The organism is Ureibacillus chungkukjangi (assembly GCF_044795995.1).
Lineage (GTDB): Bacteria > Bacillota > Bacilli > Bacillales_A > Planococcaceae > Ureibacillus > Ureibacillus chungkukjangi.
The window spans coordinates 2,955,897-3,186,582 of the sequence record NZ_CP085009.1 but is presented as its reverse complement, the minus strand read 5'-3'; the positions used below and the strand labels follow the sequence as shown (position 1 = coordinate 3,186,582).

The window sequence follows — 230,686 nt, the reverse complement described above, 5'->3', positions numbered from 1 at the left end:
TTGTTACAACCTATGGGAACTATTGGGGTTACGCATACACGTTCTCAATAACAGGCTGTATCTATTTAGTAGCTTCAACTTATTTCTATTTAGTATTTAGTAGGAAGTATAAGGTGAAGGAAGAATCATAACGGGTATAGAAAAAAGCGAGTTCACTAAGTCGAACTCGCTTTTTTGTATTTAGGAAAGTATAGTTTTTATCATCAATCATAGACATGGAAAAGCATAAGCTCGTGAATCATTTTTTCGACGGTAGCCAGGTCGTTGTCTAAAGGCTTTTCTCCAATCCAAACGATTTTCCCATCTTTTTTATATTCAGCTTTATATAATTGCTGTTTATAGTAAAACGAAATTGCCCACCCCGGCAGTAAATTATTTTCGAACAAAGGCTTAAAGTTAAAATGCTGAATCATACATATCCCCTTCCTGAAACTTTCAACATAAGTTAATCGTACTAAAAGTTAGGAGGAATGGCTAACATTTCTTTATAGGACCTGACTCTGATATAATAGGTACGAGTTTGAAAGAAATGAGAGGATTTAAATGGAAAATGCAGTGATTACCATAATCTTTATGGCAATTGTCGGTGCAATTATTGGTGGCTTTACAAACTTTTTAGCCATTAAAATGCTATTCCGACCTTACAATGCAATCTATCTTAAAAAGTGGCGTTTGCCATTCACTCCTGGCCTCATTCCAAAAAGACGTCAGGAATTATCAAAGCAAATTGGTATAACAGTAAGGAATTATTTACTCACTCCTGAGGTGTTTCGTAAAAAGCTTTTTAATGAGGATATTAAATCCACAGTTTTGGAATTTGCCGGAAAGAAAATTGAAGGTACGCTCTTTACAGATGAAAAGACAATTTATGATTGGCTCAAACAGGGCGGATTTGAGCAATTACCTGACACAATTGAGCAAAGAGTAGATGTGATTATTGAAAAGCAATTCCATTCAATGAGAAATACTTTATCAACAAAATCAATCGATGCTTTACTGCCAAGTAATGTTCATGAGGTAATTGATAGAAAAATCCCTGAGGTTGTGACTTATATTTTAGAAAAAGGGGAAGAGTATTTCCTTTCTCCAAAAGGCGAAGCAACTATTAAAAACATGATGGATGATTTCTTGGGCTCTAAAGGCTCCTTCGGTGGAATGATTCAAATGTTTTTAGGTGACTCAGCATCAATAGTTACGAAAATTCAACGAGAGCTAATCAATTTCCTAAAAGCACCTGGAACAAAGCATTTATTAGTTAATATCATCTCCCAGGAATGGGATAAGTTAAAGCAGCAGCCAATTATGAATTACTTGGAGGAAGTAGATTTTGATTCAATCCTAAGTAATATCAAGGGTTACGCGAAAAAAGAGCTGAACATTCGTGAGCATTTAAATCAGCCGATTCGCCACTATTGGCCACAAGGTAATGACTATGTAAAGCATGATTTACTACCAAAATTAGTAGAGAAAGGCTTTAAAGAAGCTAAAAACAAGCTTGAAGATGTAGTAAATCGTTTAAATTTAGATGAGGTAGTTCGTGAACAAGTGGATTCCTTCCCATTGGAGAAATTGGAGGAGCTAGTACTAAGCATCGCTTCAAAGGAATTAAAAATGATTACCATTTTAGGAGCAGTTTTAGGTGGATTAATAGGTATTGTACAGGGTTTAATTGTCTTCCTATTAAATTAATAGCTCTGTTATAGATGAATGTTGATTTTTTGTGGGATGTGGGTATGTTGGTGTGTGAAATAAAAGGAAAAATTCCGGTTAAATTGGAGAATACCTTGATTTTCTTGAAAATAAAGGAAGTTTTTTCGGTTATTGTAGCTAAATCCCTAGATTTTGACTCATTTGAAGCAGTTAACAGGAAATTTTCCCTTTATATTGCTTCTAAAGTGCTCTAAATACACAATAACCGAAATTTCTTCGCTTATCAGACATCTCCTACCTAAACAAAAATCAAGAATGCATCATATACAAGAGCGAAAATAAAAATGAGAGTGGGTAAAATTTTGATCAACATTTACAATGACATTAACAAATTAGAAGCAACTATGCGTCAAACAGACGAATTCAAAGTTTTAAAGGATTCTGTTGAAGCAGTTCGTGCAGACGAAGAGGCAAGAGTGCTATTTGCTAACTTCCGTGACGTACAAATGAAGCTGCAACAAAAACAAATGAACGGTGAACAGTTACTTGAAGACGAGCTGCTACACGCACAAAAAACAGCTCAGCTAGCCCAATCAAGCCCAACGATCCTAGCAATGCTAGAAGCAGAAATGGCACTAAGCAAAGTAATCGAAGAAGTAAACCGCATCCTAGTCCAACCAATCCAATCTCTATACGACGGACTATAACAACCTTAAAATCCCAAGAGCTAAAATTTAGCTTTTGGGATTTTTTTGAACATTTTAGTAGTGGAGTTCAGGAATGGGAAAATGAGAAACAATTCTATTACCATAATATCCAGAAAGATATCTAATTTAGAATACGCAGCCTACCACGTAAGCTGCGTAATATATCCAGAAAACTTAGAAGTAGTTTCAATGTGAGCTAGACCTTCACAAAAGCAGCTGCCAAAATCGCAACATCGTGTTGCATTGGCAGCATGACCAACGTCGTGTTGGCCCCAAAGACAAGTCGTAGAGACAACAAGTTGGCTCTGCGGCTTGTGTGGGGTGCGAGAACGTCGCGTCCTTGCGACATCGCTCCCATGACCAACATCGTGTTGGCCTCTTGGATAGCGCACCAACCAACACTATATTAAAATTTTTATTAGTAATGTTTTAATTTGTGACAATAAAAATCAAAATTATTATCCTTCCTCTACATCATTTGTTATATTAAAGAGACGTGTTATAATTAACGTTTGAAATTCAGTGCAATTACTCGCTCTAGAGTAATTTCTCCTTTGTTGTTAACAGGATTGTGAAATTAATAGGGAAGAGAGACACAAGTGATGAAAAAAATTGAAATAAATGAAGTGTTTAAAGAGGATTGGAATCGCGTTTTAAATCATATTGCGAATTTGTTTTATGAAGACTCTAAGATTGTTGTGTCAGCAGAGGATGCTGAGCTATCTTTCCGTTTCCAGCACTCTATTGACGAAGATTATACAATCCATACTGCCTGTAACTTAACAGTAGATGGTCAAAAATATACAAGCAATTATTCTATTCATTATGAAACAGAAGGCACGGAAAAGGAACAAGGAATTCGCATGAAGCGTGCTCTTTCTCACGTCATGCTAGATGTACTTGAACAGTTTACAGGTATGATACAGCAATGGGGCATTTTAACTGGTGTGCGTCCAACAAAGCTTTACCATAATTACCGTAAACAAGGTAAGAGTGATGAAGAAATTTATGCAATCTTAAAGAAAGACTTCCGAATTTCCGATTCCAAAATTGCGCTAATGAGTGAAATTGTGAAACGTCAGCTGATTACAATTCCAGACCTAGACGAATTAGGAAAAGAGATTTCTGTATATATTGGTGTCCCATTCTGTCCGACTAAATGCGCTTATTGTACTTTCCCGGCTTATGCAATTCAAAGTAATCGTAAAGCAGGACGTGTGGAATCGTTTATCGATGGATTGCATATCGAAATTCGAGCAATGGGGAAATGGTTAAAAGACAACAATATGAATATTACTTCTGTCTATTGGGGTGGAGGTACTCCGACATCAATTGAAGCCGATGAAATGGATGCCTTATATAAAACAATGTTCGAAGCATTCCCAAATCCAGAGAAGATTCGTGAAATCACTGTTGAAGCTGGTAGACCTGACACAATTACGCCAGAGAAGATTGAAGTATTGAAAAAATGGGGAATCGACAGAATCTCAGTGAATCCACAAAGCTATACTGATGAAACCTTAAAAGCAATCGGTCGTCACCACACAGTTCAGGAAACAATCGAAAAGTTCTGGTTATCGAGAGAGTCGGGAATGAATAATATCAATATGGACTTAATCATTGGACTTCCGAACGAAGGGATTGAAGAATTCCAGCATTCTTTAGACGAAAGTGCTAAAATGCAGCCAGAATCACTAACTGTTCATACATTGTCATTTAAACGTGCATCTGAAATGACGCATAATAAAGATAAATATAAAGTCGCTGATCGCGATACAGTAACGAAAATGATGGATATGGCTAGTAGCTGGACGAAAGAAAATGGCTATGTTCCTTATTACTTATATCGCCAGAAAAACATTTTAGGTAACTTAGAGAACGTTGGGTATTGTAAACCAAGTGAAGAAAGTATCTATAATATTGTTATTATGGAGGAGGTTCAAACGATTTTAGGAATTGGTTGTGGTGCTTCCACTAAATTTGTAAATCCTACATCAGGGAAAATCACGCAGTTCCACAATCCAAAGGACCCAGCTGCATATATTATGACTTTTGAAGAAGCAATAGAGAAAAAAGTAGAAATGTTAAATGAATTATATAACACACAAGTAAAACAATAGATTTAAGGCAGAGGAACAAAAAAACCTCTGCCTTTTTATATTGCATAAAAAAGGGACCGGACATGAATTTTTTCCGGTCCTTTTGCAGCTTTATTAAGCAGATACTTGAATAAAGCTTACCTGTCTTAGGTTCACTGAAATCCTTCTTGTAGCTCTTTCATATGAATCAGTGGATTCAGTTAAGGTTAAGATGTTACCACTAATTGATAACAGTGTTCCTGTAAATAGAGTTTCGCCAACAGCAACTCTGATAGGTTGATTTATTAGAGTACGTAACTGAAGAGATAGTAAACTTGCGAACAATTTAAACACCTCCTATTTTAATTTGCAAAACTTAGAATACTTACTAGTGGGATATAAAATAGATCAGAACTTGATCTTAAAACAATATAAGTTGGTTTGACTTCAACTAATACTCCAGTGACACTAGAGTATTCTGTTAAGATCTCAACATCTGAGCCTTCTAACGCTTTAAGAGCTAAACCAATTTGCAACATTGTTAATCTCCTTTCTTAGTCAATCTGTAAGAAGTATATGTTTAATAGAGTTGAAATGTTTGGGTTAATGGCTTATTTTATCTATCTTTTCTCTAAAATTTTATAGAATTGAGTATTTCGCACAGATAATTTGATAGAAATTTCATAGTTTAACAAAGGAGGTGATATAGGTGAAAAAAAGAAAAGAAGGGTTAATTAGCGTTGTAGTACCAATTTATAATGCATCTCTATATATTGAAGAGTGCTTAAACGGCCTATTATCTCAAACCTATAAAAATATGGAAGTAATTTTAGTAAACGATGCATCTACTGATAATACAAAATGGAATGTCAACACTAAACTGGACAATCTTTATAAGGACCTGTTCTTGAATTCCACTGGCGATAAATAACCTAGTGTTCCGTGAATTCGAATGTTATTGAACCAATGAACATAATCATTAAGTTCAAGAGCGAGCTGTTCAAGAGAAGCGAAGTGTGCTCCGTTTGCGAATTCGGTTTTAAATACTTTGAACATCGCTTCGGCCACGGCGTTATCATAGGGACAACCCTTCATACTTAATGATCTTTGAATCCCAAATGTTTCTAGTGCCTCTGAAATTAGTTTGTTATCAAACTCTTTTCCACGGTCTGTATGGAACATCTTGATGTTATGTAAATTCCCTTTAATGCTGGCTAATGCTTGATACACAAGGGCTGCTGTCTTATTAGGACCGGCACTGTGACCAATAATTTCACGGTTGAAAAGGTCGACAAATAAGCATACATAGTGCCATTTTTTCTCAACACGGACGTATGTTAAATCACTTACAACTACAGCTAATTGCTCTTCTTGTTTAAACTGACGATGTAACTCATTTTTGATGGGTGCTTCATTACAGGTTTGTTTATACGGCTTGTATTGTGCCACGGTATACTTTGATACCAGTCCTAATTGTTTCATGATTCGACCGATTCGACGTCTAGAAACTACCATCTTCTGCTTCTTTAATTCTACTTTTAGTTTACGAGTACCATAGTTACTACGGCTTTCTTTAAAGAGTCGTTCAATCTCGTTGGAAAGTTCTACTTCCTCTGTGTTATGTGCTTCTTTTTCACTCAAATTGGCATGATAATAGTATGTGCTTTTGGCGATGTTGAGGACGTTACACATTGCTGATATTGAATATTTGTGAGCGTTATTTCGAATCACATCTATTTTCGTCCCATGATCAGCGCTGCTTGCTTTAAAATGTCATTCTCCATCATTAAACGTTGATTTTCTTTACGTAATTTTATTAACTCATTTTCTTCATCAGTACGGTTCTCTTTCGCAGTGAAGGCCCCAGTTTCTTGATGGTTTTTAATCCAGCGATCTAATGCAGATGGCGTGATTTCATATTCTCTACAGATATCTGCACGAGACTTTCCATTTTCATAAAGCTTGACTAATTGAAGTTTAAATTCTGGTGTAAAAGTTCGACGTTGACGTGACATAGTAGCACGCTCCCTTAGGTTAGTATGTTAAGTCTACTAGCCCTTATAGTATCTGTCCAACTTAGTGTAGCCGATTCAAAAAGCGTAGTGGAAAAGTGGATAAAAACATCAAATCCTTCTTTCCCCATTATTATATGTAACCTTCCAGTAAATACAGGGTTTGCTGGTGCCCTTACTATCGGATATTTTATGAGCTCTGGTGAATATATTGCAGTTAACGATGCAGATGATATTTCACATCCTTCTCGCTTTGAGAAACAAATAGACTTTATGTTGAAGAATACGGATTATGATTTAATAGGTACGAATTATCAATTGATTAGTGAAAATAAAGAGGATAATGGCAAAGAAGCTAACTGGCTGCATTATGGCTATGATTCTATCCGAAAAGTTTATGCTGCTGGTAAGCACTGTATCTGTCATGGAACAATTCTTTTTAGGGGAAAGATTTTTGATATAGTTGGGGGACCAACTCGGAGAATCACTGGGGCAGAGGATTATGAATTTATCGTAAAATTCTTAAATGCCAATCTTAAGATAGATAACTTAAAAGAAGCATTGTATTTCTATCGCACCCATGATAAACAACGGTCTAAACAATTCTATGGAAGTGAAAAACGTGGATAATGAAAGGGTCTTACTTGTCGTTGATGCTTTATATGTAGGGGGTACAGAAACTCACATATTGTCATTAGCAAAGGAGCTAATAAAAAAAAATGTCTATGTTTCAATTGCGGCAAGAAAAGAAGGAAGCTTGATTAGTTCCTTTGAAGCTTTGAACTGCCCGATTCATCATATTGATTTTCCACGCACCCTAACTCTCGAAAAGAGCGATGAAGCAAAATTACTGAGGAAAATAGAAGATATAATTGAATCTGAAAAAATTTCTGTAGCTCACTTTCATCAAACTCCTTCAGGCTACTTAACGGGGAAGGCTGCGAAGAATAAGAGGATTGCAACAGTTTTTACAGTACATGGAACCTATTATCCCGAACAGGAAATTCGCATGCTACTGAAATATTCGGATACTATTATTTGTGTTAGCCCACCTTTATGCGAGTATATAAAGTCATTTGGAGCAAAAAATATTAAGCTGGTACCGAATGGTATTGATATAGAGGCATATTCGGTGAATCGATCAACGGAAGAGCTAAAAAAAGTTTTGAAAATACCTAAAGAATCTGTAGTTGTTTTATATGCAAGCAGGATAGCGTGGGCTAAAGCGAATGTTTGTTCAATGCTGCTAAGAGCCTGCAAGGATTTGAAATTAAATCCTATTCCCAATCTTCATCTCGTTGTTGTCGGTGATGGCAATAAGTTAAATGATATAAGAGTATTGGCACATTATATTGAAAAACTGTGCAAGGTGTCATTCATTCATATCGTAGGGGAACAGAGGGATATGCATGCTTATTATTCAATGGCAGATTGTGTGGTTGGAACAGGACGTGTAGCTTTAGAGGCAATGGCTTCAGCAAAAACGGTTATAACAGCTGGTAATCATGGTTACTTTGGCGCTGTCACAAAGGACAATTTTGATGAGGCGTGGGAGTATTATTTTGGAGACCATGATTCGAAATCTCCTTGCAGTAGACATGTATTGAGAGATAATCTAAAGCGAGTTTTACAGGATAAAGAATATTTAAAGAAAAACGGTCTCGAAACTCATGAAATAGTAGAAGAAAAATTTAATATTAAAAAAGTAGCTATTGATATAGTGAAAATTTACTCCGAAACGGTGAAAGGAGGGAATGGAAGTTGAAAAATCTCCTGTATATTGGCTGGATTGGCTTCAATAATTTAGGTGATGAATTATTGTGGAACATTTTTAAAGAGAAATGCGGAGAGTTTTTAGATGTAAAGGAGTTTGAAATTACCCCCTCTGTACCGGGAGTCGATCTTAAAAGTCTTGAAAAATATGATATGGTCATATTAGGAGGCGGCTCTCTCTTACTACCGGGGTATCTTCAAATTCTTCAAAAAGCATTGCATCAGGGAAAACCAGTAGCGATATGGGGTTCAGGAATCGACTGGATTGAAAAGAAAAATCTTGATTTATTAGAAAATAATCAGTTAAAATCTATGGAGCAAAACTTCAAGCAAAAGGATGTAGAGGTACTAGAAGAAGTAATCGAAAAAGCATCGTTTGTAGGAGTTCGAGGTCCATTAACAAAAAAAGCTATTGAAATTATGCTAGGTACTGAAAAAGCGAAAAAAGTAAAAATTATTGGTGATCCAGGATTATTATTGAAAAAACCGAACCTGACAAATAAAAAAGAAAAAATAATTGGCATCAACTGGGGAACTACATTCAATCGTTTATATGGTGGAAATGAAGCAAAAGTAGAGGATCAGTTAGTGATGGCAGCTAAAGAACTGATCAAATCAGGATATAAAATTATGATATATACCGTGTGGGGCAATGATATTCCACATTGTGAAAGATTATACAAAAAAATAAATGATTCCCAAAATGTAATTCTTGATAAGAATCTTTATAAAGAGAAAAAGCTTATGGAGAAATTATCACAGTGCATGGGAACTATTAACTTTAAACTACATGCAAATTACTTATCCTTTACAGCAAAAGTCCCAGCAGTAGCATTGGGTTATCGATTTAAAATTTTTGATAATGCGGCATCACTTGGATTACAGCATTTAGTCGTGTCGACCGATTCCCAACAGTTAACTAAAGAAATATTGGAACGGGTAGCAATAATAGAGAAAGATGAAGCAAAGATTATCGCACAATATAATGCTGCTAAAAAGCAATACAGCCCACTTTTAGAGTCACTGTTCACGAATGGTTACCTATAAAAATTAAGGAGGCTTCCGATATTTTTGGGGGCCTTTTTATAATGGCTTAAAGGTGTATTTTATAGTAATTAACTCATTTTGTTATTTCAAAAAAAAAGTTGAAATGATATAGTGTTTAAAAAGACTGAATTTTCATTTTTGCAAGATTTTTAGATTACATTTATTGTAAATGATTCGTAAATCATGTATAAATAGATTATGATTATTAAGAGAAAAGTAATGGGGATTGGTTAGGGAGTGATGAGTTGCAAGAACTAGAAGAATTGAAAATTACCATGGAAGCTCTAGTTAGAGAAGACCGCTTTAACGAATTTTTAAACTTATTTGAACCAACAGCAAGTCTTGCATTACAAGAAAAAAATTATAATTTATTAATAGATTTATATATAAAAAGAAGTAAAATATATTTTATTCTTGGGGATATCCAAAGCTGTATTGGTGATTTGAAAAAAGTTACAGAGTGGATTGATGAGCATGGAGCAGATGGACAAAAAACAATTTATTTAAATATGTATGCTACGATTTGCGGAGAACTTGGTAATCAAAAGAAGAATTTCGAATATCTAAATAAGGCGAAGGCTCTTGCAACGAAATTAAATGATATTCTCACTCTGTGTAAAATCTACAATAATCTGGGCGTTTACCACTTAGTTGAAGGAGATCCAGCAAGTGCGGTTAAACATCTTCAAAAGGGTCTTGATTTATCAAAAAAACTGGATGAGTCAAATGAAGATGAGCTAATGGTACTGCTGAAGCTAAATTTAGCCAAGGCTTATACAAACTTGGGAGAATTTAAAAAAACAGAAGAGCTTTTTGATTTTCTGTTTGACTATATAGATGGCAAGCAATGGATGAAAACGTCTATTTACGTATTGCAATATAAGGGACTGTGGTTTAAGGCACAACAACGTTTTGAAGAAGCAAATGAAATCTTAGTAAAAGCCAAGGATTTTGCTTCGAAAAATAATGATCTAATTTTATTAGAAGAGATCAATAATATCTTGTTAGAGGTAGTCACGGAGTTAAACGACAAGGATCTTCTAATTGCCGTACAAAGGGATTATATTGATATCCTTTTGAAGATAAAAGGAATTAATTTAAATCAGAATTTACTGCAAATCGAAATGACTCAAAATGAAAAACAATTTGAATCGATTTCAACTAAGGATCCCCTGACATCCTGCTACAATCGCCGTTACTTTGAGAAAACTATTAAAAAGTGGTTAAAAGAAGCGAAAATGACTGCACAATTAATCGGCTTTTTTATCCTTGATGTCGATTATTTCAAGCAAATAAATGATCAATTTGGCCATCTTGTAGGGGATGATGTATTAAAATCTGTTGCCAATTTGGCAGCTGAGTATTTATCGGCATATGATAGTATTTTTGCACGCTATGGTGGAGATGAATTTGTTGCAATGGTTAAAGTTTCATCGAAGGATGAGCTGATAGAAATTGTTGATAATCTTTATAATCACATATCAGACACAATTATTGAACTCGATGAAGAAAAGATATCGATTAGTATAAGTTTAGGTGTTAGTACTAATGTGAATGGGATGCTAACGGATTATAAGGAAATCTTTAAATTAGCAGATGATGCTCTTTACGAGTCAAAACGTAATGGACGTAATCAATATACAGTGAATACTTAAAAGGAATAGCGAATAATGCTATTCCTTTTATTTTGCGAAAAAAAGGGTATCTAAAGATTAAATGCATTTACACTATGTATAATGTAAATTGTGAAGGAAAGGAAAAGACATTATGCGAAAAATTTTAGTTATAGTTAGCTGTATATTATTTCTAGTTGGTTGCTCGAGCAATACGGATAGTACGTCGAGTAATCCAGCAACCAAAAATCAAAATGAACAGATTGAAGATGAGGCTGCCGATTCAACGATGGTAGTCAATGATTTATTGAGAGTGCATTTTATAGATGTCGGTCAGGGCGATTCCATTTTGATTGAGTCTCCAAACAAGCACTATATGCTTATCGATGCAGGAACAAAAGGGGCAGGTCAGGAGGTTGTTAACTATTTGAGCAGTCTTGGTATTGAAAAATTAGACTATGTTGTTGCAACCCACCCCGATGCAGATCATATTGGCGGCTTAATTGAAGTGATAAATACACTTAAAATTGATAACTTTATTGATTCGGGCAAAGTACATACATCGGCAACTTATGAAGAAGTGTTATCGCTTATTGAAACTAACAATATTCCATTTCAGGTGGCAAGTATAAATGAGGATGTATTACTTGATGATAAACTCCAAATTTCAGTTTTAAGTGCAGATCATGATGCAAAAGATAACAATGACGCATCAATTGTTTTAAAGCTAGTCTATGACGAGATTTCGTTTTTATTAACAGGTGATGCGGGAATTGAGTTAGAAGAAGAAATGATGGCTAAGTTTGATATGCGTGCAACGATTTTAAAGGCAGGCCATCATGGTTCAAATACAAGCAGTTCTTTACAGTTTATAGAAGCAGTCCATCCAGAAACGACAATATTGAGCTATGGACAAGATAATTCTTATGGACATCCTCATTATGAGGTTATTCAAAATCTCCAGCAGGTTGGAAGTAAAATTTACGGTACAGCTGAAGCGGGAACTATTGTAGTTGAAACAGATGGAGAAGAGTATGACGTTCTAGCTGATGAATGGACAGGAATCGGGGCAACAAGCTCAATAGCGCCATCGAGTAACGGTGAAGGCGAGAGCGACCCAAACACTAATAGTAATAAGGATAAGAAGAACATTCAAACAACTGGAGATATAGTGATTGATAACTTAGATTTAGAAGGCGAAGTTGTAGCGATTAAAAATAATGGTACAGAAGATGTAAACCTAGCTGATTGGCAGCTCTATTCAGTAGAAGGCAATCAAATGTTTACTTTCCCAAAGCTTACATTATCCTCGGGACAAATAATTTTTGTTACTAGTGGTCCTGATGCAAAGGATGGGGATGGTTATATAAAATGGACAGGTCGTCAAGTGTGGTTAAATAGTGGTGATACTGCCCAACTACTAAATCCGAAAGGGGAAATTGTTAGTGAACAATAACGCTTATACATTAGATCGTTTCGAAGGGGATTATGCGATATTCCTAAAACGACCTGACGAAACGGATCAATTATTAATCCATCGTGCAAAGATTGATGTTCCAGTAAATGAAGGGGATATAGTGCAAATCCTCGATGATGGAGAAAATTATCAAATTACAGTTTTGCAAGAGCAAACGGAGGCGCAAAAAGAAAAAGTTCAAAATTTATTGGACCGATTGAAAAATCAGAAAAACTAGCATTATGATGAATAAACCCGTACTCGTAGTAGGAAGAGTACGGGTTTTTATCATTTAATTTCTTATAAACAGATCAAATACATCACTATAATCTTCTTTTGTGTAGTTTCGGCTACTTTCCTGTAACCATTGATTTGTAAATTCAGCGATGGATTTAAAGGATTCAGAAGGAGAAGCTTGGCCATGTCCTGAAGAAGCAAGGCTCCTCGTGGCATATTCTAAGCTATCGAACATATAGTTTCGATGCTTTTCATTTTCACGCATGATTCGCTCCATTGTGACTAAGCATTTATACAGGTCTTTTGCTTTCTCAGAAAATTTTTTATGAATCTCAATGTTAAAAGCAGTTTCACCAATCGTGAATTTTATTTCATTATCTAAATCCATTGTTCCGATTGTTTCGAAGGATACTTGACGTAATGTATTAAATTTATAGTCATAGCGTTTTAATGTACGTTTTTTACTAACAGCTGAATCACCGTACACATGAATTAATGCTAAATTAGTAAAGCAATATTCATCTGTCTTGGTTTTAACAAGAAAGTAAATATGCTCTCCCATTTCGTAAAGAAGATAATCATCCGATTCCGTTTTATCATAATCAAAGGGTTCAAACATTTTCCCAATATCCGATAGTCCTAGAGCGTCAGATGCAAACTTTTTAATCATCATCTCTCTCCCTCTTCTGGTAGCTAATTGGTGTTTAAATGAACATATGCTGTTGCCAGAGCTTGTATAACTTCAATTAGGTGACCAGATATTATTTGGTAAAAGGACAAATAAGCTGGAATCTATTATCCTAATAATTCTGAAATTATGATAAAATTATTAGTGAAAACATAGTTGTTACGCCGAATAGATAGCAAATTGAATGATATGGGAGATAGGGACATGCCAATAAAAACAATTATTTTTGATTTAGACGATACCTTATTATGGGATAAGCATAGTGTGAAAACTGCTTTTGAAAAAACCTGTGAGTATGCACAGCAAATATGCTATATTGATGCAGCTGAGCTTGAAGAAGCTGTAAAAATCGAAGCCCGAAAGTTGTATGAAGCCTACGAAACTTACGATTATACTGTTCTAATTGGCATTAATCCCTTTGAGGGACTATGGGGAACATTTGACGATCCAACAGAATCCTTTCAAAAAATGAAAGAGATTATTCCGGCATATCGCAAAGAAGCCTGGACAAAAGGCTTAATGACTCTTGGCATTGACGATGCGACACTTGGTGCTGAATTAGGGGAGCGTTTTGTTGAGGAACGTAAAAAATCCCCATTTGTATATGAGGATACATATGCAGTGTTAGATGAGTTAAAGGATAAATATCAGCTGGTATTACTAACAAATGGAGCACCAAGTTTACAAAACCTAAAGCTTGAAATCACTCCAGAGATTCGCCCTTATTTTGATCTAGTTATCATTTCAGGTGAATTTGGAAAAGGTAAGCCAAAAGTAGAGCTATTTGAATTTATGATGGATAAAGCAGGGATTACAGCAAGTGAAGGAATTATGGTTGGCGACAACTTAAACACAGACATTAAAGGCTCTGCAGGCGTAGGCATGAAAAACGTATGGATCAATCGTGAAGGCAAAGTAAACGATACAGAAGTAGAACCAACCTATGAAGTAGCATCTCTGACAGAGTTTCTGGAGCTGCTCAAAACGATAGATTAACTAGAAACAGGTGAGGGAAATGATAGAGTTTCCTTCATCTGTTTTTTGTTTGTGGGTGGGGATGCGTTTCATAAGGGGGGAATGCGGCAAGTAAAAGTAAGCCCGTGATGCACTTCATAACCAAAATGAACCTCATTCCCAAAGCTAACCACAGTCCAAACCGTATCAGACACCGCATCGCACAGCAAAATTACACCTCACTCCTCCTGTTGAACTCGATCTAACTACATCCACAATACACAAGCTTCATTTAAAACACATAAAAATGCCTCACCACAAAATCGTCGTGAGGCATTCCACCTTATTAAAGTGTGATTGCTTTTACTTCATCAATATTTTCAAGCTGTTCTACGTAGTTTAAGTCTTCAGATGTTACTTCGTTATCGATAGTTAGCATCATAATTGCTGTTCCGCCTATTTGATCGCGGCCAACCTGCATAGTTGCGATGTTAATATCTTTTTCTGCAAGCTTTGTAGCTACGCGGCCGATAGCTCCTGGTTTATCAGTATTTTTAATGTAAAGTAGGTGACCCTGTGGAATCACGTCTACTACATAGTTTTCTACTTTCACGATACGTGCACCTAAACCATTAAGCAGTGTACCAGCTACAGTGTGAACTTCGTTTTCAGTCTTCACTTCAACTGTTATTAAGTTTGTGAACCCTTTAGCAGTTGTTGTTTTATGTTCATTAATTTTAATGCCGATACGTTCAGATAAGTAGCGTGCATTCACATCGTTTACATGCTCTCCGTGATTTTTCTTCAATAAGCCTTTCAAGTTATTTGAAGTTAAGGGACGCACATCATAGTTTGCCACTTCGCCCGCATATGAAATGTTGATTTCTTTAATCGGCTCAGTTGTAACTTGAGATAGGAATGTTCCTAATTTCTCTGCTAGTTCAAAGAATGGCTCTACCTGTGCCAATAATTCTTTTGGTATGGATGGCATGTTCACTGGGTTTGTAACCGTGCCTGTTTTAAAGAATTTGATAATATCGTTAGAAACGTCAACAGCTACTGATTCTTGTGCCTCGATTGTTGATGCACCTAAGTGGGGTGTAGCAATTACTTGAGGTAAAGTTAGTAATTTATGATTTGTTGCTGGCTCTTCAACGAAAACGTCAAGTGCAGCGCCTGCTACTTTACCCTCAACGATAGCATTATATAAATCCTCCTCATCAATAATACCACCACGTGCACAGTTTATAATGCGTACGTCGTTTTTCATGATTGCGAATTTATCTTTATTTATCAAGTTGCGTGTCTCTGGTAATAATGGCGTATGTACCGTGATAAAGTCAGCAGCTTGAACCACCTCATCAACAGTCCCTTTTGTAATGCCAAGCTCTTTTGCACGTTCTTCAGTTAGGAATGGGTCATATGCAATAACATTCATTCGTTGACCTTTTGCGCGGAAAGCTACTTCTGTTCCGATACGGCCAAAACCAACAACACCTAAAGTTTTGTTTTTGAGCTCTACACCTACATAAGATTTACGATCCCAAACCCCATTTTTTAAGGCGTTATAAGCCTGAGGGATGTGACGAGCAAGTGATGTCATCATTGCAATCGTATGCTCTGCAGCAGAGTTTGTATTACCATCCGGTGCATTGACAACAATTACCCCATGTTCAGTAGCAGCGGCTAGGTCAATATTGTCAACGCCAACACCAGCACGCCCAATTAACTTTAAGTTTTTTGCAGCAGCAATAATTTCACGCGTCACTTTAGTTTGGCTACGTACTAAAAGCACATGAACATCTTCAATTCTAGCGATTAATTGTTCCGGTGTAAGGCCTGTTTCGATTACAACGTTTAGGTTTAATTCTGTTTCTTGGCGAAGAGGGAAAATCCCATCCTCACTTAGTGGATCAGCGATAAAGACATTAATAAAGTTAGTTGCAGTTACAGTTTTTGTTACCATAAATAATCTCTCCCCTTAAATGAATTTACTAATTATTTTGACAATTAAGTTGACACCTGATGTTAGAAGTGAATTAAAAAATGAAAAAAATAAAAGCCTCCCACACCCTACATATTTTTATGTAAGGGGCGAAAGGCAAAATTAACAAACTTACGCGGTACCACCCTTATTCGCTGCCAAAAATAATTTTGGTCAGCCTCTAAGCAAATGCGTAACGTGCATGACACGGACAAGCATACTTTAAGTTTTCAGCTTATCTATTCAGGAGTGGAACTACAATCGTAGAAATCACTGATTTTCACCAACCATCAGCTCTCTAAGGATTTCAATCGAACGAGCATGTCTCCATCGTTATATTTTTCGTTGATTTAATTGTTAACATCATAATCCCTATTGTTCAGTTCTGTCAACAGAATATCTAAAATAATTTGAAAAACATTATGAAAAGGCTTACTTTTCACATTAAAACACGAACTATATTTACATTTCATTTAAATAATGTTCGCTAATTGGATAACGTATTTTCGGAAGGAATTTCCTCGTAATAAATAAAATAAGCTTAAAAGTCAGAATATTATTGCATTTATTGCTAACAGGGATGTTAGAAAACGATAAAAGTAATTTACACAATTAACGCGATAAAGCGAATATTGTCAGTCAAATGAAAAAATAAAAAATAAAGTTTAAAGGGAAACAAAAAATGCATCAAGAAATCTATATATAGGCTAATAGTCAAAAGGGGTGGAAATGTGAAATATGATGTTGTGATTGTTGGTGCAGGTCTTGCAGGTCTAACAGCTGCCTGTGAATTAATCGACTCAGGGAAAAAAGTATTACTAGTTGACCAAGAACCTGCAAATTCAATTGGTGGGCAAGCATTTTGGTCGTTCGGTGGCTTATTTTTAGTGGACTCTCCAGAGCAAAGAAGGCTTGGCATTAAGGATTCTAAGGAATTAGCATGGCAAGATTGGATGGGGACTGCTGGGTTTGATAGATTAGAAGACGAGGATGAATGGGGATATCAGTGGGCAAAAGCCTATGTGGAGTTTGCAGCAGGAGAAAAATATGAATGGTTACAGTCTCTGGGCGTAAAATTTTTTCCGGTTGTCGGTTGGGCAGAAAGAGGAGGCTCATTAGCTGGCGGACATGGAAATTCAGTACCTCGTTTTCATATTGTTTGGGGAACCGGTCCGGGAATTGTTGAGCCTTTTGCCAAAAAGGTCGAGCAAGCTTCACTAGAAGGCAAAATAGATTATAAACCTCGCCATAAGGTAGATGAGCTTCTTTCTTCAAATGGAGTAGTTGTAGGAATAAAAGGGAAGGTCCTTGAAGAAAGTTCAATTGAGCGAGGGCAGGAAAGCTCGAGAATAGAGGTAGGGGAGTTTGAATATTATGGCGATGCAGTTATTGTGGCTAGTGGAGGAATTGGAGCAAACCTAGAGCTTGTGCGAGAAAATTGGCCAAGCAGACTTGGGGAGCCACCGCAAAATATGGTGACAGGGGTTCCTGCTCATGTGGATGGACGAATGCTGAAAATCTCAGAGAATGCTGGCGCAAGAATTGTGAACAGAGACAGAATGTGGCATTACACTGAGGGGCTGAAAAACTGGAATCCAATCTGGCATAATCATGGAATAAGAATATTACCAGGACCATCTTCTTTATGGTTTGACGCATTAGGAAATCGTTTTGGTGCTCCAAATTTCCCCGGCTTTGATACTCTAAGTACCTTAGAGGCTATTTCAAAAACTGGGTACGATTATTCTTGGTTTATATTAACTGAAAAAATGATTGAAAAAGAATTTGCTTTATCGGGATCTGAACAAAATCCAGACATTACAAACAAAAGCATTCAACAAATACTAAAGCGAGTTTTACCAGGTCCACCAGCTCCAGTAAAGGCCTTCATGGATAATGGCGAGGACTTTATCATTGCAGATAGCTTGAAGGATTTAGTAGAAGGCATGAACAAGCTGGCTGGCAACGAATTGCTCGATTTTATAAAAATAAAAGATCAAATTCTAGCTAGGGATCGTGAGCTGGATAATAAGTTTACAAAGGATATGCAGGTAATGGCAATTCAAAGTGCCAGACAATATTTGGGCGATAAATTAATAAGAGTAGCTAAACCACATAAGCTTCTAGATTCAAAAAATGGGCGGCTGATTGCAGTTAGGCTAAACATTTTGTCGAGAAAAACTTTAGGTGGCCTGCAAACAAATTTAAATGGACAAGTACTTGGTGAAAGCGGGGAGCCGATTCCAGGACTGTACGCAGCTGGTGAAGTGAGTGGCTTTGGTGGAGGTGGCGTTCATGGCTATCGATCGTTGGAGGGGACATTTGTTGGAGGATGTCTGTTTACTGGAAGAAAAGTTGGTGAATATTTAAGTAAATAAAGGGAAAATGTAGAGAAAAGTTGAATATATATACTGAATGGATATTCATTTTAAACTTGGGGGTAATAGAATGGCTTATGAAACAATCAAGATAGAGATTGCTGATCGACGTGCAACCTTATCCTTTAACAGACCGAACGTTGCAAATTCTATGAATCTATTAATGATGCAGGAGCTTGCTGATTGCTTAGAATTCTTAAAGGATAATCCAGAGGTTCAAATTTTAGTCATTAAAGGGGAAGGGAATATTTTCTCAGCTGGTGGTGACATTAAAATGATGGTAACCTCAGGTGAGCCTAAGGACTTCGAAAACATTATGAGCTACATAACGCGTATGGTATTAGCTCTTTACCAATTACCGATGATTACGATTGCAGAAATTCGTGGTGCAGCGGCAGGTCTTGGCTTTAGTTTGGCACTTGGGTGTGACGTTATCGTGGCAGAGGAGAATAGTAAGCTTGCAATGAATTTTATAGGAATTGGATTAATTCCAGACGGTGCTGGTCATTTCTTTATGAAAGAGCGAGTGGGCACACCAAAAGCAAAACATTTAATTTGGGCTGGCGATGTCATGAATCCAAAAGAAGCGCATGACTTAGGGCTGATCGATTACCATGTTGAAGAAGGGGAAGCGGGTAGCTTTGTAGACCAGCTTGTTGGGAAGTTTTTATCCTCTCCAATCTTAGCAATGCTTGAAACGAAAGAGATTTTGCATTCAGAAAAATTGCCTGAACTTACTAGCATTTTGAAAAAGGAAGCAAGCGGGCAAGTGAAAATGCGTAAAACAGAGGATCATTTAGAGGGCATTAAAGCATTTATAGAAAAAAGAGCACAACAATTTAAAGGTAAATAAAACAAAGGCGTCTCGAGATATTCATCGAGACGTCTTTTATGCTGCTAAAAGTTAAATATGGAATAAAACAAGCTTACCAGAAGAGTTCACTAGGCGATGAGTTTTTTCTTCTACGCCTTTTTCTTCTATTTGCTTTTGACCTTCCACTTTGGCAATCTCTTCACTTTCAAATGTCCAAACTTCATCAAATAAAATTTCCCCTGTTTTTTCAAACGCTGTAAATCGAAAATTTTCCATATCATCCCTACCCCTTTTTATAGAAGATATAGTACATTATACAAGATATATTGAGATAATTCATCGTAAATAAAGAAAATTCAATTAATCGAAGGAGTTATTTTCTATTAGGTAAAAGAAGTAGTTCTTTAGAATTTCAATCGTATCAGTCGAGATTGCATGTTACAATAGTGGTATCGAAAAATGAACTAGTATATAAAAAGGAGTGTTTTCTATATGAAAGGAATCACACAACTCCAAGCGGGTGAACAAGTAAACCAATTTTTATTGATCAAGCAAGCTACTAAAGGTGTTACAACCGTAGGAAAACCTTTCATGACACTCATCCTACAAGATAAGAGTGGGGATATTGAGGCGAAGCTATGGGATACAAATGAAGACCATGAAAACATGTATCGTCCTGAGGTAATTGTACAGGTCGGCGGAGAAATTCACGATTATCGAGGGAAAAATCAACTACGAATTAAGCAAATCAGAGTTGTAAAGCCAGAAGAGGGAATCCAGATAAATGACCTTCTACCGTCAGCTACAACGCCAAAGGAAGAATTGTATGAAGAACTAACACAATATTTCTTTGAAATTAAAAATCCAAGTATTTCTCGAATTACAAGATACATTCTGAAAAAGTATCAACCAGAAATTACTGTTTTTCCAGCAGCTTCAAAAAACCATCATGACTATGCGTCAGGTTTAATAGACCATGTTGTTTCAATGCTGCGTCTTGGAAAATCTATTTGTGATCTATATCCATCCTTAAACCGAGATTTAATTTATGCTGGTGTGATTTTACATGATATCGGAAAAGTAAAGGAACTTACAGGACCGATTGCAACTTCCTATACGGTTGAAGGGAATTTACTTGGCCATATTTCAATTATGGTAGACGAAATTGGACAAGCAGCAAAAGAATTAAATATCGATGGAGAAGAAGTCGTTATTCTTAAGCATATTGTTCTTTCCCACCATGGAAAAGAAGAGTGGGGAAGTCCGAAGAAGCCTATGATCCAAGAGGCAGAAATTCTCCATTACATCGATAATATCGATGCGAAGATGAATATGCTTACAAGAGCCTTAGCTAAAACCAAACCAGGCGAGTTCACAGAAAGACTATTCCCACTAGATAACCGCTCGTTCTACAAACCAACATTTGAATAAGTAAAAAAAACAGGGCACTTCAAAAATATTGGAGGCCCTGTTTTAATTTTAGAATAAATTAGACGAGGTTCTCAGCCTTATCTAACGCTAATCTTCACAGCAGGTATCCCGAAAGCTTTTCGGCTCCTCACTGAGCCAACTTCTTCAAATCACTAACAATATCCTGAGTAGGCACGTTGCTGTAACCATCATAGGATTTAACGACTGTTCCGTTCGAATCTACAAGAAAATACTTTATATCATGGATTACGTCATCACTGCCTGTTAACTTTTTGGCAACGGTATTAAAGGACTGGAGAGCGAATTGAGATATTTCTGTTTGCTCATAGCCTGTTAAAAGCTCCCATTTCGACTCATTTTCCACAGGATAGTAGGATAAATAGTTATCTAATACCTCAGGTGTGTCATAAGCAGGATCAACTGAAAAGCCGACAATTTTATAATTTTGAATGCCTTCATTTTCAATAGCAGCATGAACATCCATCATATTGGAGGTCATGGGTGGGCAGACTGTATCACAGCGAGTATAGATAAACATGGCAAGCCATGGAATCCCTTTTAAGCTTGCTAAGGACACTTGCTCGTTTTTTTGATTGGTGTAGTCAAAATCCATTACCTTAAAATCATGTTCAGCTTCAAATTTAGCAGTGGAGCATCCTGAGAGTAAAAATAGTAAAACTAAAGCTGTCCCAGTAATTAAAATTTGTTTCATAATAAGCTCACTTTCATATTTTTAAATATTAGTTTGTACAAAAAAGAGAAATATTTGTCCTTTAAATCGTATTCAATCCAGGATATTTAGAAAGTATGGTGGAAAGGAAGAGATTTCTATATACTTAAGACTTGATCTAAGAAGATTGGAGGAGAATTGAATTGAGTTTACCGAATTGCCCAAAATGTAATTCAGAATATACATACCAAGATGGAGAATTATTTGTGTGTCCTGAGTGTGCCCATGAGTGGACAGCAGGAGAAGAACAAGCTGAGGATGATGTGCTTGTTGCAAAGGATGCAAATGGCAATATTTTAGCTGATGGGGATACAGTAACAGTTATTAAAGATTTAAAGGTAAAGGGAAGTTCGTCTACCTTGAAAATTGGCACGAAGGTGAAAAATATCCGACTTGTAGAAGGAGACCATAATATCGATTGCAAAATTGATGGGTTTGGTGCCATGAAGCTAAAGTCTGAGTTCGTTAAAAAAATCTAGCTAGTAGCGTTAGCCTGTGACTAGATTTAGTTTCTGTGTTTTATGCTATCTATAAATTTAAAATCAAAAAGACGCGTAAACTTTTGAGGGTTTACGCGTTTTGTATTATTATTTTTCAGCTGGTTCTTCAGTCTCTTTATTTGCTTCAGCATCAGCATCAGCATCTGTCGTTAAATAAGTATCTAAAGCAGCTTTTAAATCTTCGTCTTTAATATCAACTTTTGCATCTTTTAATAAATCAGTAATCTTAGCTGTTAAGTCACCTTTTGTTGCAGCAATTGATTCTTTAATTTCTTCTTTTTTCTCTTCTAAAGTACCGTAGTTCTCAACTTCACGCTTGTCCGTTACTTCGATAATGTGGTAACCAAATTCAGATTGAACTGGTTCACTCACTTGGTTTAACTCAAGAGCGTAAGCAGCATCATTGAATTCAGGAACCATTGTACCTACTGTAAACCATCCAAGGTCTCCACCGTTTGAAGCAGAGCTATCTGAAGAGTATTCTTTTGCTAAAGCAGCGAAATCGCCACCAGCTTTTAATTTTTCAACAACTGTATATGCAGTTTCTTCGTCAGCAACTAGGATGTGACGTGCATTTAGTTCGTATTTAGCTTGGTTATAATAGTTTTCGATTTCTTCGTCTGTTACTTCAACATCTTTTGTAGCTTTTTCTTGTAAAAGTTGGAAGCGTACATTTTCTTTAAATGTTTCTTCAGTTAAACCATTTTGAGCTAAGATGGCTTCAAAAGATTCTCCGTATTGTTCTTTTACAGAGTTGAATTGTTCTGTAATTTCTTCATCAGACACTTTGTAGTTGTTTTCTAAAACCTGTTCAACTACAACTTGCTCAAGTAATGCTTTACCTGCAAGTGTTTTGATTTCTTCATAGAATTGATCTTTCGTAATATCACCATAAGTTGTGGATACTACTACATCATCGCCAGAGTTACTACAAGCTGCTAAAGCAAAAACAGAAGTAGCTAGTGTTAGTGCTAAAAATGGTTTTTTCATGTGTGTTTACTCTCCTAACTTCGATTGAAATCAATAGTAACTATATCATAAACGTTTCAAAAACAAAATGGGTTGCATGTTCGTTTGCCTAAGCACAGTTTGCACGCAAGCATAGTATATTTTTGAAAGGGGGTGTCGTAATGGGAAATAGCTACGGTGGCGGATATGGAAGTGGTTTCGCGCTTTTAGTTGTATTGTTCATCCTATTAATTATTGTAGGTGCAGCTTTCATCTACTAATTACAAAACAATATAACCAAACAAAATGGGGAGCTAGAGGCAATAAATGCCTTTAGCTCTTTTTGTGGATAAAAAAGTAAAAAACTTTCTTTGCACATTATAATTTTTCTAAAACCATTATTGTTCTTTTCCAATACCTTATTAAGTTCCCGTACCCAAAAGGGAACATATAGCTAGCCTCTTTTTTATAACGCTACATAAACCTCTACGTAGAATGACACTAATAAAATTGTGATTAATATATTTATAGTCCGGAATATTTTTTCGTGTTTTTCCTCGGGTATTTCTTTTTGTGTGACAAGTGCATATGTCATTCGATTTATTTGGAATAAATAAAATACTGAGAATAGCACTACAATCATAAGTAGCAAATCTATTCCTCCCCTCTTTCACTTCCTTTAAGGATAACAAAAAATGCCAATGTAACACAAGTAAATGTAATGTAAAACCTAAACTTGCAGTTAAATAAGTGAAGGAACTAAAATTTCGCAGCCTTTAGGTGTTTCTTCTATAACAGAATCCTTAGGTGCACCGATTAAATCCTTAATATATAAAAAGTCGATAAAGCAAATACTGCAATGATAACCCAATAGTATGGAAGTAAAATGCGCGTATTCCTCATAGGAAACTGCAGCAAATATAAGCAGCCCGTTTATAATGATGAATGGTGTTAATAGGGTAATGATATATCGGTTCTTAGGAATAATCGATTTAATGCGCATTCTAATAATAGGAATAAATTTATAATCGATTTTAAATCGTAATTTTACTGATTTTCGATATTCGAATAAAGAAAAATAATGCATAAGCTTGTGTATTGGATAAAGAAATACAAAGCAAAGCATAAATAGCCAGAAGTAATCATCTCGATAAAATGTAGGATGTACTCGGCCGAATAGTATAAATGATAAAGAAAAAACAATTACAAATAACGAAATAGCCATAATTGTTAGCCATGTAGAGCCATATTCTCTTTTTATGTTAACTGTTTTCCAACAATGCAAGTAGGACGACCCCTTTTTTCGATTTTAGTAAAAAATTAATGTTTATAAAATAGAATATTTTTATTTTGAACGAATCATTGTATTTTTACTACATTTTGTGAGTGAAGATATTGTAAATGAAAAAAAAGGGAATTGCTACTCCATTTAGGAAAAAAATGAAAAGAAAAAGAGTGTATCGCTACACTCATAGTAATCCTTGACATTCAATTTTGTATTCATACAAGCAAGCGTAAATTGTGTGAATTTTATCTTTTCAAAATAAGTTGTTGATCTTCGTCTTCAACAAGTGAGTCTTTAAAGTTTTTAAATGAGCGTTCAAATATTTCGATAAAATCTTCGCCATAGATATTACGAATTACAGCCATGACATCTAAGAACTCTGGGAATCTACCATATAATTCTTTTAATGCTAGAGATCCTTCAAGGATTGAATGATGTGTATCGTAATAATGTTCGTACATTTCCAAGATTAAGTCTGAGCCTTTTCCTGTAAGCTCAACATACGTATTACGTTTGTCGTCATCACGTTTAGAAAACTCTAATAAGCCTCGTTCTTCAAGCTTCTTTGAGAAGTTGAAAGCAGTGGAAACGTGCATAACTCCAAATCTAGCAACATCTGAAATTGATGCTCCTTTTAAGTGGAATGCTATCCATAAAATATGGTGCTCATTAATATTTAAATCGTAAGGCTTAATCCATTGCTGCCAATCTTTTTCTACTGCCTTCCATAATGCTTTTGACAATTGTGCAATTCGTTGGCTATAAAGCATTGCTTCTTTCATCGTGTATGAATCTTCTGACAAAGCAAACACCTTCTTTCATTTACATTATGAAAATATTATAGCAGTAAAAGAAAAAAGTTTAAAGTTAGAAAAATTAAATAATTGAATTATGGCGAAAAAATGTTATAAATTAGTAAATTAAAACGGAAAAATACTCACATAATAACCAGTATTTAGGGATAAAGGATTACTCTGTTTTATCATCTTTCTTCTGTTTATTATTTAAATCTGATAAATTATTCTCGATTTCTATAATAGATTTCTGTAAACCATCTATTTCTTCTTTAAGCTTGGCTGTATCTGGCTCGATATCCTGGTTGAATTTGGAAATAGACTCTTTAAGTTGATTCATTATTTCTGGGATATTATTTTTCACTTCGTTTTTTAATGTAAGAATCGAGTCTTTCACACTGCTTGAATGGTGTTTAATTTCCTCAAGATTTGTTTTCGCAATTTTAGTATTTTGTACGATGCTCGATCTTATTTGTTTACCAGATTGGGGTGTTGTGAAAATGATTGTTGTAAGTCCTCCAATTACTCCAGCAGATAGTCCGATTAAAAATGGTTTTGCGCGCATTTAAATCACTCCTTAAAAGTATGTATACCTTTTATATAAATTTTCCTATTCTTACCCATATTAAACCATGAATTCGACTTTTTAAAAAGATTGTAAGGAGAGAAGTATTGTGGGGAAATAAAAAAGTGCAGACAAAGTTATATGAACCTTGTCTGCACTGATAATTAAGCATGGGAAATAGATGTATTGAAATTTGCTCGTTTTAATAGGTTTGTAATGATTGGATAGATGATAACAAAGGCGATTGTATTTAACACAGCTCCAGGTAGTACAACTGCTATAAATAGTGCACTAAATGCAGCACCTCCAGGTAAGCCTACCAATAATAATGCCATAGACAGGAATACACTTCCTGAAATAACGGTACATATAGCAACTAAAACAGCCCCTGTTGCCACCTTTTGAATTAAGTGTCCAAGTACCATAACAATTGCTAAGAAAACAAACCCTGTAATCAATTTATCAATGATATTTGGGAAGAATCCACCAGGGAATGTTGAAAATAGCCCTGAAAGTACTCCCGTTGTGACTGCTAATAAAAATGTTTCTTTAAAGGTAGGGAATAACAAGATTCCTATAAACATCATTGTTAGCATAAAATCGGGCTTCATGCCTTCTCCATAGCCTGGAATAACCAGATACAGTACTGCACCTACACCAACTAAAAGTGCCATTAAAACTAGGTTTTTCGTTTTCATTTCTAAACTCTCCTCTACAATTCTTTTCTCTTAGATTCCTAACGTGCACTCATTGCCGTTAGCGAAACTTACATTGATTTTAAAGGTAATATAAATATTTTGCAACCTCATGTAATAGAATACTATATAAGCTTCATTCTATTAATTAGTTATCTAAATTCTCTTTAATTTGTGCTGCAACAGTTTGAAGTACGTCAGAAGTAAATTCATCTTGCTTTGTTTCCCACTTTAACTTTAGGCCGTCTGTCTCGTCGTATCGTGGGATAAAGTGTAAGTGATAGTGAAATACTGTTTGCCCTGCAAATGACCCATTATTATTAATCGTATTTAGCCCTTGTGGCTGGAAGGCTGCTTTTATGGCATTTGCGATTTTAGGTGCAGCAGCGTAAAGGTTTTTTGCAACGTCCTCTGGCATCTCAAATAAGTCTTGGACATGCTGCTTTGGAATTAGTAAGGTGTGACCCTTTGTAAGAGGAAAAACATCCATGAATGCATAAACATTTTTATCCTCATACACCTTAGTACTTGGAATTGATCCATCAATAATTTTACAGAAAATGCAATCGCTCATTAGTATCATCCTTTCGAGAACTCGTTAAAAACATTTTATACACATTTTAACATATCAGAACTGATTCTATTCGCATTTTTTGGTAAACTGGAAAAAGAATAGGAGTGACAAAAAACTATGACAGTGTTACAACTAACAGACGTTACAGGTGGCTATACAAGAAAGCCAGTAATTAAAGAATTATCTTTTACAATCGGTGAAGGGGAACTGGTCGGTTTAATCGGTTTAAACGGTGCGGGGAAAAGTACGACGATTAAGCATATAATCGGTACGCTGATGCCTCAAAAAGGGGAAATTCGTTTAAATGGTGTCACTTTAAATGAAGATCTTGATAAATATCGGTCTTCGTTTTCTTATATTCCGGAGACACCTGTTTTATATGATGAGCTTACATTAAAAGAGCATTTAGAATTAACAGCAATGGCCTATGGTATTGATGAACATACATTAGCTTCACGCTCACAAAGCCTACTTAAGGAATTCCGAATGGAAAAACGCTTAAATTGGTTTCCTTCTCATTTCTCAAAGGGAATGCGTCAAAAGGTTATGATTATGTGTGCATTTTTAGTAAATCCACAGCTTTATATCATTGATGAGCCCTTTGTGGGACTAGATCCACTAGGAATTCAATCGTTGCTAGACCAGATGGATGAGAAGAAAAGGGATGGTGCTTCAATCCTCATGTCTACTCATATTTTATCGACAGCAGAAAAGCATTGTGATCGCATTATTTTATTACATGAGGGACAAGTACGAGCTCAAGGGACGATGAATGATCTAAGACGCGCCTTCCAAATGCCTAATGCTACTTTAGACGACCTATATATCGCCATGACAAAGGAGCAAGACAATGAATAGTTTGCAGGAGGTATGGTCTAAACGATTTAATCACTATATGCTAGAGGTACAAAAATATATGCGCTTTGTTTTTACAGGACATATCGCCTTAGTGCTTGTCTTTGTAATAGGTGCAGTTGGCTATCAATATAGCGAGTGGTTAAAGGTAGTAGCTAATACATTTCCAGCAGAGTGGCTTGTAGCAATTATCGTGGGCTTTTTATTAGCTCTTAGTCGTCCAGTTACTTTGCTTAGAGATCCCGACCAGGTGTATTTACTACCATTAGAGTCCAAAATGCCTGCCTACTTTAGAAGTGCACTTAGATGGACGTTTTGGTCTCAGATTGGACTAGTCGCTATTATTTATATAGTAGGAATTCCATTATTGAAGGCTGTAACCGAGCTAACTCCACAACAAATTTGGTTAAGCCTGGCAATTATCATTATTTTGAAATATTTAAATGTGCATATTGAATTCAATTATCGTTATGCAAATCGCGGAGCTAGTTTAATAATCGACAGGATAACAAGAGGGCTGCTTTCCATTTTAACGGTACAATCAGCTCTTACAGAAGGCTATTCCTATGTAGTTATTTTCATCATTTTATTATTTGTGTATAATCGTACATTAGCGAAAAGAGTAAAGGTTCAACCGATACCTTATGAGCATTTTGTAAAGGTAGAGCAAAATCGAATGATGGCCTTTTATCGATTTGCTAACTATTTTACGGATGTACCACATCTACATGGTTCAATCCGCAGAAGAGGCTGGTTGAATTTTATCTATTCGATTGTGCCATACAGTCAAAAAAGCGCACAAAGCTACTTAGTGTATCGTACATTCATTCGAACGGATGATCATTTCTATTTATGGGTTCGTTTAACGGTCATCTCTGGTTTGATTGCACTATTTGTTAATATGCCGGTGGTAACATGGGTTGTAGCTGCTGCATTGGCATTTGCTACTACAATTCAGTTAAAGTATGCGCTTTTGTCATCAGGGGATTTCCGTATGGATCGACTTTACCCTGTGGAACCAGCCCAAAGAAAAAATGCTGTAAGAAAAGTATTGCGTCTGTTTGTGGTCATCCAAGCAATAATTGTTATGCTGTGTGACATTGGACAACCAATGTTTTTTGTAACAGGCATTATCATTATTGTCATAGGTGAATTCACCTTCCAGATGACAAAGGATCCCTCAATTGAATACTAATAAAAAGGAGAACTAAAGCTGATGGATGAGCTTTTAGTTCTCCTTTTCTTTTATATAGTAGAAACTAGCAGAAATTGAACTTCTTCCTCACTATTATTCCACCAATAATGATTGCGAGTAGAATCCAACATGATGGAATCGTTTACATTAAGCTCTGAGATTTTTCCTTCAATTGAAAATGTAAGTGTCCCTTTTAAGATATAGATGAATTCATGGCCATAATGGGAAAATTCATTTCCAACATTTTCTTTAGGCTTAAGAGTAACAAGAATCGGGTGAAAGGAAGCCTGGGTTACCTTGTTCGAAAGATCTTCATAATAGAACGGAAAAATTTTTTCTCCAGGGCTTTCATTATTAGTCTCAGAAAAAAATATACTTGGATTAACCTGTAGGGCATCACTAATTTTCCTTAGGGATTCAAGTGTGACATTACATTTATCTCGTTCCACCTGAGATAAAAAACTGATGGAAACACCTGTCTTCTCAGAGAGAGTTTTTAGTGTCAGCTTCTTTGTTTTTCTTGTTCTTCGCAGGATTTCACCGATTGTCATGTGCAACACGTCCTCATACTAAGCTACCAAAATTATACTCTAGAAAAAGAAGATGCTCAAAGAAATAAACGTATTGACTGAAAATTCTAAAGTGTGTAATAATTTATTTATAAAATTTAAGTGTCACTTAAATTAGCATCTGGGCGTTTATTTTTTTACTTATAAATTTAAGTGGGGCTTTAATAATGAGAAGGAGGAAAATTTATGAGTAAAAAACAAATGAGGAAAGTTTGGCTTGCTAGTTTAGTAGGTAGTTCAATCGAATGGTTTGATTATTTTCTCTATGGAACAGTAGCTGCATTAGTATTCAATCAGGTTTTCTTTGTTACGGAAGATCCAACTGTAGGCTTATTGTTAGCTTATGCCTCTTTAGCTTTAGCCTTCTTCATTCGCCCTTTAGGTGGAATCATCTTTAGTCATATTGGAGACCGTATAGGACGGAAGAAAACCTTAGTTATGACATTAACAATCATGGGTGTTGCCACTGTTCTGATGGGCTTACTTCCAACCTACCAGGCAATAGGTGTAGCGGCTCCTATTTTGTTAATCTCGTTACGTTTAATTCAAGGAATCGGTATCGGTGGTGAATGGGGTGGGGCGCTCTTATTGGCAGTGGAATATGCTCCAAAAGAAAAGCGTGGCTTATTTGGAGCTTTCCCACAAATGGGTGTAACAATCGGGATGTTTTTGGGATCTGGTGCACTAACGTTCATTACTTCAGTTGTTTCTCAAGAAGCTTTCATTTCGTGGGGATGGCGAATTCCTTTTATTGCAAGTAGTTTGCTGGTTATTTTTGGCTTATGGATTCGTAAAGGACTTGATGAGACACCGTCATTTAAAAAGGTTCAAGAGGCTGGAGAAATACCTAAATTACCGATTGTCGACATTTTCAAATACCACTGGAAGGAAGTTTTAATTGCCATCGGTGGAAAGGTTGTAGAAACTGCGCCGTTCTATATTTTTGCTACATTTATCGTGTCATATGGAACAAATAATCTAGGCTTTTCAAGTACTCAAGTTCTTGTAGCTGTAATGATTGGTACCATTGTTACGACAATCTTGATGCCAGTAATGGGAAGTCTATCAGATAGGGTAGGACGTAAAAAGGTTTATATATATGGAACGGTTGCGATGATGGCTTATGCCTTCCCATATTTCTGGTTACTGGAGCAACGTACATTTACCACACTTTTAATTGCTACGATTATTGGGTTAGGGATAGTTTGGGCTCCTATAACAGCTGTACTAGGGACGATGTTCTCCGAAATTTTCGATGCGAAGGTACGTTACACAGGGGTTTCCCTTGGCTATCAAATTGGTGCAGCTGTTGCGGGTGGGACAGCGCCACTGGTTGCAACGGCATTGTTAGTTCAGTTTGATAATTCTTATATTCCTGTAGCAATTTATATTATGTTAACAGCGGTGATTTCCTTAATTGCGGTTTCGGCTGTAAAAGAGAAGAGCAACAAAGAGCTCGATGAATTCACTACAGGAAAACTAGATAGCCAGGAAGATAGTGTAGCTAGCAAAGAACAAGTAGTACACCAGTAGAAGACTATAATTTAAGCATCGGAGTGTTACAAATGATTATATTAAATGAAAAAGAGATTAGTAGTTTTTATACAATAGATGATGCAATTCAAGATATAAAGAAAACACTAACTGCGAAAGAGCAAGGTAAAGTACAGGCACCTCATCGGACGGTACTAGAATTCTCAGATATCAATAGTACTTCTATTTATATGCCGAGTGCAGATTTAGACAATAAAGTAGCGGCGGTAAAGGTTGTAACTATTTTTCCGAGTAACCCTGAAAAAGGATTGCCAACAACGCAAGGGATTATCCTTTTGACGAGTACCGAAAATGGTGAACACCTTTCGATGATGAATGCCTCTTACTTAACTCGTCTTCGAACAGGAGCAATGACAGCTATTGCAACGGATTATCTTTCTAAGGAATCAGCTGAAATTCTAACTGTCATTGGCACAGGAGCTATGGCCTTTGAGCAAGTTTTAGGAGTGCTAGCAGTTCGTAATATTAAAGAGGTTGTATTATATAATCGAACGAAAGAGCGTGCTGCTGCCTTCAGTCAAAGGTTAAAGGAAAACGGTGTGGATGCTACTATTTATATTGCAGAGGACGTAAATAGTGCAGTTAGCCGAGCAGATATTATTTGCTGTGCGACTAAATCAACTGAACCAGTTTTTGACGGTACTTTTATAAAGCCTGGGACACATGTAAATGGGGTTGGCTCTTATTTGCCGCATATGCATGAAATTGATAGTACGACGATTGTAACAGCCTCTAAAATCGTAGTGGATGATTTACACGGCGCGACAGAGGAAGCAGGGGAGTTAATGGATGCGAGTGAAAAAGGGATTTGGTCCTTCCACCAAGTTTATGGGGAGCTACAAGATTTAGTAAGCGGTAAGGTTTCGGGTAGGGAGAATGAGGAGGAGATCACCTTCTATAAATCAGTTGGTGCTTCTTACTATGACCTTGCTGTAGCAAAAGGGGTTTATCAGCAATCCTTGAATCTAGGAAAAGGCTTGTCTTTAGAAGTATAATAGAAGAAAAGCTGACTCAAAAGGTTGTGTTTAACAAACCTTCTATGTCAGCTCTTTTTTATTTGGCGGATAGGAAACTATAGGTTTTATCAGTGTTCCGTCATAGATGCGACACACCTCGACCAATGCAGATCGAGGTGTGTTTTTCTAATCCTTGGCTAATTTTCCTGAGTAGGTCGTTACATAGCTTGCGGCATTGAAGATATTTTGTTGCTGTACGCCTGGTGTTGTATGGTCAGGCTTACTATGTGCCTCTTTGAAGCTTCTTGAATTTTTCCAGGCTTCAAACGAGCTTGGTCCAGTCCATTGTGTAAGTACAACATACGTGTCAGAGCCAATTGGACGTAATAATCGATAGGCTATGAAACCAGGTTCCTTTTCAATTGTCCCCGAGCGACTTAAAAAACGTTTTTCAAAAACAGGTCGCCCTTCATCTGCAACAGGAATATTATTAAAAACGAAATAGCCTGATTGTTCGATGGCATTAACACTGTCGATTACCTCATATTTGCGTGGTGTTGCAAATAGTGTTTTACCCTCTGTTTCATGAAGAAGGACAGAATTCCCAGAGCCATGAAGCACAATCATTTGCTCTTTAGGTACATATTTTTTTAGTAGCTTTTCCATATAATCAGCAGTTCCGGATGTTAAGTAAATAAACATAGAATCATTCTCCTCTTACTTAAAATAACTTTTAGCCAACAAAAAAAGTGTCAGTATAAATCGATTGCCCTTAAGTGACCAAACTAAACCTAATCTAAAATCTACTATGTCTTTTATTAAAGAAGAACAAAATAAGATTTCTTTGTCAAAACTTATGATAGAAAAACCATAATGGATTGCACAAATTTATGACATTTGGTCGATAAAACTATACAATATCTTGCTAAAAGTATATATTTGAAAACGGATATCAATGACACATTTACAATCTTTGTTCAGTCAAATAGCTATTTAAATCAAAATTTCTATCTTGTTGAATAAAGTATCGCTTTCGTATCAAATTGGCATACATTTATGAAATTTCACCTTTTAGATTTTGCCACAATTTGTACTTAAGCGTAATCGATTAAATTTTTGAGGGGAAGGTATTAATAATGAAAGCATTTAATGATACATTACTGCGCGCGGCTAAGGGTGAACGTACGGAATACACTCCTGTATGGTATATGCGTCAGGCTGGACGTTCTCAGCCAGAATACCGTGCTATTAAAGAAAAGTATTCACTAGAGGAAATTACGCATCAGCCTGAGCTATGTGCTTATGTAACAAGACTACCGGTAGAAAACTATGATGTGGACGCAGCCATTCTTTATAAAGATATTGTAACGCCATTACCAGGAATCGGTGTCGACGTGAAAATTAAAGCTGGCGTAGGTCCTATAATTTCAAATCCTATTCGTACAGTTGCGGATGTTGAAAAGCTTGGAGAATTTAATGCCAAAGAGCATACACCTTTTGTATTAGAAACAATTAAATTGCTAACACAAGAACAGCTAAATGTTCCTTTAATAGGCTTTGCAGGTGCTCCATTTACTCTAGCTAGTTACATGATCGAAGGAGGTCCTTCTCGTAACTATAACAAGACTAAATCATTTATGGTATCAGAACCTAAGGCTTGGTTTGCTTTAATGGACAAGCTTGGCGATATGATCATTGCAGATATCACTGCGCAAATTGAAGCTGGTGCTAAAGCGATTCAAATTTTCGACTCTTGGGTAGGTGCTTTAAATGTAGAGGATTACCGAGTGTTCATTAAACCGGTAATGACACGTATTTTTGGTGAGCTACGCAAAGAAAATGTACCGTTAATTCAGTTTGGTGTAGGGGCAAGTCACCTAATCAACGAATGGAATGACCTTCCACTGGATGTTGTTGGCTTAGATTGGCGTATGCCAATTCGTAAAGCACGTGAGTTAGGAATTAAGAAGCCTGTACAGGGTAACCTTGATCCATCATTGCTACTTGCAGATTGGTCTGTTATTGAGCAACGAACTAAGGATATTATCGATCAAGGACTTGAAGTACCTGGCCACATCTTCAATCTAGGTCATGGCGTATTCCCGGAAGTAAATCCGGATGTGTTAAAACGTCTTACAGCATTCATTCATGAATATAGTCGTGAACGCGTAAATCACTTAGGCTAAATATGGTACGATTAAACTATATTATTATAGTTTTAAATAAAGAAATCAGGGTTACTAATTATTTCGAGTAACAAATCATAATATTATGAGGTGAAAAAATTGAAACCAGTACGTGGATTATTAGTTATGGCATATGGAACTCCATATAAAGAAGAGGATATTGAAAGATATTACACACATATTCGTCACGGGCGTAAGCCTTCAGAAGAGCATTTAGAGGACTTAAAGGCTCGTTATAAAGCAATCGGTGGAATCTCACCACTTGCTGAAATGACAAAAAAACAAGCTCAAGCGCTAGAAGCTCGTTTAAACGAAGTGCAAGATGAAGTGGAATATAAATTATATATCGGTTTGAAGCATATCGATCCTTTCGTTGAAGATGCAGTTGAAGCAATGGTAAACGACGGTATCGAAGAAGCGGTTTCAATCGTTCTAGCACCACACTTCTCAACTTTCTCTATCAAATCTTACAATGGTCGTGCACAAGAGGCGATTGAAAAGCTAGGAAGCAATATGACGTTAACTTCAGTTGAGTCTTGGTATTACGAGCCAAAATTCATCGAGTATTGGAAAGAGGCAGTAAATGCTGCATTTGCTGATATGTCTAATGAAGAACGTGAGAAAGCTTGCCTTATCGTTTCAAACCACTCTTTACCAGAGAAAATTAAAGAAGCTGGCGATCCATACGAAGAGCAGCTAATCGAAACAGCACGCTTAATTCAAGAGGCAACAGGTGTTGAAAATGTAGAGGTTGGCTGGCAATCGGCTGGTCAAACGCCAGAGCCATGGTTAGGACCTGATGTTCAAGATTTAACTCGTGAACTATATGAGCAAAAAGGTTTCCGTTCATTTGTATATGTACCAGTAGGGTTTGTTACTGAGCATTTAGAAGTTTTATATGATAATGACTATGAATGTAAAGTGGTATGTGATGAGCTTGGAGCGAACTATCGTCGTCCGCCTATGCCAAATACTCATCCACTATTCATAGATGCAATGGTAGATGCTATTTACAATAAATTAGCGAAGTAAAATGAATGTAGGAAGTGTGATGAGGGTGACTCAGGAGAGACGAAAAGTTGCTGTAATAGGTGGTGGAGTCACTGGATTAACAGCAGCATACTATTTACAAAGAATAGCACAGCAGAACAATCTGCCAGTGGATGTTGTTTTAATCGAAGCATCCTTACGTTTAGGAGGTAAAATCCAAACTTTACGCAAAGATGGATTTATCGTGGAAAGAGGTCCAGAATCCTTTTTAGACTATAAAAATAGTGTCCGCGATCTAGCTCAGGATCTTGGTATCGAACAACAGCTGGTTCCGAATAACGATGGGCGCACCTTTGTAGCGGTAGGTAGTAATTTGCACCCTATTCCAAATCTATTAGCATTTGGTGGGGCTCTTGATGTCTCTTCATTCATAACTTCTGGTTTATTTTCTTTAAGTGGTAAGCTTCGTGCTGCAGGAGATTTACTGTTACCGAAAACAAAAGAAGATGAAGATGAGCCAATTGGTGACTTCTTCAGACGTCGTTTTGGTAAAGAGGTTGTAGAAAACTTAGTTGAACCGTTACTTGCAGGGACGTTTGCGGGAGATATTGACCATTTGAGCATTAAGTCAATGTTTCCTCAGTTTTATCAACTTGAGAAACAACATCGGAGTTTAATCCTTGGTTTAAAGAAATCAGGGGAAGCATTAAGAAATGATCATATTGAAACCTATCAAACGTTCCAAAATGGTTTAGAAACACTTATTGAAACCCTGGCATCACATTTATCCCCAAATTCAATATTAAAGGGTGTAAAGGTAGAATCCATTGATCGACTGAATGATGGGTCTGTTCAAATTTATACGAACAATATTGCACCTATTAAATGTGATGCAGTTATTATGACAACGCCGTTTAATGCAGCCAAAGAGGTACTCGATCATTCCGGCTTATTAGATGAGTTGCCGAAAATGCAATATGCAACAATTGCAACGGTTACGCTGGCGTTTAAACAGGGAGAAGCCAAAAAGTATAAGGACGCCATGAACTTTTTTGTTTCAAGAAATAGTGACTTTGCTATAACAACGTGTACATGGTGTAATCATAAATGGAATGATGTTGCACCAGCTGGCTACGATTTGCTACGTGTATACATCGGTCGTGTTGGAGATGAAGCCATTGTGGAGCTTTCAGATAGCGATATTGAAAAAACAGTATTACAGGATCTCGAAAAAGCAATTGGCTTAGAAACAGCTCCTGTATTTACAGTTGTTTCACGCTGGAAGGAATCAATGCCACAATACACTGTTGGCCATGACGAACGTATGGAAGTAATGAAGCAGCAGTTACATACTGATTTCCCTAATGTTAAGTTAGTAGGTAGCTCTTATGATGGAATAAGCGTTCCAGACTGTGTTACCCAAGGAAAGAGTATTGCTGACGAGTTATTAAAGGAAATGTTTGAATTACAATATGCTTGATGAGAAGGAGCTCCTTATGAATAATAGGGTAGCTCCTTTTTGTATTGCGAGAGGGAGCCTAGGTAGTTGAAAATAGTTAGGCAGAATTAGTTCACAATTTTATCGATATTATTTTTACATGAGTACGGTATACTAAGATGGTTCAAACATTCCCATTTTGACTAAGATAATGAGGGGAAAACCAAAGATTAGCATTACATAAGCGATGGAGGAAATATATATGAAAAAATGGTTACTAAGTATTGTAGCAGTGCCAGTATTATTAATGGGTTGTGCTTCCAATGACCATGAAGTAGATACAAATGAAGAACCAGTAGATGTAGCTGCATTGGAGGTCATCGTGCATATTCTAACACCAGAGGAGGTAGCTGTTCACGAACCAGTAGAACTAGCAGCTCATGTTTCTCAAAATAAAGAGGATGTAAATGACGCAGAAGCTGTAGAATTCGAGGTTTGGGAATCAGGCTACCGAGAAGAAGCACAAAAAATAGAGGGCAAGCTAGATGCAGATGGTGTCTATAAAGCCGAAACAACCTTCGATCATGATGGCGTGTACTACATGTATGCCCACACAACAGCACGCGGGCTCCACATCATGCCAAAACAACAAATCATCGTTGGCAACCCAGACATGAGCCAAGTCAAAGAGGACAATAGCGATGAGTCAATGGACATGAACATGGAAGGTCACGGAGATTCTTCAGAAGGTGAAGAACATTCCGAGCACGGAGAGCATGACGAGCAAGATGACAGTGAGCACGAGCATTAATAAAAAGTAGGGTAGTGCCTATGTAAGCAGGTGAGGAAAACGAGTCGTTTTCTTCACCTGTTTTTAAATTCGGTTGTTTTAAAAATTACGCAGAGCGAAGAAACGTCAGAAGATGAGTTTCATAAGGAGGATGAAACGCGTTACGGGAGGTAATCGAGCTCGGAGTGAGTTTCATAGAATGGATGAAACTCATTACGAGAAGTAATCGTCCCAAAAGTGAGTTTCATAAGGGGATAAAACCCGTTTCAATCAAGTAGTAGTCGCATTTCACATACAGACAACGAAAAACCCCTCAAAACTTGAGCGAGCTTTGAGGGGTTAGCTTGTAAGCGGTTTACTTATAGGTTCAACTATTCTTAGTTGAGGTTCCAAAAATCAATAATAAAACGACTGACGACGACTATAGAGCGTTACATTTTTCGCAATTGCTGCTGTAGCATTCGCTTTGTTCTTCAATCTTATCTCCACATTGTACACATACTTTGTCAGGTAAATTCTTGAAAAACTCAACAACGTTTTCTAACATGCGTTCGCCCCTCCTTTTGGATATCTGTTATATTACTGATTTAATTATTTTCATTGTATTATAACAGTTTGTGTTCGTCAACCCTTTTTCCAATAAAAAATAAATATTTCAGAAAACGGTATCAATGCCTATAAAGCTAGAGAAAAGCGTTTTCACACAAAGCGAAAATCCCATATAATCACTTCCTTGCATAAAGCGTGATTTTCTACTATTTTCGTGTAAAATAGAGCCTATAGAGGAGTGAAGAAAGTGTATTTTATTGATAACAAGGGGATTACTGACCCACGCATAAATTTAGCAATTGAAGAATTCATACTTAGAAATATGGATATTGAAAAGGACGATTTTTTACTGTTCTATATCAATCAGCCATCGATTATCATCGGAAAAAATCAAAACACAATCGAAGAAATTAATACAGATTATGTTGAAGACAATGGGATCATTGTTGTAAGACGCCTATCAGGTGGGGGAGCTGTATACCACGATCTGAATAATTTGAATTTCAGCTTTTTAACAAAGGATGACGGAAACAGCTTCCACAATTATAAGAAGTTCACGCAGCCTGTTGTAGATGCATTGGAGAAATTAGGTGTTAATGCAGAGCTTTCAGGGCGTAATGATATTTTAGCAGAAGGTAAAAAAGTTTCTGGGAATGCACAATACTCTACTCGTGGACGCATGTTCAGTCATGGTACACTAATGTTCAAATCAGATGTAGATGCAGTTGTTTCTTCTTTAAAAGTGAAAAAGGACAAGATAGAATCGAAGGGCATTAAATCTGTTCGTTCACGTGTAGGGAATATTTCGGACTACCTGAAGGAACCGATGTCGATTGAAGAATTCCGGATGGAAATTTTAAAATCGATTTTTGGTGGGGAAGACAAGATTCAATACTACGAGTTAACGGATGAGGACTGGAAAAAAATACACGAGATTTCAGAGGACCGTTATCAAAAATGGGAATGGAACTTTGGGAAGTCCCCACGCTTCAACATTCAAAAAACAAATCGATTCCCTTCTGGTGGCATCGATATTCGCCTAGAGGTTAATAAAGGGATTATTGAGGAAATTAAAATCTTTGGTGATTTCTTTGGTGTTGGGGATGTTAGTGATATTGAGAAACTATTAATTGGTGTGAAATATGATCGTACAAGTATTGGACAAGCAATCGAAGTGATTGATACAACACATTATTTTGGTGCTGTTACGAAAGAAGATTTCCTGAAATTAATTTATTAAAAACTACTCAGTTTTAAGCTCTTATAAACTTTAAAATCAACTCGGATATTTAGCTCGAGTTGATTTTTTTTATTTCTCGGGTCTGTTGTTTAAGGTGTACCTCTTTTTTGATACACTGTTATAGTAGTGTGAAATGTTGCAGTATCAAATATTAACAGATGCCAATCTGAAAAAAATATAACAGCATTCCAAAAGAAGAATGGGGGAATGAAAATGGAAACTACTCGGATTTTTATTGTTGAGGACGATCAAAAAATCGCCTCTCTTTTAGCAGATACATTAAGAAAATATCAATATGAGGTTGAAATAGTTAAAAACTTTGAGGGGATTGTGGAGGAGATTATTGCCTTTGCACCTCATCTCATACTGTTAGATATAAATTTACCTTCTTATGATGGGTACTATTGGTGCAGACAGTTAAGACAGCATACGAAATGCCCGATCATCTTTATATCAGCTCGCTCAGGCGAAATGGATCAAATTTTTGCCTTAGAAAATGGTGGGGATGATTTTATAACAAAGCCGTTCAACTATGAAATTGTCTTAGCCAAAATTCGTAGTCACCTTAGAAGAACATACGGAGAATACTCCTCAAGACAAGAGGAAAGAACGATTGCCCTGGGGCAGCTAACACTCTATCTTGAACGTATGGAATTGCATAAAAAAGATATTGAGATTCCGCTGCAAAAGAAGGAATGTATCATTTTAGATTTACTTATGGGACAAGCTCCAAAAGTCGTTTCTCGTGAGAAATTATTAGAAGAGCTATGGGACGACCAAGCATTTGTAGATGAAAATACATTGAATGTGAACATGACAAGAGTACGGAAGAAGCTGGCGGATTACGGGGTTCATTCTGTTATTGAAACCGTTCGCGGAGCAGGCTATCGCTTTGTGCTCAACTCGGAGGAACAGTGATGGGCTTAAAGTTATTTATAAAGGAGCATATCGCTTTCGTAATTTTTGAAGTGATTGTTGTGCTATTTATTATGTCGCTATATTGGCTAGATGGCTTCCGAAATATAAATACAGCAATTTACACAATGATTATAAGCTTAATTCTCATTGTTTCGTTTTTAGGATTTCGCTATATTAGACGACAAAGCTATCTTAAAAAAATCACTCAGCTGCCAAATACAATGGAGGATGCCTTACAAAAAAATGCAAAGTCCTCTGAGCATATTCAAACTGAAAGCTATTTCCACGAGCTGTACCGAGTTTATCAGCATGAGGTACAGGTACTTTACGCCTCGCAGAACCGACAAGAGAAATTTCTAAATCAATGGATCCACCAAATGAAAACGCCTGTTTCAGTTTTGGAATTATTATTGCAGGAGGAGGCGCCTCTTGATAAGAAAAGTGTACAGGAAGAGGTGGATCGCATCAAAAGAGGTCTTGATATGGTTTTGATGAATGCGCGACTTGAAAAGTTTGAGGATGATATGCAGATTGAGCAGGTGTATCTAAAGCAAATTGTAAATGCAACTATCAACGAAAATAAGCGTTTATTTATTACAAATCGTGTTTTCCCTGAGATGTATATTGACGAGGATTTAGTCGTTGCCAGCGATTCAAAATGGTTAACCTTTATACTAGGACAATTTATAACGAATGCTGTTAAGTACACATTTGAGCAGAATAAACGGATTTTTGTGACAGCAACGAAAATCGATTCAGAGGTAAAGTTAACGATTCGAGACGAAGGAATTGGAATACCTAAATCGGATTTAACGCGAGTAACAAAGGCGTTCTTCACTGGAGAAAATGGGCGTAAAACCGGCGAATCTACAGGAATGGGCTTATACCTGGCTAGCGAAATTTGTGAAAAGCTAGGGCATAAATTTGAAATTGAATCAGAGGTAGGCCTAGGAACGACTATTATTCTTACATTTCATTGATCATAAGCCTCCTTATAAGAGCAGACTAAAAGTTGAAGAGGGATGAAGCGATGTCTATTTTAAAAGTTCAAGATGTGACAAAGGTATATGAAGGAAAAGTGACAAATCGCGCCTTAAATCAGCTTTCCTTTGAGGTTGATAAGGGTGAATTTTTGGCTATAATGGGCCCTTCTGGAAGTGGGAAATCAACCCTATTAAATCTTATATCGACGATTGACCGTCCTACGTCAGGCGAGATTATTTTCAATGATATTAAGCCTCAAAATTTAAATCGTACAGAGCTTGCTTATTTTAGAAGACGAGAGCTTGGCTTTGTATTTCAGGATTTTAATTTATTGCCAATGCTGACAGTGGAAGAAAATATAGTTCTCCCTTTAACGTTAGACCAAAAGCCGGTAAAGGTGATGGAGGAGCGATTATCGGTGTTAGCTGAAAGACTTGATTTAACAACAATTTTACATAAAAGACCAAACGAAATTTCAGGTGGGCAGGCACAAAGAGTAGCAATTGCAAGAGCACTTATTCATGAACCGGCAATTATTCTAGCTGATGAACCAACCGGAAATTTAGATTCAAACAACTCCCGAGAAGTGCTCGAGCTGTTAAGCAAAATAAATAAAGAAAAGCAGGCAACCATCATTATGGTAACCCATGATCCAATCGCTGCAAGCTTTTGTGATCGAGTGCTGTTTATAAAAGATGGCGAGTTTTTCAATGAGATTCATCGAGACGACAGACGCCAAACGTTTTTCCAACGAATACTAAATGTGCTTAGTTTATTAGGAGGAGGACAAGTAGGTGACCTTTCATCAATTCGCTTACCGTAACGTCATTCGAAATATCCGGATTTACGCGGCATTTTTTATGGCAAGCTTCTTTTCAGTATTAGTATTTTTTATATACTCCATGTTAATGTTTCACCCTGAAATCGAAAATGGATTTTTAGGAAATGTGCCGATTATATGGATGGTAGTAGCCGAAATCACCTTAGTAGTCTTTTCGTGGTTCTTTATTTTTTATTCGATGAAGGCGTTTCTAGAGGCAAGAGCAAAGGAATTTGCCATTTTAATTCATCTAGGGATGGAAAGAAAACAGCTTACGAGAATGGTCTTTTTAGAAACGATTATTATTGGTTTTATATCGATTGTACTGGGCATTATTTTCGGGTACGCTTTCTCGAAATTCTTCTTTATGATTGTCCGTGAAATTTTGATGCTGGAGGATTTACCTCTATATCTTTCATGGGAGCCGTTTTTATTAACGACAGCAGTCTATTTTAGTGCCTTTATTCTTATTTCGTTATTTAGCGTCCATTTATCGCCTGAGAAAAAGGTTATTGATTTGCTAAATGGCTACAAAAATATTCAAATAGATGTGGATTTTACGAAAAGAAAAGCGATTCTTGGCATTGTCTTTATTCTTAGTGGTTATGGACTGGCATTGTTAACTACGAGATCTAATATGATTATCTTTTCCGTGTTTATCCCCCTGTTAATAGCTGTTGGCACGTATTTGTTCTTTACCGATACGACTCAGTATGTTGTCGATAAAATAAAAAATAAAAGATTCTTATATTGGAAAAAATCTAGAATGCTTCCAATGGCAGAGCAAACCTTTATCTTAAAAAATAATGGGAAAATGTTTTTTGTTATGACCATTGTCACAACACTTGCATTCTTATCTATTGGATTACTTGCTACGTTATCTTCCTATACCTCTCAATATGATAAGTTAAATCCTTTAGGGTTAATTTACAAAGGGCATATTGATAATCCAATGGAGCGTGAGCATATTTCTGCGCTTATTACGGAGCTGGAGGAGAAGGGGTTATCCTATCATTTAACTCGATTTACGGTATTGAAACAGACTTCCTCCTTTACTAACTTTGAAGTAGAGGTGTTTAAAGAGTCCGATATTAATAATTTACTGTTTTCTTATGGCTATCCGATGGTTCGTTTGTCTAGAGGGGAATCAATGTTTATTCCCTATTCAAAGGATTCTATTAAAGAGCTAGCAAAGAAAAAGGTAGAGACTGTTTTGCTTGAAAATAACGTAAGGATTACGATTGATCAAGTATATCCAGAGCTTATTTTCCCTTCTTCTATTGTTAGCTTGAATTCAATAATTGTTAGCGATGTTGACTTTAGAAGATTAGTAAGACCGTATAGAAATTCTCCACAGTATGAGCCTGGCTATCATTTGTTTACTTTTGATATCCCACAGTGGATAGAAGCAGAGGATGTGGGCGTCCCGATTCAACAAGAGGTAGCTGAAGAGTATGTAAAAGAAAAGTACACATTGCCTTATTATTTTGAAAATGCCGGATTAAATTATTCTTATATATTATCAACCTATTCCTTATTTACACTGGTTGGGCTTTTAGTAGCAGCTGTCTTTTTACTTGCTGCAGGTAGCTTTATTTACTTTAGATTGCACACGAACTTAGAGGCTGAGAAGAAGAAATTTGATGTATTAAAACGGATGGGGATTTCCAATTCAGAGTTGAAATCCTTAGTAACCAAGCTTTTATTTCCTCAATTCTTTTTGCCGTGGGGAGTTGCGCTCTGCCACAGTCTATTTGCGTTTTTCGCCTTACAAAATATCATGAAAAACTTCGTAAATGTGTCCATTGTAAAAGAGGTTGTATTTGCCTTTGTCTTCTTAGTTATTATTGAAATTATTTATTTTAATTTGATAAGATGGCGTTATATCGCTTATGTAAGAGAATAACAGAAAAAATGTTATAAATAGAATAATATTTAATTTTCGACAAGAAATGCAACGTGAAATACAAATCCCTATTGTTTTATTAGAATATTTAATTTATAATATCTGGTAAATGAATATAAATTCATTTCTACCTCGTTTTCAATTAAATTTGCAAGCGAGGTTAAATGCAAAGGGGGATGGGTGTTTTGAATTTAGTTGAACGTGTTCGACAAACCGCATTAGAACAACCCGAAAAACATGCATATCATTTTTTAGGGAGAGACACTACATACGGTGAATTTGAGCAAACAGTTAGTCGATTTGCAGCAGGTCTTCAACAGCTAGGGGTAGAAAAAGGGGATCATGTGGCGTTTTTACTTGGAAATACACCACATTTTTTAATTTCGTTATATGCAACTATGCGAATCGGTGCAACTGCAATTCCTGTAAATCCGATGTACACGCAAGATGAAATTGCTTATATCATTAAAAATGGTGATGTAAAAGCAGTAATTGCACTTGATATGCTATTGCCTTTAGTGGAGGTAGGGGTAAAGGTTTTGCCACAGGTAGAGAGCTATATCATTTGTGAAACAGGCCAGGATATAGGCGAAAAAATGAATGCGCTATCAAATGACGCAAAAGAGAAAACAAAATTGTTCTCTCAAATTCTAGCTTCTACTCAAAATACAGTTGAACCTGCATCAGTGGAAGAGGATGATGTAGCTATTATTCTATATACATCAGGAACAACTGGTTATCCAAAGGGTGCTATGTTAACACATCGCAACCTTTACTCAAATGCTAGAGATGTCGGTGAATATTTAAGCATGACTACTGAAGATCGTGTTATCGCGACATTACCGGTATTCCATGTATTTGCTTTAACGGTTGTTGTAAATGCACCACTACTTCAAGGGGCTACAGTTCTATTAGCACCTCGATTTAGTCCAGGTGAAATTTATGATCTTGCTGGAAGCCAAAAAGCTACTGTTTTTGCAGGAGTTCCGACAATGTATAATTTCCTTCATCGCTTTGAAGGGGATACAGAAAAATTCTCTACTTTACGTTTAGCCGTATCTGGTGGGGCACCGTTACCGGTTCAGGTACTTCATGATTTTGAAGAGAAGTTCAAGGTGAAGGTGTCAGAAGGCTATGGTCTTTCAGAGGCTTCACCAGTAACATGCTTTAACCCTCTTGATCGTGAACGTAAGGCTGGATCTATCGGTATGTCAATTTCAAATGTAGAAAACAAAGTAGTCGACGAATATGGAATTGAAGTTCCGGTAGGTGAAGTGGGCGAGTTAATCGTTCGTGGACCAAATGTTATGAAGGGCTATTATAAAATGCCTGAAGAAACAGCAAATGCGATTAGAGGCGAATGGTTGTACACAGGAGACTTGGCGAAAAAGGATGAGGATGGCTACTTCTATATTGTAGATCGTAAAAAAGATATGATCATCGTTGGAGGATTTAATGTCTATCCACGTGAAGTAGAGGAAGTATTATTTACACATCCAAATGTAGTCGAAGCTGCAGTAATTGGTACACCGGACGTAAACCTAGGAGAAGCAGTGCAGGCTTATGTCGTGTTAAAAGACAACAGCACTTCAATCGAAGAGCTGCAAGAATTCTGTGCAAAGCGTCTAGTAAAATACAAAGTTCCGACAGTAATTGAGCTATTAGATGAATTACCTAAAAATTCAACGGGCAAAATACTACGTCGTTCACTAAAAGAAATCGAAAAAGCAAAATAAAACCCAAAATGATGCCTCGAATAGGAGGCATCATTTTTTTTGAGTGTGAATTGTTGTGTGTGTACCAGGTACACACACAATTCGAGAACTATTTAGAATTTTCTTAATTGTTTGCGTACCTGGTACGCAAACAATTCTAAACATTTTAAAAATTATTTGACATAGAGGGGAGGAGTGATAAACTTTATATTACGGAAATCGAAATAATGGTTTGAAAGGGTGGAAATGATGGTTGCAAAAAGATTACTAGATAAAGAGGATTTATTTAAAATTCAATCTGTTACAAATCCGCAGTTAGCGCCTAATAACAAAGAGGCTGTTTTTATTAAAACGCATATTGATGAAAAGGAGAATCAATATTTCTCTAGTATTTTTCATTTAAATGTAGATACAAAGGAAGTAACGCAGTGGACTTTTGGAAATGAACGTGTTTCCTCTCCTAAGTGGTCTCCAAATGGTGAGCAGGTTGCCTTCATTTCAAATCGAGACGAAAAAAGCCAAGTGTATATTATTAATAAAAACGGTGGAGAAGCTAAAAAAATCACTAATCTTGAATCAGGTGTAAGTTCCTTTTTATGGTCTCCATGTGGGGAGAAAATTTGGATTACAAGCAGCTTGAAGGAAGATACAACATTTACAGACACAGCTAAAAAAGAAAAAGAAAAAGAAAAAGAAGATAAAGAAAAACCGAAAGCCTATGTAGTTGATAAAATGCGCTACAAAATGGATGGATTAAAAGGGCATGGGTTAACGAAGCAACAGGTGTATTCTCAAATTACCATCCTTACATTGAAGGATGAGTCAATCGAACAATTCACTGAAGGCAAGCATTCGCACTCATTATACGATATTTCACCAGACGGAAAAAAGGTGATTATTGGGGTAAATCGCGAAGAACAGAAGGACTATGATTTTAGACAGCCACTTTATTTAGTTGATGTGGAAACGAAAAACGAGACAGTTCTGGTAGATCATGAGGGCTACTATGGTGGAGCTAAATTTTCGAATGACGGAAAATTTATAGCCTATGCAGGAAGTAATGCAGAGTTTAAAAATGCTACACATTCAAATATATATATCTATGAAATTGAAAACGGTATAACTCAAAATCTAACAGAAGGTATCGATTCCCCAGTGGGTGACTATGCGGTTGCAGATACGCAACAAGGCGTTAATGCACCAAGTATTGTTTGGACAGAAACAAATGATTTATATTTCCAGCTCTCGAATTTAGGAGATGTTCAACTCTATTATGCTAGTTTAGAGGGTGCCATTTATCCAGCATCGCAAGAGGGAGAGCATGTCTATGATTATACAGTTTCTACAGATGGCCAATTTGCAATTATAGCTGTATCGAATCCAACCTTCCCTGGGGAGTTATTCTACTATGAAATTGCGAAAGGTGAAAGAACACAAATAACTCATTTCAATGATGCGTGGCTAAATGAGGTGAACTTATCAAAACCAGAACCGATTGTCTATACAAGTACAAATGATCTACAGGTTCATGGATGGTTAATGAAGCCAACAAATTATGAGGAAAATAAAAAGTATCCATTGGTCGTTGAAATTCATGGTGGTCCACATACAATGTACGCAAATTCATTCTTCCATGAGCTACAATTGTTAGCTGCTCAAGGATATGGGGTTTTATATGTAAATCCACGTGGAAGCCACGGCTACAGCCAAGAATTTGTGAATGGCGTGCGCGGTGATTATGGTGGTGGAGATTACGAAGATATTATGGCAGGCCTTGACTACGTTATCGGTGAAGAAGCATGGATTGATGTAGAACGATTAGGTGTAACAGGTGGAAGCTATGGTGGCTTCATGACAAACTGGATCGTCGGCCAAACAAATCGTTTTAAAGCAGCGGTTACACAGCGCAGTATTTCAAACTGGATCAGCTTCTTTGGGGTATCCGATATCGGCTACTACTTCACTCCATGGCAAATTGGTACAGATATGCTTGACCCAGAAAAGCTATGGGAGCATTCACCGTTGAAGTATGCTAAAAATATCGAAACACCTTTATTAATCCTGCATAGTGAGCTAGATTTCCGTTGCCCAATTGAACAAGCAGAGCAGTTATATATCACGTTGAAATCTATGGGGAAAGAAACTAGCTTTGTACGCTTTCCAGACAATAATCATAATTTATCTCGTACAGGAACGCCGAACTTACGTATTGAACGTTTAGATCAAATGGTAACTTGGTTCGAAAAATATTTAGTATAATCATCAGTGCAAAAAATAGCATACTCTTGTAAAATAAAGAGAGTAAGTAATTTGATTAATCAAACTATTTGATGTTTGATTTTATAATCATAGATTCTGGAAATGAGGTTTGAAAAAAATGCCTAAAATGAATGTTGAAAGCTTTAACTTAGACCATACAAAAGTAGCTGCACCGTATGTACGACTTGCTGGAACAAAAGAAGGTCAAAATGGTGATGTTGTTCGAAAGTATGATGTGCGTTTCAAACAACCGAATATCGCGTTTATGAAAATGGATGCACTTCACTCAATTGAGCACTTAATGGCAGAAAATATTCGCAATCATACAGACTACGTTGTGGATATGAGTCCGATGGGATGCCAAACCGGCTTTTATTTAACAATGATCAATCATGATAATTATGATGAAGTATTAACTATTTTAGAAAATACTTTACAGGATGTTGTTAACGCAACAGAGGTGCCAGCATGTAACGAAGTACAATGCGGCTGGGCAGCAAACCATAGCCTGGAAGGTGCAAAAGAATTAGCAGCAGAAATGCTGGAAAAACGAAACGTATGGTCAACGATTTATAAAGAAGACTAAATTTAAAATTCCGGGGGACAGTCCTTTTTTAGGGCTGTCTTTTATTTTTTGATCATAGCTAAAATTGAAAAACAATGTCCCTTCATCTTACTAAAGTTCTCTTTTTCAAGGTTGTTTGTTATAATCATGCAGGAGAAAATTAGAAGCTGAGAATTTGATGTGAGTGAGGAAATATATGAGTAAAATAAACAAGAATAATGTATCCAATTCTACAAAAGATATAATACAGGAATACATTTATGTACTTCTTGGTGCTGCTGTAATAGCATTTGGATTTAATGCATTTCTATTCCCCAATCAAGTAGCCTCCGGAGGCGTTAGTGGGATAAGTACCATTTTAAATGGTCTTTTTGGATGGAATGCAGGAATTGTTCAATATGCTTTTAATATTCCGCTATTTATCTCAGGTGTATTCATCTTAGGTAAAAATTTTGGAATAAAATCATTTGTCGGTACCTTAGCCCTACCATTCTTTGTTATTCTCTTTGCCCAAATGGGTGCTTTAACAGATAATGCATTATTGGCTGCCCTTTTTGGTGGAATCATGGTGGGTCTTGGTATCGGTTTAGTATTTAAAGGGAATGCTTCTACTGGCGGTACAGATTTATTAGCTCAAATTATTACAAAATATACTGGGCTAACGTTAGGTACAAGTGTTCTTTTGATTGATGGTATTATTGCTATTAGTGCAGCATTAGTATTCGATTTTGAAAAAGGGTTATATGCCTTAATTGGTCTCTTTGTTACGACGAAGACAATTGACATCGTTCAGTTAGGTTTTAGCCAATCAAAAATGGTGTATATAATCTCTAATAGTCAAGATCAAATTCGAGATGCAATTTATTTGGAAATTGATCGAGGTGTGACGAAGGTTCCTGCTTTTGGGGGATATACTGGCGAAGAACGTGTAATGCTAATGGTGGTTGTTTATCAATCAGAATTCACAAAGCTGAAACAAATCATTAAAACCGTTGACCCTGCTGCATTTGTCATCGTTTCAGATGCTTATGAGGTACTGGGTGAAGGTTTCAAACGAGTGTAACTTTGGTATACTTACCAATGTAAACCGTATTTTATTTTATATTTTTTGGAGGGGTTCAAAAATGAAAAAAGCATGGTTAGCACTAGTATTCGGTTCAGCATTATTCCTAGCTGCATGTGGTGGCGGCGACGACGAAGCAACTGACACTAACACAGGTACGGAAGATACAGTAACTGAAGAAACAGGAGATACTGCAACAGGTGGCGCAGATGCGGCAGCTGGTGAAGAACTGGTTCAGTCTTCTTGTACGTCTTGTCATGGAGGAAACTTACAAGGGATGGGTAATACACCTGCACTTTCAGATGTAGGTAGCCGTCTTTCAGAAGAAGAAATTCATGATGTTATCGTAAACGGTCGCGGCGGAATGCCTAAGGGCTTACTACAAGGTGAAGATGCTGAAGCAGCTGCAGCTTGGTTAGCTCAACAACAATAAAATTAAAATTATCTAAGACAAAGCCATTTCAATTCGGCTTTGTCTTTTTTGTCTTTCAGCAAACAAATAAAAGATGGTACATAAAATGCAGAATTTCACATATAAAGTATTAGAGATATTTTTATATAGTCTTGAAGGACTATTAAAGATTACTCGTCAAAAAATACTATTATTTAAAAAATATAAATATTTAGAATCTATTAGTTTACTATTTAAAAATCATATGATTATAATATATGTAAATTTACTTTAAGGAGGTATTTTGTGCGCAAAGTAGAAAAAACGATACATGAAATAGTGAGTGATATAAAAAGTGGAGCTACTATTCTAGTGGGCGGCTTTGGGCTTTGTGGTATTCCAGAGATAGCAATTGATGCTATTCGTCAAAAAGGCACAAAGAATTTGACAGTTGTTAGTAATAACTGCGGTATCGATGACCGTGGCTTAGGATTATTACTGGCGAACAAGCAAATTAAAAAAATGATTGCTTCCTACGTAGGAGAAAATAAAATTTTTGAGCAACAATATTTAAATGGAGAGCTTGAGGTTGAGCTGACACCACAAGGGACGCTGGCAGAACGAATTCGAGCAGGCGGGGCAGGAATCCCTGCGTTTTATACAGCAACAGGGGTAGGAACACCGATTGCTGAAGGAAAGCCAGTGAAAGAATTTGACGGTAAGGAATATATCGAAGAACGTGCGATTGTAGGTGATTATGCTTTTGTAAAGGCTTGGAAGGCAGACAAACTCGGGAACCTCGTTTACCGAAAAACGGCTCGTAATTTCAATCCGATTATGGCTACAGCAGGAAAAATTACGATTGCTGAAGTAGAAGAAATTGTAGAGGTGGGAGAATTGGATCCTGATGAGATTCATACACCAGCAATATTCGTCCAACATGTAATTTTAGGTGAGAACTACGAAAAGACAATCGAAAAACGAACTATAAGAGCAGAGGAGGCGATAGGATGACGACCGTAAAGATGCGAATCGTCAAGCGCGCTGTACAAGAAATTGAAAATGGCATGAATGTTAACCTTGGGATTGGTATGCCCACTCTAGTTGCAAATGATATTCCAAGTGATTATAAGGTACTGCTGCAATCGGAAAATGGACTATTAGGTATTGGCCCCTATCCTTATGAAACCCAGGTAGACCCAGACTTAATCAATGCAGGAAAAGAGACAGTTACAGCTGTACCAGGTGCATCATTCTTTGACAGCGCAGAAAGCTTTGCAATGATTCGAGGAGGCCATATCGATGTAGCAATTCTAGGAGGAATGGAAGTATCTCAGGAAGGGGATTTGGCGAACTGGATGATTCCTGGCAAGGTTGTTAAAGGAATGGGTGGAGCGATGGATCTTGTACAAGGAGCAAAGAGAGTTATCGTTATTATGGAACACGTTTCGAAATACGGAGAATCCAAGATTAAAAAAGAGTGTACATTGCCGTTAACAGGGAAAAGCGTCGTCCACCGTCTTATTACAGATTTAGCTGTATTTGATTTTACGGACACAGGAATGGTGCTTATTGAAACAGCATCAGGTGTCTCAGTAGAGGAAATCAGAGAAAAAACAGAAGCTGATTTTGTTATCAGTGAAAATCTGAAAGAGTATGTATAAAGCGGAGAAAAAAGGGGATTTCGACGTTATTTATAGTAGTTTGCTAGAAAAGAAGATAAATAGATTTAATATTCTAAATAATGGTAATCGACAAAAAATGGAAAATATAATGACCTTTGCTACAAAAAAACCTGAAATACAGGGGGTGATTGATAGGGGGGAAAGCGATGGCAGTACAATCGTTGAAGGAAAGAATCATTGAAACGGCACTGGATCTTTTTCGGCATAAGGGCTATCACGGGGTGTCGGTAGACGAAATTGTCGAAACAGCAGGAACATCCAAGGGTGGATTTTATCATAAGTTCAAATCCAAGGATGCACTGTTATATGAAATACATGATGTATTCATTTCTCATGTGTTAAAAGAAACCAAAAAAGCATATGACCAAAATGAAACTCCAATCGATAAAGTGTGTTCAATGTTGTATGCGTTTACAAATGTATTTGACGTGTATCAACGTCATATTACCGTATTCTATGACGAAAGCGCCTATTTACCACCAGAATATAAAAATGTCATCAAAGAAAAGCGGACAGAATACCGCCAAATGATAGAACAAGTAATCGAGGATGGAAAGAAAAGCGGTCATTTTAGACCCGAGATTTCTACCACAATTACGACAATGGCTATCATAGGGCTAGTGAACTGGACATATAAATGGTATCGACAGAATGGCAGTCTAACGATGGAGCAAATTACACTTCATTTTAACGATTTGATTTTAAGAGGTATTGTGACAGATCAAGGCAGTCAAGAAGCGAAACATAAAAAATACCTAATCTAAATATTAGTGGATATCCAGTCAGTGAGGTCTGGTTTTTTTAACATAATGTACAAACCGACTAGTCGGTACCGATTGGACAGTCGGCAAACTAAAGGGGGAATAAGGGATGAATTTTGAACTAACAAAAGAACAGCAAATGATTCGTGATATGGTCAAGGAGTTTGCTCGAGAAGAAATTGCTCCTTATGCACGAGAGCTGGATGAGAAGCATGAATTTAGGAAAGAAAGCTTCGATAAAATGGCGGAACTTGGTCTTTTCGGTATTCCGTTTCCTGAGGAATATGGCGGTTCAGGAGGAGATACAATTTCCTATGCATTAGCGGTAGAAGAAATTGGACGTGCATGCGGAGGTACGGGCTTGAGCTATGCCGCTGCTGTCAGCTTGGGAGCAACGCCTTTCTATAACTTTGGAACAGAAGAGCAGAAACAGGAATTTCTTGTTCCGATGGCGCAGGGGAAAACACTTGGTTCATTCGGACTGACAGAGCCCAATGCCGGTTCAGATGCAGGAGGAACAAGAACGAAAGCTTACCTCGAGGGTGATGAATGGGTTATTAATGGCGAGAAATGCTGGATTACAAATGCTAGCTATGCCCGCCAGGTAGTTGTGACAGCTGTTACAGGTAAGAATGATCGAGGTAAAAACATCATCACGGCCATCATTGTCCCAACTGACACACCGGGTGTGACAATTCGTTCGGAGTATCAAAAAATGGGTGTTCGTGCCTCCAACACTTGTGAAATCATTTTGGAAAACGTTCGTGTACCACGCGAAAACGTACTTGGAGATGAAAAGAAAGGATTTGGTCAGTTCTTAAATACGTTGGACGGCGGGCGTATTTCTATTGCTGCACTATCTGTAGGGATTGCACAGTCTGCTTACGAGAAAGCTCTGCAATATTCTAAGGAACGCGTACAATTTGGGAACTCTATCTCTAAATTACAGGCAATCCAGTTCAAATTGGCGGACATGGCAATGGAAATCGAATTAGCTCGAAATATGGTAATGAAGGCAGCATGGTTGAAGGATCAAGGCAAGCCGTTTAAAAAAGAAGCAGCATTCGCAAAGCTTTTTGCTTCTGAGATGGGTTTCCGTACTTGTAACCAGGCTATCCAAATCCATGGTGGGTATGGCTATATGGCAGAATACGATGTTGAACGACATTTACGGGATATCAAACTGATGGAAATTGGGGAAGGAACATCCGAAATCCAGCGTGTTGTCATTTCACGTATATTGGGCTGTTAGTTCTTTGGTAAATAAGAAAGTATAAAACTTTCATATCACATAAGTGCAACTAAGTCTGCCCACAAAAATGCTTGGCAATCAGTCAATCTTTCTAAACAAATAAATGATATAGGGAGGAATGCGTATGGCAGAGTTGGTTTATCAAACGCTTGGCGAGCTACTAGAAGAAAAGTCTGCACAATATCCAGATAGAGAGGCATTAGTTTATGCAGACCGGAATTTCCGTATGTCATATGCCCAGTTGAATAAACAAAGTGATTTAGTTGCGAAAGCGTTGATGGCAATCGGACTTGAAAAAGGGCATCATTTCTCGGTATGGACGACGAACGTACCTGAATGGCCGGTACTGCAGTTTGGGTCTGGCAAGATGGGAGCACCACTTGTAACGGTGAATACTAATTACCGTACAAGTGAACTAGAATTTTTACTCAAGCAATCTGATACAAGAGCCATTATATTAATAGACCAATATCGTGACCATTCATTTATTGATACATTATATGAAATTTGTCCAGAATTGAACGACTCTAAGCCAGGTCAGTTGCAAAGTGCCCGCCTGCCACTTTTGAAAAACGTTGTTGTTATTAGCGACAAGAAATATCCTGGGACGTTCAGCTACGAGGAATTTTTAGCAAAAGGTATTGAAGTGTCAGATGAACAGCTAGAGCAGCGCAAAAATTCCATAAGATTTGATGATGTCATTAATATTCAATATACATCAGGGACCACTGGTTTCCCGAAAGGTGTTATGCTCACGTCTTCCAATCTGATCAATAATGCGATTAATATTGCAGAATGTATGAAGCTGACGCACGAAGACCGTCTATGTATCCCAGTACCGTTTTTCCATTGCTTCGGGTGTGTTATTGGTACATTGGCTATCGTTTCAGTGGGAGGCACAATGGTACCTGTGCAGGAATTCCATCCAGAGGAAGTACTTCGAACAGTTGAAAAAGAAAAATGTACTGCACTTCATGGGGTGCCGACAATGTTTATCAGTGAGCTGAATTTGCCTAATATCAAGGAGTTTGACTTATCAACGTTACGAACTGGCGTAATGGCTGGTTCCAATTGTCCAATCGAAGTGATGAGGGACGTTATTAATACACTTGGAATGGTAGATGTGACAATTTGCTATGGTCAAACTGAGACGTCACCCGTGCTTACACAGACACGTACTGATGACCCATTGGATCTTAAAGTAGAAACAGTTGGACGCGCTTTGCCGAATGTGGAAGTGAAAATTGTGAAGCCTGGTACAAACGAAGAGGTTCCTAGAGGTGAGCAAGGAGAAATTTGCGCACGAGGCTATGTGGTTATGAAGGGGTATTACAATAATCCAGAGGCGACTCAAGAAGCAATTGACTCAGATAGTTGGCTCCATACTGGCGATCTTGGCACGATGGATGAAAATGGGTACGTTCGTGTTACAGGACGTTTGAAGGAGATGATTATTCGCGGCGGAGAAAATGTTTATCCACGTGAAATAGAAGAATTCCTTTATCAACACCCAAAAGTGCTGGATGTTCAGGTAACCGGTGTACCGGATGAGAAATACGGCGAGGAAGCAGCAGCATGGATTATCTTAAAAGAAGGGCAGATAGCAACGGAAGAGGAGATTAAGGAATTTTGCACTGGGAAAATATCGAGGCATAAAATTCCACGACATATCATTTTCATTGACAGCTATCCTATGACGGCGTCTGGAAAAATACAGAAGTTCAAACTTCGTGAACAGTTTTCAGGTTTCGTCAAAACACTGAAGTAAGGAGGTTAGAATATGTTCAAAAAGGTTCTCATAGCGAATCGAGGAGAAATCGCACGACGCATTATTCGTACTTGTAATAGATTAGGCATCGAAACGGTAGCCATCTATTCAGAGGCTGATGCTAACAGTCTTCATGTTAAAGAGGCAACGGAAAGCTTCTGTATCGGTAAACCGCCAGTAGCGCAAAGTTATTTGAATATAGACGCCATTTTGGATGTAGCAAAACAAACCGGTGCCGATGCTGTACATCCAGGCTATGGATTGTTATCAGAAAATGCAGCCTTTGCAAAACGGGTGGAGGAAGTAGGAATAACATTCATTGGCCCAAAATCACAGGTCATTCAAGCAATGGGCAGTAAGCTTGAGGCTCGCAAAACAATGCAGCAGGCAGGAGTGCCAATTGTGCAAGGAGTAAATGAACCAATTGAGGACACGGACGAAGCTGCAAAAATTGCAGAAGAGATTGGTTTTCCAGTGATGCTAAAGGCTTCCGCAGGCGGTGGTGGAATTGGTATGCAGCTAGTTAACAATGAAGAGGAGTTGCGTAAGGCGTTTGAGGGCAATCAAAAACGTGCACAGAGCTTCTTCGGAGATGGCACAATGTTTATCGAAAAATTCATTGCAGAGCCTCATCATGTAGAAGTGCAGGTGCTGGCTGATGAACATGGAAACGTGGTACCGGTATATGAGCGCGAATGCTCTATCCAGCGACGCAATCAGAAAGTCGTGGAGGAAGCACCTTCTCCATTCATATCAGAAGAAACGCGTAAAAAAATGCTGGATGCGGCAGTGGAGGCTGCTAAGCATATTGGATATACAAATGCGGGAACGATAGAGTTCTTGGTAGACCGTAACCAAAACTTCTACTTCCTTGAGATGAACACAAGACTTCAGGTGGAGCATCCGGTAACTGAAGAGATTACGGGACTGGATCTCGTAGAGCAGCAGCTAAAGGTGGCAAATGGTGAGAAACTTGCCTTCAAAAGAGAAGACATCCAGAAAAAAGGGCATGCAATTGAGGTGCGCATTTATGCAGAACACCCAGTTACTTTCTTCCCTTCACCAGGAAAAATTACGAAACTTGTATTACCAGAGGGAGAAGGAATCCGACATGAGGTAGCAGTAGAAACAGGGAGCGATGTTACACCTTTCTACGACCCAATGATTGGAAAGCTCGTGGTATATGGAGCGACAAGGAATGAAGCATGTGTACGGTTGGCGGATGCATTAAGTAACTATGTAATCGAGGGTATTAAAACAAATATTCCGATGCTATTAGAAACGGTGACACATGAGCAATTTTTAAAAGGCATCACAACAACGAAATTTGTAGAGGAATACTATTTACCAAACGCAACATCAGTCGGTAAATAAGACGAGAAGAGGCGCGGAAGATTGAACTTTGGCGAGTCAACATCTACTACGAGCCCCTTCTGTCGCATTCTATTTTACGCGGAGGGATAGTATATGACAATAGTAAAAGCGAGTATGGCAGGAACAGTATGGAAAATTTTAGTAACAGAAGGTGAACAAGTAGCAGCTGATCAGGAGGTTGTTATTTTAGAATCCATGAAAATGGAGATTCCAATTGTTACAGAAGAAGCAGGAATAGTAAAAAGGATTATTGTTGCGGAAGGCGATTTTATCAATGTAGACGACGATCTTCTTGAAATTGAATAAGGGAGTATAACCCATGCAGCTACCGAAGCGAGTACAAATCAAAGAAGTAGGACCACGCGATGGATTGCAAAATGAAATAATGTTTATTCCGACTGATGCGAAAATCAAGCTTATTAATCAGTTAAGTGACACGGGACTAAATTATATTGAAGTGACGAGCTTCGTGCATCCGAAATGGATTCCGCAGCTGGCAGACGCAGTAGAGGTTCTCAAGGAGATTAAGAGAAACACCGATATTACTTACGCTGCACTGGTGCCTAACAGTAAGGGACTAGAACGAGCGCTTGATGCTCATGTAGATGAAGTGAGCGTCTTCATGTCGGCGAGTGAAGGTCATAACAAATCGAATATCAACAAATCTATTGACGAAACGTTTCCTGTTTTAAGGGAAGTCGTTGATGGCGCTCTGGCAGCAGGTAAGACGGTTCGAGGGTATATCTCTACCGTCATTTCCTGTCCTTACGACGGCCATACAAAACCTGAGCAAGTAGTATACGTGGCAGAAAGGTTATTTGATATGGGCATCACTGAAATATCGCTTGGAGATACCATCGGCGTTGGTGTCCCAACGCAGGTGGATGCTTTGCTACAGGAATTGTTGCATCATTTTAAGGCAGAGCAGCTGGCGATGCATTTCCACGATACACGTGGCACGGCATTAGCAAATGTTATGACAAGTCTGGCAAATGGCATTACAAAATTTGATAGTGCCTTTGGTGGACTTGGCGGCTGCCCGTATGCAAAGGGGGCATCGGGCAATGTGGCGACAGAGGATCTATTATATTTATTGCATGAGATGGGTATTGAAACAGGGGTAAACCTTAAAAAAATCCAGCAAACAGCTCTTTCAATAGAAAGAATTATCGGCAAAAACCTATCATCCAAGCTGGCGGCTATTGCACGAGGGGAGGAAGAATCATGACAAAATTCGTAAAAGTCGAAGTGCAAGATGGTGTAGCACTTATCATGTTTACCCGGGCTGAGGCTGCAAATAGCTTGTCCATCCAAATGCTAAATGAAATCAATGAGACACTTGAAGCGATTCATTATGATCGTTCCATACGTGCTGTTATCGTCACTGGCGATGGAGATAAGGCCTTTTGTGCAGGAGCAGACCTAAAGGAACGTAAAGAGATGGATGAAGAAGAGACTCGTAAAACCATCGCACTTATTGGCAGGACGGTGAACCACTTCGAAGCGATTGCCCAGCCGGTTATTGCGGCAATCAATGGTGTAGCATTTGGCGGTGGCCTAGAGCTCGCACTTGCATGTGATATTCGGATGGCTAGCAGTACGGCAAAACTCGGATTGACCGAAACAGCTCTAGGTATCATTCCAGGTGCAGGAGGGACACAGCGGCTTCCTCGTCTTATTGGTATCGGTAAGGCAAAGGAGTTAATTTATACAGCTCGCCGCCTGTCAGCAGAGGAAGCTTATCGATACGGAATCATTGAATACATTGTGGAGCCACAGGACTTGCTTAAACAGGCAAAGGAACTGGCACTTGAGATAGGTAAAAATGCGCCTCTTTCACTCGTTCAAGCTAAGACAGCAATTAATCAAGGAATGCAGACGGATATTTCTACTGGACTGCAGATCGAATCATTAGCCTATAGTCGATTACTTCATACTGAAGACCGGCTGGAAGGGTTGAAAGCTTTTCAAGAAAAACGTTCGCCAGTCTATCGTGGCAAATAAAAGGGGGATGGGAGAAATGGCAGAATATACAGCTGAAAGCAAGCATCAAGAAATGCTGGATACAGTGTTAAAGGGTGGTCATGAAAAATATCACGAAAAGAATAATGAACAAGGAAAGTTATTTGTTCGAGAGCGTTTAGAGCTATTATTTGATGAAGGGCTTCAAGCAGAGGATGGAACGTTTGCCAATGTACTTGCAGGCGATTTACCTGCGGATGGCGTCGTCACGGGTATTGGAAAAATTCACGGGCGTACTGTGTGTGTAATGGCAAATGATTCAACAGTCAAGGCAGGATCATGGGGAAAACGAACAGTTGAAAAAATTATACGCATACAAGAGACAGCAGAAAAACTAGGCGTTCCCCTATTTTATTTGGTCGACTCGGCTGGTGCCCGTATTACGGACCAGCTAGAGATGTTCCCTGGTCGCAGAGGTGCAGGACGAATCTTTTATAACCAGGTGAAATTGTCCGGTCGCATTCCGCAAATTTGTTTGTTATTTGGTCCATCTGCAGCGGGAGGAGCATATATTCCTGCCTTCTGTGATGTCGTGGTCATGGTAGAAGGAAATGCATCAATGTATTTAGGATCGCCTCGAATGGCTGAGATGGTTATCGGTGAAAAAGTAGATCTTGAAACGATGGGCGGAGCAAAGATGCACTGTTCTATTTCCGGCTGTGGCGATGTTCTAGCAAAAAGCGAGGAAGAAGCCATTAGCTATGCAAGAAAATATATAAGCTATTTTCCGGATAATTTTAAGAATAAACCGGATGTCGAAAAGCCAAAGCTTCCTTCAAGTTTTGAAAAGTCGATTGAGGAAATCATTCCTAAAAACCAAAATGCCTCCTTCAATATGCATGATTTAATCGACCGGATTATTGATGAAGATTCATTTTGTGAAGTGAAAAAACTGTTTGCTGGCGAAATCATCACTGGTTTTGCACGAATCAACGGTCAGTCTGTCGGCATCATTGCAAATCAGCCACGAGTTAAAGGTGGGGTATTGTTCCATGATTCGGCAGATAAGGCTGCGAAATTTATAAGTCTGTGTGATGCCTTCCATATACCGCTGATTTTCCTTGCAGATGTACCAGGCTTCATGATTGGTACACAGGTAGAGAAAATGGGCATTATCCGCCACGGGGCAAAAATGATCTTTGCCATGAGCGAAGCGACAGTACCGAAAATTACAGTTATTGTTCGCAAGGCATATGGAGCAGGTCTTTACGCAATGGCTGGCCCGGCATTTGAACCGGACGTATGTATCGCATTAACAGGTGCTCAAATTGCAGTAATGGGACCAGAGGCAGCAGTTAATGCGGTTTATGCCAACAAGATTGCGGCGCTACCAAAAGAGGAGCAGGCAGCGTTTATTGAAAAGCAGCGGGATGAGTACAGAAAAGAAATTGATGTATATCGACTCGCCTCTGAACTAATTATCGATGATGTAATTCAACCCAATGACTTACGCAAGACATTGGAGCTACGATTAGACGCTTACAAGTCTAAGAAGCTAACATTTACAGAACGCAAGCATGGTGTCAGTCCAGTTTAATGTTTTGGAGGATTTGACGTAGCCTGGTTAGTTAGATGTTAAGAATTATAGCCTGTATGTTGAAGGAATTTCTATCAGCATATAGGCTTTTTGTGTGGATACGAGGGTAATTATGGATTTCTTATAGAATGGAAAAGGATTAATTTAAATACAATCCACCTGTTACATGCTAAAATAGGTACTATATGTCAATAGTATGAATAGAAATTGGTAGGGGGTAATGACCATTCAAGTCTCGACAAAAGAAGTCACAGAAAAATTTAATTTAACGTTAGTAAGTGGGCATGAAGGAATTGGCCGTTCTATTACGACAAGCGATATTTCAAGACCAGGGCTTGAAATGGCGGGCTATTTCACGCACTATCCTGCAAATCGTGTTCAATTAATCGGAAAAACTGAATTATCATTTTTTGAAATGCTCCCAACTGAATTGAAAAAGGAACGTATGCTAAAGCTTTGTTCTCACGAAACGCCAGCAATCATTGTTTCAAGAGGCTTAGAGATACCGCAGGAGTTAATTACTGCTTCTGATGAAAATGATGTTCCGGTATTAAGTACAACTATGAAAACATCAAGCTTCTCAAGTAGACTAACGAATTACCTGGAAAGTAAATTAGCACCTACTGCTGCAGTACATGGTGTTCTTGTCGATGTTTATGGAATTGGCGTTTTAATTATCGGGAAAAGTGGCGTTGGGAAAAGTGAAACTGCACTAGAGCTTATTAAAAAAGGCCATCGACTAGTAGCTGATGACTGTGTAGAAATTCGCCAGGAAGCAGAGAATCTAATTATCGGAAGTCCACCACCTCTATTAGAGCATCTACTAGAAATTCGTGGAATCGGTATCATTGATATTATGACGTTATTTGGAGCCAGTGCCATCCGTCCAACAAAGCGAATTACATTGATTATTGAGCTGGAAAACTGGGATCCAGAAAAAACATATGATCGATTAGGTCTAGATGAAGAGAAAATGAAAATTATTGATACAGATATTACTAAATTAACGATTCCTGTTCAGCCAGGGCGTAACGTATCTGTAATTATAGAGGTTGCTGCAATGAATTACCGTTTGAAAAAAATGGGTGTAAACGCAGCGCAAGAATTTTCTAGAAGATTAGACGAAGTAATTGCCATCCAAGATGAGATGGACGATTACTAAGGGTTCACTAGAAAATTGCTTTAAAATGAAAGGGGTATTTTGAATGGAACAAGTATTACTTGCGATAAACCCTGTAGCTTTTTCAATAGGTACCATTGAAGTAAGATGGTACGGAATTTTAATTGCTTTAGGTATTGTACTAGCATATTTCGTAGCACAAAAAGAGGCAGTAAAAAGAGGTTTGCCAGAGGATTTCCTAACAGATATGTTAATTTGGGCAATTCCAATCTCTATAATAAGTGCCCGCATCTACTATGTTGCGATGAAGTGGGAATATTACGGAGCTAATCCAGAGAAGATTATTCAAATCTGGAATGGCGGTATCGCGATTCATGGTGCTTTAATTGGTGCTGTTATTACTGCTTATATTTTCAGTAGGAATAGAGGTATTAGTTTTTTAAAGGTTGCAGATATCGTAGCACCGAGTCTATTAATAGGACAAATTATTGGTCGCTGGGGTAACTTCATGAACCAAGAGGCTTATGGTGGACCAGTGTCGCGTGAGTTCTTAGAAAACCTAATGATCCCAAATTGGATTATTGAACAGATGTATGTTCAAGACCTTGGTACATATGTACATCCGACATTTTTATACGAATCAATGTGGAATGTAATTGGACTGATTATTCTACTTACTTTACGCAAAGTAAACTTACATCGCGGGGAAATTTTCTTTGGCTACATGATTTGGTATTCAATTGGACGTTTCTATATCGAGGGTATGAGAACAGACAGTTTGTACCTAATCGGTGAATTGCGTTCTGCACAAGTTGTATCTATTTTAGCGATTGTTTTGGGTATTATTTTCATTGTTTACAGAAGAATGAGGGTACGCCCTGTTATTCGTTATCTTGATGAAGAAAAGGCTCCGAACAATAATAAGAAAACTAATACTAAGAACAATAACGTTAAGAACAAGGCGAAGAAAAAGTAAGCAATTAATTGGAGCTCGCACCAGAGATAAGGAGTTGCAACATTCATATGAAGGCTTTGCTATTTGATTTTGATGGAACTTTATTAAATACAAATGATCTAATTATCCAAACTTTTATGCATGTATTAGAGGAACGATTTCCTGGGCAATATTCGCCAAAAGATTGCATGAATTTCATCGGTCCGTCATTAAGAGAGACGTTTGAGCAATTAACTCCGAATGAAATCGATGAAATGATTGAGAAATATCGACAATGGAATTACGCGAATCACGACAATTTAGTGACAGAATACGACGGTGTAGTCGATACATTAGAAAAGCTCAAGCAAAAAGGCATCCGTTTAGCCATTGTTTCAACCAAAAGACGAGATACCATTGAAAAAGGGTTAGAACTAATGGGAGCAAAACATTTATTTGAGTTTTGGGTTGGTGTAGACAGTGTGAAAAATGTAAAGCCAGATCCTGAGCCAGTTCTATTAGCTATTGAGAAATTAGGTGTTTCAAAAGAAGATGTCTTAATGATTGGCGATAATTATCATGATATCTTAGCTGGTAAAAATGCAGGTGTAAAATCGGCTGGTGTGGCATGGTCTATCAAGGGTGAAGAGTATTTAAAGCAATTTGATCCAGATTATATGTTGCAGCATATGTCTGATCTATTAACGATTGTGGAGGAGTCTTAGTCTGATGAGAAGAACGGAACGATACCCTGTTCAAGGTGCAAACTCATTATGGAAGGTCTATCAAACGGTGTCATTTTGGAAAGTGATGAAATGCTTTATCTTTATTCAAATTGGACGAATCACGCCGTTTATGAGAATAAAAAATTGGATTTATCGCACGTTTTTACATATGAAAATTGGCGAAAAGACTTCTCTAGCGCTGATGGTAATGCCAGATTCAATGTTTCCTGAAAGAATAACAATCGGGAATAACACTATTATCGGCTATAACACAACCATATTAGCCCACGAATATTTAATAGAAGAATATCGTTTAGGTGATGTGAAGATTGGCAGCGAAGTAATGATCGGAGCAAATTCTACAATCCTACCAGGCGTTGAGATTGGTGATGGCGCCATCGTTTCTGCAGCTACACTCGTGCATAAGGACGTCCCTGCCGGAAGCATGGTCGGAGGAAACCCAATGCGCATCATCTACACTGCCGAGCAAATGGCTGAACGAAAAAATAAATAGTTTTGATGAGAAGAATCTAAAAGTATGATGAATGCTTTTAGATTCTTTTTTTGTTAGGTAAGGACTTAATGAAGAGTGATGGATAGAGGGAAAGTCGTGCGGTAAGGGAGAGAAGTCACCAAGTAAAGAATGAAAACTCGCAAGTAAAGGGTGAGAACTCGCACGTAAACAGCAAGAACCCGCACGTAATACAATCAAACTCCCAAGTACCCGCACCAAACTCGCAAGCCCCCACCCCCTCCACATCCCAAGGTTTTTCTATCAACCAATAAAAGGTATAATAGAATTATTCATAATTTTTATAATATTTACGGAAAATAGTATTTTCCAAATCAATGGATTGACGAACTGATGGATGTTCGGTAAAATTACTTTAACATATCAGCTCTCTAATTCTCTAGTGTACTAAAGTATAAATGGTAGGAAGTGTTATTATGTCATCGATAAAAATGTTTGAAAAACCATTAGGAATGCGTGATACATTCCCAGTCACTTATGAAAAAACGGAGGAAGTTCGTCAAATCGGACGTGAATTTTTACGGGCTCGCGGGTTTGATTTTATTCAAACACCAAGTCTTGAGTACTTTGATACTGTGGGGAAAGCATCGGCAATCTATGATGCTTCACTATTTAAATTAGTAGATAGTCAGGGGAATACGTTAGTGCTTCGACCTGATATGACTACACCAATCGCGCGTGTAGCTACATCGAAACTATTAAAAGAGAAAATACCTTTACGTTTAGCATATTTTGCAAATGTTTTTCGTGCCCAGCAAACTGAAGGCGGGCGTCCTGCTGAGTTTGGCCAGATGGGTATTGAAATTATTGGAGATGGATCAGTTTTTGCAGACGCTGAAGTGATTATGACAGTTATTCATTTAATCCAAGCCTTTGGAATCGATTCCTTCAAAATTACAATTGGCCATGCGGGTGTCTTAAATTGTATTTTAAAGGATTACACAGAAAGTATGGAACAAGCTGATGCTCTCCGAACTTTATTAGTTGAACGAAATTACGTTGGCTTTGAACAAGCAGTTGAAAGCTTCAATCTACCTAAAACTAAATCAGATGCTTTACTGCAATTCATAAGTGAAGCGACAAATTTTGTAACGATTCAGGATATCGAAAAGTATGTGCGAAAAAATGATGCACTTGAATACATGCAGCAGCTAGTGGAGCTTATTGATGCTGCGAATCTATCAGAATATGTTGCTTTAGACTTTACATTATCAAGTCATATGAATTATTACACGGGGATGCTGTTCGAAGTATTTGCTGAAGGAAGTGGCTTTGCATTAGGAAATGGTGGCCGCTATGACGGGTTATTGCACCATTTCGGCACTAAAGTGGGAGCGACTGGCTTTGGAATTCGAGTAGACCGTCTTCTGGAGGTTATCCCTTCCAAACCAACGACTAGTGAATCAATTGGTGTCATCTTTGAAGAAGAAGCCCTATTTATCAAAGCTTTAGAAATGGCTAACTCTTTTAGAGAGGAAGGCAAACGAGTTACATTACAGTCGCGTAAAGGGTTAGTAGATGAAGAAGCATTTGCTAAACACTTCGATCGAATCATGTATGTCAGCCAGGAGGATTTAGTAGAATGAGTCATTTAACAATTGCCATGCCTAAGGGACGGATTTTTGAAGAAGCCTATCAAATGCTGATAGAAGCAGGGTTTAACTTACCTGAGGAAGTTGAAATGTCACGTAAGCTGATGATTGAAATTCCGGAAGAGCAAATTCGATTTATTTTAGCAAAACCGACGGATGTACCTGTTTATGTAGAGCATGGTGTTGCAGATCTTGGAATTGCCGGGAAGGACACTTTGCTGGAATTACGTAGAAATGTACATGAGCTATTAGATTTGAAAATAAGTCAATGCTACATCGCTTCGGCAGGTTTACCGAATACAACGATGAATGAAATAGCGCCACGAATTGCAACGAAGTATCCGAATATTGCCATGAATTACTATAAGGAAATCGGTGAGCAGGTAGAAATTATTGAATTAAATGGGTCGATTGAGCTCGCACCGATGATTGGCTTAGCGGATCGCATTGTCGATATCGTTTCTACTGGAAGAACCTTAAAAGAGAACGGGCTAGTGGAATACGAGCATATTACAGATGTTTCGTCTCGACTCATTGCCAATCCAGTAAGCTATCGAATGAAAAGCTCACGTATTCAAGAATTAGTATCACGAATGAAGAAAATTGTTATTTAGGAAGAAGGGCTATTTGTGAAAATTACAAGCTTAACGGACACAATATCTTTAAAGAGACAGCTTGAAGGAGGTAATGAAGAACAATTAAAAACAGTTCGAGGTGTGCTTCAGGATGTTCGTGAAAACGGTGATGCAGCCCTTCGCAAATACAGTGAAATGTGGGATGGCATATTACTAGATGATTTCCGTGTTACGCAAAATGAGATTGATAATGCCGTGCTAAACTTCGATCCGCAGCTTAAACAAGATTTAGAAGAGGCAGCAGCCAATATCCGCTACTATCACGAGGCGCAAAAACGTGATGGGTACAAGCTTCCAATCGATAATGGCTCTTGGCTGGGACAAAGAATTATCCCATTAGATGCAGTTGGATTATATGTGCCTGGTGGGTTAGCGGCGTATCCTTCTTCTGTGCTAATGAATGTTATTCCTGCCCAGGTTGCGGGGGTTGAGCGAATTATTATCACTTCTCCAGCAGGAAAGAATGGAAAACTTCCTGATGCCGTGCTTGTTGCAGCTTCTATATTAGGGGTAAGGGAGATTTATAAGGTTGGTGGAGCACAAGCCATTGCAGCCTTAGCCTACGGAACAGAAACAATCGATCCGGTTGATAAAATAACTGGTCCTGGTAATATCTTCGTCGCATTAGCAAAACGTGAAGTATTCGGTGAAGTGGCGATCGATATGATTGCTGGACCTAGTGAAATTGCAGTATTAGCAGATGAAACGGCTTATGCAGATGAAATTGCTGCTGATCTACTCTCTCAAGCTGAGCATGATGAATTAGCTTGTGCCGTTCTTATCACAACAAGCGAGCGATTAGCTCAAGATGTGGCACTAGAGGTTGAACGACAATTAAGCACATTACCAAAAGAAGCGATTGCACGTAAATCGATTGAAAACTTTGGTCAAATCTATGTTGCAAAGGATTTGGAGCAGGCAATACAGGCGGTTAATTCATTAGCGCCAGAGCATTTGGAGGTTGTAACAGCGAATGCAGAAGAGGATTCATTAAAAATTCGTCATGCAGGGGCAATATTTATCGGGCGCTATAGCTCAGAGCCAGTTGGCGATTATTTCGCCGGTACAAACCATGTACTGCCAACAAATAGTACAGCCCGTTTTGCAAGCGGCTTAAATGTAGATGACTTTATTAAAAGGACAAATGTTGTTTATTATTCTGAAAAAATGTGGGAGGAAAGTGCACCGAAAATTGCACGACTTGCAAGGATGGAAGGTCTGGAAGGGCATGCGCGTGCAGTAGAATCTCGAGGTTGGACTAAAGGAGATAAATAATATGACAGAACAAAATAAACGATTTGCTCGAATTGAACGCAATACAAATGAAACAAAAATCGCTGTTGAATTAAATTTAGACGGAGATGGCCAAGCAGAAGTACATACAGGTGTTCCATTTATGGACCATATGCTGGATTTATTTATAAAACACGGTTTGTTTGATGGCAAGATTATTGCTGATGGGGACACACATATCGATGATCACCATACAACAGAGGATATCGGCATTGTATTAGGGCAAGTGATTCGTGAAGCACTTGGCGATAAAAAAGGCATCAAACGCTATGGAATTGCCTTTGTACCAATGGATGATGCACTAGCTCAAGTGGTCATTGATTGCTCAAACAGACCGCATTTAGAGTATCGTGTAGAGCCGGAGCTAAAAGAGAAGGTTGGCAGCTTTGATACAGAGCTAGTCCATGAATTTTTATGGAAATTTGCTCTGGAAGCACGCATGAATGTTCATGTAATCGTTCCTTATGGTCATAACACACATCATATTATTGAAGCTATTTTTAAAGCGCTGGCTAGAGCAATAGATGATGCGGTACAAATCGACCCACGAGTGAAGGGTGTACCGTCAACAAAGGGGTTGCTGACATGAAAATTGGGGTAATCGATTATGGAATGGGAAATTTATTTAGCGTAGAACAAGCATTAAAAAGACTTGAATGTGAGGTTGTAGTTTCAGCTAATCCTCAAGAATTGACGGCAACAGATGCTCTTATTTTACCTGGTGTTGGTGCTTTTCCTGATGCCATGAAGCGCTTATCTGAAACGGGCTTAGATCGTTTCGTTCGTGAACAAGTCGATGCCAATAAGCCGCTTTTAGGAATTTGCTTAGGAATGCAATTGCTTTTTGAAGAAAGTGAGGAGGTAACTCCTACGAAAGGCTTTGGGTTCTTTAATGGGAAGGTTACACGATTCACAGGTGAAACCCCTACTGGTGAAAAATATCGCGTTCCTCACATGGGCTGGAATACATTAGAATTTAAATCCTTACCTAAATGGCTAGAAGACCAAGCTTTTCCAGAAAGTAAATATGTTTATTTCGTTCATTCATTTTATGCAGCCAATATAAATCGCGAGCAGCTTGTAGCCAGTGCCGATTATTTTGATACAGAGGTGCCAGGTGTTGTACAAGCTGAAAATGTGTGTGGAATGCAGTTCCATCCGGAAAAGTCAGGAGAGTTCGGTGTGTTCTTACTTGAACAATGGTTAAAAGGTGTGGGGGTGCTGGCATGCTAACAAAACGTATTATCCCTTGCCTTGATGTAAAAGAAGGTCGTGTTGTAAAAGGGATTCAATTTGTAGAATTGCGTGATGCCGGAGATCCGGTTGAACTAGCGAAATTTTATGATGAGCAGGGTGCTGATGAGCTTGTCTTCTTAGATATCTCTGCCTCCCATGAAGGTCGCCAAACAATGGTTGATGTGGTGCGTCAAACAGCGTCAAGCCTAGCGATACCTTTTACTGTTGGAGGGGGTATCCGTACTTTAGAGGATATGAAACGAATTCTTCGTGCAGGTGCAGACAAAGTATCAGTGAATACCTCAGCGCTTGAACGCCCAGAGCTGATAAAAGAAGGCTCTGATTTCTTTGGAGCGCAATGTATCGTGGTAGCAATCGATGCGAGATATTCTGAGGAAGATGGCACTTGGATGGTCTATACTCACGGGGGCCGCAACAAAACAGATTGGCAAGCAGTTGAATGGGCAAAAGAAGCGGTACGTCTTGGTGCAGGCGAGATTTTACTAACAAGCATGAATCAGGATGGCGAAAAAACAGGCTTTGATTTAGCTTTAACAAAGGCAGTTCGTGATGCTGTAACGGTACCAGTGATTGCAAGTGGTGGAGCTGGAAACGCAGAGCATTTTGTTGAGGTATTACAAGAGGTTGATGCAGATGCAGCACTTGCAGCATCAATATTTCACTATAAAGAAACAAGTGTAGCTGAAGTGAAATCAGTGTTACGCGAAAAAGGGGTTTGTGTCAGATGATAGAAGGCTTAAAGTTCGACGACAAAGGTTTAATAACAGCAGTTGTTCAGGATGCACAGTCAAAAGAAGTGTTAACTGTTGCTTATATGAATGAAGAATCACTACAAAAAACAATCGAAACAGGGGAAACTTGGTTTTACTCTCGTTCAAGACAAGAGCTTTGGCATAAAGGGGAAACAAGTGGAAATGTTCAAAAGGTAGTGTCTATAAAATCAGATTGTGATCAGGATGCGTTAGTAGTAGAGGTAATGCCGGCCGGGCCAGCATGTCATAATGGAACGACTACTTGCTTCACAAATTCAATTGTTCAAAACGACGTCGTAGGATCAGTAGATATTATTCCTGAGCTAGTAAATATCATTCGCCAGCGTGAAAATGATATGCCAGAGGGTGCTTATACTACATATCTATTTGAAAAGGGTATCGACAAGATATGTAAAAAAGTCGGTGAAGAAGCAACAGAAGTAGTAATTGGGGCAAAAAATCGTGATGCCCAGGAAGTGAAGTGGGAGACTGCTGATTTAATTTACCACTTATTAGTGCTTCTACAGGAACAAAAAATCGATGTCTATGAAGTTCTAGAAGTTTTAAAATCAAGACATGACGAAAAGAGAGCAAGTACAAAAAATAATCAATAAAATGAACCTGATTTCTTACAGTTAAAGCGAGGATTATTTAGGGATAAAGCAATACTTAAATAATGACGTATTACGTAATTATGTTATAATAAGTTTAATTGTCTAAGGAACGTACTATGCGTTCCTTTTGCTTTGTTTTAGCGATGTTTTACTATGACAAAGCAACGTAATTACGCCAAGGTGTAATGAATTTAGGTCGGAGGATGTACTTTGGAAAATCAACGTCAAAAAGAAAAACTTAATAATGTTGTATCGTTTATTCCAAACGGTGAGTATTATTTTAATAAAGCGCTCAAAGCCATGGATAAAGACCAAATGGATAAAGCGTATAAATATATGAAGAGAGCAGCCGAACTAAGTCCAGATGATGCCCATGTGTTGATGCAGTTGGGGATTTTGGAAATGGAGGCTCAAAATTTTGAGAAGGCGTATGAATTGATTCATACTGCTTATAGCATAGAGCCAAGTGAACCAGAGCACGTCTTTTTTTTGGCGGAGGTTTCAGGCTGTATCGGGATGATTCGTGATGCTCAAAAGTATGCGGAAATGTACCTCGAGATGGAACCGGACGGAATGTATGTTGATGAGGCCGAGGAAATTATTGAATTTGTTCAATATGAACACGATGAGGAAGAGCCATTAAATGAGGAAGACTCTGAAAAATTAGTCGCTCAGGAAAAAGCGCGTCGCTTGATGGAAAACGGTCAATTTAACCAGGCAATTGAAGTGCTTGAGCAGTTAATTGAACGCTTCCCTGACTTATGGCCAGCCTACAATAATTTAGCCTTAGCTTATTTTTATATAGAAGAAGCAGAGCAAGCAAAAGCTTTGCTACACCAGGTTCTTCGTGAGAATTTAGGAAACTTACATGCAATTTGTAATTTAACAGTCATTGCATATTATGAGAAGGATGATCAGGAATTATCACAGCTCATTGACATGCTAAAGAAAATCAATCCCTATGACTGGGAAAACCGCTATAAGCTAGGGGCGACATTAGCTTTAATCGGTGAGTACGAAATGGCTTATAAATGGCTTCAAAGCATGAAGAAAAAAGGCTTTGCCGGAGACACTGGCTTTTACTTTTGGTTAGCACAGGCTGCCTATTTTAGTGGTCATGTTGAAGAAGGTAAGCAAGCATGGAAAATCCTTGTCGATCTTGACCCATCAAAGGACGGGTTTGAGCCGTGGATAGATGTGGAAAAGGAAACAGACGAGGAATCCTTAGAAAATAACCGTGAATTTATCATCGAAAAGATTGTAAGTAAATATAGTACTCACCGCATGTTTGGATTTTTCCTATTAAGTAAGTCAGCTTATAAGCAAGAGATTATTGCACATCCTAAGCTTATCGATCTTACAAAATATAGTGGGGTTGAAAAACTATGCTTAGCCTATGCACTTGGACATGAATTTGATGAAGTAAATGAAATGGAAAAGCATTTTGTCCGTTCCATGGAAGTGGCAGAGGAGCTTTATAAAAGCACAGCCACAATCACATTAGAAGTCCAATATCTATTCCAAATGTGGTTTGTGTTAAGTGAACGTGCATTAAAGGCTGAATACCAATTTAAAAATATTAAAGCATTGGCAGCGGCGGTAGAGTATATGTTCTTTTCAACTATTAATAGTAAAAAGGTGACAAAAAAGCACTATGCACTTAAGTTCGGTATATCAACTGCAACCTTAACGAAGTATGTTGAAGAGTTAATCGAATATCTTCCATTTGATTAGTAAGCAATAAAGTTGAAGTTACGAACAGATTGTCCTAGGATTAAAAAGATAAAATATACTTAAGCGCGTTTTAGTATATTCAAGATAAATAGAAGCGAATATACAAACGCTTTTTCTATGGGGAGGCTTTTTAAATGGCTGAAGAAAAAATTTATGACGTAATAATAATCGGTGCAGGTCCTGCTGGAATGACGGCAGCTGTGTATGCTTCACGTGCGAATCTAGCTACTTTAATGATCGAGCGAGGAATTCCTGGTGGGCAAATGGCCAACACAGAAGAAGTTGAGAACTATCCTGGATTTGAAACAATTTTAGGCCCTGAGCTTTCAACTAAAATGTTCGAGCACGCCAAAAAATTCGGTGCAGAGTATGCTTATGGTGATGTAGCCGAAATTATTGACGGTGAAGAATATAAAGTGATCAAAGCTGGTTCGAAGGAATATAAAACACGTTCAATTATCCTAACAACAGGTGCAGAGTATAAAAAAATGGGTATTCCAGGCGAAAAAGAGCTTGGTGGACGCGGCGTAAGCTATTGTGCAGTTTGTGATGGCGCATTCTTCAAGCAAAAACACCTTGTTGTTGTAGGTGGAGGAGACTCGGCAGTTGAAGAAGGCGTATATTTAACTCGCTTTGCTGACAAAGTAACGATTGTACACCGTCGCGATAAGCTTCGTGCACAAAAAATTCTACAAGACCGTGCATTTGCAAATGAGAAAATCGATTTCATTTGGAATCACACAGTGAAAGAAATTAACGAAAAAGATGGCAAGGTTGGAAGTGTAACACTTGTTTCAACTGTTGATGATAGTGAGCAGGAATTCAAAACAGACGGAGTATTTGTCTATATCGGAATGGTACCATTAACAGCACCATTTAAAAACCTAGGTATTTTAAATGATAATGGCTATATCGTAACGAACGATAAAATGGAAACGTCAGTAAAAGGCATCTTTGCTGCTGGTGATGTTCGCGATAAAATGCTTCGCCAAATTGTTACAGCAACAGGCGACGGTAGTATCGCAGCTCAAACTGCACAGCACTATGTAGAGGAACTTATTGAGAAAATTAACCAGAAGTAATATGGTTTTAACTCTTTTGTAACCTCCTTGCAATAAAAATTAGCTATAATAGGGACATAAGCTTTAACCCCCCTTTTTTTAGTTTTTAGTTGCTTCCATCAATTTGGGAAGCAACTTTTTTTGTGGAAAAATTTCGCGGACGATGATTGATTTATCGGAAAATAACTTCTAAACTTTCCGACTTTATGTCGTAGCTTGGAAGTTAGCCTGTGTGTTCTTAAGGTAAACCAACTATCTTGAAACTTATGCTAAGTTCAATATCAAGATTAATCTAGGCTTTCCTATTACGCGAATGACTATTTGATAAGGTATAATACATATATAGGAGTAACAAAAGATTTGAGGTGGTTGTTATGCAACGAATAGCAAACTTATTAGCAATTCAAGATGGGAAGGTTCTACTTCTCCAAAAACCAAGAAGAGGTTGGTATGTTGCTCCAGGAGGTAAGATGGAAAGCGGCGAATCTATCTTTGAAGCGGCACAAAGAGAATTTAAAGAAGAGACAAACTTAACGCCAGAGAGTCCACATTTAAAAGGCGTCTATACAATGATTATCAAGGACGGCGAAGAAGTCGTTGATGAATGGATGCTCTATACATTTGTTACATATGGCGTTGAGGGAGAACCTTTTAAAGAAACGCGAGAAGGCGTCCTAGAATGGCACCCAATCGAAGCTCTTCACAAGCTGCCAATGGCTGAAGGCGATCGTAGAAACTTGTTATTTTCTGCCTTAGACAAAGGCATTCAATATGGTACATTTACTTATACAACAGAATTTGATTTAATAGATCAAAGGTTTCAAACGTCAAGCGAGACTTAAAAAAGGGGAGATGGTCACATGGGTAATGTTCAAGATTTTACACATGAGATAGTCATTATTACAGGAATGTCTGGAGCTGGAAAAACAGTAGCTGTTCAAAGCTTTGAGGATTTAGGATATTACTGCATTGATAATTTGCCACCTGCATTATTAACAACATTTTTAGCGTTGATGAAGGAATCAGAACGTAATATTACTCAAATTGCAGCTGTAATGGATATGCGTGGAGGAGAATTTTTTGACTCCCTTATTGATGCCCTAGACATATTGGAAAAAGAAGCATATGTTAATACACGTGTGCTATTTTTAGATGCAGAAAATGAGGCACTAGTTCAACGCTATAAAGAAACGCGTAGATCCCATCCACTTGCACCACAGGGAGCTCCACTTGAAGGCATCAAAAAAGAAAGAGAAATGCTGAGTGAGCTAAAGGGTAGAGCCAAATTTGTTTACAACACATCTCAATTGAAACCAAGACAGCTAAGAGAACGTATTGGTAAAGAGTTTTCGATTTCTAGTAGCCCGAAATTCTCTATCAATGTGATGTCTTTTGGTTACAAAAATGGTGTGCCAATTGATGCAGACCTTGTTTTTGATGTTCGGTTTATAACAAATCCGTACTACGTGGAAGAGCTGCGTCCAAAAACGGGCCTACAAGAAGAGGTATCCTCTTATGTATTAGCACAGGAAGAAGCCCAAGAGTTAATCGTAAAGCTAACTGACTTGTTTAAATTTATGATTCCACAATATATTAATGAGGGAAAATCCCAGCTGGTAATTGCTTTTGGTTGTACAGGTGGGCAGCATCGTTCCGTAACGTTAGCTGAATACTATGGAAAGCTATTTAGTGATAGCTATCAAACGGCAATTACTCACCGAGATATCAATCGCAGAAAGGATTGACAGCATGAAGAAACAAAAAACGAATATTGTAGTTATAGGAGGGGGGACTGGTCTTTCTACGATGTTGCGCGGATTGAAAAACTATCCATTCGACATTACTGCAATTGTTACAGTTGCAGATGATGGAGGATCCTCAGGTCGCCTTCGTGATGACTACGATATTCCGCCACCTGGTGATATTCGGAATGTAATTGCCGCATTATCTGATACAGAGCCATTAGTTGAGCAAATGTTTCAGTATCGATTTTCCGAGTCAGATGACTTAGGTGGCCATTCTTTAGGAAATTTAATGCTAACTGCTTTAACTGATATTACAGGTGATTTTAGCCATGCAATCGCAGAAATGAGTAAAGTATTAAAGGTCCATGGAAAAGTAATCCCAGCAGCAAATAAGAAAATCGCTTTGCACGCGGAATTATTAGATGGCTCTATTATTGAAGGGGAGTCGAAAATTCCTAATTCTAAAAAGCCGATCAAACGTGTCTTTTTAGTTCCAGGTGATGTGAAACCGCTTCCGGAAGCAATTCGTGCAATTGAAAAGGCTGATTTAATTCTAGTGGGGCCAGGAAGCTTATATACTAGTATTATTCCTAATTTAATAGTAAAACAAATTGGTAGAGCACTAGTTAGAGCAAAAGCGAAAAGAATTTACATTTGCAATCTCATGACACAGCAAGGTGAGACCTTGAACTATAGAGCTACAGATCATGTTCAGGCAATTTATGATCATGTAGGAAAACCATGCCTTGATGCTATCTTGGTCAATGATATAGAATTGCCATCACCTATTAAAGAAAACTATAAAGAAGAGAATGCTGAGCCAGTGCTGTTTGATATCGAAAAGCTAGAAAATATGGGTCTTGAAGTCATAAAAAAAGAAATCGCTACGATACAATCTGGCGTCGTTCGCCATGAGTCAAATAAAATTGCTAAGTGGCTTAGTGAATATACACTGACGAGAATGTAAAAAACATACAAGGTTCTACGGTTTGAATGTGTGGTATGATAGTTTTCATACATAGTGAAAGGGGGGAAAAAGATGTCATTTGCTTCCGAAACGAAAAAGGAATTAACGCAACTAGAAACAGACGATAATTGTTTAAGAGCAGAGGTATCTGCACTTATTCGTATGAATGGAACATTATCCTTTACAAATAGACAGCTCAGTCTAGATGTACAGACTGAAAATGCTGCAATTGCAAGAAGGCTTTATACAATTGTAAAAAAACTATATCCATATAATGTGGAATTACTAGTTCGAAAAAAAATGCGCTTAAAGAAAAATAATGTTTACATTTGCCGTGTTCGTGACGGTGCTCGTGAAATATTAGCAGATTTAGATATTTTATCTGAGGATTTTCAGCTAAATCATTCTCTCTCTACTTCATTGCTTTCAAATAGAGATCAGAAGAGAGCTTATTTACGTGGTGCGTTTTTAGCAGGTGGCTCTGTAAACAACCCTGAAACTTCAGCGTATCATCTAGAGATTTATTCACTATATAAAGAGCATGGTGAAGCATTAGCGGATTTGATGAACAAATTCAACTTAAATGCCAAAACCATTGAACGTAAAAAAGGGTTTGTAACTTATTTAAAAGAAGCGGAAAAAATTTCGGATTTTATGGGGATAGTTGGGGCTGTACAAGCTATGCTAAAATTCGAGGACGTTCGAATTTTGCGTGACATGCGAAACAGTGTAAACCGTATCGTAAACTGTGAAACCGCCAATTTAAACAAAACAATCGGTGCAGCTATTCGTCAGGTCGAGAATATTCGCTTTATAGAAAACTCGATTGGTCTTGACCAGCTACCGGAAAAGCTAAGAGAAATTGCTCGGCTTCGAGTTGAATATCAGGATGTTACACTAAAAGAGCTTGGTGAAATGGTATCTACAGGTGCAGTAAGTAAGTCAGGAGTCAACCATCGATTACGTAAAATCGATGAAATTGCAGACAGTCTAAGACGTGGAGAAACCATTAAATAACACTCGGAAATTAGTGAATATTCATGAAAAATCCAAATTTTACTGAAGTTTTCAAAAATTGTAGGATTCTATCATTGTTCTTTTCATACAATTTAGATAAGATAAATGTATATAGATGAACGGTTTGAAAGGGAGTATCAAAAATGGTTGAAACCAATGTGGAAGTGAAATTAAAATCTGGTTTGCAGGCGAGACAAGCAGCATTGTTTGTTCAAGAGGCCAATCGCTTCAAATCAGAAGTGTACTTACAAAAGGATGAGAAAAAAGTAAACGCAAAGTCTATTATGGGTATTATGAGTTTAGCCATAGCAAGAGGAACAACGATTACTCTAATCGCTGATGGTAAAGACGAACAAGAAGCTGTAGAAGGACTAGTTTCACTTATTCAAAGAGAAGAATAAGCTATCATCATTTGTAAACGCTCGCAAACTTTTGGGATCTCACAACAATGAGATTCCTTTTTTTCTAAACTCTGTTTTGATACATGGTGATTTTAAGCGCTGATGAGAGGGGATTCTAGGTGAAAGTAGGAGAACCTTTTAGATGTGGTATAAGAGGAAAAGTTCCTGTTAATTATTCTGATAGCCTTTTAGGTGGGGATATAAGAGGAAAATTTTCCGCTAATTAGTATGAAAGCCTTTTAAAAGCAGATATAAGAGGGAAAAGTTCGATTATCTGCTAAAAATTAGAGGAAATCCAATGATTTAACCACTATAAGCGGAAAAACTCCCGCTATTTAAAAGAAAATACGAGTAATTACCAATTTAAGAGGAATTTTTCCCTTTATTTCTCATACAAAGAAACATTCAGTTTTAGCAAACAGAGCAAAAAAAATAGTGAGGAGGAAATGAATCCTCTTCACCATTAATGTTTTTATTTATCTTCAACACGATTAATAATTTGGTCGATTAAACCGTATTCTTTTGCATTTTCAGCAGTCATGAAATTATCACGATCAGTATCTTTAGAAATGCGTTCTATTGGTTGACCAGTACGATCAGATAAGATTTGGTTTAATTTATCACGTAAGAATAAAATGCGTTTTGCAGCAATTTCAATTTCAGTAGCTTGACCTTGAGCTCCACCAAGTGGTTGGTGAATCATTACTTCTGCATTTGGTAAAGCAAAACGTTTACCTGGTTCACCAGCAGCAAGTAAGAAAGCACCCATTGATGCAGCCATACCGATACAAATTGTTGAAACTTGTGGTTTAATAAATTGCATTGTATCGTAAATTGCCATACCAGCTGTAATTGATCCACCTGGTGAGTTGATGTATAAAGAAATATCTTTATCTGGATCTTCTGCTGCTAGGAATAATAATTGGGCAACAATAGAGTTTGCCACATTATCATCGATAGCACTACCTAGTAAAATGATGCGGTCTTTTAGAAGACGAGAATAAATGTCATATGCACGTTCTCCGCGGCTTGTTTGTTCAATAACTGTAGGAATTAAATTCATTGTAAATCCTCCTTAAAAAGATTTATTCGTTAACTTGGTGCTAAAAGAATTCCTTTTAGCTGTACACATATCATACACAGAATAGTCAAGGAAGGTCAAATATAAAACACTGTCCTTTACTAAAATATTGCAGTATGTATCCGCTATTATTCTATGACTTAATTATTAAATAAGAAGTAAAGCATAGAAGTTAATATTTCTACCCTATTTATCGAAAAAATCTGATGAAAAACTGCACAAAACAGACACAATATAATCAAATATATCTTCAATTTAATAGTTGAATTACGTTGTATACATTTGTATAATAGAAAAGTCGTATTTTACAATCGGCGTTATGTCCTAAAGCATTATCAGTTATGTAAATGAAGAACAATTTCTATTTTCAAAAGCGTTACGAGTAAGTTTCTATTATAAGATGTCCTCGTGGTGTAATGGATAACACAGAAGATTCCGGTTCTTCCGCTGGGGGTTCGATTCCCTCCGAGGGCGCCATTTTACTGCTTCAACTATGATTTTAATAAGGTAGACCTTCCATGGATCTATTAGCTTAGCAGCCTGATAGAATCCAGAGGGAATGAAAAATACGGGATAAAATGCAATTACTGTACCAATTCATTTTATCCCAAATTCATTCTCTTTAAACTAATATTACCAATCTTTTCATATAAAATTTTTATGAGTTATGATCAAGTGTTTTAGTTTAAGGTTTGAAAACATAAAGAAAAAGAACAACCCGAAAAAGTTTAACTAAACTTTTCGGGTTGTTTTTTTTTGTGGAGAAGGAAAACCTAGCTTCGAAATTGGCTTCAGTTATATTCACTAATCCCCATATCCTCCATACCTCACATATCTATGTAACATTCCGTAATTTTATTAGAAAATTTTATGTTGTTTAAATATTGTGAAGTTTATATAATTGTAAATATATTTTCTGATTTTATGAATAATCTGAATTATGGAATTAGAAAGATAAATAGAGTTCGGGGGGAATTATCAGTGTTGAATAAGAAAAAATTATTTTCATTAATTACACCCATTGCTGCGGCTTCCATTATTTTAGCTGCATGTGGAGCATCAGAAACAGGGACAAATGGTTCAGCAAGTGAGGATGGAGAAGGAACTACTACACTAAAAGTTGGAACAGATGCTGCCTATGCACCATTTGAATCCTTTGATGACAAAGGAAATATCGTTGGTATTGATGTGGATGTTGTGAATGCCATCGGTGAAGAAGTGGGCGTTGAATTTGAAATTAACAATGTAGGTTGGGATCCTTTATTCCAACAATTGATCAACAGCGAAGTGGATTTAGGTATTTCTGCCATTACTATTACTGAAGAACGTCAGGAAACTTATGATTTCACAGAGCCTTATTACGAGGCTACACAATTAATCGTAACAAAGGAAGAATCTGATATTGAATCTCTACAAGATATAGCTGATAAAAAGATCGGTGTTCAAATGAATACTACGGGACATTTTGCAGCCCAAGACCTACAAGGGAAAACTAGTGCAAATATTAAACCTTACGAAACTACACCAGTTGCTATTCAAGAGCTTATCAACGGTACTGTTGATGCTGTAATTGGCGATAACGCAGTAATTATTGAATATATAAAAAATAATCCAGAATCGAAACTAAAATCTATTGAAGATGATAGCTTTGAAAAAGAATACTATGGATTAATGGTTAAAAAAGGGAATAAAGAAGTGCTGGATATTTTAAATGAAGGAATCCAAAAGCTGAAGGAAAGCGGAAAGCTAGCTGAAATTACAGGGCAAGAAATCGAATAATTAGATGGAGGGTTTCAGATGGACTTCTTAGATATGCGTTGGGATTTGATCTGGGACTACCGTGAGTTTTTTATCAATGGTATTTGGGTGACGATCGTATTAACAATTTGCGGTTATATTGGTGGAATCATTTTTGGGGTATTTCTCGGTTTAGGAAAGACATCAAAGAGAAAATGGCTCTATTGGCCATGTAAGCTCTATGTCGATCTCTTCCGTGGTACCCCAATGCTTGTGCAGATTTTAATCATCCATTTGGCATTAATACCCACGGTTTTCGGTCAATCATTTGGCTTTATGGTTTCGGGGATTACGGCCCTTATTTTAAATAGTGCGGCCTATAATGCGGAAATTATCCGTGCAGGGATTGAATCGATTGATAAGGGACAAATGGAGGCTGCACGTTCCCTTGGTCTAACACATGGGCAAGCGATGCGAAGAGTCATTTTGCCACAAGCAATTCGTCGAATGATTCCACCGTTAGGAAACGAATTTATCGCGTTATTGAAGGATTCTTCTTTAGTAACAGTTATTGCAGCAAATGATATTTTATATGCAGCAAAAATAGTCTCAGGTGCACATTTCCGTTTCTGGGAGCCATACTTAGTAGCTGCAGTTCTATACTTACTATTAACCTTTATCATTACGAAACTAGTAGCATTCATTGAAAGACGATTTAGCATCGATTACAATCCGCGAAAAAAGCGAGAAGGGCGGGTTGATGTATGATTAAAGTAGAGAACCTACATAAATCCTTTGGGAAATTAGATGTTTTAAAAGGGATTAACTATGAAGTTCGTGAAAAAGAAGTAGTTTGCGTGATTGGTCCTTCGGGTTCTGGTAAGAGTACGTTTTTACGATGTATTAATTTACTAGAGGAAATTACAGATGGAGCGATCTATATCGAAGGTGTTCAAGTCAATGATTCTAAAACAGACATCAACTTAATACGCACTGAGGTTGGAATGGTGTTCCAGCAGTTTAATTTGTTTCCGCATATGACGGTTATTGAAAATATTATAATGGCTCCGATGTTTATTCGAAAGCTTTCAAAAAGTGAAGCAGAGAACTTAGCTTTAGAATTGTTGGATAAGGTAGGACTTCGTGAAAAGGCGTATAACTATCCACAGCAACTTTCAGGGGGACAGCAGCAGCGTGTAGCTATTGCTCGTGCCCTAGCGATGAAGCCGAAAGTGATGCTATTTGACGAACCAACATCTGCACTAGATCCTGAAATGGTTAAAGAAGTGTTGGATGTTATGAAGCAATTAGCGCATGAGGGAATGACGATGGTAGTTGTAACTCATGAAATGGGATTTGCTCGCGAGGTAGCAGATCGAGTAGTGTTTATGGATGGTGGCTATATTGTAGAGCAAGGCCAACCAGAAAAACTTTTCGATGCTCCGCAAAACGAGCGAACGAAAGCATTTTTAGGGAAAATATTGTAAAATCGAAAAGGATCCATTTGATGCAAGATTACATCAAATGGATCCTTTTGTTTTTATCTAACTTAGTTAGGCATATCCTTAGCTTTTTCAGCTTGTCCATACATATTTAACATTGTTTGCATGTCTGCTGGTGAAAGCTGTGGTACTTGGTAGTAGCCTTTTTTGTTTTGGTAAAGAGATAACTCGTATGCCATTTCAATACAATTTTGAATGGAGTCCTGTAAAACTCGACGAACAACTGGGTTTGTCGATTCAAGTGCTGCAGTTGTTTTACCTGTAGCTCCCATTTTGTGAGCGTTCATCAAGAAACCTGAAATAATACCGTCATTAATTTCGTTAGCTGACGTCATTGGTTTTTTAGGCTGGCTCGGTGTTAAACCATAGTTTGTATCATTACCCATTTGCATTTTGTAAGAGCGAGTAGGGTGACTTGGATCTTGTCCAGTTTTGAAGCATTCAGCCGTAATATTATACTCGTCTAGCATGAATGCATATTGTCTGTCCAAAATATTTAGAAGCTCTTGGTCCTGTACATGAGGACGGAAGAAGATAAATGTATTCATTCCACCGATTGCAGCACTTAGTACCTCATGAACGTCCATTACTTCATGTGCACCATGATTCATTGAAAGAGGCATATTTCCTTGAGTTGCTTGAGGTTCATTCATGAATTGATTGTCCATTGTAGTATTCCTCCCAGATTTTAGTGTACAAAAACGTACGAAATTAGTTTGTGTAGTTGTAAGTTGATTATTCGGTAGAATTTTGCGATTCTAAGGAGGAAGAATTTAGTCGGAGGAATTATTTATTATGAGGGTAAATTATTATTCAAGACCAGGCTGTTCATTATGTGAAGAGGGATTACTGACTTTAAAGCTTCTTCAAAGCGATTTTCCCTTTGAAATTGACGTCATAAATATAGAAGAAAATGAAGCTTTACATGAGAAATACATGTTAATGATTCCTGTTGTTGAAAAAAATGGGGCAATAATTCAGTATGGGAACCTTGACTACGTCACTCTTTATGAAGCATTCCAACCTTAGAATTGGGATGCTTTAAAAAAATAATCAAAATATTTGTAGAATATCGCGTAAAATTGTATACTCTAAGAGTAGAATATTTTTTTAAGTTAAGTGGGACAATAAATATATAATGGGACAAAAATGAACCCACTGAAAGTTGTAGGTGTGTTTCTTGAATAATGAAAGTCAAAAGGAAGCTGTTCACTTGCTTGTGCCTGAGCTATCGTCAATCATCCAGCAGCGTTATCGAATTCTACAAACAATTGCTGTAGCTGGTCCGATTGGTCGAAGGATGATTTTAGATACATTGAATATTTCAGAACGTACAGTCCGCAATGAAATAACGATTTTAAATGATCAACAACTAATTGAAACGTCACAAAAAGGTATGATTTGTACCAATAAAGGGTATGAAATACTTGAAGAACTAAAAGAAACCTTCCAGGAAGCTTCAGGACTTAGTTTAAAGGAAAAGAAGCTAGCCCAAATTTTAGATATTAAGAAGGTAATAATAGTTCCTGGTGATGTAAATATTGAAAGTAGTACTACACAGCTATTAGGTAAAGAAGCCAGCGAATACTTAACCGCTGTTGCTAAAAAAGACAACACAGTCGCAATTACAGGTGGCAGCACTGTCGCTGCATTAACAAGCTTTTTGTCTCCTACAAAATCGCTTAGTGCACTCACATTTATTGCAGCACGTGGAAGTCTGGGGAATGAAATGAACCTACAAGCAAACACGCTTGTATCACAATTTGCGTCAAAATGTGGTGCTGAGTTTCGTACCTTATACTTGCCAGAAAACCTAAGTGAAAATGCCTTCGCTACAATGGTTAAAGAGCCGATGGTAAAGGAAGTACTCGACTTCTATGACGATATTGATATTGTCATTCATGGCATAGGGTCAGCTAACGAAATGGCACATAGGAGAAACTCCAATGAAGCCATCATCAATATGTTAAATGAAAAAAATGCAGTAGGAGAAGCATTTGGTTATTATTTTGACGAAACAGGCGAAATAATATACCGAATCAATACCATTGGGATTCAGCTCGAGCAGGTCAAGCAAAGCCCGCACATAGTAGCTGTTGCTGGTGGATCACTTAAGGCAAAAGCAATTCAAGCCTATTTCAAGATTGATGGTACAAAGCAAACAGTCCTTATTACTGATGAAGGGGCAGCTAATGCCATTTTAGAAAAATAGATTAATGCTTAGAAAAAGTGAATTTATTTTATGGATAATTAATTTTCTTGTAGGCAAAACTGTAAGCGGCTTGAATGAAATTTTAAATAGAAAAATTTATTTATTTGGAGGAAATTGACATGGCAATTAAAATTGCAATTAACGGATTTGGACGTATTGGACGATTAGTTTTTCGTGAGGCAATTAAAAATAGTGAGTTTGAAGTAGTAGCAGTTAATGACTTATCAGATGCTCATCAGCTTGCGCATCTTTTAAAATATGATTCTGTTCATGGGGTTTACGATGCAGATGTACAATCAGAGGACGATGCATTTATCGTTGATGGTGTTAGAGTTCAAGTATTCTCGGAAAAAGACCCAGCAAAATTACCATGGGGCGAGCTTGATATTGATGTAGCGATTGAATCGACAGGTCGTTTCCGTTCAATGGAAGAGGTATCAAAGCATGTTGAGGCTGGTGCGAAAAAAGCGATTCTTTCAGCTCCTGCACAAGGTGAAATGCCGACTTATGTAATGGGTGTTAACCATACACAATACCAGGCATCAGAAAATGTGATTTCAAATGCGTCTTGTACAACAAACTGTTTATCACCAGTTGCTAAGGTTTTAGATGAGAAATTCGGTATTAAACGTGGGTTGATGACAACAATTCATTCATATACAAATGACCAACGTATTCTAGACTTCCCACATAGCGATCCAAGACGTGCCCGTGCTGGTGCTGTATCGATGATTCCTACAACTACAGGTGCTGCAGTTGCGGTTTCAAAAGTACTTCCTCAGTTAAAAGGGAAATTAGATGGCTTCTCTATGCGTGTTCCAACACCGAACGTATCATGTGTTGACCTTGTTGTAGAGCTAAACGCTTCTTCTGTTACTGTAGAAGATATCAATAGTGTATTAAAAGAAGCAGCAGCAGGAGAGCTTAAAGGCATTCTTGACTACAATGAATTACCTTTAGTTTCTATCGACTATAACGGAAACCCTCATTCATCAACTGTAGATGGTTTATCGACAATGGTATTAGATAATAATATGGTGAAGGTACTTGCTTGGTATGATAACGAAGTTGGCTATTCAAACCGTTTAATGGACTTAGCTTCTTACATTACAAATAAGCAATAATTAGACTGTAAATGAATGTGTCATACTGTTTCTCATTAAGTAACACAATGTGGTTATTTGTTATGACATATTTAGCTTTATGTAAGTAAAAAGTATAGCCTTTATAATGGGTAACCTTTATAATAATGGAGGGTAAAGGAAGCGATGGATAAAACTACCCATCGCTTTTTTTACGATATGGTAGATATAAGATAGTAGTAAGAAGAGGAGACGCTTTTTTTCTTACTGCAAGCTAAAAATAGTATATAGTTAACAAAAAGTGAATTAGTCACTATTTGAAGGAGGGTTTTCTTCAATGTTTTTAAAGAAGACGATGAATGATGTTGAAGTAAAAGGAAAGCGAGTATTTGTACGAGTGGATTTCAATGTACCGATGGAAAACGGTGAAATCACAGATGACACACGAATTCGTGCAGCGGTACCAACGATTAAACAACTGGTAGAGTCAGGAGCTAAGGTAATCTTAGCCTCACATTTAGGTCGTCCAAAAGGCGAAGTAAATGAAGAGATGCGCTTAACTCAAGTGGGTCAACATCTATCAAAGCTAATTGGTAAAGAAGTGAACAAATTAGACGAATCCATTGGTACAAATGTAGAAAATGCAGTTGCAGCTATGCAGGAAGGCGACATTGTCTTATTAGAAAATGTTCGATTCCATAAAGGTGAAGAGAAAAACGACGAAGAGTTATCGAAATCTTTCGCGAAATTAGCAGATCTTTATGTGAATGATGCATTTGGGGCAGCACATCGCGCACATGCTTCAACTGAAGGAATCGCAAAACATATCCCAGCAGTTTCGGGCTTATTAATAGAAAAGGAATTAGATGTATTAGGAAAAGCATTATCTAATCCTGAAAGACCATTTACAGCAATTATTGGTGGTGCAAAGGTTAAGGACAAAATCGGTGTAATCGAAAACCTTTTAGACAAAGTAGATCACTTAATCATCGGTGGCGGCCTTTCATTTACATTCATCAAAGCTCAAGGACATGCAATTGGTAAGTCATTGCTTGAAGAAGATAAGATTGAGCTTGCACAAAGCTTTATCGAAAAGGCAAAGGAAAAAGGCGTACAGCTGCATATGCCAATTGATGCTGTAGTTGCAAACGAATTTTCAAAGGATGCTGAAACAAAGGTTGTTGCTATCGAAGAAATCCCTGAAGACTGGATGGGTCTAGATATTGGTCCAAAAACAGCCGAGCATTATGCTTCAATCATTAAAAATTCGAAACTAATCATCTGGAATGGTCCAATGGGTGTATTTGAAATGGACAAATTCGCTAACGGTACAAAAACAGTAGCACAAGCTATGGCAGAAACGGATGGCTACACAATCATCGGCGGCGGAGATTCAGCAGCAGCTGTAGAGAAATTCGAGGTTGCAGACCGTATGGATCACATCTCAACAGGTGGAGGAGCTTCACTTGAACTAATGGAAGGTAAAGCACTTCCAGGAATTGTAGCACTTAACGATAAATAAGGAGGCGTTTTTTCATGCGTAAACCTATCATCGCTGGAAACTGGAAAATGTTTAAAACATTTGACGAGGCAGTAGAATTTGCAGAAATCGTACGCGAAAAAGTCCCATCAGAAGAAAAAGTGGATGCAGTAATCTGTGCCCCTGCACTATACCTACCAACTTTAGTAGATATTGCGTTGGAGACGGATTTAGCCATTGGAGCCCAAAATATGCACTATGAAAATGAAGGTGCCTTTACTGGAGAAATCAGCCCTTCACAGCTTGCTTCTATCAACGTGGACTATGTTATTTTAGGCCATTCTGAGCGTCGTGAATATTTCAATGAAACAGACGAAGCAGTAAATAAAAAGGTGAGAGCGGCACTGATCAACGGAATTGTTCCGATTATCTGCTGTGGCGAAACACTCGAAGAACGCGAAGCTGGTAAAACAGAGGAGAAGGTTGCGTCTCAAGTAACGGCTGCACTTGAAGGTTTTACAGCAGAAGAAGTGAATCATATGGTCATTGCCTATGAGCCAATTTGGGCAATCGGCACTGGAAAAACTGCAACTGCAGATGATGCGAATGCCGTGTGCGGTAAAATTCGTGAGGTTGTTGAAGGACTTTACGGAAGCGAAACAGCTGAAAGTATTCGTATTCAATATGGCGGCAGTGTGAAGCCAGAGAACATTGAAGAATTACTTTCAAAAGACCATATTGATGGTGCCCTAGTAGGTGGAGCAAGTCTAGATATCGATTCTTATTTAGCATTGTTAGAAAAGGCACAGTAATAAGTGGGCTTGTGAAGATTTGAGCTTCACGAGTCAAACTGTATTATAACTATTGGAGGCGAGGAACGGATGCCTAAACAACCGGTTGCATTAATAATTTTAGATGGCTTCGCCTTTCGTGATGAAACATTCGGAAACGCGGTAGCACAAAGTAAAAAGCCGAATTTCGATCGTTACTGGGCACAGTTTCCCCATTCTACCTTAACTGCTAGTGGAGAAGCTGTAGGTCTTCCAGATGGTCAAATGGGGAACTCTGAGGTTGGACACTTAAACATTGGTGCAGGACGAATTGTATATCAAAGCTTAACACGTATTCATAAATCGATTCGCGATGGCGAATTTTATAAAAATGAAAAGTTTTTAGCTGCTATAGAGCATGCCAAAGCCAATAACTCGAAGCTTCATTTAATGGGCTTATTATCAGACGGTGGCGTTCATAGTCATTATGAGCACCTATTTGCCTTATTGAAATTAGCAGAGGCCAATGGATTAGAAGAAGTGTATGTACATGGCTTTTTAGATGGAAGAGATGTAGGTCCGACAACAGCTCTTAAATATGTTGAGGAAACTCAAAAACAAATGAAGGAAATTGGTGTCGGGAAGTTTGCCTCCATCCATGGTCGCTATTATGCAATGGACCGCGACAAGCGCTGGGAACGTGTTCAGTTAACGTATAACGCCCTAGTTGACGGTATCGGGCACACAGCAGCATCTGCCAAAATCGGGGTTGAGTCTTCTTATGAAAGAGATGTAAAGGATGAATTTGTCATTCCTTTTGTCATTACTGAGGAAGGGAAGCCCGTTGCAACAGTTGATACAAATGATGCGGTAGTTTTCTTTAATTTCCGACCAGACCGTGCCATCCAGCTTTCAACAGTCTTTACAAATGATCGATTTATCGGCTTTAAGCTTTCTGAAAAGCATCCGACAAATTTAAAATTTGTATCGTTCACACATTATAGTGCAGATGTAAATGCAGAAGTGGCGTTTGAAAATGTTGATTTAGTAAATACTGTCGGTGAAATGATTTCAAGAGAGGGTCTAACGCAGCTTCGCATTGCCGAAACTGAAAAATATCCCCATGTAACCTTCTTTATGAGTGGTGGACGAGAAGAAACGTTCCCAGGTGAAGAACGGATTTTGATTGCGTCACCTAAGGTTGCTACATATGATTTAAAACCTGAGATGAGTGCTTATGAGCTAACAGATGCATTAGTTGCTGAAATCGAGGCCGATAAATTCGATGCCATTATTTTAAACTTTGCTAATCCAGATATGGTTGGTCATAGTGGTATGCTCGAACCAACCATTAAAGCGATTGAAGCGGTAGATGAATGCTTAGGAAGAGTCGTTGATGCACTTCTTGCTAAGGGTGGAGCAGCGATTATTACAGCTGACCACGGAAATTCTGATGAGGTCGTGACTGTAGAGGGAGAGCCGATGACTGCCCATACAACGAATCCAGTGCCTGTTATCGTGACTAAGACTGGTATTACGATAAGAGATGGTGGGATTTTAGCAGATCTAGCTCCAACTATGTTAAAATTACTAAATGTAAAACAATCACAGGAAATGACAGGTCAACCACTTTTTGACAAGTAGGGGAACCTGATTTTAAGCCATTGCGTTAAGTAAAATTAACCTGATGTTTAACAGAGTTACTAACAAATTTCAAATATAAAGGAGATTTATTATGCCATTTATTACACAAGTTTACGCTCGCGAAGTATTAGATTCACGTGGAAATCCAACAGTTGAGGTAGAAGTATTTACTGAGTCAGGTGCATTTGGCCGTGCAATCGTACCATCTGGTGCATCAACTGGTGAATATGAAGCAGTAGAATTACGTGATGGCGACAAATCTCGCTATCTTGGTAAAGGTGTTTTAACAGCAGTAGAAAATGTGAACACAATTATTGCTGAAGAATTAGAGGGCAACTACTCAGTTTTAGACCAAGTTGTAATCGATAGAGCCTTAATCGAATTAGACGGTACGGAAAACAAAGGGAAATTAGGCGCTAACGCAATTCTTGGTGTTTCTTTAGCAGTTGCTCATGCAGCAGCAGACTACCTGGATATTCCTTTATACCAATACCTTGGTGGAGTTAACGCTAAACAATTACCAGTACCAATGATGAATATCTTAAACGGTGGTGCCCACGCTGATAACAACGTGGACATTCAAGAATTCATGGTAATGCCTGTTGGAGCTGAGTCTTTCCGCCACGCTCTACGCATCGGTGCTGAAATCTTCCATAGCTTAAAAGCAGTATTAAAGGAAAAAGGCTACAACACTGCAGTAGGTGACGAAGGTGGTTTCGCTCCTAACCTAGGTTCAAATGAAGAAGCAATCACTGTAATTTTAGAAGCAATCGAAAAAGCTGGCTACAAACCAGGTGAAGAAGTGCAGCTTGCAATGGACGTTGCATCTTCTGAGCTATTCAACAAGGAAGATCGCAAATACCACTTAGATGGTGAAGGCGTTGTAAAAACTTCTGAAGAAATGGTTGCTTGGTATGAAGAGTTAACTTCAAAATACCCAATCATCTCAATTGAAGATGGATTAGACGAAAACGACTGGGATGGCCACAAATTACTAACTGAACGCATCGGTAACCGAGTTCAATTAGTAGGGGACGACCTATTCGTAACAAACACAAACAAGCTATCTCAAGGTATTGAGCAAGGTGTAGGAAACTCAATCCTTATCAAAGTTAACCAAATCGGTACTTTAACAGAAACATTCGATGCCATCGAAATGGCAAAACGCGCGGGCTACACTGCTGTCATCTCTCACCGCTCTGGTGAATCAGAAGACGCAACAATCGCTGACATCGCAGTAGCAACAAACGCTGGTCAAATCAAAACAGGTGCCCCATCACGCACAGACCGCGTAGCAAAATACAACCAGCTTCTTCGCATCGAAGATCAACTAGCTCAAACAAGCCAATACCTTGGATTGAAAACATTCTATAACCTACGCTAATCTGTAGGTTTATGACCACCTGATTCTGTAATGGAATCGGGTGGTTTTTTTGTTTGGGGAGAGTGTGAAGTAGATGGGAAAGTTCGGCAGGAGGATGATGAAGCATTTTGGGAGTGGTATTGGCAAGAGAGGTACATCGTGAGGGGAGGAAATGCATGGTGCAGGAAAAATAGGCTTGAGATGCAGTTCATAAGCGGGATGAACTGCATGGTAGAGAGAAATTATGCTTGAGATGCACTTCATAAGTAGAATGAAGTGCATGGTGGAGCAAAATTAGGCTTGGGATGCAGTTCATAAGAGGGATGAAGTGCATGGTGGAGGGAAATTATGCTTGAGATACAGTTCATAAGAGGGATGAAGTGCATGGTGGAGAGAAATTAGACTTGGGATGCAGTTCATAAGAGGGATGAAGTGCATGGTGGAGAGAAATTAGACTTGGGTTGCCCTTCATAAGCGGAATGAACGGCATTCCCGGAGCAAACTAAGCTCAAGATGCCCTTCATAAGCGAGATGAACTACACCCCGAAGCAAAACTAAGCCCCAAGTAGCTGCCCTACATAAACACATTCATCCACCTCAACGGCATCTAAATTCCCCCAGCTCCCTATCAATATTCTGTCTTTAATTTCTGTATTGCTTTCTGAATAATCGAATATTAATATGGAAGGTAGGAGGGGATTGTAAATGTTTGGGATTGTAAATTATGAAGTGTTTTTAGTTGCAGCAATACTGCTGATTTTAACTCCCGGTACGGATACGATGTATATAATCAGTCGAAGTATTTCACAAGGTAGGATGGCAGGGATATATTCTGCGTTAGGCATTTCTGCTGGGGTAGTGGTACATACGCTACTGGCGGCATTTGGACTATCCGTCATTTTAATGCAATCTGCCCTTTTGTTTAATGTCGTCAAAATTGCTGGTGCGATCTATCTTGCATATTTAGGCATAAAGCTAATAGTTTCAAAGAATGAGAAAGAAAATGCGCAGGAAATGCCAATTCATAGTAATAAAAAAATATTCTTCCAAGGGATGTTAACAAATGTTATGAATCCAAAGGTGGCTTTGTTTTTCTTAGCCTTTCTTCCACAGTTTATTAATACGAATTCGGGGATTTTGAGCCCCACACCATTTATTATTTTAGGGGTTACTTATACATTGGTCGGAGGAATTTGGTGCACCATCACGGCTTATTTCTCATCAATGGCTACCAACAAATTACGAAGCAGCACAAAAGCATCCATGATTTTAAACAAAGTAACAGGATTTGTTTTTATCGCAATGGGTATTAAAATTTTACAAACGAAGCCATCAGCTTAAGGTAAACTTCTAGTCATCTAACAAAATGCTTCTGGCTAGGATTAAAGGGGGGATTATCTTGCTGAAAGTGTATGGGATTATGATTTTGACAATGTTTTTGTGGGGAATTAATGTATCCCTTTTGAAGCTTCTTGTGTTTGATATGCCACCTCTTGTAATGCAGGGGACTCGGATTTTCCTTGCGGGTATCACTTTATTTTTAATATTACTTGTAATGAAAAAGAAAATTATATATAAAGAAATGCCATGGAAATTTGTTTTCCTTGCAACTTTGTTGGGGGTTGTTGCTCATCACTCATTGCTCGCAACGGGTATAGCCCAAACAACTGCTGTGAAAACCTCATTAATACTTGGGCTAGCTCCTTTAATTACTGCAATTATTGCCGTTGCTACTAGAGCAACCTCGCTAACAAAGCTTAGATTTACAGGGTTTATCATCGGCTTTTTGGGCATCGTTATAGCAGTAGTAGATGATATTGGTGCTGTAACGGCCTTTGTTTTAGGAGACGTTTATGTTCTAGCCTCAATTGTCGTTCAGGCGTTTAGCTTTTTTATCATCCGACGTATCACAGTTAGCATTCCGCCACTTGTACTAACAGCATATATGCTGACACTCGGGTCGACTGTTATGATTCTGTATAACCTTGTGATGAATCCATCATCCTTTTTAGCTTTTAGCAACTTAGACATAAAGCTATGGAGTGTGTTCTTGTTCTCAGCAATGTTTGCAACGGCTATCGGACATAGCTTATTTAACTCGATGATTAAAAGACTCGGTACGGCTGAATCGGCTATCTTCACCAATTTAAGCACAATTTTTGCGTTAACAGGCTCGGTAGTTATTTTAAATGAGCATATGCATCTTTCTCAAATCCTGGGCTGTATGCTGATTATAATAGGTGTTTTGATTGGTACGGGAGGCTTGGAGGATTGGATTCGGAAAAGAAGGGAAATCCATACACCGCCAGTCAGTGAAGGTACAACTTAAACTAAAAATAAAAACTAGCTAGCGCCTCGAAAAGCGACATAGCTAGTTTTCTTATGCTTACTTAGCGAATTTCAGCATTTCTTCCGAGATGAAGAATTTGTCTCCGTTATAGAACGATACCGTATTGAAATCGCGAGTGAATTTCACTTTTGAATTACCAACTTGGATTGTAGCGGTATTGCGGTTTTCAGGGATAATGATTGTACGATTCTTTTTCGTTGCAACAAGCTCAGGGTTGTTCTTGTTTGTAGTATCGATTTTCACTGAATAACCTTGTTTTTCAAGCTCTGCTTGTGCATCTACAAAGAGATCCTTCGATAGATCTTCTAACTGGAAGCCCATTGCACCCGCCATCGTATGAGCGATATCTGTATTATCGATTAAACCAGTTGGATGAGCTGGTCCGTAAGAATATAAGAAGACATCATCACCAGTGTGTCCACCAGTTGTAAAGCCGATATTAGCACGTGCTGATAAAAGCTGAACAAGTGTTGCTCCTAGATTTTTACTAGATTGTAATGCTTTTAATTCGTCAGCTGACAGATTTTTTAGTCCATAGCTTTCTGCAACCTCTGTTAGGTTAGACTTTTCTTTGTTTAATAAGCTTAAAGCACCTTCAACAGTCATTGTTGCTTCTTTTAATGGATCGATATATGCCGATACTGGTGTTTTATCGTAAGTTGAATTTGTATTTGTATTTCCGATTGTAATACCACTATTGCCGTGATCTGTTACAGCGATTACTAGAGTTTCCTCGTCTTTTTCAGCGAATTTAAGAGCTTCTGCTACTGCATCGTCAAATGCCAGGAAGTCCGTTACCATACCGATTGGGTCGTTTGAGTGGGCTGCCCAGTCAATTTTACTTCCTTCCACCATTAAGAAGAAGCCGTCTTTGTCTTTGCTTAATGTATCGATTGCTTTTTTCGTCATTTCTGCAATTGTAGGCTCTTCAGGTTTTGTTTTCTCCCGATCTAAATCATAAGCCATTGAACTTGGTGCAAAGCTACCCCAAATTTTCTTAGACTTCGATTTTAATAATTCGTCACGAGTTGTAACGAAATCATATTTTTTCTCTTCGATCACTTCTAAAAGGTTGTCCCCGTCTTTACGTGTCTTGTTTAAAGAATCTGACCCACCACCAAGAACTACATCCATATTTTGATAGACCTGCTGCTCGGCGATATCGTCGTAATTCGAACGACTTGTAGCATGTGAGGAGAATCCAGCTGGTGTAGCATGTTGAATTTCAGAGGTAGAAACAATACCAGTAGCTCGTCCAGTACGTTTTGCTCCCTCTAAAACATTGGCAACGGGTTTATATGCATCTTCCTTTGCCACTGGCTTCACTCCAGGTGTTGTAACAAGGGAAGGTAACACCCCAACATACCCACTATTCGATTTGTTTCCTGTAGCAAGTGCAGTTGCAGCAGGGGCAGAGTCTGTAACAGCAGATTCAGCTGAATACGTGCGAACAGCTCCAGTTAAAATATTATCTAAAGCTAAACTTTCACCCTTATACCAACGAGCGATCGTACTAACGTTATCACTACTTCCGTCCATCACTAGCATGATGACATTTTTGGCTTCCTCTGTTTTCTTATCTTTTCCTTTTGCTTGTGCGTTTACTGTAGCAAAACTGATAGATGATAGAGCAAGTGTTCCAACTAAGGCTGCTGATAGCCATTTTTTCTTTAAACCTGGCATGACCAATCCTCCTAATAGAATATTAATTTCAATTCTTATTCTAGTAGAGAGTTATTTAGATAGAGTATAGGGTGTGTAAATTATTGTTAAGTAATGTAAATTGTGAGAATTATTCTAGAATAATAGTAATCTCTAAAAAAAAGGATTGCCACTAGAATATAAAACTCTTCTCGGCAATCCTTTTAATTTATGCTTCTATAACCTCTGGAATATCGGTTTGATTATTATCCTTGTTCTTTCGAGAAGCCCTTGAGCTCCAGTATGTTGCAATGATTGGTCCTGAGATATTGTGCCAGAAGCTGAATATGGCACTTGGTACGGCTGAAACTGGGTCGAAGTGGGCCATAGCAAGGTTTGCCCCTAGTCCGGAGTTCTGCATTCCAACCTCAATGGAAACGGCTTTTTTATCTGCATACTCAAGCTTGAATAATTTTCCGATTAAGTAACCAAATAAATAACCTAAACCATTGTGTAAAATTACGATAGCGAAGATGACTAAGCCAGTTTCTAAAATTCGGTCACGGCTACCACTTACGACAGCAGCAACGATTAATACGATGGCAATAACAGAAACTGTCGGCAAGATAGCCACACTTTTTTCAACAAGTGGTTTAAAGATTAGCTGCGCTAAAATCCCTAATACGATAGGAACTAAAACTACTTTCACTACAGACAAGAACATTGCTGAAAATGAAACAGGTAACCATTCGCTCGCAAGTAAATAAATTAAAGCAGGCGTCATAATCGGTGCTAGTAGAGTTGTAACAGAAGTAATAGTTACAGATAAGGCCGTATTTCCTTTGGCTAAGTAGGTCATCACGTTTGAAGAAGTTCCTCCTGGACAGCAGCCTACTAAGATAACCCCTACAGCGATTTCAGGCGGCAATGCAAAAAGCTTAGCTAATCCAAAGGCAAGTAGTGGCATCACAACAAATTGTGAAACAACACCAATAGCCACGCCTTTGGGATGCTGAAGAATCAATTTGAAGTCAGTGAGCTTGATCGTCATCCCCATACCGAACATAACGATTCCTAACAGTGGTGTAATATATTTCCCTAACCATGTGAAGTTTTCGGGTAGCCAAATGGCAAAGCCAGCTGCAACTAAAACCCATAGAGCAAAAGTATCTCCGGCAAATTTCCCGACTTTTTGTAAAGTATTCATTCTTATGTAACCCCTTTTCGATTGTTTGGTTATCATTCTATGACAATAGTGTCAGAATTACAATAAAATTCTGAAAAGTTAGTTTAATTTGGCGTGAGAGAGAAAAACTACTATATAACTTAGAAATAAAGTGAATCTATTAAAAAGTATAAGTAGGTAAATTTTAGTAGATTCAGTCTGGAGGTCAGTTATTTTTAATATGCCATATCGGAAATTATTCGGAAATAAAGTTTACATGGTAGAGATAGCTAATAGAAGTAGATAGAGCTTTGTCAATCAATTTGGCGTTAGAATATTGTATTTTCTTACTATTTTTGCTATACTGTAACTTGTTGGCTTATAAAAAGTTTTAAATTTTTTATAGGTATATGTGCAACGAAGGCTTATCACCTAAAAAGCTTGGCGATAAGTCAAGTTTTTCAATGAAGTTTCTATTTTCAGGAGGTGGAGTTATGCATACTTTGTTATTAACATTACTAGTTATCGTAAGCCTTGGATTGATCGTAATCGTCTTATTACAATCAGGTAAAAGTGCAGGATTATCAGGCGCCATCTCAGGTGGGGCTGAACAGCTATTCGGTAAACAAAAGGCAAGAGGAATGGATTTAGTTTTACATAGAATAACAATCGTTCTTGCAGTTTTATTCTTTATCTTAACTTTAGCAATCGTAAAATTATAACGGATAGATTGATTCCATAAGAATACAACGCCTAACCGAGCATGGTTAGGCGTTTTATATTACCTTGGAAAATTGCCAAACTTATGTAGCTGAGGGGATTTTTGTAAGTTTGTAGGGAGTCGCACGTAAGTGGTTCGAAGTCGCATGTAATATGGGAAAACTCGCAAGTAAATAATAAAAAGTCGCAAGTAAAACGGGTGTCCGCAAGTATTTCAGTAAAAGTCGCAAGTAAGTAATCGAAACTCGCAAGTAAACAAGCCAAAGTCGCAAGTAAAACGGGTACTCGCAAGTATCTCAGCAATACTCGCAACTAAACAATCAAATCGCTTAACTAATACAAACAGCTCATCCTCCACATACTACCCAAATAAATTTATAAGCTCACATACAGCAAGAAGTATGTGTTTTAATTTATAATAATAAGAGAAAATATTGTATACATAAGAAAATTTTGGAGGGCGACTACATGCGTAATGCGGAAATTAAACCATTTTTCTTTCAAGCAGGGAAACGGGCTGTCCTACTCTTGCATGGGTTCACGGGTAGCTCTTCAGATGTGAGAATGCTTGGCCGCTTTTTAGAAAAGCAGGGATACACATCTCACGCACCTCATTACAAGGGGCACGGAGTTCCACCTGAACAGCTCATCGAAACGTCTCCGGATGAATGGTGGGAGGATGTTGTTAAGGGCTACAACACCTTAAAAGAAGCGGGCTACGATGAAATCGCGGTAGTTGGCTTGTCATTGGGCGGTGTCTTTTCATTAAAGTTAAGTTTAATGGAGCCGGTAAAGGGAATCGTAACGATGTGTTCTCCGATGACGATGAAGACAACTGATTTAATGTTCAACGGAGTACTTAAGTATGCAAAGGATTTCAAGCGTTTTGAAGGAAAAACAGAGTCTGAAATCGAACAAGAAGTTGAGGCTATCAAATCTAAAGGAATGCCGTCATTAGCACAGCTACAGAGCCTTGTGACAGACGTTCGAAAAGAGCTGGATATGGTATATGCGCCGATTCTTGTCATACAATCTAAAAATGATACGATTATTGACCCTCATTCTGCTCATATTATTTATGAAGAAGTGGAATCCTTAAAGAAGGATATAAAATGGTTCGAGCATTCTGGGCATGTCATTACGCTTGATAAGGAAAAACAATTATTACATGAAACGGTTTATGACTTTCTACAATCGCTGGATTGGGAAAATGAATAACCGATTGGAAGTACATTTAGTATTGCAAAAAGGAGGGAAAATATATGACACAAAAAAATGATTTACAGCTGCGTATATTAGATTTAATGAAACAAGACGACTATAAACCACTTAAGGTGGATGAAATAGAAGAATTGCTCGGGTTAGAAGACGCAGAGGAATTCAGGGAGCTCATCAAAACGCTTGTGCGTATGGAGGACGAAGGATCAGTTGTACGTTCTCGTGCAAATCGTTATGGACTTCCGGAACGCATGAATCTGCTAAAAGGGAAATTTATCGGCCATGCCAAAGGATTTGGATTCGTGACACCTGAAGAACCGGGAATGGATGATATTTTTATTCCGCCTCATGAGGTGAACGGTGCGTTAAATGGTGACATCGTTCTAATTCGTGTTTTAAAAGAAACATCAGGTGATCGACGAGAAGGTACTGTATCAAAGGTTATTGAACGTAGTCAAACGACTTTTGTCGGTACATATCAGGCTAACAGAAGTTTTGGATTTGTTGTAACGGATGATAAGAAGCTAAATATGGATATTTTCGTTACAAAGGAAGACTCTCTTGGTGCTGTTGATGGCCATAAGGTAGTTGTAGAAGTAACGAACTGGCCTGATGAAATCAAATCGGCTACTGGGATGATTACAAAAATTCTTGGGCACAAAAACGATCCAGGTGTCGATATTTTATCGATCATCTATAAGCACGGTATTCCACCTGAGTTCCCGCAACAGGTAGTTGATGCTGCAGGAGAAGTGCCAGACGAGATTAAGCCAGCTGACTTAGTAGGTCGCCGTGATTTACGTGACCAAATGATTGTAACAATTGATGGTGCCGATGCAAAAGACTTGGATGACGCCGTAACAGTTACGAAAAATGAAGATGGTACTTACAAGCTAGGTGTTCATATTGCGGACGTTAGCTACTACGTAACAGAGGGTTCGATTATCGATGAGGAAGCTTACGATCGCGCGACAAGTGTGTATTTAACAGACCGCGTAATCCCAATGATTCCACATCGCTTATCGAATGGGATTTGTTCGTTAAACCCACAAGTTGACCGTTTAACACTATCCTGTGAAATGGTAATTGACCAAAACGGACGAGTAGTGGAGCACGAAATCTTCCAGAGTGTTATTAAAACAGTGGAACGTATGACGTACACGGATGTTTATAAAATCCTGGAAGAGAAAGACGAAGAGCTAATCCAGCGCTACGAAAAGCTTGTGCCAATGTTTAAGGATATGGAAGACTTAGCTGAAATCCTACGATCAAAGCGTATGGAACGCGGTGCAATTGACTTTGACTTCAAGGAATCAAAAGTTTTAGTTGATGAAGATGGCTGGCCTCAGGATATCATTCTTCGTGAGCGTACAGTAGCTGAACGTCTAATTGAAGAGTTCATGCTAGCTGCTAACGAAACAGTGGCAGAGCATTTCCATTGGATGAACGTACCATTTATCTACCGTATCCATGAAGACCCAAAACCAGAAAAGCTTCAACGCTTCTTTGAATTTGTAACAAACTTCGGTTTAGTGGTAAAAGGTTCAGGAAATTCAGTACATCCAAAAGCGTTACAGGAAATCATAAAAGCAATTGAAGGTATGCCAGAAGAGCCAGTAATTTCAACGATGCTGCTTCGTTCAATGCAGCAGGCGAAGTATTACGCTGAATCAATTGGTCACTTTGGTTTATCAACGGATTACTATACGCACTTTACATCGCCAATCCGTCGTTACCCAGACTTAATCGTTCACCGATTAATTCGTACGTATCTAATAGAAGGAGATGTGTCCAAGGAAACAACCTTCAAATGGGCACAGCGAATGGATGAAATTGCCGACCATACGTCAGAACGTGAACGCCGTGCAGTAGATGCCGAGCGTGATACAGACGCATTGAAGAAAGCGCAATACATGTCTGACAAAATCGGTGAAGAATTCGAAGGTATGGTATCTTCGGTTACTAACTTCGGTATCTTTGTGGAGCTGCCAAATACAATTGAAGGACTTGTTCACATCAGCAATATGACAGACGATTATTATCGTTTTGATGATCGTCAAATGATTATGGTAGGTGAGCACACTGGTCGTATCTTCCGTATTGGTGATGAGGTGAAGGTTCGCGTCGCAAATGTTACAATAGAGGAGTCCTCTGTTGACTTTGAAGTTGTCGATATGGTGAAATCATATGGTGGCAGAACACGCAAAAGCGCACCTAAAGTTATTCATGCAGGCTCAGGTAGAAGAGCTGAAGGCGAAGGCCGTGAAGGTGGTCGTGGTGGACGTCGCCGTGTAGAAGGCGATGAAAAAGGTGGCAACGGTCGTACTCGCCGAGGCGAGTCTAAGGGACCAGGTGGTAGATCATCAGGTGGGTCAGGTGGTTCTGGTTCTGGCGGATCAGGCACAGGCGGTCGCAAAGTAAAACAAAAGCAAAAGTTTTACGAGGGCGTAGCGAAAAAAGGTAAAAAGAAAAAACCGAAAAAACGATAATGCAAATAGCCCAAGTGTGATGGAAGCTCGCACTTGGGGTATTGTTTTGTATCGAGTGATAGGAAACTATGAAACTTTTTTATCCTCTTTATAAATTGAATAAATGTCTAGCTACACCGCCCAGCCCCTCGAGGTCGCTTCATTCCCTCGGTCGAAAGCAAGCTTTCGATTCGGGACTTCCAAGCAGCTTGGGGCTCAACACGATGTGAGTCATGTCGACGATGCCACAGGACGTGGCGTTTTCGTCGACTCGGGGCTTAACAGGGCGGTTTCGCTTTTCTAATTAAGATTGTGAGGTGTCGCTCGTGGCAAAGGGAGCAGGAAAAGTATTAGCACAAAACAAAAAGGCTAACCATGACTACTTCATCGAAGAAACCATTGAAGCCGGAATGGTTCTACAAGGTACCGAAATCAAAGCAATTCGAGCAGGGAAGGTTCAGCTAAAGGACTCCTTCGTTCAAATCCGTAATAACCAAGCATGGATTTCCAACATGCACATCAGCCCATACGACCAAGGAAACCGTTTCAACCACGATCCATTACGTGTCCGCAAGCTATTGCTACACAAAAAGCAAATCAGCGAGCTACTAGGCCGTACAAAACAAGAAGGCTACACAATCGTCCCTCTTAAAATGTACATCAAGGACGGCTACGCGAAATTGTTAATCGGCGTAGGTAAGGGTAAGAAGAATTACGACAAACGTGATGATCTGAAGAAGAAGGAAGCTAAAAGGGAAATGGAACGAGTGTTTAAAGCTAAAAACCAATTCTAATAAAAACCTTATTCTGAAGAAGTCTACTTTTGTTTTCTGCGAAGCGAGCCTGTGAGCGGAAGCAAAACGTGAAATGGAACGTGTGTTTAAAGCGAAAAACCAATATTAATGTTTTACGAAGATAATTCCGGGTATATGAATAGTGTAATTCTTTGGTTGGTTAATCTTAGAAAGATAGGTAGAATCAGATGTGTTGCTGATTTTCTGAATTTGTTTTATACTAGGTATACAGTTGCCAGTAGCTAAAGGCTAAAGCTTCACCGCCTTTTATGCCGTATGTGTTTTAAACACATCTCTCTTATATAGGGGGACGTTACGGATTCGACAGGGATGGTTCAAGCTTGAGCTGCGCGTCGGAGGTCTCGGCTCCGTCATCAACGGAAGTTATATAATAACTGGCAAACAACAAAATTTAGCTTTCGCAGCGTAAGCTCGTAAGCGCTCTGCCTATCCATCGCCCATGTGGATAACGTAGGGCCCAACTTTAGTGGGATACGGTCGGTGGTGCCGCTTGAGTCACCGGCAAGAGATTTCCAAGCTAGCGTGCAGGACGCCTGTTTGTCGGCATATTGCCACGCGAATCGTAAATAGGCAGACTACACGCGTAGACGCTTAAGTATTGGAGTTTCTGGACGCGGGTTCGACTCCCGCCGTCTCCATAGTACGAAATCATTGGATTTCAAACAGTGTCAAAACCCTTGATAATCAAGGGTTTTTTATTTTGCATCGTTTCATTAAATCGGAGTTAATTTCATCAACCCGATGTTAAACCCGATGTTAAAAAATACGTTTAAACACTCATGAAGCTATCAAATTTATTGAGGGCCTCTTCTTTTGCTTTTTTGGAAACATGTGCATAAATGTTCATTGTAGTTTGGATATCCGAATGTCCTAAGCGATCCTGTACTTCTTTGATATTCACGCCAGCTTCTAATAGAAGAGAGCAATGTGTATGACGGAAACCATGAGTCGTAATCTTAGGCAAATCATACTTGTTCAGTATATACTCAAGCCATTTTCTTGTTTTCGTAGGCTGCAAGAAGTCGTTATCTTCATTACTAAAAACAAGTTGTTTCGGTTGAGTTGTATTAATTCCTACTGCAAAATATTCTTTCTTTTGTAGCTTCTTCCACTCTGAAAGAATCGATATAGATCGTGCATCCATTTTAATAACACGGGAATCACCTGTTTTGGTGTCTTTTACATACAGCTTATTGTCTTTCCCTCGAGAAATTGCTTTATTTATACGTATCTCATTTGTTTTAAAGTTAACATCTTTCCAAGTGAGAGCAAGCGCCTCACCTTTACGCATACCGCTATAAGCAAGAAGTTGGAAAAGAGCAAAGGCTTTATAGTTTTGTTCTTGCTCCATACACTTCAGGAATTTTATGAGTTGCTCCTTAGTGTAGAAGTTTTCATGTTCTTCTGCGTCAGCTTTCAATTTCTTACGACCGTTAGGCATATCTATTAATTTGAATGGATTGTTCTGAATATAGCCGCGCTTAATTGCAAAATCTATTACTTTTGCTGCATAAGATTTAACCACACGGAAATTTACTAGCTTTTTAGCCCATTCATCCACATGTCGCTGACAGACATCAACGTTCATCTTGTCAATTTTATACTGACTTAATGCAGGTAATATATGATTTTTGAAAATTCCAGTTGTTTTAACAAATGTACTTTCTTCAACTGTATTTTCGTAGTGCTCAATCCATAAATCATATACATCTTGATAGGTTTCGGCTAGCTTTTTACGAAACGAACCTTTTTCAATTTCAAGTTTAATGCGGGCAAGTTCTAATTCTGCTTCTTTTTTAGTTTTAAAGTTACTGCGTGTAGTTCGCATTTCTTTACCAGTCAGCGGATCTACACCGACATAGATTTTAAAACGATAGCGTTTTTGTCCGTTTTTTAATGTATAACATTCAATTGGTGTTGATTTCTTTTTAGCCATGATAATTTCCTCCTGTGCCATTCGGAGGCAAGCTTTGAGGAGGAACTCTAATTTATCAAAGTCTATGAACTTTGACGTTTAATACATATCATATTTAGACATAGATTTCAATTCGAATAAGAATTCCCCGTTCTAAGCTTGCACAAAATAGATATCTACTTAGTGACTGTTGCGTTTTAGAAAATTATCAATTTCTGCTTTTGAGACACGTTTTACACCATCAATCTCACAGACTTTTAAGCCCATCTCTCTAAACTTTTTAAACGTATTGAATGATACTCCAGCGTAATCCGCACCTTCTTTAAGGCTCATCCATTCCTTTGTATGTGGATTTTCCGTAAATTCAGCAAAAGCATCTTTTACTGTTGTTAATACTACGTTTCTTAATTCTTCCTCGAATCCTGAAGGCATTTCTAATTCAAATTTCATATATCTGTTCTCCTTAACAATGTACTGTTGCAGAATCTCTACTAATTCCAATTTAGATATAATTAAGTAATCGGAGGCTGTTAAAATTTATTATTTCAAATAAAATCGTTCATGTTCAAAACCTCCAAAAATGTCAATTTTTTATCCATGAAAAACAATCTTGTTGGATAAAATTGATTATATATTTTTGAGTAATATCGGATTTGAAAACTGAAGGAAAGTTGAATAGGGGTTTTGAAGGCAGTAACACTTGATTTATAAAGGGAATTCGGTGAAAGTAACGAATATAAATGTAGAAAATAATATTTATTTCTAATTACAATTCCAGTGACAAAGTTCTTGCTATTACAGGAATGGGGCGATATTAAAATTATTTTTTTCTAAGAATGTACCAACACCATGAAAAGCCCCAGTTACTTTGTAACCGTTAATTTCAAATTCCCATCTAAATAACTGTTAGTAAACAATAGGAGTGATGATTAATGGAAATTGCTAAAACTCAAATAATTCAAATTGATTGGGAGGGACCTTATAAATTAAATGAATTGCATACTTTAGAGAATGAAGAAATAGATTATGGCATTTATCAAATTTATGGAAAACACCAGATCTATGGAAGTGATGTACTCTTATATATTGGGAAAGCTGATCAGCAAACAATTGGTAAAAGAATATCACAAGAGGGGTGGGAGTACGTAAATGACACTAATAATATAAAAGTCTATATTGGGAGATTACATGGTCCACAAACACCAACTAATGATGAATGGTCTAGAGATATTGATTTAGCTGAAAGTTTATTAATTTATGTACATAAACCAGCTTATAATTCGAAAAGCATTGCATCAGTTCCTGATATTGAGCTTCAAAACATACATATTTTGAATTGGGGAAATCATCGAGATATTTTACCAGAAGTTTCAGGGTTAAGATGGACTAGTAAGTTAGATCATATAGATTATGAAGTTTATAAATTCAGTGGGGATGAGGAAATAAGAAAGCCGATTGAAGGATATGAAGGGTACTATGAAATATCAGAATCAGGTAGGATTTTTTCGTTGAAAAGCCAACGATTCATGGCAAGATGTGGCGATGAATATGGATTCCATATTGTGAAGTTAACTAAAAATGGAGTTTCAAAGAATTATAATGTTTATGAATTATGGAAAAATGAATTTCCTAATTTATCTGAGTCAATATTTAAAGGAGCAAAGGAGCGAATATATTAAGTTAGCAAATAAGATAATAATATGTATACACTATAAGTGATTATTTTATTCTTAATGAGCTGTTTTAGTGAAAATCCGGCAATCTTTTACGGGAATTATTGCTATACAATTTTTTACTATCGGGGTAGTTTAATGGAAAAAAGTTTAGCTTTGTTCAGTAATTGGCCCAGGTTGTTGACGATATAGTTAGCAATAATAGTTGGAATATAACATAAAATATATGAGATGGTTTTCAGTTTCAGATAGGTGAGATTAAACGGATAAAAAGTAATTGTATTTTTGATATAATAGAATTCATAATTAATAATTTCAAATATTTGAAAAGATATTGATTAAAACCCATTATCACAATTACTAATTGTGTTACTAAAAAATTATAAGGAGAGGGTATTATTTTGGAAAAAATGCCTACTAATAAAAAAATAGGTGGAGAACTCCTACCTCATATAAAACCTACCGAGTATATAAAAGTTTGGGATTTTGAAAGTATAAATAAATATAAAGATAGACCTGGTATATACATATTTTGGGATAAGTATTCTGAGGAATTCGAAAATTCAACAGGGGAGCCAAGAGATAATTTTGATTCAAGATGTTTACCTCTATATATAGGAAGAGCATATGATTTAGCAGGGCGTATAAAAAAACACCTTAGAGAACACACACATACAAAATACTTTTCTACATATTTTTATTCAATTGCTATCTACGATATGGAAACTTGTATTCAAGATAATAAAAAGTTGAAAAAGATAGCTAAATCAAACCAATTATTAGATAGTTATGCTTTAACAGATCTTTATGAACCTTATATGATTATGAGGCGTATACCATTCTTTAATTCGCAGTCTAATCATTTTGCAGATGAGGATCTAAGAAAATTCTATTTTCAACAGGGTTATTATAAGACGAACCGACGATGGGAAACACAGATTGAACCTTCAAAATTTCTTAAAATAAAAGTACCATTTGAATCATATATAAGTTTAAATGAATTTATTTCTACAATATTAAAACGAGATTCTAGAACTAATAGTTTAGATAAAGAAAAAATAAATGAAGTTGAAGGTTTTCTTACTAAATACATAGAAGATCAATGTAAAAAAAATGAATTCCCAATTGAAGGCTATAAAAAAAACGAAGAAGGAACCTGGATATTTCCAATCGATACAGTATTATATTACGTAGTAAGCGAGGGTTTCTTTGACTTTGATTAATTAATACTATCCAAGAACTGATAGATGTGGCAACATAGAAATCTAATTAGGAAAGTAAAAAACTGTTGATGAAAGATACCACGAAGTATTGTAATTGAATAATTCAATCTTCCACACTCTAGGCGTTTTTGTTAAACTTCGGGGGAAATATCCTTAAGAAGAATATTGAAATTCCCTTTACCTTTATTAAAGAATTACAATTTAATATTAAAGATGTGTATTTGATAAGCTAAAACTGAGCCACCATCGCAGTTGAAAAGTGAGCCACTTTTATATGAAAATAATCCTAACTTCATAGAGTTAGGAGCGTATAGAGGTGATTTCATTGGAGAAGAAACAGAAGGTACTACTTGCCTTTCATCAAGAAAATAAGAGTCAACGTCAAATTGCCAAGGAGCTTGGGATTTCTCGTAATACTGTAAAAAAGTATATCCAAGAGGATCTTGAAAAAAGAAAACAAGATATTCGAGAATTACCTATTACAGATAACTATGTAACGCCTCCGTCGTATAAAAAACGCAAAGGAAATAAACGTGCTTTAACACCTACGGTGATGAAACGTATTCGAAAAATGTTAAAAGATAATGATTATAAACGGCAACATCAGATGCACAAGCAACAACTAAAAATGATTGATATTCATGAAAAGTTATTAGATGAAGGTTTTGAAATTAGTTATACCACTGTAAGAAATTTTGTAAATAGTGAGGAGAAACATCAAAAAGAAGTCTTTATTCGTCAAAAAGCAACTGCTGGTCATGAGATTGAATTTGACTGGGGAGAAGTAAAATTATTCATTGATCAAACATTACGATCTCTTTCAATGGCGGTATTTACCCTACCATATAGTAATGATAGATTTGCATATTTATATGAATCCGAAACAATGGTGTGCGTACAAGATGCTCATGTAAAATGTATTGACTATTTAGGCTTTGTACCAGAAGTTTTTACGTACGATAATATGCGGACAGTCGTAAAGAATTTTATTGGGACAGAACGTGAGATTACCGATGGGATGAAAAATCTATCGATGCATTATCATTTTAAAATACGACTATGTGAACCGAGAAAAGGAAATCAGAAGGGGCATGTGGAGCGAAGTGTAGAATACATCCGCCGGAAAGCATTTGCCCATCGAGATACTTTTGCAAGTTTAGAAGAAGCTCAGGCTTATCTAACAGAAGTAATCATGAAATTAAACTCTCGCAAGCATTATAAGAAAAACCAAACGCACCATGAATTAATGCTAGAAGAGCGTATAGCTAGGCATGTAAGCACAGAAATTATTCCATTTGATGCCTCTGAGTTGTATGAATTTAGAGTGGACAAATATAGCACGATTACTTATAGACAAAATCGTTATTCTGTTCCAGAAGGACATGTTGGAGAATGGGTGAAAGTAAAAGCGAGTGCGGAAAAAATTCTTATTTTCAGTGAAAATGCCTGTATCGCGACACATAAGCGAAGTTGGCAAATCCATCAATGGATTATGGACATTTATCATTACTTACGTACATTTGAAAAGAAAAAAGGTGCATTGGCTCAAAGTGAATGTTTGAGTCAAGCACCAACAAAAATAAAAAAATTATACAAAGATTATTATATTGGAAATGAGCGAGATTTTCTAGAGTTACTTATTTATCTAAAAGAAAATAAAAATCTAGAAAAAGTCTTAGCAGCGATTGAACAACTTGAGAAGAACCCTATGGTTCAAATAACAACAGAAAAGATTATTTTCTTAGCTAATCAAGGCGAATATATTCATAAAACTGTACATTCCAAAAATGAAGTCACCACCCAATCTCTCGAAAATCTTTCAGCCATAACGGCGTTATTTGAAACGAAAAAGACAGGGGTGCTTCACTAATGGATAAGAGACAAGAAATGATTGAGATGTGTAAGGAACTTCGATTACCAAGCATTCGGGGATTTATTCAAGAAGATGATATGTGGAAACAATATCAGACAGCAGAAGATTTCTTATATCACGCACTAGTGCAAGAAATGGAAGATCGAGAAGTGCGAGCAAAAGCGAATCGCATTCGATCTGCAAATTTCCCTGAAAAGAAACTATTAACTGAATTAGAGTTTGAGAGATTACCGCAAAATGCGGCCTCTCGCCTCCCACATTTAAAGAAATTAGACTTTATTCAAGAAAAACAAAACGTTTTATTAATCGGATCACCAGGTACAGGTAAAACACATATAGCAATTGGTTTAGGAATTGAAGCTTGTTTAGCAGGTTATAAGGTGTATTTTACAACGGTGTCATCCCTTGTAAATCAGTTAAAAGAAAGCCGTTCTGAAAGAACGTTACGTTCATTTGAACTGAAGTTTGAAAAATATGATTTAGTAATCATTGATGAATTAGGTTATATCTCCTTTGATAAAGAAGGAGCCGAGTTATTATTTACTCATCTTTCCCTTCGGGCAGGACGAGCATCCACCATCGTTACGAGTAATTTATCATTTGATCGATGGGAAGAAATATTTCATGATCCAGTTTTAACAGCAGCTTTAACGGACCGACTAACACATCGAGCATACATGGTGGACATGGTAGGACCATCTTATCGAATATTAGATACAAAAGAATGGTTGGAAAATAGTCAGGTTTAAGTGGCTCAGTTTTTAATTAATAAATGGCTCAATTTTTACTTGCGAAATACAAAGATGAACAAGATCGACAACTACGATAAACTTGTTCATCTTTTTTTATTTCTAGAAGTTCGATATATTTTTCACTTACTGTCCACTAACCCTAAAATGATATCAATTACTTTTAGGACTTCTTCTTGCTCCACTAACGATCTATCGTGCAGTTTATCAACAATTTTTAATAATACTTCATTATTTACTGATTTAGTTTCAGAATATCGGAATAAATCTTCTAGTGGTACTTTAAGAGCGGTTGCTATATTACTTAAGCTTTCCACTGTAATATTTTTTTCTCCTCTTTCAACCTGGCCAATATATGTGTTTGATAACGAGGCTAAATGTGCTAATTCCTCTTGGCTCATTTTCTTCTCTTTTCTTAAAGATCGAATTCTTTCACCTATTACTTCTGAAATACTCATAGTAATCACCTCTAGGATTAGTAAAGCCCAGATAATAAAACTTAAGAATAAACTATAGTTGGTTATTGAATAAAATAATTAACTATAGTATATTTTTAGTTGTGAAAACTATTCATTTGATAATTTTATTGATATCAAATGTAATCAAGAAGGGAGAAAATCTGATGACTAAAAAGAAATATGAGTATGATTTGGACAAACCGTTTTTTGGACTACCATTTAATGAAGTAGATAAGATGTTAAGAGGAACATGGGTTCATGATGAGGAGCTTACAAAAAAGTTAAATGAAATTTCTCGTGTGAAAGAAGAACTAAAACAAAAAGGGAAAAGATAAAGTTATTACCCAAGATAGTAGTACAAGGTGATGAGAGGGAGTGAGGATTATGAAATTTGAGTATTTTAATGATACTGGTCGAGAAATAGGCATTCATCCTGCTACAAGAGAACATGGAACGCAATGTGATATGTCACCAATTAAACACTTAGAAGTTCGAACATTTTATCTTCCAGATGGTACTTATCCTTGGGTGAAAATGTGGGATTATGGTATGGAGAGAGGACTTAGTATCTTAGTTTCTCCCAGAAAAGAAGAAAAATAAATAAAATAAATCTTGAGCAAATTTGAAAACATTGCATCGTTTTTGAATTTGCTTTTATTTGTGTTTTTAATAAAAATTAATTCTATTCATCGTGTATAAACCCTAACTACAATTCTTCAAAAGCAGAGAAGATTTGTACTTCTTTGGAAGTTGTTATTTATGCTAAAATTAAGTTGGATAATGTACAAGAATAGCCTTGAAGGTTACATTAGATAATATTTAAGGGGAATTTTGATGGAAAACAAATGTATATATTGCGGTAACGCTAATGATTTATCGAAATCGGATATAATACCAGATGCATTGACTAATGCAAAAATCATTAACCCTAATGTTTGTAGGATAGAACATAATAATAAATTTAGTGATTTATTTGAAGATGATGTTATTAAAAAATTAGCTTTAATCACAAATGAACTAGATATCAAATCTAGTAAGAGCAAAAAGTATGCTGCCTATTCAACGCAAATAAATGTTTGCGGTACAGAATATAGTACAAAGATATCGTCAGAAACTGAATTATTCCGCAATAAAAAGATGCGTAGTGTAGATGGAAAGCATTTATTCGGACCAATTGAAGAAATCAAAAAAATTAAAGATGCAAATGATAAGAATATAACTCAAATCGATGTTAACCAAATAGAAATCGAGAAAAAAGTTAATTTGGATCTATCTGTATTTTTTAGTGATTCAATGTATAGATTGATGGCTAAGATTGCTTTTGAATGGTATTGTCTACAAAATGACATAATTGTTAAAGTTAAGGCGTTTGAACCAATAATCCAATTTATTACCAATGGGATTGGAGATAATATGGTAACAATTGTAGGTAATGAAGAATTGTACAATAGATTAAAAGTGCCTACAGATTTTGGTAGCCACACACTTCTTTCATATATTGCGGAAGATAATTCGGTTAATATATTAGTTAGTTTATTTGGTATAGCAATTTATAACATCAAAATCTGTGATTCTATTATCGAAGAATGTAGGAATAATGTTATTCTTCAAGAGCTTACACTTGATGCAAAAAGAGTACAATTTAAGTTTGATACATTTGAAAATTTTATTAATGATTTTCTGAATAAATTTACAGAAGCTAAATTGGGAAATGGTATTAAGATACCTAAAGATATGACAGATGCATTAATACACTATCAGTTATTTTATGCAACAAATTATTCTTTATTTCAAGGGGATTTACAAAGTTTAAATAAGCCGAATGAAAAAATAATAAACCTCATAATTAAAAATATGGAAGATACATTACAGTCATCTGCCGTAACGCTGCGGGGATTAAAGAGGTTTGTGAAAGAGCACTTTAATAGTTTTAGTGAAGAAATCAAGTTAAATCCGAAAGGCACCGATAAAAAAGCAGTGTTTATGTTTTACCTGTTGTTTATTGTAGGTAAATCAAATGGTGCAATAAAAGACCTTCAAGATTTGAACAAAGTGCTTAAAGATAAATTTTTGGGTGAAACAATTGGTATAAATGATGAAGTAAGTTCAAAATTAAATAATGAGATTCTTTCAACATTAGACTATCCAGACATCATACTGAAAGGCGCTAAGGCAATTGATAGTTGGAGTTATGAATAAATAATAGATATACTACACTATGGGGATCTAAAAAAGAGGCGGAAAATGGTTAATTACAATCATTTCTGCCTTTTATATTATGGTAAATAATTACTTTTGAATTATTTATATTATAGAATATAGTATACTAGAGCTAGAGAAAGTATTAGGAGGATATACATGATTACAGGTGAGGTTAAAAATAAAGTTGACCATATTTGGACAACTCTTTGGACAGAAGGTTTAACAAACCCATTATCTGCGATTGAGCAGTTAACATATTTGTTATTTATTAAAGGTCTAGATGAAATGGAAACAACGAAGGAGCAAGAAGCTGAATTTTTAGGGTTGGAGCATGAAAGTATTTTCCCTAAAGATAAGCAATACTTACGTTGGAATCAATTTAAACAATTAGGTAGCCCAGAAGAAATGTATCGCGTTGTTTCTCAAGAAGTTTTCCCATTTATTAAAAGTTTACAAGGGAAAGAAGATTCTGCATTTTCGACGTATATGAAAGATGCAATGTTCCAGATTCAAAAGCCAAGTACACTTGCTAAAGTAGTAGATAGTTTAGACAATATCCCAATGTCAGACCGTGATACACAAGGTGATTTATATGAGTATCTACTATCAAAACTTTCTACATCGGGAACAAATGGACAGTTCCGCACACCGCGGCACATTATCAAAATGATAGTTGAACTAATGAAGCCGACACCTGAAGATAAAATCATTGACCCAGCTATGGGGTCTGCAGGTTTCTTAGTGGAAGCAAGCGAGTATTTACGTGAGAAACACAATGACTTATTTCTTGTACAAGGCCTAAAAGATCATTTCCATAACAATATGTTCTTCGGAAATGACATGGATATAACGATGCTACGGATTGGTGCAATGAACATGATGCTTCATGGTGTTGATAATCCAAACATTTCATATCGTGATTCATTATCAGAGGAAAATAAAGATAAAGAGTTGTACACATTAGTTCTAGCCAATCCACCGTTTAAAGGTTCACTTGACTATGAAGCTGTTTCCAATGATTTATTAACAGTCGCCAAAACGAAAAAAACAGAATTACTTTTCTTAACTTTATTCCTACGTATTTTAAAACCAGGCGGGCGTGCAGCTGTTATCGTTCCAGATGGTGTGTTGTTCAGCAGCTCAAATGCTCATAAAGCCATTAGAAAAGAAATAATAGATAACAATAAATTAGAAGCAATTATATCTATGCCAAGTGGGGTATTTAAACCATATGCAGGCGTTTCAACTGCTGTATTAATCTTCACTAAAACAGGTGCTGGTGGAACCGATAATGTTTGGTTCTATGATATGAAAGCGGATGGATACACATTAGATGATAAACGTACAGAAGTAGAAACAAATGATATTCCTGATATTATTGAACGCTCTAAGAACTTAAAATCGGAACTAGAACGTAAACGTACAGATCAATCTTTCTTTGTACCTGTTGATGAAATTCGTAACAATGAGTATGATTTGTCAATTAGTAAATATAAGGAGATTGAATATGAGGAAATTCAATATGATGAACCATCCATAATTCTTGAAAAAATCGAAAAAATAGAAGTAGAAATAAATAAGGAATTATATAGTTTAAAGAAAATATTGGAGGTTGAATAAGTATGGCTTCCAAGATGGTAAGATTAGGTGATTGCGTTCAAATTGACTCAGGCTATGCATTTAAGTCTTCACAATTCAGTGATGATAAAGAAGGAATACCATTAATAAGAATTAGGGATGTTAATTCAGGAATTATCAAAACATATTATAAGGGCGAATACGATGATAAGTATATTGTATATGATGGAGATTTACTTATAACTATGGACGGGGAATTTAAAATAAAGAAGTGGTCTAGTGGAAAGGCATTATTAAATCAACGAGTTTGTAGAATTAAAAGCAATAGTGACTCCCTTGAAGAAGATTATTTGCTTTATTTACTTCCTTCGGTATTAAAAAAGATTGAGGACAAAACAGCTTTTGTAACTGTGAAACATTTATCTTTAAAAGATATTAATGAAGTGTATGTCAATATTCCCCCTAAGAATATCCAGAAAAAAATTATACAGGTTCTAGATAGTTCTTCAAGCTTAATAGAAAAACGCAAAACTCAAATTGCTGTATTAGATGAATTAATACAAAGTGTTTTTTTAGATTTATTTGGGGATCCATTTCTTAATCCAAAGGGATTTGAAATGAAACAAATTAATGATGTTGCTGAACTAGTAAAGGGTATTACCTATAAGCCAGAAGAAGTAAATGATGATGGAATCATTGTCTTACGTTCAAGTAATGTCCAAGGTAATCAGTTTGATACTAAGGATATAGTGAGAATTTCAAAAAAAGTAGATGAAAAGTTCTTGGTTAAGGCAAATGATATTCTTATGTGTAATCGAAATGGGAGTGCAAGGCTAGTGGGCAAAGTAGCAAAAATTCCTGAAAGTAAAGAACCGATGACATTTGGTACATTTATGACAATAATTAGAAGTCCATTTTTTGAATATCTATTTACATTTTTTCAAACGGAAGCATTTAGAAGACAAATACAAATGCAAACAACTGTTGCTATTAATCAGATTTCTTTGCCGTTATTAAAAAGTGTAAAAGTACCTTTACCATCAATTGAACTTCAAAGCCAATTTGCTTCTTTCGTACAACAAGTTGATAAATCGAAATTAGCTTTGAAGAGAAGTTTAAATGAGTTAGAAAATCTAAATAATGCATTGATTCAAAAAGCTTTAAAAGGTGAACTCTTCCAAGACCAATCAAAATCAAAATAATTAGCAAGGCGGTTATGTCCATGAAGAACTTTAGCTTTTTACAATCAAAGGAACCATATATAAGCTTCTCAAATGCTTGTGTAGAAGCTGAAAAAGCAATGCTTGTTAGCCCAGCAACGTGTGCGATTTTGACGCGACGGGCTCTAGAGCTTGCTGTTAAATGGGTGTATCAATTCGATAGTGAATTGAAAATGCCTTATCAAGATAGTTTATCGAGTTTGATTCATGATCGAAACTTTTTAGGTATTATTGATGAAGAATTACTACCTATGATGAAATACATCGTGAAGCTAGGAAATACTGCTGTTCATACGAACGCTACCATCACACAAGATGAAGCGGTTTTAGCTTTACATCACTTGTATCAATTTGTTTCTTGGATTGACTATTGTTATTCAGACAATTACGAAGCTACAAAATTTGACGAATCCCTTCTACATATTAATCCAGATACGAATAGAGAGAGACCAGAAGAACTTCAGGATTTATATGAACAGTTAAGTGCGAAAGATAGTAATCTTGAAGAACTGATGAAAGAAAACCAAGCGCTTCGTCAAACACTTTCAGAAAAGCGTAAGCAACATACTCAAGAAGATGGATTTAAAGTTGATGAACTGTCTGAATTTGCTACACGACAAAAGTATATCGACTTAGATTTAAAACTTGCTGGTTGGGTATTTGATAAAGATGTTATTCGTGAAGTAGAAGTTACTGGAATGCCAAACAATGCCGGCATCGGTTACGTCGATTATGTTTTATATAGCGATAACGGAAAACCATTAGCAGTTGTGGAAGCTAAACGTACTTCGAAAAGCCCACAAGTTGGTCGTCAACAAGCCAACCTTTACGCAGATTGTTTAGAAAGAATGACAGGACAAAGACCAGTCGTTTTCTATACAAATGGTTATGAAACGTATATTGAACATGACAGCTATCCTGCTCGTAGAACATCAGGATTTTATGATAAAGAAGAATTACAACTACTAGTTGATCGGCGTCATTTAAAAAAGCCACTTGTGAATGTTGAAATTAACGATGACATTACAAATCGTTATTATCAAAAAGAATCCATTTTAGCTGTTTGTGATGCTTTATCGCGCAATCAACGAAAGACACTTCTTGTAATGGCAACAGGAAGTGGAAAGACTCGTACTGCTATTTCCATTGTTGATGTCCTTGCGCGTCATAACTGGGTAAAGAACATCTTATTTTTAGCAGATCGTACAACATTGTTAAAACAGGCGTATCGCAACTTTAATACTCAAATGCCTAACCTAACGCTATGTAATTTACTAAATAATAAGGACAATCCTGAGGAGAGTCGTATGGTGTTTTCGACATATCCGACGATGATGAATGCGATTGATGAAGCTAAACGGAAAGATGGCCGCAAATTGTTTACTGTTGGACATTTTGACTTAATTATTGTGGATGAATCACATCGAAGCATTTATAAAAAGTATCGCAGTATATTTGACTATTTTGATAGCATGTTATTAGGTTTAACAGCTACACCAAAAGATGAAATCGATAAAAATACTTATGAGATATTTGATCTTGAAAATGGTGTTCCAACATACGCTTATGAACTAGAAAAAGCGGTTGAAGATGGTTATTTAGTTGACTATCGCACGATTGAAACAAAGATGAAGTTTCTGGAAGAAGGTATTCATTATGATGATCTTTCAGAAGAAGAAAAAGAAGAGTTTGAAGATACCTTTGAAGATGAACCAGATTTAAAGGATATAGATAGTCATGCCTTAAATGAATGGTTATTTAATGCGAATACCATTGATCAAGTATTAAAAGATTTAATGGAAAAGGGAATTCGTGTTGAAGGTGGAGACAAAATTGGTAAAACAATAATTTTTGCCAAATCACATCGTCATGCAGAAGCCATTAAACAAAGATTTAATATCTTATTCCCGGAATTAGGTAGTAAATATGCAGATGTAATTGATTACAGCATTAATTATTATCAAACATTGATTGATGATTTTTCTACTGTTAAGAAGCTCCCACAAATTGCTATTTCGGTAGACATGCTTGATACAGGTGTTGATATTCCAGAGGTAGTTAATTTAGTATTCTTTAAAAAGATTCGTTCAAAAACAAAGTTCTGGCAAATGATTGGACGTGGCACACGACTTTGCCCTGATTTATTTGGACTTGGACTAGACAAAGAAAACTTTTTGATCTTTGATTACTGTGCAAACTTTGAATTCTTCCGCGAAAATCCAAAAGGTACAGAAGGAAATGCTACTACCACGTTAACAGAGAGATTATTCAACGCAAAAGTGGACATTATACGTGAACTGCAAGGATTTGATTACCAAACAGATGAATATATAAAACATCGTTCAGAAGTTTTAAATAGTGTGTTGCAAGATATTCAATCTTTAAATGATGAAAACTTCAGAGTACGTCAACATATTCAATACGTTCACAAGTTTAAAGTAAGAAGTAAATGGCAAGCACTATCTGCTATTGATACAAGTGAAATTAAAGAGCATATTTCTTCTTTGATCACACCGATTAGTGGCGACGAACTTGCTAAACGATTCGATTTAGTCATGTACACGATTGAGTTAGCAAAATTGCAATCAAACAACGCTACAAAACCAATACGTAGCGTCGTAACGACAGCGGAAGCACTTTCGAAACTTGGTACGATTCCGCAAGTACTAGAGAAGAAACCAATTATTGATAAAGTGCTAACAGAAGAGTTCTGGGAAAGTGCCGATATCTTTGCATTAGAAGAAGTGCGTTCTGCATTACGTGATTTAGTTAAATTTATCGAGAAAGAAACGCAAAAAATTTACTTCACAAACTTCAAAGATGAAGTGTTAGAGGTAAATGAAAATGCATCTATGTACAACGTCAATGATTTAAAAAGCTACCGCAAAAAGGTTCACCACTACTTGAAAGAACATCAAGATCAATTGGCTATTTATAAATTACGTAATAACAAACCATTAACGAAGCAAGATGTTGAAATGTTAGAAGATATCTTGTGGAAGGAATTAGGATCAAAAGCAGAGTACGAAAATGACTTTGGTGACACACCTATAACAAAACTTGTACGTAGCATTGTTGGTTTAGATCGACAAGCTGCAAATGAAGCATTCTCAGATTTCCTTTCTGAACAAAGACTCAATATTCAACAGGCTAAGTTTGTAGAGCTTATTATCGATTATGTTGTGAAGAATGGGACACTTGATAAAAAGGTGTTGCAGCAAGAACCATTTAAAACTGTTGGAAGCATCATAGAGGTGTTTAAGGAAAATATGGTTGATGCTAAAACAATCATTGGAATTATTGATGACATAAATCGAAATTCTGAACTGATTATTTCATAGGTAGCATTGTCAGGGCACTCTTTGTTGAGTGCCTTTTTGACGTTGTTGCTTATAAGAGCATGGTTGGTATTAGATCAAATCTGTTGGACTGATAACCTCAGGTAATGCGGGCTACCTGTCTATGAAAATACCCACCCCTGTCTCAAGAATCAATAAAGATTCAAGGACAGAGGAGTGGTATTTATCAAGGATATAACCTCAGTCCAAAGCAGGGAACCCCAGATGATGCTGCTGTTTAATACCTGAATTTCTTCAACTTATCACTAGCTATCTAGCATATGCAGCTTCGCCCACATACATCATGACAAGTACCATTGGCCATAACCAATCGAAACACCTACCGAACCATTACTGCAAGAAGTCGTTCCCACTCCTCTAAGACTCACAACCCGGTCTGAAAACAGCAGTAAAGACCTTGCCTAATGGTTGCTACGTTGATTTTCTGCATCGGCTCAACTCACCTTACCTTTTATTTAACGTGACTTAAGGGCATTCCCACGGTTATTCTTTTCAGTAGTTTTTCATGTCGAATCTACTAAAACGACAGCGTTTTGACAGAGGAAGCAGCTCTGGCCTTAAAGGATTTATTTATTGTTAACTTAGTACAACCTTTTAACATAATATTTGCAAGCTTATACTAAACAGTCTTATATATATTTCTTCGAAGATAGAAAGACAATTATCAAAATATATTAATTAAAATAATGTAAGAGGAATATGGCTTTTTAGCATTTTTCATAAAATTTCAATTAATTTCCGTGTATAATATATCTAATGAAATGGTCGAGGAGATAGTTTAATGTCTGAAGATAAAATGTTAAATAGCATAAATGAAATTGTAGTCTCTAATCCTACAGGTGGTGAGCTCTCTTTTGAGAAAATAACTGATGCTAAATTTGAATCAATGAATTTATACAAGGAGGTCTTTGTATCGGACTTGTCATTGATGGCAGGTAACGTTGCACAGACGGGATTGCAAATTGCAAATCAAGGAATGACATTAGCTCAAATTGCAAAACAAGCACCTAATGGATTGTTTACAGCAACTACAAATCCAGCCAATTTGTCTAAATTTGCAAATGGAACTACATCAACAATGCTACGAGACGAGTCGGGACGTATAGTCCAGCACGCTGGTTTTGCTGACGTTGGTTTAAGTACTGCAGTGAATCCAGCAATTATTCTTTCAGCAGGAATGCAAGCGATGTCAGCTATTTCAGGGACATATTATTTGCATAAAATTAATGCTCAAATTATGGATATGGATGCGAAATTAGAAGAACTTATAAATATTCATCATGATACAAACATTGGGCGTTTGATTGCAGCGAGAAAAGGTTTGTCTGAAATTGCAAATAGAGAATTTGTTGATACTACTGATTTAGCTGCTATTAGGAGCTATAAAAAAACTGCAGATGAAATTCATGAAGAAAGTATAACTCGTTTGAAAAGACAGGGAAGTGAAGAAAGGAAACTTTCGGATATTGATTTTATAATTGCCTTTGAGGCTAATAAATTATCTTTGTTTGCAGAACTAATTGAGATTGGAATAAGAATGAAAATCGAGGGTCAAATAGAAATAATTAATGGACTAAGAATGCAATTAAAACAAAATTATGCTAATAGTTTTTATAATAAATTTGACTTAGAAGTTGAGAAAATCTATTCAATAATACAGCAGCAGAGTAGTGACGAATTTGTTGATAAAAAGGACAAATTAGAAAAATCATTAAATGAATTAGCTGATATTCGCAATTTTACTGGTTGGGGTAAAATTAAACAAGGGTACAATATGGCCGTTGCAGCTAAAACTATTTTCGATGGTAATAAAGTGAAGAAAAAAGTTGAGTTAGAAAACGAAAACTTGAGCAAATTAAAAAATGATATGAGAAAAAGAAAGGAAAACGATATAATTAAAATTATTGATGAAGTGGTTGAACTACCTTATAAAGAAGCAGAAATTCTTTATATACCAAGCGAAAATAACAAACACCGAGTATTTGTGCGAATGGAAGATGAAGGATGAAAAATAACTTAGAATAAAAGCAGTATAAAATTGGATGAAAAAATAGCGCTACTAACTTATAGCAGCGCTTTAATTTATTTTATTCAAACGATCTTTAAAACGACAAAAGAAGTTCTCAAGATGATGAGCTTCTAATGTGTGAAGTACTTCAGGAAGATCCTCTTTTAAAATATATGGGTATCTTGTATCTTCATTATAGTTGATAGTTATTGCATTTAGTGCATTAATGCCAAGTAAATTCTTTGCACCAACTAATGCACCACGGTGTAAAAAAATCACTTCAGGATAGATGTTAAAGATAGCACCTAATCGTAATGAGGTATCGTAAACACTTAACGAACCAAAACCAGGAACACTTTCATCATATACAATTGTAAAGAGCTCTATAAAATCTTTACACTTTTCCATTTTCTCTTTAATAGCTTTATCCAGTAATCGCCTTTCCATCTCACCTAGTACATCTCGTTCAATTTGGGCTTGATGGGAATCTTGTAGAGTATTAGGTAATCGTCCATATACTGCATCTTTTATTAAAACGTCTAATGGCTTTGACTTCTTCTTAAAATCGCTTAATTTCCAGTTTTCAGGACCGGCCATATTGCGGTTATATAAGTAAACCAAATGTTCAAGTGTTTCTATTTTTAACGCCCCCAATGATTAATACTCTTAGTATTCTATGTGCGCTATATATGGCAAATGACAATTGTTTATTTATAGTTAGGCATAAAATGTCCTTATCGATCTAGTAATTTAATCTCTACTAGATATATTGACACTAATCAAAAACTTGAAATAAATAAAGAGGCTTACGAAGTTAGAAAGAATTTGGTGTATTTGGTGAGGGTAAAGGTTTTACAATTATTATAATAAGATCGTTAAACTTTAAATTAATAATTGAATTACTTTTCTAGGAGTTTCTTAGGTGAATAGGAATAACTATTATCTTGAAGACGTACTGAAATTGGATCGAAGCGTAAATACGGAGTAACTGGGGGAAGCGGTCTATTCAATAGCCTAATTTGTTTTATTCGAAACTCATTAGCCTCTCGTTGTGCATCAGTGGTATCCACCCGACTATTTTCATCAAGTAAGCGTTCTATTAAAGATTCATAATTAGTCATCAATTATTCCTCCTTTCTTTTCCTGTTTAAGGAGATTTACTGCCTCCATGTATTCACCAACAATAAAAGAAATAATGATCTCTCTATGTTTTGGAGAAACTTTTTTTTTGCCATTTTCATATCGAGAAGTGAGTGAATAACATATTCCAGTAATTGCTTCAAATTCCTTTAAAGTAAGTCCGTCGTTTTCCCTCATACATTTAAGTGCCTCTCCAATATTGTCATCGGAATCGTCAAAGAAATCATAATCATCCCATGCATCTTCTAAGTCATCCCAATCTTCTAAAATGTAATCTAAATTGAGAAAATAGATTATTTGTCTCCTCCTTTCTTATTTGCATCCAACATAAGCTATTTATTCCAAATTAGTCAAACTTCTTTTTAGGGCTTTTTCAAATTAGGGAAATATTCAATAGCTTGGTGGTGGTGTAGTAGCTAAATGGCTTTATATCAATGGTTTATGATGTTTTGTTGCTCTAAAAAGCAGTTTAACATTTTCATTTTTTTTCGGTCGATTTTATAAAAATTTTTATAGAATTTGTCATTTTAAAGGCAAAACATTATATTGCAAGATTTTTTAGAACAGAAAATAAGTAATCATTGAATAAATAAAGTCATGTCACAAAGTGCATTCTAGCCTATTGTATATGAAGTGAAAATTTGAGAAGTAGGTTTAAACATTATAGGATTTGAAGGGGAATACAACAAAATGAAACAAAGTTAATGCAGGAATATGACTTCTGATTTATATTTATCTCCTGACTTGAAGCCCTAATAAGTAGTAAATTTACTATAATTTCTGAGGCGGAAGCTATATTACATTAGAAATATATGAAATTCTTTCGATGCCCACCCCCTAGTATTGTGTAGGGAAAGAAAGTTAACTTTTATAACAAGTACGAGAGAAAAGGGCAGTCATTTAATCATATTCATATTCTGACAATGCTAATGTGGTTCCTACCGAATAGTATCAGCTATGATGAATAAGGCTTATGTTTTGGAAGACGTAATTGAGGGCTTTACACTATTCATAGATGATTAAGGAAAGTTGAGTAGTGCCTTCGGCTGGCGATTCTGTTAGTCCCTTAACATTTTTGCCCACCTATTTGATAATATCGAGCTTCGAGAAGAAATTTAATTAGGGACTTCTACATCCATTACTGGCTGTATAATTGTAGAGAGGAGAACAGTGGGGTAAATTGGGGTGATCTATAAATAATACTAATAAAAGATGATTATGCACCGTAATGCTATTACCAATAGGAGGCGATTGATTAAAGTTTTCAATAAACTGATGTTCCGATTCTTCTCCACTTAATGAATGGTGTCTACGATGATTCCAAGCCCCATCTTTTTCAACAACATGTTCCAGAATTTCTCCACTTAAGTTATTGAAAGTATTTGAAACAGATAGAGTATCTTCTGTTTCGCTTAATGAATATTGGTTTTCTTTAATGTTAGGATACACCATTGTTTCACCAATTAGAGTATTAGGAATAACTTCTTCCTTAAGTAATCTTCCTTCACATATGCTGTAGTACGGTATTAAATTTTCTACATCAAAAGCTAAATTCAACACATTGAGATTCCGAAGAATTTCTGTTACTTCTTTTTTGGCTCGTTTATTCAGTTCATTTAGCTTATTTGAATTTTCGATTACCGATAATACAAGCTTTGCACGCATTAGTGTGCATCCACTTGCTATTTGAATTTCTTCAATTGTTGGAAATTTATTAAGGAAAACAAGCTCAGAAAGTATTTTTTCTCTTTTCTTATCGTTTGTAATAAAATCGAATACAGTTTTCTTATCGCGAAGGCGGATTTCATAGCGATGATATGTGCTAGGAAGATGATCTACTCTCTTATTCTTAGCAAGCATCTCGATTTTTTTGTCATAAATCACATGGCGAACAGCTGCTTTTTGTTGAAATCCAAAGTACTTTGTATTTTGATAAGTATCATTATGTACTCTGCTTGTGTTAAGGCAGATCATTACATAATTTGAGATTGATTCTTCAAAATCAAAGTTAATATGTAGCTCTGGGATTTCAAAACTTTCAGCTGTATCGATTAAATCATTAAAAAAATTAATAAATGAAGAACCACTTCGAAGTGCTTTATTGGGATTAAAAACGTAGCGGAATGGCATTAAGCCAGTAGTTTGTTTTATTGAAGGTTTATATAATTGTCCAAAGTCATTAGAAAGTACAAGCTTAGAATTAAAATACATTTTTCCGAATTTCATTTTTTCATAAAAGGAATTTTGAATGATACCATCTTTTTGATATTGATGAATTTTCCCGAAAAAAGGTACTTCAAAAGTATTGATCTTCTCCTGTTCTCCGTATTTGAAGCTAACAGATGGCTTATTCACCCCGTCTGCTATTGTTCTTCTGACTTCTCTACTAACAATACGATTTTCCTCATATTTTATCGGTGATTCCTTGCAGATTCCATTAATAATAACTTTATCAATACCTGATGCAATAGGATTGATTTTCATCGTGAAGCTCCCCTCTTTTTCAAGTGGTCACAAAAGTAACCATTTAAAAAAAGAAAAAGCTACACTATTTTTAGATTACATAGAATTGGTAGTATCAATATAAAATTCTAAGTTAGGAAAGTTAACTAAAAGTAATTTTTTGATGTAAGAAAAAGAATAGATGTTTTGCAGTTTAGCTATATTCATGATTAAATTATGTTAATATTCAAATTTAGATAATTTTGGTAATGTAAAAATTGGATTTGCTTAACATAGGGGGATAATCAATGACATCTCAACCAGCGACAAACTTAGAATCTATAGATGTATTCTTAGGAAATAAATTATTAGATTATGTAGAACCTATTGAATTCTTTGCACTGTTAAATAAACATGGTATTAGTGAAGATAATATTGGTTCTAGTAGCATTTCAGAACTCTACTCACTAATTCCCAGAGAGATATATAATAAAGTATTTTTTGATTGTGTAATGTTTAATCACTTAAAAAATATTTTTATCTATAATGTAGATGTTGATAAAGAAAAGTTTAAGTCAGAAATTATTGATATTTTGAAAGAAATAAATGATTCTTCGAATATCCCAAGTGTGATGAAATCTTTTATTAAAGAAGATGGATTTAATTTAATGACCAAGCTTGGGGATGAAACTAATCTTGGAGATAAATTTGTTTTAGGATTAGAGTATGTTGAGAATGAAGGAATAGATCAAGCCCGACTGTTATTCTCACATGTAGTGCTAACAAAATCAGGGAAGACAATTCATAATGTTTGTGGGGTAATAATAGATTTCTCTAATCAAAAATGTTTGATTTTACTTAGAAACATTGTTGATTTAGAAAAAGGTGATACACCAGATTTGATTGACAAATTAAAAATCACACTTCCATCATATCGCGATTGGGTAATAAATAAATTTGAAAATATAATTGAATTTCAACCGCATGATGTTGAGGAAGTTAGACTTAGAATGTATGAAATCTGTAAAAATTTTGATGAGGTTCTATTGAGAGAAGATAGAGCGCTAGTTACTGAAAAACTTGAATCCAGAGTTTCTCAAAACATAAATGATTACTTATCACAATTAACTACTGAAGAGATTACAGTAAGTAATGCTGATAAATCATCGTTGAAAAATAGTATTCTATCACTCTTGAATGGAGCTTATGTAAAATCTAAGTATAAGAGTAAGGACCTTCAAAAAAAAGCTAAATCACTAAAACTAGATGGTTATCCTACGAAAATACAATATACTTCATCTAAATTTGATAAAGGTGCCACTCAATCTTCAAGCAAAAGTGAACCAGTTGCTTCATCTGAAATCTATCATAGCATTTATAATAATTTTTCTGAGGCAAGTTCGTTAGACAAATGGTGTATAGCATGGTTTACAGATTATCAACATACAGATCCTAAAAATTACGATGTGATACAAACAACAATTTATGTAAGATTACAAATGACTCAAGTAATCTTTCTTCCAACCAGAGCATTAAACGAGGAGTTAATTAGCCATGTTATTAGAAAAATTAGTGATGGACCTACAAATTAAGGATTCAACGATAATCGAATTTTTAGATTTAATAGGAAATAATAATACATTTTCAACTAATTTATTTAGTAAGTCTGAGTTTAGTAAAGAAGATATTCAGCGAATATTAGACAAACTTTTAGAGATGGGCATAATAACTGTAAAATATAGTTATCAATGTGTTAAAGCTGAGAGTGTAATGAATATCGCAGAAAATCTAGATAGCATCTGTAAATTCTGTAGTAAAGAAGTTAACCATCTTAATCATTACGTTAAGGCGAAATATTCTACCCGTTCCAAAGAAATAATAAAAGAAATTGAAGGTTATGAGCAGCAAAAAATACTAAAAATTGTTGATGAAAAATATTTACATAACCTAAGATTACTAAAAGAGAGTCTTATTAAAGAAAAAGTAATTCCATTTGTAGGTGCAGGGGTTTCAATGCCATTAGGACTACCAAATTGGCAAGGATTAATTAAAATTTGCTCAGATGGACTAGTGGGTAGAGATAAGAAAGAGTTTGAAGAATTACTAGATAATAATGGAGATATTTTTGCAGCTATTGATATCTTAATAAATGAATCTATGACTTATAATGAAACCAATATTAAAGAAAAGATATCGGCTTATATTAAAATAAATTTTAATACTCAAGTTGATAATGCATTTCACAATATAAATGATATCTTAAATCTTAATTCAGATTTTTATCTTACTACAAATTATGATGATGCATTATCTATATATCAACGTAATGGAATTTATCCTTTTTTATTAGATGAAATTGAGAATCTACAAGATTTCTTTAATGAAAAACAGGGTAGGGTAGTACATTTACATGGTATATATCAAAGGCCCAAAACTATGGTTGTTTCTAAAAAAGATTATGAACAGATGTATTCTGATGATAAAACAAAAATGTTATTAAGTAATATGCTTTCTTATAAGCTATTATTTATCGGTTTTTCTTTTGAAGATAAATATTTTAAAGACATTTTTACTTATGTAAAAGAATATATTGGAGGTTCACATTTTATTATTTTATTTGATGTATACGGTAGAAATGCACAAGCTCTTAAGGAATCAGGACTACATGTAATTTCGTTAAAGCTTGAAAATGAATTTGGATATGATCATGTGGATTTAATTAAGGAATTATTTAAATACTTACTAAAATAATTTGTTGTTTTTGAACGTGTTATCAAAATGAAGTGCCTTCAAGTGTGAAACTACTTCAATTTAAAGTGAAATTGAATATATAGTTCTTTGTAGATACTTGCCTCCGAATAGACGTTTTTAATAAACCGATGTTAAAACCGATGTTAGTAATTTATAAAAAACCTGAAAAAGCTGTGTGAACACTTGTGAGAAGCTGTTTCTGGAGAAGGTAGGTTCGACTCCCGCCGTCTCCATACAATAAAATAATTACAGGCATATTATTAATATTTAACTAAAACTAAGAAAAATTTTTGTTATCGTTCTTACTTTACAGGAAGAATCTATAAAATCGTTCGCTATACTTACAAAATTAGGATACAGAAATTTAGATAAGTAGTAGAGATTAAGCAAGAAGATATTCGAATATTCGATTAATAAGTTGGTATTCGATCAATTTTACCAGGGCACACTTGTCCTGCGTTTTTTAGTGCTCCCGGCCGAAAATTCTAATAGTCTTTCCTTATTATTATTATTATTATTATTATTATTATTATTATTATTATTATTATTATTATTATTGGAGTCATTAACTTAATTTACTAATGACATATAAAAGTTAGATTGTTATATTAGAATAGAAATATTTTGTAAAAGAAGCGTTGGTCAATGAAATTTGGCTTATAAGTAATTTCATATTTTAATGTTCCACCTCTGGAAAAAGCAAAACGGGTTTATTACGAAATGTCATGACTGACTTTAGAATAAACTCTATTTTTTTTATCAAATGTTAATAATATTTTTAACCTATGAACTTTCTAAGTTATTTCCAAAAATATATAATTAAAGTTGAATATATAAAAGCTAGGAGAAGATGATGGATTATATTAAGGATTTAATAGGAGGACTTTCAGCATTCACTAATATTTATGTAATTATTCAAATGGTGATTTTTGCGGGGCTCCTTTGGTGGTATAGATCGAGTAAAGCAATTGAACACAAAACGTTAGATAATATTAGAAAAGCAATAGAACAGAAGAAAGAAAATGGGGAGGTTTTAAACAACTATTCCTTAAATGAGCTGTTTAAACAACAAAACCCGAAATCGAAATACGTGGAGCAATGGAAACGATATTATAAACGTATTGAAGAAAAAGAACTAGATGAAAAAATAAAAGTTGAACCATACTTTGGTATTGAAACGTTGCATTTTGCCATTGGTGAACGGGGGATTTTAGAATTAGGTGGAGGCGTACACACATCTTTAGGGGTATTAGGTACATTTATTGGTCTAACATTTGGCTTGTCTAGATTGGATAGTTTAGACCCTGAGTTACTTAGAGATGGGATTGAAAATTTAATTTCGGGTATGACAACGGCCTTTTTAACTTCTGTAGTCGGTGTTGTATTATCGTTAATTTGGATTTTTATTGATCGAAAAATAAGGTTGTCGCTAGAAGGAAAAATCGATTGGCATTCGAACGAACTATCGTTATTACTTAATGCAGATGATGAGGAAATATTCTTAAATCGTTTAGAAAAAATTTCAGCTAAGCAGGCAGAGCAAATTACAACTTTACTAACAGATGCATTAGAAAAGGCTTTTACACCATTTATTCATACAATGCAATCCAATAATGAAAGCATAGTTAATGGATTTACAAATATGGAGTCTCATTTAACTGCTCAAAATGAGTTAACACAGCAACAGTTAGAACTAGCGAAAAATCAAAGCAATGAATTAAGCGATAAGCTAGTGGAATCTTTATCATCTGATACTAAAGAAGTGATTGGTGAATTTGTAAACGTACTTAATCAGTCGAAAATGATGCAAGAAGAAATGGTGAATTCAGTTGGGCAAATTATGAATCGTTTTGAAATGGCATCAGCTCAACAAGATCAATTATTTGAGCGTACAGAACAAATGATTGAATCTTATTCAGTGTTGTCTGAAGGAATGGAAAAATCACAGAATTCTTATGAAAAAGCATCTGAAGAACTATCAGCTTTATCTGTTTCCTTAAAAGAAGTGCAACAGTTATCAAATGCACAATTACCTTTACAGCAAGAAATACTAGCACGCTCTAGTGAATTCGTGGAAAGCTCAAATGATTTAGTTGTTCAATTTAGTAAATTTGGTCAACAGCTAAAAACATCACAAGATACAATGCTAGAACAACTTATGCAAAAAACGGAGCTAATCACAACACGTTTTGGAGAACTAGCAAATGAATTAACACAATCAGCAAATGCTTATTTACAGGCAAATTCTACTAACCTTCATTTATTGTCTAAAACAGAACAAACAGTAGAACAACTCGGTCCAGTAGTGGAACATATGGAAGGTACAGCAGAATCATTAAATAACACAATGAACCAGTTAGAAGTATTACAAGAGCGTCAAGCAGAGTTAATCCCCCATTTACAGCAATGGAATGAGGATGTTTTAACATATTTAAAAGATTTTATTGGATTATCCGAGCAACAATCTGAGGAAATTTCGAAACAAATTGCTTATAGTAAAACGCAGTGGGAGTCAACAGCAACTACGTTTGAACATACGCGAACACAATTAGAAACATCGATGGAAAACTTCTCAACAGGTATTGAAAAAGGTTTAACTACAACATTCCAAGAGTTTGAAAAGGAATTAACAAAAGTAGTTCAGCATTTCAAATCGCTTTCTGGTACTTATTTGGAATCACAGGAAAACTTGACAGAGGCTATGAATAATACAATTGAGCAACTTGCGTATGTAAGAGGTAGAGATTAATGCGTAGAAGAGGTAGTTCATCACCAAATTATTGGATGTCGTTTGCAGATTTGATGAGTGCACTACTAATGGTGTTTGTTTTACTTTTAGTAGTGGTTGTCTTGGATTATCGAGAAGATTTAGCTGAAAAAGAAAAGCAAATTGAAGAAATCACTAGTGTAAAAAGTGAAATAATTGCTGCATTGATGAAGGAATTTGAAAACTCGAATATCGAGTTAGAAATTGATCCAGACACTGGGGCAATACAATTAGCAACCAATATCTTATACACTTTTAACTCTTCTGAAATTACTCAAGAAGGTAAAGGAACATTAGCACAATTTGTTCCGAAGTATTTAGATATATTGCTGCAAGATAAATATCGAGATGAAATTTCTACAATTATTATCGAGGGACATGCGGATAATGCAGGTGATTATTTATATAATCTTAATTTATCCCAGGAACGTGCTTTCTCTGTATTAAAAGTAATTTATGCAAATGACTTCCCAAACTTTGAACAAAAAGAATATTCAAAACAAGTTGTCACTGCAAATGGTCGAAGCAATGTAGTGCCAATTTATAATGAATCTGGGGAATATGATGCAAATGCTTCAAGACGTGTTGAATTTTTATTCCGTCTAAAAGAAGAAGAAAAAATTGAGGAAATTCAAAAGTTGGTGGATGGAAATTGAAATTTTACTTTGAATATAAGCCATTTACGTTTAAAAAATACGTAAATGAAAACTTTGCAAAAGTAAATTTATTACCTTATCCAGACTATGATAAAGAAGCATTTAAAACTAGCTTAGAGCGGCTACGCGGTCAAGCTGATGTGAAAAATTCAGAGCCAATTGAACAATTTAATGTTTGGATTAAATCGTTGGATAGTAAATTTAAGCAACTATTACCGTTTATTTATCGTGATCTTGTTGCAGATGAACAACGAACTAGCATAATCTTAGAAATCTCAAAAATTTTAAAAGAGAAAAAAATAGTATTTGCACATTTACTGCATCAATGTTATTCGGAAAATATATTTGACCCTTATTGGCCTTTATTAGTTCGAGGCTATATTTCAAATCCTGAAATGTATAATAAATTTTGGACAGCAGAAATAAAAAATGCATGGAATGAATATATGGGCATATCTAAAGATCATGTCGCTTTTGTTGGTAACAAAATTTTAGAACGTATAAATAGTATAGATGCTGTACTTGACCATTATTTCATCCGTGAAGAACATGCATTTTACCGAGAAATCTTTTTATACATTTTTGAGCATGGAACAATTGATTTGTATAAACGTGAAGAAAAGCGTTTTAAAGATACCTTAAAAGCAACAGATAATTTGACAGTTCAAAGATTAGTTACAGGTTTTGTTCGAGCAAATGCAATGGATGAATTTGAAGACATTTCCTATATAATTTTTGATAAATTAAACACCTATATAAAAAGACCAATGTTCTGGGCAGAAACAGATCAAGACGTGAAGGAAAGATTCCATCAATGGTTTTTACGAAAAAATATTAAAGAGTTTTTCAGTGGGATTAGTCAAAATCATGAGCGTTTTATATACTGGGAAAAATTTATTTCTCGAATGAAAGATGCACTAGTTTTAGATGATCGAAAAACGATTTTATTTTATTTTGCAGATGTCGTTATTATGGAGATATTAGGAACTGGTGCAGTATACGTCTACCAATTAGATACGTTTGAAACGAAATTTGGTGAGAAGGTAAAACGTTATCGAGAAGGACTAGAAAGTGAACAGTATAAGCGTTATAAAATTTCCTCATATCGTTTAGAGCGTAGAATGATTATGGATAAAGGCCTCGTCTACAAAAATGGTTGGTTAACTCACTCTGGTGGTTGGCAAAGAAACTTTGATCATTATTTAAGAAGGGCACTAAATTGGGAGGTATAGTGAATGTTTAATATTTTTAAGCGGAAAAATATACCTAAGAACAAGATATTAAAATTAAATATAACAACCAATTATGAAGAAATTAAATTTCAATTTTTTACAGAGCAAGATGGAGTTAAAACAAACTTAACAATTCCTTTAAATGATATTGATTTTAGAGAATGTGTGAAGTTGGACGGGTTTCATGCATACTGGGCATACGAATTCCTTGTGGATGAGGGGTATATTGAATCACAAAATCTCTTAAAGATCGAACATTTTTACGAGTTAGTTAATAATCCCGACTTTGAAGAAGCTTTCACTGCATTAGGTATAAATGAGTTTTTAAGCAACGTGACTGGAATCATAAAAATTAACGGTACACCTGCTTCAAATCCAGAATTCGATTTGCAGTTGTATGTAGATAATAAAAATCTCCAACAAATTGCGGAAGTTCGGTTACCTTTTGTGATTCAAGGAAACAGACGATATTTTGTCTCAGAAGAGATTTATAAACTTTGGCAAGCAATAGTAAAAGAGGATTATGAAGACGGCTATGAAAAGACAGCTATTGTTAGAGGGTTTGCTCTACAAGCAAATATTAAGCTAGATGGCTTTTTAGAGCGTGAAAAGTATCACCTCATAGATAATTATCAAATTGAACCTCAAATTATTAACGATGAAACACTACAATTATCAATTGTTGGTGAAGATGAGAAGGAAACTGCACATTTAAACTCGATGCATATTCGAAATTCTATCAAACATGCAAATGCTCGTGAACGCTATGTCACTCCTAAAAAAGTAATAGAAGATGTCCAAAAAATAAAGCAAAAATCAATATTTACTGGTGAAGAAATTCCGATGTTAGTGCAAAATCCTGAAGCGTTTTTCCCGGATTTAGTGCAACCATTCAATATTGAAAACTTCTCGGATCGAGTCATTGGTTTTGTGAAAATAGTTCGCCCAACTCCAACAATTATGAATGGCAAACGCACATGGTTTGATAATGAAACAGGCGATGTACTAGAAGTTGATGAGGAAATGCTACGAAAAGAAATCCTTGAGAAGCCTCAAAGCAAATTCATTCACCATCAAAAGAACTGGGTTTTTGTTGATAAAAAATTGAAGCAATCTCTAGGCCTAAATTCAGAAGACGAACAACAAACAAATGAAAAATATGCTCTTGAAATTATGGGCAATGAGGATGAAGTTACATACAATTTAGCGAAAAATAAGCTGACAATGATTGATGAATATGAACTGCCATCTAAAATGATAGCTAATTTATTTCCTCATCAAAAGGAAGGCTATAACTGGCTTTGTAGTTTATATGAACAAGGGTTTAGTGGGTTACTTGCAGATGATATGGGACTTGGTAAAACCATTCAGGTTATTACCTTCATGCAAAGGCAATTAGAAAAAAATAAGCTGTTTCCATCATTAGTTGTATTACCAATTGCTTTAATTGAAAACTGGGTGAATGAAATTGCAAAATTTGCACCCGAATTAAGCGATAAAATATATATTCATAAAGGGTCTAGCCGAATCAAAGATGTTCAAAATCTAAAGAACCAGCAATTAATTTTTACATCCTACGATACTTTGAAGATCGATCAACTGTTACTTGGTCAAATAGGATTTGAATGTATAATTCTAGATGAAGCACAAAATATAAAATCGAATTCTTCAAGTCGTTCTCGAGCTATCCGTGCAATGCAAGGGAAATTTAGACTTGCGATGACCGGTACGCCTGTTGAAAATAGCTTAGAGGAACTATGGACTATTATGGATTTCGTTGAACCAGGTGCGTTAGGTGCACTTTCAGAGTTTAAAAAGAAGTTTATTAAAAACGAAGATTATGAGGGTCTAAAAGATTGCTTACAGAAATATTATTTGCGTCGAACAAAGGATGAAGTATTAAAAGATCAACTTCCACAAAAGCATCTATTAAAACCAATTTATGTGAACGCATCCCCATTACAATCACAGCTAGCCGCAGCAATGATGGCAAATGTACGCTCTAAAACATCTAATCTACTAAATGTTATTGGTAGTTTGCGTGTTTTATATGCTCATCCGAATGCATTAACGGAATTTGAAATAGATGAAGAAATACCACCAAAATTTGATGCTGTAATAAAGCTGTTGGAAGATATTCAAGCAAAAAATGAAAAAGTTCTAATTTTTACTGAATTTAAAAAGGTACAGGCGCTACTGAAGCGATTTATCAGTGAAAAATTTCAAATATCTGTACCAATTATTAATGGAGAAACCACAAATCGCTCAGATGTAGTACGTCAATTCAATGAACAACAAGGTTTTGGGGTAATGTTGCTTTCACCAAAAGCTGCAGGTGTTGGGTTAACAATCACTGGTGCGAACCACGTTATCCATTATACCCGTTGGTGGAATCCTGCAGTAGAAAATCAAGCTACAGATCGAGCCTATCGAATTGGTCAACAAAAAGAAGTGTATGTCTATCAAATTATTACGAAAGATTCTATAAATTTCCCAAATGGTACAGTCGAAGAAATTATGCACCAAATTTTAACAGATAAATCCTATTTAGCTGAAAATGTAATTGTCCCATTCGATACCTCAGGGATTCAGGAAAAAGTGAAACAAGCAATTGCTAATCAAAAGGTATCAGTTTAAAAAAGAATATAGCATCTAAGGGGGGGAAGACTTACTGTTGGCTAATAGATACAGGTATTAGCTTCAAACGAGCAGTTGATCAACAAGCAATCTATTCATAGAAAGGTGAAAACGAATGGCTGAAATCAAATTCGAAGTTATTGAACAAATTGGCATTATTTCAGAATCTCCAAAAGGCTGGACAAAAGAACTGAATCTAATTAGCTGGAATGGAAAAGAGCCCAAATATGATTTACGTGATTGGGCCCCTAATAAAGAGAAGATGGGAAAAGGAATCACTTTATCGAAAGAAGAGTTAGAAAGCTTAAAAAGAATGCTTAACTTATAAAATTAAAATTAGAGAAGATATCATAGGTAAGGGTATCTTCTCTTTTTAGATGAAGGTATACGAAAGAAAGGAAGTAGAAATCATTGTCGCATTTATATAATTTTTTAGATAATTCTTTTCCGAAAATTGCAAAGCTATGTCAAGAAATTGAGAGTATCATATATAAAAGTCCAAGAATGGCATTAACATCTTGTCGTACATTGGCCGAAACATTGCTAGAGAAAGCAGTCGAGGCAGAAAACTTAACGAATATAGTCCCAAATACTTTTCAGGAAAGAATCACCTATTTTCATAGAGAAGGTATTATAACAGATGAGCAAAATGGGGCCCTTTATATAATTAGAAAATATGGTAATGCTGCTGCACATGATTCATTTAGAAAATTTTATATACGAGAGGCACTTGAGGTTTGGGAAAACACTTATAAAGTAGTCAAATGGTATATTGAAGTATATGGATCAACAGAAATTGAAGTACCTGAATATGATGAACCTGCTGTTAAAGCGACGGATAATGAAGACTTATCAAAAGTGTTAGAGATTATCAAAGGCTTAGAAGCAAGATTGCAAGGTGGCGAAATTGATTCTGAGGAGGATGTTTTAAATGAGGGTAGTAAAAAATTTCATAAAGTATCTCGTATCATTCAATATGGTGTTGAGCAATTAGAAATACCGTTTTTCCTTAGAGACGCCTTTCTTTTGCCGCAACGTTTCCCGAAATCAACAACATTCCTTGTACGCTTAAATGGTGAACAACAAGCAAGAATCATGAGTGAAATACCTGAAAATATTGAAGGTCTTCATCAGCATGTAAAACGTTTTAATGGGAAAAATGACACAATATTTTTTGAGGAGTTAAAAAAATACGTAGAAGAAGAAACAATTCGTAAAAAAATTGAAGAACAACATCATGGTGAAATGATACTTTTCTACAAAGAAGATTACATAATATTAACCGAAGCATTAGGTGAAGTTGAACTGACAATTCAAGACTTTCCAGGCAGCCCGAGTTTTAACAAACAACTCCATGAGCAAAATATAACAAAAGTTAATAAACTTCCAAAAGAACTCGTGTTGTTAGGAAAGTATAAAAATGTTGGTGAAACGACCCTACAAAGATTTTTTGAACAACTTAAATTAAAAGCACTAGAAATCTCAAAAGAATATGTAAAAAATTAATAAAATGAGAACCACTAATAAATCTGTCCTAATTTAATCATACAGATAAAAGTGGTTCTTTTTAATTTGAATTTTTTGTGAACTATTATAAAGCCGGCCGAAAACAATGGAAAATAGCTATATTAAATAGTAGAAGGGTATCTTTATAGGATTGCTGTACAAAAATGAAAACCCTAATAAATCAACAAAAGGCTACTACACCCCCATAAAGAACGTGCATGGAAAGATAATGAAACGAACAGTTATCGAATATTACCTGTTTGAACAAAAAAGCATAAAACTACTTGAAATTAAAACGAAAAGAGAATATGGTTTTTTGTAGATACTTGCCTCCGAATAGGCTTTTTAAAGTAAACCGATGTTGAAAGATTAGTTGATTTGTCTATTACTATAGATATATTATATCGAATGGGGTATAACGGTCTTAATATATTGGGTAAAACTGGTAATTTTAATATTCAATCTTTTAATTTTTCTAAAGCAGGATTTTATTCTGTTTACGAAAGTTTGTTATTATCAACTGGTTAAGCACACAGGAAGGTACTTTATTTCTGGTAAATGATCTAGGTAAAGATTTATATAAGTTCAGTATTAGGTATCTATTCGAATAGGTGTGTAATTAGTTAGTTTATAAACTAAAGGTTCTTTAAAATTAGCGCAATTATAAAGTGAAATTGCGTCTTTTTTTATCTATAGACACGAATATTGCAAACCTTACGTATCAAGGGTTTTAAAATAATACCAAATGGGCACCTCACCAATTTGGTATTATTTTAGCGACGAAACCAAATCCATACCGTTGGGTAAATACCCGATGACTGTTGTTAAGCAAATAATAATCAATAGTTATATTTACTTCAATTTTCTAAAAGGAGGAAGATGTTGTTAGAATGAAAGAGTTAAAAATTACTAGTAATGGTAACTTAAATTTAGGTATAATGGAATTCTATGGGAATTGTGTAATAGTTTAATTGAAATGCGAGGTAGCTTCCACCACACGCAGATACAAAAATCATGACACACCAGGTCAAAGTTAAACGAGTTAAAAGGGACGAGGGTGAAGAATTTTAAAGTGAAAAATGCTATTAGTGTATTAATTCAAACCATATATTTTTATTCAATTTTCTATCTAATTGTTTTACTTTTTACTAACATTGATATATTCATAAAATTAGTTGCAATAGTGATAGTATTATTTCTATTGTTAATACTAAAAGAAAATATGGTAAGCATAATAGATTTTATTTCATCAACTAATCAAATATTTGTCTTATCTTTTATGTCAGTTATAATAGGGCTTTTAATTTCGCAGATATTTATTAATATTATAGATTATGTAATATTAAATTCGGATTATTTAAAAAATATAGATGATACCTTGGAAAATACATCTATATTTTTAATTTTTTTAATATTTATTTGGTTTTATTTTTCCTATAATTTTTTCAAAATTAGTATAAGATATATAGAGAAATTGGAAATAAAAAAAATAAGAATAATTGTTTTAACAAAACAACATTTTAAGGTTTTAGAAGCAGGAACAGTTTTTTCAGGTTTCATGTCATTACTAGTAAGTATAATTATAAAAGCAGAACTTAATAGTATTATTAATAATTTTATTTTAGGTTTTTATTTACTATGCTTAATACCTTTTTTATATTTTCATTTTAATGAAGATTTATACAATCGCAGAGATTTAGATTAATCAATTAAATGATATTATTATTGATTAATTTTGCTTTCAAAAGGTGGGGCAGGGATTGTAAAGTTTCATGTACAAACAGAAATAAATATCACTTTTATAGAATATGGGATGAGAGCGAGGAACTTTGAATTTGATAAATAGTCTAGGAATATCAATGGTTGAATCGTATGGTATGATTTTTACTCAAAAAAATTTGAAGAACTACAAGCATTAGAAAAGGAGTTTAATTTAATACCACGTAATCACATATATATGGTAGTAAAAACTACTAATTATAAGTTTAAAAAAGAAGAATTAAAATTGAATAATAATAGTATTGAAGTAAAAATATATGCAATCAATAGTGCGGAAGCAATGGATTTTAAATTAGATTTTCCTTCAAAAATAGGTGGAGTTCATTTTAGCATAATAATGATGAAATTGAGATACTTGATAAAGAAAATAGAATTATTTTAAAGGTAAACGTTATAAATTTTTTATTAAGCATTGGAGTACAGGTAGACTGCGAATTAGTGTATATTGGTAAATCGTTTGGTAAAAATGGTAATAGGAATGTATTGATAGATTAGAATCACACAGTACCCTACAAAAAATATATTTTAAAAAAGAAGATAATCGAAGTATATATTTAACGGCTTAGAATTTTGATCGAAATACAATGACAATGGTATCACCAAATACAAGTTACGAGGAATACAAAGATAGATTAACTACTCAATTTTAGAATTAGAACGTAATCCATATGGTTTAATTGCAAAGCCACAGGAAATTAGTTTTACTGAAGCGGTACTAATAAGATACTTCCAACCAATTTACAATACAGAATATAAAAATTCGTTCCCGTCTAATATACATTCTGATTATAGTGATTGTTTTAAAATGAATCTAGATTATATAGCAGTAGAAATAGATACGACGAGATTAAATTTCAAATTATATTCCAATGTCGAAAGTGCAATGTATAACCACAATATATTGTTTGATTTAAAAGGTAAAAGAAATTTATATGATTTTTTGGTGTTCTACCAGCCAACTAGACAAGATTTGAAAGCAGTTTTAATGCTGCAGTCATTTGTTGTCATCTTTAATTATACTGAGAATATAGATTAATTAATATTCTTAATTTGGTCTGAAAGTAACTAAACGAGCCGAAGATAGTATGCAAAAGAAAAATGAATTTACTTTTAACTAACGGGGTGCGTTTAGCCACGATGTTAGTGACAACACTCTTTGAATTGAAGATAAAGTCTCTAACATCGCAGAATAATAGAATAAAGCTAATGCTTTTATCTCACTGATCCATTTCTTCTTCAAAAGAGCAATATATTTTCGAGGAATATGGCATAAAACATGGAGATGAAGATGAAACCAGTTGGAAAATCGGGATAACCGAAATTTCAACTGGTTTTTTGTTTAAATAGAAAAAAGTATCGGATTCAATCTCTAGTGTTTGCTTATGGAATCTATAGTTGATCAAAATTACGCTCTGCTTAGTTCTTCCTGTTTCTCTGCCAGCTCAATCTCAAAACCAAGATCTTCTAGCATTCGATAGTCGATGTTTTCTTCTTGACCAGCTGTCGTTAGATAATCGCCAACAAATATGCTATTGGCTGGGTATAAGGCAAGAGGCTGTAATGTCCCTAGATTCACTTCACGACCACCTGCGACACGAATTTCCTTAGTTGGGTTCATATAGCGGAATAACGCGAGAACTTTTAAGGAATACCTTGGATTTAATTCTTTTGTTCCCTCAAGCTTTGTCCCATCTATAGCATTAAGGAAGTTAATTGGAATTGAATCTGCATCAAGGGCTCTTAATGCCCGGGCAATATGAACAACATCTTCCTTCGTTTCTTTCATGCCGATAATTGCTCCCGAACAAGGGGAAATACCATGTTTCTTAACTATTTCAATTGTATTGATTCGATCATCATATGTGTGCGTTGTTGTTATATAGTCATGATGACGCTGGGAGGTGTTAACGTTATGATTATAACGGTCGACACCCGCTAGTTTTAACTGTTCTGCTTGCTCTTCTTTTAGCAATCCGAGGCAAGCACAAACTTTTAAACCATATTTTTCTTTAATTTCACTAACGGCTTCACTTACTACTTTGACATCTTTGCGGGTTGGCCCTCGTCCACTGGCTACGATACAAAAGGTTCCAATTTTGTTTTCAAAAGCACGTTTGGCACCTTCCAGAATTTCCTCTTTAGTAATGAATGGATATTTTTCAATGGGAGCCGTTGATTTGGATGATTGGGAACAATATCCGCAATCTTCCGGACAATATCCACTTTTTGCATTCATTATCATATTCAACTTCACTTTTTTACCATAATAGTGCTTCCGAATTTGAAAAGCGCCATGTAGCAATGGAAGTAATTCATCGTCATTAACCGTTAAAATAGCCAGTGCTTCATGATCACTTAGCTCTTTTCCATTTATCACATCTTGTGCAAGCTGAGTCCACATAAGTTAAACCTCCAATTTGGTTGATGATTTGATAGGTAAAATTTTTAAAATCCTTTGAAGTCGGAATGCCAGGAAGGCTGCAAAAATCGCTAAAATGATATCTTTTGGAAGTGGTACCAGCATCCAGCCCCAAACAAGCTGATAGGAAAGTTCAGGTGGTGCATCTGCCCAAAGATTATATGACAGATACATCCAATTCGTTCCAGCAATATAAATAACCAGCATTGAAAAAAGTGCGGCTACAATGTAGTGCTTTAGAGTTTGGAACGTTTCAACAATTTTTCCCGTCAGATAGGCAGCAAAAATAAACGTTAAAATAAAACCAAATGTGGGGGATAGAATACTATCGAAGCCACCACTAAACTTAGCGAAAACGGGTGCCCCCGCCAAGCCGATTAACATGTATACTGTGCAAGCAATGGCACCATTTCTACTACCCAACACAAGTCCTGCCAGCACAGCAAAAAATGTCTGTAATGTAATTGGTACTCCACCGACAACAAAGAATGGAGTGAATGACGTAATGTTCGCTCCAATCATCATTAATGTAGCGAACATGCCACAGTACACTAAATCTACTACGTTTGTTTTTGAAAGTGTCTTTTGCACAGTACTCACAAATTACCTACCTCCATCTTTTATGTTAACTATAATTATAATTAGGTTAACATAAATATATTTTAATTCTATTTTTTTGTCAATCTTCCATTTAATAGGAGTGTTTAGTGAAATAGTAGAATATGATTTTGTCTAAGAGAGAAACTTGAGAATGTATATAGTAAATAAGTATGTAATAGATTTCTAAAATGTACCCTATTAGGTAGACAACTAAAAAAACTCTCTAAAATTAGAGATATATTTCCTAGGACCATACACATATTCCAATATTTTCTAAAATAACTTACCGTAGTATAGAGAGAATTGGAAATTGAGGAGGGGGACTATGGAGAAGAAAACAGGCTGGTTGTTGCTTATAGTGACCACGATGTTTCTCTTAGTGGGCTGTGAGAGTAAAGAGGATACGCAGACAGTAGAAGCTGAAAATAATGATGAACAGACAAGTCAAGTAGATAAAGAACAAGAAGTAGATTCAGAAGAGAAAGCGGATGAGCAATTTCCTACTGACATTCAATTAGGCGGGGAAGTGGTAGCCGAAAATGGAAAGCTTGTTGTTAAAGGGACAAGTAATTTGATGGAGGGGACTATCGTCGGGATTGACTGGCTAGATCGTGCTTTTTCCATTCGAAATCCGGTTTGTCTTCTTTGTGATAAGAGTACAGAGGTTGATGAGAATGGAGATTTTACCTTTGAAATCCCTTCAGATTTAACGAGCTTTGGACATATTTTAGTCACGATTGACGTGCTTCTTGGTGGCTGGGGGCAGCCGGATGAGATTGAGGCTGTTTATGGTGAAGATGGCGAGAACCTAGAAGGTCCCTTTGTTCAAAAGCATGAGATAATAGATGAGGAATACCAAAAAATCTCTGCTTCGATTCTTGTGCTACCTACCATCGAACAAACGGTGTATCCTATTGAAACACCAAAAAGGGAAAAGGTTCCTGATGATTATGGTAGTGCAGAGGTATGGATTGAAACTGAATTAACGAACGATCACCGCTATTTCTATGTAAAAGGGAAATCTAACCTTTTAGAGGGTACTGAGCTGGTTGCTTCCTACTTCTCTTCTGAAGAGGCTGCTGTTGCACAAAACTGGATAAGCTCGAGTACGAATGTTGTGAATGATGGTACGTTTTTGATTCAGATTCCATATAACACGATTACAGAATCAGGCTATATTGTTATTAATTCGAAGCCAAAAAGCAGGCATTTACTCGAAATGAGAATGAACGAGGCTTACGGAGAAACCTTTGAAAAGATGACTGGTGAACCGGTGATTCCAAACGAAGAAGGTGGCAATATGATTGAGGTCATCCTTTATCCGGAACCACCAATTGTTGAAGCGCCAGAGGATACAAGTGTTACCACAGATGGTGAAGAAACAAAAATTCAATTACCTGATGACATTTTATTTGACCACGATCAAAGCGATTTAAAGCCTGATGCACAAAAAACTTTGGATGAGTTGATTCAAAATTTAGAGACATTAAAAGCAGACACAGTTATGGAAATTAATGGTCATACTGATAATGCAGGTGATGACCAATATAATATGGAGCTATCGGAAAAACGAGCAAAAGCAGTCGTGGCTTACTTATTACAAAGTGGAAAAGTTGGTCATATCAAAATCAGTACAGCTGGCTATGGCGAAACAATGCCAATAGCCCAAAATAATTCTGAAGACGGAAAAGCAAAAAATCGTCGTGTAGAAATTGTTATTAATCCAAAAGAATAGCAGGGAAGTAAGGAAGGAAGGAAGCCAAGCAAAGTAAAGCTGCTGGCTTCCTTTTTTCATGCAGAAAAAATACAGTACACCAGCGCAATCTATTACTCTAAATAATTACCATTAAAATAATATATTGACAACTTCTGCCGTAGGTTATATATTATCAATGATAATGATAATCGTTATCAACTAAACTTTAGGAGTGTCATTCAAAATGAATTCAAAACGAAATTTTTCATTTTTAACCTTGTTATTAATCTCGATTCTTTCCCTTGCACTTGTGGGCTGTTCTGCTAAGGAATCTAGTACAGAGGATAGCAAATCAACAGATTCAGAAGCAACAAAAGCAGAAGGATCAGCGACAGAATATCCAATTGTTATTAAGCATGCTTTAGGGGAAACGGTTATTGAGAAAAAGCCAGAACGTGTGGCGACAATTGCATGGGCAAACCATGATGTGGCTCTTGCTCTTGGTGTTGTGCCTGTAGGTTTCTCTGCAGCGAACTATGGTATCCAGGATGAAAGTGGGATGCTGCCTTGGACTGCTGAAAAATTAAAGGAGCTTGGTGAAGAAAATCCTAACGTTTATCAGGATACAGATGGTTTAGATTTTGAGGCTATTGCTGAGTCAGATCCAGATGTTATTCTTGCTGCATACTCTGGTATAACGCAGGAGGATTATGATATGTTAACGCAAATTGCTCCAGTCGTACCTTATCAGGAAACACCTTGGGTTACTTCTTGGCGTGACCAGGTTACGTTTAACTCACTGGGCATGGGCATGGCAGAGGAAGGAAAACAGCTTATTGCTGATACAGAAAAGCTAATTCAGGATAAGGCAAATGAGCATCCAGAAATTAAAGGGAAAAAGGCTGTATTTGCAATGTTCAACGCAGCTGACCTATCTAAGTTTTACGTTTATACAGAAGGAGATCCACGTGGTGAATTCCTGCATGATTTAGGAATGGCGTATCCAGAAGGCATTAAAGATCAAATTACGGATCCAAATAGCTTCTATATCGAGCTAAGTGCCGAAAATGCAGATGCTCTTAATGATGTAGAAATGTTCATCATCTATGGAGATGAAAGTACATTAACAGCACTTCAGGCAGATTCACTTCTTGGAAAAGTACCAGCAATTCAAAACGGCTCAGTTGTACTGATTGAAGATAATACACCATTAGCAGCAGCTGGTAATCCAAATCCATTATCAATTCAATATACAATTGATGAATATTTAACTTTAATCTCAGGCGTGGCGAAAGATTTGAAATAATTGTTTAGTAAGTAACGACAATGAGAAGAAAATTGCACGGCTAAGTTAGTATTTGCGAAATTAGACATATTAATAATCCAAATCCGTCAGTTAATTTAATTGACGGATTTTTGTACGTCTAAGTTTCTTTGCTTATTGTTGAATACTCAAATTATTTCCGTCCATAATAAATAACTCCTATAAAATCATTTTTCAAAACGCTTTATAAATAAGCAACAGTTAGGAGGCCCAAAATCAAATGTGGAACCGTCAATCCTGGATGCACATCTATCTACCAATTATTCTTGGTGGGCTAATTTACACGTTGTTTCGAGTGGATACTTTATTGATATTTAAGGTGTACAAGCTATTTCAAATCGATTCAATAATTCATCAAATTAGAGCAATTTCTGTGAACTTGGACATTCCTAGCTTTGTGAAGTACAGCCTGCCGGATGGGTTATGGGTGTATGCATTTACTTATTTTCTTGTCTCAATGTGGAGATTTGATGAAGATTCAGGAAAAGTGAAGTATTTGATAATGGGCATTCCTTTGTTGCTAGGTGGAGGAGCTGAGATTCTTCAGCTATTTATACATCAGATGGGGACATTTGATGTACAGGATTTACTTATCAGCTTATTGGCTTTTGCAGCTGCTTACATAGCGGCTAAACCGTTGAAAGCTCGTATTGAAGGAGAGATAGAATATGGTTGAAAAATGGAGAAGAATGAGCAAAAAGAAAAAGTGGACGATATTAGGAATTATCATTTTTATCATCTTAGCGTTTAGTAGCTGTAATGCCTTTGGAGATGATGAAAACGAAATCGATACAGAGGAACAAGAGCAATTAGATGCAGAAAAAGAAACGGAAGAAGAAAGACTAAAAGCCGAGGAAGAAGAAAAGTTAAAGGCTGAAGAGGAAGAAAAGCGGAGAGCTGAAGAAGAGGCACAAAGACAGGCAGAGGAAGAAGAGCAAAGAAAAGCCGCCGAAGCTGAGGCACAGAGAAAGGCTGAGGAAGAAGAAACTCAGCGAAAAGCCGCTGAAGCTGAGGCCCAAAGAAAAGCCACCGAAGCCGAAACCCAGAAAAAAGCTGCTGAGGCAGAAGCACAAAGTAAGGCTGCAGCTGAGGCAGAAGCTCAACGAAAAGCACAGCAAAACCAACAAAGCACATCCCAGTCCTTCCAAAACTGTACCGAAATGCGCAAAGTCTATCCAAATGGTGTAAACAGTTCCCATCCAGCATATGAAAGTAAACACGACCGCGATGATGATGGAATGGCGTGTGAGAGGTAAGAAGAGAGAAGAGAGCTATGAAGGCTCTCTTTTTCTATATCGAAAAAGCAAAAAACTGCTCTCTTATCGTAAAAGGTAAGAAGCAGTTTTTATTCTAAATTCTTATATAATCTAAAGTTTTTATTGACCATAACCAAGTTGGGAGGAGATAGCTCTTGATGTATTTAATATTTTTTCTGCTAATTCCGTCTCAATTCTTTCCATTGTTACGCGAGTACTTGGACCAGAAATACTGAAACTTCCAATGATCTTGCCTGTAAAATCATAAATAGGGGCTGCAATACAGCGAATGCCATCTTCGTTTTCTATATTATCAAGTGAATATCCGACTTCTTTAATTTTAGAAATTTCTTGAAGTAAGTCGTTGGGAGTTAAAATGGTGTAATCCGTGCGTTTAGTAAAATGTATTCTTGTGATGATATCACGCAGAGTGTTTTCGTCTTTACCAGATAACATCATTTTCCCAACACCTGTACAATACATAGGTGCACGGCTTCCGATACGAGAATACATTCGTATTGTTTGGTTACTCTCGATTTTGTCTATGTAAATAACCTCTTCATTTTCTTCGATACATAAATGCACTGTTTCGTTGATTTCATTTACTAATTGTTGTAGTAAGGGCTTTGCTACAGTTATTAAACTTGAATTGCTTAATATATTGCGAGTTAAGTATAACGTACGATAGCTCAGGTAGTATCGGTCTGTTTCTGCATCTTTTCTAACATATTGTAGCTCAATCAATGTAGACAATAATCGATGGACTGTACTTTTGGACAAGCTCGTTTCCGAAGCTAATTTTGTAATTTGCATGCCGTTAGGATGCTCAGATAAATGCTCTAATATGAAAAAAGCACGTTCAATAGATTGTACGGTTGCCATTTTATTTCTCCACCATTTCTAAAAAATTCTATGCCTTTAACAATCATATTCGAAAAACTATCGATTTGTAAATGATACATCAAAAAGTTAATAATTGTTATTATTATTCACAGAATAATCATTTTCTTCTTGTAATTGAAAATTTTAACGAATATAATTATTATAAATTGGAACTGTGTTCTGCATTGTGGAACGGTATTATTTCTGATAGCGCTTTCTTAATAAGGGGGAAAAATAATGAAAATCGTTTATGCACATCACCCTGAAGATGTGAAGCATTACACTACTGAAAAATTAAGAGAAGAATTTTTAATGGAAAAATTGTTTGTTGAAAATGAAGGGACATTAAATTACAGCCACGTAGATCGAATTATTTACGGAGGGATTTATCCAATCGACCAAAAGGTAACTTTAGATGCTGGCAAAGAGCTAGCAGCAAAGTACTTCTTAGAACGACGTGAGATGGGTGTTATTAATGTAGGTGGCCCTGGACGTATAATCTGTGATGGAGACATTTACGAGATTGGTAATAAGGAAGCTTTATATATTGGCAGAGGAACTGAGGAGCTATATTTTGAATCGGTTGATTCTAGTAATCCAGCAAAATTCTATATAAATTGCTGTCCAGCTCATGCTAAATATCCAACAGTAAAGATTGATCAAGAAAAGGCCATCAAACGTCCTATGGGTGCTGATACGAACATGAATAAACGCGTGATTAATCAGTACATTCATCCGGATGTATTAGAAACTTGCCAGCTAAGCATGGGAATGACTGTGTTGGAAGAAGGCAGTGGCTGGAATACAATGCCTTGTCATACACATGAACGTCGAATGGAAGTATATTTCTATTTTGATATGGATGAGGATACACGAGTATTCCACTTAATGGGGCAGCCAAGCGAAACTCGCCATATTGTAATGGCAAACGAGCAGGCAGTGTTATCTCCAAGTTGGTCGATTCACTCTGGAATTGGCACGAAAAACTACACATTCATCTGGGGAATGTGTGGAGAAAATTTAGATTTTGATGATATGGACCATGTTGCTATGAAGGATTTGAAATAAACTCAAAATAGGTGATGCTAAATGAAAGTGATTATTTCCGATTGTGATCATCAGGATATTGAGATTGAAAGAAAGATCTTTAGTGAAAATAATGTTTTCCTAGAATTACAACAAAATCTAACAGAAGAAGATGTAATTCAATATTGCCAGGAAGCATCTGTAATCATTAATCAGTATGCACCTTTTACTGAAAAGGTGCTTTCTCAGCTACCTCATTTAAAATTAGTCGTTCGCTATGGTGTAGGAGTAAATAATATTGATTTAGCAGCAGCAACGAAATATGGAGTACAGATTTGTAATGTACCGGATTATGGAACACATGAAGTTGCTGACCATGCTTTAGCACTAATGTTAACGCTTACAAGGAAAATTACAAAAATGACTCAATTGGTTAAAGAGGGAGTATGGGACTATCAAGAGAGTATCCCAATCTATCGTCATAGCGAACAAGTGGTAGGGATTGTTGGTGCAGGACGTATTGGTTCAGTCTTTGCGAGAAAGGTTCATGCATTAGGTTGTAAAGTAATTGCCTATGATATTTCAGCAAAGTCTAAGAAACATGATTCTACCTTATCGTTTATTGAGTTTGTAGATTTTGAGCAGCTTATTACACAGGCAGATATTGTTTCAATTCACTGTCCCTCAGATCAAGCCCATCATTTATTTGATGAAAGCGTATTCGCAAAAATGAAGTCGACGAGCTATCTCATCAATGTATCAAGAGGGGGCATTGTTGATGAAGCTGCGCTATATGAAGCACTGGCTTCTAAAAAAATTGCAGGTGCTGCATTGGACGTAACGGAAAAGGAACCGATAAGTTCAACTTCACCGTTGCTAGCGCTAGAACAATTTATATGTACACCGCATATGGCTTGGTATTCAGAGCAAGCAGCTCAAGAGCTAAAGAGAAAAGTTGCTGAAGAAGCAGTGAGATATGTGAAGCATGAAAAGCTTCACTATCCTGTTAATAAAATTTAATTATTACTCATATTTGGAGGGGACCAAAATGAAAAAGTCATTCAAACAGTTAATGTTATTAGGGGTTATGGGATTAGTTTTAGCTATATTAGTAGCTTGTGGCGGGGATGAAAAAATTCCAGCTTCAGGTGAAGCGTCTTCAAACGGGGAAACACAGGTTTTAAAAGTGGCATTTAACCAACCAGAAAATCATCCACAATATAAAGCGATGGAAGAGTTTGGTGAAAAATTTAAAGAGCTTACAGATGGAGCATATGAAATCGATATCTTCCCAAATGAATTATTAGGGGCACAACGCGAAACAGTTGAACTAGTTCAAACTGGAACAATTCAAATGTCGATTGTAGCAGGAAGCTTACTAGAAAACTTCAATGAGGATTTCGCAGTATTTAACTTACCTTATGTTTTTGAATCAGCAGAACATCAAATGTCTGTATTGAGTGATGAAGAAATCGTAGGGGATTTATATTCTTCTCTTAAAGACCAAGGTTTATATGTAGCTGGTGCATTCCACTCAGGTGTTCGTAATGTATATAACAGTAAAAAACCTATTAATACTCCAGAAGATTTAAAAGGATTAAAGATTCGTATTATCGAGTCGGATACAAATATTAAAATGATGGAACAAATGGGTGGTACTGGTACACCAATGGGCCAAGGTGAAGTATATACAGCGATTCAATCAGGGGTAATTGATGGCGGAGAAAATAACGAGCTTATCTTTGCTAACCTTAAACACGCAGAAATCTCACCGTATTATTCATATACAAATCACTTAATGCTACCTGACTTTTTACTTATCAACTCACAGCTATTTGATGGTATGAGTGAAGAGCATCAACAAATCTTTAAAGATGAGTTAGCAAAGGCTATTGACCACGAGGTTGAGATGTGGGATGAGGATGCAAAAAAAGCAATTGCTGATGCTGAAGCAGCTGGAGCAACTTTCAACGAAGTGGATGTAGATTTATTCCGTAAAGCTACAGAACCAGTTGTTCAAGAGAAGTTAACTTCTGAAAATGCTAAGAAATTATATGAAAAAGTTCGTGAAGCAGCAAAATAATTGGTGGTGATTTCATGGAGACAATAAAAAAAGTGCTTGATAAGATTTTATCAACTATATGCGTCGTGTTATTCGGCGCATTAGTTCTCCTTGTTACGTGGCAGGTATTTACACGTTTTGTATTGAATAATCCAAGTGCTTTCTCAGAGGAATTAGCGAAATATTGTTTTGTTTGGCTAGTGCTATTTGGAGCGGCCTTTGTATTTGGAGAAAATGGACATATGCGTATTGAATTCATTCAAGAAGCATTCCCGAAAAAATTAAAAATGGTTACACAAATCTTTATAGAGCTAAGTATTATTTTCTTCTCTGCTCTTGTTTTACTTTCTGGTGGGATGACGATTACAAAATTAGCATGGACTCAATTATCAGCGGCGTTACAAATACCAGTCGGTTACTTATATGCAGCGATGCCGATATGCGGAGTATTTATTATTTTCTATTGCATTTACAACATCTATACAATTGCAAAAAATAAAAAACCATTGGAAGCTGTGTAATAACAAGAGAGGAGCAGTAAGCGATGATATCTGCAGGGATAGCAGCTTTAATTTTATTTGCAGGGGTAGCATTCTTTTTAATAATTGGTGCTCCAATTAGTATTAGTGTGGGGATCGCGTCGATGCTAGCAATGTTTTCGATTTTAGATCCTCAAAATGCTCTTCAAGCTTCAGCACAACGAATGTTTACAGGGATGAATTCCTTTGCATTATTAGCAATTCCTTTCTTTATATTAGCTGGAGTTATTATGAATAATGGTGGAATTGCTATGCGTCTGGTGAACTGTGCCAAGGTATTATCAGGACGTATGCCAGGATCTTTAGCACAAACCAATATTTTAGCTAATATGATGTTTGGTTCGATTTCAGGATCTGCTGTTGCTGCAGCAGCTGCTGTTGGTTCAACAATGGCTCCAATGCAGGATAAGGAAGGGTATGATCGTACTTTTAGTGCGGCCGTAAATATTGCATCAGCCCCAACAGGAATGCTGATTCCACCGAGTAATACACTAATTGTTTTTTCCCTAGTAAGTGGAGGAACGTCGATTGCAGCACTATTTATGGCAGGATATGTTCCGGGAATCTTATGGGGAATTGCATGTATGATTATGGCGTTTTTCATAGCAAAAAGAAAAGGCTATAAATCAAATGAAAGAGTTCCATTTAAATTAGCGTTAAAAGTTTTTATAGATGCGATTCCAAGTCTATTTTTAATCATCATTGTAATTGGTGGTATCATTCTGGGCGTATTTACAGCAACAGAGGGTTCAGCGATAGCTGTTGTTTATGCCTTGTTGCTTTCGTTTATATATAAAACGATTAAAGTTAAAGATTTGCCTAAAATATTGATGGATTCAACTCGCACAACAGCGATCGTAATTTTCTTAATTGGCGTTTCAACAATTATGTCTTGGGTGATGTCGTTTACAGGCATTCCAAAGTTAATAGCTGATTTATTATTAGGATTTACAGATAACATGATTATTATTTTAATCATCATGAATATCGTGCTTTTAATAGTAGGTACATTTATGGACCCTACACCAGCGATATTAATCTTCACACCAATTTTCTTCCCAATTGTTACACAGTTTGGAATGGATCCAGTACACTTCGGAATCATGGTTGTTTTCAATTTAAGTATTGGTACGATCACTCCACCTGTAGGACCAGTTTTATTTATCGGTGCACGTGTAGCGAAATTGAAAATTGAACAAGTAATTCGACCATTAATACCGTTTTTTGCAGTAACGGTTGTAGTTCTATTATTAGTTACATATATACCACAACTTTCATTATGGTTACCGCAATTACTAGGCCTTATTAAATAACAATTGAAAAGGCGTCCGAAGGTATTATAAGAGGTACTTTTGGTCGCTTTTCTAATCTCGTTAAGGAAACCGATGTAAAGGAGGAAAATACGTGAAAGCAATTATTTATACAGCTCCAAATACTGTTGAATGTAAAGAAGTAGAAAAACCACAGGTACCTAAAGGCTACGTCTTATTAAAAAATGCTTATGCAGGGATTTGTGGAACCGATTTAAATATTTTTGCAGGCACACATCCACGAGCACAAGCTCCTCTTATTCTAGGACACGAATTTTCAGCAACAATAGAAAGTGAACACCCTAAATTCCCGATTGGTACAAATGTGACAGTTAACCCTTTAATAAGCTGTGGAACTTGTATTCCTTGCAGCACCGGACAATCTCACGTGTGTGACGATTTAAAATTAGTAGGGATTGATGTTGATGGCGGTATGGCAGAATATGTAGCCGTTGAGGCAGATAAAGTCATTCCTTTACCGGAGGATGTTTCCTTAAAACTTGGCGCACTTTCTGAACCAATTGCTGTTGCAGTACATGCTGTAAGGACAGCAAAATTTCTTGTTGGGGATCGTGCTGTTGTGTATGGTGCCGGAACAATCGGCTTGTGTGTAGCTTTAACATTACGAGCATATGGAGCGTCAGAGGTAATCGTTATTGAAGCGAATGAATTGCGACTTCAAAAGGCACAAGAATTAGGGTTTACTACATTCAATTCTATGAAAGATGACGTAGTTCAAGAGCTAGCTAAAATGACAGGAAATACTGGAATTGACTATGTATTTGACTGTGCAGGTCATCCCTCAGTTTTAAAACAAGTAACAGAAATCGTGAAGGTCCAGGGAACGATTGTAATTGTTGCTGCCTATAAAAAGCCAACTGAGATGAATTTAATCCAGGGGATGTTCAAGGAGCTATCGATTCAATTTGTCAGAGTCTATACAAAACGGGATATAGAGTTAGCACTAGATTTAATAACAAAGGTTCCTCAGTTTGCTGAGATTATAACCCATGTATTAAGTTCGGAACAAGCATCAGAAGGCTTTGAATTATTAACAACACCAACAAATGCGATTAAAGTTTTATACGCATTTTAGGAGGAAACGCATGAACCATTTATTTGACTTGACTGGTAAAAATGCTGTAGTAACTGGCGGAAGCCGTGGATTAGGTAAGGATATCGCTCTTGGTTTAGCTGAGGCAGGAGCTAATGTAGCCATTATTTCAAGAACGGAAAGTCCAGAGACTGTAAAAGAGCTAGAAAGCTTTGGTGTAAAAGCTGTATCAATTGCTTTTGATATCAGCGATCTAGCTTTGCATAAAGAGCTTCTATCTATAATAGAAGAAAAGCTAGGTAAGATTGATATTTTAGTGAATAATGCTGGGGTTCAAAAACGACATCCAGCTGTTGAATTTCCTCAAGAGGATTGGAATTATGTGATGAATGTCAATGCAAATGCTGTCTTTAGTTTATGCCAAACATTCGGAAAACCTATGCTAGAACGCGGGTACGGAAAAATCATCAATGTCGCATCCTTACTCTCATTTCAAGGAGGGCTTACTGTTCCTGCCTATGCTGCAAGTAAGGGAGCAGTTATGCAATTCACTAAATCTCTAGCAAATGAATGGGCCTCAAAAGGCATCAATGTCAATTGTGTAGCGCCTGGTTATATGGCAACAGATATGAATGAAGCACTTATTCAAGATGAAGTAAGAAGTCGACAAATAATGGAACGTATTCCTGCAGGTCGCTGGGGAACAGGTAAAGATATGCAAGGGGCTGTAGTCTTTTTAGCATCAGGTGCCTCCGATTATGTTCATGGTTTTACAATGGCCATCGATGGCGGCTGGTTAGGTAGATAATAAGCGTCCAATAATTTAAGAAATCAAGAATAGTTGAATTTCCAATAGAAATGGAGAGAAGAAGCATGAGTTTTCAATTAGACTATTTTTCACTAAAAGGAAAAACTGCACTTGTAACAGGTGCCCGTACTGGGATTGGGCAAGCAATTTCTGTGGGACTAGCAGCAGCTGGAGCTCACTTAATATTAGTTGGGCATCAGGATAATATGCAAGAAACACAAGACAAAATTACTGAACTACAAGGAACTTACGAAACATTTTTAATAGATCTAAGTGATGTTGAAAATTTACAATCGAATCTTCAACCAATTTTAGATAAATATACAATTGATATTTTAGTGAATAATGCAGGGATTATCTACCGTGAACCAGCAGCGGCTCATAATGTTCAAGAATGGAATCGAGTAATGGATGTGAACATCAACTCCGTATTTACTCTATGTCAAACCATTGGTAAACAAATGGTTGAAAAAGAATCAGGCAAAATTATTAATATTGCTTCTTTGTTATCGTTTCAAGGTGGCATAAATGTTCCTAGTTATACGACAAGTAAGCATGCAATTGCAGGCTTAACAAAAGCATTAGCAAATGAATGGGCTGCTTTTGGTGTCCAAGTGAATGCAATTGCACCTGGTTATATTTCTACAAATAATACAGAGGCATTACGTAATAATGAGGAAAGAAATAAATCAATTTTAGAACGTATTCCGGCTGGACGTTGGGGCCAAGCAGATGATTTAGCAGGCACAGCTGTATTTTTAGCATCTCGTGCATCTGACTATGTTTCAGGGCATGTATTAGTAGTAGATGGAGGCTGGATGGGCCGATAAATCGAATTGAGTGAGGTTAATGATATGGATATTATTACAATTGGAGATGGCATGATTACATTTGACCCTTCAGTGAAAGGTCCACTCCGTTATGTTGATGGATTTAAACGTAAAATTGGTGGAGCGGAATTGAATGTAATGATTGGCTGTGCACGATTGGGCTTGCAGGCTGGTTGGATTAGTCGGCTAGGGAAAGATGAGTTTGGCAGACATATACTCAACACTGTTCGAGGTGAGGGTATTGATGTTTCGGAGGTAAAGCTGATCGAGGGCTATCCAACATCCTTGAACTTTAAGGAAGTACATGCTTCAGGGGATAGCAAAACATTTTACTATCGCCACAAATCACCGACAGAAACATTTAATAGTAATGATTTGCCGATTGATTATATAAAAAGAGCGAAAATTTTACATGTTACTGGCGTATTTCCAGCTATTTTAGAGCAAAATCGTCAGGTCATTTTAGAGGCGATTAAAATTGCAAAGGACAATGGCGTAAAGGTCTCCTTAGATCCAAATATTCGTTTGAAGCTTTGGTCAAAGGAAGAAGCAAGACAGACATTACAATCCTATTTGCCCTATGTCGATTTCTTATTGACTGGCCGAGAGGAATTAGAAATCTTATTTGATACTGAAGATGAGGAGCGGTTTATTAAAGAGCTTCAAAAATATGATTTCAGTCAGGTAATCATGAAGGACGGAGCAGTTGGATCATCATTTTTGGAGAATAATAGATTTGTAAATGTCCCAGGCTTTCCTGTGAAAAAGGTTGTCGATACAGTAGGTGCTGGAGACGGCTTTGATGCTGCCTTTCTTTATGGGGTCATTCAGGATTGGCCAGTGGAAAAATCGATTCAATTAGCAAATGCAGTCGGTGCGATGGTAGTCCAAGTAGAGGGAGATAACGAAGGATTGCCTTATTTAGAAGATGTAGAGGTGTTTTTAGGAGCACGCGAAAATATCGAACGATAGGGAGTTACAGCTATGTATGATAAATTACAAGGCATTCAGTTAATACCAGTTTTACGAAAAGTTCCTTATCACCTATGTCAGGACCTAGTGAAAGCATTAAGTGATGGCGGAATAAAAGCAGTCGAAATTACAATGGATTCTGAAAATGCGATTGAAATGATTCATGAGGTAAAAACACAAAATGAAAACCTTTTAGTCGGTGCAGGGACAGTCTTAACAGTACAGGACTGTGAAAAAGCTATCGAGGCAGGAGCTGAATTCATCGTATCGCCATCATTGAATGTAGATGTAGTAAATTTATGTGTTGAAAAGGGGATTCCTGTTATTCCAGGAGTATTTACCCCAACTGAAATGCAAACGGCCTACAGTGCAGGCGCAAAGATCATTAAGCTTTTCCCAGCATCTTCCTTAGGGACAAAGTTTATAAAGGATGTTAAAGGTCCGTTAAGTCATATTCAAATCATGACAACTGGTGGTATCAACCTAGAAACTGCAAGCACCTACTTAGTAGCAGGTGCAGATATTGTCGGTGCAGGAAGTGACCTTATAAAAAAGGAATGGCTGCAAACTGGAAATTGGGAAGCAATCACAAACGAAGCGATTGCCTGGATAAAGAGCTTAGATTAAGCAAAGATAATTAATTAGATGAAACTCTATTTATCAATTATAGTAAACGGTAACACTTTAATAGAAAAAAACTATAAAGGATATTGCTCAGGAGCTAGCAGCTTGGGCAATATTTTTTTCATATAATGACCTAAAAGAACAATGACATAATATAGAAGGAATCCATACAAAAGGAGAAAAACAGCACGGATTTAGCGAGGGTTTGTTAAAGAATTGGACATAATTTTGTGGGAACAAAGGGTGGTATCCTAAAAATACAATTGCATAATTATACGCTGAGTAGTAATATATATAAATGTTGAAACTTTTGCAATATATAGATAGAATGCTATCTTATAAATTATACAACTTAGAAAGAAGGAAAATATCTTGAATAACTGGCTTGATTTATATGATGAGATGGGAAATTATCTAGCACCAAGTATGGCGAAGGATCATCCGAATATTCCAGTTGTTAAAGAAGAGGGTTGCTATTACTATGGTGCAGATGGACAACAGTATTTGGATTTTACATCTGGTATTGCTGTAACCAACACAGGTCATCGCCATCCCAAAATAGTTCAAAGTATTAAAGATGCTGCCGACCAGCTTGTTCATGGTCCTTCAGGTGTCATTATGTACGAGTCTATTTTAAGACTATCTGAAGAGTTGGGTAAGGTGCTACCGGGAGATTTAGATTGCTTTTTCTTTGCGAATAGTGGAACTGAAGCGATTGAAGGTGCATTAAAGCTTGCGAAGTTTGTAACAAAACGCCCATATGTTGTGTCATTCACGGGATGTTTCCATGGCCGCTCTATGGGGGCTTTAGGAGTTACCACTTCTAAGAGTAAATATAGAAAATTCCTGCAGCCATCACATTTATCTTATCAAATCCCCTATGCAGATAGTAATGACTGCCCAGTGGGAGTTGACCCAGAGGTTTACTGTGTAGAACAGCTAGAAAAGGATTTTAAACGTCTATTCCAGCATCAGGTGACACCTGAAGAAGTAGCGTGTGTCATTATGGAGCCTGTTCTTGGTGAGGGTGGTTACATTATTCCTCCAAAAGCCTGGGTGAAGAGGGTACGTGAGATTTGTGATGAGCATGGCATTCTATTGATCTTTGACGAGGTTCAAACAGGCTTTGGTCGAACTGGGGAATGGTTTGCTGCACAATATTTTGGGGTAACGCCAGATATAATGGCAATCGCTAAAGGAATTGCTTCGGGTCTGCCGCTAAGTGCGACTGTTGCTTCAAGGGAATTAATGCAGAAATGGCCATTAGGCATGCATGGGACGACATTTGGAGGAAATCCGATTGCTTGCTCAGTTGCCCTAACAACCTTAGAAATATTCCATGAAGAAAACCTTGTGGAAAATTCAAAAGTAGTAGGGACCTATGCAACGGAACAGCTTTTGAAGCTAAAAGAGAAATACCCAGTCATCAGCGATGTCCGTTCTGCCGGTTTAATGATTGGCATTGAAATTTCCAATCCGAAAACAGGTGAGCTTGATGGACAAGCTGTGATGAAAATTCTCGATTATGCATTAGAAGAAGGGGTTTTGTTCTACCTATGTGGAAATTTAGGGGAGGTCATTCGTATGATTCCTCCACTGACTATTACAAAAGAACAAATAGATGATGGATTAACAATGCTTGAAAAAGCAATTCAAAGATATATGGAAGAATAATAGGGAAATAGAGAAGGAGAGTTAAACTCATGAAAAACAAAGTATTTTTATTGATGCTAGGATTAGTAATTGGTATTTTAGCAGCCTGTGGTACAGCTGAAAATGAAACTTCAACAAATGGTTCTGGTTCTGCGCCGGATTCAAGCTCTGACGCAACAACAGAAGAAACAAAAGTATTAACTGTAGGAACATCTGCTGACTATGCTCCATTTGAGTTTGTAGACACAAAGGTAAGTGAGGATATCATCGGATTTGATATTGACTTAGCAAACTTAATCGCTGAACGTTTAGGCTACGAATTGAAATTTACTAATAGTGATTTCAACAGTTTAATTCCTGGATTACAGGCGAAAAAATATGACCTTGTCATCTCTGGTATGACACCAACTGAAGAACGTGACGAGGTAGTAGATTTTTCAACGCCTTACTATGAGACAGAGCAATATATGGTTTCCATGAAAGAAAGCAATATCACTTCTATGGAAGATTTAAAAGGCAAGAAAGTTGGAGCACAAGTATCTTCTATCCAAGAGGACTTAGCAAAGGAATTCGGTGAAGAACATGGATTTACTGTTGAAAGCCGTGATTTAATTCCTCAGCTTATCCAAGAAATGAAAAATGGACGTCTTGATGCTGCCGTAATTGAAAATATTGTTTCCGATAATTACTTAAGCCAAAATGATGATTTAGCTGCATTCACTATTAAAGTAGAAGAGCCAGATTACAAGGCTGTTGTATTCCAGGAAGGAAGCCCATTAAAGGCTGAATTCGATGGTGTTATTAAAGAGCTTATCGATGAAGGAAAAATCGAAGAACTTAAGAAAAAATGGTTTGTTGTTGAATAAATTATTTGAGCGTCATCCAGTTTAACTGGATGACGTGTTTATATTATGACAATTATGAAAGGAGGGCTTGCGATGTTTGATTTTAGTCGTGTAATACCCTCTATTCCTTACATCTTAGAAGGGATAGGCATCACATTACAAATCGTTATTTTTGCAGCAATTATTGGACTTGTACTTGGTATATTATTAGCACTATGCAAAATCGGAACGTTTAAGCCTTTAAAATGGTTTGCGAACTTTTATACATCCATCTTCCGCGGAACACCGCTTGTTCTTCAATTATTGCTTATCTACTATGCTATGCCGCAAATTCTTGGCTTTAATATTGAGCCAATACCTGCAGCTATTATAGGTTTTGGTTTAAATTCTGCTGCCTATGTTTCAGAAATAATTCGTGCAGGGATTAATGCAGTGGATAAGGGTCAACAAGAAGCGGCAAAAGCACTTGGTGTGCCTTACAGCAAGATGATGAAGGATATCATACTGCCACAGGCCATCAAGAATATATTGCCATCACTTATGAATGAGTTCATTACATTAAATAAGGAATCTGCAATTGTTACGGTAATTGGTGCTTTAGATATTATGCGTCGAGCGTACATAGTGGGCGGCGAAACATTCCGTTATCTTGAGCCGTTGCTAATTGCAGGGGGAATCTATTATGTCATGACTCTCGTATTAACCTTCCTTGGACAAATGATAGAAAAGAGGATGAGACGCAGTGATTAAAGTTGAGAATTTACACAAAACATATGGCAAAAACGAAGTGCTAAAGGGAATCTCTACTGTTATAAAAGAAAAGGAAGTCATTGCTGTCATTGGTCCTTCAGGATCGGGCAAATCTACTTTTCTCCGTTGCATTAATAGACTAGAGGATCCGACAAGTGGGCAAATCTCAGTTGGTGGTACCATTATTACTGAAAAAAATGTGATGAAGGTACGTGAAAATTTAGGAATGGTCTTTCAGCATTTTTACTTATTCCCACATAAAACGGTACTGGAAAATCTAATCTATGCACCAATCAAGGTGAAGGGCATTTCAAAGGATGAAGCGATTAAGTCAGCAGAAGAGCTATTAAATAAGGTTGGGCTATTTGAAAAACGCAACGAATATCCAAATCGTTTATCTGGCGGACAAAAGCAGCGTGTAGCTATTGCTCGTGCTTTGGCAATGAATCCCTCCGTAATGCTGTTTGATGAGCCAACTTCTGCACTTGACCCTGAAATGGTAAAAGAGGTTCTGGCTGTTATGAAAAACTTGGCTGAATCTGGGATGACCATGATTATTGTGACGCACGAAATGGGCTTCGCAAAAGAAGTGGCCGATCGCATCCTTTTCCTTGAAGGTGGTCAGCTTGTAGAGGATGCTACTCCAAAAGAATTCTTCTCTGCACCTAAATCACAACGTGCCAAAGAGTTTTTGGAGAAGGTACTATAAAATTAGAGATAGCAACAACATTACAAATCCGTCTGTTAGTAGATTTATTAACGGACGGATTTTTTCTATGGCTAGGAACTGAATAATCAAAATGGATGTCCATCATAGGTTTTGTCCGAGATAGATTGACACTGCATGGGTACGATTCTTCGCCCCTAATTTCACCAGCACGGATTTAATGTACTGTTTAACAGTTGCCTCACTTAACGATAGGAGGTTTGTAAGTTCTTTAGTTGATAAACCATTTGCAAGCGCTCTCAAAACTTGGTTTTCGCGAGGACTTAATTTGGGATGAGCGATTGTTTGTGGTTGGATAAATAGCTCACCGATTAAACGACCAAAAAGGGTGAATTGCTCTAGCTCATTGTCTTTGAAGTGATTGAGTTTTTTTATAAACTCGCAACATATATAGGCAATGGTCATATTATTTACAACAATGGGAATAACGAGTAAGGCTTTCAATGGCACACTGCGATGATAACGACTTGACATGAGAGTGATAATTTCTCTTCCTTCATGAAAAGTCGTTTTACGTTTTTCAACGGCATTTTTGACAATCGGCAAAGAGCGAAGATCATCTCGAATATAAGAAAGGGATTGAAGCTGTCCATCTTGTAAGCCTGCAATACCTTCACCTACATAACCGATGGGACTGTAACGGAAAAACGAAATGGCATCACAAAAGGCTAGTTCATCTAATACATGGAGAATATGACATATTTTTTCTTCCTGTGTGTGTAAGTGAACACAATTTGATAGTTTCTCTTCTAATGCCCAAGTAGAAATTTGCATAGCAATCACTCCTTTCATTATATATATGTCTCTCCTAATCTAAAAAGTAGTAATAGTTTCAAAATATTATCCGATTTATAATATTCGAACTAGCTAAAAGAAGGAATGTTTTGGGGAAGCAATGGTTGGTAAGATAAAGTGGCATACGAAAGTAGCAATGTCTGTGGATGAAAGGGTGCAGAAGAATGTAAGCGTTTTATCACCAATAAGCAATCAGTTGCCATTTTGGAAAAAGGTACCTACAAATCTTTCTAACATATAAGGGGGAATATTATGGGAGAAAAGAAATATGATGCAGTCGTTATTGGGGCTGGCTTTGCAGGGCTATATATGTTGCATAGGCTACGAGAGCGCGGTTTATCGGTAAAAGTTATTGAAGCTGCTGACGGTGTTGGTGGAGTATGGTATTGGAGCCGCTATCCGGGGGCGAAGTGTGACTCTGATTCTATCTATTATAACTTTACATTCTCTGAAGAACTTTATAAAAAATGGCGCTGGAAGGATCGCTATGCCTCACAGCCGGAGATTTTAGAGTACTTAAACTTTGTCGCTGATGAACTAAAGCTACGCCCAGATATTCAATTTAAAACGCGCGTTACTAAAGCAAGCTTTAATAATGATAGAAAGCAATGGGAGATTGCAACTGATACAGACGAAACCTTCGTTGCTAAATATTTTATCAGTGGGGTTGGGTGTTTATCTACTACGAATATACCACCTTTTGAGGGGACGGAAAGCTTCAAAGGCGAACAGTATCATACAGGGCGTTGGCCGCATGAAAAAGTCGACCTGACAGGTAAAAGGGTAGTCATTATCGGAAATGGTTCAAGTGGTGTACAAGCCATGCCGGAGATTGCAAAAGAAGCAAAGGAGCTTACCTTGTTAATGCGTACGCCTCACTATGTGGCTGAAGCTCGTAACAAGAGATTAACAAAAGAAGAACAGGATCAGGCGATTGTAAACTACGAAGACATTCGTGATTCATTTACAACGACAACTGGCGGTATTCGTATGTTCACAACAGGAAAATCGGCTACAGAATTTGATGCAGCCGGCCAAAAGGAAGCCCTGGATTATGTTTGGGAATCGGGCGGTCTTGCGTTAGGTTCTGTTTATACGGATACAGGAGTGAATAAAGAAACTAACTTCGTGGTATCTCAATATGTGCGCGATAAAATCGATGAAATTATCGAGGATGCAGAAAAAGCACAATTACTGCATCCAGATTATTATATTACGACCAAACGATTAATTATCGGGACGAACTTCTATGAGATATTTAATGAGGATCATGTGAATATAATCTCTTTAAAAGAGAATCCGATTGAAAGTATTGCTGAAAATGGTGTGAAATTACGTGAAGGCACAATCGAGTGCGATGTGATTATTTTCGCCACAGGGTATGAAGCGATGACAGGCTCTCTTTTGAAAATGGATATTCAAGGAAGGGACGGCCAATCGATTCAAGAGAAATGGGGAGAGGGACAAGATGTAAAAACCTATCTTGGGTTGACGATGGAAAACTTCCCGAATTTCTTTATGATTACTGGCCCACAAAGCCCTTCTGTATTAACGAATATGCCAGCTGCAATTGAGCAGCATGTGGACTGGATTGACCATTGTATCGAGTATTTAGAAACGAATGAATTGCAAACCATTGAAGCGCAAAAAGTGTCCGAGGTTAAATGGGGAAAAGAATGTGATGACTTAGCGAACTCGACACTATTCCCTCATACAAATTCTTGGTATACAGGAGCGAACATTGATGGAGTGCAACGCGGATTTGTGATTTATGTAGGAGGCTTAAATAATTACAAAGTCATTTGTGATAAAGTGGCTGACAACAATTACGAAGGATTTTCATTTGAAAAAGCACAGGCAAATGTGGTGCTTCAATAATAATGGCATATTTTGAAAACACTTTAATAACTTGAAATGAATGAATATTCTAAGGGGGAATTTGTTAATGAAAAATCGTGTAAATCCTGAGCTTGTTGATATTTTAGATTTATTTCCACCACTAGATTTAGATCAATATGAAGCTGCACGTGCTGCCGCGGCACAAGCACCATTAGCACCACAAGATCCTTACATCACAATTACGAACAAAATCATTGAAGGACCTGATGGCAATGATTTACGCCTTCGAATCTATGAGCCTGTATCAAAAACGGAAGAGTTAGCTGGTCTTTTATGGATTCATGGAGGCGGTTATGTATTAGGTTCCCCTGAGGAAAATGATGGGTTATGTCAACAATTTGTAAATGAAGCTGGCTGCGTTGTGGTTTCTGTGGATTATCGCTTAGTACCGGAGCATCCTTATCCAGCGCCAATAGAAGATTGCTATACAGCTCTTAAATGGTTGGCAGATAACGCAGAGAGCTTAGGGGTAGATGCTAAAAGAGTTGGAATTGCGGGATTAAGTGCAGGTGGCGGCTTAACAGCAAGCTTGGCATTACTGGCAAGAGACAGAAAAGGACCAGAAATCTGCTTCCAAATGCCGTTATACCCAATGATCGATGACCGAAATAATACACCATCGAGTTTCGAAATTACAGGCAATTATATTTGGAACCATGATCTAAACGAAAAAGGCTGGGCTGCCTATCTAAATGGCGAAAATGGCAAAGAAAATGTGCCAATCTATGCAGCACCTGCACGAGCAAAAGTAGAAGAGCTTCAGAACTTACCTTATACGTATACATGTGTAGGTCAGCTAGATCCGTTCCGCGATGAAACGCTAGCATATGTGACTAAATTAGCTCAAGCTGGTGTGGATGTGGAGTTCCATTTATATCCTGGAGGTTTCCATGCTTATGAAATTGTCAATCCAGAAGCTGAAATTAGTAAACGTACAAATCAGGAATATGTCAATGCTGTAAAACATGCATTGAACCGTACAAGTTCGGTAAAATCAAAATAATTTCGTGAAGAGGGTTGCCTTAAATTGGGTAGCCCTTTTTTCTATGGGGAACCCTATCAGTCCAACCGTCCATCTTTCAAATGAAAAATTTCCTATGAATATAGTGAATATTCTTTGAATTTTCCCCCGAATTTCGGTAAAGTTTAAGAGTAATTCCTTCTATACTCGAAATAATAGATTAAAGGGGAAATGTAGAATGACAATTTCTAAAACAATTACTCTAGCAAATGGTGTAGAGATGCCGCGGATTGGTTATGGTACATTCCGTATGAAGGACCATGAGCTTGCTTACCAAGGTACAATGGATGCGTTAAATGCAGGCTACCGAGCGATTGATACAGCTGCAATTTATGAAAATGAAGAAGCAGTAGGTAGAGCCATTAAGGAATCAGGCATTGCACGTGAGGATTTATTTATCACTACAAAGGTTTGGAATACTGATCAAGGCTATGACAATACATTAAAAGCTTTTGAAACTTCCTTGAAGAAATTAGATTTAGAATATGTGGACCTATACTTAGTCCATTGGCCAAAGCCAACATTAGTGGATACTTATAAAGCAATTGAACGCTTATATGAAGAAAAGCTAATCCGTGTTCCCGGGGTTTCAAATTTCCACGAGCATCATTTCGAGCAATTATTTGCGGAGACGACTATTAAACCAATGGTGAACCAAGTAGAGTGTCATCCGTCTTTATCGCAGGATAGCTTGCGTGAGTTCTGTGCAAAGGAAAATATCGTCATCACAGCATGGGCTCCACTTGGTACTGGTATTGTGTTTACACATCCAGTAGTGAAGAAGCTAGCTGCGAAGTATGAAAAAACTCCAGCACAAATCGTTTTACGTTGGCAATTAGAGATAGGCAATATCGTTATTCCAAAATCTTCGACACCAGAGCGTATTGCAGATAACCTAAATATCTTTGACTTCAGCTTACAAAACGATGAGGTTGCAGCGATTACCGCTTTAAACACTGATCACCGTACGTCACTAAATCCAGATGATGGCTATAATCTTTAATTAGGAACAGGGCACTTTCTCTTGTAGAAGGTGCTTTTGTTTTTATTGATAGAATATTTATATATCGATAGAATAAAAGGAAACGAATATAAGAAGGTTGCTATTATGGTAAAAGTATCATTACATACAAAGATTCTGGGGCTTACGCTATCTCTAAGCTTCTTACTAATTCTTTTGTTAACATCGTATTATACATATATGAATAGCAAGCAAATCGTGGAGGAACGTGGTCGCTTAGCTTTAGAGTTATCTAAATCGATATCACTCATGCCTTCTATCATCGACGCCTTTGAATTGGAGGAACCTTCTGCTAGCATTCAGCCCATCGTTGAGGAAATTCGGCAGAAAACAGGGGCTGAATTTATCGTTGTCGGAAATAGAGAAGGTATAAGATATTCCCATCCAAATGAATCTGAAATCGGGAAAAGGATGATTGGTGGGGATAGTAAAAGAGCTATAGAAGATGGTGAATATTATATATCCGAAGCTCGCGGTTCACTAGGGCTTTCCATGAGAGGGAAGTCTCCAATTTTTGATGAGAATGGCGACATTATTGGTGTCGTTTCAGTGGGGTATTTAGTTGAAGACATTGAAAAGCAGATATTTAAGATTATATCTAAAGAGCTGGTTATTTCTCTAATAGCTTTGGTAGCATCCATTATAGGCAGTTATCTACTTTCAAAAAGTATAAGGAAAGATACTTTGGGGTTGGAGCCATATGAAATTGCCAATCTATATAAAGAAAAAAATGCCGTATTACATTCGGTGCAAGAAGGAATTTTGTCTGTTGATAGTAAAGGCATGATAGCATCTATGAATCAACGTGCTAAAAGTCTGCTAGGCATAAGTGGTTCTGTTCGTCATTCGAAAATTGATGGATTATTTCCATCAAGTCCATTATACGAAGTGTTGAAAACAGGTGAACCACAGTTTGACAAAGAAATGACATGGAAGGAAAAAACAATTATTGTAAGCTGTACACCAATTCTAGATGAAAAAAATGTTACAGGTGTTGTTGCTTCCTTCCGTGAAAAGACAGAAATCGAACAGATGATTAACACATTATCCGAAATGAAAACCTACTCAGAAGAGCTACGTGCACAGACTCATGAATTTACTAATAAACTATATGCACTCTCAGGCTTATTGCAGTTGGGTGAATACGAGGAAGCCATCAAAATGATTCAAGGCGAGACATCTGAACTGGAATTCCAAAATCAAATCGTCTTCAAACAAATAAAGGATACCAAAGTTCAAGTTATTCTATTAGGGAAATTAGGGAAGGCGTCAGAGAAAAAGGTTATATTTGAGGTTGAAGCACAGAGCTATATCGACAAACTTCCGGAACATATCAATCTTTCTCAGCTAACACTTATTCTAGGGAATATCATTGATAATGCGTTTGAGGCGGTCTATGGTACAAATTTACCAATCATCAAGTTTTTTGCGACGGATTTAGGAGAAGATATTATTTTTGAAGTGAGTGACAATGGAAACGGCATTTCGGATGAAGATATGCCTTTGTTATTTGAGCGAGGCTTTACTTCTAAAGAAGGCGAAAATCCTAGAGGGTATGGGCTTTCAAATGCGAACAGGACAGTAAATGAGCTAGGGGGCATCATAGAGGTGCAAAATGGGAAAGAAAATACTGTATTTACAGTGTATCTTCCTAAGAAACCTTTAGGAGGGGAAGAACGATGAACATTAAGGCGGTAATAGCAGAAGATGATTTTCGTGTAGCTGCGATTCATGAAAAATTCTTAGGGAATTTCAAATCAATCGAAGTTGTTGGGAAAGCGTTAAATGGGAAAGATACAATTGAATTATTGAAGGAGCATAACCCGGAACTACTTTTATTGGATGTGTACATGCCTGACCAACTAGGTACTGAACTATTGCCAATTATTCGGAAGCAATTTCCTCACATCGATATTATTATGATTACAGCTGCTACGGATAAAGAAGTTCTTCTAAATGCACTCAATTACGGTGTGGAGCAATTTTTAATAAAACCAGTTAAGAGGGAACTGTTTAATCAAACAATTGAGGAGTATCTTCAAAAGTTTAAGCTTATCGAATCAAAGCAGGAAGTAGATCAAGATTTTGTCAATCAACTCTTGAAAAAATCAACTGCATCGTCGTATGACACAAAGGAATCTAGTTTGCCGAAAGGAATCGACGAAATTACGCTAGTCAAAGTTTCAAATGTTCTAAAGTCGAGTGACTCTGGCTTGTCAGCGGAGCAAGTAAGCGAACAAATAGGTGCTTCAAGAATAACGGCAAGACGTTATCTTGAATATTTGATTACAGTAAAAGAATGCAAGGCTGAAGTGGTCTATGGTGCGGTGGGTAGACCGGAGAGAAGATATTATAAAGTATAATCAGATATAAAATCTTACTGAAGATTATTAGTGGGTACTCAAAAAATTATTGAGTACCCACTTTTTTTCAGCCAATATAAATAACTTTAGCGTGAACACAATGAACAAAACTTTCGAAATGTTCTTAAATTACATTATTTTGCAATCGCTTACAATATGCGATTTCTATTTTAATATTGATGTATGGGGAAACAGACTAGATTGCTAATTAGGGGGATGGTTTACGTATGCTTGCTTTATTAGGATTTTTACTGATACTTGTTTTTATGATTTTAATCATGTCAGGTCGTCTTTCTGCCATGATTGCTTTGATTATTATACCGATCATTTTTGCGGTCATTGGCGGATTTGGCAGTGAAATTGGTCCAATGATGCTAGAGGGTATTAAAAGTGTAGCTCCAACTGGCATTATGATATTATTTGCTATTCTATATTTTGGCACTTTAATTGACGCAGGAGTATTTGACCCAATTATTAAGACAATTCTTAAGGTTGTAAAAGGGGATCCGGTAAAAATTGCAATGGGTACTGCGGTTTTAGCCCTTTTGATTTCTTTAGATGGTGATGGTACTACAACTTATATGATTACGATTTCAGCCATGCTTCCACTCTATAAAAGAATTGGCATGAAACCGATTCTTTTAGCAGGGATTGCTGTTTCGGCTTCAGGTGTCATGAATCTTTTACCCTGGGGCGGCCCTACGGCAAGGGTAATGACTGCCTTAAATTTAGAAATGTCCGAAGTTTTCACACCAGTGATTCCTGCCATGATTGGTGGAGCTCTATTTGTAATTTTTATGGCGTTTATGCTTGGCCGACAGGAACGAAAAAGAATCGGAATTATCGAAGTAGATTTTCAAGCGATGGCTCAAATGGCAGCTACGGTTGAGGCGGATTACCTTAAACGACCGAAGTTGATAATCTTTAACTATTGCTTAACAATTGCACTTTTAGTGGCATTAATTACTGAGCTATTTCCACCAGTTGCGTTGTTTATGCTAGGATTTGCGATAGCTATTACTGTAAACTATCCAAATATTAAAGATCAGAAGGAACGTGTGGCAAATTATGCTGATAACGCATTGTCTGTAGTTTCAATGGTTTTTGCAGCAGGGATTTTTACTGGAATTCTTTCAGGTACTACAATGGTAGATGCTATGGCAAATTCAGTAATTCAGTATATTCCAGAGGCAATGGGATCACATTTTGCTGTAATCACTGCTATTCTTAGTGCACCATTCACATTCTTTATGTCTAATGATGCCTTCTACTATGGCGTGCTTCCTTTACTTGCTAAGGCAGGAGCCGTTTACGGGATTGACCCCGCTTTAATTGGCAGAGCGTCTCTGTTAGGACTACCAGTACATTTATTAAGTCCATTGGTTCCATCGACATATTTATTAGTTGGAATGGTAGGAGAAGATTTCGGGAAATTCCAGCGTATCTTCTTGAAGTGGGCGTTCGGTTCAACTGTAGTAATGATTGTTGTATGTATTGTGTTGGGCATTATTCCTTTTTAAAATTCTCGTGGGAAGAGCAACTTCTATAGGTTGCTCTTTATATTTATTTAATAAGAAGAAATAATGTTTATTTTATCTTTGTAACTATGCAATTGACAAATGCATTTTTAGGGTATATACTGTATTTAATAAGGTCCTCTATGGACAAGATCAATTCACCTATTACAAGAAGTAATCGTGTTTGTTCGCTACTTTTTGTAATAGGTGAATTTTTTTTCGGAATAGCTTATAATTTAATTTAATGGAGGTCATTTAAATGACACAAGGTACAGTAAAATGGTTTAACGCAGAAAAAGGTTTCGGTTTCATCGAGGTTGAAGGTGGATCTGACGTATTCGCTCACTTCTCAGCAATCCAAGGTGACGGATTCAAATCTTTAGACGAAGGTCAAAGAGTTGAGTTTGAAGTAGAAAACGGTCAACGTGGACCACAAGCTGCTAACATCGTAAAACTTTAATTTTTAATTAACATTTTACAATAGCGAAACTAGAGGAATCCTTTCAATAGGGTTCCTTTTTTTATGTCGTAAAGTGAATTTCGGATAGTGATTTCTACATTAAAAAACCAGAACAACTTCAAAGAGAAGCTGTTCTGGTTTTAAAATTGTTGTTACGCGAAAATCTGCCCACCATTTACATGAATAATTTGCCCTGTAACATAGTTAGAATCATCAGATGCTAGATATACATATGCAGGCGCTAATTCAAAGGGCTGACCTTGACGGTTCATAGGATTTCCAGCTTGTGGCACTTCTTCTGCAGAGAAGCTTGCTGGGATGAGTGGTGTCCACACTTTACCAGGTGCCACGGCATTGACGCGAATCCCTTTGCTCACTAAATTTTTGGCTAGTGCACGTGTCATCCCGACATTGGCAGCCTTTGTCATCGTGTAATCCATCAATTTGTCGTTTCCATCGAAGGCAACAACAGAAGCCGTATTAATGATTGAGCTACCCGATTTTAAATGCTTTAATGCTTCCCGAGTTGTATAGAAGTGGGAATAGATATTGACTTTAAAGGTTTCGTCGAATTGTTCGTCTGAGATATCTAAAAAGTCCTTTTGCTCGAACTGTACACCTACGTGATTTACCAGGATATCTAGCTGGCCGAATTTTTCTACTGTTTGTGTCACGATATCAAAGCATTGTTGTTTTTCTCTTAAGTCACCAGCTAATAATAAACATTTTTGGCCAAGCTCTTCAATTCTGGACTTTGTACGTTCAGCATCTGGTTCCTCCTGTGCACCAAAGTAGGAAATAGCCACATTTGCACCTTCTTTAGCGAAGGCAATAGCAGTAGCTGCTCCAATCCCACTATCCCCACCAGTGATGAGGGCAACTTTTCCTTTTAGTTTTCCGCTGCCGAGATAATTTGGATTTTCAATAATCGGTTTAGGCTCCATCAAATCCTCAATACCAGGCTGAGCATTCTGGGTTTGTTCTGGAACGGTAAGCGTCACTTCTTGCGTTTGTGTAACTTTTTTATAGTTCGGAATTGTTGGATAAGATTGTTCGTTGTTTGATTGATTTGTCATGCTTAACTACAACCTCCTAAGATTAATGCAAATGCTTTACTTTGTTATTAATTAGCCAATTGCCTTTGCACGATTCCAATGACGACCAATTCGTAGTGCCTCTAGGAAGGATTCCACCGTTTGCACAACGCCTTCATCACCAGGGATTGTTATTGGGTTTTGCATATCAGGTGCAACTAAAAAGGCAAGAGTCTTGTAATGGTTATACGTTTCCTCGATAAAATGGTTTAACTTGTTTTGAGCTTTTGGTTCATCAAATTTTCCTGCTACTATAATGCCGTCATAAAGAACAGGAGAAGCTGTATCCAATGTATGGTCAACATCAAAGTTTAGGATTGCTTGTTGTTTATCACTAACTAATTCAACCGCTACTTTTTTAGCCTTTAATGTATCGATGATTGCCCCTAGATTTTCAGTTTTCTGATTGACAATAATGGCAACCTTTTTCGTTTCAGTTGAGAAGATAGGGTTCACAAACTGGCTAACTGCTGGAGAAGTTTTAGTTGTCTCAACAGGCTGAGTGATTTTTGGTGGCTGAACGCCGACATTCATCGCGAGCTGTGTTGCAAGCTCTACATCTACGTTTGCAAACATCTCAACTACCTGCTGACGGATATCACGACGAGCGACTTTTCCGACCTCAAAGCTAAAGGCTTTTAGGATATGGTCTTTTTCAATATCCGTCATACTTAGCCAGAACATACGGGCTTGTGAGAAATGATCCTCGAAGGATTCACTTCGTGCACGAACCTTCATACCTTCTACTTTTTCTTGGTAGTGCTCGTAGCCACCTTCGCTTGGTGGAACAGGAGCAGGGGTGTTTTGCTGAATCGAATTTTTATGATAGCTTACTGGGCCGACATTAATCGTTTGGCGTCCATATCCGTCTCGTTGATTGTTATGGAATGGGCAAACAGGGCGATTAATCGGCAGCTCATGGAAGTTTGGTCCGCCTAGACGAATCAATTGAGTGTCTGTATATGAGAATAAACGTCCTTGTAATAATGGGTCATTTGAGAAATCAATACCAGGTACAACATGGCCTACATGGAAGGCAACCTGTTCTGTTTCAGCAAAGAAATTATTAACGTTATTATTTAAAGTCATTTTCCCTAAAATACGAACTGGCACTTCTTCTTCTGGCCAAATTTTTGTTGGATCTAGAATATCAAAATCGAATTTGAATTCATCCTCTTGGGCAATCAGCTGAACACCTAATTCATACTCAGGGAAATTCCCTTGCTCGATATTGTCATACAGGTCACGACGGTGGAAATCCGGATCTTTTCCGGCAATTTTTTGTGCTTCGTCCCACACTAGAGAGTGCACTCCTAATTTTGGCTTCCAGTGGAATTTAACAAAATGAGCTTGTCCTTCTGCATTGACGAAACGATATGTGTTTACACCAAAGCCTTCCATCATTCGGAAGCTACGAGGAATGGCACGGTCCGATAGATGCCACATAATCATATGGGCACTTTCCTGATTGTTGGCGATAAAATCCCAGAACGTGTCATGAGCACTTTGAGCCTGAGGGATTTCGTTATGAGGCTCTGGCTTTACCGAGTGGATGAAATCAGGGAATTTAATGGCATCCTGAATAAAGAAGACAGGAATATTATTGCCGACTAGGTCGTAATTTCCTTCATCTGTATAAAACTTTGTTGCAAATCCTCGTACATCACGCACAGTTTCTGCTGAACCCCTAGACCCTGCAACTGTTGAGAAACGAACGAAAACAGGCGTTTGCTTGCCTTTTTCTGATAAGAATTTGGCTTTCGTAATGTCACTTGCATCCTCATAGCATTCGAAAACACCATGTGCAGCAGTTCCTCGAGCATGAACGACACGTTCAGGAATACGCTCATGGTCAAAATGCGTCATTTTCTCACGGAAGTGGAAATCCTCCATAATAGTCGGTCCACGGGAACCAACTTTTAACGAATGCTCATCCTCCGAAACCTTTAACCCTTGATTGGTAGTAAGCGGTTGATTACTGTCGTCTGATTTAAATTGATCTAACTGTTGTTGTTTTTTATTCACGAAAAAATCTCCTCCAGTCTATATAATTCTTTACAATATCGGTATTCCTTAGTATTGGATTAGATAAACTGAGACATAAGTAATGGTTATTGACCGAGAAGGTAAAGTAACCTTGATGTAAAACAGACTGGAGGAATTTTTTTGTAGTGAGAAATAATATTTTGTACCTAGTATAAAACTGCGGTAAATGAAAAAGCCCCCGTTTCCAAATGGAAAGGGAGCTGGAAATAATAGAAGCTTTAAAGAGCGCAAAAAAAATTAAAGGGGAATTACTCTTCTCGAAATTTTCCGAAAATAAAACTCATCGCTGATTACTCAGCATTAACGCTAATTTCAATAGAAAGGCATCCTTGAAATTTTGCGGCTGGTAGCCAGTGAGCTCGTGTATTTTATTTAATCGATAAGTAAGGGTGTGCCGGTGAATTTGTAGGCGATCTGCACATATATTAATTTGAAGGTCGCTTTCAAAAAAGGCTTCTAAGGTATGCAGCATTTTCTCACTAAGCCCTAACAAAGTCTTCTGTAGGAATTTCTGAACGTCATGATCATTCTTATTCTTAAGCAAAGTATAAACCTCTATTTCCTCAAAAAAGGTATCCTGTTTGAACTCTAGTGAAAAGGTAAGTGCTGTTTTGGCACCATTAAAGCCATAGCTCAGCTCACTTAAGGAATTTACGATAGGACCGATTCCCATATAAATCGCTAATTTTTTTCGTAGCTTAGCCAGCTGATTTAAAATATCCCTCAGCTGTTTGACAGCGTCCCCACACAAGCAAATGTAATATTCATTTAGCTCCAATTGACCAAAAAGAATAGGTTGTTTATAAAAAATATTTTCTAGGTTGATGGCCAAAGTGTTCGATGAATGATTTCCCTCCTGCTTTAGTAATATTATTTGAAACGGCTCCTTCAATAGGAAGGGAAGCTTATGTATTCGTTCCATAATCGTACTGTGCATCGGCTCATCCTCAATCAAGGCTTTAAAGATGAAGTCACCATTTTTTCGCTGCCATTCACTTTCACTTTCTGTTAGTACCTGATGGACCATCATTTCTGTTGTCAATTGAACTAAATTGGCTATTTCACTCAATTCATTTGGGTTACCAGTTATACCAATGACCCCAATAACCTTGTCATGATATCGAATCGGCATATTGACGCCTGGCTTGCAATTTTGAAATTGACTGGAGAGCTTTTCGTCAATGAGAAGTGGCTGGCCGTTCCTCACAACCTCTATGGCACCTTCATGTATCAAATCAATTCGTTCCTTATCTCCAGAAGCTAAAATAACACCGGTTGGACTTATAACATTAATATTATGATGCAGTCTTAACATGGTTTGATCGACAATTTCCTCAGCTAGCTTAATAGATAACATTTTATACACCCCGTATAAAAAAGATACTGTACTAATACAGTTATATTGTACACCTAACATAATGCAAATTTCCATAGATTCTCAGTATAATATTTGTAAGCGCTTAACTTATTTTACTAGAAAAGTATTTATGCAATATAAATAATCGGTTATACGAAAGGAGCGAGAGGATGAAGGTTATTATTAGTCCAGACTCTTTTAAAGGTACGTTAACAGCACTTGAAGCAGCACAAGCAATAGAAAAAGGCGTAAAACAAGTAAATGAAGACGTGGAAACGATTCTGATGCCGGTGGCTGATGGCGGAGAAGGAACAGTAGACGCATTGGTGTTAGCAACGAATGGCCACTATGTGAAAACAACTGTACTAGACCCATTAGGACGAGAAATTGAAGCTTCATTTGGCGTACTGGGGAATCAGACGACTTGTGTCATTGAAATGGCTTCCGCTTCAGGGATTATGCTGTTGCATAACAATGAACGGAACCCTCATGTAGCCTCAAGCTATGGTACAGGGCAATTGATTAAGTATGCATTAGATCAAGGGTTTCGAGATTTTATCATCTGTATTGGGGGGAGTGCCACAAACGATGCAGGTGTTGGAATGCTCCGAGCACTTGGGCTTCGTTTACTGGACCGAGATGGACGTGATGTACAAAAATCCATCGATGGCTTGTTTGACATAAGAAAGTTAGATTTTACGAACTGGGATGCTAGATTAGCACATAGCAAAGTTGCAATTGCCTGTGATGTCGATAATCCATTAGTTGGTGAAAAGGGTGCATCGGCCATATTTGGTCCACAAAAAGGCGTTCAAGAGGGTGAAGTTATGTACTTTGACCAGGCGCTGACTTACTTTGCAGATGTTGTTGAGAAAGAAAAGGGAATTCGTCTGCATGACTATAAGGGAGCTGGTGCTGCTGGTGGGATGGGTGGTGCTTTAATCGCCTTCCTAAATGGAGAGTTTCAACAAGGAATTCAGCTTGTTCTTGATGTCATGAAGTATGGCGAAAAAATTCATGGGGCAGATTTTGTCGTCACTGGGGAAGGGAAATCGGATCGTCAAACGTTGTATGGGAAAGCGCCTTATGGAGTTCTAGAATGTGCAAAGGAATCCGGGATACGGACTGTGCTACTTTCAGGCTGTATCGAAGAAAGTGATAAAGAGCAATTAGCTGAGCACTTCCAATATATTTTTTCCGTAGCGGGAGATTCGATTTCAACTGAGAAAGCGATGTCAGAAGCAGCAAGCAGTTTAACGCAAAAATCTTATGAAGTGTTTCAAAAATTAGTTAACTAAGGGGGAAAAGGTATGTTGTTCTTGATTATTTTATTAGGGGTATTATTTGTTGTATTTGCAACGGCAAAGCTAAAGCTTCATCCATTTTTAGCATTGATTCTGAGCGCATTCTTTGTAGGGATTGCATCAGGCATGCCATTGTTAGATGTTGTATCTAATATAACTGGCGGTTTTGGAAGCTTAATGACAAGTATCGGGATTGTCATCGTTGCCGGTACAATGATTGGTGTAATTTTGGAACGTTCAGGTGCTGCCCTTCGTATGGCAGAGGTAGTACTTCGAGTAGTTGGGCCGAAACGTCCACAGCTGGCAATGACAATTATCGGATATATTGTATCAATTCCAGTATTCTGTGATTCTGCATTTATTATTTTATCAAGCTTACAGAAATCATTAGCAAAACGTGCAAAAGTAACAGTAGCTTCTATGGGTGTTGCATTAGCAACTGGTTTATATGCAACACATGTTTTAGTACCACCAACGCCAGGTCCCATTGCGGCAGCTGGTAATATTGGGGCATCCAATTATTTAGGAACAGTCATTATCGTCGGGTTAATAGTAGCCATTCCTGCTGCATTTGTCGGATACTTATGGGCTGTGAAGGTAGCGTCTAAAATTCAAGTACCTCTAGATCAGGAAGAAGCAATGGATTATGATGAAGTAATCAAATCCTTTGGTGAAATGCCTTCTACATTTAAAGCGTTTCTTCCTATCGTATTGCCAATTATTTTAATCGGTATGGGTTCAGTGGCATCTCTAGTAGGTGATCCAGAGTCTGGCATCAATATGTTCTTTAGATTTTTAGGTAGCCCAGTAGTGGCATTACTTTTAGGTGTATTTGCAGCATTCCCATTACTGCCGAAGTTGAATGAAGAAACATTAACAGGCTGGATTGGGGATAGCTTAAAGGATGCAGCGCCAATTTTATTAATCACGGCAGCAGGTGGATCATTTGGTACAGTTATTAAAGAAACTGGTGTAGGTGACCTGCTTCAGCAAATGGATTTAGGTGCATTAGCAACAGGTTCACTGTTCTTGCTTGTTCCATTCCTGATTGCAGCAGCTCTTAAAACAGCACAGGGTTCATCAACAACGGCTCTTGTCATCACATCTACTTTAGTCGCGCCTATGTTAGTAACAGCCGGCGTAGAAGGTGCACTTCCATTAGCCTTAGTCGTAATGGCAATCGGTGCTGGTGCAATGACTGTTTCCCACGTAAACGACAGCTTCTTCTGGGTTGTTACACAATATAGTGGGATGGAAGTAACGCAAGCCTATAAAGCACAAACGATGGCGACACTCCTACAAGGTGTCACAACGATTGTATTTACGATTATTTTATGGTTGATATTTGTATAACTAGTTAGAGCATACTTGCATATATAAATGCAGGTATGCTTTTTTACTTTTTTAGTTCATCAAAATTCTGTGGAGGAAGTGCTTCGATTCTTCCATGGCTTCATTGTAGCGAGTGATTACATAAGGCATTTAATTGATGATTTTGGCTCTTAATTGTAAGTACCAATCGAAAGTGAAATAAGCGTAGATTTTTCGGTTATCTGCCGAGTAGGGCTCTATTGTAGGGGATATAAGGGGAAATTTTCCGCCTAAGCAAAGAAAAAACCTATATTTCCTCTTATTTTGAGTTGATAGGGGGAATTTCTCCGTTTATTTAAGCTATTTTTACTACTAATTTCAGATTAAGCGAAATTTTTCCGCTTATTTATGTGGAAACTTAAGATGCAAGCCTTCTTCTATGAAAAAAGGAATTGTGCCTTTTTCAATTATAGAAACAATACTATGCAGGGGTGTAGGTACCAGTTAAGAAAAAGATGATTTTCATACATCCCAAGACCTAGTTTGAATTAGAACTAAGGTCCATTAACAGGAATTTATCCGCAACGTAATATGGAAATATAAGGAATTGTGTAGCTGTAGTAATGTGAATATAATGATGATTTTGTTTTGTGAAAATTGAAATGATACAAAGTAAGAAAATGAAAAAGGAGTTTTGATTATGGTCAAAAGACTTTCTCTGTTACTGATAATTTCTTTATTAGCTATTGTTGCTTTTTTATTTGCTGCTAAAAATCCAACAGGTCCTAATACTGTTTCATTTGATGAGCCACTAAATCTGGTGATGTCTCTCGTTATATTGATAGTACTGTTATTACCACCAGTGATTTTATCGTTTTATAATCATCTTGTACTAAATATTATTTCTGCTATATATCAAGCTTTGATAGTATTGACCTTTCTAGGGCTTATAATAGTAGGCTTTGTCATTCCTAGTAGTTTAATAATTACTATTGGTGCTCTAGGCTCAATTGTTGGTATTGGCAGTATCATTATGACTTTAGTAGACGGGGTAAAGGCAGAAGATTCTGTAGCTAAAAAAAGTACAGCGTAAATAATTATCGTTTTATAAAATCTTTGAATAGTTCTATATTATAAACAGTTCATATCAATCTTCATAATTGGGCGCGATTCTTGAGTAGAATTGCGCCTTTTTCAGTAATGGGGCAAGATTGTGGAATAACAATTTTACAGCATACTGGATATTGTGAATGTCTACTCTTAAACAATGGGGCAGGTTTTTGGAAGAAGGTTTTTCTTTAGCTTTATAGAATTAATTTAAATAGAATTATTTTTCATAGGTGGGACAAATATGACAGAATCAATAGTTAATCTTAATGATTATAATCCAGATTGGAAAAAGCTTTTTGAATATGAAAAAAAAATCCTTGCTGCTTTAGGTGATAAGGTTGTTGGAATTGAGCATATTGGAAGTACTTCTCTATAAAGGGTTTAAAAGCGAAACCAATAATTGACATTATTGTAGGCGTAAAAGATTTAGATGAAGTATTTTACTTAGCTAAACCCTTAAGCGACATAGAATATGAATATTTTCCTAAATTTGAGTTTAAGGATAGAAGGTTTTTTAGAAAGGGACTATGGGGACAAGGTACTTGTCATCTTCATATCTGTGAATTCAATAGCAGTGAGTGGGTTGAAAAATTATTATTTCGGGATTATCTTAGGTTACACACTAAAGTAGCCGAAGAGTATGCTTCTTTAAAAAAAGAACTTGCCTCTAAATATCAGTTCGATAGATCGACTTATACTAAGAAAAAAGAACCGTTTATAAAAACAATTATCGAAAAAGCTAAGAAGGAAATACATAATAATTAACATTTTCACTTAATTAAGTAAACTAGGGCTTAGTTAAGTGATTTTAGGCTTAGGACCTTATAATAGTTATTCAATTAAAGGCTGCGAGGGAGGACTTATGTTAATTCCAACTATAATTTTAGGATGGATAGGAATATTGATATTTTTAATTATTATTTTTACTTTTCAAAAGATGGTAAAAAATAACGAGTTTGCTTTTTTACATAAATTAATGGCATTGATGTATGCGATGTGGCTTCCTTTACCTTTGACTTTGTCACAATTATTAAATTCTGAACTTCTACAAGTAGGAACAGTATTTGGCATAGTTTATTTAATTATGTTGGTGATTACAATGGCACTTCAAACTGGCCATATTACATTCATGGTAAAACATAATGATGATAAATCTATTACTGAAAAAATTGGAGATTATATGATGGCAACATTATCTAATCCGTTTGAAGGATTAGCAAATGTTTTAAAAAGTATTTGGGCATTATTTTTAGGAATAACTTTCTGTAATAGTGGAGAAATATTCATGGGGATTATTATGTTTTTATTCAGTTTACAAATTTTTTATTATTTATTAATAGTGCTGAATACCAGTTTAGTGAAACGAATTAAATTTTTTTCAAAGGCAAAAGCCAATACTTTTGTAATTAACCTTGAAACATTATTTTTCTTCATAGTTTTGATAAGTTATATTACCTTTTATTTTTGAAGGAAGAAACAATCTCTATAAAGATTTGTAAGTAAAGTAAAAGGGACATTAGTTAAAGTAGAATTAAGTTATGGTAACTAACTAGTGCCAATCATGAAAATGATATATTCAACAACCTGGCGCTATTCTTGAAAAAGAATTGTGCCAGGTTTAGTTAAAGGGCCAGTGGAAATCGAAGTAAAAAAAAATGATGCTCATCAAATTTATCGAAAACGAGGGTTTGAAGGGAAATCAACAGGCTTTGTCAAAGTATTATCCGAAATGTTCATTTTAAAGTAACGGATGCGTTAATAAGGAAGCAGTGATATTGGAGGTCTATTATGAGGAAAAAACAAATTAGAGCAATAGTAGTGGGTATGAGCCAGCCAACATAATTGAATAAGTGTGCTTCCTTCTAGACGTAGTTTTACGTTATCTTTTTTAATTCCGTAATATTGGGGTATGTATTTATGGAAATTAGAAAAAATAGAAAAAACGCTGAATGAGATAGGGAGAATAACTAATGGCTTATATTTTATTAATTGTAGGCTTTGTATTGTTGGTAAAAGGAGCTGACCTCTTTGTTGACGGATCTTCCAATATTGCTAAACTGCTCCGGGTTCCGACTATTTTAATTGGGTTAACCATTGTGGCTTTTGGAACAAGTTCACCAGAAGCGACTGTCAGTATTATTGCAGCACTGGAAGGAAGTGCAGATGTTTCACTGGGTAACGTAGTTGGAAGCAATATTTTTAACATCACCCTTGTTGTAGGTGTGGCAGCTTTTTTATATCCTTTGAGAGTTGAAAGGGAGACCATTAGAAAAGAAATGCCATTTACATTACTCGCAAGTGTGGCATTGCTAATTCTTATGAGTGATATTGCATTGCAAGGATCAAATAGCAACCTGCTTACACGCAGTGATGGATTTATCTTTATATTGTTCTTGTCCATCTTTATGTACTATGTAATTGAGATTGGACTAAAAAGCCGGAAAGATACGCAAGACGAACCAGTTCTTGAGGACCTCAGATGGGGGAAAAATATATTAATTACAATATTAGGATTGGCTGCAATAATATTTGGAGGGAATCTGGTAGTAGATAACGGTACAGAAATTGCTTACTCTCTTGGTATGAGTGAAACATTGGTGGGGTTAACGATTATTGCAATTGGAACATCCCTTCCTGAACTCGTCACTTCCATCTCTGCTGCACTGAAAAAAGAAAGTGAAATCGCGCTTGGAAATATTGTCGGGAGTAATATTTTTAACATCTTATTTGTACTTGGTGCCTCGGCTTCTATTTCTCCATTAGCAGCAAATGATAAAATATTTATTGATGTCATACTTATGATTGTGCTGACCATTGTGTTATTGGTTTTCTCAAGAACCAGCTTCATGGTCGGAAAGTGGGAAGGCTTAGTGCTTATCGCCACCTACATTATTTACTTAGCGTATATTATATTACGGAATTAATGGAATTTCCGTTCTATCTTTATAGGCAAAGACCTGGAATGTGCAAGATTGTTGGCTTACTAGAAAAATATGGTCATATTAAAAACTACGTATAAGGGCTGAGATAGGAAAAATAGCTGGAAAGGCATTGTAAGCATACTTGCACAGAACTAAGTGCAAGTATGCTTTTTTTCTGATTTTCTAAATATGTTTGAATAAAGATATTGTATTTCTAAGATATTATCTTATTCAACAATTGACCATCAGTATCAGAACAAATATGGATACAACGCAAGGTAATAGGCAATTAATTCTTATTGTGAACTAACGGGAGCTTTACTTCGAGAATGGGTAAAGCCTTTTAGTGTTTAACTAAAGGGCAGCAATACTTAAAACCTAAAAAATAAAAAGCTCGCTCCAGAAGGAAAGGACGCATATTAAATGTTACAAAAGATATAATAAAAAGTTATTAATATGAACCGCCTATTCCCAAATTTTAGTTTTTCCATAATAACGAGGATGTAATTGTTCTATCTGGATAACTCCAGGTTTAGTCATATACTTGCTGAGCAGTCATTCCTATCAGCGAATCATACTTAGTAATCTCTATCTCTGTAGGTTTTGGAAGGTTTTCATTCATTGAAAATCAATAATTCCAGATGAATAACGTCAAAATGTTACGGAAAGAATAGCAGAAACTAGAGTGCTTGGATGGGGGGGAGGCTAGGATGGACGAACAGTTCACTCATGATCTACAAAACAATATCTGGATAATCCGGGGATATCTTTGCTTAACGGAAGATTTGATGGCGAAAGATTTTGTCTTTGATGATAAGAACTGTACCATACTATTCCTAGATTCGATGGTGAATAAGGAACAGCTTCAATCGTTCGTGATTGGCCCTATGCTAGAAGCAAAAACAGGGAAGATTGAACGTGTAGTTGGGAGTGCGGAGCTTAAGTCATTTTCAGCAGTTTAGGAAATCGGATCCAAGCTGCTTGAAGGCTGCTGTGCGATATTGATGGAAGATCAAGTTGTGGCTTGGGTTGTTTCAGTAGCTGAATCTACTTCTCGTTCCATAGAGATGCCGGTCAATGAGCGGAGCATTAAAGGTTCACATGATGGATTTGTAGAGAGCATCGGCACTAATGTATTACTACTTAGAAGAAGAGTGAAGAGCCCTCAAATGAAGGTCAAAACTTATACACTTGGCAGACTGTCGAATACGAAAATTAATATGATGTATATGGAAAATTTGGCCAATAAGGAAATGATAGAGGAAGTCGAACGAAGGCTCTCCTCGATTGACGTGGATCACTTGAAATCTTCTGGGGAAATCGAGGAGTTCATAGAGGACAATCCATATTCTCCGTTTCCGCAAATGTTGTATACCGAAAGGCCGGATCGTGCTGTTTCTTATTTGACAGAAGGGAAAGTTTTGATATTAGTGGACGGGGATCCAAGAGTCTTGATTATGCCCATTACGTTCTTTGCTTTTTATCAGTCGCCGGATGATTACAATAGCAGATGGCTTGTGGGGACTTTTTTCCGTTTGATTCGATTCTTGAGTTATATTATATCCATTAGTTTACCCGCTATTTATGTTGCCGTCGTCTCTTTTCATTCAGAAGTTCTTCCAATCGGCATTTTGTATACCATACGGGTCTCATTGGAAAACGTACCATTCCATCCATTTGTAGAGGCTTTTGCGATGCAGATCGTTTTGGAGTTGCTGAAGGAAGCTTCAATTCGTTTGCCGACTCCCATCGCACAGACCATCGGCATTGTGGGTGGGCTGGTCATTGGTACAGCTGTTGTTGAGGCCAGCTTTGTTTCCAATATCATGGTTGTTGTAATTGGTCTGACAGCTATTGCCTCATTTGTTGCTCCTGTTAATGAAATGGGCACGAGTGCCAGGCTTCTTGGTTTTCCTGTAATGGTTGCTGCAGCAGTGCTGGGCTTTTTTGGTATTTGATGGTAATTGTCATGCACTTATGTAAATTAGAAACATTTGGGACCCCTTACTTAGCTCCATTAGCCCCTTTAAAGAAAACAGACCTGAAAGACACAGTGGTCAGAATGCCTACATGGAAACTAGCTACTCGGCCTACTGATTCCCTACCCGCCTACAAGAAGCAGCAGTGGCGGACACGGGGGTGGAAAAATAAATGATGGAGAATCAAATCTCTATTACAAAGGTCCAGCTATTTTTGTATTGATTCAAACCCAGATTGGCATAGGACTCTTATCGCTGCCTAATGTGGTCCAGGAATCGGCAAAATGAGATGGATGGATTTCAATTATTATTGCGGGGTTGGTGATTCAATTCTTGCTGGTTGTCTATTCTAATCTTTTAAAGAGGTTTCCTAGTGATATGCTGACAGATATAACGAGGAAACTCCTTGGAAATATCATAGGAAGAACAGTGAATTATGTCGTTTACTTTTATTTCATATTGACGGGAAGCACGTTGACGATCTTAATGGTGAAAATCCTCAACGAGCAATTATTGCCCTTGACGCCTGGATGGGTACTGTCCTTGCTGGTTATTGCTTCTAGCGTCTATCTGGCAGTCAGCAATTTAAGAATCATTTCAAGGTTCTTTGTGCTGGCATCTTTCTGGATTGTGCTATTGGTCGGTATAACTCTTCTTGCTATATGGGGGACAAAAGAGCTTCAATTCATTCTTCCAATCGGGAGTGTAGGAGGTAAGGATATTTTGCTTGGCAGCAATAATGCCCTGCTTTCAATGCTTGGGTTTGAGGCGCTGCTATTCCTATTCCCATATGTAATAGGAAATAAGAAAGGCATGCTGAAAACCGTATCCTATGCCAATTTATTCGTAACAGGCTTTTACACTTTTGTCACCTTCCTTTGTCTAATCACATTCAGTCCCCAACAATTGCAGCAAATCAGGGAACCTGTCCTATTTCTGTTTAAGGGTCTAACTTATAGGATGGTTGATCGTTTGGATTTTATTTTTCTTTCGATCTGGATTATACCTATGACGACATCTATCATCATGTATTTGTTCCTTGCGAGCAAAAGCCTAGGTGGCGGGAAAAACTCTTATATAAAGACAGTTTTGGTCAATGGCATAATTGTATTTTGTATCTCGCTTATTCCCCATACGGATGAAATAACGGACACACTGACACAATTTGTTTCCTACCTCAGCTATGCCATTGTGATTGGATTGCCAAGTATTTTGCTTCTTCTTACATTTACTTACAAAAAACAAGGAAAAGGGGAAGGCGTTTGAAAAAGCGGCATTTGCTGATGTTACTTATGACAAATCTCATGTTGGCAGGCTGTTGGGATCAGCACCACCTCGTCAATAAAACATTTGTGAACGGGCTCAGTTATGATTTGACGGATGATGGAAAAGTTAAGGCGACAGTAAGAGCAGTGAATATAAAGGGGAAGGGCGGAGGACAATTTGATGTTCAGGATGAACTCCTATTCGCCGAGAAAAAAATGCAAGTTGGATTAGCGACCGAAATAAACAGCATGGTAGCAGGGGAAGTGGATTTCAGTCAGGCACATGTTATTCTGATTGGAGATGAAATGGCCAAGACAGGAATCAATCAATTGCTGGAACCTTATTATCGTGGGAAAGACGCCAATATTACGAAAAAGGTGGCTATCACAAAAGGGAAAGCAGAAACCGTATTGTCCACGGAAATAGAAAAAAGTCCGATTGCATTCTTTATTTTGCAGGCGATTGAGGGCGGAGAGTATGCCACCTACCTGCCAGATGAATCGATTACAACCATATGGACAAAACTCCTGACTCCAGGCAAAGATTTGATGCTGCCATATATGGAGCAAGTAACTCCAGAAAAGATCCGGATAGCTGGTGTTGCTCTATTACATGGTGATCAGTTTTCCGGAAAGACGCTATCGATCGAACAGAGCAGTTTATTGCTGCTATTAATGGACCAATTGAAAAAGACCAATCAAATGTCGCTCGTGTTGGACGAGTCGGAAAAAGAGTCCATCTCATTTTCTAAAAATAAAAGTAAAAAGAAAGTTGGACATAGAGGTGAATCAAAAAACAGGGAGTATCACGGCTTCTATTAGCTTGAATCTTCAAATTGCTGTGGACAGCTATCCATATCATCTCAAGAGTAATATCAATGAAAAAGAGCTGAATAAGAAAATATCCAAAGAACTAACGAGGCAGGCGAAAGAAATTGCCAATATTCTACTCGAAGCTAACTGTGATCCTTTTGGAATTGGACTTAGGTTGTCGACTACATATCCGGAACTATGGAGGAGAATGGATTGGAGTTAGGAGTTTAAAAAAGTAGCAATTATGCCTAATGTTGAAGTGGAGATTATTAAGACTGGCAGTATCTACTAATAGGAGAACAGGAAATACTAATACCTAAAATTTTGAATAGAATTGAGGTGGAAAATTGGTATTTTCGATGCGTTTAGTAATTGTGCTAACCCTGCTAAATTGTTTCCCAATGATAATTATGGCAAAAGAAATAAAGTATAACCAGATTGTGGAGGAAACTTAAACATATATATATAATACAATCGAGATCTTGAAGGATTACACTTAAGCTAACGCAGCAGGTAGTTGAACAAGAAATATCCTGTCTTACCATAGTTAAAAGAAGGAACTCTATCGAAGTATAAAATTTTACCAATTGATAAGAAGGGACTTAAACCATACTCATTTAAGAAAATCGCGTTTTCCTTTATAGGGCCTAACATCCTTATAGATGAAAATGATGCTTTTAATTGATAGATGAATCAGATAAAAATATCTTCCAAAAGGAGAAAACAATGTAAAGACCTAAGTAAGGGTAAGGGCTTAGCAGGATAACGCCTTTTTTTGTGGAACTAGTATAGAAAAAGTCCGAACAAATACAGAAGTAGAAGGGAAGAATGTTGTGCAAAAGTCAGTGCGGGAAACTAGGAAATATCACGAAAGATATATAGAAGTTTGTATTGATGATAGTGGTAGAGAATTAGAATATTCAATTATAGGATACGGAACACCAATTCTAGTATTCCATGGAGGACATTCTAATTGCAACGAAGAGTTTGGATACGGTGAATTATTGGAACAAGGCTATTCAATAATAACTCCTTCAAGAGCTGGATACGGTAAAACAAACCCACAACTTGGAAGGGATATCCAAACAGCCTGTCATGCTTATTTAACATTATTGAACCATTTAAATATCGAGCGTGTTCATGTCATTGCAATTTCGGCGGGTGGACCAAGTGGACTCTTTTTCGCAGCCCATTTCTCAGAACGTGTAAGAAGCCTTACTTTGCAATCGGCCGTATCGAAACAATGGCTCACATCAAAAGATATGGAATATAAAGCAGCTCAAATTCTGTTCCGGCCCTCTACGGAAAATTATACTTGGGGGATGATAAGACAATTAAGTAATCGTTTTCCCAAATTCATGTTTAAACAGATGGCCGCTTCCTTTAGTAAATTACCCTATACTCAAATAGTAACTAGGATTACTGATGACGATATTGAGATGTTTCGTCAAATGAATAATAGACAGCGCTCAGGGCATGGATTTATGATTGATTTATCACAAACAGGAGAAATTTCTGAAACTGATTTAAATTTAATTAAGTGTCCAACTCTAATATTACATAGTATAAATGATAGCGCTGCCCCTATTGAACATGCACACCATGCCCAAAATCATATCACAAATTCGAGACTTTGTATTCTTGAGAGTTGGGGGCACTTAATATGGCTCGGACAGGGTTCTGAAAAAATGTATGATGAATTAATAAACTTTCTGGTTAACTATTAGTTTCCTTATATTTTTATTAACAAACACATTTAGTAATAAATGATTTTAGAAAAAAATAATTATAGTTATTCTATTAAAGGGCGAGTTTCTTTAACAAGGAACTCGTCTTTTCTCATTAAATAGGATGATTATTGTTGAACAACAATACGGGATTGAGATTATGGGTTAGAAGAGATTAAGTATTTATGTACAAAGTATATAACCCGCATGCTGCAATAAAGGTAATTTATAATTAGATCATAATAGGGGTAAATTAACCAAAATAATTGTAAGAGGTGTTAATTTGAAACGCTTTGTTTTTGTGATTATTTTTATTGTCTCTTTATTAGTAATTTGTCCTTCATATTCAAAGGCAATAACTATGCCTTGTAGTATGGTTTTGAATCCGATAGATAAAGAACTTAAAAATGCAAAGGGAGTAGCTTTGGTTTATAAAGCGCAGTTACGTCCACCAAGTTTTGCACGTACAAACATAAGTATTCTTGGAGTACACCTTCCCGAACCATCTTATTATGGTGAATATGATAGCTATGAAGGATTTGCTTTTATACCAAATGAAATTAGTTGGAGATTCAGACTGTACCCATCCCCTGAAATAGAAAGTCCAACTTGGGCTGGAAGATTTGATGAAATTACAGCTGAAATGGATAATGTAGAAATACAGGTACGTCTGTCTAATTCAAAAACTGAAAAATTAGGACCGAGCATATTAAAGAATAAAATCAAATATTGTAAATAGCTATCCTGATAATGGAGATCTAGTTAATCAAGTGCAAAACAATATTCAACAAAAGGTCAACCAGAAAAATCTGGTTGACCTTATAATCCAAACGGGCGCGATTCTTCAATAAGAAGATCGCGTTTTTCCGTTATAGGGCCATTTTCTTGAAGAACGATTTTTTATTATGTAATCTTGGCTACTAACTTTTCATTTTTAAAATGTAAATTTTCATTATCCTCTAAAGTATATAAATTGGTATTCGGTTGATGAATTACCCCCAATTATCGATCGCAAGGCGTCTAACTACGTCATTGTAATGTGGACATAAGCTACCTCTTAACAATCCAATCCCTTATATTCTTCGTATTCTGTTTCATTCTTACGTTTCGTTGGTTGATTAATCACATGACTAACTCCTCATATTCTAAATATTCTTGTTATAACAACTTTTTGTATGAGACGAAAATTTACGTAAAAGCACTTGCATTAAAATTGAAAACCGAATATTATTAATTTCGTTGTTTTAAATGTTCGTATTTAGGAGGTTGAACTTTTTGTTTCGACTAAAAGAAAATAATACTACTGTAAAGACTGAAATTTTAGCAGGTTTAACGACTTTCTGTACAATGGTATACGTTGTAATCGTTAACCCTTCAATTCTATCTATTGCTGGTGTGCCTAGTGAACAAGTATTTACAGCGACAATTATCGCTGCTGTATTTGGTACGTTATGGTTAGCACTATTTGCAAATTATCCAATCGCAATGGCTCCTGGTATGGGTCTGAACGCATTCTTTACGTTCACGGTTGTCCAAGCTTCTAAAGGTGGAATTGACTATATGACAGCATTTTCTGCTGTATTCGTAGCCGGTATTCTTTTCTTCATTATTAGCTTAACGCCTTTACGACAAATGCTCGTAAAAGCAATTCCAAATAACTTGAAATTAGCCATTACGGCTGGTATCGGTTTATTCATCGCTTTCATTGGTATGCGTTCGGCAGGCTTAGTGACAGGTGACGAATCAAACTTAGTAAAATTAGGCGATTTATCAAGCCCTATGGTTTGGTTAACGATCGTAGGTGTTCTTGTTACTGCTATTTTAATGATGTACCGTGCATTCGGTGCAATTTTCTGGGGTATGATTGTTACAGCAATAATCGCTGCAATTACTGGTAACTTAACATTTACTGGTGTTGTTGCTATGCCAGCATTACCAGAAGGTATTTTAGTATGGAATCCAATTGAAGCATTTGGCGATGTAATTAAATACGGCTTATACGGGACAGTATTCTCGTTCATTTTAGTTACATTATTCGACACGACAGGTACAATGGTCGGCGTTGCCAAACAAGCTGGTATTTTAAAGGATGATAAATTACCACGAGCACGTCAGGCATTCCTTGGGGACTCATTATCAACAACAATCGGTTCAATGTTTGGTACAAGCCCAACAACAGCTTACGTAGAATCTTCTTCTGGCGTAGCAATGGGTGGACGTACTGGTTTAACATCGTTAACAGTTGCAGTACTATTTTTAATTACTGCATTCTTCTCACCATTAGCTGGAGCGTTAGCAAGTGTTTCTGCCATTACTTCACCTGCATTAATTATCGTAGGTAGTTTAATGATTGGTGCTGTTCGCGGTATCGAATGGGATAAAGTTGAAGAAGCAATCCCAGCATTTTTAGTTATTTTAATCATGCCATTAACATCTAGTATTTCAACTGGTATCGCATTCGGGTTTATTTCATACCCATTATTTAAGTTATTCAAAGGTGAAGGTAAAGATGTTCACCCATTACTTTACTTCTTCGCGATTTTATTCATTATCCAGTTAGTATTTATGCCTCACTAAAAACTTCGAGCCTCTCGTATATAAAGTGTACCCTTTGTAAAGGACATTTTGAAAAAGAGCCTAGGCAACTTGTTGAAGCTGCTGTCTGTATTTTGCAGGCGGCAGCTTTTTTAAATTCCATTGCCCACGATAATGATTGTAATAGGTCATGTAACTTTTGATTTCACGTTTTACTTCTTCAAGCGTTTCACAATTGCTAAAGTTTGTTTCATCTTTTAAATGCCCAAAGAATGATTCTTGAGGCGCATTATCCCAACAGTTTCCTCGCCGTGACATAGACTGACCTAAACCCATTTTCTTCACCAATGCCTGGTAAATCGGGCTTGTATAATGGAAACCCTGATCGGAATGGATAAAGGCATCTTCTGCTAAATGCGAATGTTTTTTTAATTTCTTCAACGTATTCAGAGCGATGTCCAAGTGTAAAGAAGATGACACTTCATAAGCTAGAATTTCGTTCGTTTCAGCGTCCTTAATCGTTGATAAATATGCACGTTTGCCGTTTCGATATGGCAAATATGTGATGTCTGTCAATAACACTTTACCCACTATACCTTGTTTAAATTTGCGTTTTAATTCGTTCGCATAAATGCGGTGTTCTTTCGTCGCTTTGACCATTCTTCGATAAGGATTTGCCTTGCGAATTGGACAGATGATGTTAAATTTCTTCATAATGCGGCGAATCCGCTTTAAGTTATAGGTGATGCTATATTGGCTTTGAAGCGTCATTTTAATTTGGCGTGCTCCCTTTTTACGTCCTCGGAAATGATACGCCTTTAAAATGATGTCTTTCACCACTTCATCTGCTTCATCTTGTTTGGCGCGATTTTGCGCTGATTTTTCATCAAAATGATGATAGAACCCTGAACGAGACACACCCATTACCTTACATAGATAGCTCACCATACGCTTTAGTTTATACTTTTGAAGCGTCTGGTGGATTAATTCAAATTTTAGTTTCGTTTCGATTGTAATTTCTTCTTCAACATCTGCCTTTCGAGTAGATCGAGCTTTTTTAGTAGTTCATTTTCTGCACGTAATAACTGGTTTTTCGCTTCTAAACGGGCGATTTTTTCTTCTGGGGTTAATTTCCGTTCAGAAGGTCGGCCGGAATTCATTTTACGAGTATCTTGTAAACCTACAATGCCAGAATTACGATAGGCTGCACGCCAGCGTTTCCCCGCTGTTTTAATACGATCCATTCCAATTAAGTCCACACTTAAGCCAGCTTCCTCGAAGATATCTCTAGGTAGCTTCCCCTGTTCATTTTCTGCAATAAAATGACGTTTGAATTCGTCGGTATAGGTAATCGCTTTCTCGCTGACTGACTTTACATAAGGGTTTCTTTTTAGCAGTTCTTGTTCTTTTTTCGTTAATAATCTTTTCGTCATTCTAATTCCGCTCCAACATCTTTTTTCTCATTATAAACAAAAGTACCCTACAAGAAGGACTTTTTTTAAAGTGTCCATCTTATAGGGTACATTTTAATAAAGCGAGAGGCTTTTTTATGTGTGCCAGGCAGGCAACTATCTAGGTGGTGAAAGTCCACTGAAGGTACACATCAACCAACCACTAAGGAAGCGTGGAATATAATCTTGGCTCGACGAACAGAAACTCTAATTTTACTAATCACTGCAGCTAGAGAAAAAAAGTCGTCATGGTTTTTCTTTCTTTCGTGGAGAACTGTTGAATAGCTGATAAAAAAAGAATTTGCTCAAATTGTTTAAAGGAAAGTAATATCGGGCACCTAAGGAGTAAAATAACAAAATCAGAAAACATAAAGGAGGAATAATATTTATGACACAAGCTGCTACTTATAACAATGTATCGACAACTATCCAAAACGAGAAAAATGGAAAGCTTATAAAGGGTATGATGATAGGGGCTGTTATTGGTGGAGCTCTTACAATGCTTGATTCAAACACAAGAAACAAAATAACTGCCACAACAAAAAACATGAAGGATTCGACAATAGATATGTACAGCCAAGTCAAAAACAATCCTTCTGAAGTGAAGGACGACTTACAAGAGCGATTGAAATCCGCCTCTACCGTACTGAAAGAAGCAATCAGGGATGCTCAAAATCTCTATGAAAAAGTGAACGAAAACATTCTTTTCCCGGTAAGTGTGTTAAAGGAAGAGTCAAGTGATATTCTTTCCAGTGCCAAGGAAGTCACGACTGATATAAAGGAAATCGGGGGAAAAGTCAAAGAAGCTGGCGAAGAAGTAATAGATGGTAGTAATGGGCAAAGCAACGGAGCTTATAATTAGAATTCTTCGATTCAAAGACTTATGATAGGGGTCATATCAATTCTACGTTTATAGGAACCTTGCAAAATGATTTAGATAATAAAAAAATGGCACATCTTGTACCTGAGAGATGTGCCATTTTGCATTTTTTTCATATCGATATCCGTTTCTCATCAAGCCTGGAAGTTGAAGAAAAAGTAATTTTTTACCCTATTTTATTATGAAGAATTTCAATTTTATTATAGAAACCTTCAATTGCTTCAGGAGGATATTCTGTATAGACTCCCATAGCATCCATTATTAGTTTACATTCTTCCAACAACGCTGTAAGTAGGGTGGATTTAGGGAAAATATACGATGTATCATTTTGTGTAAGACGAATTGACTCTGAATTGATAGCTTCAAATTTTAATAGTGTAGGGAACTCCCATTCTCCCATCCCATCTTCCAGTGTTTCCTCAATAATTTGCAATATAATGAACCAATATTGAGGACAACTTTCAAGTGAGCCTTCGAAGATTAGATTCGCATCTCCATCATAAATTCCAATATAACAGTAAAGTGAACCTTTAAAGTTCGAATTTTCTTTGAAGGAAAATGTTTTTGCCGTGATATATTTTTCTACTTTGCTATTTTCTAAAGTATACTTAGGATTAAGAATGAATGTTTCAACTTTCAGCATTAGTCAATCTCCTTATTAAGGGGCTCTGCTAGGATGTATCTGAGTTATTGCAATAAAAGCTTTATCTATGCCCACATGGTACACAATACCATTATATGCATATGCTACTTGTACAAAATTCTTTTGTGAAGTAATTATTGTATTTATATTTATAAATAGCTTGAGAGACTGCATTAATATTTATTGTTGTAGTGACTTGGACTATTTTTTCCCATCCACGTTCACATATATTTCGTGATAAATATAGTCATTCGCAGAAATCTTATACTTCTTTTCATATTTATTCTCGATAATTATGTGCAATCTGATTCTTCTTGATTTTCTCCAATTGGTTCTACTTTTTATAGGGGGTATGGTATGAAGATTCTTAAACAATTTTCTTTTTGGTTACCATTATTCAGCATTTTTATTATTGTTTATGAGTTGGTATTTCAACCAGTAAAGCATTCTTGGGCTGCGATTGACCCAATATTTTCATTTTTATTTGCCCTTTTACTTCCTTTATTACCGGATAATCCGAGTATATTTTATGCTTTAGCTTTACATTTTTTATTAGCAGTTTGCTACGGTATTATTTTAGATAGGTGGTTAATACCGAAGATTATGTAGGTTCAAAGCTGAGACTGAAATTATTACAATTAAGATTGGTAGTATTTCAACCACAGAAAATTTCTTCTAAGGAATTATTTTATCACTTATTTGATTAGAAAATTTTATATTACAGAATATATCCAAAAAAGGGAACTAAATTGACTTTGCATTAGCCTCCACAATCGGGTAATTCTTGATAAGTAACTTCTTAAACAAAAGGGTCATAATATTGAAGGAACAAGGTGATATATTTTGAAGTTTATAGTCGGCATGTTTATCCTCGGTGGAGTTGCAGGGCTACTGTTTTCGTACATAGCTGGAAACTATTCTAAATTAACAGCTCTAATTATATTAGGTATCCTAGTGATACTAACGGCAAGTCTATCTTTCTATAAGAAAAATAAAGTTAATTAAAGATAAAGAGCGGGTTTTTCTTCAATAATCTGGGGCGATTCTTCAATAAGAAGATCGCTTTTTTTCGTTTTAGGGCCAGATTGTTGAGGAATTAATAATGGACAATTTGTAACTTTTATAGGAAAATTTATACAATAATGAAATTCGTAATTGTTTAACGTATTGCAGTAAAAGGTGAAAGGAGGGGATATATTGAGGGAATTTTTTCTCACGTTAATTTTTGTAGTTGCGATATTATCTGCATGTAGTTCATCAACTGTGAGTATGAGTGAAGTTGAAAATGTACCTAATAAAGTGCAGACTATAATTGATCCTAATTTAGAGCTTCAATTAATCAATGATGGAGAAAAAGAATCATATATAATTTTTCATTCAAGCGGGGATGTAGAATTTGATTTTACAACTCAAGATAATACGGTAACTATTAATTTTAATGAGAATCAGAATGATGTTGAAGAGCAAAATACTTATTATTTAACAACAGATTCAGAATACGGATCAATAGAAGTTTTAGTAAATGGAGAAAGAAGGCCTTTTGATAACGTGACAGGTATATAAGTAACTCAAATAATAATTAAATAATCCTCAACAATTGGGTGCAATTCTTGAAAAAGAATTGTGCCTTCACTTTATTAACAACAAAATAACTAAATTTAATTAAAGTAACAGTATCTTTAATAATAAAAACTATTAATAATAAATTATTATTTTCTCATAATATTTAATGAGGTGAAGGATGTTATGAAAAATAGGCTTTTATTACTTTTGGTATTTTTATTTTCTTCTATCACTTTAACCCCATCAGCCTATGCAAACAAGGATAAATTTGATAGAAACTTTTCAAAGTTAGGATACAAAGAAGTTGAAGAAGCTGTTGCTGAAAGTAAACAGCATTTTAAAAAAGAGATTGCTTTGCCTAAAGAAATTCCAATCCCCTTTACACATATTCTTGCTAGGTTCTCTAATCCAGAAGGTGATTGGAATGATAAGCTGGAAGTTCGATATGTACATGAAAAAACAGAAGGTGATGATTATAAAATTGAGGTGCGACATATCGATTATAAACTGCCAATAAGAGAAGAAATGATTGATGAGGAATTAAAGTTAAATAATGGTACAAGTGCGATTTACAGCACTATTATGTATAAAAAACGTAACAATCTTGTATTTGAGATGAATGGATGGCAGTACATCCTTTCGATGGATGAAGATGTTTCTGATAAAGCATCAGAAATATTGTTAAAGGTTGCAAATTCTATTTAGTAGCTGGTTATAAGAAATCGAGAATTAGATAAGTTACTCAACTATCTGGCCAGTTTCTTGAGGAACACACAAGAATTAATTTGGATATTTATGTTAAAATATAAAAAGAATAATGACAGGATTCCCCATTAAATAAAACGGTACAAGGAGCGATAGAAATACTAAAATTTATAAATGATTTTAATGGAGCTATATTTGATATTGTTAAAAGTGTTTGTTATTTTATGGCTGGCTTATTAATCGTTGGAGCTCCACTTTTCTTTCTTGCAAAGTTCTTTGAATGGATTTTCTAAATTAGGCCAGTTATTCAATGTAGTGTAGTGCTTTAATTTAAAAATTTTTAATTGGATACAGAGTAAAATCCCTGCTTTCAATATAAAAGTAGGGATTTTTGGCGTTTTAATAGACTTAGGATATGTGAAAACCTTCGTTAGTTAAATATCACAGTATCATTAAATGGAATTCCAAGATATTTATATTTTATATGAACCTTATTTACTTCCTCGTTGTGAATTACACTAATTCCATAGATTTCATCATTTTTTGTTGCAGCTCCATTATCTAATTTTTCAAAGTTAGAAGATGGTGAAGTTCCTGTTTTCAAGGCTACCTTATCTATATCTGTAAAACCATATTTTTTCGCTTCCACACTGGTATCATCATTCGTTAAGGTAAAACCTTGCAACGCATTACTCACTTGTATCTTTGTTTCCATAGGCTTTTCACTGTTATTCACAGATATATCTAATATATTTATTTCACTAAAGCCTTTATTACCAACACTAACAATAACTAATTTATCATCTTCACTTGATGCAAGTGTACCAATTTCCAATGGTGGATTAAATTTTATAAAGAAATAAACACCACCGATGGTTATTGCTAATACTAAAAATGATATCCAAAGTTTCTTCATTTAGTATTCCATCCTCATTTTGAATTTTTTATTAAACAAATCCGCTTCGTTAGCTTAATAATAAAGGTTCTTTTTCTTCTTTAGATTTAGTTAAGTCAGCCAAGTTAATGCCGCAAGCAGCTGCATGGACAACTGGATCGTATTTACCGTTATTTTTCAGAAGCGAATAAATTAAATTAGCCAATTTACCACACAAATGACCAATTGCTTTTTTCTTACTCATTCCTTCTTCAACCTTACGGTCATAATAGGCTTTAAACACGGTAGGATGAGGTTTACCATTAGCCAATATTATTAAGGCAATCTGATAAAGTACTCGACGAGCATCCCGAACCCCGCTGTTGGTTTGTTTAGTCCCTTTTACTGATGTACCAGATTGTGTATTTTCAGCCGAAACCCCTAAGTATTTCTTAAATTCTTTATATGTATTGAATCTTTCAATATCACCAATAACGCCTATTAATGTACAAGCTATATTTTCACTAACGAAGGGGAGGGATAGTAGAATTTCAGTATATGGGTGGGGTTGAATTCCTTTATCGGGTACTCCCCATAGAAGATCATGAATTTCCTGATCTATCAGTTTTAAACTTTCTTCAAGCCGTAAGGCTTCTTCAATAACCCACTTTTGGCGTCCTACAAGATGCTCAACAGGCACAGCGACAGTATTAGGCATCACTTCCGCTAAAATTTTAGCAGCCTTTTTGGCAACATTTTTAGCACCAGCTTTTGAAATAGCATTGTATAATTCATCTTCGCTAGTTTCTTTCATATGTAGTCCGGTAGGGTATTGTAGAACCAATTTCATTACTGAGATTGAACTTAATTTTTTAAAAGCTTTGTTTAAATCAGGGTGTGTGACTTTTAGTAATTGTTGTACTTGATTTTTTCTGCGAGTAAGTTGAACATTGAGATACCAACGATCTCTCATAACTGTTCTAAATAAGGATTGTAGTACTGTTTGTGGTCGTATAAAAGTTACACCTTGCATATTGGGGTGAAGTTGCTTATGCCATCCCATATATGACATTACCTTTGCATCCATTGAATCTGATTTCTCGCTTATTCCTAAACTTTTACGGAATTCCCCAACTGCTTTATTTTCTATTTGAAACAAATCATAACCTTCAATTAGTAACACTTGTTGGGCTAAATAAGAATAATGTCCACCCGTTGGTTCTAAGAGGATTAAGAAGTCGTCTTTATTTAAATTGAACTGTTCCTCTATTTGTTTAAGGGCGCTTAAAAATTCTGCGATTCCCACACTATCAGAGTTGAACTTCAGTGTCTTAGTGCGCTTCCAAGCTACTCCTTTAGGGTCTAAAAAAGCTTCATATCTTATACAAGAAGCAACATGGAAACTCGCTCCTATATCAATTCCAACATAGAACTGGTAAAACTTCCGTGATTCTTGTTCATTATTAACTTCAGTTTCATTTCCATAGCTAAATGGACTACTGGTGCTTTTCATTAATTTCCCTCCAATAAACTAACAGTATGACATATCTGACTATCCAAGTTTCTGTTAGAGCTTTAAGCCCAATGTAGCATGTCAGGATTATTTCGCCAGATATTAAATCTCATATTGAACTAAAGAGTCTTTATTCAAAGCTCCAAACAACGGTAGAGTTTCAACTGTTAAAATAATATTAGATTTATTTTGATTTCTATATAGTCTATTAAAAAATACGACATGTATTTTAATTTCCCTCCTAAAAAATAAAAAATCCTGTCGAAATTAACAGGATTTAAGCAGCTATATATAATTAGTATGTGCAGTGCCGTAAATAACATGGAGTGCCTCACGTCAATATTAGAGGTCTAGGAAACTAGCCCCAATCCAGTAAAGGTCGGAATCACCATAAAGGTCACTGCACACCTATATTTTACATGATTTTTTTGAATAAAAAAACAATGTCCCCAAACAATCGGCAGAGTTTCTCTTAAAGAGATCTCACGTTGAACACAAGGGTACATTGATGATTAAATTATATCTTAATTAACCTAATTAAAAAAGCTACCTACTAGCATGTAGTCTATTAAAATTACCGTTATAAATGTTAAAGCATTACAGAAACAATCGGACGCTTTCCTAGAGGTGGAAAGGGTCTTTCTTTATGAATAGGGCCAGATTGTTAACTATAACTTTGGATGATAATGGATAAATTTATAAAATGAGATACCGGTTTATTTATCATGCTCAATTATCTTTTTATATTATATAGATTACGCATGATGAATTAGGAAAAGTTTTGTAAGAATATTATTAAATAGGAGTTTTGAGAATCTTAATGGAGTTTATTATAAGGGGTGTGAAAATGTGAGAATTATTTATGGAATAGTAAGTATTATATTAATTATTGTAGGAGTTGTTTTTATAAATATTACAGTGGATAACGACAGTAGTAAAACACTAATGTACAAAGCTTTTGGGGTAATTAGTGCAGTAGGAGGAATTTATATTTTTAAAGATGTTGCTAAATTAGGTAGACAAAAAAATAGATAAAATATCTTTTATATAACGAAATAAAAATTTACTTGAAAGCAGTTTTTTCATAACAATATTCATATAACAGGGTTACTATTAGGTGCTATTACGATTTTAATTTACCTAGCTTATCTCAGCTTCATTACGTTCAATTTTTTAAATCAGCTAGCTGGGATAGTATTCAAATAGATTACCATAGGATTTAGTATGAAAGAATTTCACCGACTCTTTGAGCAATAATCATTTAAATACAATAATCAGTATAATGAAAATATAGTTTTGGAGGAAGGAATGGAAAAAACAACTTTATATGCATATATTAGTTTTATCGGAAGTGAAGATGTTGATGATTTTCCTATAGAGGTGATAAGCGAACGATTAGGTATAGAGCCAACAGAAACTTGGAGAATCGGTGATAAAGTAAACACTACTAATACTCGTGTTCGCTCATTTACCTGTTGGAAATACGGATCTGAAACATTAGAAACATTGGATTCACAAGATGTTTTACGACCAATTTTAGATGCTTTCAATTCTAAAATAGACACCATAAATCAATTAAAAAGAGAATTAAATTTACATGTACATATTGAAGTAGTTGTAACCATAATAGATGGTTATACACCAGGCTTAGTAATTTACCCTGAATTCAGTAGCTTTGCTGCTGCCATCGATGCTTATATTGATATTGATATGTATGTACATCCTTTTAATGAATCTGAAGAAGATTAAGTAGTTTGTAATATTAGTATGTTGTTACTTTTAAATCAAATAAACTTCCCATCAACCCAAATTTTTATAACATAGGCTTATATTGTATATCAATCTTCAACAGTCGAGCGTTTTGCTAGAACAGGAAAAGCTTTATTCAATTATAGGGCCAGATAATTAAGCATGTTTTAATGAAAAGATGTCCTAAATTAAATGGAGATGCCACATTCAAATAGGAGGCATCTCCTTTTTTTTCGTTAATAAGTGGTTATCTTGGCTACTTTTTGAGCCGTGTAAATCCAGCGCTGCCACCAGGAGAGGTTATCCTGATACTTTTTTGCATCAAGAGTGTAGAGGGCATCTTCATTCTTCCAAAGTCGTTCAAAATATCGTTCCATATCCAAGGCGAGCGCGCTATCATTTGGCGCGAGGATGCGTACATTATTTTCCAGGTTGTAATTCTCCAATGTTCGTTCCGTATAGTTGGCAGAACCACTTGAAATGATTGTTTGTTCCGCTGTTTGAATCCAGATGGCTTTTGTATGGTATTGGCCGACTACGGTATTGTACCAGCGAATGTTGATTTGTTCATTTGTATCCTCAAGCAGCTCGTTCACAACCGGTCGATTTGGCAGACCGGACTTTTTCTGGCCGAATGAGTTTTCATTTGGGTCTAGAATCATATTCACCTGCACACCCCGGTTTGCTGCATCTGTTAAAGTGTTGACAATGTCGCGCTGGGCAATAAAGTACATGCCAATCCAAACTTTATCTCCTGTTTTTGTCGCCTCTAGATCTTCAAGCAAGGCGTCCAAAATTTTCTTCTCGGTTAAATATTGTACAGCATACTGGCCGTCACCTTGCTGGGGTATATCAGCCCTCGGCAATTTCGGACCATCCGACATGAGCGATACCGCTTCTTCTGCCTCCAGAATATCGTTTATGACGGGTCCCGTTACTTTCAAACCAAGATTTCCGTGGAAGCCACTTGCATCATGCGGGTTTGATGATGTGATAATCGCTTCCTTTTCCGAAATGGCCGCTTTGCGGTGGTTGGCTTTCACGTTGAGCAGTTCCAAATAAGAAGATACGGTCATTTTTGGCGCTTTGCTTGACATGGCGTTGGAAATCCATCCTTTGTCGTCGTGGTCGAACCATTGAAAAATTAATCGGTATAAGCCTGAATAAATCGGCGTGGAATCCCGCAGCTGCTCTAAATCGGTGTAAACAATTTCTACCCCGGCTTCACGCATCTTCTTGAACCACGGAGTTTCATAGGAGCCATAGCCCTTATTGAGCGGATCGGTGATGAAAACAACTGGCATATCGGGATTGTTTTCCTTTTTCTCGGCAAGCTTATCAGAGAGGATTTTCGCGATTGGCGGGAAATCTTCTTTTTCATCGAAATACCCATCCATCAAAAAGAAGTCCACCACCACAAACTGTTCAGCTTCATCAATCAGTGCATAAACTTCATCAAAAATATGATTCTCATGTTTCCGATTGGTCCCTTCCTGGTCTTGCGCATAAGTTAAATCCGTTAACATTTCAATATTGTCCGTTCTGTGCAAGTCTCCTTCATAGGAAATGTCTTCCGGCAACGGTTTATATGTATGCCATAACATTTCTCCTATATATAGCAAAATCAAAAGAAGTATAAGAGCGCTTATAACTTTATTTCTACGACTCCAGCTGTTCCATTTCTTCTGAACTTTTTTCATTGAAATTCCTCCAATACTCTCGTACTTTTAATTCCCCTGAACAAGCAAAGTTAAACAGCGGTAGCTTGCATGGCGGCTGGTAATATTTAAGGAGATGCTAATGGCCCTAGTGTCTTTGGGAAATTCAATAGGTATGAGAAGGAGAATTGTATGCAAATCCTATTATTTCTCGAAGCGAGTATCATGGAGGAAAAGAAACTAAAAAAACAATAATTGTTTTCAGGAATTTTACTAATAATTATGGTGTAATTTAGCTAATTAATTAATATACACGTCATTATTCAACAATCGGGTACAATTCTTGAAGATGAGTTGTGCCATTTTCAGCAATAGGACCAGGTTTTTAAGGAAAGAAAACAAATATGTATATTATTACAGTGTTCTAGAAACTGAAAAGTGGATTAGAAGTTTCATATGAAGAAGATAAGATGGTTCGCGTTGTTACTTGTAATAGGAGTAGTGCTGACTAGTTGTGGAGGAAAATACGAATTCTCATGCCGTATATAGAAGAAAACGAGACACTACTAAAAAAAGCGTTAGGTGACTATGAGATAGTTAGTGAGGAGATGGAAGGATATCGGGACACTGAGGGTACTGGTGGCCAAATTGTTGAATAAGACCTTTCAAATAATTAATATATATCTGAAGGGAAGGGATGTACATAAAACGACGGGTGCAGTTTCCTCGAAATGATATTGGGAGTATATAAAAAAGTCCTTATATCTAATTAAAAACGCTGCAACCATGCAGCGTTTTTAACTTATATCAATATGCTATACTGTTGATTCTTCGCTCGAGTGTTTATTTCCTTTATAGATAAAATAAAGGGAAATCAACATAAATAGTAATGCAAAGGCACGTTTGATGTCTAATTCTATGATTAAACTATTAAACCATCCAAAATGATCAATAATTACACCAATTACAAGTTGCCCAGCGATTGCAGCAATTGTAGTTGCTATAACCCCAATTCTAGGAACTGTCATGACAGTCAACAGTAAATACATTGTGCCCAAGAATGCTGCACTTAATTGCCATTTCGGTACTCCTAGAAGGGCAAGAACATTTCCGCTGCCAAAAAATATGATGAAAATTGTAAGAAACATTGTTCCGGTTAGAAAGGTTAAAAGTGTTGTTTCAATTGTTCCGGCTTTTCGACTAAATGTACCATTGATAGATGATTGTGCGCTTAATGTTATACCGCCAATCAGTGTAAATAAAATCATGAATATCCCCATAAACTTAGACCTCCTAATTTATCAATATAAGTGCGATAATCATTGAAATAACCGCGAAAATTTTCTCTTTATTAATACTAGTTTTTTTACTGCCTAGCCATCCAAAATGTTCAATAACCATACTCATTACTAATTGTCCGATAATTACAGCAACCATTGTTATGCCCACACCAACGAAGGGGACACTTACAACAATGGAGGTTAAATAAACAACCCCCAAAACCCCACCAAGCAATGACCATTTCGGTGCTTCAAATGTATAAGAAAATTTTCCTTTTCCAAAAAATAGCCATAATAGCCCCATGATGATCGAGCCCATAAAGAAGTTATAAAAACTTGTCTCTATTTGCCCAACTGTTTTTCCTAATTCAGCATAGATCGCTCCTTCAAAACTAAGTGCTGCTCCAGCTAATAGTGCCAATATAAAAGATATAAAGCGCATAGATGAAATCTCCTCATTTGTATAATTATATATCTAGAAAAATCGATATAATGGTTGGTAAAAAAACAGAAATCAATAGAAATTAGATCTCTGTTTTAAAATAGTTCGCTAGCTGTTGAATAAACTCTTCATTACGTCTGTAGTAAGTCCATTGTCCATGACGAATTGATTCGAGTAGACCAGCTTTTTGCATCATGTTTAAGTAGCTGGAAACCGTGGATTGAGACACTTTGGCTTTTTCTTGGATATCCCCAACACATACTCCGCCCTTGTAACTTACCTCCTTTGGCAGGTGAGCGCCTTGTTTCGGGAAATGTGTCTCTGGCTCCTTTAACCACTCTAGGATATTGAGTCTTGTTTCGTTAGATAACGCTTTGAATACATCAATAGGTTCCATGAGGGTAATTGTATATCTGGATTTCTCGATATGTCAAGGTGAAGGGAATAATTAACTGAACTAGAAGTTGAAGATTTACGTAGTTTAATTGGTGGACATGGAAACGTCGCAAAAAAATTAGAAGCGTATGCTGTAAGTTGCATGGATTCCGAGTTAAAAGAAATTATTGAAAGAGATGTACAAGCAGCAAAACAAGCTCAACAGGATTTAATAACCTATTTAAACTAAGGAGGGTTACAAATGTTTCAAGATAAAGAAATGGTTAATGATTATCTAGCTGGATTAAATGCAAGCTTAACTGGATATGCGAATATCATTGCACAAACGAATAATGCTGAACTAAGGCAAACATTAATTCAATTGAGGAATCAAGATGAATCACGTCAACGAACATTGTATAGTTATGCCCTTCAAAAAGGACACTATAAACCTGCTGCACCAGCATCGGAAGAGGTCGTACTACAACTAAAAAACCAATTAATGACTGACATGCAAAACTAATGTTAAAAGAGGCTGGGACAGAAGTAGAGATTTCTTAGAATGCATAAAGAATCTATATTAAGAAATTGATACTTTATGAATTGATTGGAGTGAAGGGGCGACTCCTGGGGGAACAGCACGAGGGAGAGACTACAGGCTCGAGCCGTGCCCCCGGAAAGAGTCCCCGTAGCGGAAATCAATTTAGTTTAAGCAAAAAAATATCAAATTTCTCAGTGAGAAATTTGATATTTTTTGTTGTGTCCCAGCCTCTTTTATTTTTGACTAAACCCGAACGCTATATTAAAAGCACAGAAATAAAAGACAGCATATAATATTACATCATTTTCTGAAAGGGATGAAAAAATGTACTATCCTCCAAATGGGTATCCAAATCAATACCCATATTATAATCATATGTCGATGTATCATTATGGTGGGAACACAAATCAGTGGCATTCTTTTGAGCCAGTGCTTGTAAATCAAAATCAATTTGGTTCGTATCAAGCAATGAATACAAATAATGGTTTGGCAATTAGAGATTATGGAAGAAGTCCTTTTGTTATCAATATTAATGAAGCAACGAAACGAAACAATACGTATCGTACTGCTTTGTGGACTGGAAACCACCTACAGACGACATTAATGAGTTTGAATCCTGGAGAAGATATTGGTTTAGAAATGCACCCAGACGTTGACCAGTTTTTACGAATCGAACAAGGTCAAGGTGTTACTGAAATGGGTAAAAGCAGGAATCAGTTAGACTTTAGAAGAACAGTTCAGGATGATTCAGCAATTTTTATACCTGCTGGAACATGGCATAACTTAACGAATACAGGGAATATTCCATTAAGGCTATATTCTATTTATGCGCCACCTAATCATCCATTTGGCACGATTCACCGCACCAAGGCAGAGACAATGCATGCTAAGAAGGGGAACTCTCATCCTAATGGTAGCCCAAAAATTGATGGTAAAACACCAGATGAATGGATACGATATACGGAATTTTTAGTAAACGAAGGGTTAGAAGATGTTAAAAGAGGGATAAATGCTACACATATTCTACAAGAATTTATCCTCATGGGGATTCTTGTAGGAAAAGGATATGCTCCTGAAAAAGCATATGAATTGGTGGAAGAATGGGAAAGAACAGGGGAATCGAAATTACTGCAACAAAGCAAAAATATGTAGAAGTAGAATAAAGAAAAACGGAATCAAGAATAATCTTAAGTATAAAAGGGGGTTGATTGTAATGGTTAACTCTGTTTTTATTCTTTTAAACGTATAGTAAAGGATACTAAAATTACTTTTAACTAGAAGTATATACAAAAATTACCTTTGTTCTAATAAATAATATCAAGTGTTTTGAGATTCAACAATCGGGCGCAATTCTTGTTAAAGAGATTGTGCTTTTTCAGCATTAGGACTATATATATAATAATTTTCTAAAAGCCTCTGGACAAATATGTTAGAATATATAGAAAAATACATATAAAGAGATATCTTATGAATAAATACATTAAAGAGTGAACAACACAGGAACAATGGATAGAAGAAGCATTCCTGTTCTCGTTCAGTTGCGAACTGATTTAACAGAAGCGTTATACCTAAACTTACTTCAAGAGATGCAAAAAGATGTATATAAGTTGTTTGCTCTATATAGCAATAGGAAGTTTAATAATGAAGAAGGGGGATGAAAGAGTTGAAGACATTCCTTTCTGGTATTGCAGGCGTTCTTATAGCGATAATAGTTGTAAGCATAATTCGTGATGGTGAAATAAATTGGGATACAATCGGTATTTTAATTGGTTTAATATTATTGATATTGCTTATTAGACTAGGATTGAGTTTATATAAAAATTGAATAAATCCCTATCGAACTAATAAAGTTTCTAAATCAATAAGATAATCCATAAACGGGCACAATTCTTAAAGATGAATTGTGTCATTTTCAGCAATAGGACCAGATTATGGAATACAGGATGGTTGAGATTTACACTTAATCCTAAATAGGATACATAGAAGAGGGGAATTTTATATGAGTGAGATGATATGGAGGAAAATAATATCAGCGTCTGTATCTGGGTCATTGTTTGCTATATTAGTGGCATTAATCGTTCCAAATCCATTTGGAGAAAGTATAAGCTCGATTGGAGAATACATATTCACTTTTATATTAGCTACACCTGTTTATTTGATGTACAGCTTCCCAGTAATATTAATTTATGGGGTTATAACTTCAATAATTTGTGATTTGATCAGTAAATTTCAAACGAGAAAAAATAATCATAAAAAAATCGAATTAATTCTTAACGTGATTTTTCACATCCTTTTTGGTCTTATCTTACTTCCTTTTAGTTTGGGTGCAGCAATTTTGTTCTTAATTACAGATAAAATGATACAAAAAAGGAACTATAAATTTAATTGGGTACATTCTGTTAAAAGTTTTGTAATTCCTTGTGCTGTTTGGTTAATATTCATGGGAATTATTTATTTGAAACATATATTTTCTAATTTAAACGAGCTTTTAGTTTAACAAAAAGCCAATGTCTTGAACCTCAACGATGGGGCACAATTCTTAAAGAAGAATTGTGCCTTCTTGAGTAAACGGAAAAGATTGTTGATGAAGGAATGCTTTCAGATATTCAAGAAATAGTAATTGTAAAGGATTACAGTTAAAGTGAAGGATTAGTCTAAGTACATTTTGTATTATTAACTATGTTTTAGGATACGAATGTAGGGTATCAAAAAAAGAATAATTAAAAGGAGGAAATAACTTAATGGCACATGAACAATATCTGAGTGTAATTGAGTCACTTCATGAATGTATGGTAGCTTGTAATCATTGTTATGATGCATGTTTAAAAGAAGAGGATGTCAATATGATGGCAGAATGTATTCGTCTAGATAGAGAGTGTGCAGATATTTGTGCTTATTTTGAACAAGCGATAAGCAGAGGAACACCATTTATTTCAGAGTTGGCGGAAGTATGTGCAAAAATTTGTAAAGCATGTGGTAATGAATGTAAAAAACACAACCACGAACACTGTCAAAAGTGTGCTGATGCTTGCTTGAAATGTGCAGAAACATGCCTAAGCCTGATTGCTTAAATATCGAATTAATATAGAAGTGTTTCCTAATTGTAGGATACACTTCTTTTGTTGTAAAATTTTTTCAATACCACTTTATTAATAGTGGGCGAAATTCTTAAATAGAATTGCGCCATGTTCAGCAATCAGGGTCAGATTGTTGAAGAAAATCCTATTAGGAAGATTTTCAAAGATCACGTTGGGAACTATTTAATTACAATTGATGTCTATAAAAAATGGAAGTAAATGGAGGCGTCATTATGTGGCTAATAATAGGTCTTATTGCAATAATAGCAACTTTTATAAATCTTTATATGTATGCAACAGGTAAAGATTACAAGCTTGCCATGGCAATGGGGTTATCATTTACAGCATTAACCCTTTGTGCAGAATACAGTCTTAGATCTCGTTGGGTAGAAGTGAAAGATTGGGCAGCTTTAGAGGATGTAGTACCAAGTATGGAAAGGGCATTATGGTTTTTGACAATTGTTTCTATCTTACTAAATCTAGCACCTATTCATAGATCTGTATATAATACTAATTTCCAAATTACGAAAAGAACAGTCTATAAATAATTTTTAAAGAACGGTATAATGTAAGTAGAGTGAATGATATCGAATCACAATTTTCGTTGTTCCTGTTAGCAATCAACGTTTTTTGAATGCAAGTAATCTGGCGCTTTCCTTAATAAGGGAGGTGTTTTTTTCATTAAAGAGTTATAATGCCGTTAAAGAAATTTGAGGATATTATGTTAAATAGCCCCCACCTTACTTGAGATGGGGGCTTGATGTATCCTTTTGATAATTCGAGCTTAAATCATTCTAGCTTATTGACGCTTCTTGGTTTTCTTATTATTAAGTCTCTCTGTCGCTGTCAAGGGTTCGTTTGCAAGTTCATGATCAAATTCCCTTGATAAATTCTTCCTTACTGCTTGCTCATCGCTAACATTACCACTTAAATTTTTCTTTTCGCTGTTACTCACAATATCCACCTCCATGATTTTAGTTTGCCACGTGGAATCCTTAGTATGCATTTTTGTTAATTCTTATGATAATTCTTTATCTCATTATGGTTGAACAATGCTGTATAATAATGGATATCTTTAGTTTGAAAATCTCATCCTGCACGGGGAGTATTGTATGTGGAGTTTTAGCACTTTAAAAGACAAACGTTACTGGATTCTTTTGACTCTAGGTATAATAATTTTGATCTTGGTCACTGTTTTTACACCTGATTACATTCTTGAAAAAACCTACTTTGGACCATTTTTTATACTTCTATCTACTGTTTCATTTTGGTCGATATACTATCTTTGGAAGTATTTTGGTGATAAAAAGAAGAGGAATAATACGGATGACTGTTGCGATTTGTGACTTGCTTGTGAAACTAACATGGCGCGTTTCTTAAATAAGAAATGCGTCTTTTTTCTATGTAAAGGTTCTGTTTAAGGAGTATTGCAGATTGCCGAAAATAAGTCCTTTTGTAAGATTTTAAAGATTTGAAGCTGTTTAAAAAAATGATCGTAGGGTAAAAAATGTACCAGAGATTAGTTTGTGAAAGCTTACGTGTTTTATAAGCTTTTGGTGAACTTTTTACTTTGGCTTTAAATATTTTACTAGGAGATGATTTTGATGAAAAATCCACATCTAACTAATCCACGTACGAAATTTTATACAGACAAATTCCCAGATCAAGAACAGAACACTCCAGCAATACAGAGTAAAATGAGCCCTAAACCTGACTGCGGGGAAGAATCATATAAGGGTTATAATCGTTTAGAAGGCCGTAATGCTTTGATTACTGGTGGCGATTCCGGAATTGGGCGTGCCGCCGCTATTGCCTATGCACGTGAAGGTGCAAATGTAGCTATCCAATTCTTCCCTGGCGAAGAAGAAGATGCGAACGAAGTCAAAGAATTAATTGAAAAAGCAGGCAGAAAAGCATTGCTGCTACCGTATGACTTGCGAGAAGATGGAGCTGCGACAGAGATTGTTACAAAAACAGTGGAAGCTTTTGGTGGATTGGACACGCTAGTATTGAATGCTGCGCAGCAAATTGCACAGCCAACCCTAAGTGATTTATCCATCCAACAAGTGCAGGATACCTTCAAAGTAAACATTATCAGCATGTATGAGACGGTAAAAGCTGCCGAAGAGCATTTGGAAGCAGGAAGTGCAATTATTACTACCTCATCGGTTCAATCTTTTAATCCATCCACATCTTTAATGGATTATGCGGCTACAAAAGGTGCAATAAGTAACTTTACGATAAACCTTTCCGCGTACTTTGCTGATAAAGGGGTGCGTGTCAATGCGGTTGCCCCAGGACCAATTTGGACACCATTGCAGCTGGATAACGGACAATTGGATGGACAAATTCCTAAGTTTGGACAAAATTCTCCTCTTGGTCGTGCGGGACAGCCAGTAGAGCTAGCACCGGTGTATGTTCTCCTAGCCTCGGATGAAGGAAGTTATATCACAGGTCAGATTTACGGGGTAACAGGTGGCGAAGCAATCGACTTGTAATTTTAAATGTGAGTTAAATAAAAACCCCTTCCTCGTTTAAGCATAGATAATGTAAAAGATAAGAAGCTTGCTGCAGTTGAGTTAAATACCCAATTGTAGCGGGCTTCTTTTCAGGAATAACAGTGTTTGACAAGTGGGTCAGATTTTTTAGTAAATGTTGATGAGATATACTAGTGTGAACAGTGTTATGAATAAGTAAAAAACTATAGACCATTTGGGCACCATTCTTGCAAAGGAATTGGGCCCTTTTTAGTTAGTTATCGGACCAGATTGAAGAACAACATTCTAATATTGTATTTTTTCAAAATAAGTTTTGGGAACATATAATTACAATTGATGTCTATATAAAAAACGAAAGTTTAAGGGAGGCGTCATTATGTGGCTAACAATAGGCCTACTTGCAATAGTAGCAACTTTTATAAATCTTTATATGTATGCAACAGGTAAAGATTACAAGCTTGCCATGGCAATGGGGTTATCATTTACAGCATTAACCCTTTGTGCAGAATACAGTCTTATATCGCAATGGGTAGAAGTGAAAGATTGGGCAGCTTTAGAGGATGTAGTACCAGGCATGGAAAGAGCATTATGGTTTTTGACAATTGTCTCGATCTTACTAAATATAGCACCTATGCTTTTAGAACGAAAAGGTAAGAAATAATTTCTTATTGTCACTATTTATTCTATACAATTAATGTGTAGGTAATTTTGTATAACTACCGGGGATTTTAGGTAAATAACTATTATCGATAATTGAGCGTAATCTTGAAAAGGAAGTGTGCCTTCTTTAGCTATATGGCATATTCTTGATTACCACGAAATAAATGCAATTTTTTATATATGTTAAAGTAATCTTGAGGAGTACAATACTTGGTGTTTAAGAGCGGACTTACTAAAGGGGGAGTGTGTGCACACTAGTTTAATCAGCAATAGTAGAAGAATGACAAGAAAAGGCTCGACTCCTCTAAATAGGAATCGAGCCAATATAACGTGGGTCTGTCACGTTGTTGGAGTTAGTACATAAATATAAAATCTCTTGTTTTATTTATTTAATTCCTTATATAAAACATATTTTAAAGCCGAAATCTCATCTTCGGATAGTTTACCTTCAATCACGGATAATAATTCATCTTGATTAATTGAACCGTTTTGTGCTTGTTCCTGAATATCAAGTAATCGATTAACGCCCACCTTTTTTATTAACACACGTGTTGCTTCTTCTTTAGTTTGGAAGGGAAGGGTATCCGGATTTGTATTTGCTGCCTCTCTTACAATCTCTTGAACCTTCGAATCGTTCTCGATATAAGATTTTACTTCTGCTAGTTTTTCATCATCTAAAGTAGATTCCACTTTTTCCATTATTTTTTCGGAGGCGATATTTGTCCCAAAATGCCACACCGCATAGCCAGCTACTCCGAGTAAACCAAGAATTATTACGGTAAATGTTAAAAACTTTTTCATCAACTCACTCCTGACACTTTGAATATAGCACAACTTTTTAGAAACCACGAAGAAAAGATGTTTACTATCAATATATATTTGGTTATAAGGAATAACATGTATTTCTAGAAATGAATTGTGCCTTTTTAGTTAAAGGGGCTTTTAATAGCATAATACTTAAAAGGAAGTATATGGATAATTATGTTATAGTTAAGTTGAGATTGTAAAGAAATGATTTAGTTGTTGGTGCAAATTATGTGGTTTTTGTTCTTTTTGTAAAAGGTAAGAATCCGTTTTAAATAGAAGAAAATTATTAAATTTACAATACAAATACATAAATTAATAGAAATATAACGAATCAGTAATAACTCAAATTGCTAAAGGATATAGGGGGATGGGCTTTGAAGAAAGTGGGAATAGTTTTTGCTTTGTTGTTCATAGGTGTAGTTATTTTTATTTTCGATTGGCATCAAAACAGAAGATATCGATGAAATGAAAAACATTACAATAGGTGAACCAATTCATTTTCTCCTGCCTTTTGCTAAACAAATCGATCAGCTCAATGCAATCGCTTATGATAAAGATGGAAATAAGCTTTATTACTATGGTAGGGATGAGGGGAATACTAATATTAACGATATAAAATGGCTTAAAGTGAAAAATGAATAGTATGAAAATTACTTTCATTATAAGAAATCATATAGAGAGGTGGGGGTTATTCCAGTGACTAATATTCTGATGTATATAATGCTTTTAGGGAGTCAATTAATAAGTGCTAGTTTAATATTTGCTATTTTGACTTCCGTGCTTGTGAAAAGCAGAAAGAAAGGAATTCTGTTTTTAACAATTTACATATTACTAGTTTTATATTCTCTCACTATTGGTTTTGAATATTCAACAATAATGGGGATTGGTATGTTGATTATTTACATCGGCTTAGGTCTATTAACATACATTGTTATTAAAAAGAAAATATCAAAAGAAACTGTTCTATGAAAGTTTGTAAAACAAAATATAATTTAATAATCTCAACCTTGACAGGGAGAAAACTAAATACTAGAATTTTATATAATCAATAGAGTTTTAGCAGTTCCTATTATCTTAAGTTTGATAGTCAACCCTTTTGGACATTGATTACCAATCTAAGCCAAATAGGAAATTAGAATAAAATAAAAGGTAGACGATTTAAAGAACCTAAGTAGGTTAGTTAAAAGTAAACCGACAATTTTCAAAGTATAATGGTTTTTTATTGGAGACTATTATCTTTTTAATTGTCGGTTTTTTTATATAACAATTGGTAGCAATTGATTTGGAGAGAATGTTTAAAAGTGCAATCTCTTGGATTCTCTGGGTATCCGTGGATTTCAAAGAGATATTGGCAGAAATAATTTAAGATAATAGTTCATTAGCAACTAAGACCGGTGTCATATAGGTATAAGGATATTTAGCTTATAGTTTAAAGTTAGCTGAGAAATAAATAGCAGAATTTAAAAAATCTGAATTATGGAAGGGAAGGAAGATATTTTGGATAAAACAAAAGGTGTTCTCGAAGCTGAAATTAGTAAAGTGTTAACTCATTGGGAGAAAACTTATCTAGGTCGAGGTTCTGTATCGGTTAAATCAGATATTGTGCGAGATATGGTAGTTGTTGTGTTGAAGGGAGTCTTAACACCTGCAGAGTATTCGGTATGCCAAGAAAAAGAGGGGTTATTATCAGTAAAAAAAATGCGAAACAGTCTGGTGGAATCCGGGGTGATAGAAATAAAAGAAGCACTATCAACTATTACGGATTTGGAAGTAGTGAGTTTTTATACGGATTTAAGTACTATAACTGGAGAACGCATTATGGTATTTAAGCTTTCAGAGGATTTACAAAGTAAATTATGATGAAACAATAATACATTTGTTGGTCATACAGGAGGTTGAAAAAAATGGATAAGAATACGAAATTAGTATCTCACTTAGATGAAAACCTAAAAAATAATCCTGAAACTAACGAAGATGAAGTGCAGCCCAATTTAAAGAATACGATTGAAAAAAATAGAGAAATAATAGAAAAAAATCGTGAAATGCTCGGGAAATATAAAATTTTTCATCCATTTAAATTGTTGATGTTTTGATAATTGGTAGGAATTTAAGAGGTGCCAGTCCGAATGTGGGCTGGCACTTTGTAATTTAACTGGTTAAATAATTTGTTTAAGGTAAGGAAGTATTCAATATTTTTTAGTTATAGCGGCTCTAGCCTGCACTTTTATAGTATCGAAAAGTGAAAAAGAATTTTATATTTTGTCGAATGAGAGAAGATAGTTTAGAATGATAAGAGAAATGTATTAACTATAGGAAGGAAAGTGAAAGTATGAGTAACGGAATTTTCAAGATACCAACACCTAAAAACGAGCCAGGCAATACATATGCTCCAGGTACAAAAGAAAGAGAAACATTAAAAGCGGAACTAAAGCGCCAATCTGAAATGGTAGTAGATATCCCTGTAATTATTAACGGCCAAAATATTAAAACAGATACAGTGAAGCAAGTAGTAATGCCACATGCTCACCAACATGTGTTAGCAAACTACTCAGAAGCTGGAGAGAAAGAATTACGTGATGCTGTCGAGGCTGCTATGGCTGCAAAAGAATCATGGGCTAATATGCCTTGGGAACATCGCGCAGCTATTTTCTTAAAAGCTGCTGATTTAATCTCTGGTCCATACCGTGATGTTATGAATGCTGCAACTATGTTAGGACAATCTAAAACAGCTATCCAAACTGAAATTGATGCTGCTCAAGAATTAATAGATTTCTTACGTTTCGGTGTAGATTATGCAAATCAGATTTATCAAATCCAGCCTGACAGCATGAAGAATGTTTGGAATCGTCTTGATTACCGTCCATTAGATGGTTTCGTATTAGCGATTTCTCCATTCAACTTCACTGCAATTGGTGGGAATTTACCAGCAGCTCCTGCAATGATGGGGAACGTAGTTGTTTGGAAACCAGCAACAACGTCTATTCTGGCAAACTACTACTTCATGCGTATTTTAGAAGAAGCTGGATTACCAAAAGGTGTAATCAACTTCGTACCATCTCGCGGATCACAAGTATCTGAAGTAGTTTTAACAGACGCTCGCATGGCTGGATTCCACTTCACAGGTTCTACAGCTACATTCCAAACAATTTGGAAAACAGTAGGAGAGAACATTGCAAGCTACAAATCATATCCTCGTTTAGTTGGGGAAACAGGTGGTAAAGACTTCGTATTTGCTCACGAAACTGCACAAGCTGACAAAGTAGTCGCTAACCTTGTTCGTGGAGCATTTGAATACCAAGGTCAAAAATGTTCTGCAGCTTCACGTGCTTACATTCCACAAAGCATGTGGGAAGAAGTGAAGAATGGTTTAGTAGAAGAAACTGCTAAGCTTAAAGTTGGGGATGTACGTGACTTCCGTAACTTCATGGGAGCAGTAATCGATAAGCCTGCATTTGATTCAATTACAAGTTATATCGATTATGCTGCAGCATCTGATGAAGCAGAAATTATTGCTGGTGGTACTTATGATGATTCTGTTGGTTATTTCGTTCAACCGACAATTATTGTAACAACTAATCCAAACTTCAAAACGATGGTCGAGGAAATCTTTGGACCAGTGTTAACAATCTATGTTTATGAAAATGAAAAATTAGAAGAAACTTTAGATGCAGTTGATACAGCGTCTATGTACGCATTAACAGGTGCAATCTTTGCACAGGATCGCCAAGCAATTCTTCACTTAGAGAATCGTTTATCTGGTGCAGCTGGTAACTTCTACATCAATGACAAACCAACTGGTGCCATGATTAACCAACAACCATTTGGTGGTTCTCGTGGTTCTGGTACAAACGATAAAGCTGGGTCAGTATTTAACATGATTCGCTGGACAACTCCACGTGTCATCAAAGAAAACTTTGCTCCAACAATAGATATTACTTATCCATTCATGGATGAAGAATAAAAAATAATGTAAAGAAGAGGTTAAAGTGAAGTGTTCACTTTAGCCTCTTTTTTTGTTGCATTAATAAAAATAATAATAAGTGAATTGGATATTTATGTTAAAATTAGGTTAAGTGAAGAAGCACATAAAACATTGTTAAAAGGATGGGGAAGTAGCATGATTATAGTTAGATCAGTTATTTTATGGTTTATTATAACAATTTTCATTAATGCATATTTAATGACATTTCCCATTCCAGTTTTACGAAAAAGAGATTATCCAGCTAACTATGTTATTCAACGAAGCAATAGGATTGATAAACAAACCAAGAGAGAATGTGCAGCATTTTCAACAGCATATGTGTTACGTCATTTTGGTTTAGAGGCTGATGGCGAAGAGTTATATACTAATTTCCCTAGTAAATTGAGGTCAGGCAATGTATATCCAAAGGGAATTCGTACGGTACTAAGAAAAAATGGATTTAAAACAAACTATTATAAAGGAAATATAAATACCTTGAAATACGAGGTTAGTAAAGGAAAACCCGTAATTGTTTTTATTAAAGTACATAAGGAAAGTAAGGATTTGCATTTTGTTCCTGTCATAGGATACGACAAGGAGTATATTTACCTTTCAGAATCATTTAGTCAACTGGTGAATTGTAATGATGAGAACATTGGCTATAATCGTAAAGTTCCTATTAATGAATTTAGGAAATTATGGAATGTGAAAAATATTAATATGCCTCTGTATAGTAATACTTACATCACCGTAGACACCAAAGTTACAAAAAAAGAGATATAAATTTTAATGAAACAGTCTTTAAATGGGGGGGCGGACGGAAATGCGTTACTTTAAAGGATATTGCTTGCTTTTAATCTCCATCTTGCTGTTAACAGGGTGTGCGGATGTAGAAAAATCTCCATCGAATACGAAATTAACCATTAAGTCATACAGCATGAGTGAAAATCAAAGCTTGCTTATTAGTAAAACAGGTGTGGAGCAAATCGAATTTTTCAAGCTGAATGGTACTTTGAAGGAAGAGGATGATTTGCAATTTTCAGTGGAGGTATTTGAAAATGGGAAGTTTAAAGAGGAGCTACTAAAAACTTGGGATGAAGTCCAAACAATATATGAAGACAGCATTATATCATTTGGGATTAGTGACAGTAGAGAAGGAGAGGGCGAGAGCGAAGGAGATCGTTCTTTGAAACTGCTAAATGGTATACCCTCAGGACTTGCTACAACGTTTTATCCAAACAATATGACAGCTTCTACCTTCAGTAAGCTAATCGAAGGAGAAATAACATTAGAAAAAAATAAACCACTTTATTTAGCAGCTTGGCTAGGCACTACAAAAAACGAGTTACGTTCAGGTGGAGGCGGCGATGGCGAGCTTCCAGCAGGCATTGAAGAAGCTGAGCTCGCATTTTTATATAAAGTTTTATGGACCGACAAATAAGATAGCCATAGCGCCTTCCTTGGTTGAGGAGAATCTTAAGCAAACTCTTGAAATACCAATAATCTCGGGAATGCATGTAAATGATGATTTGCATTTGGCCTCTAACTAAATAAGGGGTGAGAATAAGAGGAAATTATTCGGTTATATGTAAAATGGAGCGCTATTTGGGTTAAATAAGGGGAATTTTTCCTGTTATTCGAAGGGAAATCCATTATTTTCATGATTTTTGAGTTGATAAGAGGAAATTCTTCCGCTATTTGAGTAGTTTTCGGTTCAGTTTTCGAAATAAGAGGAAATCCTTCCGTTATTTAGGTAATTTTCGTTTCTGATTTTAAAATAAGCGAAAATTCTTCCACTAATCAAGCTATTCACCACACTATTTTCCAAATAATCGGAATTTCTTCGCTTATTAATTCTATTCATAGTCGGGATTACAATCTATTGGTCAAGCTAATCAGTGAAGCCAGCAAAATAAAAAGGAGCTGAACCATAAACCATGAATCTATTTATTAAATCACTATTCTATACAGCAACAGTACTGGGATACGGGTATATAAAAAATTACATCGAAACCAGCCTATTAATTGATTTTATTATCCTGTTTATTTTAATCGCAATTATTTCTAAGTTAATTGATAAAGCTAATAAGTTAATAGAAAAAAGAACAGCGTCCATTAGTAAAGCAGATTAGTTCTGTTTAACTGGTGGGGCTTTTTTTATTGTGAAATAGTACCTATTATTGGTAATTGATAAAATTGCATAATTGTTATTGAAATTGATTATCATTATCTATATTATTGAGTTATTGAGAATAATTATCAGTTTTTATATAGATACAAAATTTCTGGAGGTTATTATGGATTTATTTGATGTGACGATTATTGGTGGCGGTCCTGCTGGTTTATATAGTGCTTTTTATAGTGGTTTGCGTAGTATGAAAACAAAAATTATTGAGGTACAGCCGGTTCTTGGTGGGAAAGTGAATATCTATCCTGAAAAGGTCCTATGGGATGTTGGTGGACAGCCGCCGATGCAGGCTCAATTATTTGTTAAGAATCTAATTAACCAAGCGAATACCTTTGCACCAACAATTTGTTTAAATACAAAAGTAGAAAAGGTTGAGAAGCAAGGTGAAATTTTTGTGATTTCTACAAATACAGGCGAAATCCATTATTCAAAAACAATCGTAGTTGCTGTTGGTGGTGGTATTTTAAGTCCGATTAAGCTTGAAATCGAGGGCGCCGAAAAGTACGAAATGTCAAACCTTCACTATACAATTCTAGGCTTGGAGCGCTTCCGTGATAAAAAGGTTCTTGTATCAGGTGGCGGAAATGGTGCCATTGACTGGGCAGTTGAGCTTTTATTTGTCGCTAAAGAGGTCGTAGTTATTTACCGAAAAGACCAATTAACTGCTCATGAATCTCAGGTAGATAAGCTAAAAGAGCATGGTGTGGATATTATGCTTAACTCAGAAATTCACTCTGTAATTTCAAATGATAGTAAATCTGCAATTGAGAAAGTAGTTATTTCACAAAATGGCGAGCTTCATGAAATTGAGGTCGATGATGTACTGATTAGTCATGGCTACAATCGTGAGGTTTCTTTGGAATTCGCTCGCGATATCCAACCTATTCGTAAAGATGATTACTATTTAGTGAGCTTGGGTCAATGTAAGACATCTGTTCCTGGAATTTTTGGGGCAGGGGATATTATCTCTTACGACGACAAAGTTGGCTTATTGATTGGTACTTTCCAGGATGCGGTGCTTGCGGTTAATAATGCGAAAAAGTACATCGATCCGAAGGCGGACCAATATGGTATGGTTTCTTCTCATAATGAGAAATTTGCAGAGATGAATAAAGAGCTTTTAGAAGAATTATTCTGTAAGACAGAAGCTAGTAGTCTGTAAATTTAAAATCTTATTGACAGTTAGTAAATTTTGGTTTACATTCATGATAATGATAATCATTCTCGATTGGGTGTAAGCCATTAACTACCAATCGGCTGATACATCAAAAAAATAGATTGGTAGGGATATATATGCGAAAGAAAAAATCATTTTTACTCATGCTGACTTTGTCACTGATGGCGATTTTTGCATTAGTTGGCTGTTCTAGTCAGTCTTCAACAGAAGAGAAAGAAGAAAAAGAACCAGAGGCTTCAACAGAAACAGAAGCTGATTCACAATATCCAATGACGATTGAGCATGCTTTAGGTGAAGCTGTTATAGAGAGTAAACCAGAACGTGTTGTAACAATTCAATGGGCAAATCATGATGTTGCTTTAGCATTAGGTGTTGTACCAGTAGGTTTTTCAGCAGCAAACTTTGGTGTCCAGGACGATAGCGGTTTACTGCCATGGACAAAAGAAAAGCTAGATGAACTTGGTGTTACAGCTCCAAATGTTTTCCAGGATACGGACGGTTTAGATTTTGAAGCAATCTCTGATGCAAACCCAGATGTAATTCTAGCAGCATACTCTGGTATTACACCTGAGGATTATGAGCTACTATCTCAAATCGCTCCAGTTGTGGCATATCCAACTGCACCTTGGGCTACTACATGGCGTGAGCAGGTTGAGTACAATGCAGCAGGTATGGGCATGAAAGAGGAAGGCGAACAGTTAATCAAGGATACTGAGAAATTGATAGCTGATAAATTAAGTGCTTATCCTCAAATCGAAGGTAAAAAAGTAGTGTGGGTGAACTTCTCGGCAGAGGATTTATCTCAATTACACATTTACACACCAATCGATTCTCGTGTAGCATTTTTAGGGGAATTAGGGATGACACATCCAGAGAGTATTACGGAATTAATAACTGATCCAAATAGTTACTCTTTAAATTTAAGTGCAGAAAATGTAGAAGCTTTATTTGATGCTGATTTAATCGTTGGATATGGTGATGATGCACTTTATGAAACGATTAAGGCAGATCCTCTACTAGGTAAAATTCCAGCAGTAGAAAGAGGCTCTGTGGCGTTTATTACAAGTGAGACGCCATTAGTAGCAGCGGGAACACCAAACCCACTTTCAATTGCTTATACGATTGATGAATATTTAGAATTAATTGGTGGAGCAATTGATAAGATTGAAAAATAGTTCCTCTGATTCTAAAAAAAAGCAGCTAGATATACATGCACCAAAGCATTTTTCACTGATTTTAGTGATAGGACTGATTCTTCTACTAGTGACAGTTTTTGCTTCTCTTGTATTAGGAGCTAGAGTGGTCAGCTTTCAAGAATTAATGGATGGGTTATTTTATCAGAACCAAGATTCCTACGGCGCAAATGTCGTTCAGAAACGAATTTCACGAACAGTATTTAGCTTGTGCTGTGGTGTGGCATTAGGAATTGCCGGTGTGCTTATGCAATCTGTGACACGAAACCCATTAGCTGATCCTAGTATTTTAGGTGTTAATACAGGTGCGTCCCTGTTTGTAATCATTGGTATTACATTCTTTCATATCAATACAGCAGGACAGTATATTTGGTTAGCTTTAATCGGGGCTGCTATTACAGCAGTGTTCGTATTTGGAATAGGCTCTATGGGGCGTGGTGGCGCTACGCCAATTAAATTAGTCTTAGCTGGAGCTGCAACTAGTGCAGCTCTTTCTTCACTTGTAACGGCAATTATGATTCCAAGTACATATGCAATGGATCAATTTAGATTTTGGCAAGTAGGAAGTGTTGGTTCAGGATCATGGGATTCAATTGCCATATTCATTCCTTTTTTAGTCATTGGTGTGATAATAGCTTTGGTATCAGCACCAGCACTTAATGCATTAGCGCTAGGCGATGATGTTGCAACAGGTCTAGGCGTTAGACCGGGTATGCTACGATTCTTCGCGATTTGCGCAGGTGTTGTTTTATGTGGAGTAACGACGGCTTTAGCAGGTCCAATTGGTTTTATCGGTCTATTAGCAACTCATGCTATGCGTTTAGTTATTGGACCAGACCTACGCTTCTTAATCCCTATGTCTGCTTTAGCAGGGGCTATCATTCTAACCTTCTCTGATGTTGTTGGTAGATTGATAGGAAGTCCTGGAGAGCTTGAGGTAGGTATTATTACAGCGTTTATTGGTGCACCAATCCTGATCTTACTAGCTAAGAGATCGAAGGTGAGGTCATTATGAGAAAGCAAACTGGTGAAGTGAATTTTATAATGGAGGGCATGCGTCAAAGAAGAAGACGCTGGCTTTTTGTCACATCTATATTAGTCATCATAGCAATCGGTCTATGCTGTGCAATGTTATTGTTAGGAAACACGATTTATCCAGTTAATGTGGTGATGCGTTCTTTAATGGGTGAGGAAATTACAGGTGCTAATTTCGCTATCAATACAATACGACTTCCACGAATGATAACAGGCGTGTTTGCAGGATTTGCCTTTGGTGTTGCCGGTTATATTTTTCAGACAATGCTAAGAAACCCATTGGCTAACCCCAATATTTTAGGTATCACATCTGGTTCAAGTGTGGCTGCTGTATTTTGCATTGTTGTTCTCCATACAAGTAATACAGTTGTATCGATTGCGGCAATACTCGGGGGCTTAGTAACGGTAATCGTTATGTATTTCTTATCTCGCGGGCGATCGTTTTCAATTGGTCGATTAATCATTATCGGAATTGGAATGCAGGCAATGCTAGATGCTGTCATTTCGTATTTGATACTTAAAAGTGCACAGCAGGATATTGCAGCGGCACTGAGATGGTTAAGTGGAAGCTTAAATGGCTCTAAAATGACTGAGGCAATTCCTTTGGTAATGTTGGTAATTATCTTCACACCGATTTTGTTAGTGCTTGGTAAGCAGTTAAGTATGCTGGAATTAGGTGAACAAATGGCGACTTCTCTTGGCGTAGCTACTGATAAAATGAGGGTTACATTAATAATAAGTTCGGTTATTTTAATCGCCATTGCAACGGCGACAACTGGACCAATAGCCTTTGTATCCTTTTTAGCAGGCCCAATTGCGAATCGACTAGTTGGTGTTAGTGCGTCAAATATTCTCCCGGCAGGTTTAGTTGGTGCGATTTTAGTATTATTTGCAGATTTAATAGGACAGTTTGCATTTGAATATCGATTCCCAGTAGGTGTTATTACGGGAATACTCGGCGCACCATATTTAATTTATCTAATTATCCGAATGAACCGAAAAGGAGAATTGTAATGAGTAACACACATGTTTTTCGAGTCGACAATTTAGTTTCAGGCTATGAAAATAAAACGATTATCCATGGAATTGACCTAGAAATTCCAAGAAATAAAATTAGTGTTATCATCGGTGCAAATGGCTGTGGAAAATCCACTCTTTTAAAAACGATGGCGAAGCTGATTAAGCCTACAGAAGGTGACGTTACGTTAAACGGTAAAGCTATCAACAAATATCCTCCAAAGCAGCTGGCACGTATTTTAGGGCTACTACCGCAATCACCAGTTGTACCTGAGGGGATTACTGTTGCAGATCTAGTTGGTCGAGGCAGGTTTCCACACCAATCCTTATTTAGTGGATGGTCAAAAAAGGATTATGAAGCTGTAGAAGAAGCAATGGAGTTCATGAATATTAAAGAGTTTGCAGATCTTGATATTGATGAGCTATCAGGTGGACAAAGACAGCGTGTGTGGATTGCTATGGCACTTGCACAGCAAACCGATATATTGTTTCTGGACGAACCTACTACCTTTTTAGATATTACATATCAGGTAGAAATTTTAGACTTATTAACAAATTTAAATCGAAAATTCGGCACAACAATTGTGATGGTATTGCACGATATTAATCTCTCGGCACGCTATGCAGACCATATTTTTGCGGTGAAATCAGGGAAGCTTGTTGCAGAAGGAAAACCTACAGATGTACTGACTGCCGACCTGGTGAAAACAGTATTCGATTTAAATTGTGTTGTCATTCCCGATCCGATTTCAGATACGCCATTAATAATTCCAAAAGGACGTTATCATGTGAAAGATGAGAGTGCAACGCTATAATATTGTTCTAATATAATATGTTTGCAAGGTTTTAAATGTATAGATGGGCTTAGAAATAGGGATATTGTTAGAGTGGAAGCTCAAAACAATATCCTTTTTCCTATTTTGTTATTTAAATAGTGAAGATAGTGATTGATTAATGGGTAAAATGACTTTTCGTTTTTTTATTATAAAATGTTATTATTGTATAATAATTTTATGATGTGTAGGAGGGAATACCCTGATGAATAAAATTGAATCCTTGGAGCAATTCATAAGCTCAATTCCTGCTTTTAAAACAGCTGTTCCAGTCGATTTATCGATTGCAGTTTGTGATTTAGAAAAATTTGTTGCCTATTTCCCCGGAGACAATATTAACTTAAATATAAAGATTGGTCAGAAATTTCAACCAGGTGAACCCCTTGTTATCGCACTTAAGGAAAATAAGCGTCTACAGGCAGAGGTGCCAGCTGAATTTTATGGATTTGAATTTACAGGTACTGCCTTACCATTACATAATAATCAAGGAAAAGTAATTGGAGGCATTGCTGTACAGCATCGAAAACAAACGGAGCTAAGACAAGTATCAGAGCGAATTTTGAACTCATTAATTCAAGCTGACGAACAAATCAGTACGATTACAAACAGCTCTAATTCCCTTGTAGATGTAGCTAGCCATTTACTACAACAGTCTGAACTAGCAGACAAAAGTGTAAAACAGACCTCTGAAGTATTATCCATTATTAAACGTGTAGCAGATCAGACGAATCTATTAGGCTTAAACGCGGCAATCGAAGCAGCACGTGCTGGAGAAAAAGGGAAGGGCTTCGAGGTTGTTGCAAACGAAATCCGTAAGTTCTCAAAGGAAACAGTCGAATCGACTCAGCAAATTAAAGATACTTTAGCCCAGATACAGGATGTAACGAAGCAGATGGGAGAAGCAATTGCCCAAATTTCTGCAGTTGGTCAGGAGCAAGCTGCATCTGTTCAACAGGTTTCCCATTTCGTAAAAGACATCCATGAGCTGTCTAACGAATTAAACAAATTAGCAACAAAATTATAGTAGTAAACAATAATCGCAAAACACTAACAAGTGATGCTGCATATATTAAGTGAAACCACGTTATACATAATGATAGCGTGGTTTTTATCTTACATATATAATAGAACTAAGGAAAATTATAGTAATAAAAAAATCCTCCCAATAATTAGGAGGACAAAACAATTACAGACTGGTTTGGTAGTTAAAAGGTAGTTTTCAAACGGAAAAATCAAATCTTATTAATATTAATAGTAACCGATTAACCAAGCCATTGGTTTAATCTCTGGAGTAGTTGTTACAACAACTGCTGCTGCGATAACTGCTAATTTCATAATGGTAGTAAACTTTTTCATAATCTTTCATTCCTTTCGTTAGAAATTTAATATAATGAAATTGTACTAAATAGAGTTAAAATATGGCTAAACTGTAAACTATATTATACAAAGAAGAGAGGGGAAATATATAATGGAAATAGGGCAGGTTATAAGATATATACGTACTAATAAAAAAATCACTCAACAGGATTTAGCAACTGCGATTGGCATGACACGTCCCTATATTGCAAGAATTGAATCAGGGAAAAATAGTATTTCCTCCGATAAGCTAACAGAAATACTTGAGTATTGTAATGTGACTTATAATGAGTTTTTCTACATAAAAAATGATTATAAACCTTCATCTAAAATGAATGAGTTTAATAGAGTAATTGAATTGTACTATGCCAATAATATGGAAGAAATATTAAAAATTAAAAAGACTGTTAGTGAGCAATACGAAAAGAATGGGGACATCTTTTTAAGACATTTATATATACTGTGCCATTGTATAGAAAATGATCTAGATTCATCTAAGGTAAATGAAGAATATATTAAGGAAATAACAGATTACTTATTAAGTATGGACGAGTGGTGCTACCATGAGCTGGCAGTAATGAATAATTTTATTCTCTTATTCCCTCCAGAAACAGCATTTTTAATGACAAAAAACTTATTAAAACGAGCGGATAAATATAAGGGACTAAATTTAGATAAAAATATGCTTAGTTATATATTCTTCAATCTTTTAGAATGTAGTTTCAAATATGGAGGCTATTACTATTCAAAGATTGTATTGGATGCAACCAAAAATTATTATAAAAACGTATCGGACTTCTTTCAGCAAACTTTAATAATCTATTACGAAGGTATGCTAAATATCGTAGAAAATTCAATCGAAGAAGGAATTGCGAAGTGTGAACGTGCCTTCATAATTTTCCAAACGTTAGGTCATGAGAGTATCTATCAAAAATACAAAGCAGATTTAGAAGAATTGTTAAGTAAAGTGAAAAATAAAGAGGCTACAGCTGAAGAAGTATAAAATAGTGTACAAAAAATAAAAAACCCCCATAAGTAGGATTAAATTAATATAACTACTAAGGAAATTTAATCATTCCAATTTGCCTACGAATTTTTTTGACTAGTTATTTTGATTTAGATTATGGGGGTCGATTATGAATAATTATTCTTATTTATATAGGAAAAATATAGTTTATATAGCGATTGGCTTAATAGCCCTTACTCTATTAAGTGAATTTATTTTTTCTAAAGAGAACTCAATTTCCAACAATATAATCTTTTCTATTCTGATTGTTTTGTTGCTGTATCTTGTAATTTGTGTTAAATCAATCTTTACAGGTACTATTAATACTTTACGTGATACTGAACAAAGGTTAAAGGAATCTGAAAAAGAGAAGCATTTTATGTCTTATTATGATGGTGTGACAAGGCTCCCAAACGAACGTTATATAGTAGAGCAAATTAATAATACTTGGCAGAACGGCACATCACAAATAGCATTAGTGGTTTTTGAAGTGGATCGCTTAACACACCTTAAAAGCTCTTTGGGTTCAAAGTATACCAATCGAATACTCGAACTGATTGTAGAAAGGTTACAATGTAGATTTCCGAATTACATTGTTGGGAAAATACAAGAAGACCAATTTGTGATTTTATTGGAAAATAAAAATGAAAAAGAGACTTTTCAAAGATTATGTAAGCAGCTTATTGATTTAATTGAAAAACCGTTTAGCATTCAGCAATTGACGCTAAATATGAAAGTAAATGTAGGGGTTGCATACTCTCCAGAGGATGCAAAAACTGCGGAGGACTTTTTGAAATATGCTCAGTTTGCTATGTATGAAGCGAGAAGGGCACCTGAACAATATAGGTTATTTGAGCCGACTATGGCTTGTTCTCGTGAAGAACGGTTATTGCTTGAAAAGGACTTATACAAAGCATTAGAAAACAATGAATTATTTGTTCAATATCAGCCACAGCTTAAATTAAAAACAAAGCATGATTTTTCAATGGAAGCTCTTGTACGCTGGAATCATCCAGAGAAAGGACTAATACCACCCGGTGACTTTATTCCACTAGCAGAAGAATCTGGCACAATTGTCCCGATAGGAAAATGGGTCTTAGAAACAGCTTGTAGACAAACAAAAGAACTGCAAGAAACAATAGGCCAGCAAGTAACTGTTGCTGTTAATCTATCACTTCGCCAGCTTTATCATGAGAACTTTGTAAAAGTAGTAAGGTCAATTTTAGAGAAAACACAGCTTCCACCAAAAAGTCTGCAGCTTGAAATTACAGAATCCATGACGATGGATAAGAACTTTATACTGCCTATCCTACATGATTTAAAGGCATTAGGAGTAACGATTGCTTTAGATGACTTTGGAAAAGGGTATTCTTCCATTTCCTATTTAAAGGATTTACCGATTGATTGTTTGAAAATTGACCGAGAATTTGTAAATAATATGAGCGAGGACGAGCATGAGCCATTAGTGGACTTAATTATCTCCATGGCAAAGCATTTAAATTTAAATGTGGTAGCTGAGGGAGTGGAAACAATGGAGCAATTCAATTATTTACTGAATAGTGATTGTGATGCAATGCAGGGCTACTTAATAAGTAAACCTATCTCGTTTGAGACAATTATTAACAATTGTAGATGCTTGAATAAGAAGGATTTACATTGCGATTTGCAGTCAGAATATTATAGCTTGATCAAACAAATATTTAATCGAAAAAAAGAGCAATCTCATAAGTGAGATTGCTCTTTGAGCTTCAATATTAAAGTTTAGTTACGTTAGAAGCTTGTGGTCCGCGGTTTCCTTCTTCAACTGAGAATTCAACTTTTTGACCTTCTTCTAAAGTTTTGAAACCGTCGCCTTGGATTGCAGAGAAGTGTACGAATACATCGTTTCCACCTTCAACTTCGATAAATCCAAAACCTTTTTCTGAGTTAAACCATTTTACTGTACCTTGTGTCATGTTAATAGACCTCCAAAAAATTTAATCAATAATTAATTACTTCAAAATACTATAAAAAAATTCACACATTACAAAAAGTACCGAACGTTCACGATTACTTTTTGTAACATGTGAATTCATTAGATATGAAGCAATATAATTATTATACTTTTGATTATACAAGGTGAATACAGAATTGTCTAGAGATAAATAAAAAAAATGGAAATTTAATTTGTAAATTCAGTATATTATTAAGCTTTAGGGTACTTATATATTGGGTTCAAGGTAAAGGATATCAATATTTCTTCTTATATACGCAGAAAACTCCTTTTAAATATAGATATAAAAAATTTCCAACTTGAATATGATATAGTAGGAATAGAATGAATTATGTGATTATAGAAGTTTATCTTACAATTATCAGAAGTTTGTTTATGTAAATGGGGTGTGTGTAATTGGATAAAGTTTTCGTCATTGGTGATATACATGGTTGTTATAGCTTACTTGAGTCCATCTTAACGAAATGGAATCCGGAAGAAGAACAACTAGTTTTTTTAGGGGATTATCTTGATAGGGGACCTGAAAGCTTAAAGGTTCTTGAAAAAATCATGCAGCTATCGCGGGATTATGAGGCAGTAACATTAAGTGGCAATCATGAGCAATTGTTTTTGGGCTGGCTGGATAAACCAGAGGAGCTTTCTGAATATTATTTCAATCCAAAGGTTGGGGGAGCAGCTACTGTCCAAAGCTTATATAATGATGCTACTTTTAACATTGCCACAACGTATCTTTCTGTAAAAGAAATGACAGCGAAAATTCAAAAAGAGCATTCTAAAATCGTTGAGTTTGTAAAGGGGTTACGACGTTTTTATCTATGGGGGCCATTTCTTTTTGTTCATGCAGGGATTTCTTCAGCAGTAGAAAATTTTCGAGATACCAAAGAAGAGGATTTATATTGGATTCGAGAAGAGTTTTATAATGTCCCTCATAAAGCAAAGGAAATTGTTGTATTTGGTCACACACCAACAGTTTTGTTAAATGAAGATAAATCGAGTAATGTCTGGATTTCATCCTGCAAAAAAAAGCTAGGCATCGATGGAGGCGGAGCAATTTTCGAACGTGGCCAGCTTCATGGTGTAGTTTTTACAAAGGGTTCAAAAGAGATTACCATTCACTCAGTTGGGTTAACTTCAGCTTTAACAACAAAAACAATCGATTTGGAATTATAAAAGAAAGCTTTCTGATTTTACGGATTCACTTAATGTGGGTCCGTTTTTTATTTATCTAAATAAAGATTTTTGGCATCCGATTCTTTTTGGATGGTATAGTTAAAGTAGTGAGGTGGAAGGAAATGGCTAATAAAGTAGAACATATTTTTAAGCTCCAAACAAGCTGGGACGGTGGAAGAAACGATACAGGTGAAATCCATTGTGAAAAGCTACAAACAACTATGTCGATTCCTAAGGAGATGGGTGGTCCTGGTATTGGAACAAATCCAGATGAATTACTTTTAAGTGCCGCAGCTAGCTGTTATATTATTTCTCTTGCTGCAATGCTCGAACGCTCTAATGTAAAAGCACGATTAGTTCTACAATCTGACGGAATTGTCCAAGTGGAAAATAATATTTTTACCTATAAACAAATCATTCACCATATTGAAGTTTTCCTACATGAAAAGAATGATTCGCATATGCGAATTGCTAGAAGACTAGCCTTAAAAGCAGAAGAAACCTGCATGATTAGTAAAGCGTTAAGAGGGAATGTAGATATTGCAGTAGATTGTAAAATAGTAGAGTAAATAGAATACCTAGAAAGCGAGTGTAGGGAATGACAATTATTAAACCAATCCTTTTAATAGTACTCGTGGCCGTTTTTACCTTTTTTATAAGTGGTCGTTTAATAGGGGCAAACGTAAATCTGTTTAAGAGGGTCTTTTCAGTTATTATCAGTGTTAGCTTTACAACCTTCATCTATTGGTATACGTATTTAAAGGGGACGGTATATTCCTTTGATAATGTTGAAAGTGTTGTGAATGTAGCAACCTTACTGTGGATTGGAAGTATGCTGCTTATCTCGATGCTGATTTATTTATTATTTGAGCTCTTTGATCCGATTGCATTTGATGAAAAATCAGGTCGGCACAATGGCAAAAAATCCTTTTTCAAAAAATTAATTGGCTATTGGAGACATCAAAAAAGATTACGTAATGTTGTCAAAATCGCTGTTACGAATGGCATTACAAGAACGGTAAAGTATGCTAGAAATCGGGACTCAGACAGTGAGCTAGCGATAGCATTACGAGAAACTCTTGAGCAATGCGGCGGTATCTTTATCAAATTTGGACAGGTTCTTTCAACTCGTAAGGAATTATTTTCTCCTATTTTTATCGAAGAGCTGGAAAAGCTACAGCAAAATGTTACGACACTTTCAGAAAAACAAGTACATGATATTCTGAAGCAGTACCTACGTGGTGAGGTAGATGAGGTATTTTCTTATTTTAATATAACACCAGTTGCAGCGGCCTCCATTGGTCAGGTACATAAAGCAGTTTTACGGAAAACAAATGAGCAGGTGGTTGTCAAACTATTACGTCCCGATGTAAAGGATATTATGCGTGAGGATCTCAGTATTCTAATGGAGTTTGCCAACTGGATAACAGGTAAATCACAATGGGCAGAAAATCTGGGCTTCAGAGATTTAGCAGAGGGATTTGCTGCTTCTTTACGGGAAGAAATTGACTTTAATATTGAGGCACGCAATATGACGCAAATATGTAATGTATTGAAGAAAAGTAAGTTAAGCGTCAATATTCCTAAGGTATATGATGAATATAGCAACGAAAACATTTTAGTAATGGATTTAGTACCGGGTGTGAGTGTCGGCAATTTACCGCAAGAAACAAGGATGAGCCGTCACGATATTGCAGAAAACATACTGTTCTCTTACTTAGAACAAGCTTTAGTTTCAGGGATATTTCATGCAGATCCGCACCCAGGCAATATCTATTACGACGTTACGTCAAAAGAAATTACGCTGTTAGATTTTGGCGCGGTTTGTCGCTTGTCTTCTTCTCAGCAGGAAGGGTTAAAATTTTTCTTCATCGGAATCCAACAAAGTGATTCCTCCATTCTTTATGATGGGATTTCACTGCTGGTAAAAAAGCGAACTGATATAGATCGAGGAGATTTAGAGCATGCCATTAGCCAAATTTTACTAAAGATTTCATATGTAGATCGTATTCGAACAGACGAAATTGTTTACTCGATATTCTCAGTAATAAGAGATTTTGGTTTGCAATTCTATCCGTCTGTCAGTCTAGCGCTAAGAGTAATCGTTACGCTAGATGGCACTTTACGTATCATTGACCGAGATTTCAACATTTTTGAAGAAGCGAAGGTGTATTCAAGTAGCTTCCTGAAATTCACATTGAAGAAGCCTTTCAAGGAACCATTTGCAACCAAGGATAGATTGGAAGAGGAGCTAGCGTTAATCTTACCGAATTTGCGTAAAATACCTCGCAGGGTTGACCAGCTCTTCAAAAAGGTTGAGGATGGAAAGGTTATTTTACATCACGATATTTTCTCGGATAAGAATAATACAAAATTTATTACCCATTTATTTTCAAGATTTGTATTACTCTTTGTTGGTATTACATTTGGCGTAATTTCGGTTGCTTTACTAGCGATTTCTCAGGTCATTCACACGGCTTATGCCATTTACTTAAATATTGCTGCCTACTTTGGCCTGTTTTTATGTGCTATCCTACTCGTTCGCCTATCTATACAAGCGATTCGGGATATGAAACGAAACGAATAAATAATAGTGAGCCCTTTTCATAGTTTTGAAAAGGGCTTTTTTGTGTGGAAATTAATGAATTTATTTCCTTTTTAGGATTATAAATGAAGTTAATTGTTAATAATTAGGGGAAAGAGTTTGTGGAATAAATTAATGAAAATTATTAATAAACTCTAGCGATTCTGTTGTATAAGAGATTCTGTTGATAGGGGTGAGAGAAGGTTAAATAGTTTTGATAACTTGTAATGAAATTATATTTTTAAAGCTTTGAGGAATTTGATTTTGATTGAGATTATTTACGTTCTAATGGAATGTGACTAGCGTTACTCAGGAAATGGTTTATTACCTAGGAAATATTTTATTAGCTGTAAAAAGGTATTTTAACAAAATATTTTTTGGATAAATCGTGTGAATCGAATATATGAATAATTATCTATAGGTATATTTTTCACATAAAATTAATATAAAAATAATAGATAATTTTTACGAAATGCTAGAGAAATTCAAATGTGAAGGAGTGTCGTTCATGCTACAAATCAGTAGGAAATTGTTTGCACTGCCGTTGAACCAAGTATATTTCCAAGAGTTGAAGTGTGATAGTAGGTATGAACCAAAGCTTATTAGTTATACACATGTATTAAAGCCAAGTCGGAAGCTACAGGGGAAATCAACCCTCCATATAAATTTAACACTAGACGAGCCTACGTTATTTTATAGATTGTCTGAGAAAGTCATTAATCTCTTGGATGAAATTCACGAGGAGAGTTGGACAATTTCTAGAATAAATAATCCAACTGATCAGGATATTGAAGAATATCATCAGTTTTATAATTTAAATTCCAGACAAAAGGATGCTCGAAAGCTAAACAAATATGATATACAAACGTTGAAGCTTCTTCGAGATCAAGGTGGATTAGTAATAACGAAGATTGAAAATGAACAGAAGGCAGTTATTTATTATCGCATATATGCTGTTGGCCTAGAGATGGTAATGGAATTGTATAGCGAGGGACAAGGAGTATTTAATGACAGAATAGAACAGTGTGCCAATTATTTTTTATGCTGGCAAAATATAAAGTATTTTAGCAAGCAAGGCTACCAGATTTATGATTTTGGTGATATTAAGGATTTGACGCTTTTAGAGGAGTTAAAAGAAGGCTTCGGTGGAAAGCTGGTAACCGTCTTCTCAGGCTATATTTCAAAATCTCCTTTTAGTCAGCTGCTTTTACAATTCAATTTAAAGGGCTTGAAAAAACGGCTAAGTTATTAATAGGGAAGTTAATCAATTCCAATTTCCCCTTTAAATTAATTGAGTACGAATTAATTAACAATTCAATTGTCATCTCATCTATCGATAGTTTTGTTATAATAAGAGCACTAGATTTAGAGAGGATTTTTCATGATGACAAATAAACCACATCTTTTAATAGTCGATGGAATGGCTCTGTTGTTCCGTTCCTTCTTCGCTTCAAGTGCAATGGGGCATTACATTCGTTTAGCTGATGGAACTCCAACGAATGGGGTACAAGGATTTGCCCGCCATGTATTAACAGCCCAATCTATTTACAAGCCAACACATTTAGCAGTGTGCTGGGATATGGGGTCGCAAACCTTCCGAAATGAAATTTTTGATGGCTATAAAGCAAATCGTCCGGCACCACCTGAAGAAATGCTCCCACAATTTGATATGGCAAAGGATGTATCTAAGATGATCGGCTGGCAGAACTTTGGTGAGGTTGGGATGGAGGCAGATGACCTAATCGGTTCCATGATTGAAAAGTGGAAGGATGAAGCAACGATTACGGTTATATCTGGAGATAAAGATTTACTTCAATTACTCAATCCATCAACTCAAATAGCCTTTACGAAAAAGGGATATTCCGAGTACGATGTTTATACAGAAGAACGCTTTAAGGAAGAGTACTTAATTGAACCATATAAGTTCGCTGATGTGAAAGCTTTTATGGGTGACACAAGTGACGGTTATCCTGGGGTTAAGGGAATTGGCCCAAAAACAGCTTTACAGCTAATCCAAAGCTACGGTTCTATCGATGGTGTACTGGAGAATTTAGCTGCACTAAAGCCAGCACAACGTAATAAAGTAAGTGAAAATCTTGAAATGTTGAAGCTTTCTCATCAGTTAGCGCAGATTCAAAGAGAAATGCAAATTGATGTACAATTAGAGGAGCTAGTGTTAGCTGATTATGCTCATGAAACCTTTGAACGTCTTGAAGGAAAAGGGCTAAGCTTGATTGCAAAGCATGCAAGATCTTTATATTCGTTAGTATAAATGCAAAGAGCCGCGGTGATTAGGGTATCACTTCGGCTCTATTTTTACGAAGGTCAGTACTTTATGGTTATCTGCATAGCGAACCTTTCTAATTTGACTATCCCGATTGCGCCCGCCATTATCATGAAGGATTAGGAAGAGCTCATCATTGGCGAGTTCATAGCCAATTAAGGGTGTCCAGTGATATTTAAAGGTTGGTTTAGTGAACCATTGGAAAGTAAAATGCTTATCAAATTTCATAGCAACAGGTCTACCTGCCTCTAGCTCTTTTAGACTTTCTGCTAGTGTACAGCGTGAGATATTCCAGCTGGGTCCTAGAATTTTTCGTAAATTTTTTATGAGCCGCCAAGTAAACAAACCGATTTTTGTTCCGCCAAGTAGCTTATAAAGTGTGTTGATATCCTTTGTTTGTTCTAACCCATGATAATTTAAAATGACAGATACTGTAGTTGGCCCACAAGCAGAGTTTTGATAGTGCGCGTTTACTTCTTTGCTATATTGGGACATGCCTTGTACATTTAGTTGAACTCTCATTTTTTCACCTCATACCTTCTTTCTAATATCATATGGTAAGTAAGGGATTCTGTACAAAAGAATGCTATAATTTAATAAGAAATATTAAAAAGAGAATGATTGAAAAGCTAAGGGGGAGCACGATGGTACAATACAAAGCTTTATTATTTGATTTAGATGAGACATTGTTAGACTTTGCGGCTTCAGAGGATATTGCCTTACAAAAGTTATTTAGTGATCAAAATTTTTCATTAACACCTGACATAAAAGCCAACTACCAGAAGATCAATACGGCATTATGGAAGGGCTATGAAAATGGTGAAATAGATCGAGATGAAGTCGTTAATACGAGATTTGCACTGTTATTTGAACAGTATGGAATCCAGGTAGACGGCGCAGCTCTCGAGCAAAACTACCGAAAATATTTAAGTGAAGGCTATTATTTAATAGAAGGTGCGATGGAATTAATACAAAAACTTTCTACTGAATTTGATTTATATGTTGTGACAAATGGTGCGTCGATTATACAGCAAAAAAGGTTAGAGGGCTCAGGCCTGGCGCCGTATTTCAAAAAAGTATTTGTTTCAGAGGATACGGGCTATCAAAAACCGATGAAGGGCTTTTTCGATTATGCTTTTTCTCAAATTGAAAGCTTAGATTTAAGCACGACATTAATCATCGGAGATTCCTTCAGTGCTGATGTAACTGGTGGCTGGAATGCCGGTATCGATACGTGCTGGGTAAACAGGGAAGGGAGCGAGTTAGCTAATACTGACATTCACCCTACTTATAAAATCCGTGAGTTAGAGGAATTATACTGGATTTTGGGATTGAAGGATTACAGTGGTGCAGGGAATTTAGTTTTATAATTAGTAGAGATTGAAGTTGTTTTTGAAGCAGGGGAACGAGCATATAAAAAAGAAAAACATCGACCGTGATGTTTTTCTCGCTACTCTAACATTCTAGTTATTTTCCTTCTTTCCTTCGGCTTGTTACAGTTTCTCCAGCAATACCCCAGTTATCAGTGTCAACCTCGTCGATAACTACTACAGTTGTTGCTGGGTTTTTACCTAGGACATCTACTAGCAATTGAGTTGCTCCTTTAATAAGGGCAGCTTTTTTTTCTGGTGTCACATCTTCATTAGTTATTTTGATATTTACATAAGGCATTTTGTTCATCCCCTTAGAATTGATTCCATATCAGTTGGACTTAACTAAACTTGCACAGAGCAAAAAAGCTATGAAGTAAGTTTTGAAAAACTTATTCATAGCCCAAAGACATACAAAAGCCAAATTAAGCTTGAGCGTTTAAGAATTCTTTCACATCTTCTGGAGATTTAGCGTTTGCACTGTGTAAGTGTGCTAGTTTTTCACCGTTTTTGAAGATTAATAAACTTGGAATACCCATTACTTGATATTTCTCTGCTAATTCAGGGAATTCATCACGATTCATTTCATACCATGTGTATTGGCTGTATTCTTCAACAATTGGGTCGATAAACATATTCATGCGTGTGCAATCTGGACACCAGCCAGCGTAGAACTTTACGATTACCGGTTGCTCTGATACGATGATTTCGTTAAATTGTTCATTTGTAGTAATGTCTTGCATTATAATCACTCTCCTTATATGTAGTGTACACATTTTAAATTATTCGGAAAAGTAATTTGACTTACTGAATGATTGTTCATAAAATATAGATAACTCTAGTAAATCAATAAAAAACCTTCCGAATTTTTTAGAAAATTAAGTTAAAAGTTATTGCTAAATTTGAGGAAATCAACTACACTAAGAACAGAAAACGTGATTTAAAGAATTAAATTTTATGAATTTATTTTTTTTCGGCATAAAATGAATGAGTATTCATTCAAAGGATTAAGGGGGATATTTATGTCTTACAAAATTCAAAAAGCAGCCGTACTCGGTTCAGGGGTAATGGGATCAGGAATTGCAGCACATTTAGCAAATATCGGGATTCCAACATTATTATTGGATATTGTTCCAAGGGAGCTTACGAAGGAAGAAGAAGCAAAGGGTCTTAATTTAGAACACGCTGCTGTTCGAAATCGTTTTGCAGCAAGTGCAGTTCAAAAGCTATTAAAGCATAAACCAGCACCATTAACTTCAAAGAAAAATTTAGCACTGATTACTCCAGGAAATTTTGACGATCACCTAGATCAGCTAAGTGACGTTGACTGGATCATTGAAGTGGTTGTTGAAAATTTAGATATTAAAAAGAATCTTTTTGAAAAAATAGATTTAGTCCGAAAGCCAGGGACGATTATTAGTTCAAATACATCGGGTATCAGTGTAAATGCTATGGCTGAGGGACGTTCTGAAGACTTCCAAAAGCACTTTTTAGGAACACACTTCTTTAACCCGCCAAGATACTTAAAGCTACTAGAGGTTATTCCAACTGAACAAACGTTACCTGAGGTTGTTTCGTTCATGAAAACGTTTGCTGAGGATGTATTAGGTAAAGGGGTAGTAATCGGTAAGGATACACCAAACTTTGTTGCAAACCGTATCGGGACATATGGTTTACTAGTTACGTTAAGAGAAATGCTGGAGCGTGGTTATTCAGTAGGTGAAGTTGACTCAGTTACTGGAACGCTAATTGGTCGAGCAAAATCAGCGACTTTCAGAACACTTGATGTTGTAGGATTAGATACTTTCCTACACGTTGCAAAAACAGTTTACGATCAA

Annotated in this window: 231 protein-coding genes, 1 tRNA gene, 1 other RNA gene, 2 pseudogenes and 1 other annotated feature (2 of these 236 only partly in view); of the genes and pseudogenes, 185 read left to right on the top strand and 50 right to left on the bottom strand. The window is 36.4% G+C overall.

Features of this window, described 5'->3' with window-relative positions:
- Positions 1-131, top strand: partial view of an MFS transporter gene (locus tag LG296_RS15850; protein ID WP_107936603.1) — the end only. 1,144 nt of this gene lie to the left of the window's left edge; 131 of the gene's 1,275 nt are visible here — the last part of the coding sequence; its start codon lies beyond the left edge, outside the window; its stop codon occupies positions 129-131.
- A gap of 72 nt (positions 132-203) precedes the next feature.
- Here LG296_RS15850 and LG296_RS15845 read toward each other — a convergent pair whose 3' ends face one another.
- Positions 204-413: a YheE family protein gene (locus LG296_RS15845; protein ID WP_107936605.1), complete on the bottom strand. Its 210-nt coding sequence runs from the start codon at positions 411-413 to the stop codon at positions 204-206.
- Between the two features lie 130 nt (positions 414-543).
- On the opposite strand from LG296_RS15845, the gene LG296_RS15840 reads away from it, so the two are divergent.
- The 3 genes from LG296_RS15840 to LG296_RS15830 all read left to right on the top strand — a co-directional run bounded on the left by LG296_RS15840 (position 544) and on the right by LG296_RS15830 (position 4,477).
- Complete coding sequence (locus LG296_RS15840) at positions 544-1,689, top strand: DUF445 domain-containing protein (RefSeq protein ID WP_107936607.1); 1,146 nt, start codon at positions 544-546, stop codon at positions 1,687-1,689.
- A gap of 323 nt (positions 1,690-2,012) precedes the next feature.
- Positions 2,013-2,357, top strand: a complete 345-nt coding sequence (locus LG296_RS15835) for a YlbF family regulator (protein WP_107936627.1) — start codon at positions 2,013-2,015, stop codon at positions 2,355-2,357.
- A 602-nt stretch (positions 2,358-2,959) separates the two neighbouring features.
- On the top strand, positions 2,960-4,477 hold the full coding sequence (locus tag LG296_RS15830) for a coproporphyrinogen III oxidase (RefSeq protein WP_107936609.1): 1,518 nt from the start codon (positions 2,960-2,962) through the stop codon (positions 4,475-4,477).
- A 93-nt stretch (positions 4,478-4,570) separates the two neighbouring features.
- On the opposite strand, the gene LG296_RS15825 is transcribed toward LG296_RS15830, so the two are convergent.
- Both LG296_RS15825 and LG296_RS15820 read right to left on the bottom strand, forming a co-directional pair.
- Complete coding sequence (locus LG296_RS15825) at positions 4,571-4,780, bottom strand: hypothetical protein (RefSeq protein ID WP_107936611.1); 210 nt, start codon at positions 4,778-4,780, stop codon at positions 4,571-4,573.
- A gap of 17 nt (positions 4,781-4,797) precedes the next feature.
- On the bottom strand, positions 4,798-4,974 hold the full coding sequence (locus LG296_RS15820; RefSeq protein ID WP_107936613.1) for a DUF2642 domain-containing protein: 177 nt from the start codon (positions 4,972-4,974) through the stop codon (positions 4,798-4,800).
- Positions 4,975-5,144: 170 nt separating this feature from the next.
- Here LG296_RS15820 and LG296_RS15815 point away from each other — a divergent pair, with 170 nt between their 5' ends.
- The gene (locus LG296_RS15815) at positions 5,145-5,366 is read left to right on the top strand and encodes a glycosyltransferase family 2 protein (protein ID WP_404427227.1); all 222 of its coding nucleotides are present in this window, start codon (positions 5,145-5,147) and stop codon (positions 5,364-5,366) included.
- On the opposite strand, the gene LG296_RS15810 is transcribed toward LG296_RS15815, so the two are convergent.
- Positions 5,327-6,450, bottom strand: a protein-coding gene (locus LG296_RS15810) for an IS3 family transposase (protein WP_404426987.1) whose coding sequence is annotated in 2 segments (ribosomal slippage) — positions 5,327-6,204 and positions 6,204-6,450 — 1,125 coding nt in all. Because the reading frame shifts where the segments join, the coding sequence is not laid out codon by codon here. The genes LG296_RS15815 and LG296_RS15810 overlap by 40 nt on opposite strands.
- A 24-nt stretch (positions 6,451-6,474) precedes the next feature.
- Here LG296_RS15810 and LG296_RS15805 point away from each other — a divergent pair.
- From LG296_RS15805 to LG296_RS15780, 6 genes are all read left to right on the top strand, one after another.
- Positions 6,475-7,077 (top strand): glycosyltransferase, encoded by a 603-nt coding sequence (locus LG296_RS15805; protein WP_404427226.1) that lies wholly within the window; start codon positions 6,475-6,477, stop codon positions 7,075-7,077.
- On the top strand, positions 7,070-8,212 hold the full coding sequence (locus LG296_RS15800; protein ID WP_181418083.1) for a glycosyltransferase family 4 protein: 1,143 nt from the start codon (positions 7,070-7,072) through the stop codon (positions 8,210-8,212). Before LG296_RS15805 ends, LG296_RS15800 begins: the two co-directional genes overlap by 8 nt.
- Positions 8,209-9,267 (top strand): polysaccharide pyruvyl transferase family protein, encoded by a 1,059-nt coding sequence (locus tag LG296_RS15795; protein ID WP_404427225.1) that lies wholly within the window; start codon positions 8,209-8,211, stop codon positions 9,265-9,267. The genes LG296_RS15800 and LG296_RS15795 overlap by 4 nt, the downstream gene beginning before the upstream one ends.
- Before the next feature lie 245 nt (positions 9,268-9,512).
- Complete coding sequence (locus LG296_RS15790; RefSeq protein ID WP_251400072.1) at positions 9,513-10,922, top strand: GGDEF domain-containing protein; 1,410 nt, start codon at positions 9,513-9,515, stop codon at positions 10,920-10,922.
- A 112-nt stretch (positions 10,923-11,034) separates the two neighbouring features.
- Positions 11,035-12,336, top strand: a complete 1,302-nt coding sequence (locus LG296_RS15785) for an MBL fold metallo-hydrolase (RefSeq protein WP_251400075.1) — start codon at positions 11,035-11,037, stop codon at positions 12,334-12,336.
- Complete coding sequence (locus tag LG296_RS15780) at positions 12,326-12,574, top strand: DUF3006 domain-containing protein (protein WP_107933769.1); 249 nt, start codon at positions 12,326-12,328, stop codon at positions 12,572-12,574. Before LG296_RS15785 ends, LG296_RS15780 begins: the two co-directional genes overlap by 11 nt.
- A 54-nt stretch (positions 12,575-12,628) precedes the next feature.
- On the opposite strand, the gene LG296_RS15775 is transcribed toward LG296_RS15780, so the two are convergent.
- Positions 12,629-13,243 (bottom strand): PH domain-containing protein, encoded by a 615-nt coding sequence (locus LG296_RS15775; RefSeq protein ID WP_107933793.1) that lies wholly within the window; start codon positions 13,241-13,243, stop codon positions 12,629-12,631.
- A gap of 222 nt (positions 13,244-13,465) precedes the next feature.
- On the opposite strand from LG296_RS15775, the gene LG296_RS15770 reads away from it, so the two are divergent.
- The gene (locus tag LG296_RS15770) at positions 13,466-14,257 is read left to right on the top strand and encodes an HAD family hydrolase (RefSeq protein ID WP_251400078.1); all 792 of its coding nucleotides are present in this window, start codon (positions 13,466-13,468) and stop codon (positions 14,255-14,257) included.
- A gap of 304 nt (positions 14,258-14,561) precedes the next feature.
- On the opposite strand, the gene serA is transcribed toward LG296_RS15770, so the two are convergent.
- Complete coding sequence (gene serA, locus LG296_RS15765; protein ID WP_107933765.1) at positions 14,562-16,181, bottom strand: phosphoglycerate dehydrogenase; 1,620 nt, start codon at positions 16,179-16,181, stop codon at positions 14,562-14,564.
- Positions 16,182-16,302: 121 nt separating this feature from the next.
- Positions 16,303-16,542: a binding site (T-box leader), on the bottom strand.
- A 388-nt stretch (positions 16,543-16,930) separates the two neighbouring features.
- Here serA and LG296_RS15760 point away from each other — a divergent pair.
- Together LG296_RS15760 and LG296_RS15755 are read left to right on the top strand one after the other, a co-directional pair.
- Positions 16,931-18,577 (top strand): FAD-binding dehydrogenase, encoded by a 1,647-nt coding sequence (locus tag LG296_RS15760; protein ID WP_404427224.1) that lies wholly within the window; start codon positions 16,931-16,933, stop codon positions 18,575-18,577.
- Positions 18,578-18,647: 70 nt separating this feature from the next.
- On the top strand, positions 18,648-19,430 hold the full coding sequence (locus LG296_RS15755; protein WP_404427223.1) for an enoyl-CoA hydratase: 783 nt from the start codon (positions 18,648-18,650) through the stop codon (positions 19,428-19,430).
- 51 nt (positions 19,431-19,481) lie between these two features.
- On the opposite strand, the gene LG296_RS15750 is transcribed toward LG296_RS15755, so the two are convergent.
- Positions 19,482-19,667, bottom strand: coding sequence for a YhzD family protein (locus LG296_RS15750; RefSeq protein ID WP_107933759.1), 186 nt, complete (start codon positions 19,665-19,667; stop codon positions 19,482-19,484).
- A gap of 216 nt (positions 19,668-19,883) precedes the next feature.
- On the opposite strand from LG296_RS15750, the gene yhaM reads away from it, so the two are divergent.
- Positions 19,884-20,822 (top strand): 3'-5' exoribonuclease YhaM, encoded by a 939-nt coding sequence (gene yhaM, locus LG296_RS15745; protein WP_251400084.1) that lies wholly within the window; start codon positions 19,884-19,886, stop codon positions 20,820-20,822.
- 127 nt (positions 20,823-20,949) lie between these two features.
- On the opposite strand, the gene LG296_RS15740 is transcribed toward yhaM, so the two are convergent.
- The gene (locus LG296_RS15740; protein ID WP_404427222.1) at positions 20,950-21,534 is read right to left on the bottom strand and encodes an SCO family protein; all 585 of its coding nucleotides are present in this window, start codon (positions 21,532-21,534) and stop codon (positions 20,950-20,952) included.
- Between the two features lie 161 nt (positions 21,535-21,695).
- Between LG296_RS15740 and LG296_RS15735 the strand changes: the two genes are divergently transcribed.
- Positions 21,696-22,031 carry a zinc ribbon domain-containing protein YjdM gene (locus LG296_RS15735; RefSeq protein WP_107933753.1) on the top strand — a complete coding sequence of 112 codons (336 nt, stop codon included), beginning with the start codon at positions 21,696-21,698 and terminating at the stop codon, positions 22,029-22,031.
- A 108-nt stretch (positions 22,032-22,139) separates the two neighbouring features.
- Here LG296_RS15735 and LG296_RS15730 read toward each other — a convergent pair whose 3' ends face one another.
- The gene (locus LG296_RS15730; protein ID WP_404427221.1) at positions 22,140-23,042 is read right to left on the bottom strand and encodes a peptidylprolyl isomerase; all 903 of its coding nucleotides are present in this window, start codon (positions 23,040-23,042) and stop codon (positions 22,140-22,142) included.
- Between the two features lie 140 nt (positions 23,043-23,182).
- Between LG296_RS15730 and LG296_RS15725 the strand changes: the two genes are divergently transcribed.
- Positions 23,183-23,281, top strand: coding sequence for a YjcZ family sporulation protein (locus LG296_RS15725; protein WP_107933750.1), 99 nt, complete (start codon positions 23,183-23,185; stop codon positions 23,279-23,281).
- 185 nt (positions 23,282-23,466) lie between these two features.
- Here the strand turns inward: LG296_RS15725 and LG296_RS15720 are convergent, their stop codons facing one another.
- The 6 genes from LG296_RS15720 to LG296_RS15695 form a co-directional block, all read right to left on the bottom strand.
- Positions 23,467-23,652: a hypothetical protein gene (locus LG296_RS15720; RefSeq protein ID WP_107933748.1), complete on the bottom strand. Its 186-nt coding sequence runs from the start codon at positions 23,650-23,652 to the stop codon at positions 23,467-23,469.
- Between the two features lie 90 nt (positions 23,653-23,742).
- A complete protein-coding gene (locus LG296_RS15715) occupies positions 23,743-24,285 on the bottom strand; it encodes a DUF3267 domain-containing protein (RefSeq protein WP_107933746.1) in 543 nt (180 codons plus the stop codon).
- 245 nt (positions 24,286-24,530) lie between these two features.
- Complete coding sequence (locus tag LG296_RS15710; RefSeq protein WP_107933744.1) at positions 24,531-25,088, bottom strand: HTH-type transcriptional regulator Hpr; 558 nt, start codon at positions 25,086-25,088, stop codon at positions 24,531-24,533.
- Positions 25,089-25,254: 166 nt separating this feature from the next.
- Positions 25,255-25,644, bottom strand: coding sequence for a YtxH domain-containing protein (locus LG296_RS15705; RefSeq protein WP_404427220.1), 390 nt, complete (start codon positions 25,642-25,644; stop codon positions 25,255-25,257).
- A gap of 164 nt (positions 25,645-25,808) precedes the next feature.
- Positions 25,809-26,342, bottom strand: a complete 534-nt coding sequence (locus LG296_RS15700; protein ID WP_107933740.1) for a tryptophan transporter — start codon at positions 26,340-26,342, stop codon at positions 25,809-25,811.
- Positions 26,343-26,487: 145 nt separating this feature from the next.
- Positions 26,488-26,913: an HIT family protein gene (locus LG296_RS15695; RefSeq protein ID WP_404427219.1), complete on the bottom strand. Its 426-nt coding sequence runs from the start codon at positions 26,911-26,913 to the stop codon at positions 26,488-26,490.
- Positions 26,914-27,030: 117 nt separating this feature from the next.
- On the opposite strand from LG296_RS15695, the gene LG296_RS15690 reads away from it, so the two are divergent.
- The gene (locus tag LG296_RS15690; RefSeq protein ID WP_107933737.1) at positions 27,031-27,771 is read left to right on the top strand and encodes an ABC transporter ATP-binding protein; all 741 of its coding nucleotides are present in this window, start codon (positions 27,031-27,033) and stop codon (positions 27,769-27,771) included.
- Complete coding sequence (locus LG296_RS15685; protein WP_107933735.1) at positions 27,764-28,963, top strand: ABC transporter permease; 1,200 nt, start codon at positions 27,764-27,766, stop codon at positions 28,961-28,963. Before LG296_RS15690 ends, LG296_RS15685 begins: the two co-directional genes overlap by 8 nt.
- A gap of 50 nt (positions 28,964-29,013) precedes the next feature.
- On the opposite strand, the gene LG296_RS15680 is transcribed toward LG296_RS15685, so the two are convergent.
- Positions 29,014-29,514: a helix-turn-helix domain-containing protein gene (locus tag LG296_RS15680; protein WP_107933733.1), complete on the bottom strand. Its 501-nt coding sequence runs from the start codon at positions 29,512-29,514 to the stop codon at positions 29,014-29,016.
- A gap of 204 nt (positions 29,515-29,718) precedes the next feature.
- Here LG296_RS15680 and LG296_RS15675 point away from each other — a divergent pair, with 204 nt between their 5' ends.
- Positions 29,719-31,065 carry an MFS transporter gene (locus LG296_RS15675; protein WP_107933731.1) on the top strand — a complete coding sequence of 449 codons (1,347 nt, stop codon included), beginning with the start codon at positions 29,719-29,721 and terminating at the stop codon, positions 31,063-31,065.
- Between the two features lie 32 nt (positions 31,066-31,097).
- Positions 31,098-32,081, top strand: coding sequence for an ornithine cyclodeaminase family protein (locus LG296_RS15670; RefSeq protein WP_107933730.1), 984 nt, complete (start codon positions 31,098-31,100; stop codon positions 32,079-32,081).
- A 147-nt stretch (positions 32,082-32,228) separates the two neighbouring features.
- Here LG296_RS15670 and LG296_RS15665 read toward each other — a convergent pair whose 3' ends face one another.
- On the bottom strand, positions 32,229-32,744 hold the full coding sequence (locus LG296_RS15665; RefSeq protein ID WP_404427217.1) for an antibiotic biosynthesis monooxygenase family protein: 516 nt from the start codon (positions 32,742-32,744) through the stop codon (positions 32,229-32,231).
- A gap of 434 nt (positions 32,745-33,178) precedes the next feature.
- Here LG296_RS15665 and hemE point away from each other — a divergent pair, with 434 nt between their 5' ends.
- From hemE to LG296_RS15645, 4 genes are all read left to right on the top strand, one after another.
- Positions 33,179-34,228, top strand: coding sequence for a uroporphyrinogen decarboxylase (gene hemE, locus LG296_RS15660; protein ID WP_404427216.1), 1,050 nt, complete (start codon positions 33,179-33,181; stop codon positions 34,226-34,228).
- A 99-nt stretch (positions 34,229-34,327) separates the two neighbouring features.
- The gene (hemH, locus tag LG296_RS15655) at positions 34,328-35,260 is read left to right on the top strand and encodes a ferrochelatase (RefSeq protein WP_251400101.1); all 933 of its coding nucleotides are present in this window, start codon (positions 34,328-34,330) and stop codon (positions 35,258-35,260) included.
- 19 nt (positions 35,261-35,279) lie between these two features.
- Entirely contained in the window at positions 35,280-36,698 is a 1,419-nt protein-coding gene (hemY, locus tag LG296_RS15650; protein WP_181418048.1) for a protoporphyrinogen oxidase, read from the top strand.
- 220 nt (positions 36,699-36,918) lie between these two features.
- Positions 36,919-37,467 (top strand): FixH family protein, encoded by a 549-nt coding sequence (locus LG296_RS15645; protein ID WP_404427215.1) that lies wholly within the window; start codon positions 36,919-36,921, stop codon positions 37,465-37,467.
- A gap of 400 nt (positions 37,468-37,867) precedes the next feature.
- Here the strand turns inward: LG296_RS15645 and yhfH are convergent, their stop codons facing one another.
- Positions 37,868-37,993, bottom strand: coding sequence for a protein YhfH (yhfH, locus tag LG296_RS15640; RefSeq protein WP_107933720.1), 126 nt, complete (start codon positions 37,991-37,993; stop codon positions 37,868-37,870).
- A 249-nt stretch (positions 37,994-38,242) separates the two neighbouring features.
- Here yhfH and LG296_RS15635 point away from each other — a divergent pair, with 249 nt between their 5' ends.
- The 39 genes from LG296_RS15635 to LG296_RS15445 all read left to right on the top strand — a co-directional run bounded on the left by LG296_RS15635 (position 38,243) and on the right by LG296_RS15445 (position 76,634).
- The gene (locus tag LG296_RS15635) at positions 38,243-39,235 is read left to right on the top strand and encodes a lipoate--protein ligase (RefSeq protein WP_404427214.1); all 993 of its coding nucleotides are present in this window, start codon (positions 38,243-38,245) and stop codon (positions 39,233-39,235) included.
- A 213-nt stretch (positions 39,236-39,448) separates the two neighbouring features.
- Entirely contained in the window at positions 39,449-40,153 is a 705-nt protein-coding gene (locus LG296_RS15630) for a response regulator transcription factor (protein WP_107933717.1), read from the top strand.
- A complete protein-coding gene (locus LG296_RS15625; RefSeq protein ID WP_404427213.1) occupies positions 40,153-41,133 on the top strand; it encodes a sensor histidine kinase in 981 nt (326 codons plus the stop codon). The genes LG296_RS15630 and LG296_RS15625 overlap by 1 nt, the downstream gene beginning before the upstream one ends.
- A 50-nt stretch (positions 41,134-41,183) precedes the next feature.
- Positions 41,184-41,960 (top strand): ABC transporter ATP-binding protein, encoded by a 777-nt coding sequence (locus LG296_RS15620; protein WP_251400109.1) that lies wholly within the window; start codon positions 41,184-41,186, stop codon positions 41,958-41,960.
- Positions 41,932-43,863, top strand: coding sequence for an ABC transporter permease (locus tag LG296_RS15615; protein WP_404427212.1), 1,932 nt, complete (start codon positions 41,932-41,934; stop codon positions 43,861-43,863). Before LG296_RS15620 ends, LG296_RS15615 begins: the two co-directional genes overlap by 29 nt.
- Positions 43,864-44,048: 185 nt before the next feature.
- Positions 44,049-45,599: a fatty acid--CoA ligase family protein gene (locus LG296_RS15610; RefSeq protein ID WP_404427211.1), complete on the top strand. Its 1,551-nt coding sequence runs from the start codon at positions 44,049-44,051 to the stop codon at positions 45,597-45,599.
- 225 nt (positions 45,600-45,824) lie between these two features.
- Positions 45,825-47,837 carry a S9 family peptidase gene (locus tag LG296_RS15605; protein ID WP_404427210.1) on the top strand — a complete coding sequence of 671 codons (2,013 nt, stop codon included), beginning with the start codon at positions 45,825-45,827 and terminating at the stop codon, positions 47,835-47,837.
- A gap of 118 nt (positions 47,838-47,955) precedes the next feature.
- Positions 47,956-48,423 carry an S-ribosylhomocysteine lyase gene (locus LG296_RS15600; RefSeq protein ID WP_404427209.1) on the top strand — a complete coding sequence of 156 codons (468 nt, stop codon included), beginning with the start codon at positions 47,956-47,958 and terminating at the stop codon, positions 48,421-48,423.
- Positions 48,424-48,598: 175 nt separating this feature from the next.
- Entirely contained in the window at positions 48,599-49,465 is an 867-nt protein-coding gene (locus LG296_RS15595; protein WP_107933704.1) for a YitT family protein, read from the top strand.
- Positions 49,466-49,526: 61 nt separating this feature from the next.
- Positions 49,527-49,898, top strand: a complete 372-nt coding sequence (gene cccB / locus LG296_RS15590) for a cytochrome c551 (RefSeq protein WP_107933702.1) — start codon at positions 49,527-49,529, stop codon at positions 49,896-49,898.
- A gap of 264 nt (positions 49,899-50,162) precedes the next feature.
- Positions 50,163-50,870, top strand: coding sequence for a CoA transferase subunit A (locus LG296_RS15585; protein ID WP_107933700.1), 708 nt, complete (start codon positions 50,163-50,165; stop codon positions 50,868-50,870).
- Positions 50,867-51,520, top strand: a complete 654-nt coding sequence (locus tag LG296_RS15580; protein WP_404427208.1) for a CoA transferase subunit B — start codon at positions 50,867-50,869, stop codon at positions 51,518-51,520. Before LG296_RS15585 ends, LG296_RS15580 begins: the two co-directional genes overlap by 4 nt.
- The gene (locus LG296_RS15575) at positions 51,513-51,722 is read left to right on the top strand and encodes a hypothetical protein (RefSeq protein WP_404427207.1); all 210 of its coding nucleotides are present in this window, start codon (positions 51,513-51,515) and stop codon (positions 51,720-51,722) included. The genes LG296_RS15580 and LG296_RS15575 overlap by 8 nt, the downstream gene beginning before the upstream one ends.
- Positions 51,688-52,305: a TetR/AcrR family transcriptional regulator gene (locus LG296_RS15570; RefSeq protein ID WP_404427206.1), complete on the top strand. Its 618-nt coding sequence runs from the start codon at positions 51,688-51,690 to the stop codon at positions 52,303-52,305. Before LG296_RS15575 ends, LG296_RS15570 begins: the two co-directional genes overlap by 35 nt.
- 106 nt (positions 52,306-52,411) lie before the next feature.
- On the top strand, positions 52,412-53,554 hold the full coding sequence (locus LG296_RS15565; RefSeq protein ID WP_404427205.1) for an acyl-CoA dehydrogenase family protein: 1,143 nt from the start codon (positions 52,412-52,414) through the stop codon (positions 53,552-53,554).
- 124 nt (positions 53,555-53,678) lie between these two features.
- Positions 53,679-55,322, top strand: a complete 1,644-nt coding sequence (locus LG296_RS15560; protein WP_404427204.1) for an AMP-binding protein — start codon at positions 53,679-53,681, stop codon at positions 55,320-55,322.
- A 12-nt stretch (positions 55,323-55,334) separates the two neighbouring features.
- Positions 55,335-56,696: an acetyl/propionyl/methylcrotonyl-CoA carboxylase subunit alpha gene (locus tag LG296_RS15555; RefSeq protein ID WP_404427203.1), complete on the top strand. Its 1,362-nt coding sequence runs from the start codon at positions 55,335-55,337 to the stop codon at positions 56,694-56,696.
- Positions 56,697-56,789: 93 nt separating this feature from the next.
- Complete coding sequence (locus LG296_RS15550) at positions 56,790-57,002, top strand: acetyl-CoA carboxylase biotin carboxyl carrier protein subunit (protein WP_107933689.1); 213 nt, start codon at positions 56,790-56,792, stop codon at positions 57,000-57,002.
- Positions 57,003-57,015: 13 nt separating this feature from the next.
- Positions 57,016-57,924 carry a hydroxymethylglutaryl-CoA lyase gene (locus tag LG296_RS15545; protein ID WP_404427202.1) on the top strand — a complete coding sequence of 303 codons (909 nt, stop codon included), beginning with the start codon at positions 57,016-57,018 and terminating at the stop codon, positions 57,922-57,924.
- Complete coding sequence (locus LG296_RS15540; protein ID WP_404427201.1) at positions 57,921-58,700, top strand: enoyl-CoA hydratase; 780 nt, start codon at positions 57,921-57,923, stop codon at positions 58,698-58,700. Before LG296_RS15545 ends, LG296_RS15540 begins: the two co-directional genes overlap by 4 nt.
- A gap of 16 nt (positions 58,701-58,716) precedes the next feature.
- Positions 58,717-60,255, top strand: coding sequence for an acyl-CoA carboxylase subunit beta (locus LG296_RS15535; RefSeq protein WP_404427200.1), 1,539 nt, complete (start codon positions 58,717-58,719; stop codon positions 60,253-60,255).
- A gap of 220 nt (positions 60,256-60,475) precedes the next feature.
- Positions 60,476-61,417 carry an HPr(Ser) kinase/phosphatase gene (hprK, locus tag LG296_RS15530; protein WP_107933682.1) on the top strand — a complete coding sequence of 314 codons (942 nt, stop codon included), beginning with the start codon at positions 60,476-60,478 and terminating at the stop codon, positions 61,415-61,417.
- A gap of 43 nt (positions 61,418-61,460) precedes the next feature.
- Complete coding sequence (lgt, locus tag LG296_RS15525) at positions 61,461-62,351, top strand: prolipoprotein diacylglyceryl transferase (RefSeq protein ID WP_404427199.1); 891 nt, start codon at positions 61,461-61,463, stop codon at positions 62,349-62,351.
- Positions 62,352-62,392: 41 nt separating this feature from the next.
- The gene (gene ppaX / locus LG296_RS15520; protein ID WP_107933787.1) at positions 62,393-63,034 is read left to right on the top strand and encodes a pyrophosphatase PpaX; all 642 of its coding nucleotides are present in this window, start codon (positions 62,393-62,395) and stop codon (positions 63,032-63,034) included.
- 4 nt (positions 63,035-63,038) lie between these two features.
- Positions 63,039-63,548 (top strand): DapH/DapD/GlmU-related protein, encoded by a 510-nt coding sequence (locus LG296_RS15515; protein ID WP_107933679.1) that lies wholly within the window; start codon positions 63,039-63,041, stop codon positions 63,546-63,548.
- Between the two features lie 434 nt (positions 63,549-63,982).
- Positions 63,983-65,152: an ATP phosphoribosyltransferase regulatory subunit gene (locus tag LG296_RS15510; protein WP_404427198.1), complete on the top strand. Its 1,170-nt coding sequence runs from the start codon at positions 63,983-63,985 to the stop codon at positions 65,150-65,152.
- Positions 65,149-65,772 carry an ATP phosphoribosyltransferase gene (gene hisG / locus LG296_RS15505; RefSeq protein ID WP_107933676.1) on the top strand — a complete coding sequence of 208 codons (624 nt, stop codon included), beginning with the start codon at positions 65,149-65,151 and terminating at the stop codon, positions 65,770-65,772. Before LG296_RS15510 ends, hisG begins: the two co-directional genes overlap by 4 nt.
- A gap of 15 nt (positions 65,773-65,787) precedes the next feature.
- Entirely contained in the window at positions 65,788-67,068 is a 1,281-nt protein-coding gene (gene hisD / locus LG296_RS15500) for a histidinol dehydrogenase (RefSeq protein WP_404427197.1), read from the top strand.
- Position 67,069: 1 nt separating this feature from the next.
- On the top strand, positions 67,070-67,675 hold the full coding sequence (hisB, locus tag LG296_RS15495; RefSeq protein ID WP_404427196.1) for an imidazoleglycerol-phosphate dehydratase HisB: 606 nt from the start codon (positions 67,070-67,072) through the stop codon (positions 67,673-67,675).
- Complete coding sequence (gene hisH / locus LG296_RS15490) at positions 67,672-68,319, top strand: imidazole glycerol phosphate synthase subunit HisH (protein WP_404427195.1); 648 nt, start codon at positions 67,672-67,674, stop codon at positions 68,317-68,319. The genes hisB and hisH overlap by 4 nt, the downstream gene beginning before the upstream one ends.
- Positions 68,313-69,071 carry an imidazole glycerol phosphate synthase subunit HisF gene (gene hisF / locus LG296_RS15485; RefSeq protein ID WP_404427194.1) on the top strand — a complete coding sequence of 253 codons (759 nt, stop codon included), beginning with the start codon at positions 68,313-68,315 and terminating at the stop codon, positions 69,069-69,071. The genes hisH and hisF overlap by 7 nt, the downstream gene beginning before the upstream one ends.
- Complete coding sequence (gene hisIE, locus LG296_RS15480; RefSeq protein WP_404427193.1) at positions 69,068-69,709, top strand: bifunctional phosphoribosyl-AMP cyclohydrolase/phosphoribosyl-ATP diphosphatase HisIE; 642 nt, start codon at positions 69,068-69,070, stop codon at positions 69,707-69,709. The genes hisF and hisIE overlap by 4 nt, the downstream gene beginning before the upstream one ends.
- Positions 69,710-69,919: 210 nt before the next feature.
- Positions 69,920-71,443 (top strand): tetratricopeptide repeat protein, encoded by a 1,524-nt coding sequence (locus LG296_RS15475; RefSeq protein ID WP_404427192.1) that lies wholly within the window; start codon positions 69,920-69,922, stop codon positions 71,441-71,443.
- 134 nt (positions 71,444-71,577) lie between these two features.
- Positions 71,578-72,525: a thioredoxin-disulfide reductase gene (trxB, locus tag LG296_RS15470; protein ID WP_107933663.1), complete on the top strand. Its 948-nt coding sequence runs from the start codon at positions 71,578-71,580 to the stop codon at positions 72,523-72,525.
- A gap of 353 nt (positions 72,526-72,878) precedes the next feature.
- The gene (locus LG296_RS15465; protein WP_107933661.1) at positions 72,879-73,346 is read left to right on the top strand and encodes an 8-oxo-dGTP diphosphatase; all 468 of its coding nucleotides are present in this window, start codon (positions 72,879-72,881) and stop codon (positions 73,344-73,346) included.
- 18 nt (positions 73,347-73,364) lie between these two features.
- Positions 73,365-74,249: an RNase adapter RapZ gene (gene rapZ, locus LG296_RS15460; RefSeq protein ID WP_107933659.1), complete on the top strand. Its 885-nt coding sequence runs from the start codon at positions 73,365-73,367 to the stop codon at positions 74,247-74,249.
- A 4-nt stretch (positions 74,250-74,253) separates the two neighbouring features.
- A complete protein-coding gene (gene yvcK, locus LG296_RS15455) occupies positions 74,254-75,216 on the top strand; it encodes a YvcK family protein (RefSeq protein ID WP_107933657.1) in 963 nt (320 codons plus the stop codon).
- Between the two features lie 72 nt (positions 75,217-75,288).
- Positions 75,289-76,233 carry a DNA-binding protein WhiA gene (gene whiA / locus LG296_RS15450; RefSeq protein ID WP_107933655.1) on the top strand — a complete coding sequence of 315 codons (945 nt, stop codon included), beginning with the start codon at positions 75,289-75,291 and terminating at the stop codon, positions 76,231-76,233.
- 143 nt (positions 76,234-76,376) lie between these two features.
- Positions 76,377-76,634 (top strand): HPr family phosphocarrier protein, encoded by a 258-nt coding sequence (locus LG296_RS15445; RefSeq protein ID WP_107933653.1) that lies wholly within the window; start codon positions 76,377-76,379, stop codon positions 76,632-76,634.
- A 472-nt stretch (positions 76,635-77,106) separates the two neighbouring features.
- Here the strand turns inward: LG296_RS15445 and clpP are convergent, their stop codons facing one another.
- Complete coding sequence (gene clpP, locus LG296_RS15440; RefSeq protein WP_404427191.1) at positions 77,107-77,697, bottom strand: ATP-dependent Clp endopeptidase proteolytic subunit ClpP; 591 nt, start codon at positions 77,695-77,697, stop codon at positions 77,107-77,109.
- A gap of 420 nt (positions 77,698-78,117) precedes the next feature.
- On the opposite strand from clpP, the gene LG296_RS15435 reads away from it, so the two are divergent.
- The 4 genes from LG296_RS15435 to LG296_RS15420 all read left to right on the top strand — a co-directional run bounded on the left by LG296_RS15435 (position 78,118) and on the right by LG296_RS15420 (position 80,939).
- Positions 78,118-78,192, top strand: a tRNA-Arg gene (locus LG296_RS15435).
- A 507-nt stretch (positions 78,193-78,699) separates the two neighbouring features.
- Complete coding sequence (locus LG296_RS15430) at positions 78,700-79,494, top strand: basic amino acid ABC transporter substrate-binding protein (RefSeq protein ID WP_404427993.1); 795 nt, start codon at positions 78,700-78,702, stop codon at positions 79,492-79,494.
- Between the two features lie 18 nt (positions 79,495-79,512).
- Positions 79,513-80,220: an amino acid ABC transporter permease gene (locus LG296_RS15425; RefSeq protein ID WP_107933649.1), complete on the top strand. Its 708-nt coding sequence runs from the start codon at positions 79,513-79,515 to the stop codon at positions 80,218-80,220.
- Positions 80,217-80,939 (top strand): amino acid ABC transporter ATP-binding protein, encoded by a 723-nt coding sequence (locus LG296_RS15420; RefSeq protein ID WP_404427190.1) that lies wholly within the window; start codon positions 80,217-80,219, stop codon positions 80,937-80,939. Before LG296_RS15425 ends, LG296_RS15420 begins: the two co-directional genes overlap by 4 nt.
- 62 nt (positions 80,940-81,001) lie before the next feature.
- Here the strand turns inward: LG296_RS15420 and LG296_RS15415 are convergent, their stop codons facing one another.
- A complete protein-coding gene (locus LG296_RS15415; RefSeq protein ID WP_181418046.1) occupies positions 81,002-81,622 on the bottom strand; it encodes a spore coat protein in 621 nt (206 codons plus the stop codon).
- A 127-nt stretch (positions 81,623-81,749) separates the two neighbouring features.
- Here LG296_RS15415 and LG296_RS15410 point away from each other — a divergent pair, with 127 nt between their 5' ends.
- From LG296_RS15410 to LG296_RS15370, 9 genes are all read left to right on the top strand, one after another.
- Positions 81,750-81,983, top strand: a complete 234-nt coding sequence (locus LG296_RS15410; protein ID WP_107933645.1) for a glutaredoxin family protein — start codon at positions 81,750-81,752, stop codon at positions 81,981-81,983.
- 151 nt (positions 81,984-82,134) lie between these two features.
- Positions 82,135-83,166, top strand: a complete 1,032-nt coding sequence (locus LG296_RS15405) for a sugar-binding transcriptional regulator (protein ID WP_235867640.1) — start codon at positions 82,135-82,137, stop codon at positions 83,164-83,166.
- Between the two features lie 119 nt (positions 83,167-83,285).
- Positions 83,286-84,290 carry a type I glyceraldehyde-3-phosphate dehydrogenase gene (gene gap, locus LG296_RS15400; RefSeq protein WP_107933644.1) on the top strand — a complete coding sequence of 335 codons (1,005 nt, stop codon included), beginning with the start codon at positions 83,286-83,288 and terminating at the stop codon, positions 84,288-84,290.
- A 295-nt stretch (positions 84,291-84,585) separates the two neighbouring features.
- Entirely contained in the window at positions 84,586-85,770 is a 1,185-nt protein-coding gene (locus LG296_RS15395; protein WP_404427189.1) for a phosphoglycerate kinase, read from the top strand.
- 14 nt (positions 85,771-85,784) lie between these two features.
- The gene (gene tpiA, locus LG296_RS15390; RefSeq protein WP_404427188.1) at positions 85,785-86,540 is read left to right on the top strand and encodes a triose-phosphate isomerase; all 756 of its coding nucleotides are present in this window, start codon (positions 85,785-85,787) and stop codon (positions 86,538-86,540) included.
- A 69-nt stretch (positions 86,541-86,609) separates the two neighbouring features.
- The gene (gpmI, locus tag LG296_RS15385; RefSeq protein ID WP_404427187.1) at positions 86,610-88,142 is read left to right on the top strand and encodes a 2,3-bisphosphoglycerate-independent phosphoglycerate mutase; all 1,533 of its coding nucleotides are present in this window, start codon (positions 86,610-86,612) and stop codon (positions 88,140-88,142) included.
- Between the two features lie 91 nt (positions 88,143-88,233).
- The gene (eno, locus tag LG296_RS15380; RefSeq protein WP_107933636.1) at positions 88,234-89,526 is read left to right on the top strand and encodes a phosphopyruvate hydratase; all 1,293 of its coding nucleotides are present in this window, start codon (positions 88,234-88,236) and stop codon (positions 89,524-89,526) included.
- A 684-nt stretch (positions 89,527-90,210) separates the two neighbouring features.
- A complete protein-coding gene (locus tag LG296_RS15375) occupies positions 90,211-90,846 on the top strand; it encodes a LysE family translocator (RefSeq protein WP_404427186.1) in 636 nt (211 codons plus the stop codon).
- Positions 90,847-90,913: 67 nt separating this feature from the next.
- A complete protein-coding gene (locus tag LG296_RS15370) occupies positions 90,914-91,834 on the top strand; it encodes a DMT family transporter (protein WP_235867644.1) in 921 nt (306 codons plus the stop codon).
- A 57-nt stretch (positions 91,835-91,891) separates the two neighbouring features.
- On the opposite strand, the gene LG296_RS15365 is transcribed toward LG296_RS15370, so the two are convergent.
- Together LG296_RS15365 and LG296_RS15360 are read right to left on the bottom strand one after the other, a co-directional pair.
- Complete coding sequence (locus LG296_RS15365) at positions 91,892-93,538, bottom strand: alkaline phosphatase (protein ID WP_404427185.1); 1,647 nt, start codon at positions 93,536-93,538, stop codon at positions 91,892-91,894.
- Between the two features lie 187 nt (positions 93,539-93,725).
- On the bottom strand, positions 93,726-94,703 hold the full coding sequence (locus LG296_RS15360; RefSeq protein ID WP_404427184.1) for a bile acid:sodium symporter family protein: 978 nt from the start codon (positions 94,701-94,703) through the stop codon (positions 93,726-93,728).
- A gap of 452 nt (positions 94,704-95,155) precedes the next feature.
- Between LG296_RS15360 and secG the strand changes: the two genes are divergently transcribed.
- The 5 genes from secG to ssrA all read left to right on the top strand — a co-directional run bounded on the left by secG (position 95,156) and on the right by ssrA (position 100,523).
- Entirely contained in the window at positions 95,156-95,383 is a 228-nt protein-coding gene (gene secG, locus LG296_RS15355; protein WP_107933626.1) for a preprotein translocase subunit SecG, read from the top strand.
- Between the two features lie 466 nt (positions 95,384-95,849).
- Positions 95,850-96,599, top strand: a complete 750-nt coding sequence (locus LG296_RS15350; protein WP_404427183.1) for an alpha/beta hydrolase — start codon at positions 95,850-95,852, stop codon at positions 96,597-96,599.
- Between the two features lie 44 nt (positions 96,600-96,643).
- Positions 96,644-99,088: a ribonuclease R gene (gene rnr / locus LG296_RS15345; protein ID WP_404427182.1), complete on the top strand. Its 2,445-nt coding sequence runs from the start codon at positions 96,644-96,646 to the stop codon at positions 99,086-99,088.
- 305 nt (positions 99,089-99,393) lie between these two features.
- Entirely contained in the window at positions 99,394-99,861 is a 468-nt protein-coding gene (gene smpB, locus LG296_RS15340; RefSeq protein WP_404427181.1) for an SsrA-binding protein SmpB, read from the top strand.
- A 306-nt stretch (positions 99,862-100,167) separates the two neighbouring features.
- Positions 100,168-100,523: a transfer-messenger RNA gene (ssrA, locus tag LG296_RS15335) on the top strand.
- A 128-nt stretch (positions 100,524-100,651) separates the two neighbouring features.
- On the opposite strand, the gene LG296_RS15330 is transcribed toward ssrA, so the two are convergent.
- Positions 100,652-101,818, bottom strand: a complete 1,167-nt coding sequence (locus tag LG296_RS15330) for a tyrosine-type recombinase/integrase (protein ID WP_404427180.1) — start codon at positions 101,816-101,818, stop codon at positions 100,652-100,654.
- Positions 101,819-101,977: 159 nt separating this feature from the next.
- Positions 101,978-102,247 carry a DNA-binding protein gene (locus LG296_RS15325; RefSeq protein WP_404427179.1) on the bottom strand — a complete coding sequence of 90 codons (270 nt, stop codon included), beginning with the start codon at positions 102,245-102,247 and terminating at the stop codon, positions 101,978-101,980.
- A 482-nt stretch (positions 102,248-102,729) separates the two neighbouring features.
- On the opposite strand from LG296_RS15325, the gene LG296_RS15320 reads away from it, so the two are divergent.
- The 4 genes from LG296_RS15320 to istB all read left to right on the top strand — a co-directional run bounded on the left by LG296_RS15320 (position 102,730) and on the right by istB (position 107,315).
- On the top strand, positions 102,730-103,476 hold the full coding sequence (locus tag LG296_RS15320; protein ID WP_404427178.1) for an NUMOD4 domain-containing protein: 747 nt from the start codon (positions 102,730-102,732) through the stop codon (positions 103,474-103,476).
- Positions 103,477-103,871: 395 nt separating this feature from the next.
- Positions 103,872-104,693, top strand: a complete 822-nt coding sequence (locus LG296_RS15315) for a hypothetical protein (protein WP_404427177.1) — start codon at positions 103,872-103,874, stop codon at positions 104,691-104,693.
- A 325-nt stretch (positions 104,694-105,018) separates the two neighbouring features.
- Positions 105,019-106,563 carry an IS21 family transposase gene (gene istA / locus LG296_RS15310; protein ID WP_146223234.1) on the top strand — a complete coding sequence of 515 codons (1,545 nt, stop codon included), beginning with the start codon at positions 105,019-105,021 and terminating at the stop codon, positions 106,561-106,563.
- Positions 106,563-107,315, top strand: coding sequence for an IS21-like element helper ATPase IstB (istB, locus tag LG296_RS15305; protein WP_107937914.1), 753 nt, complete (start codon positions 106,563-106,565; stop codon positions 107,313-107,315). Before istA ends, istB begins: the two co-directional genes overlap by 1 nt.
- Positions 107,316-107,437: 122 nt before the next feature.
- On the opposite strand, the gene LG296_RS15300 is transcribed toward istB, so the two are convergent.
- On the bottom strand, positions 107,438-107,773 hold the full coding sequence (locus LG296_RS15300) for a helix-turn-helix domain-containing protein (RefSeq protein WP_404427176.1): 336 nt from the start codon (positions 107,771-107,773) through the stop codon (positions 107,438-107,440).
- 164 nt (positions 107,774-107,937) lie between these two features.
- Between LG296_RS15300 and LG296_RS15295 the strand changes: the two genes are divergently transcribed.
- From LG296_RS15295 to LG296_RS15265, 7 genes are all read left to right on the top strand, one after another.
- On the top strand, positions 107,938-108,108 hold the full coding sequence (locus LG296_RS15295) for a hypothetical protein (RefSeq protein WP_404427175.1): 171 nt from the start codon (positions 107,938-107,940) through the stop codon (positions 108,106-108,108).
- A gap of 49 nt (positions 108,109-108,157) precedes the next feature.
- Positions 108,158-108,373, top strand: a complete 216-nt coding sequence (locus LG296_RS15290) for a hypothetical protein (RefSeq protein ID WP_404427174.1) — start codon at positions 108,158-108,160, stop codon at positions 108,371-108,373.
- A gap of 231 nt (positions 108,374-108,604) precedes the next feature.
- Entirely contained in the window at positions 108,605-109,972 is a 1,368-nt protein-coding gene (locus tag LG296_RS15285) for a hypothetical protein (RefSeq protein WP_404427173.1), read from the top strand.
- Positions 109,973-110,131: 159 nt separating this feature from the next.
- A complete protein-coding gene (locus tag LG296_RS15280) occupies positions 110,132-111,595 on the top strand; it encodes an N-6 DNA methylase (RefSeq protein WP_404427172.1) in 1,464 nt (487 codons plus the stop codon).
- 2 nt (positions 111,596-111,597) lie between these two features.
- A complete protein-coding gene (locus LG296_RS15275) occupies positions 111,598-112,755 on the top strand; it encodes a restriction endonuclease subunit S (protein ID WP_404427170.1) in 1,158 nt (385 codons plus the stop codon).
- 14 nt (positions 112,756-112,769) lie between these two features.
- Positions 112,770-116,114 carry a DEAD/DEAH box helicase family protein gene (locus LG296_RS15270; protein WP_404427169.1) on the top strand — a complete coding sequence of 1,115 codons (3,345 nt, stop codon included), beginning with the start codon at positions 112,770-112,772 and terminating at the stop codon, positions 116,112-116,114.
- Positions 116,115-116,913: 799 nt separating this feature from the next.
- Positions 116,914-118,140, top strand: a complete 1,227-nt coding sequence (locus tag LG296_RS15265; protein ID WP_404427168.1) for a hypothetical protein — start codon at positions 116,914-116,916, stop codon at positions 118,138-118,140.
- A 69-nt stretch (positions 118,141-118,209) separates the two neighbouring features.
- On the opposite strand, the gene LG296_RS15260 is transcribed toward LG296_RS15265, so the two are convergent.
- The 4 genes from LG296_RS15260 to LG296_RS15245 form a co-directional block, all read right to left on the bottom strand.
- Positions 118,210-118,794: a hypothetical protein gene (locus tag LG296_RS15260; RefSeq protein WP_404427167.1), complete on the bottom strand. Its 585-nt coding sequence runs from the start codon at positions 118,792-118,794 to the stop codon at positions 118,210-118,212.
- A gap of 245 nt (positions 118,795-119,039) precedes the next feature.
- Positions 119,040-119,261, bottom strand: coding sequence for a hypothetical protein (locus LG296_RS15255; protein WP_404427166.1), 222 nt, complete (start codon positions 119,259-119,261; stop codon positions 119,040-119,042).
- Positions 119,254-119,457, bottom strand: coding sequence for a helix-turn-helix domain-containing protein (locus tag LG296_RS15250; protein WP_404427165.1), 204 nt, complete (start codon positions 119,455-119,457; stop codon positions 119,254-119,256). The genes LG296_RS15255 and LG296_RS15250 overlap by 8 nt, the downstream gene beginning before the upstream one ends.
- Before the next feature lie 942 nt (positions 119,458-120,399).
- A complete protein-coding gene (locus LG296_RS15245) occupies positions 120,400-121,764 on the bottom strand; it encodes a hypothetical protein (RefSeq protein ID WP_404427164.1) in 1,365 nt (454 codons plus the stop codon).
- A gap of 266 nt (positions 121,765-122,030) precedes the next feature.
- Between LG296_RS15245 and LG296_RS15240 the strand changes: the two genes are divergently transcribed.
- The 11 genes from LG296_RS15240 to LG296_RS15190 all read left to right on the top strand — a co-directional run bounded on the left by LG296_RS15240 (position 122,031) and on the right by LG296_RS15190 (position 135,432).
- Complete coding sequence (locus LG296_RS15240; protein ID WP_404427163.1) at positions 122,031-123,314, top strand: hypothetical protein; 1,284 nt, start codon at positions 122,031-122,033, stop codon at positions 123,312-123,314.
- Positions 123,277-124,473: an SIR2 family protein gene (locus LG296_RS15235; RefSeq protein WP_404427162.1), complete on the top strand. Its 1,197-nt coding sequence runs from the start codon at positions 123,277-123,279 to the stop codon at positions 124,471-124,473. Before LG296_RS15240 ends, LG296_RS15235 begins: the two co-directional genes overlap by 38 nt.
- Positions 124,474-125,326: 853 nt before the next feature.
- Positions 125,327-127,222 (top strand): hypothetical protein, encoded by a 1,896-nt coding sequence (locus LG296_RS15230; protein ID WP_404427161.1) that lies wholly within the window; start codon positions 125,327-125,329, stop codon positions 127,220-127,222.
- Positions 127,222-127,896, top strand: a complete 675-nt coding sequence (locus tag LG296_RS15225) for an OmpA family protein (protein ID WP_404427160.1) — start codon at positions 127,222-127,224, stop codon at positions 127,894-127,896. Before LG296_RS15230 ends, LG296_RS15225 begins: the two co-directional genes overlap by 1 nt.
- The gene (locus LG296_RS15220) at positions 127,893-129,128 is read left to right on the top strand and encodes a hypothetical protein (protein WP_404427159.1); all 1,236 of its coding nucleotides are present in this window, start codon (positions 127,893-127,895) and stop codon (positions 129,126-129,128) included. Before LG296_RS15225 ends, LG296_RS15220 begins: the two co-directional genes overlap by 4 nt.
- Positions 129,129-129,131: 3 nt before the next feature.
- The gene (locus tag LG296_RS15215; RefSeq protein ID WP_404427158.1) at positions 129,132-131,765 is read left to right on the top strand and encodes a DEAD/DEAH box helicase; all 2,634 of its coding nucleotides are present in this window, start codon (positions 129,132-129,134) and stop codon (positions 131,763-131,765) included.
- 115 nt (positions 131,766-131,880) lie between these two features.
- A complete protein-coding gene (locus tag LG296_RS15210; protein WP_404427157.1) occupies positions 131,881-132,093 on the top strand; it encodes a YdbC family protein in 213 nt (70 codons plus the stop codon).
- An 83-nt stretch (positions 132,094-132,176) separates the two neighbouring features.
- Complete coding sequence (locus tag LG296_RS15205; protein ID WP_404427156.1) at positions 132,177-133,271, top strand: DUF4145 domain-containing protein; 1,095 nt, start codon at positions 132,177-132,179, stop codon at positions 133,269-133,271.
- Between the two features lie 1,014 nt (positions 133,272-134,285).
- Positions 134,286-134,342, top strand: coding sequence for a hypothetical protein (locus LG296_RS15200; protein WP_404427992.1), 57 nt, complete (start codon positions 134,286-134,288; stop codon positions 134,340-134,342).
- Positions 134,329-134,976 (top strand): hypothetical protein, encoded by a 648-nt coding sequence (locus LG296_RS15195; protein ID WP_404427155.1) that lies wholly within the window; start codon positions 134,329-134,331, stop codon positions 134,974-134,976. The genes LG296_RS15200 and LG296_RS15195 overlap by 14 nt, the downstream gene beginning before the upstream one ends.
- Positions 134,977-135,228: 252 nt before the next feature.
- On the top strand, positions 135,229-135,432 hold the full coding sequence (locus tag LG296_RS15190) for a hypothetical protein (protein WP_404427154.1): 204 nt from the start codon (positions 135,229-135,231) through the stop codon (positions 135,430-135,432).
- A gap of 1,023 nt (positions 135,433-136,455) precedes the next feature.
- On the opposite strand, the gene bioB is transcribed toward LG296_RS15190, so the two are convergent.
- Together bioB and LG296_RS15180 are read right to left on the bottom strand one after the other, a co-directional pair.
- Positions 136,456-137,451: a biotin synthase BioB gene (bioB, locus tag LG296_RS15185; protein ID WP_404427153.1), complete on the bottom strand. Its 996-nt coding sequence runs from the start codon at positions 137,449-137,451 to the stop codon at positions 136,456-136,458.
- A gap of 3 nt (positions 137,452-137,454) precedes the next feature.
- The gene (locus LG296_RS15180; RefSeq protein ID WP_404427152.1) at positions 137,455-138,069 is read right to left on the bottom strand and encodes a biotin transporter BioY; all 615 of its coding nucleotides are present in this window, start codon (positions 138,067-138,069) and stop codon (positions 137,455-137,457) included.
- Positions 138,070-138,394: 325 nt separating this feature from the next.
- Between LG296_RS15180 and LG296_RS15175 the strand changes: the two genes are divergently transcribed.
- The 4 genes from LG296_RS15175 (at position 138,395) to LG296_RS15160 (ending at position 142,345) form a co-directional block, all read left to right on the top strand.
- Positions 138,395-139,804, top strand: coding sequence for an OmpA family protein (locus LG296_RS15175; RefSeq protein ID WP_251402158.1), 1,410 nt, complete (start codon positions 138,395-138,397; stop codon positions 139,802-139,804).
- 205 nt (positions 139,805-140,009) lie between these two features.
- Entirely contained in the window at positions 140,010-141,071 is a 1,062-nt protein-coding gene (locus tag LG296_RS15170; protein WP_107933539.1) for an iron-siderophore ABC transporter substrate-binding protein, read from the top strand.
- Positions 141,072-141,309: 238 nt separating this feature from the next.
- On the top strand, positions 141,310-141,765 hold the full coding sequence (locus LG296_RS15165) for a hypothetical protein (RefSeq protein ID WP_107933538.1): 456 nt from the start codon (positions 141,310-141,312) through the stop codon (positions 141,763-141,765).
- Entirely contained in the window at positions 141,758-142,345 is a 588-nt protein-coding gene (locus tag LG296_RS15160; protein WP_107933536.1) for an excalibur calcium-binding domain-containing protein, read from the top strand. Before LG296_RS15165 ends, LG296_RS15160 begins: the two co-directional genes overlap by 8 nt.
- Positions 142,346-142,465: 120 nt before the next feature.
- Here the strand turns inward: LG296_RS15160 and LG296_RS15155 are convergent, their stop codons facing one another.
- Positions 142,466-143,227 (bottom strand): IclR family transcriptional regulator, encoded by a 762-nt coding sequence (locus LG296_RS15155; RefSeq protein WP_107933534.1) that lies wholly within the window; start codon positions 143,225-143,227, stop codon positions 142,466-142,468.
- 237 nt (positions 143,228-143,464) lie between these two features.
- Here LG296_RS15155 and kduI point away from each other — a divergent pair, with 237 nt between their 5' ends.
- The 14 genes from kduI to LG296_RS15085 all read left to right on the top strand — a co-directional run bounded on the left by kduI (position 143,465) and on the right by LG296_RS15085 (position 156,409).
- Positions 143,465-144,295 (top strand): 5-dehydro-4-deoxy-D-glucuronate isomerase, encoded by an 831-nt coding sequence (gene kduI, locus LG296_RS15150; protein WP_404427151.1) that lies wholly within the window; start codon positions 143,465-143,467, stop codon positions 144,293-144,295.
- 21 nt (positions 144,296-144,316) lie between these two features.
- Complete coding sequence (locus tag LG296_RS15145) at positions 144,317-145,273, top strand: C-terminal binding protein (protein ID WP_404427150.1); 957 nt, start codon at positions 144,317-144,319, stop codon at positions 145,271-145,273.
- A 28-nt stretch (positions 145,274-145,301) separates the two neighbouring features.
- A complete protein-coding gene (locus tag LG296_RS15140) occupies positions 145,302-146,336 on the top strand; it encodes a TRAP transporter substrate-binding protein (RefSeq protein ID WP_404427149.1) in 1,035 nt (344 codons plus the stop codon).
- A 14-nt stretch (positions 146,337-146,350) separates the two neighbouring features.
- Positions 146,351-146,836 (top strand): TRAP transporter small permease, encoded by a 486-nt coding sequence (locus tag LG296_RS15135; RefSeq protein WP_107933527.1) that lies wholly within the window; start codon positions 146,351-146,353, stop codon positions 146,834-146,836.
- A 23-nt stretch (positions 146,837-146,859) separates the two neighbouring features.
- The gene (locus tag LG296_RS15130) at positions 146,860-148,167 is read left to right on the top strand and encodes a TRAP transporter large permease (RefSeq protein ID WP_404427148.1); all 1,308 of its coding nucleotides are present in this window, start codon (positions 146,860-146,862) and stop codon (positions 148,165-148,167) included.
- 91 nt (positions 148,168-148,258) lie between these two features.
- Positions 148,259-149,260, top strand: a complete 1,002-nt coding sequence (locus LG296_RS15125; protein WP_107933523.1) for a zinc-binding dehydrogenase — start codon at positions 148,259-148,261, stop codon at positions 149,258-149,260.
- Positions 149,261-149,270: 10 nt separating this feature from the next.
- Positions 149,271-150,026: an SDR family NAD(P)-dependent oxidoreductase gene (locus LG296_RS15120; protein ID WP_107933521.1), complete on the top strand. Its 756-nt coding sequence runs from the start codon at positions 149,271-149,273 to the stop codon at positions 150,024-150,026.
- A 65-nt stretch (positions 150,027-150,091) separates the two neighbouring features.
- Positions 150,092-150,856 (top strand): 2-dehydro-3-deoxy-D-gluconate 5-dehydrogenase KduD, encoded by a 765-nt coding sequence (kduD, locus tag LG296_RS15115; protein WP_107933519.1) that lies wholly within the window; start codon positions 150,092-150,094, stop codon positions 150,854-150,856.
- 24 nt (positions 150,857-150,880) lie between these two features.
- Entirely contained in the window at positions 150,881-151,828 is a 948-nt protein-coding gene (locus LG296_RS15110; RefSeq protein ID WP_107933518.1) for a sugar kinase, read from the top strand.
- A gap of 12 nt (positions 151,829-151,840) precedes the next feature.
- A complete protein-coding gene (locus tag LG296_RS15105) occupies positions 151,841-152,455 on the top strand; it encodes a bifunctional 4-hydroxy-2-oxoglutarate aldolase/2-dehydro-3-deoxy-phosphogluconate aldolase (RefSeq protein ID WP_107933516.1) in 615 nt (204 codons plus the stop codon).
- A gap of 366 nt (positions 152,456-152,821) precedes the next feature.
- Positions 152,822-154,126, top strand: a complete 1,305-nt coding sequence (locus LG296_RS15100) for an aspartate aminotransferase family protein (protein WP_404427991.1) — start codon at positions 152,822-152,824, stop codon at positions 154,124-154,126.
- A 29-nt stretch (positions 154,127-154,155) separates the two neighbouring features.
- A complete protein-coding gene (locus tag LG296_RS15095; RefSeq protein WP_404427147.1) occupies positions 154,156-154,971 on the top strand; it encodes a transporter substrate-binding domain-containing protein in 816 nt (271 codons plus the stop codon).
- Positions 154,972-155,043: 72 nt separating this feature from the next.
- Positions 155,044-155,700, top strand: coding sequence for an amino acid ABC transporter permease (locus LG296_RS15090; RefSeq protein WP_404427146.1), 657 nt, complete (start codon positions 155,044-155,046; stop codon positions 155,698-155,700).
- Entirely contained in the window at positions 155,693-156,409 is a 717-nt protein-coding gene (locus LG296_RS15085; RefSeq protein ID WP_251402118.1) for an amino acid ABC transporter ATP-binding protein, read from the top strand. Before LG296_RS15090 ends, LG296_RS15085 begins: the two co-directional genes overlap by 8 nt.
- A 102-nt stretch (positions 156,410-156,511) precedes the next feature.
- On the opposite strand, the gene LG296_RS15080 is transcribed toward LG296_RS15085, so the two are convergent.
- Positions 156,512-157,219, bottom strand: coding sequence for a response regulator transcription factor (locus LG296_RS15080; protein ID WP_404427145.1), 708 nt, complete (start codon positions 157,217-157,219; stop codon positions 156,512-156,514).
- A 255-nt stretch (positions 157,220-157,474) separates the two neighbouring features.
- Here LG296_RS15080 and LG296_RS15075 point away from each other — a divergent pair, with 255 nt between their 5' ends.
- The 7 genes from LG296_RS15075 to LG296_RS15045 all read left to right on the top strand — a co-directional run bounded on the left by LG296_RS15075 (position 157,475) and on the right by LG296_RS15045 (position 165,503).
- A complete protein-coding gene (locus LG296_RS15075; protein ID WP_404427144.1) occupies positions 157,475-159,100 on the top strand; it encodes a flavin-containing monooxygenase in 1,626 nt (541 codons plus the stop codon).
- A gap of 67 nt (positions 159,101-159,167) precedes the next feature.
- Positions 159,168-160,124 (top strand): alpha/beta hydrolase, encoded by a 957-nt coding sequence (locus LG296_RS15070; RefSeq protein WP_107933503.1) that lies wholly within the window; start codon positions 159,168-159,170, stop codon positions 160,122-160,124.
- Positions 160,125-160,320: 196 nt separating this feature from the next.
- The gene (locus tag LG296_RS15065) at positions 160,321-161,145 is read left to right on the top strand and encodes an aldo/keto reductase (protein ID WP_404427143.1); all 825 of its coding nucleotides are present in this window, start codon (positions 160,321-160,323) and stop codon (positions 161,143-161,145) included.
- A 105-nt stretch (positions 161,146-161,250) separates the two neighbouring features.
- The gene (locus tag LG296_RS15060) at positions 161,251-162,846 is read left to right on the top strand and encodes an ATP-binding protein (RefSeq protein WP_404427142.1); all 1,596 of its coding nucleotides are present in this window, start codon (positions 161,251-161,253) and stop codon (positions 162,844-162,846) included.
- Positions 162,843-163,526: a response regulator gene (locus LG296_RS15055; protein ID WP_404427141.1), complete on the top strand. Its 684-nt coding sequence runs from the start codon at positions 162,843-162,845 to the stop codon at positions 163,524-163,526. The genes LG296_RS15060 and LG296_RS15055 overlap by 4 nt, the downstream gene beginning before the upstream one ends.
- 227 nt (positions 163,527-163,753) lie before the next feature.
- Complete coding sequence (locus LG296_RS15050) at positions 163,754-165,046, top strand: CitMHS family transporter (protein ID WP_404427140.1); 1,293 nt, start codon at positions 163,754-163,756, stop codon at positions 165,044-165,046.
- Positions 165,047-165,302: 256 nt separating this feature from the next.
- The gene (locus tag LG296_RS15045) at positions 165,303-165,503 is read left to right on the top strand and encodes a cold-shock protein (RefSeq protein WP_107937808.1); all 201 of its coding nucleotides are present in this window, start codon (positions 165,303-165,305) and stop codon (positions 165,501-165,503) included.
- 152 nt (positions 165,504-165,655) lie between these two features.
- Here the strand turns inward: LG296_RS15045 and LG296_RS15040 are convergent, their stop codons facing one another.
- The 3 genes from LG296_RS15040 to LG296_RS15030 form a co-directional block, all read right to left on the bottom strand.
- Positions 165,656-166,579, bottom strand: a complete 924-nt coding sequence (locus LG296_RS15040) for an SDR family oxidoreductase (RefSeq protein WP_404427139.1) — start codon at positions 166,577-166,579, stop codon at positions 165,656-165,658.
- Between the two features lie 51 nt (positions 166,580-166,630).
- Positions 166,631-168,622, bottom strand: a complete 1,992-nt coding sequence (locus LG296_RS15035; RefSeq protein WP_404427138.1) for a catalase — start codon at positions 168,620-168,622, stop codon at positions 166,631-166,633.
- Positions 168,623-168,923: 301 nt separating this feature from the next.
- Positions 168,924-170,000 carry a CdaR family transcriptional regulator gene (locus LG296_RS15030; RefSeq protein ID WP_404427137.1) on the bottom strand — a complete coding sequence of 359 codons (1,077 nt, stop codon included), beginning with the start codon at positions 169,998-170,000 and terminating at the stop codon, positions 168,924-168,926.
- 170 nt (positions 170,001-170,170) lie between these two features.
- Here LG296_RS15030 and LG296_RS15025 point away from each other — a divergent pair, with 170 nt between their 5' ends.
- The 16 genes and pseudogenes from LG296_RS15025 to LG296_RS14950 all read left to right on the top strand — a co-directional run bounded on the left by LG296_RS15025 (position 170,171) and on the right by LG296_RS14950 (position 185,007).
- Positions 170,171-171,298 (top strand): glycerate kinase, encoded by a 1,128-nt coding sequence (locus LG296_RS15025; protein ID WP_404427136.1) that lies wholly within the window; start codon positions 170,171-170,173, stop codon positions 171,296-171,298.
- 12 nt (positions 171,299-171,310) lie between these two features.
- Positions 171,311-172,657, top strand: coding sequence for a GntP family permease (locus LG296_RS15020; RefSeq protein WP_404427135.1), 1,347 nt, complete (start codon positions 171,311-171,313; stop codon positions 172,655-172,657).
- Between the two features lie 658 nt (positions 172,658-173,315).
- Positions 173,316-173,708, top strand: coding sequence for a hypothetical protein (locus LG296_RS15015; RefSeq protein WP_404427134.1), 393 nt, complete (start codon positions 173,316-173,318; stop codon positions 173,706-173,708).
- Positions 173,709-173,966: 258 nt separating this feature from the next.
- Complete coding sequence (locus LG296_RS15010) at positions 173,967-174,101, top strand: GrpB family protein (RefSeq protein ID WP_404427133.1); 135 nt, start codon at positions 173,967-173,969, stop codon at positions 174,099-174,101.
- Positions 174,098-174,490, top strand: a complete 393-nt coding sequence (locus LG296_RS15005; RefSeq protein WP_404427990.1) for a GrpB family protein — start codon at positions 174,098-174,100, stop codon at positions 174,488-174,490. The genes LG296_RS15010 and LG296_RS15005 overlap by 4 nt, the downstream gene beginning before the upstream one ends.
- A gap of 37 nt (positions 174,491-174,527) precedes the next feature.
- Positions 174,528-175,193 (top strand): hypothetical protein, encoded by a 666-nt coding sequence (locus LG296_RS15000; protein ID WP_404427132.1) that lies wholly within the window; start codon positions 174,528-174,530, stop codon positions 175,191-175,193.
- A gap of 141 nt (positions 175,194-175,334) precedes the next feature.
- Positions 175,335-175,472, top strand: a complete 138-nt coding sequence (locus LG296_RS14995; protein WP_404427131.1) for a hypothetical protein — start codon at positions 175,335-175,337, stop codon at positions 175,470-175,472.
- Between the two features lie 223 nt (positions 175,473-175,695).
- Complete coding sequence (locus LG296_RS14990) at positions 175,696-176,649, top strand: calcium/sodium antiporter (RefSeq protein ID WP_404427130.1); 954 nt, start codon at positions 175,696-175,698, stop codon at positions 176,647-176,649.
- A gap of 707 nt (positions 176,650-177,356) precedes the next feature.
- Positions 177,357-177,608 carry a hypothetical protein gene (locus LG296_RS14985; RefSeq protein ID WP_404427129.1) on the top strand — a complete coding sequence of 84 codons (252 nt, stop codon included), beginning with the start codon at positions 177,357-177,359 and terminating at the stop codon, positions 177,606-177,608.
- A 42-nt stretch (positions 177,609-177,650) separates the two neighbouring features.
- Positions 177,651-178,801 (top strand): annotated as a pseudogene (locus tag LG296_RS14980) (spore germination protein).
- A 121-nt stretch (positions 178,802-178,922) separates the two neighbouring features.
- Entirely contained in the window at positions 178,923-179,891 is a 969-nt protein-coding gene (locus tag LG296_RS14975; protein WP_404427989.1) for a GerAB/ArcD/ProY family transporter, read from the top strand.
- Entirely contained in the window at positions 179,888-180,712 is an 825-nt protein-coding gene (locus tag LG296_RS14970; protein ID WP_404427128.1) for a hypothetical protein, read from the top strand. The genes LG296_RS14975 and LG296_RS14970 overlap by 4 nt, the downstream gene beginning before the upstream one ends.
- Entirely contained in the window at positions 180,675-180,926 is a 252-nt protein-coding gene (locus LG296_RS14965; RefSeq protein WP_404427127.1) for a Ger(x)C family spore germination C-terminal domain-containing protein, read from the top strand. Before LG296_RS14970 ends, LG296_RS14965 begins: the two co-directional genes overlap by 38 nt.
- Before the next feature lie 610 nt (positions 180,927-181,536).
- Positions 181,537-182,430: an alpha/beta fold hydrolase gene (locus LG296_RS14960; RefSeq protein WP_404427126.1), complete on the top strand. Its 894-nt coding sequence runs from the start codon at positions 181,537-181,539 to the stop codon at positions 182,428-182,430.
- Positions 182,431-182,713: 283 nt separating this feature from the next.
- Entirely contained in the window at positions 182,714-183,169 is a 456-nt protein-coding gene (locus tag LG296_RS14955) for a hypothetical protein (RefSeq protein WP_404427125.1), read from the top strand.
- Positions 183,170-183,705: 536 nt separating this feature from the next.
- Positions 183,706-185,007 (top strand): NCS2 family permease, encoded by a 1,302-nt coding sequence (locus tag LG296_RS14950; RefSeq protein WP_404427124.1) that lies wholly within the window; start codon positions 183,706-183,708, stop codon positions 185,005-185,007.
- Between the two features lie 60 nt (positions 185,008-185,067).
- Here the strand turns inward: LG296_RS14950 and LG296_RS14945 are convergent.
- Positions 185,068-186,398 (bottom strand): IS3 family transposase gene (locus LG296_RS14945; RefSeq protein ID WP_235867716.1). Its coding sequence is split into 2 segments (ribosomal slippage): positions 185,068-186,017 and positions 186,017-186,398, totalling 1,332 coding nucleotides; the frame shifts between segments, so codons are not numbered across the junction.
- A 406-nt stretch (positions 186,399-186,804) separates the two neighbouring features.
- Here LG296_RS14945 and LG296_RS14940 point away from each other — a divergent pair.
- A complete protein-coding gene (locus LG296_RS14940) occupies positions 186,805-187,278 on the top strand; it encodes a YtxH domain-containing protein (RefSeq protein WP_404427123.1) in 474 nt (157 codons plus the stop codon).
- A gap of 184 nt (positions 187,279-187,462) precedes the next feature.
- Here the strand turns inward: LG296_RS14940 and LG296_RS14935 are convergent, their stop codons facing one another.
- Entirely contained in the window at positions 187,463-187,939 is a 477-nt protein-coding gene (locus LG296_RS14935) for a hypothetical protein (RefSeq protein ID WP_404427122.1), read from the bottom strand.
- 357 nt (positions 187,940-188,296) lie between these two features.
- Here LG296_RS14935 and LG296_RS14930 point away from each other — a divergent pair, with 357 nt between their 5' ends.
- From LG296_RS14930 to LG296_RS14915, 4 genes are all read left to right on the top strand, one after another.
- A complete protein-coding gene (locus LG296_RS14930; RefSeq protein ID WP_404427121.1) occupies positions 188,297-188,548 on the top strand; it encodes a hypothetical protein in 252 nt (83 codons plus the stop codon).
- Between the two features lie 234 nt (positions 188,549-188,782).
- Positions 188,783-188,944, top strand: coding sequence for a hypothetical protein (locus LG296_RS14925; RefSeq protein WP_404427120.1), 162 nt, complete (start codon positions 188,783-188,785; stop codon positions 188,942-188,944).
- 192 nt (positions 188,945-189,136) lie between these two features.
- A complete protein-coding gene (locus LG296_RS14920) occupies positions 189,137-189,502 on the top strand; it encodes a peptidylprolyl isomerase (RefSeq protein WP_404427119.1) in 366 nt (121 codons plus the stop codon).
- A gap of 183 nt (positions 189,503-189,685) precedes the next feature.
- The gene (locus tag LG296_RS14915) at positions 189,686-190,207 is read left to right on the top strand and encodes a hypothetical protein (RefSeq protein ID WP_404427118.1); all 522 of its coding nucleotides are present in this window, start codon (positions 189,686-189,688) and stop codon (positions 190,205-190,207) included.
- A 430-nt stretch (positions 190,208-190,637) separates the two neighbouring features.
- Here LG296_RS14915 and LG296_RS14910 read toward each other — a convergent pair whose 3' ends face one another.
- Positions 190,638-191,123 carry a hypothetical protein gene (locus LG296_RS14910; RefSeq protein ID WP_084078063.1) on the bottom strand — a complete coding sequence of 162 codons (486 nt, stop codon included), beginning with the start codon at positions 191,121-191,123 and terminating at the stop codon, positions 190,638-190,640.
- Between the two features lie 49 nt (positions 191,124-191,172).
- Positions 191,173-192,594 carry an IS110 family transposase gene (locus LG296_RS14905; RefSeq protein WP_036180360.1) on the bottom strand — a complete coding sequence of 474 codons (1,422 nt, stop codon included), beginning with the start codon at positions 192,592-192,594 and terminating at the stop codon, positions 191,173-191,175.
- An 849-nt stretch (positions 192,595-193,443) separates the two neighbouring features.
- On the opposite strand from LG296_RS14905, the gene LG296_RS14900 reads away from it, so the two are divergent.
- Together LG296_RS14900 and LG296_RS14895 are read left to right on the top strand one after the other, a co-directional pair.
- Positions 193,444-193,629, top strand: a complete 186-nt coding sequence (locus LG296_RS14900) for a hypothetical protein (protein WP_404427117.1) — start codon at positions 193,444-193,446, stop codon at positions 193,627-193,629.
- A gap of 261 nt (positions 193,630-193,890) precedes the next feature.
- Positions 193,891-194,343: a DUF4279 domain-containing protein gene (locus tag LG296_RS14895; protein ID WP_404427116.1), complete on the top strand. Its 453-nt coding sequence runs from the start codon at positions 193,891-193,893 to the stop codon at positions 194,341-194,343.
- Positions 194,344-194,579: 236 nt separating this feature from the next.
- Here LG296_RS14895 and LG296_RS14890 read toward each other — a convergent pair whose 3' ends face one another.
- The gene (locus LG296_RS14890; RefSeq protein WP_404427115.1) at positions 194,580-196,043 is read right to left on the bottom strand and encodes a phospholipase D family protein; all 1,464 of its coding nucleotides are present in this window, start codon (positions 196,041-196,043) and stop codon (positions 194,580-194,582) included.
- Positions 196,044-196,537: 494 nt separating this feature from the next.
- Here LG296_RS14890 and LG296_RS14885 point away from each other — a divergent pair, with 494 nt between their 5' ends.
- Complete coding sequence (locus LG296_RS14885; protein ID WP_404427114.1) at positions 196,538-196,660, top strand: hypothetical protein; 123 nt, start codon at positions 196,538-196,540, stop codon at positions 196,658-196,660.
- A gap of 156 nt (positions 196,661-196,816) precedes the next feature.
- On the opposite strand, the gene LG296_RS14880 is transcribed toward LG296_RS14885, so the two are convergent.
- From LG296_RS14880 to LG296_RS14870, 3 genes are all read right to left on the bottom strand, one after another.
- Positions 196,817-197,281: a DMT family transporter gene (locus LG296_RS14880; RefSeq protein WP_404427113.1), complete on the bottom strand. Its 465-nt coding sequence runs from the start codon at positions 197,279-197,281 to the stop codon at positions 196,817-196,819.
- 13 nt (positions 197,282-197,294) lie between these two features.
- Complete coding sequence (locus LG296_RS14875; protein ID WP_404427112.1) at positions 197,295-197,723, bottom strand: DMT family transporter; 429 nt, start codon at positions 197,721-197,723, stop codon at positions 197,295-197,297.
- An 82-nt stretch (positions 197,724-197,805) separates the two neighbouring features.
- The gene (locus LG296_RS14870; RefSeq protein ID WP_404427111.1) at positions 197,806-198,120 is read right to left on the bottom strand and encodes an ArsR/SmtB family transcription factor; all 315 of its coding nucleotides are present in this window, start codon (positions 198,118-198,120) and stop codon (positions 197,806-197,808) included.
- Positions 198,121-198,360: 240 nt separating this feature from the next.
- On the opposite strand from LG296_RS14870, the gene LG296_RS14865 reads away from it, so the two are divergent.
- The 7 genes from LG296_RS14865 to LG296_RS14835 all read left to right on the top strand — a co-directional run bounded on the left by LG296_RS14865 (position 198,361) and on the right by LG296_RS14835 (position 202,264).
- Positions 198,361-198,621, top strand: a complete 261-nt coding sequence (locus tag LG296_RS14865) for a spore coat protein (RefSeq protein WP_404427110.1) — start codon at positions 198,361-198,363, stop codon at positions 198,619-198,621.
- 342 nt (positions 198,622-198,963) lie between these two features.
- The gene (locus tag LG296_RS14860) at positions 198,964-199,791 is read left to right on the top strand and encodes a cupin domain-containing protein (RefSeq protein WP_404427109.1); all 828 of its coding nucleotides are present in this window, start codon (positions 198,964-198,966) and stop codon (positions 199,789-199,791) included.
- Positions 199,792-200,126: 335 nt separating this feature from the next.
- The gene (locus tag LG296_RS14855) at positions 200,127-200,297 is read left to right on the top strand and encodes a hypothetical protein (RefSeq protein ID WP_404427108.1); all 171 of its coding nucleotides are present in this window, start codon (positions 200,127-200,129) and stop codon (positions 200,295-200,297) included.
- Complete coding sequence (locus tag LG296_RS14850; protein ID WP_404427107.1) at positions 200,294-200,464, top strand: hypothetical protein; 171 nt, start codon at positions 200,294-200,296, stop codon at positions 200,462-200,464. Before LG296_RS14855 ends, LG296_RS14850 begins: the two co-directional genes overlap by 4 nt.
- A 174-nt stretch (positions 200,465-200,638) precedes the next feature.
- Complete coding sequence (locus tag LG296_RS14845) at positions 200,639-201,136, top strand: hypothetical protein (RefSeq protein ID WP_404427106.1); 498 nt, start codon at positions 200,639-200,641, stop codon at positions 201,134-201,136.
- A 244-nt stretch (positions 201,137-201,380) separates the two neighbouring features.
- The gene (locus LG296_RS14840; protein WP_404427105.1) at positions 201,381-201,710 is read left to right on the top strand and encodes a four-helix bundle copper-binding protein; all 330 of its coding nucleotides are present in this window, start codon (positions 201,381-201,383) and stop codon (positions 201,708-201,710) included.
- A gap of 239 nt (positions 201,711-201,949) precedes the next feature.
- Positions 201,950-202,264 carry a hypothetical protein gene (locus LG296_RS14835; protein ID WP_404427104.1) on the top strand — a complete coding sequence of 105 codons (315 nt, stop codon included), beginning with the start codon at positions 201,950-201,952 and terminating at the stop codon, positions 202,262-202,264.
- Positions 202,265-202,515: 251 nt separating this feature from the next.
- Here the strand turns inward: LG296_RS14835 and sspO are convergent, their stop codons facing one another.
- Positions 202,516-202,671 carry a small acid-soluble spore protein O gene (gene sspO, locus LG296_RS14830; protein WP_404427103.1) on the bottom strand — a complete coding sequence of 52 codons (156 nt, stop codon included), beginning with the start codon at positions 202,669-202,671 and terminating at the stop codon, positions 202,516-202,518.
- Between the two features lie 649 nt (positions 202,672-203,320).
- Here sspO and LG296_RS14825 point away from each other — a divergent pair.
- On the top strand, positions 203,321-204,214 hold the full coding sequence (locus tag LG296_RS14825; RefSeq protein ID WP_404427102.1) for an SDR family oxidoreductase: 894 nt from the start codon (positions 203,321-203,323) through the stop codon (positions 204,212-204,214).
- Between the two features lie 376 nt (positions 204,215-204,590).
- Positions 204,591-204,875, top strand: a complete 285-nt coding sequence (locus LG296_RS14820; RefSeq protein WP_404427101.1) for a hypothetical protein — start codon at positions 204,591-204,593, stop codon at positions 204,873-204,875.
- 380 nt (positions 204,876-205,255) lie between these two features.
- Here the strand turns inward: LG296_RS14820 and LG296_RS14815 are convergent, their stop codons facing one another.
- Positions 205,256-205,675 carry a hypothetical protein gene (locus LG296_RS14815; RefSeq protein ID WP_404427100.1) on the bottom strand — a complete coding sequence of 140 codons (420 nt, stop codon included), beginning with the start codon at positions 205,673-205,675 and terminating at the stop codon, positions 205,256-205,258.
- 471 nt (positions 205,676-206,146) lie between these two features.
- On the opposite strand from LG296_RS14815, the gene LG296_RS14810 reads away from it, so the two are divergent.
- From LG296_RS14810 to LG296_RS14735, 16 genes and pseudogenes are all read left to right on the top strand, one after another.
- Positions 206,147-206,323, top strand: coding sequence for a hypothetical protein (locus LG296_RS14810; protein ID WP_404427099.1), 177 nt, complete (start codon positions 206,147-206,149; stop codon positions 206,321-206,323).
- Positions 206,324-206,377: 54 nt separating this feature from the next.
- Positions 206,378-206,650, top strand: a complete 273-nt coding sequence (locus LG296_RS14805) for a hypothetical protein (RefSeq protein WP_404427098.1) — start codon at positions 206,378-206,380, stop codon at positions 206,648-206,650.
- A gap of 528 nt (positions 206,651-207,178) precedes the next feature.
- Entirely contained in the window at positions 207,179-207,541 is a 363-nt protein-coding gene (locus tag LG296_RS14800) for a DUF2294 domain-containing protein (RefSeq protein ID WP_404427097.1), read from the top strand.
- Between the two features lie 44 nt (positions 207,542-207,585).
- A complete protein-coding gene (locus tag LG296_RS14795) occupies positions 207,586-207,774 on the top strand; it encodes a multidrug transporter (RefSeq protein WP_404427096.1) in 189 nt (62 codons plus the stop codon).
- A 236-nt stretch (positions 207,775-208,010) separates the two neighbouring features.
- Positions 208,011-209,642, top strand: a complete 1,632-nt coding sequence (gene pruA / locus LG296_RS14790; protein ID WP_404427095.1) for an L-glutamate gamma-semialdehyde dehydrogenase — start codon at positions 208,011-208,013, stop codon at positions 209,640-209,642.
- Positions 209,643-209,672: 30 nt separating this feature from the next.
- A complete protein-coding gene (locus tag LG296_RS14785) occupies positions 209,673-210,425 on the top strand; it encodes a cysteine peptidase family C39 domain-containing protein (RefSeq protein ID WP_404427094.1) in 753 nt (250 codons plus the stop codon).
- 40 nt (positions 210,426-210,465) lie between these two features.
- Positions 210,466-211,083: a hypothetical protein gene (locus LG296_RS14780; RefSeq protein ID WP_404427093.1), complete on the top strand. Its 618-nt coding sequence runs from the start codon at positions 210,466-210,468 to the stop codon at positions 211,081-211,083.
- Between the two features lie 496 nt (positions 211,084-211,579).
- Positions 211,580-211,774 carry a hypothetical protein gene (locus LG296_RS14775; protein ID WP_404427092.1) on the top strand — a complete coding sequence of 65 codons (195 nt, stop codon included), beginning with the start codon at positions 211,580-211,582 and terminating at the stop codon, positions 211,772-211,774.
- 165 nt (positions 211,775-211,939) lie between these two features.
- Positions 211,940-212,992, top strand: a complete 1,053-nt coding sequence (locus tag LG296_RS14770; protein ID WP_404427091.1) for an NAD(P)/FAD-dependent oxidoreductase — start codon at positions 211,940-211,942, stop codon at positions 212,990-212,992.
- A 131-nt stretch (positions 212,993-213,123) separates the two neighbouring features.
- Complete coding sequence (locus tag LG296_RS14765; protein WP_404427090.1) at positions 213,124-214,182, top strand: iron-siderophore ABC transporter substrate-binding protein; 1,059 nt, start codon at positions 213,124-213,126, stop codon at positions 214,180-214,182.
- Entirely contained in the window at positions 214,172-215,215 is a 1,044-nt protein-coding gene (locus LG296_RS14760) for a FecCD family ABC transporter permease (protein WP_404427089.1), read from the top strand. The genes LG296_RS14765 and LG296_RS14760 overlap by 11 nt, the downstream gene beginning before the upstream one ends.
- Complete coding sequence (locus LG296_RS14755) at positions 215,212-216,249, top strand: iron chelate uptake ABC transporter family permease subunit (protein WP_107935092.1); 1,038 nt, start codon at positions 215,212-215,214, stop codon at positions 216,247-216,249. Before LG296_RS14760 ends, LG296_RS14755 begins: the two co-directional genes overlap by 4 nt.
- Positions 216,249-217,067: an ABC transporter ATP-binding protein gene (locus LG296_RS14750; protein WP_107935091.1), complete on the top strand. Its 819-nt coding sequence runs from the start codon at positions 216,249-216,251 to the stop codon at positions 217,065-217,067. The genes LG296_RS14755 and LG296_RS14750 overlap by 1 nt, the downstream gene beginning before the upstream one ends.
- 712 nt (positions 217,068-217,779) lie before the next feature.
- Positions 217,780-218,109, top strand: a pseudogene (locus tag LG296_RS14745) (methyl-accepting chemotaxis protein); the annotation flags it as partial.
- Positions 218,110-218,553: 444 nt separating this feature from the next.
- Positions 218,554-219,444: a helix-turn-helix domain-containing protein gene (locus LG296_RS14740; RefSeq protein WP_107935089.1), complete on the top strand. Its 891-nt coding sequence runs from the start codon at positions 218,554-218,556 to the stop codon at positions 219,442-219,444.
- A gap of 133 nt (positions 219,445-219,577) precedes the next feature.
- On the top strand, positions 219,578-221,179 hold the full coding sequence (locus LG296_RS14735; protein ID WP_404427088.1) for a putative bifunctional diguanylate cyclase/phosphodiesterase: 1,602 nt from the start codon (positions 219,578-219,580) through the stop codon (positions 221,177-221,179).
- A gap of 22 nt (positions 221,180-221,201) precedes the next feature.
- On the opposite strand, the gene LG296_RS14730 is transcribed toward LG296_RS14735, so the two are convergent.
- Positions 221,202-221,402 carry a cold-shock protein gene (locus LG296_RS14730; RefSeq protein WP_036201146.1) on the bottom strand — a complete coding sequence of 67 codons (201 nt, stop codon included), beginning with the start codon at positions 221,400-221,402 and terminating at the stop codon, positions 221,202-221,204.
- Between the two features lie 434 nt (positions 221,403-221,836).
- Here LG296_RS14730 and LG296_RS14725 point away from each other — a divergent pair, with 434 nt between their 5' ends.
- The 5 genes from LG296_RS14725 (at position 221,837) to LG296_RS14705 (ending at position 227,466) form a co-directional block, all read left to right on the top strand.
- On the top strand, positions 221,837-222,610 hold the full coding sequence (locus LG296_RS14725) for a metallophosphoesterase family protein (RefSeq protein WP_404427087.1): 774 nt from the start codon (positions 221,837-221,839) through the stop codon (positions 222,608-222,610).
- 122 nt (positions 222,611-222,732) lie between these two features.
- Positions 222,733-223,179: an SACOL1771 family peroxiredoxin gene (locus LG296_RS14720; protein ID WP_404427086.1), complete on the top strand. Its 447-nt coding sequence runs from the start codon at positions 222,733-222,735 to the stop codon at positions 223,177-223,179.
- A 29-nt stretch (positions 223,180-223,208) separates the two neighbouring features.
- On the top strand, positions 223,209-225,197 hold the full coding sequence (locus LG296_RS14715; protein WP_404427084.1) for an ABC1 kinase family protein: 1,989 nt from the start codon (positions 223,209-223,211) through the stop codon (positions 225,195-225,197).
- A gap of 505 nt (positions 225,198-225,702) precedes the next feature.
- A complete protein-coding gene (locus LG296_RS14710) occupies positions 225,703-226,446 on the top strand; it encodes a hypothetical protein (protein WP_404427083.1) in 744 nt (247 codons plus the stop codon).
- Between the two features lie 132 nt (positions 226,447-226,578).
- Positions 226,579-227,466, top strand: coding sequence for a 5'-3' exonuclease (locus LG296_RS14705; protein WP_181418028.1), 888 nt, complete (start codon positions 226,579-226,581; stop codon positions 227,464-227,466).
- A 27-nt stretch (positions 227,467-227,493) separates the two neighbouring features.
- Here the strand turns inward: LG296_RS14705 and LG296_RS14700 are convergent, their stop codons facing one another.
- Positions 227,494-228,000: a C39 family peptidase gene (locus tag LG296_RS14700; RefSeq protein ID WP_404427082.1), complete on the bottom strand. Its 507-nt coding sequence runs from the start codon at positions 227,998-228,000 to the stop codon at positions 227,494-227,496.
- A 122-nt stretch (positions 228,001-228,122) separates the two neighbouring features.
- On the opposite strand from LG296_RS14700, the gene LG296_RS14695 reads away from it, so the two are divergent.
- Complete coding sequence (locus LG296_RS14695) at positions 228,123-228,848, top strand: YjjG family noncanonical pyrimidine nucleotidase (RefSeq protein ID WP_107935081.1); 726 nt, start codon at positions 228,123-228,125, stop codon at positions 228,846-228,848.
- Between the two features lie 97 nt (positions 228,849-228,945).
- Here the strand turns inward: LG296_RS14695 and LG296_RS14690 are convergent, their stop codons facing one another.
- Both LG296_RS14690 and LG296_RS14685 read right to left on the bottom strand, forming a co-directional pair.
- Entirely contained in the window at positions 228,946-229,149 is a 204-nt protein-coding gene (locus LG296_RS14690; protein ID WP_107935080.1) for a 2-hydroxymuconate tautomerase family protein, read from the bottom strand.
- A gap of 124 nt (positions 229,150-229,273) precedes the next feature.
- Positions 229,274-229,591, bottom strand: a complete 318-nt coding sequence (locus LG296_RS14685) for a thioredoxin family protein (RefSeq protein WP_107935079.1) — start codon at positions 229,589-229,591, stop codon at positions 229,274-229,276.
- 279 nt (positions 229,592-229,870) lie between these two features.
- Here LG296_RS14685 and LG296_RS14680 point away from each other — a divergent pair, with 279 nt between their 5' ends.
- Positions 229,871-230,686 carry the beginning of a 3-hydroxyacyl-CoA dehydrogenase NAD-binding domain-containing protein gene (locus LG296_RS14680; protein WP_404427081.1) on the top strand. 1,569 nt of this gene lie beyond the right edge of the window, so 816 of the gene's 2,385 nt are visible here — the first part of the coding sequence; the start codon lies at positions 229,871-229,873; its stop codon lies beyond the right edge, outside the window.

Bases quoted from the DNA above. Each gene is read 5' to 3' on its own strand.
- LG296_RS15845 (WP_107936605.1), bottom strand. From the start codon at position 413: ATGATTCAGCATTTTAACTTTAAGCCTTTGTTCGAAAATAATTTACTG.
- LG296_RS15840 (WP_107936607.1), top strand. From the start codon at position 544: ATGGAAAATGCAGTGATTACCATAATCTTTATGGCAATTGTCGGTGCA.
- LG296_RS15830 (WP_107936609.1), top strand. From the start codon at position 2,960: ATGAAAAAAATTGAAATAAATGAAGTGTTTAAAGAGGATTGGAATCGC.
- LG296_RS15820 (WP_107936613.1), bottom strand. From the start codon at position 4,974: ATGTTGCAAATTGGTTTAGCTCTTAAAGCGTTAGAAGGCTCAGATGTT.
- LG296_RS15805 (WP_404427226.1), top strand. From the start codon at position 6,475: ATGTTAAGTCTACTAGCCCTTATAGTATCTGTCCAACTTAGTGTAGCC.
- LG296_RS15785 (WP_251400075.1), top strand. From the start codon at position 11,035: ATGCGAAAAATTTTAGTTATAGTTAGCTGTATATTATTTCTAGTTGGT.
- LG296_RS15775 (WP_107933793.1), bottom strand. From the start codon at position 13,243: ATGATTAAAAAGTTTGCATCTGACGCTCTAGGACTATCGGATATTGGG.
- LG296_RS15770 (WP_251400078.1), top strand. From the start codon at position 13,466: ATGCCAATAAAAACAATTATTTTTGATTTAGACGATACCTTATTATGG.
- serA (WP_107933765.1), bottom strand. From the start codon at position 16,181: ATGGTAACAAAAACTGTAACTGCAACTAACTTTATTAATGTCTTTATC.
- LG296_RS15755 (WP_404427223.1), top strand. From the start codon at position 18,648: ATGGCTTATGAAACAATCAAGATAGAGATTGCTGATCGACGTGCAACC.
- LG296_RS15750 (WP_107933759.1), bottom strand. From the start codon at position 19,667: ATGGAAAATTTTCGATTTACAGCGTTTGAAAAAACAGGGGAAATTTTA.
- yhaM (WP_251400084.1), top strand. From the start codon at position 19,884: ATGAAAGGAATCACACAACTCCAAGCGGGTGAACAAGTAAACCAATTT.
- LG296_RS15740 (WP_404427222.1), bottom strand. From the start codon at position 21,534: ATGAAACAAATTTTAATTACTGGGACAGCTTTAGTTTTACTATTTTTA.
- LG296_RS15730 (WP_404427221.1), bottom strand. From the start codon at position 23,042: ATGAAAAAACCATTTTTAGCACTAACACTAGCTACTTCTGTTTTTGCT.
- LG296_RS15725 (WP_107933750.1), top strand. From the start codon at position 23,183: ATGGGAAATAGCTACGGTGGCGGATATGGAAGTGGTTTCGCGCTTTTA.
- LG296_RS15705 (WP_404427220.1), bottom strand. From the start codon at position 25,644: ATGCGCGCAAAACCATTTTTAATCGGACTATCTGCTGGAGTAATTGGA.
- LG296_RS15700 (WP_107933740.1), bottom strand. From the start codon at position 26,342: ATGAAAACGAAAAACCTAGTTTTAATGGCACTTTTAGTTGGTGTAGGT.
- LG296_RS15695 (WP_404427219.1), bottom strand. From the start codon at position 26,913: ATGAGCGATTGCATTTTCTGTAAAATTATTGATGGATCAATTCCAAGT.
- LG296_RS15690 (WP_107933737.1), top strand. From the start codon at position 27,031: ATGACAGTGTTACAACTAACAGACGTTACAGGTGGCTATACAAGAAAG.
- LG296_RS15685 (WP_107933735.1), top strand. From the start codon at position 27,764: ATGAATAGTTTGCAGGAGGTATGGTCTAAACGATTTAATCACTATATG.
- LG296_RS15680 (WP_107933733.1), bottom strand. From the start codon at position 29,514: ATGACAATCGGTGAAATCCTGCGAAGAACAAGAAAAACAAAGAAGCTG.
- LG296_RS15675 (WP_107933731.1), top strand. From the start codon at position 29,719: ATGAGTAAAAAACAAATGAGGAAAGTTTGGCTTGCTAGTTTAGTAGGT.
- LG296_RS15670 (WP_107933730.1), top strand. From the start codon at position 31,098: ATGATTATATTAAATGAAAAAGAGATTAGTAGTTTTTATACAATAGAT.
- LG296_RS15665 (WP_404427217.1), bottom strand. From the start codon at position 32,744: ATGTTTATTTACTTAACATCCGGAACTGCTGATTATATGGAAAAGCTA.
- hemE (WP_404427216.1), top strand. From the start codon at position 33,179: ATGAAAGCATTTAATGATACATTACTGCGCGCGGCTAAGGGTGAACGT.
- hemY (WP_181418048.1), top strand. From the start codon at position 35,280: ATGAGGGTGACTCAGGAGAGACGAAAAGTTGCTGTAATAGGTGGTGGA.
- LG296_RS15645 (WP_404427215.1), top strand. From the start codon at position 36,919: ATGAAAAAATGGTTACTAAGTATTGTAGCAGTGCCAGTATTATTAATG.
- yhfH (WP_107933720.1), bottom strand. From the start codon at position 37,993: ATGTTAGAAAACGTTGTTGAGTTTTTCAAGAATTTACCTGACAAAGTA.
- LG296_RS15630 (WP_107933717.1), top strand. From the start codon at position 39,449: ATGGAAACTACTCGGATTTTTATTGTTGAGGACGATCAAAAAATCGCC.
- LG296_RS15625 (WP_404427213.1), top strand. From the start codon at position 40,153: ATGGGCTTAAAGTTATTTATAAAGGAGCATATCGCTTTCGTAATTTTT.
- LG296_RS15620 (WP_251400109.1), top strand. From the start codon at position 41,184: ATGTCTATTTTAAAAGTTCAAGATGTGACAAAGGTATATGAAGGAAAA.
- LG296_RS15605 (WP_404427210.1), top strand. From the start codon at position 45,825: ATGATGGTTGCAAAAAGATTACTAGATAAAGAGGATTTATTTAAAATT.
- LG296_RS15600 (WP_404427209.1), top strand. From the start codon at position 47,956: ATGCCTAAAATGAATGTTGAAAGCTTTAACTTAGACCATACAAAAGTA.
- LG296_RS15595 (WP_107933704.1), top strand. From the start codon at position 48,599: ATGAGTAAAATAAACAAGAATAATGTATCCAATTCTACAAAAGATATA.
- cccB (WP_107933702.1), top strand. From the start codon at position 49,527: ATGAAAAAAGCATGGTTAGCACTAGTATTCGGTTCAGCATTATTCCTA.
- LG296_RS15580 (WP_404427208.1), top strand. From the start codon at position 50,867: ATGACGACCGTAAAGATGCGAATCGTCAAGCGCGCTGTACAAGAAATT.
- LG296_RS15575 (WP_404427207.1), top strand. From the start codon at position 51,513: ATGTATAAAGCGGAGAAAAAAGGGGATTTCGACGTTATTTATAGTAGT.
- LG296_RS15570 (WP_404427206.1), top strand. From the start codon at position 51,688: ATGGCAGTACAATCGTTGAAGGAAAGAATCATTGAAACGGCACTGGAT.
- LG296_RS15565 (WP_404427205.1), top strand. From the start codon at position 52,412: ATGAATTTTGAACTAACAAAAGAACAGCAAATGATTCGTGATATGGTC.
- LG296_RS15560 (WP_404427204.1), top strand. From the start codon at position 53,679: ATGGCAGAGTTGGTTTATCAAACGCTTGGCGAGCTACTAGAAGAAAAG.
- LG296_RS15555 (WP_404427203.1), top strand. From the start codon at position 55,335: ATGTTCAAAAAGGTTCTCATAGCGAATCGAGGAGAAATCGCACGACGC.
- LG296_RS15550 (WP_107933689.1), top strand. From the start codon at position 56,790: ATGACAATAGTAAAAGCGAGTATGGCAGGAACAGTATGGAAAATTTTA.
- LG296_RS15545 (WP_404427202.1), top strand. From the start codon at position 57,016: ATGCAGCTACCGAAGCGAGTACAAATCAAAGAAGTAGGACCACGCGAT.
- LG296_RS15540 (WP_404427201.1), top strand. From the start codon at position 57,921: ATGACAAAATTCGTAAAAGTCGAAGTGCAAGATGGTGTAGCACTTATC.
- LG296_RS15535 (WP_404427200.1), top strand. From the start codon at position 58,717: ATGGCAGAATATACAGCTGAAAGCAAGCATCAAGAAATGCTGGATACA.
- hprK (WP_107933682.1), top strand. From the start codon at position 60,476: ATGACCATTCAAGTCTCGACAAAAGAAGTCACAGAAAAATTTAATTTA.
- lgt (WP_404427199.1), top strand. From the start codon at position 61,461: ATGGAACAAGTATTACTTGCGATAAACCCTGTAGCTTTTTCAATAGGT.
- LG296_RS15515 (WP_107933679.1), top strand. From the start codon at position 63,039: ATGAGAAGAACGGAACGATACCCTGTTCAAGGTGCAAACTCATTATGG.
- LG296_RS15510 (WP_404427198.1), top strand. From the start codon at position 63,983: ATGTCATCGATAAAAATGTTTGAAAAACCATTAGGAATGCGTGATACA.
- hisG (WP_107933676.1), top strand. From the start codon at position 65,149: ATGAGTCATTTAACAATTGCCATGCCTAAGGGACGGATTTTTGAAGAA.
- hisB (WP_404427196.1), top strand. From the start codon at position 67,070: ATGACAGAACAAAATAAACGATTTGCTCGAATTGAACGCAATACAAAT.
- hisH (WP_404427195.1), top strand. From the start codon at position 67,672: ATGAAAATTGGGGTAATCGATTATGGAATGGGAAATTTATTTAGCGTA.
- hisF (WP_404427194.1), top strand. From the start codon at position 68,313: ATGCTAACAAAACGTATTATCCCTTGCCTTGATGTAAAAGAAGGTCGT.
- hisIE (WP_404427193.1), top strand. From the start codon at position 69,068: ATGATAGAAGGCTTAAAGTTCGACGACAAAGGTTTAATAACAGCAGTT.
- trxB (WP_107933663.1), top strand. From the start codon at position 71,578: ATGGCTGAAGAAAAAATTTATGACGTAATAATAATCGGTGCAGGTCCT.
- LG296_RS15465 (WP_107933661.1), top strand. From the start codon at position 72,879: ATGCAACGAATAGCAAACTTATTAGCAATTCAAGATGGGAAGGTTCTA.
- rapZ (WP_107933659.1), top strand. From the start codon at position 73,365: ATGGGTAATGTTCAAGATTTTACACATGAGATAGTCATTATTACAGGA.
- yvcK (WP_107933657.1), top strand. From the start codon at position 74,254: ATGAAGAAACAAAAAACGAATATTGTAGTTATAGGAGGGGGGACTGGT.
- whiA (WP_107933655.1), top strand. From the start codon at position 75,289: ATGTCATTTGCTTCCGAAACGAAAAAGGAATTAACGCAACTAGAAACA.
- LG296_RS15445 (WP_107933653.1), top strand. From the start codon at position 76,377: ATGGTTGAAACCAATGTGGAAGTGAAATTAAAATCTGGTTTGCAGGCG.
- clpP (WP_404427191.1), bottom strand. From the start codon at position 77,697: ATGAATTTAATTCCTACAGTTATTGAACAAACAAGCCGCGGAGAACGT.
- LG296_RS15425 (WP_107933649.1), top strand. From the start codon at position 79,513: ATGGACTTCTTAGATATGCGTTGGGATTTGATCTGGGACTACCGTGAG.
- LG296_RS15420 (WP_404427190.1), top strand. From the start codon at position 80,217: ATGATTAAAGTAGAGAACCTACATAAATCCTTTGGGAAATTAGATGTT.
- LG296_RS15415 (WP_181418046.1), bottom strand. From the start codon at position 81,622: ATGGACAATCAATTCATGAATGAACCTCAAGCAACTCAAGGAAATATG.
- LG296_RS15410 (WP_107933645.1), top strand. From the start codon at position 81,750: ATGAGGGTAAATTATTATTCAAGACCAGGCTGTTCATTATGTGAAGAG.
- gap (WP_107933644.1), top strand. From the start codon at position 83,286: ATGGCAATTAAAATTGCAATTAACGGATTTGGACGTATTGGACGATTA.
- LG296_RS15395 (WP_404427189.1), top strand. From the start codon at position 84,586: ATGTTTTTAAAGAAGACGATGAATGATGTTGAAGTAAAAGGAAAGCGA.
- tpiA (WP_404427188.1), top strand. From the start codon at position 85,785: ATGCGTAAACCTATCATCGCTGGAAACTGGAAAATGTTTAAAACATTT.
- gpmI (WP_404427187.1), top strand. From the start codon at position 86,610: ATGCCTAAACAACCGGTTGCATTAATAATTTTAGATGGCTTCGCCTTT.
- eno (WP_107933636.1), top strand. From the start codon at position 88,234: ATGCCATTTATTACACAAGTTTACGCTCGCGAAGTATTAGATTCACGT.
- LG296_RS15375 (WP_404427186.1), top strand. From the start codon at position 90,211: ATGTTTGGGATTGTAAATTATGAAGTGTTTTTAGTTGCAGCAATACTG.
- LG296_RS15365 (WP_404427185.1), bottom strand. From the start codon at position 93,538: ATGCCAGGTTTAAAGAAAAAATGGCTATCAGCAGCCTTAGTTGGAACA.
- LG296_RS15360 (WP_404427184.1), bottom strand. From the start codon at position 94,703: ATGAATACTTTACAAAAAGTCGGGAAATTTGCCGGAGATACTTTTGCT.
- secG (WP_107933626.1), top strand. From the start codon at position 95,156: ATGCATACTTTGTTATTAACATTACTAGTTATCGTAAGCCTTGGATTG.
- LG296_RS15350 (WP_404427183.1), top strand. From the start codon at position 95,850: ATGCGTAATGCGGAAATTAAACCATTTTTCTTTCAAGCAGGGAAACGG.
- rnr (WP_404427182.1), top strand. From the start codon at position 96,644: ATGACACAAAAAAATGATTTACAGCTGCGTATATTAGATTTAATGAAA.
- LG296_RS15330 (WP_404427180.1), bottom strand. From the start codon at position 101,818: ATGGCTAAAAAGAAATCAACACCAATTGAATGTTATACATTAAAAAAC.
- LG296_RS15325 (WP_404427179.1), bottom strand. From the start codon at position 102,247: ATGAAATTTGAATTAGAAATGCCTTCAGGATTCGAGGAAGAATTAAGA.
- LG296_RS15320 (WP_404427178.1), top strand. From the start codon at position 102,730: ATGGAAATTGCTAAAACTCAAATAATTCAAATTGATTGGGAGGGACCT.
- istB (WP_107937914.1), top strand. From the start codon at position 106,563: ATGGATAAGAGACAAGAAATGATTGAGATGTGTAAGGAACTTCGATTA.
- LG296_RS15300 (WP_404427176.1), bottom strand. From the start codon at position 107,773: ATGAGTATTTCAGAAGTAATAGGTGAAAGAATTCGATCTTTAAGAAAA.
- LG296_RS15295 (WP_404427175.1), top strand. From the start codon at position 107,938: ATGACTAAAAAGAAATATGAGTATGATTTGGACAAACCGTTTTTTGGA.
- LG296_RS15290 (WP_404427174.1), top strand. From the start codon at position 108,158: ATGAAATTTGAGTATTTTAATGATACTGGTCGAGAAATAGGCATTCAT.
- LG296_RS15280 (WP_404427172.1), top strand. From the start codon at position 110,132: ATGATTACAGGTGAGGTTAAAAATAAAGTTGACCATATTTGGACAACT.
- LG296_RS15275 (WP_404427170.1), top strand. From the start codon at position 111,598: ATGGCTTCCAAGATGGTAAGATTAGGTGATTGCGTTCAAATTGACTCA.
- LG296_RS15270 (WP_404427169.1), top strand. From the start codon at position 112,770: ATGTCCATGAAGAACTTTAGCTTTTTACAATCAAAGGAACCATATATA.
- LG296_RS15265 (WP_404427168.1), top strand. From the start codon at position 116,914: ATGTCTGAAGATAAAATGTTAAATAGCATAAATGAAATTGTAGTCTCT.
- LG296_RS15255 (WP_404427166.1), bottom strand. From the start codon at position 119,261: ATGACTAATTATGAATCTTTAATAGAACGCTTACTTGATGAAAATAGT.
- LG296_RS15250 (WP_404427165.1), bottom strand. From the start codon at position 119,457: ATGAGGGAAAACGACGGACTTACTTTAAAGGAATTTGAAGCAATTACT.
- LG296_RS15245 (WP_404427164.1), bottom strand. From the start codon at position 121,764: ATGAAAATCAATCCTATTGCATCAGGTATTGATAAAGTTATTATTAAT.
- LG296_RS15240 (WP_404427163.1), top strand. From the start codon at position 122,031: ATGACATCTCAACCAGCGACAAACTTAGAATCTATAGATGTATTCTTA.
- LG296_RS15235 (WP_404427162.1), top strand. From the start codon at position 123,277: ATGTTATTAGAAAAATTAGTGATGGACCTACAAATTAAGGATTCAACG.
- LG296_RS15230 (WP_404427161.1), top strand. From the start codon at position 125,327: ATGGATTATATTAAGGATTTAATAGGAGGACTTTCAGCATTCACTAAT.
- LG296_RS15225 (WP_404427160.1), top strand. From the start codon at position 127,222: ATGCGTAGAAGAGGTAGTTCATCACCAAATTATTGGATGTCGTTTGCA.
- LG296_RS15215 (WP_404427158.1), top strand. From the start codon at position 129,132: ATGTTTAATATTTTTAAGCGGAAAAATATACCTAAGAACAAGATATTA.
- LG296_RS15210 (WP_404427157.1), top strand. From the start codon at position 131,881: ATGGCTGAAATCAAATTCGAAGTTATTGAACAAATTGGCATTATTTCA.
- LG296_RS15190 (WP_404427154.1), top strand. From the start codon at position 135,229: ATGGTAGTAAAAACTACTAATTATAAGTTTAAAAAAGAAGAATTAAAA.
- bioB (WP_404427153.1), bottom strand. From the start codon at position 137,451: ATGTGGACTCAGCTTGCACAAGATGTGATAAATGGAAAAGAGCTAAGT.
- LG296_RS15175 (WP_251402158.1), top strand. From the start codon at position 138,395: ATGGAGAAGAAAACAGGCTGGTTGTTGCTTATAGTGACCACGATGTTT.
- LG296_RS15170 (WP_107933539.1), top strand. From the start codon at position 140,010: ATGAATTCAAAACGAAATTTTTCATTTTTAACCTTGTTATTAATCTCG.
- LG296_RS15165 (WP_107933538.1), top strand. From the start codon at position 141,310: ATGTGGAACCGTCAATCCTGGATGCACATCTATCTACCAATTATTCTT.
- LG296_RS15160 (WP_107933536.1), top strand. From the start codon at position 141,758: ATGGTTGAAAAATGGAGAAGAATGAGCAAAAAGAAAAAGTGGACGATA.
- LG296_RS15155 (WP_107933534.1), bottom strand. From the start codon at position 143,227: ATGGCAACCGTACAATCTATTGAACGTGCTTTTTTCATATTAGAGCAT.
- kduI (WP_404427151.1), top strand. From the start codon at position 143,465: ATGAAAATCGTTTATGCACATCACCCTGAAGATGTGAAGCATTACACT.
- LG296_RS15145 (WP_404427150.1), top strand. From the start codon at position 144,317: ATGAAAGTGATTATTTCCGATTGTGATCATCAGGATATTGAGATTGAA.
- LG296_RS15140 (WP_404427149.1), top strand. From the start codon at position 145,302: ATGAAAAAGTCATTCAAACAGTTAATGTTATTAGGGGTTATGGGATTA.
- LG296_RS15135 (WP_107933527.1), top strand. From the start codon at position 146,351: ATGGAGACAATAAAAAAAGTGCTTGATAAGATTTTATCAACTATATGC.
- LG296_RS15130 (WP_404427148.1), top strand. From the start codon at position 146,860: ATGATATCTGCAGGGATAGCAGCTTTAATTTTATTTGCAGGGGTAGCA.
- LG296_RS15120 (WP_107933521.1), top strand. From the start codon at position 149,271: ATGAACCATTTATTTGACTTGACTGGTAAAAATGCTGTAGTAACTGGC.
- kduD (WP_107933519.1), top strand. From the start codon at position 150,092: ATGAGTTTTCAATTAGACTATTTTTCACTAAAAGGAAAAACTGCACTT.
- LG296_RS15110 (WP_107933518.1), top strand. From the start codon at position 150,881: ATGGATATTATTACAATTGGAGATGGCATGATTACATTTGACCCTTCA.
- LG296_RS15105 (WP_107933516.1), top strand. From the start codon at position 151,841: ATGTATGATAAATTACAAGGCATTCAGTTAATACCAGTTTTACGAAAA.
- LG296_RS15095 (WP_404427147.1), top strand. From the start codon at position 154,156: ATGAAAAACAAAGTATTTTTATTGATGCTAGGATTAGTAATTGGTATT.
- LG296_RS15090 (WP_404427146.1), top strand. From the start codon at position 155,044: ATGTTTGATTTTAGTCGTGTAATACCCTCTATTCCTTACATCTTAGAA.
- LG296_RS15080 (WP_404427145.1), bottom strand. From the start codon at position 157,219: ATGAAAGGAGTGATTGCTATGCAAATTTCTACTTGGGCATTAGAAGAG.
- LG296_RS15075 (WP_404427144.1), top strand. From the start codon at position 157,475: ATGGGAGAAAAGAAATATGATGCAGTCGTTATTGGGGCTGGCTTTGCA.
- LG296_RS15070 (WP_107933503.1), top strand. From the start codon at position 159,168: ATGAAAAATCGTGTAAATCCTGAGCTTGTTGATATTTTAGATTTATTT.
- LG296_RS15065 (WP_404427143.1), top strand. From the start codon at position 160,321: ATGACAATTTCTAAAACAATTACTCTAGCAAATGGTGTAGAGATGCCG.
- LG296_RS15060 (WP_404427142.1), top strand. From the start codon at position 161,251: ATGGTAAAAGTATCATTACATACAAAGATTCTGGGGCTTACGCTATCT.
- LG296_RS15055 (WP_404427141.1), top strand. From the start codon at position 162,843: ATGAACATTAAGGCGGTAATAGCAGAAGATGATTTTCGTGTAGCTGCG.
- LG296_RS15050 (WP_404427140.1), top strand. From the start codon at position 163,754: ATGCTTGCTTTATTAGGATTTTTACTGATACTTGTTTTTATGATTTTA.
- LG296_RS15045 (WP_107937808.1), top strand. From the start codon at position 165,303: ATGACACAAGGTACAGTAAAATGGTTTAACGCAGAAAAAGGTTTCGGT.
- LG296_RS15040 (WP_404427139.1), bottom strand. From the start codon at position 166,579: ATGACAAATCAATCAAACAACGAACAATCTTATCCAACAATTCCGAAC.
- LG296_RS15030 (WP_404427137.1), bottom strand. From the start codon at position 170,000: ATGTTATCTATTAAGCTAGCTGAGGAAATTGTCGATCAAACCATGTTA.
- LG296_RS15025 (WP_404427136.1), top strand. From the start codon at position 170,171: ATGAAGGTTATTATTAGTCCAGACTCTTTTAAAGGTACGTTAACAGCA.
- LG296_RS15020 (WP_404427135.1), top strand. From the start codon at position 171,311: ATGTTGTTCTTGATTATTTTATTAGGGGTATTATTTGTTGTATTTGCA.
- LG296_RS15015 (WP_404427134.1), top strand. From the start codon at position 173,316: ATGGTCAAAAGACTTTCTCTGTTACTGATAATTTCTTTATTAGCTATT.
- LG296_RS15010 (WP_404427133.1), top strand. From the start codon at position 173,967: ATGACAGAATCAATAGTTAATCTTAATGATTATAATCCAGATTGGAAA.
- LG296_RS14990 (WP_404427130.1), top strand. From the start codon at position 175,696: ATGGCTTATATTTTATTAATTGTAGGCTTTGTATTGTTGGTAAAAGGA.
- LG296_RS14985 (WP_404427129.1), top strand. From the start codon at position 177,357: ATGGACGAACAGTTCACTCATGATCTACAAAACAATATCTGGATAATC.
- LG296_RS14940 (WP_404427123.1), top strand. From the start codon at position 186,805: ATGACACAAGCTGCTACTTATAACAATGTATCGACAACTATCCAAAAC.
- LG296_RS14935 (WP_404427122.1), bottom strand. From the start codon at position 187,939: ATGCTGAAAGTTGAAACATTCATTCTTAATCCTAAGTATACTTTAGAA.
- LG296_RS14930 (WP_404427121.1), top strand. From the start codon at position 188,297: ATGAAGATTCTTAAACAATTTTCTTTTTGGTTACCATTATTCAGCATT.
- LG296_RS14915 (WP_404427118.1), top strand. From the start codon at position 189,686: ATGAAAAATAGGCTTTTATTACTTTTGGTATTTTTATTTTCTTCTATC.
- LG296_RS14910 (WP_084078063.1), bottom strand. From the start codon at position 191,123: ATGAAGAAACTTTGGATATCATTTTTAGTATTAGCAATAACCATCGGT.
- LG296_RS14905 (WP_036180360.1), bottom strand. From the start codon at position 192,594: ATGAAAAGCACCAGTAGTCCATTTAGCTATGGAAATGAAACTGAAGTT.
- LG296_RS14890 (WP_404427115.1), bottom strand. From the start codon at position 196,043: ATGAAAAAAGTTCAGAAGAAATGGAACAGCTGGAGTCGTAGAAATAAA.
- LG296_RS14885 (WP_404427114.1), top strand. From the start codon at position 196,538: ATGCCGTATATAGAAGAAAACGAGACACTACTAAAAAAAGCGTTAGGT.
- LG296_RS14880 (WP_404427113.1), bottom strand. From the start codon at position 197,281: ATGGGGATATTCATGATTTTATTTACACTGATTGGCGGTATAACATTA.
- LG296_RS14875 (WP_404427112.1), bottom strand. From the start codon at position 197,723: ATGCGCTTTATATCTTTTATATTGGCACTATTAGCTGGAGCAGCACTT.
- LG296_RS14870 (WP_404427111.1), bottom strand. From the start codon at position 198,120: ATGGAACCTATTGATGTATTCAAAGCGTTATCTAACGAAACAAGACTC.
- LG296_RS14865 (WP_404427110.1), top strand. From the start codon at position 198,361: ATGTTTCAAGATAAAGAAATGGTTAATGATTATCTAGCTGGATTAAAT.
- LG296_RS14860 (WP_404427109.1), top strand. From the start codon at position 198,964: ATGTACTATCCTCCAAATGGGTATCCAAATCAATACCCATATTATAAT.
- LG296_RS14850 (WP_404427107.1), top strand. From the start codon at position 200,294: ATGAAAGAGTTGAAGACATTCCTTTCTGGTATTGCAGGCGTTCTTATA.
- LG296_RS14845 (WP_404427106.1), top strand. From the start codon at position 200,639: ATGAGTGAGATGATATGGAGGAAAATAATATCAGCGTCTGTATCTGGG.
- LG296_RS14840 (WP_404427105.1), top strand. From the start codon at position 201,381: ATGGCACATGAACAATATCTGAGTGTAATTGAGTCACTTCATGAATGT.
- LG296_RS14835 (WP_404427104.1), top strand. From the start codon at position 201,950: ATGTGGCTAATAATAGGTCTTATTGCAATAATAGCAACTTTTATAAAT.
- LG296_RS14825 (WP_404427102.1), top strand. From the start codon at position 203,321: ATGAAAAATCCACATCTAACTAATCCACGTACGAAATTTTATACAGAC.
- LG296_RS14820 (WP_404427101.1), top strand. From the start codon at position 204,591: ATGTGGCTAACAATAGGCCTACTTGCAATAGTAGCAACTTTTATAAAT.
- LG296_RS14815 (WP_404427100.1), bottom strand. From the start codon at position 205,675: ATGAAAAAGTTTTTAACATTTACCGTAATAATTCTTGGTTTACTCGGA.
- LG296_RS14810 (WP_404427099.1), top strand. From the start codon at position 206,147: ATGAAAAACATTACAATAGGTGAACCAATTCATTTTCTCCTGCCTTTT.
- LG296_RS14795 (WP_404427096.1), top strand. From the start codon at position 207,586: ATGGATAAGAATACGAAATTAGTATCTCACTTAGATGAAAACCTAAAA.
- pruA (WP_404427095.1), top strand. From the start codon at position 208,011: ATGAGTAACGGAATTTTCAAGATACCAACACCTAAAAACGAGCCAGGC.
- LG296_RS14780 (WP_404427093.1), top strand. From the start codon at position 210,466: ATGCGTTACTTTAAAGGATATTGCTTGCTTTTAATCTCCATCTTGCTG.
- LG296_RS14775 (WP_404427092.1), top strand. From the start codon at position 211,580: ATGAATCTATTTATTAAATCACTATTCTATACAGCAACAGTACTGGGA.
- LG296_RS14770 (WP_404427091.1), top strand. From the start codon at position 211,940: ATGGATTTATTTGATGTGACGATTATTGGTGGCGGTCCTGCTGGTTTA.
- LG296_RS14765 (WP_404427090.1), top strand. From the start codon at position 213,124: ATGCGAAAGAAAAAATCATTTTTACTCATGCTGACTTTGTCACTGATG.
- LG296_RS14755 (WP_107935092.1), top strand. From the start codon at position 215,212: ATGAGAAAGCAAACTGGTGAAGTGAATTTTATAATGGAGGGCATGCGT.
- LG296_RS14750 (WP_107935091.1), top strand. From the start codon at position 216,249: ATGAGTAACACACATGTTTTTCGAGTCGACAATTTAGTTTCAGGCTAT.
- LG296_RS14740 (WP_107935089.1), top strand. From the start codon at position 218,554: ATGGAAATAGGGCAGGTTATAAGATATATACGTACTAATAAAAAAATC.
- LG296_RS14735 (WP_404427088.1), top strand. From the start codon at position 219,578: ATGAATAATTATTCTTATTTATATAGGAAAAATATAGTTTATATAGCG.
- LG296_RS14730 (WP_036201146.1), bottom strand. From the start codon at position 221,402: ATGACACAAGGTACAGTAAAATGGTTTAACTCAGAAAAAGGTTTTGGA.
- LG296_RS14720 (WP_404427086.1), top strand. From the start codon at position 222,733: ATGGCTAATAAAGTAGAACATATTTTTAAGCTCCAAACAAGCTGGGAC.
- LG296_RS14715 (WP_404427084.1), top strand. From the start codon at position 223,209: ATGACAATTATTAAACCAATCCTTTTAATAGTACTCGTGGCCGTTTTT.
- LG296_RS14710 (WP_404427083.1), top strand. From the start codon at position 225,703: ATGCTACAAATCAGTAGGAAATTGTTTGCACTGCCGTTGAACCAAGTA.
- LG296_RS14705 (WP_181418028.1), top strand. From the start codon at position 226,579: ATGACAAATAAACCACATCTTTTAATAGTCGATGGAATGGCTCTGTTG.
- LG296_RS14700 (WP_404427082.1), bottom strand. From the start codon at position 228,000: ATGAGAGTTCAACTAAATGTACAAGGCATGTCCCAATATAGCAAAGAA.
- LG296_RS14695 (WP_107935081.1), top strand. From the start codon at position 228,123: ATGGTACAATACAAAGCTTTATTATTTGATTTAGATGAGACATTGTTA.
- LG296_RS14690 (WP_107935080.1), bottom strand. From the start codon at position 229,149: ATGCCTTATGTAAATATCAAAATAACTAATGAAGATGTGACACCAGAA.
- LG296_RS14685 (WP_107935079.1), bottom strand. From the start codon at position 229,591: ATGCAAGACATTACTACAAATGAACAATTTAACGAAATCATCGTATCA.